The organism is Pontibacter sp. FD36 (genome assembly GCF_015686655.1).
Classification (GTDB): domain Bacteria; phylum Bacteroidota; class Bacteroidia; order Cytophagales; family Hymenobacteraceae; genus Pontibacter.
In genome coordinates this window covers 57,672-288,357 of record NZ_JADPMP010000007.1, presented here as the reverse complement: position 1 = coordinate 288,357, position 230,686 = coordinate 57,672, and the positions used below count along the sequence as shown (strand labels likewise).

195 protein-coding genes, 1 tRNA gene and 1 pseudogene (2 of these 197 only partly in view) are annotated in these 230,686 nt (G+C 51.1%); 127 read left to right on the top strand and 70 right to left on the bottom strand.

Annotation, left to right across the window (positions count from 1 at the left end; translation table 11 throughout):
* Window positions 1-506: the 3' portion of an orotate phosphoribosyltransferase gene (gene pyrE / locus I0P70_RS11890; RefSeq protein WP_196118028.1), read on the top strand. Its footprint begins 133 nt before the window's first position; only the last 506 of its 639 coding nucleotides appear in the window; the start codon falls outside the window, past its left edge; it ends in the stop codon at window positions 504-506.
* Between the two features lie 16 nt (window positions 507-522).
* Entirely contained in the window at window positions 523-1,020 is a 498-nt protein-coding gene (locus I0P70_RS11885; RefSeq protein WP_196118026.1) for a metallophosphoesterase, read from the top strand.
* Between the two features lie 107 nt (window positions 1,021-1,127).
* On the opposite strand, the gene I0P70_RS11880 is transcribed toward I0P70_RS11885, so the two are convergent.
* On the bottom strand, window positions 1,128-1,310 hold the full coding sequence (locus I0P70_RS11880) for a hypothetical protein (protein ID WP_040574265.1): 183 nt from the start codon (window positions 1,308-1,310) through the stop codon (window positions 1,128-1,130).
* 79 nt (window positions 1,311-1,389) lie between these two features.
* Here I0P70_RS11880 and I0P70_RS11875 point away from each other — a divergent pair, with 79 nt between their 5' ends.
* Together I0P70_RS11875 and I0P70_RS11870 are read left to right on the top strand one after the other, a co-directional pair.
* A complete protein-coding gene (locus I0P70_RS11875) occupies window positions 1,390-2,430 on the top strand; it encodes a low specificity L-threonine aldolase (protein WP_196118023.1) in 1,041 nt (346 codons plus the stop codon).
* A gap of 47 nt (window positions 2,431-2,477) precedes the next feature.
* Window positions 2,478-3,113 (top strand): DNA-3-methyladenine glycosylase, encoded by a 636-nt coding sequence (locus I0P70_RS11870; protein WP_196118021.1) that lies wholly within the window; start codon window positions 2,478-2,480, stop codon window positions 3,111-3,113.
* A 1-nt stretch (window position 3,114) separates the two neighbouring features.
* On the opposite strand, the gene I0P70_RS11865 is transcribed toward I0P70_RS11870, so the two are convergent.
* Complete coding sequence (locus I0P70_RS11865) at window positions 3,115-4,026, bottom strand: DUF58 domain-containing protein (RefSeq protein WP_196118019.1); 912 nt, start codon at window positions 4,024-4,026, stop codon at window positions 3,115-3,117.
* A 12-nt stretch (window positions 4,027-4,038) separates the two neighbouring features.
* On the bottom strand, window positions 4,039-4,449 hold the full coding sequence (locus I0P70_RS11860; RefSeq protein WP_076421954.1) for a septal ring lytic transglycosylase RlpA family protein: 411 nt from the start codon (window positions 4,447-4,449) through the stop codon (window positions 4,039-4,041).
* 148 nt (window positions 4,450-4,597) lie between these two features.
* On the opposite strand from I0P70_RS11860, the gene I0P70_RS11855 reads away from it, so the two are divergent.
* Both I0P70_RS11855 and ychF read left to right on the top strand, forming a co-directional pair.
* Window positions 4,598-4,954, top strand: a complete 357-nt coding sequence (locus tag I0P70_RS11855; protein WP_007657542.1) for a DUF3276 family protein — start codon at window positions 4,598-4,600, stop codon at window positions 4,952-4,954.
* Between the two features lie 132 nt (window positions 4,955-5,086).
* Window positions 5,087-6,184 carry a redox-regulated ATPase YchF gene (ychF, locus tag I0P70_RS11850; protein ID WP_007657540.1) on the top strand — a complete coding sequence of 366 codons (1,098 nt, stop codon included), beginning with the start codon at window positions 5,087-5,089 and terminating at the stop codon, window positions 6,182-6,184.
* Window positions 6,185-6,407: 223 nt separating this feature from the next.
* Here the strand turns inward: ychF and I0P70_RS11845 are convergent, their stop codons facing one another.
* Window positions 6,408-7,730, bottom strand: a complete 1,323-nt coding sequence (locus I0P70_RS11845; RefSeq protein ID WP_196118017.1) for a DUF5103 domain-containing protein — start codon at window positions 7,728-7,730, stop codon at window positions 6,408-6,410.
* 184 nt (window positions 7,731-7,914) lie between these two features.
* On the opposite strand from I0P70_RS11845, the gene I0P70_RS11840 reads away from it, so the two are divergent.
* Window positions 7,915-8,778 (top strand): SDR family oxidoreductase, encoded by an 864-nt coding sequence (locus I0P70_RS11840; protein WP_196118015.1) that lies wholly within the window; start codon window positions 7,915-7,917, stop codon window positions 8,776-8,778.
* Between the two features lie 5 nt (window positions 8,779-8,783).
* On the opposite strand, the gene I0P70_RS11835 is transcribed toward I0P70_RS11840, so the two are convergent.
* Window positions 8,784-10,145 carry a PAS domain-containing sensor histidine kinase gene (locus tag I0P70_RS11835; RefSeq protein ID WP_196118013.1) on the bottom strand — a complete coding sequence of 454 codons (1,362 nt, stop codon included), beginning with the start codon at window positions 10,143-10,145 and terminating at the stop codon, window positions 8,784-8,786.
* Window positions 10,135-11,523, bottom strand: a complete 1,389-nt coding sequence (locus I0P70_RS11830) for a sigma-54 dependent transcriptional regulator (RefSeq protein WP_196118011.1) — start codon at window positions 11,521-11,523, stop codon at window positions 10,135-10,137. Before I0P70_RS11830 ends, I0P70_RS11835 begins: the two co-directional genes overlap by 11 nt.
* 243 nt (window positions 11,524-11,766) lie before the next feature.
* Here I0P70_RS11830 and I0P70_RS11825 point away from each other — a divergent pair, with 243 nt between their 5' ends.
* From I0P70_RS11825 to I0P70_RS11810, 4 genes are all read left to right on the top strand, one after another.
* On the top strand, window positions 11,767-14,190 hold the full coding sequence (locus tag I0P70_RS11825) for an ABC transporter permease (protein WP_196118009.1): 2,424 nt from the start codon (window positions 11,767-11,769) through the stop codon (window positions 14,188-14,190).
* Between the two features lie 141 nt (window positions 14,191-14,331).
* Window positions 14,332-14,403, top strand: a tRNA-Glu gene (locus tag I0P70_RS11820).
* Between the two features lie 617 nt (window positions 14,404-15,020).
* Window positions 15,021-16,673 carry a bifunctional UDP-sugar hydrolase/5'-nucleotidase gene (locus I0P70_RS11815; RefSeq protein ID WP_196118006.1) on the top strand — a complete coding sequence of 551 codons (1,653 nt, stop codon included), beginning with the start codon at window positions 15,021-15,023 and terminating at the stop codon, window positions 16,671-16,673.
* A 161-nt stretch (window positions 16,674-16,834) separates the two neighbouring features.
* Window positions 16,835-17,887 (top strand): c-type cytochrome, encoded by a 1,053-nt coding sequence (locus I0P70_RS11810; RefSeq protein ID WP_196118004.1) that lies wholly within the window; start codon window positions 16,835-16,837, stop codon window positions 17,885-17,887.
* A gap of 136 nt (window positions 17,888-18,023) precedes the next feature.
* Here I0P70_RS11810 and I0P70_RS11805 read toward each other — a convergent pair whose 3' ends face one another.
* The 4 genes from I0P70_RS11805 to I0P70_RS11795 form a co-directional block, all read right to left on the bottom strand.
* Window positions 18,024-19,172 carry a sulfatase-like hydrolase/transferase gene (locus I0P70_RS11805; protein ID WP_255531015.1) on the bottom strand — a complete coding sequence of 383 codons (1,149 nt, stop codon included), beginning with the start codon at window positions 19,170-19,172 and terminating at the stop codon, window positions 18,024-18,026.
* Window positions 19,169-19,735 (bottom strand): sulfatase-like hydrolase/transferase, encoded by a 567-nt coding sequence (locus tag I0P70_RS21480; RefSeq protein WP_255531014.1) that lies wholly within the window; start codon window positions 19,733-19,735, stop codon window positions 19,169-19,171. Before I0P70_RS21480 ends, I0P70_RS11805 begins: the two co-directional genes overlap by 4 nt.
* An 88-nt stretch (window positions 19,736-19,823) precedes the next feature.
* On the bottom strand, window positions 19,824-23,417 hold the full coding sequence (locus I0P70_RS11800) for a M1 family aminopeptidase (protein WP_196118002.1): 3,594 nt from the start codon (window positions 23,415-23,417) through the stop codon (window positions 19,824-19,826).
* Entirely contained in the window at window positions 23,414-24,319 is a 906-nt protein-coding gene (locus I0P70_RS11795; RefSeq protein ID WP_196118098.1) for an ABC transporter ATP-binding protein, read from the bottom strand. The genes I0P70_RS11800 and I0P70_RS11795 overlap by 4 nt, the downstream gene beginning before the upstream one ends.
* A gap of 361 nt (window positions 24,320-24,680) precedes the next feature.
* Between I0P70_RS11795 and I0P70_RS11790 the strand changes: the two genes are divergently transcribed.
* From I0P70_RS11790 to I0P70_RS11760, 7 genes are all read left to right on the top strand, one after another.
* On the top strand, window positions 24,681-25,718 hold the full coding sequence (locus I0P70_RS11790; RefSeq protein ID WP_196118000.1) for a sensor histidine kinase: 1,038 nt from the start codon (window positions 24,681-24,683) through the stop codon (window positions 25,716-25,718).
* The gene (locus I0P70_RS11785; protein ID WP_196117998.1) at window positions 25,687-26,415 is read left to right on the top strand and encodes a LytTR family DNA-binding domain-containing protein; all 729 of its coding nucleotides are present in this window, start codon (window positions 25,687-25,689) and stop codon (window positions 26,413-26,415) included. The genes I0P70_RS11790 and I0P70_RS11785 overlap by 32 nt, the downstream gene beginning before the upstream one ends.
* A 129-nt stretch (window positions 26,416-26,544) precedes the next feature.
* Window positions 26,545-26,964: an Rrf2 family transcriptional regulator gene (locus tag I0P70_RS11780; RefSeq protein ID WP_196117996.1), complete on the top strand. Its 420-nt coding sequence runs from the start codon at window positions 26,545-26,547 to the stop codon at window positions 26,962-26,964.
* 105 nt (window positions 26,965-27,069) lie between these two features.
* Window positions 27,070-27,363 (top strand): DUF2061 domain-containing protein, encoded by a 294-nt coding sequence (locus I0P70_RS11775; protein WP_196117994.1) that lies wholly within the window; start codon window positions 27,070-27,072, stop codon window positions 27,361-27,363.
* A complete protein-coding gene (locus I0P70_RS11770) occupies window positions 27,329-28,051 on the top strand; it encodes a phosphoadenylyl-sulfate reductase (protein ID WP_196117993.1) in 723 nt (240 codons plus the stop codon). The genes I0P70_RS11775 and I0P70_RS11770 overlap by 35 nt, the downstream gene beginning before the upstream one ends.
* Window position 28,052: 1 nt before the next feature.
* A complete protein-coding gene (gene cysD, locus I0P70_RS11765; RefSeq protein ID WP_196117991.1) occupies window positions 28,053-28,958 on the top strand; it encodes a sulfate adenylyltransferase subunit CysD in 906 nt (301 codons plus the stop codon).
* A 3-nt stretch (window positions 28,959-28,961) separates the two neighbouring features.
* Entirely contained in the window at window positions 28,962-30,209 is a 1,248-nt protein-coding gene (locus I0P70_RS11760; protein WP_196117989.1) for a sulfate adenylyltransferase subunit 1, read from the top strand.
* A 189-nt stretch (window positions 30,210-30,398) separates the two neighbouring features.
* On the opposite strand, the gene I0P70_RS21600 is transcribed toward I0P70_RS11760, so the two are convergent.
* A complete protein-coding gene (locus I0P70_RS21600) occupies window positions 30,399-32,378 on the bottom strand; it encodes a prephenate dehydrogenase (protein ID WP_196117987.1) in 1,980 nt (659 codons plus the stop codon).
* On the bottom strand, window positions 32,375-33,550 hold the full coding sequence (locus tag I0P70_RS11750) for a pyridoxal phosphate-dependent aminotransferase (protein ID WP_196117985.1): 1,176 nt from the start codon (window positions 33,548-33,550) through the stop codon (window positions 32,375-32,377). Before I0P70_RS11750 ends, I0P70_RS21600 begins: the two co-directional genes overlap by 4 nt.
* A 516-nt stretch (window positions 33,551-34,066) precedes the next feature.
* Between I0P70_RS11750 and I0P70_RS11745 the strand changes: the two genes are divergently transcribed.
* The 3 genes from I0P70_RS11745 to I0P70_RS11735 all read left to right on the top strand — a co-directional run bounded on the left by I0P70_RS11745 (window position 34,067) and on the right by I0P70_RS11735 (window position 39,666).
* Window positions 34,067-35,953 (top strand): gamma-glutamyltransferase family protein, encoded by a 1,887-nt coding sequence (locus I0P70_RS11745; protein WP_196117983.1) that lies wholly within the window; start codon window positions 34,067-34,069, stop codon window positions 35,951-35,953.
* Between the two features lie 260 nt (window positions 35,954-36,213).
* Window positions 36,214-37,731: a DUF5723 family protein gene (locus I0P70_RS11740; RefSeq protein WP_196117973.1), complete on the top strand. Its 1,518-nt coding sequence runs from the start codon at window positions 36,214-36,216 to the stop codon at window positions 37,729-37,731.
* Window positions 37,732-38,376: 645 nt separating this feature from the next.
* Window positions 38,377-39,666, top strand: coding sequence for a serine hydrolase (locus tag I0P70_RS11735; RefSeq protein WP_196117971.1), 1,290 nt, complete (start codon window positions 38,377-38,379; stop codon window positions 39,664-39,666).
* Here I0P70_RS11735 and I0P70_RS11730 read toward each other — a convergent pair.
* On the bottom strand, window positions 39,656-40,447 hold the full coding sequence (locus I0P70_RS11730; RefSeq protein ID WP_196117969.1) for an endonuclease/exonuclease/phosphatase family protein: 792 nt from the start codon (window positions 40,445-40,447) through the stop codon (window positions 39,656-39,658). The genes I0P70_RS11735 and I0P70_RS11730 overlap by 11 nt on opposite strands.
* A 241-nt stretch (window positions 40,448-40,688) precedes the next feature.
* Between I0P70_RS11730 and I0P70_RS11725 the strand changes: the two genes are divergently transcribed.
* From I0P70_RS11725 to I0P70_RS11715, 3 genes are read left to right on the top strand one after another with little or no spacing between them, the layout of a single operon-like run.
* Window positions 40,689-41,339: an SIMPL domain-containing protein gene (locus I0P70_RS11725; protein WP_196117967.1), complete on the top strand. Its 651-nt coding sequence runs from the start codon at window positions 40,689-40,691 to the stop codon at window positions 41,337-41,339.
* 26 nt (window positions 41,340-41,365) lie between these two features.
* A complete protein-coding gene (locus I0P70_RS11720) occupies window positions 41,366-41,869 on the top strand; it encodes a hypothetical protein (protein ID WP_196117965.1) in 504 nt (167 codons plus the stop codon).
* Complete coding sequence (locus tag I0P70_RS11715) at window positions 41,866-43,689, top strand: M64 family metallopeptidase (protein WP_196117963.1); 1,824 nt, start codon at window positions 41,866-41,868, stop codon at window positions 43,687-43,689. The genes I0P70_RS11720 and I0P70_RS11715 overlap by 4 nt, the downstream gene beginning before the upstream one ends.
* Before the next feature lie 69 nt (window positions 43,690-43,758).
* Here I0P70_RS11715 and I0P70_RS11710 read toward each other — a convergent pair whose 3' ends face one another.
* The 5 genes from I0P70_RS11710 to I0P70_RS11690 form a co-directional block, all read right to left on the bottom strand.
* Window positions 43,759-45,282 carry a calcineurin-like phosphoesterase family protein gene (locus I0P70_RS11710; protein ID WP_196117961.1) on the bottom strand — a complete coding sequence of 508 codons (1,524 nt, stop codon included), beginning with the start codon at window positions 45,280-45,282 and terminating at the stop codon, window positions 43,759-43,761.
* A gap of 77 nt (window positions 45,283-45,359) precedes the next feature.
* On the bottom strand, window positions 45,360-46,802 hold the full coding sequence (locus I0P70_RS11705) for a SusD/RagB family nutrient-binding outer membrane lipoprotein (RefSeq protein WP_196117959.1): 1,443 nt from the start codon (window positions 46,800-46,802) through the stop codon (window positions 45,360-45,362).
* Between the two features lie 33 nt (window positions 46,803-46,835).
* Window positions 46,836-50,003, bottom strand: coding sequence for a SusC/RagA family TonB-linked outer membrane protein (locus I0P70_RS11700; protein WP_230392142.1), 3,168 nt, complete (start codon window positions 50,001-50,003; stop codon window positions 46,836-46,838).
* A gap of 338 nt (window positions 50,004-50,341) precedes the next feature.
* A complete protein-coding gene (locus I0P70_RS11695) occupies window positions 50,342-51,010 on the bottom strand; it encodes an NAD(P)H-binding protein (RefSeq protein ID WP_196117956.1) in 669 nt (222 codons plus the stop codon).
* Between the two features lie 41 nt (window positions 51,011-51,051).
* The gene (locus tag I0P70_RS11690) at window positions 51,052-51,891 is read right to left on the bottom strand and encodes an SDR family NAD(P)-dependent oxidoreductase (protein ID WP_196117954.1); all 840 of its coding nucleotides are present in this window, start codon (window positions 51,889-51,891) and stop codon (window positions 51,052-51,054) included.
* 133 nt (window positions 51,892-52,024) lie between these two features.
* On the opposite strand from I0P70_RS11690, the gene I0P70_RS11685 reads away from it, so the two are divergent.
* Window positions 52,025-52,828, top strand: a complete 804-nt coding sequence (locus tag I0P70_RS11685; protein ID WP_196117945.1) for a hypothetical protein — start codon at window positions 52,025-52,027, stop codon at window positions 52,826-52,828.
* A gap of 83 nt (window positions 52,829-52,911) precedes the next feature.
* Here the strand turns inward: I0P70_RS11685 and I0P70_RS11680 are convergent, their stop codons facing one another.
* The 3 genes from I0P70_RS11680 to I0P70_RS11670 form a co-directional block, all read right to left on the bottom strand.
* Complete coding sequence (locus I0P70_RS11680) at window positions 52,912-53,556, bottom strand: transposase (RefSeq protein ID WP_196117943.1); 645 nt, start codon at window positions 53,554-53,556, stop codon at window positions 52,912-52,914.
* Window positions 53,557-53,666: 110 nt separating this feature from the next.
* Entirely contained in the window at window positions 53,667-54,182 is a 516-nt protein-coding gene (locus I0P70_RS11675) for a RidA family protein (RefSeq protein ID WP_196117940.1), read from the bottom strand.
* A gap of 116 nt (window positions 54,183-54,298) precedes the next feature.
* Entirely contained in the window at window positions 54,299-54,496 is a 198-nt protein-coding gene (locus I0P70_RS11670; protein ID WP_196117938.1) for a hypothetical protein, read from the bottom strand.
* A gap of 181 nt (window positions 54,497-54,677) precedes the next feature.
* On the opposite strand from I0P70_RS11670, the gene I0P70_RS11665 reads away from it, so the two are divergent.
* Window positions 54,678-54,983, top strand: coding sequence for a hypothetical protein (locus tag I0P70_RS11665; RefSeq protein ID WP_196117936.1), 306 nt, complete (start codon window positions 54,678-54,680; stop codon window positions 54,981-54,983).
* A gap of 41 nt (window positions 54,984-55,024) precedes the next feature.
* A complete protein-coding gene (locus I0P70_RS11660; RefSeq protein ID WP_196117934.1) occupies window positions 55,025-55,885 on the top strand; it encodes an agmatine deiminase family protein in 861 nt (286 codons plus the stop codon).
* A gap of 56 nt (window positions 55,886-55,941) precedes the next feature.
* Here I0P70_RS11660 and I0P70_RS11655 read toward each other — a convergent pair whose 3' ends face one another.
* From I0P70_RS11655 to I0P70_RS11630, 6 genes and pseudogenes are all read right to left on the bottom strand, one after another.
* Window positions 55,942-56,604, bottom strand: coding sequence for a hypothetical protein (locus I0P70_RS11655; RefSeq protein WP_196117925.1), 663 nt, complete (start codon window positions 56,602-56,604; stop codon window positions 55,942-55,944).
* Between the two features lie 41 nt (window positions 56,605-56,645).
* Window positions 56,646-59,612 (bottom strand): type I restriction endonuclease subunit R, encoded by a 2,967-nt coding sequence (locus I0P70_RS11650; RefSeq protein ID WP_196117922.1) that lies wholly within the window; start codon window positions 59,610-59,612, stop codon window positions 56,646-56,648.
* Between the two features lie 10 nt (window positions 59,613-59,622).
* On the bottom strand, window positions 59,623-60,780 hold the full coding sequence (locus I0P70_RS11645; RefSeq protein ID WP_196117920.1) for a restriction endonuclease subunit S: 1,158 nt from the start codon (window positions 60,778-60,780) through the stop codon (window positions 59,623-59,625).
* A gap of 3 nt (window positions 60,781-60,783) precedes the next feature.
* Window positions 60,784-62,250 (bottom strand): class I SAM-dependent DNA methyltransferase, encoded by a 1,467-nt coding sequence (locus tag I0P70_RS11640; RefSeq protein ID WP_196117918.1) that lies wholly within the window; start codon window positions 62,248-62,250, stop codon window positions 60,784-60,786.
* A complete protein-coding gene (locus tag I0P70_RS11635; RefSeq protein ID WP_196117917.1) occupies window positions 62,247-62,894 on the bottom strand; it encodes a hypothetical protein in 648 nt (215 codons plus the stop codon). Before I0P70_RS11635 ends, I0P70_RS11640 begins: the two co-directional genes overlap by 4 nt.
* Window positions 62,887-64,300: pseudogene (locus I0P70_RS11630) on the bottom strand (N-6 DNA methylase). Before I0P70_RS11630 ends, I0P70_RS11635 begins: the two are co-directional and overlap by 8 nt.
* Window positions 64,301-65,129: 829 nt before the next feature.
* Here I0P70_RS11630 and I0P70_RS21350 point away from each other — a divergent pair.
* From I0P70_RS21350 to I0P70_RS11605, 5 genes are all read left to right on the top strand, one after another.
* A complete protein-coding gene (locus I0P70_RS21350) occupies window positions 65,130-67,919 on the top strand; it encodes an McrB family protein (RefSeq protein WP_230392141.1) in 2,790 nt (929 codons plus the stop codon).
* A gap of 4 nt (window positions 67,920-67,923) precedes the next feature.
* Complete coding sequence (locus tag I0P70_RS11620) at window positions 67,924-69,210, top strand: McrC family protein (RefSeq protein WP_196117915.1); 1,287 nt, start codon at window positions 67,924-67,926, stop codon at window positions 69,208-69,210.
* A 45-nt stretch (window positions 69,211-69,255) separates the two neighbouring features.
* Window positions 69,256-69,912, top strand: coding sequence for a hypothetical protein (locus I0P70_RS11615; protein WP_196117913.1), 657 nt, complete (start codon window positions 69,256-69,258; stop codon window positions 69,910-69,912).
* A gap of 265 nt (window positions 69,913-70,177) precedes the next feature.
* Window positions 70,178-70,888, top strand: coding sequence for a guanitoxin biosynthesis heme-dependent pre-guanitoxin N-hydroxylase GntA (gene gntA / locus I0P70_RS11610; protein ID WP_196117911.1), 711 nt, complete (start codon window positions 70,178-70,180; stop codon window positions 70,886-70,888).
* A 28-nt stretch (window positions 70,889-70,916) separates the two neighbouring features.
* A complete protein-coding gene (locus I0P70_RS11605) occupies window positions 70,917-71,507 on the top strand; it encodes a DUF1989 domain-containing protein (protein ID WP_196117909.1) in 591 nt (196 codons plus the stop codon).
* Between the two features lie 101 nt (window positions 71,508-71,608).
* On the opposite strand, the gene I0P70_RS11600 is transcribed toward I0P70_RS11605, so the two are convergent.
* The 3 genes from I0P70_RS11600 to I0P70_RS11590 all read right to left on the bottom strand — a co-directional run bounded on the left by I0P70_RS11600 (window position 71,609) and on the right by I0P70_RS11590 (window position 76,665).
* On the bottom strand, window positions 71,609-72,508 hold the full coding sequence (locus I0P70_RS11600; protein ID WP_196117907.1) for a neutral zinc metallopeptidase: 900 nt from the start codon (window positions 72,506-72,508) through the stop codon (window positions 71,609-71,611).
* Window positions 72,509-72,704: 196 nt separating this feature from the next.
* Window positions 72,705-75,260: a family 20 glycosylhydrolase gene (locus tag I0P70_RS11595; protein ID WP_196117905.1), complete on the bottom strand. Its 2,556-nt coding sequence runs from the start codon at window positions 75,258-75,260 to the stop codon at window positions 72,705-72,707.
* A gap of 433 nt (window positions 75,261-75,693) precedes the next feature.
* The gene (locus I0P70_RS11590) at window positions 75,694-76,665 is read right to left on the bottom strand and encodes an aldo/keto reductase (protein WP_196117903.1); all 972 of its coding nucleotides are present in this window, start codon (window positions 76,663-76,665) and stop codon (window positions 75,694-75,696) included.
* Between the two features lie 143 nt (window positions 76,666-76,808).
* Between I0P70_RS11590 and I0P70_RS11585 the strand changes: the two genes are divergently transcribed.
* Window positions 76,809-77,963, top strand: coding sequence for a serine hydrolase (locus tag I0P70_RS11585; protein WP_230392140.1), 1,155 nt, complete (start codon window positions 76,809-76,811; stop codon window positions 77,961-77,963).
* Between the two features lie 18 nt (window positions 77,964-77,981).
* On the opposite strand, the gene I0P70_RS11580 is transcribed toward I0P70_RS11585, so the two are convergent.
* Entirely contained in the window at window positions 77,982-80,534 is a 2,553-nt protein-coding gene (locus I0P70_RS11580; RefSeq protein WP_196117901.1) for a PAS domain-containing sensor histidine kinase, read from the bottom strand.
* A gap of 440 nt (window positions 80,535-80,974) precedes the next feature.
* On the opposite strand from I0P70_RS11580, the gene I0P70_RS11575 reads away from it, so the two are divergent.
* The 3 genes from I0P70_RS11575 (at window position 80,975) to I0P70_RS11565 (ending at window position 84,819) form a co-directional block, all read left to right on the top strand.
* Window positions 80,975-82,369: an MATE family efflux transporter gene (locus tag I0P70_RS11575; protein WP_196117899.1), complete on the top strand. Its 1,395-nt coding sequence runs from the start codon at window positions 80,975-80,977 to the stop codon at window positions 82,367-82,369.
* Window positions 82,370-82,515: 146 nt separating this feature from the next.
* The gene (locus tag I0P70_RS11570; protein ID WP_196117897.1) at window positions 82,516-84,186 is read left to right on the top strand and encodes a mechanosensitive ion channel family protein; all 1,671 of its coding nucleotides are present in this window, start codon (window positions 82,516-82,518) and stop codon (window positions 84,184-84,186) included.
* A 183-nt stretch (window positions 84,187-84,369) separates the two neighbouring features.
* On the top strand, window positions 84,370-84,819 hold the full coding sequence (locus tag I0P70_RS11565) for a hypothetical protein (protein WP_196117895.1): 450 nt from the start codon (window positions 84,370-84,372) through the stop codon (window positions 84,817-84,819).
* Between the two features lie 49 nt (window positions 84,820-84,868).
* Here the strand turns inward: I0P70_RS11565 and I0P70_RS11560 are convergent, their stop codons facing one another.
* Window positions 84,869-85,555: a hypothetical protein gene (locus I0P70_RS11560; protein WP_196117894.1), complete on the bottom strand. Its 687-nt coding sequence runs from the start codon at window positions 85,553-85,555 to the stop codon at window positions 84,869-84,871.
* A gap of 186 nt (window positions 85,556-85,741) precedes the next feature.
* The gene (gene arsB, locus I0P70_RS11555) at window positions 85,742-86,785 is read right to left on the bottom strand and encodes an ACR3 family arsenite efflux transporter (RefSeq protein WP_196117892.1); all 1,044 of its coding nucleotides are present in this window, start codon (window positions 86,783-86,785) and stop codon (window positions 85,742-85,744) included.
* A gap of 294 nt (window positions 86,786-87,079) precedes the next feature.
* On the opposite strand from arsB, the gene I0P70_RS11550 reads away from it, so the two are divergent.
* Window positions 87,080-87,343 (top strand): hypothetical protein, encoded by a 264-nt coding sequence (locus tag I0P70_RS11550; protein ID WP_196117890.1) that lies wholly within the window; start codon window positions 87,080-87,082, stop codon window positions 87,341-87,343.
* Window positions 87,344-87,345: 2 nt separating this feature from the next.
* On the opposite strand, the gene I0P70_RS11545 is transcribed toward I0P70_RS11550, so the two are convergent.
* Both I0P70_RS11545 and I0P70_RS11540 read right to left on the bottom strand, forming a co-directional pair.
* Entirely contained in the window at window positions 87,346-88,038 is a 693-nt protein-coding gene (locus I0P70_RS11545; RefSeq protein WP_196117888.1) for a hypothetical protein, read from the bottom strand.
* A gap of 108 nt (window positions 88,039-88,146) precedes the next feature.
* On the bottom strand, window positions 88,147-89,169 hold the full coding sequence (locus I0P70_RS11540) for a zinc-binding dehydrogenase (RefSeq protein WP_196117886.1): 1,023 nt from the start codon (window positions 89,167-89,169) through the stop codon (window positions 88,147-88,149).
* Window positions 89,170-89,247: 78 nt separating this feature from the next.
* On the opposite strand from I0P70_RS11540, the gene I0P70_RS11535 reads away from it, so the two are divergent.
* From I0P70_RS11535 to I0P70_RS11490, 10 genes are all read left to right on the top strand, one after another.
* Window positions 89,248-89,841 carry an ExbD/TolR family protein gene (locus tag I0P70_RS11535; RefSeq protein ID WP_370583205.1) on the top strand — a complete coding sequence of 198 codons (594 nt, stop codon included), beginning with the start codon at window positions 89,248-89,250 and terminating at the stop codon, window positions 89,839-89,841.
* Window positions 89,842-89,956: 115 nt separating this feature from the next.
* Window positions 89,957-90,529 (top strand): RNA polymerase sigma factor, encoded by a 573-nt coding sequence (locus I0P70_RS11530; RefSeq protein WP_196117884.1) that lies wholly within the window; start codon window positions 89,957-89,959, stop codon window positions 90,527-90,529.
* Entirely contained in the window at window positions 90,516-91,253 is a 738-nt protein-coding gene (locus I0P70_RS11525) for a carboxypeptidase-like regulatory domain-containing protein (protein ID WP_196117882.1), read from the top strand. The genes I0P70_RS11530 and I0P70_RS11525 overlap by 14 nt, the downstream gene beginning before the upstream one ends.
* A gap of 235 nt (window positions 91,254-91,488) precedes the next feature.
* Window positions 91,489-93,051: a GAF domain-containing protein gene (locus I0P70_RS11520; RefSeq protein ID WP_230392139.1), complete on the top strand. Its 1,563-nt coding sequence runs from the start codon at window positions 91,489-91,491 to the stop codon at window positions 93,049-93,051.
* A 34-nt stretch (window positions 93,052-93,085) separates the two neighbouring features.
* Window positions 93,086-97,201 (top strand): chemotaxis protein CheB, encoded by a 4,116-nt coding sequence (locus I0P70_RS11515; RefSeq protein WP_196117870.1) that lies wholly within the window; start codon window positions 93,086-93,088, stop codon window positions 97,199-97,201.
* A 46-nt stretch (window positions 97,202-97,247) separates the two neighbouring features.
* Entirely contained in the window at window positions 97,248-97,532 is a 285-nt protein-coding gene (locus I0P70_RS11510) for an antibiotic biosynthesis monooxygenase (RefSeq protein WP_230392138.1), read from the top strand.
* Between the two features lie 46 nt (window positions 97,533-97,578).
* Entirely contained in the window at window positions 97,579-98,082 is a 504-nt protein-coding gene (locus tag I0P70_RS11505; protein WP_196117866.1) for an ankyrin repeat domain-containing protein, read from the top strand.
* Between the two features lie 35 nt (window positions 98,083-98,117).
* Entirely contained in the window at window positions 98,118-100,661 is a 2,544-nt protein-coding gene (gene hrpB / locus I0P70_RS11500) for an ATP-dependent helicase HrpB (RefSeq protein ID WP_196117864.1), read from the top strand.
* A 199-nt stretch (window positions 100,662-100,860) separates the two neighbouring features.
* A complete protein-coding gene (locus I0P70_RS11495; protein WP_196117862.1) occupies window positions 100,861-101,085 on the top strand; it encodes a hypothetical protein in 225 nt (74 codons plus the stop codon).
* 416 nt (window positions 101,086-101,501) lie between these two features.
* Complete coding sequence (locus I0P70_RS11490) at window positions 101,502-102,290, top strand: PPC domain-containing protein (RefSeq protein WP_196117860.1); 789 nt, start codon at window positions 101,502-101,504, stop codon at window positions 102,288-102,290.
* A gap of 213 nt (window positions 102,291-102,503) precedes the next feature.
* On the opposite strand, the gene I0P70_RS11485 is transcribed toward I0P70_RS11490, so the two are convergent.
* The 3 genes from I0P70_RS11485 to I0P70_RS11475 form a co-directional block, all read right to left on the bottom strand.
* Window positions 102,504-103,904, bottom strand: a complete 1,401-nt coding sequence (locus I0P70_RS11485) for a pitrilysin family protein (RefSeq protein ID WP_196117858.1) — start codon at window positions 103,902-103,904, stop codon at window positions 102,504-102,506.
* Window positions 103,905-103,909: 5 nt separating this feature from the next.
* Window positions 103,910-105,361 carry a pitrilysin family protein gene (locus I0P70_RS11480; protein ID WP_196117856.1) on the bottom strand — a complete coding sequence of 484 codons (1,452 nt, stop codon included), beginning with the start codon at window positions 105,359-105,361 and terminating at the stop codon, window positions 103,910-103,912.
* Window positions 105,362-105,548: 187 nt separating this feature from the next.
* Window positions 105,549-106,121: a fasciclin domain-containing protein gene (locus I0P70_RS11475; protein WP_196117854.1), complete on the bottom strand. Its 573-nt coding sequence runs from the start codon at window positions 106,119-106,121 to the stop codon at window positions 105,549-105,551.
* A 102-nt stretch (window positions 106,122-106,223) separates the two neighbouring features.
* On the opposite strand from I0P70_RS11475, the gene I0P70_RS11470 reads away from it, so the two are divergent.
* Window positions 106,224-107,837: a class I SAM-dependent methyltransferase gene (locus I0P70_RS11470; RefSeq protein WP_196117852.1), complete on the top strand. Its 1,614-nt coding sequence runs from the start codon at window positions 106,224-106,226 to the stop codon at window positions 107,835-107,837.
* 10 nt (window positions 107,838-107,847) lie between these two features.
* Entirely contained in the window at window positions 107,848-108,315 is a 468-nt protein-coding gene (locus I0P70_RS11465) for a GNAT family N-acetyltransferase (RefSeq protein ID WP_196117850.1), read from the top strand.
* On the opposite strand, the gene I0P70_RS11460 is transcribed toward I0P70_RS11465, so the two are convergent.
* Entirely contained in the window at window positions 108,290-108,853 is a 564-nt protein-coding gene (locus I0P70_RS11460; RefSeq protein WP_196117848.1) for a YceI family protein, read from the bottom strand. The genes I0P70_RS11465 and I0P70_RS11460 overlap by 26 nt on opposite strands.
* A gap of 446 nt (window positions 108,854-109,299) precedes the next feature.
* On the opposite strand from I0P70_RS11460, the gene I0P70_RS11455 reads away from it, so the two are divergent.
* A complete protein-coding gene (locus I0P70_RS11455; protein ID WP_196118090.1) occupies window positions 109,300-111,231 on the top strand; it encodes a M13 family metallopeptidase in 1,932 nt (643 codons plus the stop codon).
* A 17-nt stretch (window positions 111,232-111,248) separates the two neighbouring features.
* Here the strand turns inward: I0P70_RS11455 and I0P70_RS11450 are convergent, their stop codons facing one another.
* The gene (locus I0P70_RS11450; RefSeq protein WP_196118110.1) at window positions 111,249-111,431 is read right to left on the bottom strand and encodes a hypothetical protein; all 183 of its coding nucleotides are present in this window, start codon (window positions 111,429-111,431) and stop codon (window positions 111,249-111,251) included.
* A 50-nt stretch (window positions 111,432-111,481) separates the two neighbouring features.
* Here I0P70_RS11450 and I0P70_RS11445 point away from each other — a divergent pair, with 50 nt between their 5' ends.
* Together I0P70_RS11445 and I0P70_RS11440 are read left to right on the top strand one after the other, a co-directional pair.
* Window positions 111,482-111,955: a (2Fe-2S)-binding protein gene (locus I0P70_RS11445; protein ID WP_196117846.1), complete on the top strand. Its 474-nt coding sequence runs from the start codon at window positions 111,482-111,484 to the stop codon at window positions 111,953-111,955.
* A gap of 8 nt (window positions 111,956-111,963) precedes the next feature.
* Window positions 111,964-114,198: a molybdopterin cofactor-binding domain-containing protein gene (locus tag I0P70_RS11440; protein ID WP_196117844.1), complete on the top strand. Its 2,235-nt coding sequence runs from the start codon at window positions 111,964-111,966 to the stop codon at window positions 114,196-114,198.
* A gap of 17 nt (window positions 114,199-114,215) precedes the next feature.
* Here I0P70_RS11440 and I0P70_RS11435 read toward each other — a convergent pair whose 3' ends face one another.
* On the bottom strand, window positions 114,216-115,739 hold the full coding sequence (locus I0P70_RS11435; RefSeq protein WP_196117842.1) for a malate:quinone oxidoreductase: 1,524 nt from the start codon (window positions 115,737-115,739) through the stop codon (window positions 114,216-114,218).
* A gap of 285 nt (window positions 115,740-116,024) precedes the next feature.
* On the opposite strand from I0P70_RS11435, the gene I0P70_RS11430 reads away from it, so the two are divergent.
* Entirely contained in the window at window positions 116,025-117,053 is a 1,029-nt protein-coding gene (locus tag I0P70_RS11430) for a hypothetical protein (protein WP_196117840.1), read from the top strand.
* Here I0P70_RS11430 and I0P70_RS11425 read toward each other — a convergent pair.
* Both I0P70_RS11425 and I0P70_RS11420 read right to left on the bottom strand, forming a co-directional pair.
* Window positions 117,050-118,582: an ATP-binding protein gene (locus tag I0P70_RS11425; RefSeq protein WP_196117838.1), complete on the bottom strand. Its 1,533-nt coding sequence runs from the start codon at window positions 118,580-118,582 to the stop codon at window positions 117,050-117,052. The genes I0P70_RS11430 and I0P70_RS11425 overlap by 4 nt on opposite strands.
* 14 nt (window positions 118,583-118,596) lie before the next feature.
* Window positions 118,597-119,751 carry an acyl-CoA dehydrogenase family protein gene (locus tag I0P70_RS11420; RefSeq protein WP_230392137.1) on the bottom strand — a complete coding sequence of 385 codons (1,155 nt, stop codon included), beginning with the start codon at window positions 119,749-119,751 and terminating at the stop codon, window positions 118,597-118,599.
* A gap of 410 nt (window positions 119,752-120,161) precedes the next feature.
* Here I0P70_RS11420 and I0P70_RS11415 point away from each other — a divergent pair, with 410 nt between their 5' ends.
* The 4 genes from I0P70_RS11415 (at window position 120,162) to I0P70_RS11400 (ending at window position 126,134) form a co-directional block, all read left to right on the top strand.
* Window positions 120,162-122,669: a penicillin-binding protein 1A gene (locus tag I0P70_RS11415; protein WP_196117834.1), complete on the top strand. Its 2,508-nt coding sequence runs from the start codon at window positions 120,162-120,164 to the stop codon at window positions 122,667-122,669.
* Between the two features lie 168 nt (window positions 122,670-122,837).
* A complete protein-coding gene (locus tag I0P70_RS11410; protein ID WP_196117823.1) occupies window positions 122,838-123,512 on the top strand; it encodes a response regulator transcription factor in 675 nt (224 codons plus the stop codon).
* Window positions 123,512-124,786, top strand: a complete 1,275-nt coding sequence (locus I0P70_RS11405) for a HAMP domain-containing sensor histidine kinase (protein ID WP_196117821.1) — start codon at window positions 123,512-123,514, stop codon at window positions 124,784-124,786. The genes I0P70_RS11410 and I0P70_RS11405 overlap by 1 nt, the downstream gene beginning before the upstream one ends.
* 76 nt (window positions 124,787-124,862) lie before the next feature.
* Entirely contained in the window at window positions 124,863-126,134 is a 1,272-nt protein-coding gene (locus I0P70_RS11400) for an SdiA-regulated domain-containing protein (RefSeq protein WP_230392136.1), read from the top strand.
* Window positions 126,135-126,191: 57 nt separating this feature from the next.
* Here the strand turns inward: I0P70_RS11400 and I0P70_RS11395 are convergent, their stop codons facing one another.
* The 3 genes from I0P70_RS11395 to I0P70_RS11385 form a co-directional block, all read right to left on the bottom strand.
* Window positions 126,192-127,013 (bottom strand): phosphatase PAP2 family protein, encoded by an 822-nt coding sequence (locus I0P70_RS11395; protein WP_196117819.1) that lies wholly within the window; start codon window positions 127,011-127,013, stop codon window positions 126,192-126,194.
* Between the two features lie 116 nt (window positions 127,014-127,129).
* A complete protein-coding gene (locus I0P70_RS11390) occupies window positions 127,130-127,987 on the bottom strand; it encodes an aminotransferase class IV (RefSeq protein WP_196117817.1) in 858 nt (285 codons plus the stop codon).
* Complete coding sequence (locus tag I0P70_RS11385) at window positions 127,971-129,107, bottom strand: P1 family peptidase (protein WP_196117815.1); 1,137 nt, start codon at window positions 129,105-129,107, stop codon at window positions 127,971-127,973. The genes I0P70_RS11390 and I0P70_RS11385 overlap by 17 nt, the downstream gene beginning before the upstream one ends.
* Window positions 129,108-129,266: 159 nt before the next feature.
* Between I0P70_RS11385 and I0P70_RS11380 the strand changes: the two genes are divergently transcribed.
* Together I0P70_RS11380 and I0P70_RS11375 are read left to right on the top strand one after the other, a co-directional pair.
* Window positions 129,267-130,034: a S1/P1 nuclease gene (locus tag I0P70_RS11380; protein WP_196117813.1), complete on the top strand. Its 768-nt coding sequence runs from the start codon at window positions 129,267-129,269 to the stop codon at window positions 130,032-130,034.
* A 224-nt stretch (window positions 130,035-130,258) separates the two neighbouring features.
* The gene (locus I0P70_RS11375) at window positions 130,259-130,450 is read left to right on the top strand and encodes a cold-shock protein (RefSeq protein WP_007659836.1); all 192 of its coding nucleotides are present in this window, start codon (window positions 130,259-130,261) and stop codon (window positions 130,448-130,450) included.
* Between the two features lie 80 nt (window positions 130,451-130,530).
* On the opposite strand, the gene I0P70_RS11370 is transcribed toward I0P70_RS11375, so the two are convergent.
* Window positions 130,531-131,415 (bottom strand): AraC family transcriptional regulator, encoded by an 885-nt coding sequence (locus tag I0P70_RS11370; RefSeq protein WP_196117811.1) that lies wholly within the window; start codon window positions 131,413-131,415, stop codon window positions 130,531-130,533.
* Window positions 131,416-131,535: 120 nt separating this feature from the next.
* On the opposite strand from I0P70_RS11370, the gene I0P70_RS11365 reads away from it, so the two are divergent.
* The 5 genes from I0P70_RS11365 (at window position 131,536) to I0P70_RS11345 (ending at window position 137,895) form a co-directional block, all read left to right on the top strand.
* Window positions 131,536-132,456, top strand: coding sequence for a dihydrodipicolinate synthase family protein (locus I0P70_RS11365; RefSeq protein WP_196117809.1), 921 nt, complete (start codon window positions 131,536-131,538; stop codon window positions 132,454-132,456).
* Window positions 132,446-133,900, top strand: a complete 1,455-nt coding sequence (locus I0P70_RS11360) for an aldehyde dehydrogenase (NADP(+)) (RefSeq protein ID WP_196117807.1) — start codon at window positions 132,446-132,448, stop codon at window positions 133,898-133,900. Before I0P70_RS11365 ends, I0P70_RS11360 begins: the two co-directional genes overlap by 11 nt.
* A 3-nt stretch (window positions 133,901-133,903) precedes the next feature.
* Complete coding sequence (locus tag I0P70_RS11355) at window positions 133,904-134,905, top strand: 4-hydroxyproline epimerase (RefSeq protein WP_196117805.1); 1,002 nt, start codon at window positions 133,904-133,906, stop codon at window positions 134,903-134,905.
* 1 nt (window position 134,906) lies between these two features.
* Entirely contained in the window at window positions 134,907-136,172 is a 1,266-nt protein-coding gene (locus tag I0P70_RS11350; protein WP_196117803.1) for an FAD-binding oxidoreductase, read from the top strand.
* A gap of 100 nt (window positions 136,173-136,272) precedes the next feature.
* A complete protein-coding gene (locus I0P70_RS11345) occupies window positions 136,273-137,895 on the top strand; it encodes a M1 family metallopeptidase (RefSeq protein ID WP_196118086.1) in 1,623 nt (540 codons plus the stop codon).
* 238 nt (window positions 137,896-138,133) lie between these two features.
* On the opposite strand, the gene I0P70_RS11340 is transcribed toward I0P70_RS11345, so the two are convergent.
* Window positions 138,134-139,258, bottom strand: coding sequence for a hypothetical protein (locus I0P70_RS11340; protein ID WP_196117801.1), 1,125 nt, complete (start codon window positions 139,256-139,258; stop codon window positions 138,134-138,136).
* Window positions 139,259-139,476: 218 nt separating this feature from the next.
* Between I0P70_RS11340 and I0P70_RS11335 the strand changes: the two genes are divergently transcribed.
* The 3 genes from I0P70_RS11335 to I0P70_RS11325 all read left to right on the top strand — a co-directional run bounded on the left by I0P70_RS11335 (window position 139,477) and on the right by I0P70_RS11325 (window position 141,835).
* Complete coding sequence (locus tag I0P70_RS11335) at window positions 139,477-139,971, top strand: DUF2911 domain-containing protein (RefSeq protein ID WP_230392135.1); 495 nt, start codon at window positions 139,477-139,479, stop codon at window positions 139,969-139,971.
* A gap of 70 nt (window positions 139,972-140,041) precedes the next feature.
* Complete coding sequence (locus I0P70_RS11330) at window positions 140,042-140,896, top strand: membrane or secreted protein (RefSeq protein ID WP_196117798.1); 855 nt, start codon at window positions 140,042-140,044, stop codon at window positions 140,894-140,896.
* Window positions 140,897-140,974: 78 nt separating this feature from the next.
* The gene (locus tag I0P70_RS11325) at window positions 140,975-141,835 is read left to right on the top strand and encodes a restriction endonuclease (protein ID WP_196117796.1); all 861 of its coding nucleotides are present in this window, start codon (window positions 140,975-140,977) and stop codon (window positions 141,833-141,835) included.
* Window positions 141,836-141,900: 65 nt separating this feature from the next.
* Here the strand turns inward: I0P70_RS11325 and ppsA are convergent, their stop codons facing one another.
* A complete protein-coding gene (gene ppsA, locus I0P70_RS11320; protein WP_196117794.1) occupies window positions 141,901-144,303 on the bottom strand; it encodes a phosphoenolpyruvate synthase in 2,403 nt (800 codons plus the stop codon).
* Window positions 144,304-144,616: 313 nt separating this feature from the next.
* Here ppsA and I0P70_RS11315 point away from each other — a divergent pair, with 313 nt between their 5' ends.
* The 18 genes from I0P70_RS11315 (at window position 144,617) to I0P70_RS11230 (ending at window position 164,618) form a co-directional block, all read left to right on the top strand.
* The gene (locus tag I0P70_RS11315) at window positions 144,617-145,054 is read left to right on the top strand and encodes a CBS domain-containing protein (protein ID WP_196117792.1); all 438 of its coding nucleotides are present in this window, start codon (window positions 144,617-144,619) and stop codon (window positions 145,052-145,054) included.
* Window positions 145,055-145,085: 31 nt separating this feature from the next.
* Window positions 145,086-145,520: an NADH-quinone oxidoreductase subunit A gene (locus tag I0P70_RS11310; RefSeq protein WP_196117790.1), complete on the top strand. Its 435-nt coding sequence runs from the start codon at window positions 145,086-145,088 to the stop codon at window positions 145,518-145,520.
* Between the two features lie 98 nt (window positions 145,521-145,618).
* Window positions 145,619-146,257, top strand: a complete 639-nt coding sequence (locus tag I0P70_RS11305) for an NADH-quinone oxidoreductase subunit B (RefSeq protein ID WP_196117788.1) — start codon at window positions 145,619-145,621, stop codon at window positions 146,255-146,257.
* A 20-nt stretch (window positions 146,258-146,277) separates the two neighbouring features.
* Complete coding sequence (gene nuoC / locus I0P70_RS11300; RefSeq protein ID WP_196117786.1) at window positions 146,278-148,026, top strand: NADH-quinone oxidoreductase subunit C/D; 1,749 nt, start codon at window positions 146,278-146,280, stop codon at window positions 148,024-148,026.
* 17 nt (window positions 148,027-148,043) lie between these two features.
* Window positions 148,044-148,508, top strand: coding sequence for an NADH-quinone oxidoreductase subunit NuoE (nuoE, locus tag I0P70_RS11295; protein WP_196117784.1), 465 nt, complete (start codon window positions 148,044-148,046; stop codon window positions 148,506-148,508).
* 19 nt (window positions 148,509-148,527) lie between these two features.
* Complete coding sequence (gene nuoF / locus I0P70_RS11290) at window positions 148,528-149,829, top strand: NADH-quinone oxidoreductase subunit NuoF (protein WP_196117781.1); 1,302 nt, start codon at window positions 148,528-148,530, stop codon at window positions 149,827-149,829.
* Window positions 149,811-152,546 (top strand): NADH-quinone oxidoreductase subunit NuoG, encoded by a 2,736-nt coding sequence (gene nuoG / locus I0P70_RS11285; RefSeq protein ID WP_196117779.1) that lies wholly within the window; start codon window positions 149,811-149,813, stop codon window positions 152,544-152,546. Before nuoF ends, nuoG begins: the two co-directional genes overlap by 19 nt.
* Complete coding sequence (gene nuoH, locus I0P70_RS11280) at window positions 152,516-153,556, top strand: NADH-quinone oxidoreductase subunit NuoH (RefSeq protein ID WP_370583200.1); 1,041 nt, start codon at window positions 152,516-152,518, stop codon at window positions 153,554-153,556. The genes nuoG and nuoH overlap by 31 nt, the downstream gene beginning before the upstream one ends.
* Before the next feature lie 150 nt (window positions 153,557-153,706).
* A complete protein-coding gene (gene nuoI, locus I0P70_RS11275; protein WP_196117777.1) occupies window positions 153,707-154,222 on the top strand; it encodes an NADH-quinone oxidoreductase subunit NuoI in 516 nt (171 codons plus the stop codon).
* 3 nt (window positions 154,223-154,225) lie between these two features.
* A complete protein-coding gene (gene nuoJ / locus I0P70_RS11270; protein WP_196117775.1) occupies window positions 154,226-154,786 on the top strand; it encodes an NADH-quinone oxidoreductase subunit J in 561 nt (186 codons plus the stop codon).
* The gene (nuoK, locus tag I0P70_RS11265; protein ID WP_196117773.1) at window positions 154,783-155,091 is read left to right on the top strand and encodes an NADH-quinone oxidoreductase subunit NuoK; all 309 of its coding nucleotides are present in this window, start codon (window positions 154,783-154,785) and stop codon (window positions 155,089-155,091) included. The genes nuoJ and nuoK overlap by 4 nt, the downstream gene beginning before the upstream one ends.
* Before the next feature lie 4 nt (window positions 155,092-155,095).
* Window positions 155,096-156,982, top strand: a complete 1,887-nt coding sequence (gene nuoL / locus I0P70_RS11260; RefSeq protein ID WP_196117771.1) for an NADH-quinone oxidoreductase subunit L — start codon at window positions 155,096-155,098, stop codon at window positions 156,980-156,982.
* Window positions 156,979-158,586, top strand: a complete 1,608-nt coding sequence (nuoM, locus tag I0P70_RS11255) for an NADH-quinone oxidoreductase subunit M (RefSeq protein ID WP_230392134.1) — start codon at window positions 156,979-156,981, stop codon at window positions 158,584-158,586. The genes nuoL and nuoM overlap by 4 nt, the downstream gene beginning before the upstream one ends.
* A gap of 6 nt (window positions 158,587-158,592) precedes the next feature.
* Entirely contained in the window at window positions 158,593-160,047 is a 1,455-nt protein-coding gene (locus I0P70_RS11250) for an NADH-quinone oxidoreductase subunit N (protein ID WP_196117769.1), read from the top strand.
* 559 nt (window positions 160,048-160,606) lie between these two features.
* The gene (locus I0P70_RS11245; RefSeq protein WP_196117767.1) at window positions 160,607-161,557 is read left to right on the top strand and encodes a GNAT family N-acetyltransferase; all 951 of its coding nucleotides are present in this window, start codon (window positions 160,607-160,609) and stop codon (window positions 161,555-161,557) included.
* Window positions 161,558-161,600: 43 nt separating this feature from the next.
* A complete protein-coding gene (locus tag I0P70_RS11240; protein WP_230392133.1) occupies window positions 161,601-162,743 on the top strand; it encodes an alpha/beta hydrolase-fold protein in 1,143 nt (380 codons plus the stop codon).
* A gap of 279 nt (window positions 162,744-163,022) precedes the next feature.
* Window positions 163,023-163,943, top strand: a complete 921-nt coding sequence (locus I0P70_RS11235; protein WP_076422043.1) for a lytic transglycosylase domain-containing protein — start codon at window positions 163,023-163,025, stop codon at window positions 163,941-163,943.
* Window positions 163,944-164,099: 156 nt separating this feature from the next.
* A complete protein-coding gene (locus tag I0P70_RS11230) occupies window positions 164,100-164,618 on the top strand; it encodes a GreA/GreB family elongation factor (RefSeq protein WP_196117765.1) in 519 nt (172 codons plus the stop codon).
* 94 nt (window positions 164,619-164,712) lie between these two features.
* Here I0P70_RS11230 and I0P70_RS11225 read toward each other — a convergent pair whose 3' ends face one another.
* The 4 genes from I0P70_RS11225 to I0P70_RS11210 all read right to left on the bottom strand — a co-directional run bounded on the left by I0P70_RS11225 (window position 164,713) and on the right by I0P70_RS11210 (window position 172,332).
* Window positions 164,713-166,482 (bottom strand): efflux RND transporter periplasmic adaptor subunit, encoded by a 1,770-nt coding sequence (locus I0P70_RS11225; protein WP_196117763.1) that lies wholly within the window; start codon window positions 166,480-166,482, stop codon window positions 164,713-164,715.
* Between the two features lie 74 nt (window positions 166,483-166,556).
* The gene (locus I0P70_RS11220; RefSeq protein ID WP_196117761.1) at window positions 166,557-167,999 is read right to left on the bottom strand and encodes a TolC family protein; all 1,443 of its coding nucleotides are present in this window, start codon (window positions 167,997-167,999) and stop codon (window positions 166,557-166,559) included.
* The gene (locus tag I0P70_RS11215; protein ID WP_196117759.1) at window positions 167,996-171,757 is read right to left on the bottom strand and encodes an efflux RND transporter permease subunit; all 3,762 of its coding nucleotides are present in this window, start codon (window positions 171,755-171,757) and stop codon (window positions 167,996-167,998) included. The genes I0P70_RS11220 and I0P70_RS11215 overlap by 4 nt, the downstream gene beginning before the upstream one ends.
* Before the next feature lie 101 nt (window positions 171,758-171,858).
* Entirely contained in the window at window positions 171,859-172,332 is a 474-nt protein-coding gene (locus tag I0P70_RS11210) for a hypothetical protein (protein ID WP_230392132.1), read from the bottom strand.
* 173 nt (window positions 172,333-172,505) lie between these two features.
* Between I0P70_RS11210 and I0P70_RS11205 the strand changes: the two genes are divergently transcribed.
* The 3 genes from I0P70_RS11205 to I0P70_RS11195 all read left to right on the top strand — a co-directional run bounded on the left by I0P70_RS11205 (window position 172,506) and on the right by I0P70_RS11195 (window position 175,380).
* Complete coding sequence (locus I0P70_RS11205) at window positions 172,506-172,964, top strand: DUF2892 domain-containing protein (protein WP_196117755.1); 459 nt, start codon at window positions 172,506-172,508, stop codon at window positions 172,962-172,964.
* 79 nt (window positions 172,965-173,043) lie between these two features.
* Window positions 173,044-174,126, top strand: coding sequence for a COX15/CtaA family protein (locus I0P70_RS11200; RefSeq protein ID WP_230392131.1), 1,083 nt, complete (start codon window positions 173,044-173,046; stop codon window positions 174,124-174,126).
* A 3-nt stretch (window positions 174,127-174,129) separates the two neighbouring features.
* Window positions 174,130-175,380 (top strand): GAF domain-containing sensor histidine kinase, encoded by a 1,251-nt coding sequence (locus I0P70_RS11195; protein ID WP_196117753.1) that lies wholly within the window; start codon window positions 174,130-174,132, stop codon window positions 175,378-175,380.
* 11 nt (window positions 175,381-175,391) lie between these two features.
* On the opposite strand, the gene I0P70_RS11190 is transcribed toward I0P70_RS11195, so the two are convergent.
* Both I0P70_RS11190 and I0P70_RS11185 read right to left on the bottom strand, forming a co-directional pair.
* The gene (locus tag I0P70_RS11190; protein WP_196117752.1) at window positions 175,392-176,381 is read right to left on the bottom strand and encodes a type IX secretion system membrane protein PorP/SprF; all 990 of its coding nucleotides are present in this window, start codon (window positions 176,379-176,381) and stop codon (window positions 175,392-175,394) included.
* A 6-nt stretch (window positions 176,382-176,387) separates the two neighbouring features.
* Window positions 176,388-180,398: an Ig-like domain-containing protein gene (locus I0P70_RS11185; RefSeq protein ID WP_196117750.1), complete on the bottom strand. Its 4,011-nt coding sequence runs from the start codon at window positions 180,396-180,398 to the stop codon at window positions 176,388-176,390.
* 241 nt (window positions 180,399-180,639) lie between these two features.
* Here I0P70_RS11185 and I0P70_RS11180 point away from each other — a divergent pair, with 241 nt between their 5' ends.
* Entirely contained in the window at window positions 180,640-181,518 is an 879-nt protein-coding gene (locus tag I0P70_RS11180; protein ID WP_196117748.1) for a patatin-like phospholipase family protein, read from the top strand.
* Between the two features lie 81 nt (window positions 181,519-181,599).
* Here I0P70_RS11180 and I0P70_RS11175 read toward each other — a convergent pair whose 3' ends face one another.
* Together I0P70_RS11175 and I0P70_RS11170 are read right to left on the bottom strand one after the other, a co-directional pair.
* On the bottom strand, window positions 181,600-182,109 hold the full coding sequence (locus tag I0P70_RS11175) for a DUF2243 domain-containing protein (RefSeq protein WP_196117746.1): 510 nt from the start codon (window positions 182,107-182,109) through the stop codon (window positions 181,600-181,602).
* A 6-nt stretch (window positions 182,110-182,115) separates the two neighbouring features.
* On the bottom strand, window positions 182,116-182,325 hold the full coding sequence (locus I0P70_RS11170) for a hypothetical protein (protein ID WP_196117744.1): 210 nt from the start codon (window positions 182,323-182,325) through the stop codon (window positions 182,116-182,118).
* Window positions 182,326-182,573: 248 nt separating this feature from the next.
* On the opposite strand from I0P70_RS11170, the gene I0P70_RS11165 reads away from it, so the two are divergent.
* From I0P70_RS11165 to I0P70_RS11060, 22 genes are all read left to right on the top strand, one after another.
* A complete protein-coding gene (locus I0P70_RS11165) occupies window positions 182,574-183,416 on the top strand; it encodes a universal stress protein (protein ID WP_196117742.1) in 843 nt (280 codons plus the stop codon).
* A gap of 64 nt (window positions 183,417-183,480) precedes the next feature.
* Window positions 183,481-184,890: a porin gene (locus tag I0P70_RS11160; protein ID WP_196117740.1), complete on the top strand. Its 1,410-nt coding sequence runs from the start codon at window positions 183,481-183,483 to the stop codon at window positions 184,888-184,890.
* Between the two features lie 153 nt (window positions 184,891-185,043).
* Complete coding sequence (locus I0P70_RS11155) at window positions 185,044-186,381, top strand: rhodanese-like domain-containing protein (protein WP_196117738.1); 1,338 nt, start codon at window positions 185,044-185,046, stop codon at window positions 186,379-186,381.
* Window positions 186,382-186,499: 118 nt separating this feature from the next.
* On the top strand, window positions 186,500-187,147 hold the full coding sequence (locus I0P70_RS11150; RefSeq protein WP_196117736.1) for a Crp/Fnr family transcriptional regulator: 648 nt from the start codon (window positions 186,500-186,502) through the stop codon (window positions 187,145-187,147).
* A gap of 467 nt (window positions 187,148-187,614) precedes the next feature.
* Window positions 187,615-188,478, top strand: coding sequence for a sulfite exporter TauE/SafE family protein (locus I0P70_RS11145; RefSeq protein ID WP_196117734.1), 864 nt, complete (start codon window positions 187,615-187,617; stop codon window positions 188,476-188,478).
* A gap of 122 nt (window positions 188,479-188,600) precedes the next feature.
* Complete coding sequence (locus I0P70_RS11140) at window positions 188,601-190,013, top strand: rhodanese-like domain-containing protein (RefSeq protein ID WP_196117732.1); 1,413 nt, start codon at window positions 188,601-188,603, stop codon at window positions 190,011-190,013.
* Window positions 190,014-190,173: 160 nt separating this feature from the next.
* A complete protein-coding gene (locus I0P70_RS11135) occupies window positions 190,174-190,503 on the top strand; it encodes a rhodanese-like domain-containing protein (RefSeq protein WP_196117730.1) in 330 nt (109 codons plus the stop codon).
* A 92-nt stretch (window positions 190,504-190,595) separates the two neighbouring features.
* Window positions 190,596-191,153 (top strand): YeeE/YedE family protein, encoded by a 558-nt coding sequence (locus tag I0P70_RS11130; RefSeq protein ID WP_196117728.1) that lies wholly within the window; start codon window positions 190,596-190,598, stop codon window positions 191,151-191,153.
* A gap of 105 nt (window positions 191,154-191,258) precedes the next feature.
* The gene (locus tag I0P70_RS11125) at window positions 191,259-191,672 is read left to right on the top strand and encodes a DUF6691 family protein (protein ID WP_196117726.1); all 414 of its coding nucleotides are present in this window, start codon (window positions 191,259-191,261) and stop codon (window positions 191,670-191,672) included.
* An 89-nt stretch (window positions 191,673-191,761) separates the two neighbouring features.
* The gene (locus tag I0P70_RS11120; protein WP_196117724.1) at window positions 191,762-193,024 is read left to right on the top strand and encodes an MFS transporter; all 1,263 of its coding nucleotides are present in this window, start codon (window positions 191,762-191,764) and stop codon (window positions 193,022-193,024) included.
* A gap of 55 nt (window positions 193,025-193,079) precedes the next feature.
* The gene (locus I0P70_RS11115; RefSeq protein WP_196117722.1) at window positions 193,080-193,442 is read left to right on the top strand and encodes a hypothetical protein; all 363 of its coding nucleotides are present in this window, start codon (window positions 193,080-193,082) and stop codon (window positions 193,440-193,442) included.
* Window positions 193,443-193,606: 164 nt separating this feature from the next.
* The gene (locus tag I0P70_RS11110) at window positions 193,607-194,485 is read left to right on the top strand and encodes a DoxX family membrane protein (RefSeq protein ID WP_230392130.1); all 879 of its coding nucleotides are present in this window, start codon (window positions 193,607-193,609) and stop codon (window positions 194,483-194,485) included.
* Window positions 194,486-194,574: 89 nt separating this feature from the next.
* On the top strand, window positions 194,575-195,207 hold the full coding sequence (locus I0P70_RS11105; protein ID WP_196117718.1) for a TlpA disulfide reductase family protein: 633 nt from the start codon (window positions 194,575-194,577) through the stop codon (window positions 195,205-195,207).
* A 110-nt stretch (window positions 195,208-195,317) separates the two neighbouring features.
* Entirely contained in the window at window positions 195,318-196,259 is a 942-nt protein-coding gene (locus tag I0P70_RS11100) for a sterol desaturase family protein (protein WP_230392129.1), read from the top strand.
* 178 nt (window positions 196,260-196,437) lie between these two features.
* Window positions 196,438-197,166, top strand: a complete 729-nt coding sequence (locus I0P70_RS11095; protein ID WP_196117716.1) for a VIT1/CCC1 transporter family protein — start codon at window positions 196,438-196,440, stop codon at window positions 197,164-197,166.
* 140 nt (window positions 197,167-197,306) lie between these two features.
* Window positions 197,307-197,690, top strand: a complete 384-nt coding sequence (locus I0P70_RS11090) for a hypothetical protein (RefSeq protein WP_196117714.1) — start codon at window positions 197,307-197,309, stop codon at window positions 197,688-197,690.
* A 268-nt stretch (window positions 197,691-197,958) separates the two neighbouring features.
* Window positions 197,959-198,168 carry a twin-arginine translocase TatA/TatE family subunit gene (locus I0P70_RS11085; RefSeq protein WP_196117712.1) on the top strand — a complete coding sequence of 70 codons (210 nt, stop codon included), beginning with the start codon at window positions 197,959-197,961 and terminating at the stop codon, window positions 198,166-198,168.
* Between the two features lie 31 nt (window positions 198,169-198,199).
* Window positions 198,200-198,859: a DedA family protein gene (locus I0P70_RS11080; RefSeq protein WP_196117710.1), complete on the top strand. Its 660-nt coding sequence runs from the start codon at window positions 198,200-198,202 to the stop codon at window positions 198,857-198,859.
* A 29-nt stretch (window positions 198,860-198,888) separates the two neighbouring features.
* On the top strand, window positions 198,889-200,313 hold the full coding sequence (locus tag I0P70_RS11075) for a dicarboxylate/amino acid:cation symporter (RefSeq protein ID WP_196117708.1): 1,425 nt from the start codon (window positions 198,889-198,891) through the stop codon (window positions 200,311-200,313).
* A 54-nt stretch (window positions 200,314-200,367) separates the two neighbouring features.
* A complete protein-coding gene (locus tag I0P70_RS11070) occupies window positions 200,368-201,504 on the top strand; it encodes a hypothetical protein (protein WP_196117706.1) in 1,137 nt (378 codons plus the stop codon).
* 32 nt (window positions 201,505-201,536) lie between these two features.
* The gene (locus I0P70_RS11065; RefSeq protein WP_196117704.1) at window positions 201,537-202,004 is read left to right on the top strand and encodes a small multi-drug export protein; all 468 of its coding nucleotides are present in this window, start codon (window positions 201,537-201,539) and stop codon (window positions 202,002-202,004) included.
* Window positions 202,005-202,063: 59 nt separating this feature from the next.
* Window positions 202,064-203,023 (top strand): calcium/sodium antiporter, encoded by a 960-nt coding sequence (locus tag I0P70_RS11060; RefSeq protein WP_196117702.1) that lies wholly within the window; start codon window positions 202,064-202,066, stop codon window positions 203,021-203,023.
* An 81-nt stretch (window positions 203,024-203,104) separates the two neighbouring features.
* On the opposite strand, the gene I0P70_RS11055 is transcribed toward I0P70_RS11060, so the two are convergent.
* From I0P70_RS11055 to I0P70_RS11040, 4 genes are all read right to left on the bottom strand, one after another.
* Entirely contained in the window at window positions 203,105-203,929 is an 825-nt protein-coding gene (locus I0P70_RS11055; RefSeq protein ID WP_196117700.1) for a hypothetical protein, read from the bottom strand.
* 193 nt (window positions 203,930-204,122) lie between these two features.
* Window positions 204,123-204,311, bottom strand: coding sequence for a hypothetical protein (locus tag I0P70_RS11050; protein WP_196117698.1), 189 nt, complete (start codon window positions 204,309-204,311; stop codon window positions 204,123-204,125).
* Between the two features lie 14 nt (window positions 204,312-204,325).
* Window positions 204,326-204,661, bottom strand: coding sequence for a PAS domain S-box protein (locus I0P70_RS11045; protein ID WP_196117696.1), 336 nt, complete (start codon window positions 204,659-204,661; stop codon window positions 204,326-204,328).
* Between the two features lie 173 nt (window positions 204,662-204,834).
* Complete coding sequence (locus I0P70_RS11040) at window positions 204,835-205,659, bottom strand: hypothetical protein (RefSeq protein WP_196117695.1); 825 nt, start codon at window positions 205,657-205,659, stop codon at window positions 204,835-204,837.
* 103 nt (window positions 205,660-205,762) lie between these two features.
* Here I0P70_RS11040 and I0P70_RS11035 point away from each other — a divergent pair, with 103 nt between their 5' ends.
* Both I0P70_RS11035 and I0P70_RS11030 read left to right on the top strand, forming a co-directional pair.
* Window positions 205,763-209,230 carry a class I SAM-dependent DNA methyltransferase gene (locus I0P70_RS11035; RefSeq protein WP_196117693.1) on the top strand — a complete coding sequence of 1,156 codons (3,468 nt, stop codon included), beginning with the start codon at window positions 205,763-205,765 and terminating at the stop codon, window positions 209,228-209,230.
* Window positions 209,231-209,416: 186 nt separating this feature from the next.
* Complete coding sequence (locus tag I0P70_RS11030) at window positions 209,417-209,815, top strand: hypothetical protein (protein WP_196117691.1); 399 nt, start codon at window positions 209,417-209,419, stop codon at window positions 209,813-209,815.
* A gap of 85 nt (window positions 209,816-209,900) precedes the next feature.
* Here I0P70_RS11030 and I0P70_RS11025 read toward each other — a convergent pair whose 3' ends face one another.
* A complete protein-coding gene (locus I0P70_RS11025) occupies window positions 209,901-210,167 on the bottom strand; it encodes a hypothetical protein (protein ID WP_196117689.1) in 267 nt (88 codons plus the stop codon).
* A 251-nt stretch (window positions 210,168-210,418) separates the two neighbouring features.
* Here I0P70_RS11025 and I0P70_RS11020 point away from each other — a divergent pair, with 251 nt between their 5' ends.
* On the top strand, window positions 210,419-210,988 hold the full coding sequence (locus I0P70_RS11020) for a hypothetical protein (RefSeq protein WP_196117687.1): 570 nt from the start codon (window positions 210,419-210,421) through the stop codon (window positions 210,986-210,988).
* Between the two features lie 121 nt (window positions 210,989-211,109).
* Here I0P70_RS11020 and I0P70_RS11015 read toward each other — a convergent pair whose 3' ends face one another.
* Window positions 211,110-211,604 carry a hypothetical protein gene (locus I0P70_RS11015; RefSeq protein ID WP_196117685.1) on the bottom strand — a complete coding sequence of 165 codons (495 nt, stop codon included), beginning with the start codon at window positions 211,602-211,604 and terminating at the stop codon, window positions 211,110-211,112.
* Between the two features lie 125 nt (window positions 211,605-211,729).
* Window positions 211,730-212,104, bottom strand: a complete 375-nt coding sequence (locus I0P70_RS11010; RefSeq protein WP_196117683.1) for a hypothetical protein — start codon at window positions 212,102-212,104, stop codon at window positions 211,730-211,732.
* Window positions 212,105-212,293: 189 nt separating this feature from the next.
* On the opposite strand from I0P70_RS11010, the gene I0P70_RS11005 reads away from it, so the two are divergent.
* The 4 genes from I0P70_RS11005 (at window position 212,294) to I0P70_RS10990 (ending at window position 215,183) form a co-directional block, all read left to right on the top strand.
* Window positions 212,294-212,710, top strand: a complete 417-nt coding sequence (locus tag I0P70_RS11005; RefSeq protein WP_196117681.1) for a hypothetical protein — start codon at window positions 212,294-212,296, stop codon at window positions 212,708-212,710.
* A 137-nt stretch (window positions 212,711-212,847) separates the two neighbouring features.
* Complete coding sequence (locus I0P70_RS11000; protein WP_196117680.1) at window positions 212,848-213,048, top strand: hypothetical protein; 201 nt, start codon at window positions 212,848-212,850, stop codon at window positions 213,046-213,048.
* A gap of 5 nt (window positions 213,049-213,053) precedes the next feature.
* The gene (locus I0P70_RS10995) at window positions 213,054-213,776 is read left to right on the top strand and encodes a PRC-barrel domain-containing protein (RefSeq protein ID WP_196117678.1); all 723 of its coding nucleotides are present in this window, start codon (window positions 213,054-213,056) and stop codon (window positions 213,774-213,776) included.
* 147 nt (window positions 213,777-213,923) lie between these two features.
* Window positions 213,924-215,183 (top strand): PQQ-dependent sugar dehydrogenase, encoded by a 1,260-nt coding sequence (locus tag I0P70_RS10990; protein ID WP_196117676.1) that lies wholly within the window; start codon window positions 213,924-213,926, stop codon window positions 215,181-215,183.
* A 75-nt stretch (window positions 215,184-215,258) separates the two neighbouring features.
* On the opposite strand, the gene I0P70_RS10985 is transcribed toward I0P70_RS10990, so the two are convergent.
* Entirely contained in the window at window positions 215,259-215,891 is a 633-nt protein-coding gene (locus I0P70_RS10985; protein WP_196117674.1) for a DUF2911 domain-containing protein, read from the bottom strand.
* A gap of 167 nt (window positions 215,892-216,058) precedes the next feature.
* Between I0P70_RS10985 and I0P70_RS10980 the strand changes: the two genes are divergently transcribed.
* From I0P70_RS10980 to I0P70_RS10960, 5 genes are all read left to right on the top strand, one after another.
* Complete coding sequence (locus I0P70_RS10980) at window positions 216,059-216,361, top strand: hypothetical protein (protein WP_040574659.1); 303 nt, start codon at window positions 216,059-216,061, stop codon at window positions 216,359-216,361.
* A gap of 36 nt (window positions 216,362-216,397) precedes the next feature.
* Complete coding sequence (locus tag I0P70_RS10975; RefSeq protein WP_230392128.1) at window positions 216,398-216,856, top strand: hypothetical protein; 459 nt, start codon at window positions 216,398-216,400, stop codon at window positions 216,854-216,856.
* Window positions 216,857-216,913: 57 nt separating this feature from the next.
* A complete protein-coding gene (locus I0P70_RS10970) occupies window positions 216,914-217,936 on the top strand; it encodes a potassium channel family protein (protein ID WP_196117672.1) in 1,023 nt (340 codons plus the stop codon).
* 80 nt (window positions 217,937-218,016) lie between these two features.
* Entirely contained in the window at window positions 218,017-218,349 is a 333-nt protein-coding gene (locus I0P70_RS10965) for a helix-turn-helix transcriptional regulator (protein ID WP_196117670.1), read from the top strand.
* Between the two features lie 52 nt (window positions 218,350-218,401).
* Window positions 218,402-219,247, top strand: coding sequence for an arsenite methyltransferase (locus I0P70_RS10960; protein ID WP_196117668.1), 846 nt, complete (start codon window positions 218,402-218,404; stop codon window positions 219,245-219,247).
* Between the two features lie 84 nt (window positions 219,248-219,331).
* Here the strand turns inward: I0P70_RS10960 and I0P70_RS10955 are convergent, their stop codons facing one another.
* Both I0P70_RS10955 and I0P70_RS10950 read right to left on the bottom strand, forming a co-directional pair.
* Entirely contained in the window at window positions 219,332-219,934 is a 603-nt protein-coding gene (locus tag I0P70_RS10955; protein ID WP_196117666.1) for a hypothetical protein, read from the bottom strand.
* Window positions 219,935-219,945: 11 nt separating this feature from the next.
* A complete protein-coding gene (locus I0P70_RS10950) occupies window positions 219,946-220,665 on the bottom strand; it encodes a hypothetical protein (protein ID WP_196117664.1) in 720 nt (239 codons plus the stop codon).
* A 282-nt stretch (window positions 220,666-220,947) separates the two neighbouring features.
* On the opposite strand from I0P70_RS10950, the gene I0P70_RS10945 reads away from it, so the two are divergent.
* The 3 genes from I0P70_RS10945 to I0P70_RS10935 all read left to right on the top strand — a co-directional run bounded on the left by I0P70_RS10945 (window position 220,948) and on the right by I0P70_RS10935 (window position 223,667).
* Window positions 220,948-222,465: a hypothetical protein gene (locus tag I0P70_RS10945; protein ID WP_196117662.1), complete on the top strand. Its 1,518-nt coding sequence runs from the start codon at window positions 220,948-220,950 to the stop codon at window positions 222,463-222,465.
* Window positions 222,466-222,546: 81 nt separating this feature from the next.
* The gene (locus I0P70_RS10940) at window positions 222,547-223,044 is read left to right on the top strand and encodes a VOC family protein (protein WP_196117660.1); all 498 of its coding nucleotides are present in this window, start codon (window positions 222,547-222,549) and stop codon (window positions 223,042-223,044) included.
* Between the two features lie 62 nt (window positions 223,045-223,106).
* On the top strand, window positions 223,107-223,667 hold the full coding sequence (locus I0P70_RS10935) for an NADPH-dependent FMN reductase (RefSeq protein WP_196117658.1): 561 nt from the start codon (window positions 223,107-223,109) through the stop codon (window positions 223,665-223,667).
* A 65-nt stretch (window positions 223,668-223,732) separates the two neighbouring features.
* Here the strand turns inward: I0P70_RS10935 and I0P70_RS10930 are convergent, their stop codons facing one another.
* Window positions 223,733-224,221 (bottom strand): thioesterase family protein, encoded by a 489-nt coding sequence (locus I0P70_RS10930; RefSeq protein WP_230392127.1) that lies wholly within the window; start codon window positions 224,219-224,221, stop codon window positions 223,733-223,735.
* Window positions 224,222-224,359: 138 nt separating this feature from the next.
* Between I0P70_RS10930 and I0P70_RS10925 the strand changes: the two genes are divergently transcribed.
* Window positions 224,360-228,826 (top strand): IPT/TIG domain-containing protein, encoded by a 4,467-nt coding sequence (locus I0P70_RS10925; RefSeq protein WP_196117656.1) that lies wholly within the window; start codon window positions 224,360-224,362, stop codon window positions 228,824-228,826.
* Window positions 228,827-228,874: 48 nt separating this feature from the next.
* Here the strand turns inward: I0P70_RS10925 and I0P70_RS10920 are convergent, their stop codons facing one another.
* Complete coding sequence (locus I0P70_RS10920) at window positions 228,875-229,069, bottom strand: hypothetical protein (RefSeq protein WP_196117654.1); 195 nt, start codon at window positions 229,067-229,069, stop codon at window positions 228,875-228,877.
* A 128-nt stretch (window positions 229,070-229,197) separates the two neighbouring features.
* A protein-coding gene (locus I0P70_RS10915) for a glycoside hydrolase family 97 protein (RefSeq protein ID WP_196117652.1) crosses the window boundary here: on the bottom strand, window positions 229,198-230,686 show its 3' portion. It continues 680 nt past the right edge of the window; only the last 1,489 of its 2,169 coding nucleotides appear in the window; its start codon lies beyond the right edge, outside the window — the gene reads right to left on this strand; the stop codon is at window positions 229,198-229,200.

Below are 230,686 nucleotides of genomic sequence, written 5' to 3'. Positions count from 1 at the left end.
CCTTATCCTTTCCGCACATCCGAAGCTACATCAAGCAGCAATTAGCCGAAATGATCAAACAGAACTTTCCGGATGCTGAAGCCATCGCAGGAGTTGCCACGGCAGGTATAGCCCAGGGAGCACTGGTCGCCGATCTACTGGAAATGCCTTTCTTGTACGTGCGCCCGCAGCCAAAGAGTCACGGTATGGCCAACCAGATAGAAGGGAAACTGATCTCCGGCCAGAAAGTGGTCATGGTGGAAGACCTGATATCGACAGGTGGCAGCTCACTGAAGGCAGCAGAAGCAGTGCGATCGGCAGGCGGCAATGTAGTAGGTATGGCAGCGATCTTCACCTATGGGTTTGCTTTGGCTGAAGACAACTTCAGGGAAGCAGGTATACCGTTGCACTGTCTCAGCGATTACCAGGCGCTGACCGAAGCCGCCATGCAGAACGGTTACATCCCGGAGTCAGCCATGCCTACACTGGCTGAGTGGCGTCAATCCCCTGAAACCTGGAAGGTATAAGCACACAAGGTATAGCATGAAAATAGGCCTCCTCTCTGACACACACGACTATATGGATGATCAGATCCTGCGGCACCTCGCCGATCGGGACGAGATCTGGCATGCCGGTGACTTTGGCACTGCCATGGTAGCGGAGCGTCTCAGCGAGGTGGCCCCCCTTCGGGGCGTGTATGGCAATATTGACGGACAGGACATCCGCTCACTTTACCCAAAGGTACTACGGTTCAATGCCAATGGACTGGATGTGCTGATGACGCACATTGGGGGTTATCCGGGAAAATATCATCCGGATATAAGGCAGGAAATCAAGGCGAACCCTCCGGGCCTCTACATCACCGGACACTCGCACATACTCAAGATCATGACCGACAAAAGTCTGAACAACCTGCTGCACATCAATCCGGGTGCAGCTGGCAGGCACGGATTTCATAAGGTGCGTACGATGGTGCGCTTTGCCATCGACAATGGGCAGGTGCGCGATCTGCAGGTGATCGAGCTTGGCAAGAGGGCATAAAAAAAGCGTGCCTGCTGGTGCAAGCACACTTTGAAGTCTTTCGAAAACCCGCCAACCGAAGCTTTCACAGCGTTGGCAGGCAGATGGTTTTACTTTGCCGTAAAAGACTACTCAGCAGAAGCTTCTTCTTCCTTCTTGTTCTTAGGCGCTTCACCGAACTGAGCACGCAGCTCGTCCATGTCCACGTTCTTAATAACTGGCGTCAAAAGCAATTGCTTAATTCTGGCAACCTTGTTGTTTGCTCTTGCCTTATTCTTACGGTCTTTTCTTTTAAGTCTAGTAACTCCCATCGTTGCAAAATTTAAATTTGAAGGGCAAAAGTAAGTTATTATTTTTACAAAGTAAAGTATTTCTAGCATCAAATTCGATATGAATATAACAGATCTCCGCTCCGACACCGTCACAAAGCCCACTCCTGCCATGCTGCAAGCCATGTTTGCTGCCCAGGTAGGCGACGACGTGTACGAAGAAGACCCAACCATAAATACCCTCGAACGGAAAGCTGCAGCGCTTTTTGGAATGGAAGCAGGCCTTTTCTGCCCCTCTGGCACCATGACCAACCAGATTGCCATCAAGGCCCATACCGAGCCGATGACGGAAGTGATCTGTGATATTACGGCGCACATTTACCAGTATGAAGGTGGCGGCATTATGTTTAACTCCGGTGCCTCAGTGGCACTCGTGCATGGCGAACGCGGCAAAATGACTCCGGAGCAGGTAGAGGCCCATATCCGTCCGGACAACATCCACTACCCTCCTACCCGCCTGGTGGCCCTGGAGAACACCTGCAACAAAGGAGGTGGTTCCTATTATACCTTACCTGAGATAGCGGCTATCTCTGGGGTATGCAAGCGCCATGGCATCGCCTTGCACCTGGATGGTGCCCGTGTGTTCAACGCCCTGGTCGCGTCTGGTGAAAACCCTCAGGAATACGGTACTTACTTCGACAGTATTTCAATCTGCCTCTCAAAAGGACTAGGTGCGCCGGTAGGTTCTCTCCTGCTGGGTACGAAAGAGTTCATCAAAAAATCACGCCGCATCCGCAAAGTGCTTGGTGGCGGTATCCGACAGGGCGGTTATCTGGCAGCAGCCGGCATCTATGCGCTGGACCAACATGTGGAGCGACTAGCTGAAGATCATCAGAAGGCGAAGCAGCTAGAGGCAGTTTTAAACGAAGCGGATTACGTGGAGTATGTGCTTCCCGTGCAAACTAACATTGTCATCTTCAAGCTTAACGATAGGTATAAGGATGTAGATTTTGTTGCCGCACTGGCAGAGCAGCAAATACATACCAGCAGTTTTGGTCCGCAGATGATCCGTTTTGTGACGCATTTGGATGTGAGCGAAGAAATGCTGCAGCATGTGCTGCAGGTGCTACACAGTCTCAACAAAAAGCAGGTGACGGTTTAGTCCGTCACCTGTTATACCATTTTCTAACTTATTACATCTCTGCAGCCATGGCCTCAGAAAACACGCACCACTACCTTGCTCCTGATGCACTGTCGGTACTTAGGCAAGATCCGGTCATGGCTCAGATCGTGGAGCAGGGCCGGTCAATTGAATCATCCAGATCAGAGGATATATACTTCAGGTTGCTCAGCGCTATAGTATCGCAGCAGCTCAGCACAAAAGCAGCCGCTACCATTTTTGGGCGCTTCAAAGAACTTTTCCCTGACAACTACCCGCACCCTCACCTGGTGCTCGAAACGCCGGATGAAACCCTCCGGGGAGCCGGTCTTTCCTTTCAAAAAATTGGCTATGTGCGCAATGTGGCGGCTTTTGCGCAAGGTGGAAACTTAGAGCATACGCTTATAGATGCCATGGAGGACGAAGCCCTTATACAGCACCTGACCCAAATAAAAGGTATAGGCCGCTGGACGGTAGAGATGCTGCTGATGTTTGCACTGGAAAGACCGGACGTGATGCCTGTAGATGACTTGGGTATACAGAATGCTATGAAACGGCACTATGGGTTGGAGGAATCTGGGAAACTACAGAAAGCTCGCATGTTAGAGATTGCTGAGAACTGGAGGCCTTACCGATCGGTAGCTTGTAAATACTTGTGGCAGTCGCTGGACAACGCACCAGGTTAACTTACCGCACCTTCGCCCGCTTTATCAGGTAGCTGTAGAGCACTTTGTCAAACGGTTCACTGATATCAACTGGCACAAAGTCAATCTTATACTGCCCGCACTTGAGCTCGAGCTCGCGTTTATAATTATTAACGGCCTGCTGGTAATGGGCTTTCACCTGGGAGGGTTGTAATTTCAGTTCCTGCCCTGTCTCCACATCCACAAACACATAGGGTCGCTCAGCAAAGTCAAACTCTTCTTCGGTACGGCGGTCCATCACATGAAAGATCAACACCTCGTGCTTCTGGTGCTTCAGGTGTTGCAGGGCGGCAAAAACGGCATCGCTGTTTTCGTGTTGCCCAAGCATGTCGCTAAAGATAACCACGAGCGAACGTTTCGGGATCTGCTGGGCGATCTGATGGATGACAGAAGCTACATCCGTCTGAGCGCGGAATGGTGCTTCTTCCAGCTGCTTTTGCAGGAGCAGTAACAAGGTATGCAAGTGAGAGGCTGTGGAGCGAACAGGCGTTTGCTGACGGATAGTGTCGGCAAAAGTCACCAAACCTACGGCATCACGCTGCTTGCGAAGCAAGGTGGCAAGGGCAGCGGCACACAGTACACTGAAGGTGAGTTTACCATGACTTTCTACCGGATAGTACATAGAGGGCGAAACATCCAACAGAATATGGCAGCGCAAATTCGTTTCTTCCTCGAAACGCTTTACAAATAGTTTATCGGTGCGGGCAAAAACTTTCCAGTCGATGTGGCGGGTACTTTCGCCGCTGTTGTAAAGCCGGTGTTCTGAAAACTCTACCGAAAAGCCATGATAAGGCGACTGATGCAGCCCCGTAATAAAGCCCTCTACCAGCTGCTTGGCCAGAAATTCCAAGTTCTCAAATTTCTGAATATCGGCTAGGGTGAGCGGCTTTTTCATACAGGTATAGGCTTATTTCTTTCCGGTCGGCTTTATCTCAGAAACGACGGTTGTCATTTCGGGTTGTCCATCGTCGGGAACTTCGTGCAATTGTACTGAGGCGATCCCCTCCCGGATCAACTCAATCTGCTGAGCGGCCGCCTTGGACAGGTCGATGATGCGATGTCGGCTGTGTGCCATGCGGTCGTTGATGCGCACGATCACCGATTTGCCGTTGCGCACATTGGTTACCTGCACATAGGTGTTGAATGGCAAAGTGGCGTGAGCGGCCGTGAGCTGTGTTTTGTCATAGCGCTCTCCGTTGGCGGTTCGGTGTCCGTGCATGCGGTCGGCGTAGTATGAAGCCTTGCCGTCAGCTGAATAAAGGGCCGTGCCAGAATTGAAAGAAAAGAGAAATACTAGTATAAGTGAAAGCAAATTCATACTATACTATATTTGGTCCGGTGACAAATATAGAATTAAATCTCTGCAGCGCTGCAAAATGGCTAAATTTTAAATTCAAAAATTTTTATATATCAGAACAATATGTTAGCTTTAGGTTCAGAAAGTTGAATTTAACGTCTATAACACGGTGGAAGAGAACAACGACAAAGCAGAAATTTATTCCCAAAGAGTAAGAGCAGGGAAGAGAACGTATTTCTTTGATGTGAAATCAACTCGCTCAAACGACTTCTATGTGACCATCACAGAGAGCAAGCGCAAGTTTAAGGATGACGAGTTCTCGTACGAGAAGCACAAGATCTTCCTTTATAAAGAAGACTTCGTGAAGTTCATGGAAGCCTTACAGGGCACAATCGATCACGTTAAATCCGAACTTTTGACTGAAGAGGCCCTCGCCGCCCTCGAAAGACCAGCCGAAACCGAGGCAACTCCGGTACCGGTGGCCAATGCCGAGGTGTCTTTTGATGAAGAACTGAAGTGGGAATAGACTCCCCGTTTTTAGTTTAGCGACCGAGAGCCCGTGTTTCCAGCACGGGCTTTTTTTATACCCCCAGCCCCTGCCCTAAACTGACTGAAATTTCGTATCTTTGCGCCCTGATATAAAACAAGATAAAGATAAATGGGACTAAGATGCGGAATCGTGGGACTGCCAAACGTGGGCAAGTCCACTTTGTTCAACGCTATTTCGAATGCTAAGGCAGAATCTGCCAATTACCCTTTCTGTACCATCGAACCGAACGTGGGCGTGATAACTGTGCCTGACGAGCGCCTCCAAATACTGGAAGAACTGGTTACGCCGCAGCGTGTATTGCCTACCGTGATCGAATTTGTGGACATTGCCGGCCTGGTGAAAGGTGCCAGCAAAGGCGAAGGTCTGGGTAACAAGTTTCTGGCCAACATCCGTGAGGTAGATGCCATCATCCATGTGGTGCGTTGCTTCGAAGATCCGAACATCGTACACGTAGCTGGCAAAGTAGATCCTATTTCTGATAAAGAGATCATTGACACGGAGCTGCAGCTGAAAGACCTGGAGTCTATCGAGAAAATGATGATCAAGGTACAGCGTTCTGCCAAGGCGGGTGATGCAAAAGCCAAAAAAGAACTGGCTTCGCTCGAGAAGTACAAGAATCATTTAGAGCAGGGCCTGAACGCCCGTAGCCTCGACGCTACCGAAGACGACAAAGAAACGATCAGCGAACTGAACCTGCTGACAGACAAGCCTGTGATTTACGCTGCCAACGTGGACGAAAATTCCATGAACGACGGCAATGAATACTCGAAGGCCCTGGAAGAGCACGTGAAAAACGAAAACGCGCAGGTTGTTCTCATATCCGCCTCCATCGAAGCGCAAATCGCAGAACTGACTGATCCGGAGGAAAAAGAAATGTTCCTGGCTGAGTATGGTTTAAAGGAGTCTGGCCTGAACAAGCTGATCCGGGCTTCTTACGAGTTGCTCAACCTGATCACTTACTTCACTGCTGGTGTGAAAGAGGTACGTGCCTGGACAATCGAGAAAGGCTGGAAAGCTCCTCAGGCTGCAGGTGTTATACACTCTGACTTCGAGAAAGGCTTCATTCGTGCGGAGGTGATCAAACTGAAGGACTACCAGGAGTACAAGACTGAAGCCAAGATCAAAGAAGCCGGTAAAATGGCTGTGGAAGGTAAAGACTATGTGGTGCAGGACGGTGATATCATGCACTTCCGTTTCAATGTGTAAACTACACAGTTTCAAATAATAAAAAAGGCGGGTTTTCTCCCGCCTTTTTTTGTAAACAATGGACTTTACTGCTAAACTCTAAGCTGATAATCACTGATGTTGGTAATAGGGAAGACAGGTTTATAGCAAATAAATCAGATCCTACCAGTCTATTATCATACTCAAAAATAAAACGACTACCCATCTTGCGAAATACCCATAACTAGGTATTTATGCAGTCCTATTACCTGTTATTGAACAAAATCTCCTCATACCCGATCAGCAGATCGGCGCGGGAACCTGGCGGGCGATAATAGATCAGGATGTCATAAGTATTTCCTGTGGCAAAGTGGCTTCCCTCAAAGTAGCTGGCATCCGCTGCCTGTCCATTGGCGCGCTTTAATGCATAGTAGTAGTTATAATAACCCTGCTTCAGCAATAGCCTCCCTTTGTAAGCCTGCTGTTCCTGGTCATAGCGCATTCGGCTTTCATCATTTAACAGCCAGTCAGTCAAGCCTCCCTGTATGTATACTTCGCCTTGCTCCTCCCCTGTCTTCAGTTCAAAATCCACCCAGGTATAGTCAGCATTCACGATCGAGTTACCATACTCCCTGTTCCCAAACAACATTTTACCGTCAGCGTCGGGGTCCTGGCTATAAGCTGTACCAGCCCGGCTGCGTTCAGGTTGCAGCAATATATGCACAGGCGAAGCTTCCAGGTTGATCTGCTCTATACCTAAGCCTTTAAATCGGATACTGCGGGAGTCAAAGGAACGAAATTCGCTCAAACCCAGGAAGTGATCTTTGGCCTCGAAAAACACATACTCCAGTCGCCGCTGATCATCGCGTACAAAAGCCGGCCTTGGGTATACCTTGGCATTATCCCAGCGGTGATTCTGACGCATGACAGCTTTTACCTCCTGCGCCGGATTCACCAAGGCGTAGTCTTTATAAAACACGTTGAACTCTACGGGCTGGCGGGCTGCTCTGCCCTCCGGCCCGGTTGGCATGCCGAGTTTGGCTGTTACGGCTACCAGGTTCTGGTATACCAGTATACGTCTGGTCAGCAGCAGATTGCCTCCCTCCTCACTTACCTGCAGCACATAATTTCCACTCAGTTTCACGCGCGGCACCCGAAAGCGGTAATGAACATAGGGCACGCGGGTGTTGATGGAGTTCTGTACATCTGTAATGAAGAACTCGTTGAAGTCGTTGAGGTACTGCGCGTCATTCAGTCCGGAAGGGGTCCAATCGGCGTTGCAGTGCACCAACTTGGCCACAAGACGCTGCGGACCGGCATTGAGACGATCGAACTCAAGCAGAATGGGCTGTTCCTGGCCTATGGAAATAACGGCAGGCTCCAATACTGCTTCCGGGCCGCCAGTACCGCGGTAACACTGCACAGAGCGTATACTGTTATCGTACACATAGTCTTCATAGCGTACAGACTGCTGTGCCGTACTACCCGAAGTGGCATATCCCTGCTGCTCAAGCGGAACACAGGCTGCCAGGCCCAGACAAATAGAAGCTACCGCAAAGGCGTTGCTAAACTTATTCCAGAACATCATATAATTCTATCAGCTACTGGTGGGCTTACAAAAAACACAGCCCACGCAATTATATCCGAAGATAGGAATTTTTGAACAAAGCTGAAGTAACTGCGTAGTGGAGCATTGTATTTTTCCTTTAATACACTGCGTATCAATCGTTTATCACGTATAGGAATTAACGCGAAACAAACAGCCCTTCACTATGAAAAAAGTTCTACTGGCCGGCGCTACCGGGCACCTGGGGAGGCATATTTTCCGGGAGCTAAAGCAGCATGGATTTGAAGTGCGTGTATTGGCGCGCAATCTGAAAAAGGCACAGTCCCTTTTCCCGGATCCGGAAGAGCTCGTACTTGCCGACGCTACAAAGCCTTTTTCGGTGGAAGGCTGCTGTACAGGAGTCGATGTGGTGATCTCAGCTCTAGGCAAAAATCTAAGCCTCCGTCACCAGGGCGGCGGTTCGTTTCACGATATCAATTATAAGGCAAACCTTAATTTATTAAATGAAGCGGAGCAGGCTGGTGTTCGGCAGTTTATTTACGTGTCGGCATTCGGGGCAGGACGTTATCCGCAGCTGGCATATTTTAAGGCACATGCCTATTTCGAGAAAGCTTTACGACACAGTTCACTCAATTACACCATTCTAAAACCGGTTGCCTTGTTTTCAGTATTTGAAGAAATGGCAGCCATGGCCAGAAAAGGGCACATTGGGCAGCTTGGGCAGGGAGACAAACTCACGAACCCTATTTATGATGGTGATGTGGCCCGTATCGCGATCGACTGCATCGGAAAGTCTAGTCAATCCCTGGAGCTTGGCGGACCTACCACCTATACCCGGCAGGAACTCGCTCAGCTTGTATGTGAAGCAGCAGGTTACAACGGACGTGTAGCCGAAATTCCCTTCGATTATGTGGATACGCTTCTGCCTTTTGTGCGGCTGCTCAGCCGTAGCCTCTACGACAAACTGGCTTTTATGACGGCTGTGAGCAAAGTAGATTGCGTCGCCCCTGTAGTTGGGCAATGTACGCTGGAGGCCTATTTTGAACTGGAACCACAACTAAGCTCCTGAGCCGATCAAAACCTCAGTATGAAAGTAGTTCCTCTATCTAACTCCGACTGCACAGAAATAGAGCCTTTATGAAGACGCATGATCTGACGGGACAGGCTGAGCCCTATACCTGATCCGCTCTTCTTTGTAGTGAAGAAAGGAATGAAAATCTTGGTCGTAGCCTCTGCCGTCATACCCTGTCCGTTATCCTCCACCTCCAGGCACACGCGGCTTCGCTCATCCAGGTAGGCACGTACAGTTATCAGCTTGTGGGCTCTTTCCTGAACTGCTTCCATCGCATTTTTAACCAGGTTGATGATTACCTGCTCCACCATACCTCTGTCGGCCGAGAGCAACAGACTGCTGCCTGACCGCAACTCAATCTTAAAGTCAATGTCCTGCTGTATCAGCTGCTCACGCAACAAAGTCTTTATTTCTGAGAGCAGCTCCCCCACATCGATCAATGTCAGTTCCGGAACAGTAATGCGGGTCAGGTTGCGGAAGTCATTCACAAAGTGAATCAGGCCGTCGCTTCGGCGGCTGATCGTGTGCAGACACTGGCGTATATCCAGCAGTTCGTCCCGCAGCACTGTGATCTCTTCAGCATTTGTATCATCAACATAGCCACTTATCTCCTCACCGGCACTAGCTGAGAGTGAGGCAATCGGCGTCACAGAGTTCATAATTTCATGCGTCAACACCTTGATTAGGTTCTGCCATGCCTCCATCTCCTTGTCCTCCAGTTCGCGCTGTATGTTCTGCACGGATGCCAGCTTGACCTTATCACCCAGCATCACCAATTCGATCACCTGCACTGACAGGTTTATAACCGAGCCCCCCTGTCGCAGCGGGACTACGGCCTTCTCGCCATGGTCCAGTCCAGAAAGACGAACGGCTAAGTCAGGGTATAAATCAGCCAGTTCCTGTATCTGATGTAGTGCACCGACCTGCAGCAGCTTGCGGGCAGCGTGGTTTAGCAGCAGGATGCTGCCATCGTTTTTATAGGTGATGATGCCTGTACCAACGTGCTGCACAATAGCTTCAAAATAATGCAGGTGAGCCTCTTTTTCAGCCCGCACGGCCCTGAATTTTTTCATCACTTCATTCAGACCCGCTGCCAGTTCCCGGTGCAGTCTGCCACCTGTCGATACAGGTATAAGCTCTGTAAAATCGTCGTGCCGGATGGAGTTCAGGAAGCTCAGGAACTGCCGGTTTGTACGCTCATGAAAACGCACCAGCAGGAATACCTGTAGCAGCAGGAAGAGCACAAGACCGATGAATGTGCCCCGGTAGGCAGGTTCCAGCCCTACCTTTGCCAGCGCAAAAACAGTAAGTGCCAGCATGATGAGCCGCAGCACCAACTGTAGCCGGTAATTGTTAAAGCGCATATTTCTCTAGTCTTCGGTACAAGGCACCGCGGGACAGGCCCAGTTCTTTAGCCGCTTTTGACACATTGCCCTCATGTAGCTGCATGGCCCGCTGCACCGCCTGTCGCTCCAGGTCCTCCAGATTTTGGGAATTAGGCACTGCTGCCGGGGCGTTTGCAGACAAGGTTGGTTCTTCCGATATAAAGAAGAAATCATCCGGTTGCAGCTCCCGGTTATCGCTCATGATCGAGGCACGCTCCAGCACATGCTGCAGCTCCCGCACATTGCCTGGCCAGGTATAGCGACGCAGCTTAGCAAGCGCGGCGTCAGAGAGTCGCTTGAGTGGCTGCTTATACTTGGTGGCATACGTTTGCAGGTAATGATCCGCAAATAAGGGAATGTCCTCCAGGCGCTCACGAAGTGGCGGCAGGTTCAGCTCCACCGTGTTGATGCGGTAGAGCAGGTCTTGCCTGAATTCGTGCCGCTGCACCATTTCTTTCAAGGGCATATTGGTTGCGCAGATCAGGCGCACATCAATGGGAATGGGTTTGTTTGTGCCTACCCGGATAATCTCTCTTCGCTGCAGTACCGTCAGCAGCTTGCTTTGCAGTGCCGGCGACAGATTCCCGATCTCATCCAGAAAAAGCGTCCCTCCGTTTGCAGCTTCAAAGCGCCCCACCCGGTCCTCTTTCGCATCCGTAAAGGCGCCTTTCTTATGCCCGAAGAGCTCACTCTCAAACAGGGTTTCTGTGATGGCCCCCATGTCTACCGTCACAAACACCTTATCTGCCCTGGAGGAACGTTGGTGGATGGTGCGGGCAATGACTTCTTTTCCGGTGCCATTCTCGCCGAGCAGCAGAATGTCCGCATCGGTACGGGCAACTTTGTCGATGATGGAGAACAGACTGCGCATGGCCTGGCTCTCACCTGTGATGACCGGCTGCTGGTTCTGTAACTCGGCGGTGAGGGTGCGGTTTACCTGCCGGAGCTGATTTACCTCTTTGTAGGAGTGGCGCAGTTTGGAGGCGGCAGTCAGGGTGGCCAGCAGCTTCTCGTTCTGCCAGGGCTTCAGTACAAAATCAGTTGCTCCCTCTTTGAGAGCCCGCACGGCCATCTCCACATCCCCGAAGGCAGTGATCATGACAACCACGGCCGAGGGGTCATATTTCAGAATTTCTTTTAGCCAGAAAAAACCCTCCTGCCCGCTCGTGATATCCTGGCTGAAGTTCATGTCCAGGAGAATAATATCGAACTCTTCATTGGAAACCAGGAAGGGAATCTTCTTTGGATTCTTTTCCATTACTACTTCTTTGGCATATTTGCGCAGCAGCATTTTGGCCGAAAACAACACATCTTCGTTGTCGTCGATCACCAGTATTCTTCCCAGGTTTTGTTCCATGACAGGTATAGGTTTTAGAAAAAGAGGATAGAAAATTATGCCAGTCGGTTTTAATGCTTAATTTAAGATAAATTTAGGAAAAATATAGCTTATACCTGTCCAGCCACGGACAATAAGTGTCCACAACTGGTCAGTTGAACAGTACGCCTATACCTGATAAAGGCGGCAAAGCCCTTTTTGCAGGACTGGCACAACAATGGATTTAACGAGGCTAACAGTTCCACTCCTAAAACTGTACACGACATGTTAAAGCTCTATTTTCTAACGGCCTTCCGATCACTGCTGCGCAGTAGAGGCTATAGCCTGCTCAATGTACTGGGGCTGGGCCTGGGCATTACCTGCAGCATCCTGCTCTTTCTGGTCATTCAGTATGAACTCAGCTACGATGCCTTCCATAGCAAAGGTGATCGTATTTACCGGCTGAATATTGATGCGCATTATGCCGATGGCGTTTTTCAAACTACATCCATTCACTTTCCGGCTACCAATGCATTGCGCAACAATAATCCGGGCTTTGAAAACATAACCCAGATATATTCAGAAGCAGATGGCCAGATTACAATACCGGGCAATGGAAACTCGGTGCCCCGCCACTTCCGGAACCCAGGACAGCTAGCCTTTGTGGAACCGGAATTTTTTGAGATTTTCAGTTTTAGCACAGGTGGGCAGGACCTTCGTCCCTACATGCGCGAACCCAACAACGTGGTGCTCACAAACAGCATGGCAGAGTTATTCTTCCCGGAAGATGACGAGGTGATTGGCAAGGTGATCAGCTACAACAACAAACTAACGCTAAAGGTAGCAGCCGTTATACCTGACTTTCCGGTCACGACCGATTTTCCGTTCGCGATGCTTGTCTCCTATCCTACCCTGCACAGCTTTATAAATTTTGATCTAAGCTCCTGGCATACACTCCTGAGTAACCACACAGCTTTTGCTCTACTGCCTGAGAAGGCAGCTGTGGAAGCAACAGAAAAACAGGCAAACGATATCATACAAAGTCTTATACCTGACAAGCGAACAGCTAGAGAACTGATCAACCTTCAGCCGCTCCAGGATATTCATTTCAATCCGGCTTACGGCAACTACTCTCAACGCACCATATCCAAAGAAGTGATCTGGTCGATGGCCCTGATCGGCTTGCTCCTCCTCGTGACTGCCTGCATCAATTTTGTAAACCTGGCGACGGCACTGGCTGTGCGCAGGGCGAAAGAGATCGGTATACGTAAGGTTATGGGCAGCAACCAACTGCAACTTATGCTGCAGTTCCTGGGTGAAACACTGCTGATCACACTGGCTGCCACACTCGTGTCTATAATACTAGTAGAACTGGCTTTACCATACCTGAACCAGCTGCTGGGCTTGAAAATAGCTTTCAGTTTTATTCAAAACCCGCAACTGTTACTCTTTGTGACGCTGCAGGTGCTGCTGGTCTCACTCTTCGCTGGTCTATACCCTGCTTTTCTGTTAGCGCGCTTCCAGCCGATCGCCGCGCTGCGCAGCCGCATGTCGGTACAGGAGGTTGGGGGACTCTCGCTGCGACGTAGCCTGGTGGTACTACAGTTCACCATTTGCCAGGTTCTCATCATTTGTACACTTGTTGTCAATGAGCAGATGCAATACCTGCGCAATAAGGATTTGGGCTTCGATAAAGATGCTGTTGTTACGGTACCCTTGCCTCGCGAAAACAGCGAAAAAATAGAAGCGCTTCGCGATGAGATCTTGAAAAACCCAGCACTTAATGGACTTACTTTCGGCTCTGCGCCCCCTTCTTCTGAAATTACACGCTTAAGTGCGTTTCGCTTTGGCAACCCAGAAAATATCATACCTTTCCAGGCACACATGAAGTCCGCAGATGAGCATTACCTGGAGCTGTTTGACATTAAGCTCATCACGGGTCGCATGTTCAGAGCTGACGGCTTTGAAAAAGACTCTGTCATGCAAGTGCTCATCAACGAGACGATGCGCCGAAAACTGGACATACAGCAGCCCGAGGAGGCAATTGGCAAGAGTATATACCTGAATGGAGGCAGACAGAAGGCAACTATTGTAGGTGTAGTGGAAGACTTTCACCAAAATTCACTCCGTTTCCCGATCGACCCGGTCATCTTTTATTCCAGTGGAGGTGATAACTTCTTTATGATGGCGAAAATAGACATGCGACAGGCAGAGGATGCTCTGGCCCATCTTGAACAGGTATGGCAGAAGGCCTATCCGGAAGCGGTATTTCATTACGAATTTATAGATGATACGCTTGATCGCTTCTACAGAGATGAGTCACGGCAGAGCACCCTTTTCAAGATTTTCTCTTTCATTGCCATATTCATAGGCTGCCTGGGCTTATATGGGCTGATTGCCTTTATGGCCACCCAGCGTACCAAAGAGATCGGTATACGCAAAGTTATGGGGGCCTCAGTGTTCCAGATCACAGTGCTCTTCTCCAGGGAATTTGTTAAACTGGTGCTGATCGCCTTTGTGCTGGCAGCCCCTATCGCCTGGTACCTGATGAGTGAGTGGTTGCAGGACTTTACCTACCGTATCAGCATCGGGTATATACCTTTCCTGATGGCAGGGGCCGCCACTCTTATCATTGCACTGATCACCATGAGCACGCAGGCAGTACGGGCAGCTATAGCCAATCCGGTTCTTTCTTTAAAAGCAGAGTGATACTGTGCAGGATGAAGCAAAAAATTTCTCTCTAAAAGTGAGGCAATTACGCTGTATGCGCTGTTTTTTTATCAAAAAGAAGGCCGGAGACTTTGCAAAATAAAAGCTACCCGCTATATTTGCATCACAATACGACAGAATGGTCCGTTCGTCTAGGGGTTAGGACTCCAGATTTTCATTCTGGCAACAGGGGTTCGATTCCCCTACGGACTACAAAACCCGCTTCAGGTAAAACTGGAGCGGGTTTTTTGTTATTCCCCACTAAACAAAGGTTTAGTAAAAAAACCTTATTCTGTTTAGAAAGCCCCTCAAATAACTGCTTAAAGATATTTTATATTACGCCGACACTTTTACCTTATTGGTGTGCTTATGAGTATCCGAACACTCTTATTTGCCCTGCGTTAATGAACTAACAATCTTTAATAACCAGCATCAAAACCTTAAAGCTATGAGTTACCACTTGAGTAAGAAAATGAACGGGTCTTTCGAAGATGCCACCTGGTGTAATGTTGCCTTGCAGTAGGCTGCAGAAACATGAAAAAGGCGAAGTGGAAGTAGTATCAATAAGCTCTAGCCGTGACTTAACTGTAAACTACTAGAATGAAGGCTGTGCTGAAAAGTACGGCCTTTTTTATTTACCTATCTGCCTGTTATTCAAAATACAAATGACTTATGTAACCAATGTCACTGAACTATGGCAAGCAGTACCTCATCTTTGTGTTGATCAAATAATAAAGTAAGACTATGAAAGACTTCTGGAACGACCGCTACAGCTAAAAACAAATGGTATATGGCGCAATACCTTGTTATCCAACCTTAACAACACAAAAATGATTAACCTATTTAAAAAGACATTACTTCCTGCCCTACCCTTTATTGGCTTAGCTGCATTAAGCTCATGCCAAACATCAGAGCAGGGAGAAACAATAGCCAACAAAGACGGCATCGAAACCATCACCATCTTGCAGACGGCCGACATCCACGGACAGTTAATGCCTCACCAGGAAATGTTCGTGGAGAACGGAGAATTTGTATTTAAAGAACGTGGCGGTGTGGCCAACATTCAGACGCTCTTCAAGCAGGTAAAGGCAGAAAATCCTGAAGGCACTGTGATTGTAGACGGTGGTGACCTGATACAGGGAAGCGCTGTAGCCGCCATGTCGGAAGGAGATGCCATTGCCCCGGTCATCAAAGCGATGGACTACGATTTCCTGATTCCCGGCAACTGGGAGGTGATCTTTGGTAGCCAGAAAATGCGCAGTATACTGGAGTCGTATGGCAAGCCAGTGGTATGTGCCAATATCTATGACGAAGCCAGCTCTGAGCTGCTTTACCCACCTTATATCATCAAGGAAATAAAAGGCGTTAAGCTGGGCTTCATCTCTTATAACGATCCGGAAGTGCCGGTACGCCAAAATCCGGTGTTCAGCAAAGGGCTTATTTTCAAAGGGCTAGATGATAACCTCCAGCCACTCATCAAAGAACTGAAAGAAGAAAAAGGGGTGGACATCCTGTTCCTTGTAATGCACCTGGGTATCTCCAAGCAAATCTACCTGGCAGATCAGCCTGAGATTGAAGGCGTGGACTTTGTATTGGGAAATGATACGCACGAAAGAATCAGAAAACCGCTCAAGCGCAAGTACGCACAGGTGGTAGAGCCGGGAGGCTTCGGTTCTTTTGTCGGTCGTCTGGACCTGGATATAAAAGATGGAAAAATAGTGGACCAGCGCTACGAGCTGATGGATGTAGACCCTGAGAAATATCCTGCTGACCCAGCAGTGCAGAAAATTGTGGATGAGCAGATGGCACCTTATAAAGCACAAATGGACCGTGTGCTGGGCTATACCACAGAACCACTCTACCGCTACCTGGTAGTGGAGAATGCACTGGATAATATGATCACCGACGCAGTTCGCTGGAAGACAGGTGCTGACATTGCCATCTCAAATGGCTTCCGTTTTGGAACCCCGATCGTGCCGGATGCTTCGGGTAAAGCACCCATTACATACAGCGACATTTGGAACATGCTGCCTGTGAACGAGAATGTAAAAACAGGAAAAGCTACTGGCCAGCAGATTAAAAACTGGATGGAACAGGAACTGCACAATGTGTTCGCAGAAAAGCCTCTGGAGCGCTTTGGCGGCTGGGTAATCCGTTTCTCAGGTATGGAACTGACCTTCAAAGCAAATGCTCCTAAAGGCGAGCGTGTGCAATCTATCACGGTTGGCGGGAAGCCGCTCGACCTGAAGAAGGAATACACCATGGCTGCCTGCCGCAGAACAGGTGAGCCAGACCATGTGCTGTGCCGTATGCCAAATGCCAAAGACCCTAAAGTACTGGACTATACGGTACATGACGTAATGGAAGAATACCTGAAGAAAAATGGCACTGTTTCTCCTCAGATCGATGGAAGAGCCAAAGTACTGGACCTGGAGTCACCGGTGCTTTCGCAGCTGCCAAACATTGATTACGTTTTCAGATAAGAGCACAGTTTAGTGCATCCGAAAGAGCAGGGAGTTTATACTTCCTGCTCTTTTATTTTTAAGGAAAAACCATTAAAAATTACTGCCTCTGTGACATTTATCACAGTCTATGACATGGTTATACAATAGCTTGTACTGATATTCAACTTATGTAGTTCATCATGAAAAAAGATCAGGAGCAAGACTTTGGAAGCCTGTTGGTAAGGTTTACCAGTTTGATAGGTTTAAGCACCATCGCCACAATATTGCTGGTATTTATAGTAGTGGCCTTACGTTTTACTGCGGTACATACTTTACTACCGGATCTGACCCAGGTTTTCTCAGATAGCACTGCGGACGCACCTGTTTTACCTGTAGCTGAGGAACAGATGTGGAAGGCCCCTGATCTGGCAACACTGCCTGCAACTCCAGAGGGAGAACTGATCAGATACGGCCATGAATTAGTGAAAAACACCGCTCAATACCTTGGCCCGGAAGGAAGTGTTCTACATATATCCAATGGAATGAATTGCCAGAACTGCCACCTGGATGCAGGCACCAAACCGTATGGCAATAACTACGCTTTAGTAGCCTCTACCTATCCGAAGGTTCGGGCGCGGTCAGGTGTGGAAGAAGATGTGACAAAGCGTGTAGCCGATTGCTTTGAACGCAGTTTGAATGGAACCGCACCTGATAAAGACTCTAAAGAAATGAAAGCAATGGTTGCTTACATCCAATGGGTTGGAAAAGATGTTAAGAAAGGAGAAAGTATAAAAGGCTCCGGCTTGATGGATATAGAGATGCTGGACCGCGCGGCCAGTCCGGAATTAGGGAAAGCAATGTACATACAGAAATGTCAGGTATGCCACGGAGAGGAAGGAGAAGGAATGAAACCTGAAGGAAATACCGTATACGTTTACCCTCCGCTATGGGGACAAAACAGCTACAACGACGGAGCGGGCTTATACCGTATTTCAAATTTTGCCAAGTATGTAAAAGCTAATATGCCTTTGGGAGCAACCTATGACAAACCTCAACTAACCGATGAAGAAGCATGGGATGTAGCCGCTTATGTTAACTCGCTCCCAAGACCAAAGAAAGACATCAGCAAAGACTGGCCTGATATTTCGAAGAAGCCGTATGACCACCCATTCGGACCCTTTTCTGATGGGTTTTCAGAAGAACAGCATAAATACGGCCCGTTTCAGCCCATTATTGCATCACAAGTAAAGTAAAGCAGGGCATAAAGCTGCAGATTTAGACAGCAGCAAAAAGCTTAGCCGCACCAGGCAGATATCAAGAATAAGTACAATTATCAGGTTTGCTAGCGGCAAACCTGATACCTTCATTAATATTCAGTTTCATACGCGTTTAATCGACCAGGTCTGCCGGAGAATCCTCTTTGGATGATGCATTATTCTCTTTCGGTTTTTCTTGCAGCCGATGCTTTGGATCGAAACGGTAAAACTCTTCATATCCTAATTTTTGTACAGCAGGCTCACCATTGGATTGGATATAGCCGACTGAGCACGCGTATGCTTCCCAGTTCGCTTTCAGTTCTTTGAACTTTTCTGGAAACTGCCCGGCCAGGTTATTCTCTTCCTTGATGTCTTCTCTCAGGTTGTACAAATGCCATTCGTCGCCTTTGCCGTAGGGTGGCGGCATAAAGATGAGCTTCCAATCACCTTTCAGCACGGCTTTGCATTCTGCTATTTCGAAACACAACACGTCAAACTTATTTCTAACAGGCTGTTTCGTTTCTTCCTGCAGGTAAGGCTTCAGCGAGGTGCCATAAAGTGGCTTCAGATCCTTATCAGTGCGCGGGAAAGGAACATTAGCATAGTCTAAAATAGTAGGCAGAATGTCAGTAACATGCAACATTTGATCTGTAACCACGCCGCGTTTGTGCATTCGTTTTCCGGAAACAATAAGAGGCGTCTGTGTGCCGCCCTCGTAGGTGGTTAACTTGAAGTAGGACAAAGGGGTGTTAGCTACTTCCGCCCATGCCCCGCCAATGGAGATAAAGGAATTTATTTTCCCAAAATTCTCCAGACGATTATCATACTCCTGCTCAATCAGCTCTTCGGTGTTGGGCGCATAAAAATGGGGCTCTTTGGGATTAGCGCCATTGTCGGAAAGCAAGAAAATGATGGTGTCGTCGTATTTGTTTATCTCTTTCAGACGATCAAACAAATGCCCCAGGTTCCAGTCCAGGTTTTCTAGCATGGCAGCATAGACTTCCATTTTCCGTGCCTCTTCCCTGCGTTCTTCACCGGTAAGTTCATCCCAACTTTTAAAAAGGCCACTGCCTTCGTTCTGGCTTAGCTCATCAGGTACCAACCCCAGTTCCTTCATCCGCTGCAGACGCTGATCCCGGATGGCATCATACCCGTCATCGTAGGTACCTTTGTATTTATCCAACCATTTATCGGGTACCTGTAGCGGGTCGTGAGGAGCAGTAAAGGCCAGGTAAGCGAAGAACGGACTGTCGTCCTGCTGCTCCGATAGATACTGCATCATCTTATCCGTGTAGTAGTCCGAGGAGTAAAAAAATCTTCAGGTAGATTTTCGACTATTTTACCGTTCTCTGTGTACTTGGTGTGCGGCTGCTCGTAGGCGCTCAGGGCTCGCTGGTCGTAAAAGTGGCTGACACCACCTCCCAGAAAAGAAAACGTACGCTCAAAGCCACGGGCATGCGGCCGCCAGGCTTCCTGTTCACCTAAGTGCCACTTGCCTACCATATAGGTATGGTAGCCAGCTCCCTTCAATATTTCCGGCAGAGTTAGTACATCACCATTTAGGTAACCTTCATAGCCTGGCTGCATGTATTGGTTGGTGGCATGCGCGGTCGGCATGTTCCCCAGTCCGGCATCATGGTTATCGCAGCCCGACAGCAGCATAGCCCGCGTGGGTGCGCAGAGGGCTGAGGTGTGAAAATGCCGGAAGCAGACCCCATTATCCGCCAACTGTTGCATGTAGGGTGTCTTGATCTCACCGCCAAAAGGCTGACAATCGGAATAGCCCATGTCATCCACTACAATAAGCAGGAAATTAGGTTGCCGCTGATACGAGTTCGCTTCCATTTTCTATAACCTTTTCTAAATTACTACCCAGCTTTAAGCAGCTTATAAATACGTTACATCTGATAGTACGGCTGTCAATTTACCATGCTCAATGGGCGCTCTTTTCGAACTGCACCTCTACCATATTGTCCTTTAACTCCCAGTCAATAAGCAGGTTGTCAGGATCTATGCCAGCACGGGCAGGTTTACGTTGTACCATCACCGTAATCGTCTGCTTATCTGAATTAATAAGATGCTTCTTCTGGTAAAGCACTTCGCCTTGACTCTGATTTGCTTTGGCAGGAGCAAATACGACAACTTCTACCCAGTCATTCAGCGGCACCTTAGTCTCTACTCCTATACTGTCAACCATAAACTTCCGAGCCTGAATTTCAAGCATCACCTGCCAGTTGTTTAGTTTGATCTGCTTCGCCAATACTTGCTTCGTCCCCAATTCCCAGAATGTATTCTTTTCGAATAGATCTTGTAGCAGATACTGAAGCGAGTCAGGGGTGACAGACTTTAACTCCCGATATAGATCAAGAGAAGTCGGCTGCGGTGATTTTCCTGATCTGTTTTTATCGATGAGGCGCTGGAGTGCGCTATTCATTTTTTCCTTGCCGATGTACTGGCTCAGTGCATAAAGCGCGAAGGGGCCTTTACGGTAGTTTTGGTACCAGTCATTGGCTTGAAGCAGCGGTACAGCAGCACGTGTACGCGGGTTTTTATACTCCTCCCGCAAGAAGCTCTGGAGACGTTGAAGCTGTTCAGGTCCATATTTATCTTCCAGCATACCCATGGCAGAATACCAGGCGAGACTTTCTGAAAGCAGCCCTGCCCCCTCTACATGGGCCGGGTCTAACTGGTTGCCCCACCACTGGTGCGCCACTTCGTGTGCCACTACTGCCGTCACCAGATCAAAGCCCCGCGGGTCATCCTTTGGATTCAGGAGAAAGAACCCCTCCCCGGCTGTGATATTGATGGGGGCGGCGTGGTTTCCGAAACTGTATCCGGAATACGTGACGAATCGAATCTGCCGGTGTGGGTAGGGATCAAACTGTTGGGTGTAATAATCCAGCGATGCCTGTATACTCCGCACCATGCGTTCCAGATTCCCGGTTTGGCCCGGGTCATAGTAAATTTGTATGGCTACATCACGCCACTTCCCCTCATGCACCGCATAGTTGGCCGAAAAGAAATTATATTCATTTCGAATGGGAGCATCCGTAACATAGTGAAAGTATCGGCGGCTGCCAGTGATCCAGCTACGGCGCAACGCTCCCGGCGCCACCACGGTCTGATCACCAGCTGTTCCTACCACCGCTTCAAATGAGATACGCTCGCTAAAGGGTGAGTCTTTGTGCGCGGCCTCATCATAGAGAGAAGGAGTAGCGGGCCGAGGAGAAAGGCCATACTTGTTTCTGGATCCAACATCATCCAGCTCACGATAATCCTGATACCCAATAGCTGGCATCCATTCATAATTCCGGAAGTTGCTGCTGTTGGCCATCACAGAAGCATCTGCTCCGCTGTTTGAAAAGCCACGAGCTTTAGCATTGACCTCAAAACTGAGTTGGAGTGAGTCACCGGGCTGAAGTAATTCTGAAAGCACATAAATCTGGTGACCTAGCTCATTGTCAGCAAGTACCTGTTTAGCTGGCCGGTCAAAGGCAATCTTGCTTGTTCGGACTCCGGCAGCAGTGGACAGATGGATAGAGTCGATGGCTACTGTACTATAATTCACTAATTGATAAATGCCGCGTATTTCTGCCTCCCGCTGCTCCGGATAAATCTCAACGTGTAGGTTAGTTCTTGTTAACCGGGGTTGTGGCCGGTCGTTGTATTGTCGGTAGCGCTTTTCATATTCAGCCCGCTGCTCCATTGCTTCAGATGTGGACAAATAGTCATTCAGCACATTGGTATTGTAAAAAATGAAACTACCTAGTAGCAGAATGCTCCCAACTGAAGTGGCAGCAACCAACACAGTGGAACGAGTGAAGCGGTTCTTGGCCAGATGGATTCGTGAAATCAGACTCCCCTCCCGACCCCGTACCCAGAGCAGTCTCGCTACCACTGCCAGTAGCAGTGCCCATGCAAGCCAGTATAATTTGAACCACAGCCAGGGTGCGAGGGAAGCGCCGAAACCAACCATATCTGTATAGGACCAACCTGGACTGGCTCCAAAAATGAGGAGCTTGTGCTCAACGCCCAGGTTTGTTGCGAAAATGCTGCCCCCGAAGATCAGGAGCGCTACCAAATGCCCCACGAATTTATGATTGACCAGCACATGAACGAAGAGGGCAAGCATCGCAAAAAGGAGGCAATCCACCAACTGTAGCCCAAATAGAACTTGCAGGTATAATCCGATCTCAATTGTAACAGCACCCATCACTGTCTGTGCCACCATGCCAGTCAGCATCAGGAATACCAGCCATAACACCAGTCCGAGACTAAGCGCCAGGAATCTGCTCAGGAAAAGAACCCATTCCGGCACCGGTGCCGCGTTCGCAATCTCGCTCAGGCCGCTTTCCCTTTCCCGCCATACCAGTTCGCCGGCATAGTAAATAATAAGCAGGGCGATGATGATCCAGAAGAAATCCAGACTCGCTACGGGTTCTATGAGCGTATCCAGTACAAAGTCTGTTCTGGGCAGCAATGGCACCCCTTTAGCTTTAAGGTTTCCAGGCAGGGCAAATCCCATCAGGATGGCCAGTACTGCCAGAAGAGGGAGCCCTGTTATACCTTTGGCCAACTGCAAAAAGGATTTCATGGAGATGAGTCGCAACTGACGCAGTTGTGTGGAAAAACCAAACGCTCCCCTTACTTGCGGAAGGGATTCTGATGTTCTCCATTTCAGCCACTCCAGGGCAGCTTGCTGAGGCTTTTGCTGTTTTCTATCTCCTGAGATAGGATATGTGAATTGAAAACGAAAATAGGTGAAAGTCAACATGACCAGCGCGATCCCCAGCCATATAAGGCGGTTCAGAAGCAGTGAGCCTTCCAGCACAAGCAGACGGATATTTTTTTCCAGTGGACTCCACTCATTCGACAGCTGGCTCATGATCGGGGTGAAACTGATGGGGTCAATTAAATTCCCCCATTCGCCCTCGTCTTGCAAAACCTGACCCAAAATGAACGCAGCCACGAAAAGGAGCGCCCCACCCAGGTAGCTCACCATAGCCTGCCGTGTAAGGGCAGCCAGCGAGAACTGGATGGCCGTTACAATAAAAGTGTTAGGTAATATGATATAGATAAAGGTCGTCAGGTAGGCTGCCGGTCGGAACGGACCCAGCACTTCTGCCTCTACGCCAGAAAAGTACAGGGCGAAAAGAGTACCCAGCAGTATGGAGAGAAGGACTATGCCATTGAGTAAGAAAGCGGCAAGGAATCGTCCTCCCAGATATTCGGCCTTGCTGGCCGGTGCCGTGTAGGTAAGAGAGTACATACGCGTATGCACATCCCGGGCCGCCGCGTCGCCCGCTACAGATGCACCTACCAACAACCACAATTGGAAACATAAAACAGCCACAGCCGCTATAACAATGGGCGCATTGAGTAAGAAATAACCATCCCGTGCATCATGGAGGTAATTGCCTATGAACCATAAGAACGCGAGCCCCGCTACCACCATAAAGTAAAGCCAGGTAGCGGCATTGCGTAACTGGTAGGCGAACTCCAGGTGAAATATCTTCCGGAATTTCATATGCTTACCTCCTCTACTTGCTGATTGCTCGTGTGAAATCCGGCCATGGTGCTGAAATAAACATCTTCCAGATCCGGCACTATCAGTTCAAAGCCATTGCCCGGACTTTCATCGCTGTATAGGTGGACCAGTTTGCGCCCGCTGAGAAGCTTTACAGAAATGATTTTACAGTCCTGCTCCAAGATCGATAATTCGCTTTTACTGATCAGCTTGCGCCAGATCCTGCCTTCCAGTGCGGCAACAGCCTGCTGTGGCGCCGCTTCCAGTAGTATGTGCCCTTTGTTGATGATGGCCATGTGCGTGCACAGCTCCGACACGTCTTCCACGATGTGGGTGGACAGGATGACCACACTATTTTCACCCAACTCACTCAACAGGTTAAGAAAACGTACCCGTTCAGCCGGGTCCAGACCAGCTGTGGGCTCATCCACGATGAGTAACTTCGGATTGCCCAGCAAGGCTACTGCCACACCAAAGCGTTGCCGCATCCCCCCAGAATAGCCACCTAGTTTCTGCCGACGCATGTCCCAAAGGTTCGTCTGCCGGAGTAAACGCTCCACCACTTCTTTGCGGGATGTGCGGTTCGTGATGCCTTTCAGAACTGCAAAATAATCCAGCAGGTCCTCTGCACTCGACTTCGGATAGATACCGAACTCCTGCGGCAGGTAACCGAGCGTCTGACGCACCTCCTCCTTCTGGCGCAGCACATCTAGTTCACCCAGGGTGATGGTGCCTTCGTCAGGTTCCTGCAGTGTGGCCAGTATACGCATCAGCGTAGATTTTCCCGCACCGTTTGGACCAAGCAAGCCGTACATTCCCGAAGGAATGTTCAGGTTAATATTGTTCAATGCCTGGACGCCATTGGCGTATGTTTTAGAGACATTTCGGATGGACAGGCTGATTTGATTTCCCATAGTTATGTTCATTAATATGAATCTTGTTGCTGATGAAAATAAGAGCGTTAAATAGCATGCTACCCCATACTTTCACGCTTTCATTATTAACAGGAAAGAAGCGAAAAGACAGAGAAGCCTATACCCGCAAGAGGACAGAATGAGATCTATCCCGCTCATTTTCAGAATAAAGGAAATAGTGTAGCCCTGAAAAGCAAAAAGCAATATGCTGATGCTGCTAATGGATCGACCAAAGACTGCTTTGCTTCCGCCAAAGTACTTGCAGCCTCAACTCTCCATTTCGTAGATCGAGACAAGGCAACGGTCGAATGGGTGATAAGGAAATGGCAGGAAAAAATATCTTTGTTTTATGAATAGAATTAAAAAGGTATTCACGCTGATCCACATAGTTCTCTGGATCCTGTTTAGCCTGCTGGTAGCCTTGCAACTGAGCCAGGATGATATCCACTGGCTTACCTTGACCGTGGGCTTCATCCTGACATGTTTGTATGTTTTCTACAGTCATTTCTTTCTCCTCACCCGCTATTTAGGTAAAAGAAAAAGGAAGGCTTATTTCTTCCGGCTGGCCGGAATTATGCTAACCGGCCCTTTACCTTTTTTAATGTTGCATCCTAAAACGTTGGATGCCTGGCCGGTTTTCTTTCAGTTATATGCTATGACACTGGTCTCCATTGTACCCATCTTTACCTTCCTCAGTTGGTTGGCCAGGGTCACAGAAAATTTGGTGCTTAATACGATCAGGAAAGAACAGTTGGAGAAACAGGCCGTAGAGGCAGAGTTGTACTATCTGAAGTCACAGATCAATCCGCACTTTCTGTTTAATACGCTCAATAACATTCATACGCTGGTATATAAACAGGCTCCGGCAGCACCGGAAGCAGTGATGCGCCTGTCTTCACTCATGCGCTACATGATCTATGAATCCAATGCCCCGACAGTGCCGCTTTCAAGGGAAATGAGCTACCTACAGGATTATGTGAGTCTGCAGCAGCTCCGGTATAAAAAGAGCCCGGTTGTGGACCTGCAGATAGAAGGAGATACCGATTCGTGTCACATTGCCCCGCTGCTGTTCATTCACCTCATGGAAAACGCCTACAAACACAGCCCGGCCCGACTGGAACCAGGTGATATAAAAGTGCGGGTGGAGATAAAAGAAAATACCCTTACCTTCCATATTCAGAACCCCAAAGGAAGGCACGAGGGAAATAAGCTGGAAGAACCGGGAGGCATCGGACTACCAAATGTTCGGAAAAGACTGTCTTTGTTGTATCCGGACCAACACCATCTGGAGATCAACAGCACGGGCGAAAAGTTTACAGTTACTTTGAAAATTCACAATCTAGATTCACAGGTTCATGAAAGAGAAGCTCACCTGCTATATAATTGATGACGAGCACCTGGCCCAGGAAATACTGGAAGAGTATATAACGAAAGTCCCTTTCCTGGAGCTGAAAGGCACCTTCATGAGTCCCTTGGAAGCAGCCGCTCAGATAGATGAAGATAAGCCCGACCTGCTGTTCCTGGACATCAACATGCCTGACCTGGATGGACTCAGTTTCATACCTATGCTGAACCCAAAACCCATGATCATCCTGACCACTGCCTATGATCAGTATGCTCTGAAAGCTTTTGAACTGGAAGTGAAGGATTACCTGGTCAAACCGTTTTCGTTTGAGCGATTCTACAAAGGGGTATTTCGCTTGTATCAGGAACAGGGTAACCGGCAGGTGCCGGATAAAAAGGAAATTACAGCTGAGCCGAAACATGAGCAGGAGTACATTTTCCTGAAAGTCGGGCATCGTATTCAGAAAATTGCAACCCGCGACATTCTATTCATAGAGGGTATGAAAGACTATCTGCGGATACACACAGCCAAAGAAAAGATCATGACCCTGCTGAGTTTTGCCAGAATGGAAGAACTGCTGCCAGATCAGGACTTTGCCCGTGTACACCGTTCTTATATGGTTGCCATCGATAAGATCGTCCACATCGAAAAGAACCGGATCAGCATCGCAGATCAGATCATCCCGATAAGTGAAACCTATAGCGACAGCTTTTACAAAAAGTTGAAAGGATTGACCTAGGCTGGCATGTATCATTAGCACTAACTACAATCTTTTGTTCGCAGAATAGTTTTACATCGGACTGCTTCTTAATTTTGTGATAACACAGCCTGCTCTAAAGAGCCGGCCCTGCTGATACCGATCTCTTTTATGTTATCCAAAAAGACCAAGTATGCTTTCCATGCCCTCACCTACCTGGCCGAAAACCAGGACAAGGGTGCTGTGCTGATCCAGGAAATTGCATCCAGTAAGAACATCTCGCACAAGTTTCTCGAGAACATCCTGCTTGAGCTGAAAAAAGCAGGTATACTGGGCAGCAAAAAGGGCAAAGGCGGAGGCTATTACCTCATCAAGAAACCGGAAGAGATCACACTGGCCAAAATCATTCGCCTGCTCAATGGTCCCATCGCCTGGCTCCCTTGCGTGAGCCTCAACTATTACGAGAAATGCTCCGACTGCCCAGATGAAGCGACTTGCAACATGCACATCATTATGTGCCAGGTAAGAGATCAGACCCTGGCCGTAGTAGAAAATAAGACCCTCTCCGACCTGATTACCTCAAACAACTGAATAGCAGTCTCTTAAATATTAAACATAGCTGATTTAAGTTTTTTTTAACTTATTACCCTACTAAGTTTGTAGGTTTTGTGTAGTTTTGGCGCTCAATGCAGCGCTATGCTACTAGACCGATATCTTCAGAAAGCTTTTAGTAAAAAGCAGCGTCCGCAGAAAAAGGACAGCAAATTCAAAAGTGTTGCCAAGGCCATTTCATGGCGTGTCTTGGGCACTTTTGATACCATTGTTATTTCTTACTTGATCACGGGTGAGCTTAAAATGGCTTTCTCAATCGGCTCGATTGAGGTCTTTAGTAAGATCCTGCTCTACTATGTCCACGAACGTATTTGGGAACGATTCACAGTAAAAAAAGAGGCTCATGAACTTGAAAAATCAAATACCGTCGCTGCTTAAGGAACTGGCAGACCTGTCCCTTTCCGAAACACTGGCCTGGGTAGCCAACCGATTTCCCGGCAAAGTTGCTTTTTCGACAGCACTGGGTCAGGAGGATCAGGTCATCACGCACGCCATCTTCTCCGATCAGCTTCCGATCAGAATCTTCTCGCTTGACACAGGCCGCCTGTTTCAGGAAACCTATACCTTATGGGCAGACACCGAATACAAGTATAAACGCAAAATAGAACCCTTTTTTCCGCAAGCTTCCGATGTGGAGTCGCTGGTCGCTAAACAAGGTATAAATGGATTTTACGACTCAGTTGATAACCGCAAAGCCTGCTGCCAGGTCCGTAAGGTACTGCCGCTGACAAGAGCATTGCAGGGCGTGGAGGTTTGGGTAACCGGACTGCGCTCCGGCCAGAGTGCCAACCGCAGCAGCTTCAGTTTACTGGAATGGGATGAGGCGTTTCAGGTCATCAAATTCAACCCGATCATCAACTGGTCTTATGACGAGATGATCGCATACCTGCAGGATAACGCGGTACCCTATAATAAGCTTCATGACCAGGGCTATGTCAGCATAGGCTGCGCTCCCTGCACCCGGGCCATACTGCCCGGGGAAGAACCACGTGCCGGCAGGTGGTGGTGGGAACAGACCCAGAAGGAATGCGGTCTGCATGCAAATTATTCAATTAAACAAAACTAATATGGCTACTCACAACGCTGTATTCCCCAGAGAACTGGAAGACGAGGCGATCTATATCATCAGAGAGGTCGCCGCACAGTTTGAAAAACCTGTACTCCTGTTCTCCGGCGGAAAAGACTCGATCACACTGGTAAGACTTGCCTATAAAGCATTCTATCCAGGCAAAATACCCTTCCCCCTACTGCACGTCGACACGGGGCACAACTTTGAAGAAACCATCCAATTCCGGGACGAGCTGGTGGAAGAACTTGGTCTCGAGCTGATCGTGCGCTACGTGCAGGACAGTATAGACCAGCAGAAGGTGGTGGAAGAAACAGGTAAATACGCCAGCCGCAACGTGCTGCAAACGGTCACATTGCTGGACGCCATCGAGGAGTTTGGCTTTGACGCCTGCATCGGAGGTGCCCGTCGCGACGAAGAGAAAGCCCGTGCCAAGGAGCGTATCTTCTCGGTCAGAAACGACTTCGGCGAATGGGACGCTAAAAAGCAGCGCCCGGAGCTGTTCGATATGCTCAACGGCAAAATCAACCTGGGTGAGAATGTGCGCGTTTTCCCGATCAGCAACTGGACAGAGCTGGATGTTTGGAACTACATCAGAGAAGAGCAGCTGGCTATACCTTCCATTTACTACTCCCACGAGCGCGAAACCTTTGAGCGTGACGGACAGATCCTTCCCTACTCCCCTTTCATGAACATGTCGGAAGATGAGTCGGTAAGCACCCGCATGGTCCGCTTCAGAACGGTGGGCGATATGACCTGTACTGCTGCTGTAGAGTCAACGGCAGTAGCGATCGATGACATTATTGCAGAAATACTGAGCGCCACAGTATCAGAAAGAGGTGCCCGCATAGACGACAAGCGCTCCGAGGCGGCGATGGAAAAAAGAAAGCAATCAGGATATTTTTAAGGTATGGACGTTCTAAAAATTGCAACCGCCGGAAGTGTGGACGATGGAAAAAGCACCCTGATCGGGCGACTCCTGTTCGAGACCAATTCAATCACCACCGATAAGCTGGAGGCCATCATGGCGAGCAGCAAAAAGAAAGGCCTCGACTATGTGGATCTGTCGCTGCTGACAGACGGCCTGATAGCAGAACGTGAGCAGGGTATCACAATTGACGTGGCGCACATTTACTTCTCTACGCCTACCCGTAAGTTTATCATAGCCGACACACCGGGCCACTTTGAGTATACCCGCAACATGGTGACAGGTGCTTCCAACGCCAATGTCTCCATGATTTTGGTGGATGCCCGCAACGGTGTAGTGGAACAGACCTTCCGCCACTTTTACATCTCCTGCCTGCTGCGCATTCCAAACGTAGTGGTTTGCGTGAACAAGATGGACCTGGTAGATTATGACCAGACAAAGTTTGAGGAAATAAAGTCAGCTTTCATGGCTTTTGCTGAAAAGGTACGCTTTCCGGAACAGGAGATCAGCTTTATACCTGTGTCCTCGCTCTACGGCGAAAACCTCGTGCATCAGTCAGCGCACATGCCCTGGTACGAGGGGGTATCACTACTTAGTTTACTGGAGGCTATACCTTTGGAACAGCACCTGTCAGAGGAAGTAAGCCGTTTTCCAGTGCAGTATGTGGTAAGGCCCAAGTCAGAAGAGTTTCATGACTACAGAGCCTACGCTGGCAAGGTAGCCAGTGGCCTGCTGCGCAAAGGCGAACGGGTGGTCGTACTGCCAAGCGGACAGGAAACTACCATTGCCAAAATCGAGAAGTTTGGACGTGAGATAGAGGCGGCGCAGGCCAAAGAATCGATCAGCTTACTGCTGCAGGATGACGTGGACATCAGCCGGGGCGATATGATCGTGCCGATCAGCCAGTTGCCACAGCAAAGCAGGCAGCTCGCGGCCACCATCTGCTGGATGGACAAAAAACCTTTGCGTGTGGGCGGCTCATACCTGCTACAACACGGCGTGAATACGTCCAGAGCCAAAGTCAGCGCACTCTCCAACCTGATAGATGTGGTGACACTGGGTGCTGATAGCGCTGTAAGTGAGCTGAAGCTAAACGAGATTGCCGATGTGCAGCTGAAAACAGCAAAAGAAGTCTTTTACGACTCTTTCACTGAAAACAGAGCCAATGGTGCTTTTATCCTCATCGACGAGCAGACAAATTCGACTGTCGGCGTTGGCCTGATTAAGTAGTATTTTAATTAAATGTAAGAAGTGATTGAGGCGACCTGAAATCACTTCTTACATTTAAATAGCTACATAAGATTTGCTCTACATTCCTTTATCGCAGAGTTACACCAAAGCTAATAGCGAGGATAAGGGCACTATTTACCAGGATCCTTACAGGGTGACAAAAGAGCAAGCATACAGCAGTCCTGTGTCTTAATGCGCATTCATGATGGCGCTCTGGTGATTGATGGACTCCTGGTGTACGGCTTTGAGATACTTCTGGATAAAGTCCCGGCTCAGGCCCAACTTCTCTCCCCGCTCAAATGATCTCTCCAACACGTCGTTCCAGCGGGAAGCCTGCAGAATGGTCAGCTTGTTTTCCTTTTTGTACCGGCCGATATTCTCCACCACCTGCATTCGTTGTGACAGCAGGGAGAACAACTCACTGTCGAACTGGTCTACCTGACTGCGCAGCTCCTGCAAGGTGTCATCTACCCCTACTTTACCGCCATAGCCGTTCCGCAGCACCAGCCCATCGATGATCTCCGCCAGCCGCTCCGGCGTCACTTGCTGTTTGGCGTCGCTCCAGGCTTTGTCCGGGTCAATGTGGCTTTCGAGCATCAGACCGGTATAGTTCAGGTCCATCGCCTGCTGCGAGATTTCTGCCAGTAACTCCCGGTTGCCGCAGATATGGCTCGGATCACAGATCAAAGGCAGGTCAGGCATTCTTCTCTTCAACTCGATGGGCAATTGCCACTGCGGTGCATTACGAAACTTTGTTTCGCCATACTTAGCAAAGCCTCGATGAATGGCTCCCAGCTTGGTAATGCCTGCCCCGCTCAAACGTTCCAGCGCCCCGATCCACAGCTCCAGGTCAGCATTGATTGGGTTTTTGACCAAAACCGGCACATCTATACCTTGCAGGGCATCCGCTATTTCCTGCACTGAGAAAGGGTTAACCGTCGTACGTGCCCCAATCCAGAGAATGTCCACGCCATACTTCAGCGCTTCCTCCACATGCTGTTTATTGGCCACCTCCACGGCTATTTTCATACCTGTCGCCTCCTTCGCTTTTCGCAGCCACTCCAACCCGATCGTGCCGATGCCTTCAAAGTTATTGGGTCGTGTGCGTGGTTTCCAGATGCCGGCTCGCAGTACATCCACTTTGCCAGTAGCGGCTAGCTGTCGACAGGTCTCCATCACCTGCTCTTCTGTTTCGGCGCTGCAGGGACCGCTGATCACCAGGGGCCGTTGCAGATCTGGCAACCAGGCACTGATCGGGGCAATCTCGAGTTTGTCTTTTCCGGTGAGTGGCGGAGCAAAGGGTTTCTGCCGGTTCTTAAGTTCTATGCCATCCAGTATGCGGCTGATCTGGTTGGCATTGGAGATCATGTCGTAGGTTTCGGTGCTCAGTCCTTCGTCGATCGTTTCTTTGAAGAGCAGCAGCTGATCGATGTAAGCATCCAGTGCCGCCGATACATGACCTGCGTTCTGGCTGAAGATGGGCGCCCACATATCTGGAGAGCTTTTGGCCAGTCGCACGGTAGAGGCGAAACCACTGCCGGCCATATTAAAAATGCTCTTCTCGTCTTTCTCGATCTTGAGCACCGTCAGGCCAAGGGCAAAAGAGGTGATGTGGGACAAGTGCGACACAAAGGCGATGTGGCGGTCGTGTTCACGGGCCTCCATGTGTACCGTTTCCATTTTCAGGGTGCCAAACAATTCCTCCACTTTCCGAACAGCCGCTATACCGGAGGCCTCTGCGTTGCAGATAATATTCACTTTGTGGTCGAAGAGCTTGTGGTGCGCCGCTCCCGGTCCGGTATTTTCGGTGCCGGCAATCGGGTGGCAGGCGACAAACTGCTCTCTGCGCGGATGGTTCGCAACGGCCTGGCAGATCTGCTCTTTTGTTGACCCTACATCCAGCACAACAGCTCCGTCTTTTATCTGGTCTAAAAGCGTAAGCACAATGCCCGGGGAGACATCCACCGGCGTAGCCACAATGATCAGATCACAGCTACTGGCCAGATCTGCCAGACTGCCCTCTTCTTGTATGATACCTGCACCTTTTGCGATCCGGAGGTGCTCCGGGTTGTTGTCTGCGCCGATTATTTTAATGGCAAAACCACGTTGCCGGAGGTCCATGGCCATGGAGCCTCCAATCAGTCCGATACCTACTACGCCTACGATCATGTTGTTTTGAATTTAGTATTTTTAAATGCTTTGATTCTTTCAAGTGCTGTTTGCAGCTGCCCGATGTCAGCGCAAAGCGACACACGGATGTAGCGCTGCCCGTTCGATCCGAAAATGAAACCGGGCGTGATAAAGACCCCTGCTTCGTAGAGGAGCTGATCCACCAGCTGCTCCACTTTCACTTTTTCCGGTGCACGTCCCCACACAAAGAGACCTGCCTGCTCAGTGCTATACCTGCATTCCAGCGTGTCCAAAATTTGCCAGACCAACTTCCGTCGCTTTGCATAATGCGCATTCAACTCATCATACCAAGCCTGGGGTTGTTTTAAAGCCTCAATGGCGGCCTGCTGTATACCCAGGAACATACCTGAATCGACATTGCTTTTTGCGATCAGCACATTCGAGATATGCTGGGGATGACCAACCAGCACACCCACCCGCCAGCCGGCCATGTTATGCGATTTGCTCAGCGAGTTCAGCTCCAGTACATGCGCAGAGATACCCTTAATTGATAAAATACTTTCAGGCTTATCGTTGAGGATAAAGCTGTAAGGGTTGTCGTGGCAGAGCAGGATGTCGTGGCGTTCCGCAAAGTCCATAAGTTGAGCCAGCGCTGCTTTGCTCGCCTTCGCTCCGGTAGGCATGTGCGGATAGTTCACCCACAAAAGCTTTACCTTACTGAGATCCTGTTGTTGCAATTCCTCCAGGTCTGGCAGCCAACCCGTCTCTTCCCGCAGGTCATAGTGCCGCACCACCCCACCAGCCACTTTGGTCGCAGCGGCATAAGCTGGATAACCCGGATTGGGCACCAACACTTCATCCCCGGCGTTCAGATAAGCATTGGAAATGTAGGTGATGCCTTCTTTTGAACCTATGAGCGGCAACACCTCTGTTTCGGGGTCCAGCGTAACCGCATAATAAGAGGCATACCAGTCATTGAAGGCTTGCCGGAGTGCCGGTATCCCTTTATAACCCTGGTAGCCATGTGCTTTGTCGTCTCTGGCGGCAGCGCAAAGTGCCTCCACCGCCTGCCGGGGCGGAGCCATGTCCGGACTCCCTATACCCAGGTTGATAATGTTTTTGCCGGCTGCATTGAGCTGTGCGACCTCCCGCAACTTTTGCGAGAAGTAGTACTCCTGCACATCGCCGTATCTGTCTGCTATGTTCACCATCTGCTTTTTTTAGGTGCTTATCAATTGCTTTAAATAAAAAAAGAGTCCGCCGGATGGGGACTCTTTGTAAGTGCAAAACAACAGCTTGCTTTTTACCATAGATATCCCGCCTTCTTCCTGAGATAGAAGTAGTAATAGTAAAAAGTAAAATAGCTGTTCAGGTATATGGTCATGTTAATACACAAAAAAAGCCTCCGATCGGGAGGCCTCTGATTTATAGCTGTTTATCAACCTATAGCATCGCCACCCTTATTTACATAAAGTAAAATAGTAATAGCTATAATAGACGATATGATTTTGCGCTGTGTTCATTTCTGCTGGCTAATATCTGATATATTCCTTACAATCAAAAAATTATGGGTGATTTTTTTCAAGGGGATGGCTCATTGCTGTAGTAGTTGCAGGCGAATGTCAGATAAAAGCAGGTTGACTGATTTCGACCGATAAGCGTACTAATTCCATCTCAGTTGTGCAACACTCTGTTTTTAGTTAAATTGATACCCTAAACCTTAAAAAATGAAACGATTCATATCTCTTTGCCTGCTCGCCTTGCCCCTCTTCCCGGCAGTGGCGCAGCAGACCCAGAAGCCGGTGCTGCACGGAAAGAACTGGATGGCCATTACCGGCAAACCACTTGCGGCCACTGCCGGCGCCATGACCTTCCAGAAGGGCGGCAATGCCGTAGATGCGGCCTGCACCATGCTGGCAGCCACCTGCACCATGTGGGACGTGTTGAGCTGGGGCGGCGAAACGCAGGCCCTCATCTACAATCCCAAAACCAAAAAAGTGATTGCTATTAACGCCTTAGGGGTTGCGCCGACCGGCGCGACTCCCAAGTACTTCAAGGACAAAGGCTATAACTTCCCACCAGAAAACGGTCCGCTGGCAGCTACCACACCCGGGACAGCGGGCGGACTGATGCACATGCTGGCGAACTACGGCACGCTGAGTCTGGAAGAAGTATTGGCCCCTGCCATGGAAATGGCAGCTGGCTACCCGATCGAGGCGCAGACAGCCAACAGCATGGAGAAGAACAAAGAACTGATCAAGCAATGGCCTTACAGCAAAAAGGTATTCCTGACGCATCTGGGTGAGGAACGCGAAGCACCGAATGCTGGTGAGATCTTCGTGCAAAAGGACCTGTTGCAAACACTGACCAAACTGGTGGAAGCTGAGCGAGCAGCTTTGAAGCAAGGCAAAAGCCGAAAGGAGGCCATCATGGCAGCTTACGACCGCTTCTACAAAGGAGATATTGCCGAAGAGTTTGTGCGCGGTTCCAAAGAACAGGGCGGCCTGATCACCATGCAGGACTTGGCGAAATGGAAGCCGATCGAAGAAGAGCCCATAATGGTGAACTACAAAGGCGTGGAGGTATACAAACTGCAGCAGTGGACGCAGGGACCAACCATGCTGCAGGCGCTTAACATCCTCGAAAACTTCGACCTGAAAGACATGGGTTATAACAGTACCCGCTACATCCATACCTTGTACCAGGCCATGAACCTGTCTTTCGCTGACCGCGACTTCTACTACGGCGACCCTTACTTCAAGCCGGAAGAACCGATGAAGGGTCTGCTCAGTAAGGAATACGCGAAGCAGCGAGCCAGTTTGATCCAGTACAACAAGAACGACGCGAATATCGGCCCGGGCGACCCTTACCCATTTGAAGGCCGCAAGAACCCTTACCTGAAAATGCTGAAGAAAAGGGGCTACGAGCCTGACACAGTGCGTCGTAACTTTGCCCCTACCCATGACCAGCGTAGCGGTTCTTCTATGGAGGATGCCGAATACCAGGACAGACTGTGGCGCGGTACCACTACCATCGAAGCAGCTGACAAAGAAGGCTGGGTGGTGTCGATCACCCCGAGTGGGGGCTGGCTACCGGCTGTTATTGCAGGCAACACCGGCATCGGTATGAGCCAGCGCATGCAGAGCTTTGTGCTCGATGCAGAGCTCAATCCTTTCAACGTAGTGGAGCCGGGCAAGCGTCCGAGGGTGACCCTCACCCCTTCCATGGCGCTAAAGGACGGCAAGCCATACCTGTCCTTTGCCGTACAGGGAGGCGACACGCAGGACCAGAACCTGCTACAGTTTTTCCTGAACGTGGTCGAGTTCGGCATGAACGTACAGCAGGCAGCTGAGGCGGCCAACTTCAATACCAACCAGCTCTGGCTTTCGCTTGGCGGTACCAAGATCGATGACCGCAAGCCAAAGCCCGGCCACATCTTGCTGAACGAAAGCACGCCGGAGGCAGTCCGCAACGAACTAAAGAAGATGGGCTATACCCTGAGCTTTGGCGACCGCACGAGTGGGCCGATCAACGCCGTCTTCTTCGACTGGAAGCACGGCAGCTTCTGGGGAGGCTCCAGCAACCACGGCGAAGACTACGGCATTGCCTGGTAAAGTATAGCTGCCGCACCATCAACGACAAAGCCCCTTCCAATCGAAGGGGCTTTTTTTTTCACTAAATACCCACATGTAGGTATTGGCGCAACCAATCCATAACACTACCTTTGCCGCCTCTAAATGCAAAATATTGTTTTTTTGATGATTTTCTGTGCAGCCTGACACTGCCTTTATTGAATGCCATACCTACGCACGCCTTTCCAGGCTATGATCTACAACTTTCCCTTATTCTATTTACTCACTCTTATTCACTTTGCATGAATCGAAAAGTTTACGCATTAAAAATGGGGCTATGCCTTGGCCTGCTGGCATCGCCTTTTTTATCACAATCAGCACAGGCACAACAATTAGGTATAGCCAACAGCAACTATGCAGGCACCAACAGCCTCTATACCAACCCATCAGCCATAGCTGATTCACGCCACAAATTCTTTCTGAGCCTGTTCTCGGCAGAGTTTGGCGCTACCAACAACTACCTGCGCTACGATGCACCGATGTCGCTGTTCAAGCTGGCACGAACGGGTGAGGAGTTCAAGAGCGAGTACATTCAGGAGAACCTCAATGGCAAGCAGAAGCTCGTGATGGCCGGTGCAGACTTCCGAGGTCCTGCCTTGATGGTACAGTTGAGCCCCCTACACAGCATCGCCGTAACAACCCGTGTACGTGCCGCAGCGCAGGCCAACAACTTGTCAGAGGAAGTAGCACGTTTGTATAAAGTAGCAGACGGCGAAGACGACAGCTACCTGTACAAGCGCTATACTGGCAACAACATGAACCTCAATGTGAATGCCTTTTCAGAATTTGGCCTCAGTTATGCACGCGTCGTGCTGGACCAGGGACCGCACTTTGTGAAAGCAGGTATAACAGTAAAGCGCTTGAATGGTGGCTCCTCTGCCTACCTGAACCTGGAAGACACTGATCTGCAGGCTGAGGAGAGAACAAATGAAGTTACTGGTGATGCCGACTACGTGGTGAATTTGGACAAAGTGCATGCCCGCTATGGCTATGCCGCTATGCCGGACTTTGACGCAGCCGAAAGCGGCGACCTGCTGGGCTTGTTATTCGGCAGCAAAAGTGCCGGCAATGGCTGGGGTGCTGACCTGGGCTTTACCTACGAGTACCGCACCAAAAACCCTGATTACCAGATTACCCGCAACGGGCAGGTGCTGACCGACGTGGAGCAGAACAAATACAAGTACCGCGTGGCGGTGTCCCTGATGGATGTCGGTAGCATCAATTACAACAACCCGAACCTGGTATGGGCCTATGACGTGAAGCGCACAAATAAAGAAGTCAATCTGACTGAGTTCGGCGATGCAGAGACAACGGAGGAAATGCTGGACTACCTGAACGAGCAACTGGGCGTGAGCGAAAACGAAAAGACAACTTCTTTCCGTGCAGCCCTCCCTACTGCCCTGCACATCAACGTGGACTATCGCCTGACACGCAACCTGTACGCGAATGCTACCCTGATCCAGGGCGTGCGCGGCAAGAATGCGATCGGAATGCGCCAGAACTCGTTGTTTGCCATTACGCCACGTGCGGAGTTCAGAAAGTTTGAAGTGGCTATGCCGGTTGCCCTGCAAAACAATTACTCAGTGCTGACTGTGGGCGCGATGGTGCGTTTCATGAATTTCTACATCGGTTCCGACAACATTGGTGGTGCCTTTAACCTGGGCAAGCCCTATGGCGCCAATGCCTATGTAGGTGTGTCGCTGCTGCCACTCCTGAATCGTAACCCGAAAGAGAAGAAGGTGAGCACCCCGGCACAGTAGACTGCTCAATTCATTTTATTATTGCCTTTTCAAAGCCCCGTAACCATAACAGGTACGGGGCTTTTACTTTTCACCCAACCGTTACATCCAAACTGACAAAATTGCGAACAGTAAATCCTGTTAAAAATTGATTGCCTTTCCTGTCAGGCTTTATTTATAAAATCCAATCAATTCGTTTAATTTTCTATATATAGCCAAAATTATACTTTTCTTCATAACATAAGATACTCATAATCAACAACTACCCTTTTCACCCAATTCGATAAAATAGAAAAGCACCTCCCACCAGTTAAAAGACCTCTTAAAAATTGGCAATTATTCATTAGAAATAATCATAATTTTTAAGAGTAATATCAGCAGAACCTCTAGAATTAATACACTTTTATGATTCCAAAAAGGCCCAAATAATAAAAATAGTGCAAATACGATTTTAAATTTATTTTGTTTCAGAAGCCCGCACAAATTATATTAGCATCAGAATCAGGCTCCAGGCGGATCAGATTTGAACGTCCTTTATACCTACACTATGAAAAAACGGCCAGGGTATAAGCTATACCTGTAGTCGCCGCCTTTTTACGATTTTTAGTACCTATTACCTTTTACAGTATGTACAGAAGGCTGACTGTCGCACTGCTTCTGTGTAGCATGTTTGCTTGCCAGGGCGAGTTCAGAAAACCAGAGCAATCTCAAATCCAGCAACTGGAGGCGGGTCTGTTTCCTTCCCTTTCACTCCCCAAAAACACTGCCGCACAGGGAATCTCCAGCGGGTCTACCACAGGTGGCGTGGTTCCCTTTTTAACTCCCAACACACCCTCAACTACTAGAGGCAATTACGCAGATGCTGTGGAACAGCAGAGCATTTTCTACAATGTAGTGGCAGCGGATGGAAGCGTGGTGCAGCAGGAAGCGCTACCTGGCTCTCCTTTCATTGATTTCGACGAGACGCTTCATGCGATCATGCAGCGCTATGACGTACCGGGAATTTCTGTCTCGATCACCCGAAACGGGGAGCCGGTGTTTGTCCGGAGTTATGGCTACGCAGACAAGGAAAATGAAGAACTCGTGAGCGACCAGAGCCTTTTCCGGATTGCAAGTTTATCTAAACCCATTACCAGCGCCGGCATTCTCAAACTGATACAGGATGGCAAGCTGACGTTGGCAGACAAGGTATTTGGTCCGGAAGGCATATTGGCTGACGAGTTTCCGGCACCTGCGGCCGACCCGAATATCGGTCTGATCACTGTCTACCACCTGCTCACGCATACTGCTGGCTGGACCAACAGCGCCGGCGACCCCATGCTGGTTGAGTATGCCGCCACGGCCCGAGAGATCATAACCGAGCAGCTGCTGCATCGGGCGCTGGATCACCATCCCGGCCTGACTAACGCTTACTCCAACCTAGGCTATAGCATCCTGGGCAGGGTGATCGAAAAAGTGACAGGCAAGACCTACCAGGAATACATACAGGAAGATATTCTGCAGCCGGCAAAGGTTGTCGGGATGCGCATTGCAGGTGATACGGAAGCGGAAAAAGCCCCTAAGGAAGTAAAATACTACCAGCGGGAACACAGTCCCTACGCTTACAACATGACCCGCATGGACTCCCATGGCGGCTGGCTCTCAAGCACAGGCGACCTGATGCGCTTCATGGCTTTGATCGACCGTAACCCGGCTATACCTGATCTGATCAGTAGCAACCTGCTGCAGAGTACTTATTTTGGCGGCGATACCTGGACCCATTACGGCTCCCTGCCCGGCACTACGGCCGTACTCTCCAGGGTCAACGACGAGTACAGCTTTGTGGTGCTGGCCAACACCCGCTATAACCGTTCACCTAACCAGATCGCAGACGAGGTAACCGACGCGCTAAAGCTGAAGATCCTGTCCATGGAAAGCTGGCCAAACGGAACAGAGCAGCTGGCCTCTAACGAGTAAGGGTTCCAGGGGCAGATGCGAGGCCCAGCACCGCGACAACCGGCCGGTGATCGGAGGCGTAGCGCTCAGGCACCACCCGATGCGCTAGCACCTTAAAGTTGGCTGAGCGCGTGAAGGCGATGTAATCGATGATGCGGTCGGGCTTGTCCTGCGGGAAAGTGGCTTCGCACGCCACCAGGCAGGTACGTTGAAACGTCTCGTCCAGCGCAGCGATGGCGGGACTGTCCGGGTAGTCGTTAAGGTCACCGGCCAGGATAAAAGGCAGTTTGTCAGATGCGGCCACGGCATTGATGGTCTGTACCTGCTGCTGGCGGTTGGCACTGCTTTGTATGTCGAGGTGCGTGCTCCCGAAGCGGATGCGCTGCCCGCCCGGCAATTGCACCGTGGCGACTGCCAGCACACGGCCCTCGGCTTTTGGGCTATCCTCTTTAGGCAACTCCACCTTCCGGGTATCCGACAGTGGGTAGCGTGACAGGATCGCAACGCCATACTCCCCTCCCCCAAAATCAATCGCTCTCGCAAAATAGAAATGCATCCCGAGCATCGCTGCCAGTGCTTCCGCCTGGTGCACGTTTCCAGATCGCGGAATGTACACGTCCACTTCCTGCAGAGCCACCAGGTCCGGCTCTTCGTTCCGGATCACCCCGGCAATTGCCTCTAGATCGATCACGCCTTTTCTAGCGGGCGGATTTGCATGGTGGATGTTGTAGCTCATGACACGCAGCTGCGACACTGCCTTTTCCCCTTGTCCGTTCCCCATCCCCTGCTGTGTTTTTGACATACAGGCTGTCAGCAGCACCAAGCAGAGCAGGAAGGGCAAAATTGAATTAAAAAAGTCCATAGGTTCGGGTATAGCAGTGTAAATATAGTCATCTACCGGAGCTCCAGACTAGCATTCACCCACTCTTTTGAGGTATAGCCTTCCCCAGTATGTAACTTTACAGTATATAAGGTTGAATTTTTCAAATTATTCAATTTAATCTATATATTGGAGAATAATTCACCTCATACATACCTGTGCTATGAAACGCAAACTACAGATCACGGGGCGCGGAAAACTTTCCGTTACGCCTGATATCATGATCCTATCCTTCAGTGCTGTGGCACAGGAGTGGGAATACGATAAAACAGTAGATGCCCTAAACACCAAAGTAGAGGAACTGCGCAGCATCATTGAAGCACAGGGTATAAACCGCAGCAGTCTCAAGACCAAGGACTTCGGGATCCGCAAAGAAGCCCAGTGGAACCGCAAGACCGAGAAGTCTGATTTTATTGGCTACAGCGCCACCCACCGTCTGGAACTGGAGCTGCCACTTGACAAGGCACTCATCAACAAACTGCTCAGCCAGATAGCCAAAAAGCTGGACAGCCTGGACTTCAGCATCTCCTTTGGAGTGAAAGATGCCAGCGGGCACCAGCAGCAATTGATCCTGCAGGCCATCGCCAAAGCCAAAGAGAATGCCGCCCTCATCGCCGAGGCCACCGAAGTGGAGTTGCGCGAGATCCTCGACATTGACTACTCCTACCGCGAACTCACCATTCGCTCGCAGCAGCACGACTACCCGATGTATGACAGCCAGGTGCTGATGGAGGCCTCCGCCCCTGCCCCCGACTTCGAGCCCGACGATATCGATGTGGCTGAAACGGTGACGATCACCTGGCGGATTGGCTAAGTTACCATGCATGAATCAGAAATACGATGCGCCTATACCTGTATACCCCCATGCTGTTCATGGCTTTAGCAGCCTGCCAGACAAGCCACACTTCCAGCACGGCAGCTAGTACAGCAGAGGCCGGTGGACAAGCTATGACAAGCCACGCTTCCCAAATCATCTTCCTGGACCTAGAGCTGCGCCGGGACAGCCTGACGAAGGAGAGCATGGTGAAACTGCTGAACAAAACGGTGACAGATGGCCGGATGAAAAACCTCGCACACCAGGGTCATGAAAACGGTTCCGGTGACCTGCAATGTTCCCTGCTAAGCTCAGCCGGGCAGGTACTCTACAGCACCGCTATACCTGATCCGCTGGCCAACACCCTCGAATATGCCGCTGAATCAGGCGAGCTCCAGAAGAAAACCTTTCAACTGCAGCAGACTACTTTCACCCTCAGGGCCCCCTATTACCCAGGCACAGAAATTCTGCTCATCGAACAGCTACAGGAAGACAAACAACTTAAAGAAATCGCAAGACTTACGCTATGAAAAGGCTATTGACCACGGTATGGCTGGTGCTTTGCAGTGTACTGCTTGCCCAGGCACAGAAATTTGAAGTCGATACGATCCTTTACCACGGACCATCGGACAAGTATATCAACTTTGTGTTTCTCGCAGACGGCTACCAGGCAAACGAACTCGGCAAGTACATAGAGGACGTGAAGGGCACCGTGGATGGTATCTTTGCCAAACCGCCTTTCAGGGAGAACAAAGTTTTCTTCAACGTTTTCGCCATCAAAGTACCTTCAAAACAAAGTGGTGCCAGTCACCCGGGCACTGCCAATGATGAGAGTAACCAATCAGCTATTCCAATCGTCAAAGTAGACAATTACTTCGGCTCCACTTTTGACTACGGTGGCATACACCGACTGCTCGTGCCGACCAATCACATGGCCATCTCGTCTGTACTCGCTAGCAATTTCCCGGAGTACGATCAGGTGTTTGTGCTTGTCAACAGTCCCTACTACGGCGGATCGGGCGGTGCTTATGCCACCAGTTCTACCAATGTTCATTCCAAAGAGATCGCCATTCACGAGATTGGCCATTCCTTTGCCAACCTCGCAGATGAATACTGGGCCGGCCCGCAGTACGCCCGCGAGCGTCCGAACATGACGCAGGTCTCCTCTCCTGAAACCGTGAAGTGGAAGCAGTGGCTGAACAACACGGGTGTGGGCATTTACCCCTATGAAGAGTCTCCTACCTGGCACCGGCCGCACCAGCGCTGCAGCATGCGTTACCTTTCCACGGCAAGTGAAGTCATTCACTTCTGCATGGTCTGCAACGATACGATCACGAAACGAATCGCCAGCCTGATGAACCAGGTGACCATACCGGACAAACCGGGCAAGATCAGCGGCCCGACCCATGTATGTGCCCAGCAGGATGCCGTAACCTACAGCATCAGTCCGGTGAGCGGCGCGGGTGCCTATACCTGGACCGTGCCCGAAGGCTATGAGATCATACAAGGGCAAGGCACCATCACGATCAACGTGCGCATCGGCCCGAGGAACGGACAGATTGGGGTAGCAGCGCAAAACTTCAACGGGCAATCCGCAAGCACATACCTGGACATAAAGGTGCAAGCCATGCCGGAGGTGAAGGCCGGTCAGAATGAAAACGCCTGCCTGAAGCAGGGACTTATAGAGTTAAGTGGCTTTAGCCCGGCGGGGGGCGTCTGGTCGGGTATTGGAATAAAGCCGAATGGCATTTTTGATCCCGCTTTGGCAGGCCTCGGCACACATCAGCTGACCTATACCTATTCCGAAAACGGTTGTAGTGTCAGCGCCACCAAATCGATCACCGTCTGGGAGTTCACAACTGTCAGCCTGGCTGACTTCCAGCAGGTATGCTCCTCCACCACCAACTTCCCGCTGACAGGCGGATCTCCGGCGGGCGGAACCTATGGCGGAAACCATGTGCAGAACGGCGTGTTCAATGCAGCGGAGGCCGGACCGGGTACACACCGCATCACCTATACCTATGCAAACGTCTGCTCCATCACGGTCGAGAAAGAAATCACGGTGAGCGTGTGCACCAATACAAACGAGGCTGAAGTGGCAACAGGTATACAACTGTTCCCCAACCCCGCCAGCACCATCGTCCAGCTCGAGGCACAGCTAACCGGCACCTCCGAGGCTAGCCTGCAGGTGTATGACCCGACCGGCAAATTGATCATCAGCCAGCAGGTGCATAGCCTGTCAGGTATACTGAAAGAAAAACTCGACCTGAGTAAGCAGCCCAAAGGCATTTACCTGCTCAGGTTGATCACGGAGAAAGGCCATGTAGAACGGAAGCTTTTGTTGCAGTAGACATATAGCTTGGCAATAGCATGCAAACAGGCTATACCTACTGATGCTATACCTGAAAACAAGCTATACCTAACGAACAGCGCTTTCCAGTTTGTTAATCTTAAGTTCTTCGCGGTAGACATTCCCGAAGCGGTCCGTTGCCTGCACAGCAAAAGTGGAAGCTCCACCAGACGGCTTCGCAAAGAACATATGATCCGTTAGCAAAGGCTCCACCCACTTATGCTTAGCAGGTTTGGCTGCTCCCTCGTGCAGCTCTATTGAGAGTGGATCTAGGCTGGTTTCGCGAGCCATCTCGCCCATACGCTTGCCATCCTCCAGCCACTCCACTTTCCAGTTCGGGTCCCAGTTCCAGATGTTCACGGCCACATGCTCCGGCTTCGCAGCTACAGCGCCCACCGGGTATATTCGTAACTGTTGCTCTTTCGGCAGACCCGTCGATTTGTAATACCACTGCACGTCACTGCCCTTTACTTCATACACACCATAGCCGCTCGGCGTGCCGTCGTAGCAGATCGGGCCGGTCCACCAGGCGCCACATACCGTGCCGTGCACATGCTCGATGATATTGTCGCTTTCAAATACTTTCTCATTAAAGTGGGTATGGCCCGACATGATGTGCGCCTTGTAGGGTTGCAGCAAGCGGTAGAGCTCCTTGCGGTTTGACACTACCCCACCAATCGATGGCTCTTTCTCCTTATTGCGCTCATGCTGTCGGGTATAAGCCGGTATATGCAGACTCACGACCACGGTAGAACCGGGCTTTACGGTAGCCAGATCCTGCTCCAGCCAGGCCAGTTGTCGCTCAGTCAGGTAGCCAATGTACTTCTTGGCAGTGCCGATAAAGAACACATCGTCGAGCACAACGTAATGCACCTCCCCCCTATTGAAAGAGTAATAAGTCGGGCCAAACAACTCTTTGAATTTCTCGGCGGAACCCTCGTCGGTACGGGCCTCCAGGTTCATATCGTGGTTGCCAATCACCTGGAAAAAAGGAATACCAGCAATGGCCAGCGCCTCCTGGTAATCATCAAAAAGCTCGAACTTGTCCCATACCAGGTCGCCGCAGCCAATGCCGTGGAAGAGCGTGCCCTGTGCATAGCTGCCCACCAATGTCTTCAGATCGGGTGCCGACTCACGCTTGAGTTGCTCGGCGTCTTGTTTGGAGATGATCTGCGGGTCGGCCCACACCACAAAGTTGTGTTGGGTATCGTCCTGCGCCAGGCGCTTTAGCTCAAAGTCCGCCTTAAAACGGCCACGCTGCGGCACGATCCTTTTATAAAAGCGGGTAATGCTTTTTTCATTTTCGAATTCGTAGCCACGCGGGATGGACAGGTATACAAAGTCAGCGGTAGCATTGCTGAGCAGTTCGTAGCGGCCCGACGAGTCGGTGGTCACCACGTTGATGCCATCGGTCACGGCTACGCCCGCTATACCTTTGCCATTCGCGGACACCTTGCCGCTCAGGTTAACGGTGCTCAGGTCTTTGCCGCGAACAGGTATAGCTGGTTTAGCTTGCAGGATATTTGGTGCCAGTGTTAGGCCTATACCTGTCAGACCAAGTGATTTTAGGAAGGTTCTTCTTTTCTGAGACATAAGATATGTTTTGATGTGCATGAAAAGGAGCCAGCACCAGTGCAGCGCCGACTCCCGTTTTCATAGCTGGTTGTTGCTTATTTTTCCCACCAAACTTTGGTGTTGATGTCGTCGCCGCCCATTGACTCAACTGCCTTGCGGTAGTTTTCGAGGTTGTTGGTTTGCAGGGTAGTCGGATAGCGGAAACGCACCGGCACAATCTGGTTATTGAGCATGTCGCTTCCTTTTGGCAGTTCCGGCAAACCGGCACGGCGGTACTCAAACCACTGCTGGTTGTCGTTGAAGAACAGGGCATAGTATTTCTGCAGCATGATGCGCTCCAGCGTGCCATCGTAAGCGGCGGCCTCGTTTTCAAAATAGTTGGCTGGCACCGTAGCGCCCCATTGCGTGATGGCAGCTTTCACCCCGTTCTCGTAGTGCGTCTTCGCATCGCCACCCGTTATGCCGCGCTGGGTCAGTTCGGCTTTGATGAACTCCACCTCTGCATAGGTCATGATCAGGGTCTTCATTGGGGCGGTAGCCAGGGCTATATTCAGGTTAGAAGGCTGGTAATCGAACTGGGAGTCGCTGCCGCCGTAGCCGCTCGGTATACCTTTGTAACCGATGGTGGTGCTGCCGTCCTTGGAGCGGGCCTGTGTGGCAAACTTCGGCAGACGCGGATCATTGAAAGCGACCAGGTTGTCGATGAAGAATTTCGACGCAGCCCGGAAAGTCGTAAAGTCAATGGCACGTCCCCAGGGCGACAGGTTAGGCGTCACGCCTGTGATGTTCAGAATGGCAGCTTCCTCGTTGCGGGTAAACACCGGGTATTTAGCCGGATCATTCAGCATCTCGGTCATCTTGGCAAAGGAGTTCATCTCTCCCCGCTTCGACACGCGCAACAACAGGCGCAGTCGCAGCGAGTTGGTAAAGCGTCGCCAGTTTGCGATGTTATTGTTGTAGAGCAGATCCGCACCGTATATCATCGGTCTGCCGGTGTCATACAGGTTGTTCGCCTTCTCCAGGTCGGCCAGGATTTTAGTGTATACCTCCTGCTGCGTGTTGAACTTCGGATAGAAGATGCCTTCGTCGCCTCGGGCGGCTTCTTCCATCGGTACGTCGCCAAAGCTGTCGGTCAGGAGCGAGTATACCCAGGCATTCAGCGTCAGGGCCACGGCCTGGTAGTTCGGTTCGTTTGCCGTCTCCGCCGCCAGCTGCATCTCCTTCAGGTTGGTGATCCAGCGGTAATAGGTGTTCCAGGTGCTGTTGCCCGAACTCTCCGTCAGGTTGTAGCGGTGAATGCCACCAGAGGCGCTCGGAAAAGGCAGCGACACCTGCATCAGATCGAATGAAAAGCCATTGCTGCGCGAAGCATTGAAACTGGCCATTTCGTACACGATCGGGTTGAGCAAAGTGCCCGGGTTGATCCGCTCGATGCGGTTTGGGTCGATGTTGAGTTCTTCAAACTCGTCGGTGCAGGATACGCTGACACAGCTCAGGGCCAGGGCAATTACTAAAAACTTTTTCTTTATGGTTGTCATCTTGTTAAGCTCTTCAAAATTGGTGGGGAAAGACTATAGCTTCAGGGTCAGGTTCATGCCGTAGGTGCGTGGGGTTGGCAACTGGCCCATTTCCACGCCCGGCAGGATGGTTGATCCGTTCAGAGCGGCTGTTTCCGGATCGAAAATCGGGAACTTGGTGATCATGGTCAGGTCACGACCGTAGAGCGCTATGCTGGCACCCTGCAGCACTTTGGTGCGGGCCGTCAGGGCTTTTGGCAGGCTATACTCCAGGCGCAATTCGCGCAATTTCAGGTATGAGGCATCAAACGAATTAGACTCCACGTTGGCACGGCGGTAGTAGTCGCCGTAGTAGTCCGGCAAACTTGCCTTGGTGGTGTTCGGTGAGAAAGTACCGTCTCCATTGTCTACCACGCCCTCCCCGATAATAAAGCCATCTTCGCGACCTTTGAGTGTATGCTTCAGCTTGCCTTGTTCGCTCATTTTGTGGTGTGTCTGGGAGTAGATGATACCACCATACTGACCGTCCAGCAATACATTCAACCGGAAGTTCTTATAGCTCACTTCGTTCATGAAGCCACCTCGCCAGTCGGCGTAGGCATTGCCGATGTACTGGATCTCAGATGGTCGTGCCGGCAGACCGTTGCTGTTGTAAATGATCTGTCCGTCCGGGGCACGCATGAAGCCGAAGCCGTAGATGTCACCTGTCGTGCCGCCTACTTTGGCGATGATGGAAGCGTTACCTCCTACTCCGATCACCTGCTGGTCTGTCAGGCCTTCGGCCAGTTCAATCACCTTGTTGCGGTTTCGGGCCCAGGTGATGGTGCTCTTCCACTTCAGATCACCCATGTCAATCGGGCGCAGGTTCAGGGCTAGTTCAATCCCTTCGTTGCGCACCACTCCCCCGTTCAGTACGGCGCGGCTATAGCCGGTGGTAGGGTCCAGCGGCACTTCCAGAATCTGGTTGCGGGTCAGATTGCGATACACGGCCACATCCATGCCGACACGTCCACCGAAGAGCATGTACTCCAAACCGGCTTCGTAGCTGGTCGTGATCTCCGGCTTGAAGTGATCGTTGTGCAGTATGGTGGGCACCGTGGCAGAGCCCGGGAACTCACTGCGGCCATAATACTTCTGGGTCTGGTAAGGATCCGTGTCGTTGCCCACCTGCGCTACGGATAGTCGCAACTTGGCGTAAGATACCTGGCGTGGCAACGTGAGCAGGTCACTCAAGATAAAGCTGGAACTCACCGATGGGTAGAAGAAAGAGTTGTTCTGCGTAGGCAGTGTGCTCGACCAATCGTTGCGGCCGGTCAGGTCCAGAAATATCTTGTCCTCGAAAGAAAGGGAAGTGAAGGCATACACGCTGTTCACGTGTTTGTTGCTGCTCACCGTGTTCATCATTGGGTTGCTCACGCCATTGGTCAGCTTGTACACGCCCGGAATGTTGAGCTGGTCCACGTAGCCTTCTACCCGCTTATACTTGCGGGCCATGAGGTTACCGCCAACCGAAGCACGCAGGTCAATGCGGTCCGACAGCTTATCGCGGAATGTAAAGAGACCGTCGGTGTTCACTTCGTAGTTAAAGATGTTTTGCTCTTTGTAATAGCCCCGCTGGAAGTTTTGCGTGCTGTAAGGACGGCGCTGCTGGCGGTCCTCGTTGCGCATTTCCACGCCAGAGCGTAGCATCAGTTCAAACTTAGGCGAGATCTCGTAAGTAGCGGCGATATTACCCACAGTACCGTAGCTGCGCTGTGCGTTGGTCATCTCATAGGCAATCAGGTAAGGGTTGTCAATGAACGAGCTGAAAGGGTGTACCTGGTCGATCTGCTCCTGCCCTTTTTTCCAGATCGGCGCATACCAGTCCAGGTCCACGTTCGGGTTCTGAAAGATCATGAAATAAGCGATAGACTGGTTATTATAGCCGGTGGCGGGGAGGTTGTCGCTCTGCTTGTTCGTGAAGTTGACCTTGGAGCTCAGCTTCAGACGGTCGGCCAGCTGGTAGTTCAGGCTAAGGGCAGCCGTAATGCGCTCAAAGCCGGTGTTCGGCATAATCCACTCGTTTTTGGAGTGCGTGATAGAAGCTCTTGCCCCACCCTTGTCGTTGCCGCCTTCCAGCGCCACGCTATTGGTGATAGTAGAGCCCGTGCGCCAAAAACCTTTGATGTTATCTTTGTAAGGACGCCACAATTGACGCTCTGCTGACTGCCCTTCCAGGGTCGGGTCATACTGGTAGTAAGACTGCCCGTCGAATCGGGGACCGAAGGCGCTGCTGGTACCACCCGTGTTGGCGCCGTCTTCGGAGGCACCATAGGAGTAGTACAAATCACCCTCTTTGTTGAAGGCACGGCCTGTTCCCTGACCGTACTCGTACTGGTAATCCGGCCAGCGCAGGACATCGTTAAAACTCAGGTTGGTGTTCACCGTCAGGCCCAAACCTTTCTTATTGCGTGCACCCGACTTGGTGGTAATGATCAAAGCGCCACTGGCCGCACGGCTTCCATAAAGGGCAGCGGCAGCAGGGCCTTTCAGCACGGTGATGTTTTCAATATCATCTGGATTGATGTCGGAGATACCGTTGCCAAAGTCGATCGGCACGTCGTTGCCGGAACCAGCACCGTAGGCATTGCCCACGCCCGAACTGGTCATGCCGCTATTCATGGGCACCCCGTCCAGCACGATCAGCGCATTATTCTTGTTTGGGTCCATGGAGTTGTCACCGCGCAAGGATATGCGCACTGAGTTCACAGGGCCAGAGCCCGGCGAGGTCAGGTTAAGACCGGCCACCTTGCCGGAGAGTGCACTCGCAAAGTTATTGGAGCGGGCGTTCATGAGCTCCTCACCTTCCACTTTCGACACCGCATAGCCCAGGGCTTTCTGATCACGGGCTATACCTAAGGCGGTTACTACGACCTCACTCAACTGGTTCTGGTTGGGCTGCAGCTGGATGTTGATGAACTCCTGGTTACCGATTAATCTTTCTTGTGGCAAATAACCGATAAAAGACACCACGAGTACATCCGCTTCGTTGCGGACAGCCAGTTTGTAATTGCCGTTGCCGTCGGTGATGGTGCCGTTTGTCGTGCCCTTCACGGCCACGCTGGCTCCGGGCAGGCCTGTGCCCTGTTCATCCGTTACCTTGCCCTGTACCGACAAGGACTGTGCTACAGCCAGCTGACAGCAAAGCAGCAAAAGCAGCAAAGCGGGCAGGTGCCGTTTCAAAAGTGTAGAAGTTTTTAATAGCATAGCGATAGTGTTTGTTTAACTACCGCAAAGCTATTTTGAGCAGGTTACCCCAATATTAAGGAAAGGCTATATAAAGGTTAAGGAATCAGGAGAGGTTCGTGAAAAGCTTGACCTTTTGATAATGTTTTAACGTGAATGAACCCGCGTTATCATCCCGACATGCTGGAGAGATCTGGAGTATGTGAGGGTAGATACCCGACTCCAGATTTCTCCATGCTGTCGAAATGACACATTAGTTACGCGTGGTTGGTATGAGGCCTGAGGCCCTACCATAGTAGACACGAGCGTGGACGCCCGCCCCATAATAAAAACAACTAGCGACTCAGGTGCTCCCGCTCGGCCAGCTTAAACACCTCTCCTAAGGTATAGGTATGCACGCCGGGCTGTGCGGCTATACCTGCGTTGACCATGGCTTGCGCTACTACCTTGTCTTCGTAGGGTTTGTACTTGCCGGCTATACCTAGTTTGTCGAGGAAGTGCATTACTTTGTAGCCTATCTCTTCGCCGGTGCGGCTCTCCTGGCGGTCTCCGTGCAGCAGACCGGGCTGGATGATGTTTATGCTTTTGAAGTCGAGCTTTTTCACGGCTTCCTCCAGGGCTCCTTTCATGCGGGAGTAGAAGATCAAGGAACCCGGATCGGCACCGGAGGAAGAAACCAGCACATAGGCGGGCACTCCGTTCTGAGCAGCGGCTTCGGCAAATTTGTACTGGTAGTGGTAATCCACTTTGTACTGCTCGTTCTGTCCGCCTGCCTGCTTGAGCGTGGTGCCCAGCGTCGAGAAAAAGACATCCCCCTTCACCAGGTGCTGCCAGTCTTCGGGCTTGTCAAAATCGATCAGGTGTTCCTGCAGTTTGGTGTTGGCTATACCTAAGGAGCGGCGACCGAACACGATCACATTGTTGAATCGCTCATCTGACAATAGCTGCTGTACCAGTTGTTTTCCCACCAGGCCGGTGGCGCCTATTACGAGTGCTGTTTTCATATCTTGATTCGTTTTTCTGTTCAACTTAAATGCTATACCTGCTATACCTGTTCGGGCTTATTAGCGCCGGTCAGTTGCTCCGATACCTCCCACAGTTTGCTGGCTATACCTGCGGCTACCTGCGGATTCTTACGACCGGGTCGGCGTTTGTAATAGTACTGCCCATCCTGCCAGTCCTTGCCCGGCGTCGTGCTGATGAGCCAGATCAGGGTATCGGCTCCCTGTTCGGGAGTGATCATAAAAAAGCGTTTGACAGTAGACTCATACAGCCACTTGACCGTGCTCCCTCCTTCCCGTGCAAAACCAGTTTCCACTACACCCGGGTGAAAAGAAGCGGCCCACACGCCTTTGAAACGTCTGCTGATCTCGGCAGCATGCAGTATGTTCATCAGCTTGGCTGCGCCGTAGGCCCGGAAGCTTTTGTAGTTCTTTTGGCTTTCGAGGTCATCGAAGTTGATACGGCCCATCAGATTGGCCGCACTGGAGGTATTGATCACGATCGCCTTCGAGGCTTCCAGCTGCTCCTGCAGCAGGTGCGTCAGCAGGAAGCCGGACAGGTGATTTACCTGCAGCGTCATTTCGTGGCCATCTGCGGTCATACGTCTGTCGGCTATGATCCCACCCACGTTGTTGACCAGCACATCGATGCGGGGATACTGCTCCAGCAGCTTTTGCGCAAACGCACGCACTTCTGCAAAGCGGGTAAAGTCCACCAGGTAATAGTCGCACCCGATCTCTTCTGCCAGTCTTTTGGTTTCGTCGGAGCGCCCTGTGATCACCACCTGCGCTCCCCTTTGGCGCAGGATCCGGGCGGCAGCCGCGCCAATGCCGGAGCTTCCGCCTGTGATGATGATGGTTTTGCCGTTGAGGTCTTTTGTCATAGTTTCGTTTTGCAATATACCTATCCAGGTATAGAAATAGCTATCAGCTAAGCATAACGAAAAAAGAGGCTTTTTGGCTGAAAGAGGGCTTCATGCGTAGAGAGAGAAAAAGAATAAAAAGGCATTTCACCCCATGAAAAACGTCAAGACACTTGCCATCCTGAACACCGTGTTTTTTCTGCTGCACCTGGTGCCCTCGCAACTCACGCAGTTGGAGCTTTTCAATAGCCAGACCATTGGCGAGGTGTCGGCGAAATATCCGGCGCTTTTTACTCCGGCGGGAATCACCTTCTCGATCTGGGGCGTCATCTACCTGGCCCTCTCCGCCTTTTGCATTTACCACATCGTCAAAGCTTTTAAAGAACCTGCCCTGCACGAAGCCAATGTAGACCTGAAGCGACTCGGCTTCCTGTTCATGCTAAACAACCTGGCCACAGGCGCCTGGACCATCGCCTGGGTAAGTGAGCAGCTGGTGCTTTCAGTCGTGCTGATCCTGATCCAGCTGGTCACGCTGCTGGCCATTCACATACGACTGGGCATCTTTGACACGAGCCGCTCGGCTGCATCCCGCTGGTTTACGCAGGTACCGCTGAGCCTTTACTTTGGCTGGATCATCATCGCGACGGTCGCCAACATCAGCTCTGCTTTGGTGGGTTTAGGATGGGATGGTTTTGGAGTGAGCGAAGGAATTTGGGCGATGATCATGATCGTAGCAGCGACCCTGATCGTCGTGTTTGTGGTCTTCAGCCGAACCAATCCCTTTGTGGGCCTGGTCGGTATATGGGCGCTCTACGGCATCATCCTCAAGCACCGCGAGCTGAATGCAGCGGAGAGCCCGCAGATCATCACAACCGCCTGGATCAGCCTGGCAGTAGTGGCCCTGGTGGTTGTGCTCGTGTTTTTCAGGTATGGGAAAGCGGTGCGGGAGCAGGTATAGCGAAGCGCTACCGTTGAGCGATTAGCCGGTCACAATGCGTGCGGACAGGTCGCGACCTGTCCCTACAAGGTTGATGGGTTAGGTTACTGGTAAAATACATCGTTGTCCCAGAGGGCGGGATTGTTGTGAATGTATTGTTCAATCTGCCGATAAGCCTTTTCGTGCCGGATAATGTGATCATGAAAAGAACGCTGCCAGGCAAAGTCCTGAAGACCAGCCAGCCGTATCATTTTGGATGTCGTCGTCTTGTAAGCACCCATCAATTCCGATATTGATTTTACCCTCGTAGGGACAGGTCGCGACCTGTCCGAATCGTTCCCAGACCTGTCCAGATCGTGCATGGATAATCGTTCTTGTGCAGATTGGTTCGTGGTATATGAGTCGCCGGGGAAATGTGCGGAAGGAATTGTGGAATGTGGGGACAGGTTCGCGGTATGTGCGGACAGGTCGCGACCTGTCCCTACGAACGCCTGTTCTATTTCGATAATGGCATGCACATGATTCGGCATTACCACGAAGGCATGTACAAAGGTATACGGATACTGTTCCGACAGCCAATGCCATTGTTTTTCAGCAATACGGCCACATGCATTCAGTTGCATTTCCCCATCCATAACAACCCCAAAAACACAGGCCTGCTCATGCACACAGGAAGTAACAAAATACAGCCCTTCTTTGCTGTAATTATACCCCATCATCCTGTTCCGTTTCCGATCCGGTAAAGCCATAAAACAGGTATACGGTCATTCCCACTCGTAGGGACAGGTCGCGACCTGTCCGCACGCAACGTGATCGGTAACTGTGATTTACAAGTTATACGCGGACATGATACGGGCAGCTAATCTTCTACTTCCACGATCATTTCTACTTCTACTGCCATATTAAACGGAAGCGCATTGGTACCTACCGCAGTCCGCGCATGTTTGCCCATGTCTCCAAAAACTGCGATCATCACATCGGAATATCCATTGATCACTTTCGGTTGGTCATAAAAGGTCGCAGCCGAATTCACATACCCGTTCACTTTCACAATGCGCTTTACCCGCTTCAAGTCACCCAGTTCTCTTTTCAGTACCGCCAGTTGCAGCAGGGCAACCAACCTTGCCGCTTCATAGCCCTGCTCCACGGTCAGGTCCTGGCCCAGCTTGCCCTTGATGTACTCCCCCTTGCTGTTCCGCGGACCTTTGCCCGACAGGTAAATCAGATTTCCAACTTTTACAGCGTCTACAAAACTGCCTCCGGCGGGCGGCACTTGCGGCAGTTGGATATTCAGTTGCGCTAGCTTCTCTTCGGGTGACTGCGCAAAAGCCACAAACGAGGTAAAGCACATCAGCATCAGCAATAGTGTTTTCATACCTGTAGGATAAGTTATCATCTCAGAATCAATATTGGATCATCAGCATTGTTACCTCCAGTTTGTCTTTTCGACAAAAGGAGAAATCTGAATATGTTATGTAATCACTTGAAGGATTACGAATTATAGGCATCGTACACATTCCAGGCCCACAGAATGAAAGGGATGATGATCGTCCACCAGAAAAAGAAAGTCAGAATCCCGCCTAAGATCCAGATAAATATTCCCTTCAGAATATGGCCTTTAATGAGCTGGCCTAAGCCCGGAATGAAGAAAGAAATCAAGGCTGGGAAGCTGTGTGTTTGCTTGCGCATATCGTGTGTTTTAAGGTTCTAAAATGGGCATGTGGTTCATATGCATACCCTGCTCCTACAGGTTTAATACTTTCCGGTAAAAGGATCCGTCACAGCAGGATTTATACAGAAATTTCTATATATTGAACAAGTTATGCTTTGGTAAGCATGAATGTACATAAACCCTCCTTAAGAACAAAAAATGGCACAAGTATCTATAAAAGACTTCGACTGGAACCGCGACTATTACGCCTATGTGTGCATTGGTGGCTACGAGTGCTATTCCGGACGTTTTCGCGCCTGGAAACTCTACAGTCTGACCAGTGATGCCGTGAAAACGCTTAGCCAGCGGCAAGAAGAAGTACATGCGCTTTTCGAAACGCAGGAAGAGCTGGAAGCTTATATTAAAGCCTTACACGAAGCCCCAACAGAAAGCGTCGAAGAAATAAAGCTGAACAAGATCGGCAAGGAAGGCGGCGATCAACTGATCATCAGCTCGATTTTGTAAATCCCCCACCCTGTCATTTCGACGAAAGGAGAAATCTGAACATGATCACCGACCGCGATACCAATTTCGTTTACTTCAGCAGCCTGATTAAAGAACGACCAGCGCTGCAAAGCTTTTGGCTATACCTTGGGAAGGCACTCAAAAAAGCAGGTATACCGTATGGCTTTATCGAGAACACGAATGACATCTGGTGCCGCGATTATATGCCCGTGCAGATTGCACCCAAGGCTTTTGTGCAGTTCACCTTCTACCCTTCCTCGTGCGATAACGTGAAGCACCGCCATACGATTACCAACACATCACTGGTACGTTTAAGTTCGTCCCTGTCAGGCACCACAACGCAACATCCGCTGCTAATGGACGGCGGCAATGTAGTGCGGGCTGCTAATGCCGTGGTGATGACGGAGCATATATTTAAGGAAAACAAAACGCTAGCAAAAGAAGAGGTACTTAGTCAGTTAAAACAAGCGCTGCAGGTTAAACAGCTATACATTATCCCCTCCCAGCCTCACGACTTCACAGGCCACGCCGACGGTATGGTGCGCTTCGTTGACGAGCATACCTTGCTCGTCGCGGACTATAGCCAGGAGCTAGACTACTGGAAAACCAGGTATAGAAATGCCCTGCAAAAGACTAACCTCCGACTGATAGACTTCCCTGCTGTAAACTCGGAGAGGAAGAACAAAGGCGGTGACTATACCGCTCACGGCTGCTACATCAATTTCGCCTGGATCGGCGATGTCATTCTGTTTCCGCAGTTTGACTTGCCCGAGGATAAAGAGGCATTGAAAGAGGTGAAGCGAATCTTTAAAGATTGTCAGGTTATACCTGTGGATTGTGCAGATTTAGCGGAGGAAAGTGGGGTGTTGAATTGTGCGACGTGGAATGTGCGGATTAAGTAAATTTAACAAGAGATAACTTTCATTCTAAAATTACATCTACTCTAAACAGTATAAACTTAAAAAATTGATTCCTTTATAATTAAGCCCTCTTTTATATGGATGTACCACATGAAGTCTAATTGATATTTACCATCTGGTGCTAACTTCCCATTCAGTAACACTCTATTACCTCGTGAAGCAACATAATCGGAGGAATTCTTTAGAATTTCTAATCTTCCTTTTGAAGTCTTAAAAATGTTGGTGACAGATTTAGACCAATTCGGGGAATTGTCATCAGATGTTATGGTTTCTAAAGCAGAATTGATTGTTAATTGGTCTTGTGAGACAAAATATCTAGTCTGGAGAAAATCGATGACTTTTGCTGCCGTATTAAGATGACCATTATATTTAGATTCATTTACTAAAAAAGCATATTCTGAATTACCATCCGTTTTTAAGGCTAGTACATTTTCATCAAAGAAACCATGCCGAAACAGATAACTTTCGTCCTTCCTATCAATAAGCAGAGTATCGTGACCTAGGTACTCCCACTTAGCTTTCTCAACCCGACCATTTTGAGAAATAAGCAGTTCATTATTGCTACGGAATATGTAAACATGCTTCGTATCATTATTATCATCAACAACAACCCAATGCTGGTTGGTGAGCAGCGTCAGGTTATCCAATTGTTGAGAATAACGCTGGATCTTAGGGATCAAATCTGAGATAAAAGTCTTCATAAGATAATAAGCAGGCGAGAATTTATTGATTTAAATAACTCCTAATAATACTCCTTAATATAAGCATACCCACGCTCAAACAACTGCTGATCTTTGTGCAGCTTATACTTGAGCAACGTCTTCCGCAATGACTGCTGCACCTGCCGCTCACCTGATGCCGTAGTCTGCCAGCCCGGGAAGCGGACTACTTTTACAATCTGATCGATGTCGTTTACCAAGCGCTCTACCACGGCAGGAGTCTGGTCTGTCTTCAGCTCCAGGAACAGTTCTGTGAGGGCAGCTGTGGCTGACTTTTGCACCGTTACAGATTCTACCTCTTTTTCTGCCTGCACAGTTTCTTGCGCCAGCTTACAAAGCTCTTTGATAAAGTCAATACTGGAGATAAGGCCGCGTTCGGCTTTGTTGCGCAAGTCTTCCAGGCGGTCGCTTAGTTTTTTAAAGTTGGGGTTGCCGCCATGCTTATTAAAACGCCTGATCAGCTCTTTCTCCAGTTGCTTCACCTTCTTGGAGTTCGGGTTATGGAAGAGGTCATCGATCACCTCTGCATCCAGGATAAACTCCTCTAGGTCATCTATACCTCCAACATGGATGTTCTCGTGAATCAGCTTCGTGGTCTGGGCACCGAGCCTGAACCAGAGTAGCTTGCCAATGTTGTCTCCGGCTGGTTTTACCGACTCGTATACCTGCGACACCCACTTGTAATCCTGCTGGTATGGGTTGAGCACATCATCTGGAGAAAGGGATTCCCAAATCTTAGTCAGGTATTTGTAGTCTACCGCAAAGGCATCTTTCTTCTCGTCTCCTTTAATGGCATCTTGTGCTGCTTCCAAACCTTCGAAGCCGTCCAGCGAACGGTCTACGCCTTCAAAATGGCGTAGGCAGTCGGCCATGGCTTTTGGTAGCTCGTCGCGCAGCACCTGCAGGTTGGTTACTACTTTCTTCACGCTCTCTTCGTCGAACTGCAGGGCTTCGGCGGCATCGTCGAAAATGCCGAAATAGTCTACTATGCGGCCAAAGGTCTTGTTGGGGTATAGGCGGTTGGTGCGGCAGATGGCCTGCAGCAAGGTATGGTCCTTGAGCGACTTGTCCAGGTACATGGTTTGCAGGATGGGCGCATCAAAACCAGTGAGCAGTTTGGCGGTTACGATGATGAACTTGAGCGCAGAATTTGCGTCGTTGAATTCGTCTACTATCTTCTCCTGCTGCGATTTGTCTATGGCCCACTTCTGCTTGAAGTCAAAGTCGTCGTTGGCGCTGGTGGAGATAACCACTTTGCTGGCTTCCGTGACAAAATGCTTATCAAGCTCCTCTTTGTACTGCACGCAGGCGTAACGGTCTGGGGCTACAATCATGGCTTTGAAACCGTGCGGCAGCACCTTCTCTTTGTAGTGCTTTACAATGTCTTCCACAATAGTCTGCACCCGCTCTGGCGACTTCAGGAAGGCAGACATCTTTGCGGCTTTCTTGCTCAGTGCATCGGCTTCTTCATCACTCAGGGCGGCCTCGTCTTTCAGGTCTTTGAAGAGCTTGTCTATTGTTTCCTTGTCGACGTGCACATCTACCAGGCGCGGCTCGAAGTGTAGTGGCAGTGTGGCTTTGTCGCGTATGGAGTCCTGAAAGGTATAGCGCGACATGTAGCCTTTGTCGTCTTCCTCCGAACCAAAGGCCCAGAACGTATTTTTGTCGGCTTTGTTAACGGGCGTACCTGTGAGGCCAAACAGGAAAGCATTGGGCAGGGCGGCACGCATCTGGCGGGCCAGGTCGCCTTCCTGGGTGCGGTGCGCCTCGTCTACCAGTACAATGATGTTGTCGCGGGTGTTCATGTTCGGCCTGGCATCGCGGAACTTATGAATCATGGAGATGATGATTTTGCGGGTGTCTTTCGCCAGCAAATCATGCAGCTCGCTGATGTTCTCGGTGGTCTGCACGTTGGCCACATCGGCAGCATTGAACGTGCCAGAGATTTGTGTGTCGAGGTCGGTGCGGTCTACTAATATGATCACCGTTGGGCTTTTCAGCTCGGGCATACGGCGTAGCTTCTGGGCGGCAAACAACATCAGCAGCGATTTACCCGAACCTTGGAAATGCCAGATAAGGCCTTTCTTCAGGCGGCCTTCCTTTACCCGCTCTACTATCTTGTTGGCACCCTCGTATTGCTGATAGCGGCAGATCACCTTTATGCGGCGTTTCTTCTTATCGGTGGAGTAGAGTGCGAAGTTCTGCAGAATGTCGAGCAGGCGCTTGGGGTGCAGTAGGTCGGTCAGTTCTTTGCCTACTTTGCTCAGCCCCATTTTTTTAACCAGTTCGTCCTCGTCTGCCTCCAGACGCCAAGGCGACCAGAACTCCAGCGGACAGCGCACAGAGCCATAGTACAAGTCTTTGCCTTCGGTAGCAAAGGACAGGATGTTGGGCACGAAAAGCTGCGGCACCGCATTCTCGTAGATGTTGTGAATCTCGTGGGCCCCATCGAGCCAGGAGATAGCCGGACGGATAGGTGTTTTGGCCTCTCCCACTACCACAGGTATACCGTTGATAAGCAGCACAATGTCTGGTATCTTGGTTTCGTGGTGGTGAATGCGGTATTGGTTGGTGATGACAAAGCTGTTGCTTTGCGGGTTGTCAAAGTCTATAAGACGAACGGGTACATGGCGATTGTTCTCGCCAAAGGGCATGGTCTTTTCGCCTGTGAGCCACTTGGTAAACTCTTCGTTGGCCTTTACCAGCCCTACCTGATTAACAGCGAGCAGAATAGTTCTTAGCTTGTAAATCACCTCATCGGCACGCTCGGGTCTTTGGGCAATCTCGGGATTTATGCGAATAAGCGCCTCACGTAGTTCGCTCTCCACCAGCACCTCGTTTACCCCACGCGCTATGGCTGAAGCAGGTATGTAAACCCACTGAAAACCATAAGGTACCTGCTCATCCGCCCAGTTGCGGTGGTTCAAGTTTATACCACTAAGTTGTTGAACAATGTAATGCTCAACGCTATTCAGTTCGTTAAAGCTCATAAGCTTCGGGTTAGAAGATTTTGTTGATTAGACTTTTTTGTAAATCCTTGGAAGTATAGTGGTTTGACTTTACCACTTCTAGAATACCTAACACCCGATTTAGCTTATTTACAAAATCAACTTGAATTTCGAGTGGCGGCAGATTAATCGGATATGGATTAATGTGAATGTTATTAATCTGAGGGATTTGAGCCACGTCAGCTATTTTGTATAACTTTTTAAAATATAGAAAATAGTATAAGAATTCATTATTTAGCTGACTCACGTCTTTAACCGATAACGCCATTGTGTTTGTATCAACATGACAGTCGTTTACAACAATTCTAACTTTATTGGTCATAATTGCCTCGCCCCTTTTAGGAAAGATTACACTACCTTTGGGAATTAATTTGTTCGGAATCGCTGTCACCCATTCTTTAGCATAGTTTTGAAATTTGATTGTTTCATTCAAATCTTTAACCTTAAGAAAAGGTACCCCCTCGCTCTCTTCTATATTATTAAACATAGATGGGCTATCTCCACTACGTATTTGCACTAAATCTCCCAAGACTTTAAGCGGAAACTCAGAGGCTTGTTCAAAGAAATCAGTAAGAGTCCTCTCATACAATGTTAATATATTATTATGCATTTTTATCTGATTTTCTAACATTTCATCCCCAGCCCAAAGCAGTTCAGCTATTTGCTCTTGCTGGTCTTTAGGCGGAATAAGAAACTCCTGCTTTTTCAAGTCACCCCAGTTGATAGTTGGAGACAACGAACCTACCGATATATCCACAGCAAGGTGCATAAAAGTATCGGAGTGTAGAAAGAATGGGAAGAGACTCGAGCTTATCACATCGGGGTTGGCCCTTAGTACAAGGGAGTGTGCGGAACAGAAACCATCAAATTCAACGATGGCAGCTTTACGCTGGTAGGCGCGTCTTCTGCCGAAGATTATATCACCCGGATAGCACCTCAGCTTGGTACCGTTTACATCTTCACGTTTGCCATAGCGCTTGATATGGATAGACTCTGAATCAATATGCTCTAGGCCTACATAAATCTCTAAGTCGGTTGTAGTCGGCTCAACTCGCTCGCTTATGTTCTTAGCAATTTGGTCGAATCTATACTTCTTCCAGGTCGATTTATCTATGTCTTTTAATTGCAGTTTCTCAACTATACTTTCCATACCTTACTTTGCTTCTAAAACAGAGAATAAATCTTCCATACTTTGTTTCAGCTTTTCGGAAGCTGTTTTCCAATCTTCTACAACCTCATCCAACGCTTTCACCTCTGTGCTTCTTTCTACATTGCTCAGGTATAGCGAAACGTTCAGGCTGGCTTCTTTCTGAAGTATTTCCTCTACATCCACTACTTTGCTAAAGCCCTCTACATCTTCGTAGGCTTTGTAGGTATAGAGTATCTTCTGGATGTGCTGCTCTTCCAGGAAAGCAATGTTCTTATCCTGCCTTACCTCCTTCACTGCATTAATGAACAACACCTTGCCTTTCTGCTCTTCTGCTTTGTTGTTCTTCGTCACCAGCAGGCAGGCCTCCATTGGAGAATTGTAGAACAGGTTCGGCCCAAGGCCAATCACACACTCCACTACATCACTTTCAATCATAGCTCGGCGCATGGCAGCTTCGGAGTCGCGGAAAAGTATACCGTGCGGCCAAAGCGAAATGGAGCGGCCATTCTGCAAGTCCAGGCTCTTCTGGATGTGCTGCTGAAAGGCATAGTCGGCACAACCCTGCGGCGGTGTACCCCAGATGTTGCGGCCATATGGGTCGCTCTCAAAGGCTTTGCGGTCCCAGGCTTTAATGGAGTAGGGCGGGTTGGCCAGAATCACGTTGAACTTCTTCAGCTCATCATTTTCCAGCAGGCTTGGCTCGCTAAGCGTATCGCCACGCACAATCTGGAACTCCTCAATGCCGTGCATAAACATGTTCATGCGGGCAATGGCCGACGTGATCAGGTTAATCTCCTGCCCATACAGTTTCAGTGAGCGGTATTCCTGTCCGTTGGCTTTCAGTTGCAACGCACAATTCAGCAGCAAACCACCCGAGCCGCAGGTGGGGTCGTACACGCTCTCGCCTGGCTGCGGGTCCATCATCAGCGTCATTAGGCGCACTACGGTGCGGTTGGTATAAAACTCCGCTGCCGTGTGGCCGCTATCGTCGGCAAACTGCTTGATCAGGTATTCGTAGCCGTTGCCCAGCTGGTCGTCGGGCACGTTCTGCATATTCAGCTTCTGCTGCGAGTAATGCTCTATCAAGTTGGTCAGCGTCTCGTCGCTCAGGCGGTCTTTATTCGTCCAGCTGGCATCGCCAAATATCCCGAACAAGGTTTCCGGGTTCGCCTTCTCAATGGCACGCATGGCTTCTTGCAGCGCCATACCTACATTCACCGTTACTTCCCGCACATCGTTCCAGTGCGTTCCCTTTGGTATCTGGAAACGGTGGTTCTCTTCAAAAGCGGCAAACTCCAAATCGCCGTCACTCTCTTCCAGCGCCAGTGCATACTCCTCGTCGTACACATCCGAAATGCGCTTAAAGAAAAGCAGCGGGAAAATGTACTGCTTGTAATCGCCAGCGTCTATATGTCCTCTCAGGTATGTGGCGGCTCCCCAAAGGTATTTTTCTAATTGTTGTTGTGTCATTGTAATAAGCTCCGGGTGTCTTGCATTAATTTCTCGAACTCTTCATCGTGAATCTTTAAATGTTCACGCTTATCATTACCGTACATATTCAAATGCACACCACTTGTAAGTACATAAAGTTTTAGTGTATCAAAAGGAGTACAAAACACCTTGTGACTTTCTAAAGCATCTCCATTAATATTCTTGCCGCTTAGAATAATAATTTGATAGACGAGATTATCTGAAAAGGTAACTTGATGCTTTTCTCCTCCACTTTTGTAAGAGGCTTTTTTGCCTCTAATCTGTTGAATAAGTTCGTTTTTATCCTTTAGGTAAGGCTGAAGTTCTCTCTGCCAGCCTAAGTCCATTTTCAGATCAAAGTAGTGAGTTACTACACCTGATTTATTCATAATGAACAAATCCGGTTGTATAGCTTTTTTCCGGCTCTGTTCATTTACCCTGAATGAGATGGGCTTATCTACAAAGTACTTTAAAGATTGATCGTTAAGATTCTTGGCTAAGAACAGCGCAAATAAGTCTTCAGCTTTACCTGATATTGAGTGGCTTTTCCCACGCTTAATCTGACTTTGAAAATCTCCGTATGCCAGTGCTCTCGCATCAACATAGACTTCAGCTATTCTATTGATGAAATCGGTGTTATTCATAGATACCAAATGTCTTAAGTTTGTTTTTAAACTTCTCTTCTGCCGCAAGGCATTCTCGCCAAGCCTCTTTCAAATCAGTAAGTGCTTCTTCTACTGTAGGCAGGTTATTCTCAACCATCTTCTCGATGTAAAGCGGAATGTTCAAGTTATAGCCGTTCTCGGCAATTTCTTCCAGTGTGACCACCTTCGCATGGTTCTGCACATCTTTAAAGTCGCTGTACCACGCAAAGATCTGGTTCACATGCGCTGGCTCTAGGTAATTCTGCGCACGGCCTACACGCATTTGCTCCGAGGCATCAATAAACAGCACCTGCTTTTGCTTGCCCTCTTCCTTCTGGCTTCTGAAAACCATGATACAGGCAGCCAGCCCAGTGCCGTAGAAGATGTTTGGTGCAAGGCCAATCACCGCTTCCAGCAGGTCCATTTCCAATAATGCTTGACGTATCTTGCCTTCCGCCCCTTTGCAAGGCACCATGCGGCAGCACCACCGCCATACGGCCCGTGTTAGGCTTCATGGATTTGATCATGTGCTGTACCCAGGCCATGTCACCGTTGCCTTCCGGCGGCACGCCTGCTATGTTGCGGCCAAACGGGTCATTCACCCAGTTGTCAGCGCCCCACTCTTTCAATGAGAAAGGAGGGTTGGCTATCACACAGTCAAAATTCTTCAAGTGGTCACCTTCAAAAAAGGCGGGATTGCGTAAGGTGTCTCCCCTTGAGATCTGGAAATCTTCGATGCCATGCAGGAACATGTTCATGCGGGCAATCGAAGAAGACGTTAGGTTCTTTTCCTGTCCGAACAGCTTTAGTGTTCTGTAGTCTTCTCCATTGTCCTTCAGGTGGTTGATAGACTCCAACAACATACCACCGGTACCGCAAGCCGGATCGTAAATGCTCTCCCCTTCGTGCGCGTCGATGATCAGCCCCATCAGGTGCACCACCGAGCGCGGGGTATAGAATTCCCCTGCTTTCTTATTGGTCAAGTCCGCAAAGTGCTTGATCAAGTATTCGTAGGCCTGCCCCAGCATATCTGGGTCTACGTTGGAGTTGGCCAGGTTATACTGCGAAAAATGCTCCACTAAGTTAATCAGTAGGTGATCCGAGAGCATGTTCTTGTTGCTACACTGCGCATCACCAAAGATCCCGTACAAGAACTCCTGGTTCGCCTGCTCTATACCACGAAAAGCTTTCTCTAGGGCAAGCCCCACGTTTACCGTCGTCTCCCGCACATCCAGCCAGTGGCAGCCTTGCGGTATCTCAAAGCGGTGAAACTCCGGCAAAGAAGCATACTCTTCATCGCCCTCTGACTCAGCCAATGCCAGTTGGTACTCCTCGTCATACACATCGGAGATTCGCTTAAAGAACAACATCGGGAAGATGTAAGCCTTAAAGTCAGAAGCTCCCACTGGTCCTTTCAGTATCCAGGCAGCTTTAGCCAGGTACTGCTCCAGCTGGGATAAGGTAATTTTATCTTTGGGAATTTGTAAATCTAACTGCACTGTATTCCGCTTTAAAATTTATGAAAATCAAGTATTGAAATAATAAATCTTACAAGATATAACAAGATAGTTAAATTTCTATACTTGGAGCAAGTTTAAACTTTAAAGAAGGAAAGATATTAAGTCTATGTAATTGACAGGCAATGGCTGACGAAAATTCAGGTTAATAAATTCAATCCATACATTAATAATGTACTGATCAAAGAGGATAATAAGATAAAATAATGCTGATGCAACTTTTACGATCTAAAGAAACATATAACATATAGAATATTAAATAAAATTCTTATTCTTGTGCAATCGCTAACAGCTCGCTCAGTTCAGGTGCTAGTCAATAGTTTACCAATGCATGAAATACAGTTAAGCACTACCAATGCTACCGGCAACATTGCTGTGAACAGCCAAGGCCTTTGCCTCCGCTAATTATGATGACGATGCTTTCGGTATAGCTGAAGCATTTTCAGTTGCGCTGCTACGCAAGGCAAGCTTTTTAAACTGACTTGGAAGAGCACTAGCAATTATAGGTGTGATAATAGGTGGTTATGTTGTCCTCTATATAACCAGCATGTGCTGTCACAACTGCGGTCACATCAGCACTAAACGTTGGAGGCTTGTTTGAGGTAGGCTATGTATTATTTGCTATTTATCAGTGGCTTTTCAAGCCGAGGTATTCGCAAAAATTATATCTTAAACTCGAATACATAAATTTTGAATCTTTTCTACTAAGCTAACTAATATGAAAAACACTGAAGCTCTTGCTAAGATAAGGGAGGGTATACAAAAGTTTGTTGATGAAAACGAATGGGAGTTTAAAATATATCCTACAGGGGATGTTAAAAACTGTTATTTGTTTGTGAGGGCAGATGATGTCACATCTAATAAGAATGTACAGCAGTCACAACAACTCATAAACGGGGGAGGCAATATTCCATCAGATGGCTCTGATCAACTCAATAACATTGAAGAAAGAATTGAATTAGCTACCACAAGGCTAGCAAGTTATGCTCAAGAGTGCGGTCTTTCAGTTAGAGAAGAAGTAACGAAACCTCATAATACATACGACCCTATTAAAGAACTTATAGAAAAATACAAACAGTTTCTTAAAGAGAATAAGTTACAGGACGAGAGGTATAAATGGGAATTATTAAAAAAGTATGGGGGGAGGCCTAACTTAGACTCACCTAATTTTTATGATGAAATCAAAGGAATTGATTACTCAAACTTAATATATCCTGTCGGACTAGGAGTGGTACACCATCTGGCTAAAGATCGTCCTGAGCAGTATCGTAATTGTTTCAAAACTCTGTTTGATGAGAGCATTCCTCTAACTGATCGCCTAAAAAGTTTTAATACTGAAACGCTGAAACTTTATAGAGAGTTAGAAACCGATCCTAAGCGAATGCATCACCACGATGAAAGAACAATGGCTACTATGTTATCTTTCCATCAACCCGAAAAGTATGCTTTTTACAAAGATTCCTTCTATCAAAAGTATTGTAGGCTATTAGGTATAAAAGCGTCAAAGCCTTTGGAGAAATACCCTCACTATTTGGAACTTGTCGATGATTTCATATTAAATTACATAGAGCCTGATACTGAGCTACTAAATTTGGTAAATGATTTACTATCAGAAGATGTCTTTGAAGATAAAAATCATAAGGTTCTTGCCCAGGATATTCTTTATAGAATGCTGGATAAGGGATTAGATGAGATTGAAATTGGCAGTACATCTGTTTACAAAATCTCGATGGGATGGTTTGATGATCAGGAGATAAGGCAATGCATAGATCAAAGGAAAATCATAGTTCATCGTGATACTGAAGCTATTGGAAGAAGCAGTGAAACACAAGGGAATGTCTTTTCAAACAAAATCAAAATTGGCGACTACTTTTATTTAACATCTGGAAATCGAGGTGTAGGTGTCAATCTCCTAGCTAGATTTACAAGTGAGGCACTTCCAGCAAAATTTAACGATTATGGGGATGAGGGTTGGCTTGAACGTTCTTTCGAAATAATTTCCTATCCTAAAAATCAATCTAGATATACAGGAAAGCAAAAATGGTGGACTCCTAACAGCAGAACAACGTGCGTCACTATTGATAAAGCCGAACTTGAAGAAGCAAATAAACTACTTTTCGAGCCCTACTTTATGGTGAAATTAATTGCTGATACAAGTGAAAATATGGTATTAAGCAATCCTGAACCAAACACTATTAAGCAAGAAAATAATCTTTTTATGGCAGCAGCTCCATTGAATCAGATTCTATACGGACCTCCCGGTACTGGTAAAACATACAACACCATCAATAAGGCTCTTGAAATTCTCGGAGAAACTACAGAAGGTATGGGCAGGTCATTGCTGAAGAAGCTATTTGAGAAAAAATCAGATGAGGGTCAAATCATGTTCACTACCTTTCATCAGAGCATGAGTTATGAAGATTTCATTGAAGGTATAAAACCACAGGAAGCCTTTGACAAGGAAGGGAACACTATAATTACCTATAAGATTGAGCCTGGTATCTTCAAGAAGATCTGTGATAAAGCTACCACAAAGCAAGGCTCAGACAACTTTGATGAAGTATACGAACAATTTGCAGAGGATATTCAAGCGGAGGACTCCCTACTACTGCGCACTCCCCGACATAATAAGCCTTTCAAGGTAACTGTAAATTCAAATAAGAACTTTGTAGCCAGACCGGAGACAGATACAGCAACCCCAATGGTCATTACAAAGGAAATGATTCGCGACTATCTCTTCTATGGGAAGATACGGGATTGGAAACCATATACGGTTAGCATAAGCGAACATCTGAAATCAAAGTATAAATTATCCATCCAGACAGAAGCTGCACAAAGGAAAGATTACGTCCTCATCATCGACGAAATTAACCGTGGCAACGTCTCGCAGATATTTGGTGAGCTTATCACCTTGATTGAAGAGGACAAACGTCTGGGTGGTAAAGAGCAACTGAAAGTCACCCTCCCCTACAGCAAAGAAAAATTCGGCGTACCTGCCAACCTCTACATCATCGGCACCATGAACACCGCTGACCGTAGCGTAGAAGCGCTCGACACCGCCCTACGCCGCCGCTTCAGCTTCGTGGAAATGCCGCCAAAGTATGATCTCGATGGGCTTCAGAAGGAAGTGGAAGGCCATAAACTTGCCGACATCTTAAAGAAAATCAATCGCCGCATAGAGAAACTGTTGGGCAAGGACAACCTAATCGGTCACAGCTATTTCCTTTGTGTTGAGAACAAAGAAGATCTGCGCGCCGCTTTCCAAAACAAAATTATTCCATTGCTGCAGGAATATTTCTATGGTGACTATGGCAAGATTGGTCTTGTGCTAGGCGAGGGCTTCTTCCAGGGTATAGATGATGAAGAAGGTGACATTTTTGCCTCATTTGATAAATACGATTCCGCTGGGTTGGCCGAGAAAGCAGTATACCATCTGGCCGAATTGATCGGCTCAAAACGGTTGACAGACAACGAGTTTAAAGTTGCACTAGATATGTTAATGAAATAGAGCCATGCTTGAACAGGACAATCCTATCAGAGTATTTGAGCATGGCTGCCTATTTGTACATAAGGGGGAAAGGCAGACACGCCTCACCGACACGCAACTGCAGGCGCTGCAGACTCTTCACGGTGAAGCAGGTCTCCCCTATTATACCCTGATTCATAAAGGGGTAAAGTTCACTGAATATGTGGGTGTGTTACAGGTTGGCAACCTGACAATCGAAGTACTGCCTAAGGCTGACAAAAACGACGATAAAGACCGGTGGCAACAAATGCTCATTGGCATGCTACAGGCTGTTGGCCTATTTGAAATACAGGCACCTAGCACAAGCCAACTTAGTCTGAAGTCTAACTCTATTCTGGACTTATACTTCGCCCTATTTTTGCAGGAAGTTGAATACCTGCTGCATCGTGGTTTGGTGAAGAAGTACCGCAAAGTAGACAGTAACACGACTGCTCTGAAAGGGAGCATACAGTTTGCGCAGCATATCCAAAAAAATCTGGTGCACCAGGAGCGTTTCTTTGTGCGACATACAACCTATGATGCACAGCACCAGATGCATCAAATCCTTTACAAAACTCTTTTATTGCTGAAGCGGATTAATACCAATACCGCACTGCATAGCAAGATCGGTTCAATGTTGCTCAACTTCCCTGAACAACCGGATCTGAAGGTCACAGAAGCGACCTTTGAGAAAATAGTGCTGAATCGAAAAACTGAAAGCTATGGTAAAGCGATCGAAATAGCACGGCTGCTTTTGCTGAACTATCACCCTGACCTGAGCAAAGGAAAAAATCACGTTCTAGCGCTCATGTTTGATATGAACATGCTTTGGGAGCGTTTTGTGTACATCAGTTTACGCAAAGGTCTAAGAAGAGAAAATGCTGACATCAGCATTCAGGATCAGGTACACAAATTCTTTTGGAAACCAGAAAACGGAAACCGCAGCAAGATCAAACCCGACATTGTCATTAACAAGGATAGAGCCGATTGTGTTGTGCTGGATACCAAATGGAAAAATCTGAATGGCTATAACCCATCTCCCGACGACCTGCGGCAACTCTATGTGTACCACCAGTATTACCATGCTAAAAAAGTAGCGCTGATTTATCCTGCTTCCAGTCAATTTTCAAAAAGTGGAAAATACCTTTGCACCAATACTGGGAAGGAAACCGAAATGGAGTGCAGCGTGATTACACTGACCGTGAAGAACAGTATCGATACCTGGCAAAAGTCGATCTATAATGAAATCTTGGATTGGATGGGTTTAGTCGAATCAAGCCCGGACATTATTTAAATTATACCTACCTTTTATGGTATAGCAATTCTCAATACCTGCTCCATGATCCAACCCATCCGCCGCGCCAGCATCTTTCGCTCCTCACCTTTTGCCGACAACCTGATCGCCTCTTATCAGCGCTGCTATGCCGCTATGTTTGATGCGACTATACCGGAAGAAGCGAAGGTGCTCCGCCAGTACTATGATCACCGGGAAGCTTTGCAGCCGGATGACGCGCCCATTGTGTCGGATCTGGTGATGGCCTACGAAGCTGCTGAACGGCCGGACTACGTGACACAATTGCCGCTGCGGCTGCAACATTTCTTCAACTCACTCGGTGTGGCGCAGCTATACCTGATGGACTTCCTGCGCTCGGATCTGAATGAATTTCCCTTCGAAAATTTCAGGAAAAAGAACCTGTTCAGGCGAATGGTTGGCAGGCACAGCGAAGACTACAATTTCCTGCTCGACACAAGTGATCTGCCCCGGCTGCTGCCCCTCTTCTTCCATGCGAGGAAGTGGGATGTACCCGTTATTTTTCTGGTCGCTGCCGATGGAGAGATTCCTATCGCTTTAAATTTATGCGACGACGGAAACCTGCATGTCAGCTGCCCGGACAGGTATAGCCAACAGGTGCAGGAAGCTGCCCTGGCCGCTGGCTTTGAGACAGGCGACTTTACGATCTGCAGCAGGTATAGCGTTTGTTATCTGAAGCACTAAACCCACCCCCTCCCCCAAATTTAAGCCTCCAAAATAGCACCCTTTTAAGCCCATCGGAGTATAAACACCTATCGTACCTGTCGGGATGATGCCAATGCAGCTTACGCTCAGAATGGAGGCTGCGGGTGCTCATACGGGCTGGAAACGGCTTTATTACCTTATAATCAGGCTTTTCCCAAACCTCCAGCCGCTATAGCTGTTTGGATTAGAGGCTTATACTCCTGCAAATGGAGTTGTCTCTTTTTATCACTTTTATTTGATACACATGCTTACCAAAACATATTATACACCAGAAGACCTGGAAACCACCGATAGCGCACCACTCCAAGACATATACAGTAGCATTTCTGATAAAGTAGGCGAAACGGAATACCCTTGCGTAGGTGCCAAGGCCGCCCTGAACTCAAAACAGCTCCGCATTGGGGTGTATGACCGGATGGCCACAGACGAAACCACCAGGCAGTTAGGCCATGACCTGAAACAGTACATAGCCGAGACCCTGGCAACCGAAAGCGAGTACATGACCATGGTCGCCTTTTTCAGGGAAGAGGAACCTGCTGACGAGCTTGCATTTGAAAATAACCTATGGGCACAGCTGCAGCGCCTGCACGACAGCGACGACAGTCCCGCTCCCTGGGACCCTGAGGTGAGCAGCAACCCAACGGATACGAATTTCAGCTTCAGCTACAATGGCACCGCTTTTTTTGTGGTGGGCCTGCACCCCAACGCCAGCCGCAAAGCCAGGGCACTGGGCTACACTGCCCTGGCTTTTAACCTGCACCGGCAGTTTGAGCAGCTACGTGACAAAGGCGTGTATGAAAACATGAAAAAGGTGATCCGCGACCGGGATGCTGCCTACGACGGAAGTATCAACCCGATGCTGAATGACTTTGGCGAAGGACTGGAAGCACCGCAGTACAGTGGCCGCCAGGTGGATGATAGCTGGAAGTGCCCTTTCCTGGCGGGTAAATTATAAGGACGTGACCTAACAAAAGACGAACAACATGATAGAAACGATTGCCAAACAAACTGGCGCTGCCTTTAAACTAAACAAAGGAGACAAACTGAAAGTGATCGACCCGCAGGGGGAGCAGGTGAGCGACATGGTGCTCTTCAACGCTGAGGACAAGCGCGAGAAACTGTCATCGGGGAAAACACTGGACTTTGAGGAAACCATTCTGATCACAAAGGGGCACCACCTGTGGAGTAACCGAAGTCGGAAAATGATGGAAATACTCGAAGACACGAACGGCCGCAATGATTTTCTGCTGGCCCCTTGCAGCCCTGAAACGTTTCAGATCATGTACCAGAACCCGGAGTACCACCCCAGCTGTTTCGAGAACCTCTACACCAACCTGGCTCAGTTTGGGCTGGAGCCCGATGATGTGCCAACGGCCTTTAACATATTTATGAATGTGCAGTTTGCAGCAGACGGTAAGTTGACAGTCGCCCCTCCTACGAGCAAGGCGGGTGATTATGTGTTGCTGGAAGCCAAAATGGATTTGATCGTCGGCCTGACCGCCTGTTCCGCTGAGCAGTCCAATAACTACAGTTTCAAACCCATCCAGTACGAGATCATCAAGGCGCAAAACTAGTGCGTCAGAACAGGTAGATCACCTGCTTAAACGATCAACAGAAAAGCCTCTCCATTCCCGGAGAGGCTTTTCTGTTTTGCCACTGTATTCTAAATGTCCTGCTACAACTCTGCCGCGTTGAAGGTATCGCCTTGTCGCACATCCCCTGTCTCGAAGCCTTTCCTGAACCAGCGGACTCTTTGAGCGGAAGTGCCGTGCGTGAAGGAGTCGGGTACCACCCGGCCGGTGGCCTGCTTCTGAAGGCGGTCATCGCCAATGGCGCTGGCTGCGTTCAGGGCTTCTTCTAGGTCGCCGGGCTCCAGAAAGCCTGTGGAGCGTTGGGTATGATGTGCCCATACCCCGGCATAGAAATCAGCCTGCAGCTCTACCCGGACCATGAGTTGGTTAAATTCGGTCTGAGAAAGTTGACCCCGCATGGCGTTCACTTTGTCCATCACGCCCGTGAGTTTCTGAACATGGTGCCCTACTTCATGGCCCACTACATAGGCCTGTGCAAAGTCACCGCCAGCACCCAATTTCCGCTCCATTTCACTGAAAAAACTTAAATCGATGTACAGTTTTTCATCACCGGGGCAGTAAAACGGCCCTGAAGCAGAGGAAGCTGTACCGCAAGCTGAGTTTACCTGCCCCGAAAACAGCACCAGCGTAGGCTCTCTATACCCTTGCACAATGTTGTTCCAGACATCTTCGGTATCTGCCAACACAACTTTTGTTTGTTCGGCCAGCTCCTGCTCTTCCGGGCCTGGCTGGTAGTCGCTTGTCTGGGCGTACTGCGGCTCACCCCCCACAAACTGCTGCAGGAGCGTGAGCGGGTTTGTGCCTGTCAGAAAAAGGATCAGTGCTACGACTGCTACAATCACCAGCCCCGCTTTCGAAAACAGGAGCCTGAACAAAGGGATCAGCAGCATCGGACTGATGCCCCGGCCACCCCCAAAGCCACCTCCTGACTGACCTCTACGGTCTTCTACATTGGTGCTTTTTCTTCTGCCTTGCCATTTCATAGTATCTGTTTTTCATAAAGTGAATAATTCCAGGTGAAGCACATTTTCAGCCTTTACAATGAAAATGTATACCTATATGAAAGCAGTTAAACGGAGGGCAGCTGCTCTTGGATGTACGCCCACAAAAAAAGGTCTGCCAGGTATACCTGACAGACCTTTTAAGCGATCTTCTCTATTAGCAAAAAAGGCTATACAATCAGCTCACCTTGTTCACCACCGTCACTACGCGGCCAGATCTTCCAGCTGGTGAAAACACTTTGAGTTTGATCTCCCCTTTTTCGCTGATCGGGCCGTTGTATACCGGACTCTTTTCGCTTGGCTCCGAGCCGTCGGTGGTATAGCGGATGGTGAAGCCAGGCAGCTGCACATTGGCCAGTACTTTCCCGTTTTCGACCACTGCTCCGGCCGTAGGTATACGGTACTGGAAGCCGCCGGCATAGTGGCTCAAACGCGGAAGCTCCCGCTTGCCCAGCACATTCACAAAAGCTGACCATGCCTGGTTGTAGGCTGCTTCGGCTTTGGCAGCATCCGGCTCGGTGGCCCAGGTGGGATCAGGTGCCCAGGCTCTCTCGGCCAGGCCTAGCAGTTTTGGCAGCAGCATGTACTCCAGTCGTTCCGGGGTTTTGATCATCTCCGACCAAAGCGGCGCCTGCAGCCCCACAATATTCGACCGGCCAATGGCAGTCAGTCGTTCTTTTCCTTTGAAGACTACCGCAGGGTTGATCGGATCGTTATTGGTGTCCACCTTCTGGTTCTTCATGTAGTCAAAGGGGATGAAGTAGAATGGCTTGTCCAGATCGAGGTAGCCGGCCCAGTACAAGCCGGGCTCTTCGTAGGCTTTCTGGTAAGTCAGGTCCAGGTATAGGTTAGAGGCATTGGTGAGCACGACTTTATAACCGGCATTCGCCATGCGGTAGGCCAGATCCTCAGCGCCCCACAGGTTGTTCCAGACATCCACATGAAAGTTCTTACGCTTGAAATCCTGGTTGGGCACATACACGTTCTTTCCGTTCTGCAGCACCCTTGTCAAACCGATTTCTTCCCAACCCGACAGGTATAGCTTACGGGCATTCAGCATGCCGTTTACTTTGCCGAAGTAGTAGTCCCACAGATCATATTTGCCTTTCACATCCGGATTGGCCGCCATGAAAGCCTTTACGGCAGGAGACTTTTCCCATACGCCATTGGGCACTTCGTCGCCACCCATGTGAATGGTCTGGATTGGGGCGCCGGCTTCCTGGTACATGGCCAGGATCTCGTCCACCACTTTTTCGAGGAAGGTATAGGTAGAAGGCAGCGCCACATTGATCACGTTATCGTTCCAGTTCTGCACCGAGCGGTACACCGACTGGTCTTCCAGGTCGCGGAGCAGGTAGCGTTTCGCTTCCTCGGGTTTGCCCTCCTGCATCAGGCGGGCATAGCGGGCGTCCATCGATTTAATCGCGGCCCGGGCATGCCCCGGTGTTTCTATTTCAGGAATCACCTTGATGTGGCGGGCAGTGGCATACTTCAGAATCTGGATAAAGTCGGCTTTGGTATAGTGCCCGCTGCCGCTTGTTTTATTTGCATCCGGACCGGAGCCCAGCGATGGCTGCAGATGATTCTTTTCGTCCAGGGTATGTCCGCGTCTGCCGCCCACTTCGGTCAGTTCCGGCAAACCGGGAATTTCCAGGCGCCAGCCTTCGTCATCATTCAAGTGAAAGTGCAGCACATTCAGCTTGTAGAGCGCCATCAGGTCGAGCACCTTCAGCACCTGTTCCTTCGACTGAAAGTTGCGGGACACATCCATCATAAAGGCCCGGTGCCCGAATCGCGGTGCATCCGACACACGCACACCAGGCAATGAAACAGCATTCTGGTTTTTAGTCAGTGCCGCCGCCGGTATCAGCGTCTTCAGTGATTGAATTCCGTAGAAAGCACCAGCCGGTGTGGTCGCGGAGATCACCACTTCCTGCGGACTCACCCGCAGTTCGTAGGCTTCCGGTCCCAGCCCTTTCTTCTGCTGCAGCCGGACCGCCTTGCCCGTACCCAGCATGCTGATCACCGGCTTCTTGCCGAAAACAGTCCCGAAGTGGTCTGCCAGCAAGTCAGCCTCCTGCAAGAAAGCAGCATCTGTTACGATAGGCACTGTAGTGGTCATGATAAAAGGCTGGCCGGTTTCGTGGTAGACAGCCGGTGTCGGAAATACCTTGGTCAGCTTTTCTTCCGGGATGTCGCTAATCACCTTGTTCTGTGCATAGACGTCTTTCACCTGCAGCCAGTTTACCCAAGGCTGGTCGGGCTTTTTGGCGCTGATCGGTGCCGTGGCATAGCCCTTCGACTTGTCATGATCCCAAACCAGGTAAAAGCCATGCGGAGTCCTGGAGTCGTTCACGACTTGTCCACCCGAAACCAATTCGATGTGCTGCGAAGCCCCCGGCGCCAGCTCTTTAAAAGCGGCCGTCGGTACCAGGTAACGCAGGTCGCCATTCACATGCTCTACCTTGACAGGAGCATTTTCTTCCTTGGGTTTGAGGGCAGGAAAAGAATGGAAATACAGGGTCCAGCCGTTTGCAGGCAAAGGGGCATTTCCGGTATTGGTGAGGGTGAGGACGGCCAGCGTCTGTGGCTTGTCCTGGTACTTTCCGTCTGTTACTTCATAGCTTAGCTGAAGCTTCTTCGGGTCAAATTGGCTCTTGACTTCCTGCGCAAATGAAGTCACATACAAAAGGGCAAAGAAGGCGCATATAACTGCTGCCAGGTACTTTTTCATATTCACTAAAAAATCAGGCGTGTCGATCTAAGCTGAAATATAGTACAAAATGTGTAGAACTTCAGCCTTTGGCAGGGGCAAGAGGGTAAGATTAATGTGAAGACACTGATTTTACCCTCTTGCCTATCTATGCAGTCGGGCTTCTTTAATACAGTGTGATTTTCTTCTACACTTTTTGTCATTCTGTAAGGATCCTGGTAGAGGATAGCATAGGCTTATCGCCCCTCTAACCAAGCTTCTTAACAGAATGACAATAATTTTCTAGTCTTTATTCTTTGAATTTAACCCCGCTAACTTGATGAAAAGACTGTTCTATACCTTCTGTCTTGTCACACTTAAGGATCTTGGTCGCAAGTGGCATAGGCTTATCACCCCTCTAACCAAGATCCTTACAGGATGACAAAAAACACAAGTAAAATTTGTCCTTCTACCCCTACTGCGACCACTCCGTAGGTTTCCGGTCCCAGCGGTGTGATTGGAGCTGCTCCAGCAAATTGTCCGGCAAGCCTTTGCCGTCGCTGGCCTGCAGGTTGGCTTGCACGTGGTGGGCTTTGCGCATACCAGGTATGGTGGTGCTCACGTCCGGGTTGCTCAGGATAAAGCGCAGCGCCATCTCCGCCATCGTCATACCGGCAGGTATAAGCGGCTTCAGTCGGTCGGCATGGTCCACACTGGCTTTCAGATTTTCGGGCACAAAGTAGCTGCTTCGCCAGTCGTCTGCGGGGAAAGTGGTCTCTGTTGTGAAAGTGCCGGTGAGGGTACCTTCGTCGAAGGGTACGCGTGCGATAGTGGCGATATCTAGTTCGCGGCAAAGCGGGAAGAGTTCGTCTTCGGGCGCTTGGTCAAAAATGTTGTAGATGACCTGCACGCTGCTGATGTGGCCGGTGCGCAGGGTCTGGAGCACATTGTCCGGCTCCCAGCGGTTTACACTCACACCCATGTGCTGAATTTTGCCGTCTGCCTTCAGCTTCTCCACCGCACGCTGCCATTCTTCCTGCTCTGCCCAGCTGTCTTCCCAGACATGAAACTGCTGCAGGTCGATCGTCTCCACCCCCAGGTTCTGAAGGCTTTTTTCGGTATAGGAAATGATGTGGTCGGCAGGGAAACAGTCTTCCAGTTTATAGGATGCTTTCGACGGCCACTTCATGTTCTTAGGCGGAATCTTGGTCGCCACATACAGCCGCTTATCGGAATTACGTTTGAGCAGACGACCCAGTATCTGTTCGCTTTTGCCTTTGCCGTAGCCCCAGGCTGTATCAAAAAAGTTGCAGCCGCCCTCCACGGCCAGGTCCAGCGAGCGGTCTGACTGCTGGTCATCCGAACCGGTCCAGCCGGCCATACCCCACATGCCGTATCCTATTTCACTCACTTGCCAGCCTGTGCGGCCAAATCTTCTGTACTCCATACCTTGCTATTTCTAAGTTCTCAATTCTGCCTTCATACTGCTGTAAATATACAAGAGTTGTCACCCTTTCTTCCTGATTCTATGAGACAAATACTATATTCCGGGATAGATGCTTATCTTAGACTTCTTAAAAGCCACACACCATGAAGACAATGCTGAAAAACCTTTGGAAGAAAGCCTCGCTCACAACCCTAGCTGTTGTTGCCTTCACCCTGTCCGGCCAGGCACAGGATGGAAAAACCGAATCGGACATACAGGCTATCATGCAGCAGCATGACATGGTAGGGTTGTCGGTTGCCGTCGTAAAAAAGGGGGAAATCATCTACACCAAATCCTTTGGCCTGAAGGATGTTGAAAGCCAGACACCACTCACCAACAATGACATTTTCAGGATCGCTTCCATCTCCAAGTCCTTTACCGTCACGGCCCTGATGCAATTGGTAGAAGCGGGAAAGCTCTCGCTGGATGATGATGTGAGTAAGCTGGTCGGTTTTAAAGTGCGAAATCCGAAGTACCCGGACAAGGTCATTACGCTGCGGATGATGCTGTCGCATACCTCCAGCATCAACGATAGCGAGGGTTACTTTACCCTTGACACCATCGACCCTGCCAAAAATCCGAACTGGGCTGCCTGCTACAACGACTATGAACCTGGCACAAGCTATGAGTACTGCAACCTGGGTTTCAACATGGCTGGCACCATACTGGAAAAACTGTCCGGCGAGCGATTTGACCAGTACGTGAAGCGGCACATTCTGAACCCACTTGGGCTGTACGGCGGCTACCAGGTAGACTCCCTGGACGCCAGCCGCTTTGTGACGCTTTATGAATACAAGTCTGATTCCAACAGCTTTTCGCCGTCTCCGTCGGCCTATGCCCCACGTCGGGAGGAAATAAACAAATACAGAATGGGCTATACCACCCCCATCTTTTCACCCACCGGTGGCATGAAAATGTCGGCTCCCGACCTGGCCAGGTATATGACCATGCATATGAACCAAGGCAGTTACAAGGGTACCCGGATCATCTCTAAGAAGAGTGCCAGACAAATGCAGGCGAAGATTGCCGACAACGGCTACGGACTGGCGCTGAAAACAGAAAGCAAGCTGATACCCGGCCAGGCCATGGTGGGGCACACCGGCAATGCCTACGGACTCTACAGCGCCATGTTCTTTCAGCCAAAAGAGCAGTTTGGCTTTGTGGTGATCACCAACGGAACCAGCGCCCCTGAAGTGAATGAGTATAACCTGGCGCTTGCTGAAGTACTCAATAGCCTGTACAATAATTTCATTAAGTAATGGGCTTTTAAAGCAGCCTTATGAAAGCAGTGCTTCAGCCGGAATGATGAACCGGAAAGTAGTGCCCACCTGCACCTGGCTTTCCACAGTTACCTTCCAGCCCATAGCCTCCGTATGCGCTTTGAGCAGGAACAAACCAACTCCGCGACCCTTGATATTCTTGTGGAATCGTTCATAAAGCTTAAACACTTTGTCAGCTGCTTTGCGGGTGTCAAAGCCCTGGCCGTTATCAGCAAATGTAAGCTCCAGCTCGCCGGTTGGGGTTTTCTCAGCTGACAGCGTGATTTGTAAGTTCCGGTCCAATGAGCGGAACTTGATGGCATTGGAAAGCAATCCGTAGTATATGCTGAACAAATAAGTCCTGACTGCACGCACCTTGATAGCCGGGTCCACCTCCAGCACGACTTCAGCGCCGATCTGCTGCAGCATTTCTTCAAATTTTTCCCGTACCTGCTCAAACAGCCAGACCAGGCTGATCTGCTCCAGCTCCAGTACATCGTCCCGCTCCCTTACCGAAAGCACGGTATTGACATCACGCAGCACCGTGTCGATCTGTTCTATGCTGGTTTGCAGGTACGCCCTGATCGCAGCATAATTGCCAGAAGATGTATCAGTTGCATGAAGCAAGTGCACCAGCCCGAGCGCATTTGCCACCGGTGCCCTCAGATTGTGAGATACGATGTAAGTAAACTCCTGCAGGTCCTTGTTCTGCTGGTAAAGGTGCTGTGAAAGTTGCAGCAGGTTCGCCTCCGCTTCTTTTTGTAGTGTGATATCCCGCTGCACAGCGATAAACCGCGTGACGTTACCGGCATCATCCAGGATTGGAGTGATATCCATCGAAACCCAGAACCTGTCTCCCGACTTCCGGTAGTTGATGAGTCTGGCGCTGAAGTGTGACGCTTCCTGCAGTCCCTTCCTGATCTGCTGCACGGCATCCGGATCGGTGTCGGGACCTTGCATTATCTCTCCCGGCTTCTTATCCTGCATTTCATCCAGGGTATAGCCTGTGATGCGGGTAAAGCCTTCATTCACCCACTCAGTCCGTCCGGTGGCGTCTGTGATCACGACCCCGTTGTCTGTCTGGCTGGCTACCAGCGACAGCTTTTCTACTTCCTTTAAGGCCAGTACTTTATCAGTAACGTCAGAGAAGTAAATGGCCAGGCCTTCGTCTGAAGGGAATGCCTTTACCTCCAACCACTTACCCGGTCGCTCAGAGTAAGCCTCAAAATGCACACTCTCACCGGTTTCCATGGCATGGCGGTACTGCCTGTAAAAGTGTCCTTCGGTGTCAAACTCAGAATGCTCATGTAGTTTTGTTCCCACTATTTCCTGCTCTGTAGCACCTACAATCCGCTCAAACTCGCTGTTCACAGACGTAAAGTGCCACTCCTTGTCCAGGGTGAAAAAGGCATCCGTGATGCTTTCGAAAATAGTATTCAGTTTTTTGGCTTGCCGCTCGATGGTTTCAAAAGAGCGGACAATCGGGGTGATGTCTTTAGCGATAGTCTGGGCTCCGATCACCCGGTCACCTGCCGGCACTGGAAACTTTACCGTATCCAGGACCATGGTCTGCGCTCCCTTTGGTTTAAGCTCCAGGTCGTAGCGCAGGGTGCTGCCCAGCAGTGCCTCCTGCAGCGACCGCGCATTAACCGCAGCCATGTCTGGCGGAAGCAACTCCGTGAGTGATCTTCCGACCACCGAGTCTGCCACTGTGCCAAATGTCTCACGGAAGGCCTGGTTCACCTCTGTCACCACACCGAGCCTGTTCTCAAACAGCACGATGTCCGGATTATTTTCAAACAGGGCTTTGTAACGCTGCTCACTTTCCTCCAGTCGCAGTCTGCCGTGTTTACGCTCGGTGATATCGCGGGAGCTGACCACAAAGCTACCCATGGCACTATTGCCGACCTGGTTGCTGACGATGGCCTCTACCCAGCGCCAGTTCCCTGTAGCGTCACGTACCCGGAAGTCCTGCATCCGCAGCAACTCGAGCTTAGCCGCCAGCTTCCAGGATCTTCGTACAGCAGGCAGATCATCGGGGTGAATGTAGCCACAGGAATTGCCGCACAGGAGGTCCCCCACTTCGTAGCCCAGTATGCGTTTGAATGCATTATTGGCAAACAGGAAATTTCCATCCTCATCGAGGAGAGCCAGCATGTCAGAACCATGTTCTATGAGCGTTCTGTAGAAGGTTTCCTTCTCCTCCACTTTCCGGCGAAGATTGTACTCCACTGAGATATCGGTGGCAGTGCAGTAAATGAGACCATCCTCCTCAGAAAGCGTAGCTGTCCAGAGCAGAGGAACATCGTGGCCATCCTGATGCAGGTAGCGGTTTTCAAAATGGAGAATGTTGAAATTGAGTTTGAGCTGCCTGGATGCCTGAACGGTGACTTCCTGATCCTCGGGGTGTACAAAGGAGGTAAAAGACTTTCCCTCTATCTCATGCTGATCGTAGCCCAGAATTCGTTTGCAGGCTTCACTTACTTTGATAAAAACACCACTTGAATCAATGACGCAAAGTAGATCATGCGAGTACCTGACAAGTTTTTCATTAAAATCGGCTTCGTTCATAACATTCTATAGATAAAGCAACAGCTAGCAGCTGCCAGTGGGAAGTAAACAATAACATGAAGCCTTATCTTTCTAAAATTCAGCCATATGCAATTGCACCAATTTTTATTGGATTAAAGTTAAAACAATATATATAAATACAACTAATTTAGCAACTTAGCCGGGTGGATTAGTTCGGTTTCACGCCCTTAATTGCACTAAATTTCCCATAAAAAGAACTTGTATTCATTATTGGCAACATGCTTCCCAAAGCTCAGCAGACTTGTGACTTTGGCTTGTCTTATGCTGCGCTGCCTTTCCCATCAGCAGCACAGCATTAAACTCGTTGAAGTACATAAGCAGACTGAAAGCAAAAGCGGGTAGAAAAATGAGGTAGGGCTAAACTTGCATGGTACCTTCCTACGTAACTTGCGGAGCGTCCCATACCTGCTCCTACCTCCATGCAAAACACCAAAGACTTTTTGCGACTTGTCTGGTCTGCCATAAAAGGCACGGAGCATGACTATACCACACTGGGTATCCGGACGAGTATCGTGCTGCTGGCCGTTCCCATGATCCTGGAAATGGTGATGGAGTCGCTTTTCGCGGTGGTCGACATCTTCTTTGTGGGCAGACTGGGATCCAAAGCTCTGGCTACGGTAGGGCTAAGCGAAACGGTGCTGATGATCATCTACTCGATTGGTATGGGCGTGAGCATTGCTGCCACAGCTATGGTCTCGCGTCGCATCGGTGAGAAGAACTACCAGGAGGCCGCCAACGTAACCTTTCAGCTGCTCGTGACAGGCACGGTGCTGGCGCTGGCCATGGGATTTTTGGCCACCTGGTATGCCGCCGAACTGCTGGCCCTGCTGGGTGCCGAGGCTGACGTCATCGAGTACGGCCTGCGCTATGCCCAGATCGTTTTTGCCGGTAACCTGGCTATCATCCTGCTTTTTCTGATCAATGGTGTCTTTCGGGGGGCCGGTTTGCCACACCTGGCTATGCGCTCCCTCTGGATCGCGAACGGCATTAACATCGTGCTGGACCCGCTCCTGATCTTCGGTATCGGCAACTTTGAGGGCTGGGGGCTGGAAGGGGCTGCCTGGGCTACGACCATAGGCCGTAGTGTGGGGGTGGTCTACCAGTTCTACCACCTGCTCAATGGGCGGCACCTGCTCAGGCTCGGTCGCCGGAACCTGGTCATCAGCCTGGCCATGATCTGGCGCATCCTCAAAGTGTCCTCGGGCGGTATGGGCCAGTACCTGATCGACTCCGCCAGCTGGATCTTCCTGACCCGCATCATAGCTGAGTTCGGGAGCAATACCCTGGCCGGCTATACCGTTGCCTTCCGCATTATTATGTTTGCACTGCTGCCTGCCTGGGGCCTGTCCTCTGCGGCTGCCACCCTGGTCGGCCAGAACCTTGGGGCCAAGAAAGCTATGCGGGCTGAGCTGTCTGTCTGGCTCACGGCCCGGTATAATGTCATTTTCATGGCAGCTGTCACTGTATTCTTTCTGCTCTTCGGGGAGTCCATCGCGGGCATCTTTGCGCATGACGAAGAGGTGGTTAGTGTGGCCTCAGAAGCACTCCGCATCATCACGCTAGGCTATGTCTTTTTTGGCTTGGGTATGGTGATGGTACAGGCCTTCAACGGTGCCGGCGATACCCGCACCCCCTCCATCATCAACGTGGTGGTGCTCTGGCTGCTGGAGATTCCGCTCGCCTACCTCCTGGCCATCACCCTGGGATTTGGTGCAACCGGCGTTTTCTTCGCCATTGCTTTTTGCCATTCATTCCATGCCCTGGTGAGCTGGTGGCTCTTCCGCCGCGGCACCTGGAAGAAAGTACAGGTATAGCGCATCCCTGGCACCATCAAGCCAGACACAAATTGCACTTCATACAACTCCTGAAAAGCTTAGCCGTTATTGCAGGAAGTAACAGAAGTTAGTCACAAAGACGTGTCCCATGAGACTACCTTCAGGAGCCACATACGTTAACAACCATGTTTTCTGCAATTTACAGTTACGCGCTATCTCACCTTCTCTTGCGGCACCCTTTCGCGCTATGGCTTGTCCTGAGCCTGACACTTGCCATACCTGCCACCTCGCATGCACAGGAAACTGCACAAGATACGGTGGAGGCGGTAGTACCTGAGTGGCCGGAAGATTCGCTGGGAAGGCGCACGCCGCGGGGTACTGTAGTGGGTTTTATCCGGGCGGTGGCAGATGAGGACTACACCAAAGCTGCCCTATACCTGAACCTCAACACACCGGAAGGCACGATCAAGGATGGCGCTGCTACAGCACAGGCCCTGCAACGCCTGCTGGACCAGCGCAGTAAGACCCTTCCCCGCTCCTGGATCAGCGACACACCCGAAGGCGATCTGGAAGACAACCTGCCACCCGACAAGGAAAGAGTCGGCACTGCCGAGGTAGCTAATGAAACCTTCGACCTGCTCCTCGAAAAAACACAGGGACCGGCTGGAGGTCCCATCTGGCTGGTCGCCTCCGAGACCATCAGCAAAGTACCCCTGCAGATCGAAGCGCCAAAAACTGCTGTTGTGGAAAGTGTGTTGCCCGAATACCTCACTGAAACCAGATGGGGCGGGGTACCTGCCGGGCACTGGCTGGCCATGCTCCTGATTGCGGTCATAGCCTACCTAATTGCCTGGGGGATTACGGCCTCGCTCACTTTTGTCATCAACTATGTCTGGCGCAAAACGAAGGATGAGCCCACCTACGGTTTCATCCGGGCTTTCTCTTTACCGGTCAGGCTATACCTGGCTGCCCTGATCCTGGTGGTGTTGAGCCAGCGGCTGGGTATTTCGTTTGTGGTGCGGCAGCGCTTCAGTGAGTTTACCATCATCGTGGGGCTGGTGGCTGTGATCCTGCTGCTCTGGCGACTGGTCGACGCGATCACCAATTTCAGCCAACGGCGGCTTGTGCAGAAGAACAACATGTCCGGGATTTCGATCGTGCTGTTCTTGCGCCGCGGTGCCAAGATCGCGCTGCTGGTATTCGGCATTATCTTCATCCTCGACACGCTGGGATTTGACGTGACCACTGGTCTGGCAGCACTCGGTATAGGTGGTATCGCCCTGGCATTGGGTGCTCAGAAAACGGTAGAGAACTTTGTCGGGAGCGTGACCCTGATCGCTGACCAGCCCATCCGTGTAGGCGACTTCTGCAAAGTAGGTGACACGACAGGCACCGTAGAGCAGATCGGCATGCGCTCTACCCGCCTGCGCACGACGGAACGCACCGTCGTGACTATTCCGAACGGAGACTTTTCTTCCCAGAAGATTGAGAACTTCGCCCACCGCGACCGCTTCCTCTTTGCCCCGGTGCTGCGCCTGCGTTACGACACCACGCCGGCCCAGATACAGGCCGTGTTACGAGCCCTCCGGGAAACACTCACGGCCCATCCCAAAATAGACAAGGCCAGCGCCCGCGTCCGTCTCACCGAGATCACCTCAGATGCACTCAAGGTCGAGGTCTTCTCCTACGTCCTGACCAGCGATTTTAATGAGCAACTCGAGATCAAGGAAGGCTTGCTTCTGAGTATGATGGATGCCGTGAATACCAAAGGCAAAGGCTTCGCTCTGCCTGTGCAGCAACTGCTGGTAAGCCAGGATGGTACAGGTATGGGGGATGCGAAGGAGAAGCCATTATAACACTGCAAGCGGGACAAATAAAACAGATAAACCAGATTTAGCTGTGAGCTCTGGCATTAATTCCAAATATTGCACTAACTTACCTTATAGCAAATATTGCATCCTCTTGCCATGCAGCATATACTTAGTAATCAATAGGAACCACAGGCTCCTGAACGCGTAGCATAACTAACAGCTCTGCCTATGATCAACAGTTTACAAACAGAGAAATTACACCAGGACGAGTCCCTAAGCATTGAGGTCGATCGCAAGCTGAACCTCCTCTTCACCCGCTGGCTACGGCATCCCTCCAGCGAAGAGTTCAGGCGCTCGCTTACACTGGCTTCTGACTATATCTGTAATCTGGAGTGCCGCTACTGGCTCAGTGATGCGCGAAAGCTTTATTACATGGAGCTCGCAGACCAGAACTGGCTGGTGAGCACCATGATTCCAAAAATAAATCCCTACGTCGCCCGCTTTGCCCGCGTCATGACAGAAGAGGGCTTGTCGATGCTGGACATGCAACGCATCAAGGACAAGATCGAAGATGAGCAAAAGATAGTAGAAGCCAATACCCGGGTGGAGATGTTTCTGGATGCAGAAAGCGCAACAGAATGGCTGCTCCAGCATCACGACTCCAATAGCCGGGTTTAAGCCTCGGGCAGGCAATCTACCGCTCCCTTTTCAAACAGCGCTTGTGTGCCTATTCCGCTGCAGTCTGATACGGGAAGGCTTCCAGCTCTTTTGCAATAGAGGTGAGTGCTGCCATGCCCATACGCTCTGATTCAGACTCCAGCAGGTCCAGGTGCATCCAGGTAAACTTTTTAGTTGATTTCCAGAGATTGCGGATGGGCTGCTCCTCGTTTGGCACTATGCTCTCACCTGAGGCAATCACTTCTCCATGCTCCTTCAGATAATAACGCACGATCAGATTAGTCGGACGAGGTGTGATCACTTCCTGTGCGCTGGTCATGTGCATGAACAGCAAAAACACCGTACTGCCCTTGTTCTCGTACAGGAACTGGCCAGGTAGCTGTTGCAGCTCCACCACCAGCTGACGATCTCCAAGGACATGCTGTAGGTTAAGCTTCTGGGCTGCCTGGTGCATACCCCTTTGTACATGAACCGCTGTGCTGCCTGGGTCCAGCTCGCAGGATATAGTGGAGTTCCAGCCCCAGTAGACTATGGCAGGTATAAACGAATTCTCCAGTTTTAAATAATTGCTTTTCTGGGCAGCGGGAGGAGCCTGCACGATCAGCCAGTCGCTCTGCTGTACTTGCTCCGGGCGCTCGGTCTTTGGCTTTTGTTCTACAAACTGGGCATATTTGCTTGTGCTGACACAGCTCGTCAAAGATAGCCCGGCAAGAAGCAGGGTGTAAAGTTGTTTCATAAATAGTGCTTGAGTGAAGGTGCTAATATATAGCATCTAACACAACTTATTGCACGCTGAATGGAAGATTTCCAATACAATTTTTTTGGGGATTCGCACTTTCAATTCTGCCTGTGAACCAAACCTTCTAGCACCCCTCCCCACAAAGCTTCTCAATCGGTGCACGAAACCACGTATACAGGACTGCTAGTACTTGTTCTTATTCGCAAAAGCTACCAGCGAGAGCATCACCGGCACCTCTACCAGCACCCCTACCACGCACACAAGCGCCGCTGGACTATCCAGACCGAAGAGGGCGATGGCTACCGCTACGGCTAATTCAAAAAAATTGCTGGCTCCGATCATAGCAGCTGGTGCACACACGGCATGGACCAGCTTTAATTTGCGACCGCTGTACCAGGTCAGGAAAAACACGAAATAGGTCTGCAGGATCAGCGGGATGGCGATGAAAACAATGATGAGCGGATTATTAAGAAGGTTGACTCCCTGAAAAGCAAAAAGCAGGATCAGCGTGAGCAACAGCGCGAGCACGCTCATGGGCTTAAGGCGGGGCAGAAATTCCCGTGTAAACCAGGCCTCCCCTTTCGATTTGATCAGGGTGCGGCTCGTCAGAAAACCTGCGACCAGCGGCACTACTACGTAAATGATGATACTCAGAAACAGTGTGTCGTAAGGCACAGTTACGTTGGTGATGCCCAGCAGCAGCCCCACGATCGGCACAAAAGCTACCAGGATGATCAGGTCGTTGACCGATACCTGCATCAGGGTATAGTTCGGGTCGCCATCGCTCAGGTAGGACCACACAAACACCATAGCCGTACAGGGCGCAGCACCCAGAATAATGGCCCCGGCAATGTACTCCCCGGCCAACTCAGGCGTAATGAAGGCGGAATAAAGATTGGAAAAGAATAGCCAGGCGAAGAAGGCCATGGTAAAAGGTTTGATCAGCCAATTCATGACTACAGTGAGCACAATGCCTGTTGGTTTGCGCCCGATGCGCTTGAGGCTCGTAAAATCGATCTGCAGCATCATCGGGTAGATCATCAGCCAGATCAGGATGGCAATCGGAATGTTCACCTGGTATACCTCCATGCGACTGAGCACCTCCATCTGGTCACCGGCCAGGTAGCCGATCAGCGTCCCTCCTACGATACAGAGTATCACCCAGATGGTAAGGTATTTCTCAAAAAAGGCAATCTGCTTTTTGGGTTGTTTTGTTGCTTGCGCCATGGTACAGCCGATTTAGTATCTGTTATTCACATCGCAATATTACGATAAATTCATTTAGAACCAAAACCAGAATAGCTTGTAGTTGCCTTCACCAAAAGCGGTATGCGTATGGCATCTATCGATGATTCTTTATGGAAGTTCAAGATCATATAGCTGGAGGCTTTAATTTCTTGAAGGAATCGCCTTAATTAAAGAAATCAAATTTTCGGATATAGTGCATTCATAATCATCTGGCTGCGCTATCCAGCTTTTGATTACTTCTAATTTCAACTTTTAGCCAAAGTTTCGATTACCATGATCATCAGTACTATCCTTACGCTGGTTGGCCTCTTGGGCACACTGGCCATAGTAGCCTATTTGCGCCAGGTAGAAGACGCCATAGAAGAATTGCAGGGACAACTCGAGGAGCCTGTCTGCCCTGTTTGTCATATCCCGCACTCACCGAAGCGAGCGGAACAATTGCATACAGGCAGACTGAGCCAGCTCAGCAGCTATTACAAGCGCAGAAAGGTCGCAGCCCGCAAACTGTACAGATCACGTAGCAGCATAGAGCGATAGGCTTATCCGAGCAGTACTTTGGAGGTGTGTTTGATATTGCGCCAGAACAAGTGGCTGAAAATGGCCTGGAAAAGAGGTGTGGGAACATGCTCTTCATCGAGCTGCAATGTCGCCAGCAGTCGCATGACTTCCTGCAGTTTCTTCAGCTGCCCTGGCTCGTTCATGTGATTGAGCTCCTCTTTGCCAAAAAGGAAAGCGTTGTCCAGCCGGTCGTCGGTGCGCTCGATGTAGTCCATTACCTCGTATACCCTAGCTGAAAGCTCCGGCAGGATGGTATCGGCGGCTACGCGGTCAAATTTCCAGAGATCCGGCACGATGGGCGCACCCAATTGCTGGCTGCGTCTGATGTCTGACAGGCGCTTATACAGCAGAAGCGCCAGTACAATGTTACTGCCACTTTCAGAGGTATGGCTTAGTTCGTTCAAAAGGTGAATCGCCTGCTGCACGGTACCAAAGACATGCTCCACTACCTGCTGTTCCGGCTCCTGCCACTTGCTCATGTGCACCAGGTCATCCGTTACGTAAAAATAAGCAGGGTTCTGAAACACGGCCTCCTCTACGGCATGCACCATGGCCTCCAGGCTGGAAGCAGACTGCAGTAAATGGTTGAAGCAAATAAAATAGGCGATTTGATGCGCGGTCATGGGCACCTGCTGAAAGCGAAGTGTCATTTTGATGGCTTCAGGGATATTCATACAGGAGGCCCTTTGATGGTTAAAGATTCACTCTTTCTGACAGGTATGCTTCAAAGGTAACACATTAATTTCCAGTCACCCAATACCCAAAAGTGGGTATTTTCACCCTCACACCGCCACGACTACTTTGCCTACTGACCTGCCCTGCTGAAACAGCCGGATGGCCTCGTGCATTTCGTCGAAGGCATACACATGACCCACGTGCTGGGGCGCAAGCTGGAGTTGCTGCAGCCCCTGCAGTAATTCATGCATCATATCCGTCTGCTCGTACAGGTAGATCAGGTTAAAACCCATGAGGGATTTGTTTTCGGTTGGCAGCTTGAGGGGATCTATTTTCGGACGGCGCAGGTACTTCCAGATCAGGCGCGGATAGTTCGGTTTGCTGCCATGGCTGCTGAACGAGGCATTGCCATACACCACCATGCGTCCCATCGGTGCCAGCGCCTTCCAGCCTAACTCCAATATGCGTCCGCCGATGCATTCCATTATCAGTTGCAGGGGGCGACCATCGAGACTGTGCATCAGCTTGTCATAGAAATCCCTGTCCCGCAGGATCACATCCCCGTAGTGCTCGTGCTTGCGCAAAAACTCCACTTTGCCTGGCTGCCCCACCGTACCAATGGTATAGGCACCTATTTTCTGACAGATGCGGTTAGCCAGTATACCTACCCCGCCCGCTGCACTGTGAATCAGCACATTCATACCTGGCTTCAGGTTGCCAAGTTCGGTAAGGGCATAATAGGCCGTAAGTCCCTGTACCAGAAAACCGGCTCCCTCCTCAAAGCTCCAGCTATCGGGCAATGGCAGCACATAGCGGTGGTGGCTGTTGATGTGCGAGACGTAGCCTCCAAACCTGGTCACTCCCATCACCCGGTCCCCGATCTGCCAGTCGCCCGCCTCCTCGCCCACAGCTACAATTTCGCCCGCAAACTCCAGCCCAGGTATAAACGAACCGCTGGGGGTGGCACTGTAAAGGCCCTGCATGGCAAAGACATCGGCAAAGTTGAGTCCAATGGCACGCACCTGCACGCATACCTCATCGTGGGCAGGTGATTCAAGCGACTCATGGCGTAGCTCGAGGTTGCGGATGGAGCCAGCCCGCGACATGCGGTATACCTGTCGATCGATCATAGCGCTGATTTATGTTTACCACTGCTTACGACAGAAGGCAACTGCTGTGAATTTTTTTGTGAAATAAATTGAGTCTCCGTGTGGAATCCAGGGCCTCGGTTCATCTACTATACAAATGCGGCAGAAGGCCTGCCCGCATCCACAACCACAAACGGAAAGGACAAGATCATGGCACAGGTACAGGAAAAACAAAACCCGGCAAAAGGCAACAGAAAACGTGCACGCAACAATGGCTTTCACCTGGATATGACCCCCATGGTGGACCTGGCCTTTCTGCTGCTGACATTCTTTATGCTCACGACCACATTTGCCAGGCTCCAGACCATGGAGATCAACATGCCTGTCACAACTGGCCCTAACACACCTATACCTGGCAAAAACGCACTGAACATTGTGCTCGATGAAGCAGACAAGGTATACTACTTCTTTGGCTTCCCTGGTGATGAGCCAGAGGTAAAGCAGACAGACTTTTCAGCTACCGGAATCCGGCAGGTGCTGCTGGCCGAGCAGGTAAAAAGTAACCCCAACATGGTGGTGCTGGTGAAAGCAACGGAAAGCTCCCGCTTTAAAAATATGGTGGATGTGCTGGACGAGCTCAAAATAACCGACACCCGCAAATATGCCTTGGTGGAGTTACAGGAAGAAGACAAGGCCTTATTGGCCTCCCGATAAGCAAAATCCCTGCTGCTCTATGGGGCAGCAGGGATTTTATAAATTCATTTCAATAGAAGCATGGTACATTCAACTATATTTATTTTATTGAATATACTTTAACACAGCATCGCTTATGTTTTTAAAGTTCTTCTCAAAATCGCGTTCCACTGATGACCTGGAGCTGGTGCGGCAGTATCGCCGTTCCGGTGACCTGGACGTGATCGGGAAACTTTTTGAGCGGCACACCGAGATGGTATACCTGATCTGCCTGCGTTACCTGGAGGATGAAGAAGAAAGTAAAGACGCCACGATGCAGGTGTTCGAGCAACTAATTGTGGCACTGAAACGGCATGAGGTAAGTAACTTCAAATCGTGGCTGCACTCGCTCACCAAAAACCACTGCCTGCAACTGCTGCGAACAGGCCGACTGAAAGATAAAGTAAGCCAGGCCCTGCCACGCGAGCACCACACCCTGCCACAGGACGAAGCCACACAAGCAGAACTGGACTGGCAGGCGCTCGAACACGGGCTGGTACACCTGCCTGCTGAGCAGCGCACCTGCATCGAGTTGTTTTACCTGCAACAGAAGAGCTATCGCGAGATAGAGGAAATCACGGGCTGTGACCTCAAGCAGGTAAAAAGTTACATACAGAACGGCCGCCGTAACCTTAGAATTTACATTGAGAAAAACCATGCGCAACGATAAAATACAGATAAGCGAATGGGGACTGGAGGAACACCCCTCCACTGAGCTGCTGCGGCAATACGAGGAAGGCACGCTGCCGCCGGCTACCAACTATGAACTGGAGAAGCACCTGCTCGATTGTGAGATGTGCGAAGACATACTGACAGGCATGTCGCTTTCAGACCGGGACCGTACCCGACAGTCCCGCTACCGCATTTGGCAGCGGGTCCGCACCCGCTTGCGACGCAAGCACCGCCCGCGTGCCCTGCACGGCCTCGCGGACTGGCGTGTGGCCCTGGGCCTGCTGATGATGTTCTGTTCACTTGGCCTTATTCTATTCTACCATTACACCCGCACAGCCGCTCAGGAAAAAGCAGCCATGCAGGCAGCCGAAATCCTGCCGCCTAGTCCGGAGGAACTGCTGGCCCGCACAATAGACGCTGCGCTTGTCCTGGACATTCCGGCACCTCCTGCCAACAGCCACCTGGAGAACAGCAGAGCGCAGGCGGAGTACAGTCTCCAAGGGCGGGTACTGGATACAGGAGGCCAAGGTATAAGGCAGGCAACCGTGCAGGTACAGGGCAGCCCCTGGCAGACCAGCAGCGACGAACAAGGGTTTTTCAGGCTTACGCTGGATGCCGGCAGCTATACCTTGCTCGTGAGTAGTGCAGGCTATGCTACCCAGACCTTCAGCGTCAAAAGCCCGGACAAAGCAGTGCGCCTGCTTCTGGAAAAGAAAAAATAGCTTTTATGGCCGCACCAGTATTTATACTGAAACGTTTAGGATGATTTCCGAGCACCGATTCTCATCAAAACAATCTGAAAGGTCACCTGTTGCACACCAATAAAGTATTTTATTTCATGCTTTTAGGGTAAAAACACTTAAATTACAGCCTGATATACTTTGCCAAAAACATACAGCTCACCTTTTTTTATTGTACTGTATCCCTTTTTTACCCCTGGCAGAGTCCTCGCATACTATGGAAAATAAAGCACCTGTGCTGCAACCCGGCAGTGAAAAAAATTATGATTCTGAATTCTGCGGCAGCATTCCGCTTCACCAGATCAACCTGATACAACCGCACGGCCTGCTGCTTGTTCTGGACAAGACCCTCCGGATCAGGCAAGTAAGCGAAAACTGCACAGAACTGCTTGGAATTGCACCCGATGCGATCCTTGAAAAGCCGCTGGCAGACTTTGTACAAGAAAAAGAGCTCGAAGACCTGCAACTGAAACTGACACGTGAGCAGGCCTCTCAACATGAGCAGGTCGACATCCCTTCGTCTCTCACTTTCAATACAGCAGGGCAAAGCAAAGTTTTCACCGTCACTGCCCATCCGGAAGCAGAACAGATCCTGCTGGAGATGGAGCCGGCGCAAAGTGAAGAAGACAAATCTTTTCTGGCCTTTTTCCAGCAGATCAAATACATCACATCGCGTATCAAGCAGGCTGATACGACCGAGGCGATCGCGCAGGCGGTGGCAGACGAGTTCAAGCACTTTACGGGCTTTGACCGGGTACTGGTCTACCGCTTCGACCACATGTGGAATGGCACCGTGATCGGGCAGGCCAAAACAGAAGACATGAGTGATTTGCTGGGGCTCCGGTTTCCGGCTTCCGATGTGCCCAAGCAGGCACGCGACCTCTACTTCCGCAACCCCTACCGGCTTATACCTGCACGCGCCTATACACCTGTTCGCCTCCACCCTATCCTTAACCCTATTACCAGGCGCTTTACGGATCTGACCAGCTGCAACCTGCGCAGTGTGGCGGGCGTGCACCTGGAGTATATGGGCAATATGGGCATTTCGGCCTCCATGTCAGTACCACTTATTATGGAGGGCAAACTGTGGGGCCTGATCTCCTGCCATCACAAAACCCCGAAATACCCAAGCTACCAGGAGCGCACGGCCATGGAGCTATTGTCGACTATAGCGGCAGTACGCCTGGGTGCCTATGAGAAAGAGCAGCGCGCGTCCGTACAGTCACACATGCGCGGACAGTATGCCGGTATGCTGGAGCAGCTCTTTAAGAGTGACTTTTTTACAGATGCCCTGCTACAGGGCCAGCCAAACCTGCTGGAGCTGTTGTCACTGGATGGCGCAGCTATACTGTATGAAGGCAATGTACACACCATGGGGCAAACCCCACCTGTGCAGAAAATAAAAGAGCTGGCCTCCTGGTTGCGACGCAACAGCTCCGATAAAACATACGTAACCAATTCGCTCCCCCAGGTCTATCCCAATAGCAAAGATTATAAGGACACGGCAAGCGGATTGCTGGCTTTGGCCATTAATCCGGACCAGGGCGAGTATATTCTCTGCTTTCGGGGAGAGGTGCTGCAAACTGTCAACTGGAGCGGTAATCCTGATCAGGCTATCCGGATGGAACCGGACGGCAAAAGCTACCATCCCCGTAACTCGTTTGCGCTTTACCAGCAGACGGTGCAGCTCACCTCCCTCCCCTGGCAACAGGAAGAACTGGAGGCTGCAGAGGCGCTGCGTAGTGCTGTACTTAGCAAGATCATCCGAGAGAAGTACTAAGAGAATCTATTACCATTATTTCGGCTAAGACAGCATGTTGCAGCAAGCAAACAATAAGCAGGAGCAGAAAATAAGCCCAAAGCCTGCCGATCATTACCTGGTAGGAATCGGTGCATCAGCGGGAGGACTTGAGGCTATTCACAAGGTCTTTGACCATTTCCCTGGCAATTCCAGCTTCTCATTCGTCATCATACAGCACCTGTCGCCAGACCATAAAAGTCTGATGGCGGAGCTGCTGTCCAAGCATACCAGCATGCAGGTGCAGGAAGCGGAAGATCATGCGTTTACACGCCCGAACTGCGTTTACGTACTGCCCAGTGGCAAGCAGCTGAGTCTGCAGAACGGACGCCTGCGCCTGACTGAAAAGCCCCGCAACCGGGAGCCCAACTTTGCCGTGGATGCATTTTTTGAATCACTAGCCATCGACCGGGGGCCGTACGCGATTGGCGTTGTGCTGTCCGGTACCGGTACTGACGGCAGCAAGGGAGTTCGGGCTATCAAGCAGGCCGGCGGTCTGGTGGTGGTGCAGGATCCCGAGAGCGCCAAGTTCGATGGCATGCCCCGCAGCGCCATCGACACAGGAAGCGTGGACTTCGTATTGCCACCCGATCAGATTCCGCACGAGATCATGGAATACACCCGCCGCACCCCCTTGGTCCGGAACATTATCCAGAGCGGAAAGCAGCAGGATGATCCGGGCAGAGAGGAAGAAATACTCAACGAAATACTGGACCTAGTATGCACCCATACGCAGGTCAACTTCAGCCACTATAAGAAACCCACGCTAAACCGGCGCATTCAAAAGCGGATACAGACCCTGAAGCTTAAAACACTGCAGGAGTACCTCAATTACCTGCACGCCAACCCGGCCGAGATCAAAGTCCTTTGCCAGGATTTTTTCATCAATGTCACCAGCTTTTTCCGCGATCCGGATGCCTTTCAGCTCCTGGAGGAAAAGGTGATCCCGAAGATACTGGCGTCGAAGGAGGAAGGCGAACTCACCAAAGTATGGATTGCGGCCTGCAGCACAGGCGAAGAGGCCTATTCGCTGGCCATCCTCTTTCACGAGGCCTTTCACAAACTGGGTCGCCAACCCGATGTAAAGCTTTTTGCCACCGACATAGACCAGCAGGCCCTGCAGAAAGCGTCCAAAGGCACTTACCCTGCCAGTGTCATCCAGAAACACGTATCCGAAGAGCGCCTGCAGCGTTTCTTTCAGCTGAAGGGCAATAAATACACTGTAAGTGATGAGATCCGCAAGATGGTGATCTTTGCGCAGCACGATCTGCAGAAGGACCCTCCCTTCAGTAAGATCGATCTGATCACCTGCCGCAACATGCTCATCTACCTCAACCCCAGCCTGCAGCATAAAGTGCTTTCCCTGTTTCCATACGCCCTCAACATGGGCGGCTACCTGCTATTGGGTCCGAGCGAGCACATCGGAGACATGCAGGAGTACTTTGAGGAAGAAGACCGCAAATGGAAAATTTTCCGAAAAGTAAAAGACCGCAGCAGCCTGCAGCGCAGCTACGGCGTCACCGAATACCATACTTCCAGCATGCAGCAAAGCCAGGCCAGCCAGTTTAAGACGACACAGCTTAACCGCTATAATGAGGCATTTATGGATGCCCTGGCAGAAGACTTTAAAGTTACCGCCCTTTATGTTGACGCGAACTACCAGCTGCTGCACGGCATTGGTGACATCAACCGCTTTCTCAAGTTTCCGGATAAGCGCCTGCACTTCAACCTGATCAAGATGGTGCCGGAAGAGCTGGCAGTTGTGCTCAGCGTCAGCATACGCAAAGCGATCAAGACTAAAAAGAGTGTGGTAGGCCGGCAGGTGGCTGTGAAGTTCGGCAAGAAAGAGCGCCTGATCCATACTTCCGTGCGCCCCGTGACGCTCGAGAAAGGCCAGCCGCCACTCATACTCGTACTGTTGCAGGAAATGGGCGAAGTAAGTCCGCAACCTAAGTTAACGGATTCTCCGCATATATCGGACGCAGACTACTACCAGCAACTCACCACCCTGGAAACGGAACTGCGCGAAACCCGCGAAAGCTTGCAGATGACCGTGCAGGATCTGAGTACCACCAATGAGGAGCTGCAGTCGAGCAACGAGGAGCTGATGTCGAGCAATGAGGAGCTGCAGAGCTCCAACGAGGAAATGCAGTCACTCAACGAAGAGTTGCACACCGTCAATTCAGAACATCAGCTGAAGATTAAAGAGCTGCAGGAACTGAATGAGGACCTGGACAATTATTTCCGAAGCTCCAATGTGGGGCAGATCTTCGTGGACCATAACCTGGAAATCCGCAAGTATACCCCATCGGTGGAGCAGATCGTCAACATCATCGGGGGCGACATTGGAAGGCCGGTTTATCACCTGTCACACAACCTGAAGTATGCCCGACTCTTCGACGATATCCGGGATGTGAACAATACCTCACGGGAGATTGAACAGGAAGTGGAGACGGAGAATGGCCGTTATTTCCTGATGCGAATACTCCCCTACCTGAAGCGTGATGGGAACAAAGACGGCGTTGTGGTCAGCTTTGTGGATGTGACTACCCTCAAGACCCTGAGCAGTGTGGTGCAGGGGGTGCTCGACAGCTCGATCAACAGCATCATGGCCATGGAGACCATCCGCGACAACAAGAACCAGATCACAGACTTCACCTGGACCCTGCTCAACAAAAAAGCAGAAGAAATGCTGGGCGAATCGAGCGCAGACCTGCTGCACACAAGTGTGACAGCCACCATATCCGGCCTGCGCGATACCGGCCTGTTCAGAAAACTCTGCCATGTGGTGGAAACGGCCAAGCCGCTGCACATAGAGCAGCTGCTGAGCCTGAACGAGCAAAAAGCCTGGTTCGAGATAGCCGCCGTGAAAATGGGGAATGGCATTGCACTGACTATGGCTGATATCACAGACAAAAAGAACAGTGAAGAGCAGACGCTGGCAGCATACGAAGAGCTTAAAAGAGCAGAAGAAAACCTGACAGTGCTCAACAACAAACTCGAGCGCCTGGTAGAGGAACGCACCCATGAGCTGGCCAACAGCGAAGAGCGCTTCCGCCTGGTATCCATGGCCACCAACGACGTGGTATGGGACTGGAACCTGGCCTCTAACGAGATCTGGTGGAGTGACGGTTTGTATAAAATGCTGGGCTTCGACGAACAGGAAATGTCTGACGGCATGGAAGGCTGGTTCTCTAAACTACATCCTGACGACCGTCTGGAAGTGGAGCGCAGTGTCAACGATGCCATCAACAATGGCAAGAGACAGTGGAACGCGGAGTACCGTATCCAGCACAAGGAAGGAAATTATACCTACGTTTCGAACAGGGCCTACATCCTGTACAACGAGTACAACATGCCTTACCGGATGATCGGCTCATTCATTGACCTTTCGGACCTGAAACAGGCACAGGAGAAGTTGCAGCACACCAACGACCACCTGATGCGTGTGATCGACGATCTGGACACCTTTGTGTACACGGCCTCCCATGACCTGAAGTCACCGATTGCGAATATAGAGGGCTTAATGCTCGTACTGGAAGAGCAGATAAAGGAAGCGGAGCCACTCCCCGGCGAGCCCACAGACCCTCTGTTTGCCATGATCAAAGACTCCATCAGGCGCTTCAAAAATGTAATCCGCGACCTGACAGATATTGCCAAAGTGCAGCGGGATGTGGACGGTGAGTCAGAAGCCCTGGAGATTGAAACCGTGTATAATACCATTTTTGACGGACTAAGGGAAGAGGCAGAGCGAAAGCAGGCTATCATTGAAACTGACTTCTCTGAGGCACCCGATATCAGTTTCTCCAAAAAGAACTTGCACAGCATCCTGTACAACCTACTGAGCAACGCACTCAAGTATAGCTCTCCTGAGCGCAGGCCGCATGTCAGGATCAAAAGCAGCCGCAAAGGCAAAAAGCTTGTGCTGAGCATCGAGGACAACGGACTTGGTATCAGCAAGGACAGCCAGAGCAAAATGTTTACGCTCTTCAAGCGATTCCACTCCCACGTAGACGGCACTGGCATGGGCCTTTACATTGTAAAGCGGATCATGGATAATTTTGGCGGACAGGTGCAGGTGAAAAGTGAAACAGACAAAGGGACAACGTTCACACTGACATTTCCGCAGTAACAGAAGAATACGCCCTAAAAATTAAAAACAGATTATGTATATAGCCATGAGCCAGTTTGAGGTCGCCAACGATATGGCAGCCGATGTGAAGGAAGCATTCGTGAACCGACCGCACATGGTGGATCACGAGAAGGGTTTTCTGGGCATGAAGGTATTTACACCACAGGAGAACGAAAATGAGTTCTGGGTGATGACCACCTGGACCGACGAGATCAGCTACAAGGAATGGTACAAAGAGCACATGAAGGAGTCGCACCAGGGTATACCGAAGGGATTGAAGCTGGTACCGGGTAGCCTGAAAGTGCGTTTTTTTGACCTGGTGAGTGACTAAAAAAAATTTTTATCGTAGGTAAGGCCAGAACCAAACCCTTATACCTATGACCTTCCACTCTACAAGACCTGTTGATGTGCTGTTTGATGCTGCACGCCGCGGTGACCTCACCCTCCTGAAACAACTCATTGATGAAGGTGTTGATGTGAACGAACCGGGCCCTCGCGGCTTCACACCGCTGATCATAGCCACTTATAACAACCAACCGGAAGCGGCCCGCATGCTGCTGGAAGCGGGAGCAGATGTAAACGCCCAGGACCAGGCTGGAAATACCGCCCTGATGGGGCAGTGCTTCAATGGCTACGAAGGTATAGCTGAGCTGCTGCTGGAGTATGGCGCCGACCTTGATGTGCAGAACGGCAGCGGCGGCACTGCCCTGATGTTTGCCACCATGTACGGCCGCAACAACATGGTCAAGTTCATGCTTGATCAGGGTGCGAACCGCGAACTTCGTGATGCACGTGGTCTGACAGCACAACAAATGGCCGCACAGGTGGGCAATGAAGAAGCCCTCAAGCTATTCGAAACCTCCACAGAAAGCACCACCTGATTATTTCTGGCTTATTTTTCTGAAATTGCGGCGACATGTCGTACGCCCTTTCCATACCTGAATTGCCGGAGCTGCCTGTAAAGGAAGCGCTCCCCAGCCTGCTGCAGGCGCTCTCTCAAACTAACCGAGCTGTATTGGAAGCTCCCCCGGGAGCAGGTAAAACGACCCTGGTGCCGCTTGCCTTACTGCAGGCTGACTGGCTACAGGGTGGCAAAATACTGGTGCTGGAACCAAGGCGCCTGGCTACCCGTGCGGCGGCGCAACGCATGGCCGACCTGATGCAGGAGCCGCTGGGCCAGACGGTAGGTTATTGGGTGCGCATGGAGCATGTTGTGTCAGCACGCACGCGTGTAGAAGTAGTGACTGAAGGCATCCTGACGCGCATGCTGCAGGAAGATCCCGCCCTGGAAGGTGTAGCCGCTATCCTGTTTGATGAATTTCATGAACGCAGCCTGCAGGCCGACCTGGGTCTGGCCCTGGCGCTGGATGCTCAGGCAGTCCTTCGACCCGATCTGCGCATCGTGATCATGAGCGCCACCCTCGATGCGACAGGTATAGGCAAATGGCTGCAGGCGCCGGTTATTCGGAGTGATGGTCGCCTCTACCCTGTCGAAACGCACTACCTCACACCTGCTGAAGTGGCCGCTGCCGGCACCCGTCCCGCGGAGCGTTTGCAACAGCTGGTTCCCAGGGCGATCATGAAAGCATTGCGGGAAGAGCCTTCCGGCGATATCCTGGTGTTCCTGCCAGGTATGGGCGAAATGCGTCGGGTGGCCGAGCAGCTCGAAAACAGATTACCAGCAGATACAGAGCTGCACCTTTTGCACGGCGACCTGGCGCTAAGCCGGCAGATGGCAGCCATCCAGCCCTCCCCTTCCGGCAATCGAAAAATAGTACTCGCTACCAGCATTGCCGAAACCAGTTTGACCATCGAGGGTGTGAAGATCGTGGTGGACGGCGGATATGCCCGTGTGCCCCGTTTTATGCCCCGAACCGGCCTGACCACGCTGGTTACCACGCCGGTATCAAAAGCAGCTGCTGACCAGCGCCGCGGCCGTGCCGGACGATTGGGACCGGGTGTCTGCTACCGGCTCTGGTCTACGGCCGATCAGCTGCAACTGCCCGAACGTCAGGATCCGGAAATATGCGAAGCTGACCTGGCGGGTCTGGCGCTGGAACTTGCCCTGTGGGGTATAAAGGATGCCGCTGCGCTGCAGTGGCTGGACGCGCCGCCCGCTGCAGCCCTGTCCTTGGCACGTGACTTACTCCTGCGCCTGGAAGCACTCGATGCAGCAGGCCATGCCACAACACATGGCAAGGCCATTGCTTCCATGGGTCTGACACCCCGTCTGGGACACCTGGTGATCAGGGGACATGAAATGGGTCTGACCGAAACGGCCTGCACCCTGGCTGCCTTGCTCGCGGAGCGGGACATCATCCGGTCACAACATCCCCAAAGCACGCCCCAGCCTGATCTGCCCTTGCGGCTCGAACTATTAACCGGCAAGCGCCCGCCTATACCTGGCTACCAGCGTGATGAAAATGCCATCCGGCGCGTGCAGGAACAGGCTCAGCATTTGAGACAGCGGCTCCGTGCTTCCAAAGGAATGATCGAAGCCCACGCCGCAGGCATACTCACAGCACTGGCCTATCCAGACCGGCTGGCACAACGTGAAAGCACTGGCAAGGTACGGCTCATCACAGGCCAGCGCGCTTCGCTTCCCACTGAGTTATTTTCCGAAGCAGATTACTATGGCATCGCCCACCTCGATGCCGGACAGCATCCGCGCATCCTGTTGGCAGCACCGCTCAGCAAAGAAGAATTGCTTCAGCATTTTGAAACGCAGCTCATGCAAACCGAAGAAGTGCGCTGGGACAATGCGGCTAACCGTGTAGTAGCACGACGGATTGTAAAGCTCGGCGCTTTGGTGCTGGAAGAAAAACAACTCACGCAACCTGACCCGGAGCAGATTGCCCAGGCACTGCTACAGGCACTGCAGGATAAAGGCGTAGCACGGCTGCCCTGGTCGGAGGAAGCGCTTCGCACCCGCCAGCGCATCACTTTTCTGCAGCAGCTGGCACCTGACAAATGGCCTGATGTATCAGACACCGCCCTGGAAGCGACGATGGAAGATTGGCTGCTACCGCACCTGGCCGGCTTGCGCAGCATGGAGCAGGTCAACCGGCTGGACTTTAATGGAATCCTGTTAGCTATGCTTAGCTGGGAGCAGCAGCAGGAACTTGATCAACTGGCCCCTACACACCTACTGGTACCCAGCGGTTCCCGCATAGCACTTGACTACACTAATCCCACTACTCCAGTACTGGCTGTCCGTCTGCAGGAGGTATTTGGCCTGCTCGACACTCCACGTATTGCCGCTGGCAAGGTCCCGCTGCTCATGCACTTGCTCTCTCCGGCCTCAAGACCGGTGCAGGTAACCCGGGACCTGCGCAGTTTCTGGAACGCAGGCTACTTTGAGGTGCGAAAAGACCTCCGTGGACGCTATCCCAAGCACCATTGGCCTGAGGATCCATTGACGGCTATACCTACCCGAAGTATCAAGCGGAGAGGTAGTTGAGCAGCGCAAAATAGCAGTCTGAATACAGTCCGAACATACACCAGCATGTTTAAAATATAACATTATCAAGAATATAAAAATTAAAACAAACTGATTCACAACCTTTTAGAACACAGACAACGTACAAATTTATGAAAATCAATTCTGCCTTACTTGAAAGCAGATATTGTATCATAATCAGAATTAAAAAAATAAGACCATGAAAAAGATATTATATGCAGGTTTCGGTTTAATGTTTGGTATGATGGGCTTAGTGGCCTGTGATAACAGTGGAACCGGGGCTACAGAAAGTGATGGTACTGTTGTACACAAAGATTCTGTCGCTACCGAATATGAAGTAACTGAAACTGTAGTTGAACGCGATACCACAACTAATACCAGAACGGTGGACGTAGACCGTGAGAATAATCCGGATAACAGATAAAAAATAAATTATTTTTTGGTTAGACGTAACCCGGCTACAATTGACGCCGTATAAAAGAACGGCTAAAAGTTGAAAAGTTAATTGTTACAGACTAATCTTTTCAAATAGAGAACAGCACCTTTACGAAGGTGCTGTTCTTTTTTTTGCCCATTCTGATTAGTATTCCCCTTTATCCTGCCGATTAAGCGCTTCCTAATTATCTAAATGACAAATCAGTGTGCCCTGCTTAGCACAATCTACAATCATTTACTCTTCCATTGAACTTAAAATACCCAACTTTGGGTACTGACACAGGTACTTTACAGTGCTATATTTGCATTTTCTTATACATCATCAATCATCACTTTTATTTCAAATAACACTTTGGGGTGTTTCCTGCCTTTGCCAAACCAATAACCTCTACACACCTTATACCCATGAAGAAACATGTACAATTGCTGCTGCTATTACTGATCGGCTTTGGCCTGAATAGTTGCGAACTAATTAATGACGCCTTTGAAGAAGCACTTAATTTTGAAGGCATTTTTGAATCACCTGACGGCATGGTGATTGAAGCGATCGGTGATAATGCCTACATCCTGAAAGTTGGCAAAACAACACAACTTGGTAAAACGACTTTACGGGTTGGCAATCCTTTTATGGTCGGTGTAAAGTACCGGAAGTCCAGCGAAGACTGGAGTGCTATCACGTATACCAGCCAAGGCGAGGCAGAAGAGCATGGTTTTAGCTATGACGGCAACAGCATTTATGTTTACCATGGCCCATTGGCACTTAGAAACTGGGCCAGAACCAATACCAGGCCATCCACAGGAGGTAGCACCCCAAGTACAGGCACACCGAGTACGGGTACACCGACAGGCGGCAATATCACCTTGCTAGATGTTAAAAATATTGAAGGTGCCCTTAACAGCACAAAAACTTATAAGATCACTGTGCCTTCTGGCACCAAAAAGCTGGAAGTAGTACTAAGTGGACTTGAAACTGGAGGCCGCCCTTTGTCGGACTTATTTGTACGCCGCGGACAGGCCCCTGTTATCAACCGCTCTAATGGCTACAGCTGGACAGCAGACTGTGCCAGTGTAAACCCGAATTATGACGATGAAGTATGTATTTTTAATAATCCTTCATCCGGAGAATGGTACCTCACCGTGTATGGTTACCATGCTTATTGGGGGGCTAACCTGAAAGCAGTTATTACTAAATAAAAAATATTTTTAAATACTCTGTAACCTCCCTGCAACTGCTGCCGTATAAAAGAATGGCTAAAAGTTGAAAAGTTAATTGTTACAGACTAATCTTTTCAATAGAGAACAGACTCCTGGTAAAGGGGTCTGTTCTTGTTTTATACCTACCTCAAGAAATAAAAAGGGAGCCCTGACTGTTCAGGGCTCCCTTTTTCAGTTATAGGCACAAGCTGCCTAAAGCGGGTTCTTCTTCAGCTCCGCCTGGAATTTCTTCAGCTGCGGATCAATTGCTTTCTTATCGCCGACTACCACTAGGGTCATGTTTTTAGGCCGCATGTACTTTTGAGTGGTTTGCTGTACCTGCTGTGGGGTAATGGCATGGATATTCTGTACCTGATTCTCCAGGAAAGAATCCGGCAGATCGTGGAGTTTCAGGAAATTAAGCTGCGACACGATACCCCATGGAGATGAATTGCGCAGCACAAACAAACCGGCTTCATAGTTTTTGATGCCCTCCAACTCTTCCGGCGCAGGCGCCTCTGTAGCGAGTCGGTTGATTTCGTATAGAATTTCACGCAGTGAATTGCCTGTGTGCTCCGTGGTTACATCCGCCACCTGGGCCCAGTCTCCTACCCGGTAGCGGGCAGACAGTGAGCTGGAGGGTGAGTAGGTATAGCCTTTGTCTTCGCGGATGTTTCGGGTAATACGCGAGCCAAACGAGCCACCTAACAGCGAATTGGTAACACGCAAGGCCATGTAATCAGGGTGCGAAGGATCCACAACCGGCAAGCCAAATACAATGGTGGACTGTGGGGCCCCCGGTCTGTCTATGACGATCATGTCGCTCTTCGTAACTGGCTTGGCAACCGTGATCTGTGGTGCAGCTCCTTTTCGCCAATCGCTCAGCTGATTGGTAACAGCCTCTTTCATGGCCCCCTGGTCAAACTTGCCGGCTACGTATACGGTAGTGCGGTCGGCACCAAACTGCTGCTCGTAAAACTGCTGTACCTGCTCTCTCGTGAAGCCATCAATCATTTCATCCGTCGGGAAATCACGTCCATAAGGATGGTTCGGGTAAAGCGCCCCTCTGAATTTGGATTGGGCAGTGGCACCTGGCTGCTGACGCAACAGGTTATTCTGGCGCTTGAAGTCATTTTTTATACGGGCCATTTCAGCTTCCGGGAATGCCGGATTCTTGAGCAGGTCAGCCATGATATCGACTAGTTGCGGGCCAAATTCTGACAGAGCAGAACCGGAAATCCAGGTTTCATTCGGCCCAACGCTTACGTATACTGAGCCGCCCAAGCGGGCTACTTCTTCAGCCAGCTGCCGTGCGTTTCGTGTCGCGGTGCCTTCCTGCATCAGATTTCCCACGATGTCGGCCAAGCCGTTCTGCTTCTCCGTTTCATGCACGTTCCCGACCTGGACCACCATGCTCACGACTACCTTTGGCACGTCGCCGTAAGGGACCATCACGGCAGACAGCCCGTTATCCAGTTCAAATTCCTGTTTGGCGGGCAGTTTAAAATCACGCGGCTGGCCCCCTTCCGGCGGCGTTTGTTTCTGGGCCATGGCCATACCTGCCGACAGGGACAGGATGGCGCTCAGTGTTATGGTGAATATCTTTCTATACATGGCGCTTAGCTTTTTGCAAGTGGGTTAACAACTAAAACAGTACGATTGGTTGGCCGCAGGTACTCCTCTATCGTTTTGCGAAGGAGCTCAGGTGTCACCTTTCTGAACTCAGATTCCAGGCGGTTGATGCGGGACGGGTCATCGTCGAACAGGGCGAAAGTGGCTAGCAGGTCTGCTTTTCCAAAACCGGAGGAAGCACTTACCTGATCATAGAGGGAGGAACGCATTTTCACGATCGCCAGGTCAATCAGCTCCTGGTCTATACCTTCCTGCTGCAACTTCTGTATCTCTGCATCGACGACTTTCACGATTTCGTCAGCATTTACGTTCTGGTCATGGATTAGGCTGCCCATCCAGAGCATCGGACCATTGTAGTTGAACATGTTGCCCAGGAAAGCGTTGATGCCGCCATCCACAGAGCTGGCATAGCCCCGCTCCTGCACCAGTGCCTGGTACAGGCGGCTGTCATTGCCCTGCAGCAGGATCTGGTCGAGCAGGCCCATCGCATAATACTCAGGGGAGTTGCGCTCAGGCATGTGGTAGGCGAAGGCCAAAGCCGGACGGTTAGCCAGCTTGTCGTCTTTGGTGAAGCGCTGCTCTTTTTCCTGGCGCGGCTCACTCAGGTCAGGCAGCGAAGGAACATCCCCGGAAGGTATACCGGCGAAGTACTGCTGTATCCAACGCTTGGCTTCGCTTGTTTCGAAGTCGCCTACAACAACCAGTACCGCATTATTTGGCGAGTAATAGGTATCAAAAAAAGATTGCACGTCCTCCAGACTGGCAGCGTCCAGATCTTCGAGATCGCCGTAGAAGTTGTGTGCATTGTACCAGTTCTTGTTGGCATACTGCGGCATATCGAGCCACGGAAAACCGCCATAGGGCTGGTTCAACACGTTCACCTTCACTTCGTTCTTCACCACACCCTGCTGGTTGGTCAGGTTTTCCTGGGTGATGTTGAGCCCTTTCATACGGTCAGCTTCCGCCCAAAGCATGGTTTCCAACTTATGGGCTGGCACGATCTCAAAATAGTTGGTGAAGTCAAAACGGGTAGAGCCGTTCAGGATGCCGCCGTTTTTCTGCACCAGCTGAATAAACTCCATCTTGCCCAGGTTCTCGGAGCCCTGGAACATCATGTGCTCGAACAGGTGGGCAAAACCTGTGCGGTCCTTAGGCTCAATCCGGAAACCAATATTATAGTAGACCGCAATAGTGGCTAGCGGTGCCGTCTTGTCCTGTGACAGCACCACCTTCAGGCCATTGTCCAGGGTATAGTAGTCAACCGGAATCTGGTAGGCTGAAGCTGGAGAGGTATTCTCCGTGGCTGTATTGACGTTCTCAGCTGTGGTCGTGGCTGCTTCGGGGGTTTGGGTGGTTGTCCGCTGACCGCAGGCACTCAGACTGAGTACCAGTGCCAGAGCACCCCATTTAACATAGTTTTGCAAAGGTGTGTGGTTCATAATGCACTGCTTTTAAGGTTGAAGATATGTTAATCCTTAATCCAGAACTTATTACGAAAACAAACTAAAATATATGCTAAAAAATATGTTAAATTTTAAAATACAGGTTTATCTATATAAAAAAAGGCCTGAATACCTATGTAAGGTACTCAGGCCTGCTAACCAGTAAGTTAAGGCTAGGGGCTCTTTACTGCGGCAACAATACCTGGTCTATTACGTGAATAATGCCGTTGGATGTAGGTATAGAGGCTAGTATCTTCACACCGTTTACGGTAGGCTGATCACCTTCCAGGCCAAGGTTTACACGACCTCCGTTCACCTGACCCAGGCTCATATCGTTGTCAAAACGCTCAGCAGGGATCACGCCTACGTATACATGGTATTGCAGAATGTTGCGCAGGTCCTTGCGGCTCTCTGGTTTCATAAGACCGTCTACTGTACCAGCAGGTAGTTTATCGAAAGCAGCGTTAGTCGGGGCAAACACAGTGAAAGGACCGGCATTGGTCAGGGCATCCACGAGCCCGGCGGCTTTTACGGCAGCTACCAGAGTGGTGTGGTCTTTTGATCCGGCCGCTACCTGCACTACGTTCTGCTGCGACTGGTCATCGGCTACGGCGGACTGGCCAGCCCCATGATCCATAGCTGCATGATCTGTATTAGTTTCAGTGGCCGCCACCGCCGTGTCTTGCTCGTTGGCAGAGTTGCAAGAGGTCACCAGACCAAAAGCAATTGCTATCAAGGTTACATGTAAACTTTTCATTTTATTTGAGTGGTTTAGTTTGATGGTGTAATATTCCGTAAATTTCTATCCTTGAAGGATGACTGCGATTAGTTAAAAAGATGATATTCGTTACTATTTGATATGAGAAGTAAAAGCGAACTTCGGGAAACCATCTTCCGTCACCTGGATGGTATTGTAACAGCCCCTACGGCTTTCAGCCTCCACAAACACGGTGTGTTAGATTATCTGCTACAAGAGCAGGAAGCAACTCTGGAAGAGCTGGTGACTAAGTTTAAAGCGAACAACGGCTACCTGAATGTGGCGCTGCGCGTGCTCTGCTCACAGGGCTGGCTGTCACAGGACCTCGACAATGCAGCCGACCGGATCTCTTACCGTGTGACCGAAAGAGGCCGAATGGCTTTCCCATTGGTACACCTGTATAAGGATGTGGTGGAGTTGATGCAGCTCTCTGGCCAGTATCACGCCCGCAAGTTTGAGAAAGAGCCTTACCAATTCTGGGCAAAAGTAGCAGACAGGTATAAGGCGGGCTACGGACTGACAGAACCTGCCAACGAAGAAGAGCGAAGTGTGCAGGTGCAGGTACTGAAGCACATTGAAGGTCTGTTGATGGGGCCTACCATTGTGTTATTGGGTATGAATGGAATGTTTCACAAGTACTTCATGGAAAGCCGCTTCAGCCCGGAGGAATTTCATGAAAATCATGAAGACTTCCGCAAAATACTGGACCTGTTCGCTCACCTGGGCTGGTTCCACAAAGTGCGTGATCAGTACGAATACACTGAAGAGGGCGTGTTTTTTGCCAAACGGGGCAGCGCGTATGGTGTGACTGTATCGTACATTCCTACCTTCCGCCACCTCGACGACCTGATCTTCGGCAACCCGAATGTGCTCTGGGACAAGCCTGAAGGCTCACCTGAACTGCATGTGGACCGCGAAATGAATGTATGGGGCAGCGGCGGTGCGCATGCTACCTACTTCAACGTGATCGACGAAATCATCATCGAGCTTTTCAACCGGCCTATCCATGAGCAGCCAAAAGGTATACTGGACATGGGATGCGGCAACGGCGCCTTTTTGCAGCACATGTTTGATGTGATCGAGCGGCAGACCGAACGCGGTAAAGTACTGGACCAGCACCCGCTCTTCCTGGTGGGGGCTGACTATAACCAGGCTGCCCTCAAAGTAACCCGGGCTAACCTGATCAAGGCGGATATCTGGGCTAAAGTGATCTGGGGTGACATCGGTCGCCCGGACCTGCTGGCAGATGACCTGCGCGAGAACTACAACATTGACCTGCGCGAGCTCCTCAACGTGCGCACCTTCCTGGACCATAACAGGATCTGGGAGCGTCCGGCGCAACGCGATCCGAACCGCCTGAGTCAGTCTACTGGAGCCTTTGCTTTCAGAGGCAAGCGGATCAGCAACAATGAGGTGGAGGACAACCTGCTGGAGCACCTCAAAAAGTGGACGCCTTATGTGGATAAGTTCGGCCTATTGACCATGGAACTGCATACCATCCCTCCTGCTCTGGCAGCTGCCAACCTGGGCAAAACGGCCGCAACTGCCTATGACGCAACCCATGGATTCTCAGATCAATATATCGTAGAGGTGGAAGTATTTCATAAAGTGGCAGGAGAAGCTGGTTTGCATCCCGACAAAGGTGCTTTCCGTCGCTTCCCGGACTCTGACCTGGCTACGATCAGCATCAATTTGCTTAAGGGTAAAACTCAGTGAAGCTATACCTATGCTGACTATCCGCAAAGCAGAACTCGGTGATCTCAAGGCAGTGAAAGCCATCGACCAGTTGTTGTTCGGCGCTGACAGTTATCCGCTTTTTGTGCTGCGTCAGTTCTATGATATCACGGGGGAATACCTGCTGGTAGCTGAAACCGGAGGAGAAGTGGTAGGCTACATGCTGGCACATCTTGACAGAGAAAACAGGAAAGGCTGGCTGCTCTCTCTCGGCGTACTTCCTGCGCACCGGGGCAAGCGTATTGGTGAGAAGCTGATGGCGGCTACTATGGCCTCGATGGAAAAACAGGGCGCTTTCATCCTATACCTGACAGTACACCCTGACAATGCAGCTGGCATCAGCATCTATACCCGGCTTGGCTTTGCCGAGGAGCAGGAAGAGGCAGACTATTACCTGGACAACAGTCCGCGACTCTTGATGAGCAGGCGAATTTCTACTCAACCGGATAAAGCATATTAAAATTTACCTGCAGGTTATCCTTCACCTTCATCATTAATATGGAGGGTCGTTTAATCCTGAACTCTTCCAAGCTGATCTCAAATCCACCGGTCACAAGCAGCCGTTGCTGCTGCCTTTGCTGTTGTGCCACGAACTGAATCTCCCGGGTTACACCATGAAAAGTAAGCTCCCCTGTTACGGTCAGGTTGCCGTTGTGCTCACTGATGTTTGAACTGACGAAGGAAACTGTTGGGTATTTGTCTGCTTCAGTAACTTCCAGCATATCGCGGTCCCGGGCACGGTTGCCGCTATCAAAAGAGCGCACTGGCACCGATACTTCAACCTGCTGAATGCCTTTGCCATCAACCATTAACAATTGGCTGTTGACCTGTGCACTTTCCCCGTTCACCGTATGCAAAGTATGCTTTAAGGTGTAGGTAATCCTGCTTTCCGGAAAAGCAGAGTGTGATTTTTGCTTTAAGGCTTCAGACACAGGCTGGAAAGCCATTATGAGTATAGCAAGGCCAAATAACAGAGTCTGAAAGGCAGTTCGCTTCATACCTTTAGTATACTATCAGGCCCCGACCAAAGTTGATCGAGCACTTCAAAGACATGCTACCATGCAAAGCATTTTAAAGGTGCAATGGCCGGCCAGCAAACTATAAACAGTATTTCTATGTTATGGTAACTGAATCGCCCAAAGGGTAGTAAGCTCACAGCGGCAAGAAAAAATAAACAGCATTATTTCGCTAATTAGCCTTATTTTAGGGCATTCAAACGAGGCCTGTCCAAAGGGCATCTGTTTGAGCATTTTAAAACAATCAATCTAACATGAAAAACACAAAAGACACTGCTAATCTGTCACAGACTGTGAAAGAGTCGTCTGTTTGGAAAAACCGCCTGAGACTGTTGCTTTTCGGAGCAGCAACTTTCTGCGCAGTAGAGGTTTCCGCACAGAATGGTGGTAAACCTGCCAGCCAGGCCAAGTTCATCGACAAGTCGAACATGGACACGAAAGTGAAGCCAGGTGACGACTTCTATACCTATGCCAATGGCGTATGGCTGCGTAACAACCCGGTTCCGGCCAAGGAAACCCGCTGGGGAAGCTTTAACCAGCTCCGCGACTTCAACATTATTGCCGTTCGCACGATTCTGAACGAATCTGCTGCCAAAACCAATGCCCCTGCTGGTTCAGTAGAGAAGCGTGTGGGTGACTTCTATGCCGCCGCCATGGACAGCGCTGCCATCGACAAGTTGGGCTATACCCCGATCAAAGCAGACCTGGACCGCATCAAAGGTTTGCAGGACATCAACGCTGTATTGAACGAAGTAGCCTACCTGCGTAGCACAGGTGCCGCAGCTCCAATGTTTGGCTTCTACGTGGGCCAGGACCGCAAGAACGTAGAGGTAATGATTCCACAATTGAGCCAGGGTGGTACGACCCTGCCTGACCGCGATTACTACCTGAAGAATGATGCCCGCAGCACCCGTATTCAGGATGCCTACAAAACTTACATCACAAAACTCTTCACGCTGACCGGCACAGACCAGGCGACTGCACAGAAAAATGCTGAGACCATCTTCAACATCGAGAAGAAAATGGCTGAGGCGCAGATGGCCCGTGTAGAGATGCGCGACCCGCACAAGACTTATAACAAATTTGCAGTAGCCGACTTCAGCAAGACCACGCCAAACATGGACTGGAAGCAGCTGATGACGAAGCTGAAAGTGACGGGTGAAGATACGATCCTGGTGAACAATCCGAAGTTCTTCACAGAGCTGAACACCATGCTCACGTCTACTCCGGTGGCTGACTGGCAGACTTACCTGCAGTTCAACGTATTGAAGTCTGCTGCGCCATACCTGAGCTCTGAATTTGTAGATGCCAACTTTGCATTCACCCAGACATTGTCTGGCCAAAAGGTACAGACGCCACGCTGGCAGCGCATGTCACAACTAACAGATGGCACTATAGGTGAGCTACTTGGACAGCTGTACGTACAGAAACACTTTAAGCCGGAAGCAAAGGCTCGTATGGACGAAATGATCGCTAACCTGATCAAAGCCTACGAGATCCGCATCAAAGGTCTGGACTGGATGTCACCTGAGACAAAGGAGAAAGCCCTTGCTAAACTCTATACCTTTCGTCCGAAAGTAGGCTATCCTGAGAAGTGGAAAACGTACGAAGGCCTGGAAGTGAACCGCAATACCTTCTTCCAGAACGTGCGTAACGCCGGTCAGTGGGGTTACAATGACATGATCAGCCAGTTGGGCAAGCCAGTAGACAGAACCAAGTGGGGTATGACGCCTCCGACTGTAAACGCTTACTACAGCCCGGTGATGAACGAGATCGTGTTCCCGGCAGGTATCCTGCAGTTCCCGTTCTTCGATCCAAACGCGGATGATGCGGTGAACTACGGTGGTATCGGTGCTGTGATCGGTCACGAGATCTCTCACGGTTTCGATGACTCCGGTAGCCAGTACGACAAAGACGGTAACCTGCGAAACTGGTGGACGGACACTGACCGTGCCCGTTTCCAGGAGAAAGCTGACCAGTTGGTGAAGCAGTTCAACGACTATACCGTACAGGACACGATACATGTGAATGGCAAGCTAACCCTTGGTGAGAACATTGGTGACCTGGGTGGACTGAGCGCTGCTTACGAAGCCTTTAAGATGACCAAGCAGGGTAAGTCGAACAAGAAGATCGATGGCTTTACGCCAGATCAGCGCTTCTTCCTCTCATGGGCACAGGTATGGAGAACCAACATCCTTCCTGAAACAGAAGCACAGCTTATCCTGACAGACACGCACTCACCGGGCAAATACCGTACTATCGGTGCCCCAGTGAACATGGATGCCTGGTACAAGGCCTTCAATGTGAAGCCAGGTGATAAGCTATACATTGCGCCAGAGAACAGAATCAGAATCTGGTAATCAGCGCTAAGCTTATTTTACAAAGCCCTCCCGACAATACTGTCGGGAGGGCTTTGCTGTTTTAGTAGTTTATAACTGAATCGCCTACCTATACCTATACCTATACCTATACCTATACCTATACCTATACCTATACCTATACCTATACCATCTGAGGCGGACAGAGCTGGTAACCAAAGTGATACCCGAGCGTAACCCAAAAGGATAAGCTTATAGTAAGCAGCAAGCTTCCAACCGCAAGTACACCGCCATGTCGCAGCAATTCAGATTGAACATTAATGGTCGTCAGGTTTCTGTCACGGCTGACAAGGACACCCCTCTCCTGTATATCCTTCGGGATGACCTGCAACTTAACGGACCTAAATACGGCTGCGGCATTGCCCAATGCGGCTCCTGTATGGTACTCGTAAACGGGGAGGCACGAACTTCCTGCGTAATGCCTGTATCTGCTGTCGGTAACGCGAAGATCACAACACTCGAAGGTATAGGCACTGCCGAAAAACCCCATCCACTGCAGTTGGCTTTTCAGGAAGAGCAGGCTGCCCAGTGTGGCTACTGCCTGAACGGTATGGTGGTCACCGCCAAAGCCCTGCTCGACCAGCAGACATCGCCAGGGCCGGATGATATAAAAGAAGGCATGAATAGGGTGCTTTGCCGCTGTGGCACCCACTCCCGCATACTGAAGGCAGTGCAACGCGCAGCCGGAACCAGCAACAAAGGATAAGCCTCCCCATGAAAGACTCCTACCAACTTCCCCCTGTCAACCGACGCTCCTTCCTGAAACAGTCCGGTCAGCTGCTGATCGGGTTCAGCCTTTTCCCGATGGTCATGTGCAGCCCCGACAACAAGGATGGCGACCAGACCAAAGTTGAGGAACAGCCTGGCCGGGCAGGTGCGGACGACATTGACTCCTGGATCAGGCTGCGGGAAGACGGCACCGTGACCGTCATCACCGGCAAGCAGGAGCTTGGGCAAGGTATACGCACCGCCCTGATGCAAATGGCAGCAGAAGAGCTGGATGTGCGCATGGATCGGGTGAGCATCATCACAGCGGATACCAGGCAGACGCCCGACGAACGCTACACAGCGGGCAGTCGCTCGATTGAAAGCAGTGGCCGGGCCATCAGACAGGCAGCAGCAGAAGCCCGTATGCGCCTGCTACAATTAGCGGAAGAAAAGCTGGGTGTGGCAGCAGATCAATTGGTAGTAAGGGATGGAGTAGTACAGGCAAAAGGCAACAGCCAGCAAAGCATCAGCTACTGGGAACTGCTCAGCGGCAAAAAGATCAGCGACAAGATCAGTGGCAATGCCCCCCTAAAAAACCCGGCCGATTATCAACTGGTCGGTCAGCCTGTACCCCGGCAGGAAATCATTCAAATGGCCACCGGCGGGGAAGTGTTTGTACACGATATGCGCTTACCGGGGATGGTGCACGCCCGCGTTCTTCGCCAGCCTGGCTATGGCGCTACCCTGCAGGCTATACCTGAACAACGGGTCTCAAAAATGCCGGGCGTGCTGAGAGTGGTGCGGAATGGCAGTTTTGCTGCCGTCATTGCCACAAAAGAGTACCAGGCAATACAGGCTTTGGAGGCATTGAAGGCAGAGGCCACGTGGGAGTCTGGACCTGCATTGCCTCCACAGGAAGAGCTGTTCCAGGCCATGCAAAAGGTACGCGAAGGGCAGGCCGTGGAAGAAAGTGACAGTATACAAGACACCCTCCAAACAGCCGCCCTCCTACACGAAGCCACCTATACCCGACCCTATCACATGCATGCCTCTATGGGTCCTTCCTGCGCGCTAGCCTTGTGGGAAGAAAACCGACTCACTATCTGGACGCACAGCCAGGGCGTGTATCCGCTCCGAAACTCCATCGCAGACATGCTGCAGCTCGACAAAGAGCAGATAGACGTGATCGGAGTACCCGGCGCAGGGTGCTATGGCCATAACGGCGCTGACGACGTGGCAGCCGATGCCGCCTTGCTGGCTCGCAGTCTGTCCGGCCACCCGGTAAGGGTACAGTGGATGCGCGAGGATGAGCACAGTTGGGAGCCTTATGGTTCTGCCATGGTCCTGCAGCTACAGGCCGGCCTGGACAAGCATGGGAAAATCGTCGGTTGGGATACCCAGATCTGGTCAGACTCCCACAGCACCCGCCCGGGCGGTGAAGCCGGCCACCTTCTGGCAGCCCAATACCTGGAAGATCCTTTTGAGAAGCCTAGCGGAGGCTACTCAGGCGGCAACCACCGCAATGCGAACCCGCTGTATGATTTACCGGATGTGCGGATTGTATCCCACCCTTTTACTGGTCCGCTCCGGACCTCAGCACTTCGTGCATTGGGTGCCTACGCCAACATATTTGCGCTGGAGTCATTCATGGACGAAATGGCTGTGCTGGCCAAGCAGGACCCGCTCACATTTAGGCTGAAGCACCTCCGTGACGAACGTGGACAAGCGGTACTCGAAGCTGCTGCAAAAGGAATTGGCTGGGATAAGCGCTCTAAAGCCGACCTTGGATTAGGTATAGCCTTTGCGCAGTACAAGAACGAGGCGGCCTACTTTGCAGTAGCCGCAGAAGTAGCCTATGACAGGAAGGCACAGGAACTGCAGCTGATCCGACTGGTAGGTGCTATTGATGCCGGGCAGACCATCAACCCCGACGGACTTAAAAACCAGACAGAGGGCGGCATGATACAATCTGCCAGTTGGACACTGCTGGAGCAGGTCACCTACGACAACAGCCGCGTTACAAGCCGTAACTGGGACACCTACCCCATTCTGCGATTCAGGCAAGTGCCAGAAGTGGAAGTGTTGGTGCTGGACCGGCCAGAGCTTCCTCCGCTAGGGGCCGGAGAAGCAGCACAGGGACCGACCGCTGCTGCCATCGCCAACGCCATCTACCGCGCGACAGGCAAACGCATGCGCGACCTGCCCATCACCCCGGATAAGATCCTAAACAATAAGTCATAACGATATCTGACTTCTACCTATACTTCGTTTCTAACCGTATTCTGCAGACCTAGCACCTCACTAGTCCAACTGCGTACTTTACGCAGCAGTTCAGCATCCTTGGCCAAGGACTCGCCATAAGAGGGAATCATCTCTTTCAACTTTTTCTGCCATGCTTCGCTCTGCATTTTCTCCGGAAAGCAGCGGTCGAGCAGGCTGATCATAATGGAAACAGCCGTAGAGGCACCCGGAGAGGCCCCCAACAGGGCTGCCAGCGAACCATCCGCACCAGCGACTATTTCGGTTCCAAACTCCAGCACACCGCCCCCTTTCGGTCCTTTCTTGATGACCTGTACCCGCTGTCCGGCTACTTCCAGTTTCCAGTCTTCACCGCGGGCCTCGGGGTAATACTGTCGCAAGGCTTCTACCCGCTCGTCAGGTGACTGCCGCACCTGGTTGATCAGGTACTGCGTCAGCGGCATGTTCTTCACGCCTGCTGACAGCATCGGGTGCAGGTTGTTTACTTTGAGTGAGAGTGGCAGATCAAAGAAAGAACCATTCTTCAGGAACTTGGTCGTGAAGCCGGCATAAGGGCCGAAAAGCAGTTCCCGCTTACCATTGATAAAGCGGGTATCGAGGTGGGGAACCGACATAGGCGGGGAGCCGACAGAAGCCTTTCCGTATACCTTGGCTTGGTGCTGCTCGACCACGTCCGGATTGGTGCACTTGAGCCACTGGCCACTCACCGGAAAACCGCCAAAACCCTTGCCCTCTGGTATACCTGACTTAAGCAGCAGTGGCAGGGCTCCACCACCAGCCCCGATAAAGACAAAGTTTGCTCTTACCTTATGATTCACCCGTGTCTCACGGTGCCTCACACGCACGCTCCAGCGGTTGTCTGGCCGTTGCTTCAGCCTGCGCACGTCATAGCCAAAGTGTAGTTGCACACCTTCCATTTTGCTCAATTGCTCAAACATGCAACGGGTAAGCGCGCCGAAATTAACGTCAGTGCCCAGATCCATACGCGTAGCCGCTACTTTCTCCAGCAGGTCACGTCCCTCCATTACCAGCGGAATCCAGGACTTCAGCTGTTCGCAGTCCTCACTATACTCCATCCCCTCAAACAGATGGCATTTGGTAAGGGCAGCATGGCGCTTTTTAAGGAACTCTACATTGGCATCGCCCCACACAAAGCTCATGTGGGGAATACTCCGGATAAAGTTTTCGGGGATCTTTATGTGGTCTTCCTGGATCAGGTATGCCCAGAACTGCCGTGATATTTCAAAGGACTCGGCGATGCTGACGGCTTTGGAAGTATCGATTGTACCATCCGCTTTTTCAGGGGTATAATTCAGTTCACAGAAGGCGGCATGGCCGGTACCGGCATTGTTCCAGGCGTCCGAGCTTTCTGCGGCAGCTTCATCCAGCCTTTCGAGCACCGTGATCCGCAGATCAGGCTGCAGCTCTTTTAGCATCATACCCAGCGTGGCGCTCATAATCCCCGCTCCTATCAGTACTACATCCGCCTCCGAAACATCAGGCAGTCCTTGTCCAGTTTTCATAAAAATTCAAGCTTGTTGTTCAGTAGCTATACTACGTAGTTACCCGTTTTTGGTATGCTATCCGAAAATCATTCTAATTTTTTCAAGTTCCGGACTATTGGCCAAAGTAGAATTCCAGCGGGTGAACGGCAAGAATCTGAGGGTGAATGGGTGGTGCTTCTTTCTTTGGGAGAGCAGTTTACAATATTTTATAAGCACCTTGAACTCAAATACTTATATTGCGGTTGGTAAATCATCTCACACAACCAATACGCTACCAAAACCTACTGACAGCACAGCTGTCTTATGAAACAAATGTTAAATATGAGTATCTCCTTTTTGAATTTCCCAATACCTCAGTATGCTGGTTCCAAATCACTCTATCCAACTGCTGACCAGCAGCAAGCCGATATTCTCTCTGTACGCTTTTGTCCGAAGTTCAAACTGCTGTGCTGCAAATGGGAACGTATCACGACCTCAGCTGAACTAAGGCAATCTGTTCGCCTGTTAGCCCGTGCAGTTGCCATCCTGAAGGCAGAACTTATATTAGTCGAGATACCGGTGCAATACCACGTGTCTAACGAAGACCGGCAGTGGGCTCAAAAGTTCATGACCGATGCGCTACAGTATACCTCAATCAGGCAGGTAGCCCGTTTAGTGCCGACACAGGAGCAAAATAATCTGGTGCGCGAAGCGATACTGAAACTGGGAAAAATGCCCTATGAAGCCAGGATGTTTGAAGACCGGGAAGAGGCATTGCGCTGGTTGATGGGCGATGACTACCAGGCAGTTTCGGGTGAAGACTTCATCCGGATTCCACTTCACTTCAATTTGAAAATGATACGCTCGGGACTGAAGGCCAGAGGCCAGGCCACTGTAGCCGTTGCTCCTGCTCAGAGCGGTAATCCGACCAGCGTGCCCGAGCCGCTTCCGGATTTGATCAGCATTGAAACAGACTTTGTATCGATCATGCTGGACAAGGCGAAAAGCATCATGAACATCCGCTGGAAAAAAGCGCCGCAGAGCAGACAGTACCGGTATGGCATGCTCAAGGCAGCCCGCGCCTTGATGGAGCACCGCTTAGAGCGACTGCTGCTCAATAACCAGCGGCTGGGGGTGCTCACCCTCGAAGATCAGGGCTGGCTGATTTCAACAGCACAGCAAATGCTCCCTAAACTAAACCTGCGAAAACTGGCGGTGATAACCTCTGCAGATGCCCTGCAGCAAATGAGCAGCGAAAATATAGGCAAGAAGCTAAAGCAGGCTGCCCTAAATCATCAGGCTCACTACTTCCTGGCGGAGGAGGATGCCCTGGAATGGCTGAGGGTGGACTAAGGGCGCTTGATTTGCACAGGCAATGAAACTGTAAAAGTGGTGCCCTCCCCTTCCTTACTTGTTACAGTTACCGTGCCGCCGCTGTTGCTTACAATACGCTTCACTATGTAGAGGCCTATGCCACTACCCTGCACGTGCATATGCATCCGTTTGAATAACTGGAAAACTCTGTCCTGTCTGCCAGCAGGAATGCCCAGGCCATTGTCCTGCACGCTCAGCATAAAGCGGTCCTGCTCTATTGCAGTCCGGACCTTAATGTGAAGTTGACGTTGCGGAGCGTAGTACTTGATTGCATTGCTCATCAGGTTGAGCAGTATGCTTTTAAAGTTTTTTCGGGAAAATAAAATATGCGGAGCCTGCTGGATGTCTACTTCAATCACGGCACCGGTTTTGTCTATTTCGGGCTGTAGCAGCTGCTGTACATCGGCTACCATGTCTGCTACCCTAAGCTCGCTCGCCTCCTGTCCAAAACTGCGCTGAATGCGGGCTACTTCTGTCAGGTCCTCGATTGTGGCCTTGAAGCGCTCTACCGAGCGCCGGATGTGTTCCAATTCGGGCACCTCTCCCAGTTGCTGACTAAGGCTTTCCTCCAAAAGGTTAACCAGGCCTTCTATGTTGAGGATAGGTGATTTGAGATCATGCGAGGCTGTGTATACAAAGGTGTCCAGGTCTTCGTTCACTACCCGGAGTTCTTCGTTGAGCTTCTGCAGTTCATCCACATGCGCCAAGGTGCGTTGCCGGGCCTGTGTGGCCTCTGTCACATCATTAACGATCACGATCTTGTAAGGAGAGGAACTTTCGGCATCAATATCACCAATCGATATCTCCAAGAACTTGTGGGTATCACCTTTTACCAGCTCAAAAATGCGCTTCTGCTTGCTATGGTAACCGTCGGAAATAAAATCCTGCAGAGCGGTCCGTTCATTTATAGGAAAATGGTCGGCAAAGGCAATGCCTAGTATTTCCCGGTCGGTGCGGCCCAGCAGGCGCACAATGTAATTATTCACGTTGAGCACCGTGCCATCCTTTGCCAGTAGCGCTGCTCCGATCGGTGCCTCATCCAATACACGGGCCATGTAGTTGACCCGGACTTTCTCCATGTAGTTAGGCGTAAAGGCCGTAATGGAAGAGCTGGCGGATCGAATGCGCACATAACTGCGACGCTGTTCGGTACGTTGCACAGCATCCTCCACGATCGGAACTAAGCCGGTACCGAGTTCATTTGTAACGGCTTGTATGGTCGGACCCACAAAGGGCGCAAACTGCAGAGCATTCTTTACTTTCTGGTGGTTTGCTTTATCATTGATCAACAGGATAGAAATGGCCTTGTCCCTGGAGTATGACTCCTGTGCGATACGGACCGGGTTCAGGACCTGCTCACCTACCAGCAGCGTGTCACAGGACGCCAGGCTGGCACTGTCTCGCAGTATATCTTCTTCCCCGACTGCCTGCAAAGTGATTTCCTCCAGCTCTTCCTGAAAGAGGTGCAGGGTATCTTCGTGCAGTCCTATGTAATAGACACATTTCATCTTGGTCGCCAGGTTTAGCTATCCAGAATAGGTTGATCGAGCAGCGCCCTTCCGAGCCAGGTATAAAGCAGGTCGGTGGTCGGTGCCATTACGTGGGCGGCACGGGCATCGCGCAGCAGCACATCGAGGCGGGAGTTATCGCGGTAGGCAATGCCACCGGCCAGTGTCATGGCTTCGTTCACCACATCTACGGCACAGTGTGCTACCTCTGCTTTGGCTGATAATATAGGCAGTACAGCCGCAGGGTCACCCTGGTCGGCCAGTTCGGTGGCATGATAGATCAGGCGGCGGGTGCGTTCGATCTTGGCCCACAGCATACCCACACGGTGTTGCAGCAGGGCCAGCTGTGACAGGGACATGCCACTGTGGCGATGCGTCCGGTCCATCAGGTGCTGACGCACATTGTCAAAGGCTGCCTGTGCTATACCCAGGTAAGTGCCCGACATGGCTGTCAGGAAAAATGGAGCCACCACCTGAAACACGTACCAGAGCTGATCACCCCGCTCCCCAAGCAGGTTTTGTACCGGTACACGCACATCATTCAGCGTAAGGCTGCGGGAAGAATTGCCACGCATGCCCAGACCTTTCCATTCAGCGCCCCACTCCAGGCCACTTCGATCCTTTTCAACCACCACGCAGGAAAACTCATGTAAGGTGGCATCAGGTTCTATACCCATTGTAGACACCACATAGGAGTCCGCTTTGCCTCCGTTTGTCACGAAGGTTTTGCTGCCGCGGATCAGGTACTCTTCATCAGCTTGTAGCAGGAGCAGCGTCTGCGGGAAATAAAAGTGAGACCCAGTGCCGGGCTCACTCAAGGCCAGTGTGGTCAGGTGCTCGCCGGCAGCGATCGGCTGCAAAAACTCTTTCCGCTGTTGGTTAGTTGCCTTTGCCGCAATCACCGCCGTCCCAACGCAGTGCATCCCATAGCAAAGCGCCGTAGAGGCAGACACAGTACCAATGGATTCGCAGGCACGTGCCAGTGCGTAGAGCCCCTGCCCCATACCGCCTTCTTCGCGGGGCACAACCAATCCGGCCAGACCATTGCGCTGCAGGGCCCTGATGCTTTCTTCGGGCCACTGTGCCTCCTGGTCTACACGGGGAGCCTCATCTTGAATGACGGTTTGTGTCGTCTGGTTTACCAGCTGCAGGATCTGATCTAAGTTCATGTGATAGGGCATTGGGTGAACGGCTGTAGGTATAAATTGCTTCTATTGCATAAAGCCGCTTGTACAAAACTACCTATAATATCAGGCTATAACTAATTTACACATCCAGGTGTTTGCTGCCTCAGATAAAAAAATGACGGGCAGAATCGTGCTTCCGAAATCACATACTGCCTTTTACAGGTACAGGTTTAAGGATATATGGTACTGAACACAGGAGTCGTTGCACGTTAGGGACAAATTGAATAAAATGCAGGTTAATTGCGTTGTCAGCCGTGGCCCAGTAACAAATTCAGGTGTCCTGAAAGTGTTTTTACCCGTAAGGCCTCTGATAAAACCAGGAGAGGTATGGCGTGGTTATTGCCTGCTTCCTGGCGGCAACTGCCACAACAGTTGCGCAAAACTTACCTTATATGAAGCGTTTGCTCGTAAAGCTAATAAAATTAATTACATACGGCATTTTAGTGCCCGTGCTCACATTTCTGGGCACGCAATTCCGACTGTTCTTCCAAAGTCAGAAGCCAAAGTTAACAGCTGCTTACTGGCAGCAGAAATGGCAGGCGATACGTCAGTTTAACCCTTTGAAGCCCCGCCTGTCAGAGCTGCGTTCTATTTTGCGCTTTGCCCTGAAAGGAGCGCTCTTTCTGCTGCTTGCATTTACCATCTTTTACCTGGCGGTATTTACAGGTATAGTAGGTGGTGCCGTTCCTTCACGCGCCCAGTTGAAGGCAATTCAGAACAACACCGCCTCCGAGGTATACTCAGCTGACAGGGTGTTGCTCGGGCGCTACTACATCCAGGACCGAACCAACATCCGCTACGACGATATTGCACCTGTAGCCATCAATGCCCTGATAGCGACAGAGGACGTGCGCTTTTATGAGCACGGTGGCGTGGATACCCGAAGCCTGGCGCGTGTATTTGTGAAAACGCTGATGATGGGCCAGGAAAGCTCTGGTGGAGGTAGTACCCTTAGCCAGCAACTGGCCAAGAACCTCTTTCCGCGCAAGGGTTACCGCCTCTGGGATATGCCGGTCAACAAGATGCGCGAGATCATCATTGCCCGCAAGCTGGAGAGCATATACTCGAAGCAGGAACTGCTCGAGCTTTACCTGAATACCGTGCCGATGGGCGGCAATCTCTACGGCATTGAGCGGGCTTCCCGCCGGTTCTTCAACACAACTGCCGACTCACTCAGGACCGAGCAGGCAGCCGTGCTCATTGGTATGCTAAAAGCCACGACCAGCTACAACCCGCGTCTGTACCCGGAGCGCTCACTGAAGCGCCGGAATGTGGTACTTAACCAAATGGCCCGGTATGACTACCTTACGCCCCAGCAGGCTGACTCGCTGAAACAACTGCCACTCAAACTGAACTACCGCTATGTCACGCACAACGACGGCATGGCCCCTTACTTCCGAGAACAGTTGCGACAGGAGCTCGTGCAATGGGCCGCTGCTCAGCGCAAGCAGAACGGACAACCCTACAACCTGTATACAGACGGGCTGAAAATCTACACCACGATCGACTCCCGTATGCAGCGGCATGCCGAACAGGCTGTGCGCAAGAAAATGGCACAACTGCAGCAGCAATTTGATGCACATTGGAAAGGCCGTACCCCCTGGGGTTCGGATGCCTCGGTGATGCAGCTGGCCATGCAGCGCTCTGATCGCTATAAGAAACTAAAGGCAAACGGAGCCTCCGATGAAGAAGTGCTGGAGAACTTCCGGCAGCCGGTAAACATGCCGGTCTTCAGCTGGAAAGGCAACAGCAACAAGTCCATGACCCCGATGGACTCCCTCGCTTACTACCAGCGCTTTCTGAACACAGGACTGCTGTCGATGGAGCCCGCTACCGGCTATGTGCGTGCCTGGGTGGGCGGCATCAACCACCACGCTTTTAAATATGACCATGTGCGCTCCCGTCGCCAGGTTGGCTCCACTTTCAAGCCATTTGTGTATGCAGCCGCACTCGAGAAAGGCATAGATCCCTGCAATTATTTCCCGAATGAACTGACGACTTACCCCGAATATGATGACTGGTCGCCACGAAACTCCAACGGGCAGTACGGTGGCGAGTATACCATGCGGGGTGCACTGGCACAGTCCGTGAACACCATCTCTGCGCATCTGATCCTGGAGACGGGCGTTGACCGTACCGTTGCATTGGCCAAGCGCATGGGTATAAAGCAGGACCTGCCACGGGTGCCTTCCCTGGCACTGGGCACGGCGGACCTTTCGTTGTTGGAAATGGTGAGCGCTTACTCTGCTTTTGCGAACGGCGGGTATAAGACAGCCCCTGTTTATATAGAGCGCATTGAAGACCCGCAGGGCCGCGTGATCCACCAGCATCGCAGCGGGAGCGGAACCCAGCGGGTGCTGTCGCGTGACAATGCGGCCATCATGCTGCACCTGCTGCAGGGTGTGGTGGAAGAGGGCAGCGCCGCCCGCCTGCGTACTGAGTATGGCCTGCGCATGGATATTGCCGGTAAAACCGGTACCTCACAGGAGCACGCGGATGGCTGGTTTATTGGCATTACTCCAGAGCTGGTAACCGGTGTATGGGTTGGGGCAGAAAGTCCGAAGGTCAGGTTCAGAACGATCAGCGAAGGCCAGGGATCACGCACGGCCATGCCGGTGTGGGGCGAGTACATGCGACGGGTAGCCCAGGACAAAGAGTTCGCCAGTCTGCGCACAGGTCGTTTTGCACCCCTGCCCTCCCACCTGCAGGGTATGCTCAGCTGCTCGTCTTACCGCGACGCTCCACCTGAACCAGAGAATATATTTGACCGGATAGCTGACCGGGTTGTAAAAACCTACGAAGACTGGAAAAACCAGGCGAAGAGCAATCGCGAACGAAAAAGAGAAGAAAGAAAGCGAAAGCAGGAAGAGAAAAAAGAAAAGCGCATCCGCTGGTTTTAAGTCAGGTATAGCACTATGACCCGAGCTGTATTTTGTATCGTTTCATTATACCTTAAGCCAACAGTATTTGGATAATGTCCTCTTAGCCTGATCAAATACAGATTGTCTACAGATTCATTTCATATACTTCGGTTTCTTTCCGTATACTTCGGGAAATAAGACGATTGGATGAAACTGCTGATAATTGAAGACGAGCAAGCCCTGAATGCTTCCATGGTGTCCTACCTGCAGCAGGGCGGCTATACCTGCGACGCTGCACTCAACTACCGCGACGGTGCCCGCATGCTGGCAGATCAGCACTATACCTGTGTGCTGGTTGACCTGACCCTGCCGGGTGGTAATGGGCTTGACCTGGTGAGGCTGCTCAAGAAAAACAGTCCCGACACGGGCATCATCATCATATCGGCAAAGAATGCGCTCGACGATAAAATCACAGGGCTTGAGCTCGGGGCAGACGACTACCTCACCAAACCTTTCCATCTGTCAGAACTCAACGCCAGGCTGCGCTCCGTGATCAGACGCCGGAATTTCAACGGGCAGAAAGTGATCCAGATCGGGAGTCTGGAGGTACACCCGGATTCGGCTGAAGCACTGGTGCAGGGACGCAAGCTCACCCTGACCAAGAAAGAGTATGACCTGCTGCTTTACTTTGTCACAAACAAAAACAGGGTGCTCACCAAAGACTCCATCGCCGAGCACCTGTGGGGCGACCACATCGAAACGCTCGACTCGCTTGACTTTGTGTACACGCACATCAAAAATCTGCGACGCAAGCTGGTGGAGGCAGGTGGTGAGGACCCCATCACAACCGTGTATGGCATGGGCTATAAATTCAGCTTCTGATGCGTATTCTCACCAAGACGAGTCTCTACTACCTCCTGGTTTCGGTCATCGTGTTCCTGCTGGGGGGCACTAGCTTTTACAAGATCCTGCAGACAGAGATTTACGACGAAGTGGATGATCAGCTCTTTACAGACAAAGAGAACATCATCGAGTACATCAGGCGGCACAACGAACTGCCCAGCGTGACCTCAGGTATATCAGAGGCCATCATTGTCAGGGAAACCAGTGCAAACGCCGGAGCCCTCGAAGCGCTGTCGGATACGCTAATCTTCAGCACTTACGATGAAGAATATGTGCCCTTCCGCAAACTCACATTCACGACTTACCAAGACGGCAAACCCTTTGAGTACACCATCCTCAAGTCGCTGATGGACTTCGAGGACCTGTTTGAGAGCACTATGCTGGCAATGGCCTGGATATTTGTGCTGTTGCTCGTCGGGCTAGCCGGGGTGAACTACTTCATTAACAAATACAACTGGCGCAACTTCTATGACACACTGGAGCGAGCCAAGCGCTACAGCCTGACACAGCGAAAACCGCTTGTACTGAAGCCATCCAACACCCAGGAGTTTCAGGAGCTGAATGAAGTGCTACAGGCCATGACCGGAAAGATCCACAATGACTACCTCAACCTGAAAGAGTTCACTGAAAACGCCTCCCATGAAATACAGACGCCCCTGGCGATTGTGAGCAACAAACTGGAGCTTTTCATGCAGTCCGATAACCTGACCATGCAGCAGGCAGCCATGCTGGACGAGATGCACGCCTCTATCAACCGCCTGTCACGGCTCAACCGTTCGCTTATTCTGCTGACCCGCATCGAGAACAGGGAGTTTTCAGAAAACGAAGTCATCCCTTTGCATGAGTTGCTGCAAGAACAACTCGATCAGTTGCAGGAAATGATGCAGATGCACGACATCCAGGTTGAGATCGAAGCAATGCAACCTGTTTTTGTGGAGATGAACACTGGCCTTTGCGAGATACTGATATCCAACCTGCTGCTCAATGCCATCCGGCATAACAGTACGGGCGGCATCATCCGGATCAATCTGCAGGCAGACGAACTTTGTATCAAAAACTCAGGCGAAGCCCTACAGGAGGAGCCGGTGAGCTTGTTTGAGCGCTTCAGAAGCGGCGGTAAGTTTTCCGGATCATTGGGTATTGGACTGGCACTTGTCAGCAAGATCAGCGAACTCTATCAATTACAACCTTCCTATACTTATGAAGAGGGCCTGCACGTGCTCCGGTTAAATTTTCAGAAAAAAATCGCCTGATATCCCCATTCTTCAGAATTGCTTCAAATTCCCGCAGTATACTCTAACAGATACAGGAAGAATTAAGAACCAAATTATGAAACATATACATTTATGGGCGATGGCGCTCATAACAGGCTCCACCTTGAGCAGCTGCGACCAGACCTGGTCTGACCGAAACGTACCGGAGGCCGTTAAGGTCAAATTTGTAGAAAGCTACCCTACTATCAAACGAGTGGACTGGGACAGAGTGGATAGTCTGTACGAGGCTGAATTCAAGATCAGCGGCCGGGAGCGGAAGGCACTATTTGGGGAAGACGGCACTTTGCTCAGTTACACCGAAGAGATTGAAGAACAATACCTCCCGAAAAGAATAGCAGCCCAGTTGCAACAGGAGTTTAAGAGCTATAAAATAGACGAGGTACACCGGGTGCAGGAAGGCAGTCTGACAAGCTTTGTGATCGAACTGGAAAAAGGAACCCGGGACATCTGGCTACGCTTCAATGAAAAGGGTGAACTGCTGGATAGGTCTACTAATGCCGCTACTCCGATCAGGAAGCAATCGGCATCACTCCTACCTTCAAGCAGCAGCGGAACGACGACCGAAGACCTTGGAGCACCGGAGCTGCGCTGGGATTTACCGCCGGTGCTGCGCGAAGTGTCTGGCATCGGCATGCTCCATGATGGTAGTATGGCCTGTGTGCAGGATGAAGTAGGGACAATCTTTATTTATAACCTGGAGCAGAAAGCGATCAGTCAGGAGATTCCATTTGCTGGCCCTGGCGACTATGAAGGTATAGCAGTGGCCGGTGAGAACGCCTATATCGTGCGGAGTGACGGCACCCTATTTGAAGTGGTCGGGTTCAGAAACACTAAGCCGACCGTGCAGGTATACGAAGCCTCCTTTCCGGCTACTATCAACATCGAAGGGCTCGCCTATGACCAGGAGCACAACCAGCTGCTGCTGGCTCCCAAGGGTTATGATCCGAAGCTGAAAGCGCAGAAAGGTATCTATGCCTTTTCACTGGACTCTAAGAAATTCCTGCCTGAACCTGTCACCAGCATTTCCCTGGATCAGGTGCAGACACCTAAAAAAGGCAAAAAACAGAAATCAGGCTATGATGTGTTGCAACCCTCCTCACTGGAGCTGCACCCGACAAGCGGCGAATTTTACATGCTGGATGCCGTGAACGACAGGCTGTATGTGCTTAACAGAGAAGGTCAGATCTCCAAAACAGTTGACCTGGATAAAAAGATGCTCCGACAGGCAGAGGGCCTGACCTTTGGTCAGGACGGCGCGCTGTACATAGCCAGCGAAGGCAGTAAAAAAGGGAAAGGGGTGATCCACAGGTATAACAACAGTCTTTAATTTCCCTAAATGTGAAAGCCTGGTGCTCCTGCTCCAGGCTTTTGCTTTTGTTCAGAATCAGGGAATCCGGTAAATCAGTGCAATGCCGGTTGCTCCGCCGCTGTGAAACGGCATGATGCCCAGCTGCTGATTTTTTTTGTGGTGGCTCTGGGCAATTTTCCGCTGAATATAAGGGTATACCATATACACCACTTCCGCAGACAATATACCTATACCTGCTCCCACCAGCACGTCCGAGAGCCAGTGTTTGTCATTAAGAATGCGTAGCGCTCCTGTGGCGGTAGCGAAGGAATAGCCGGCTACGCTGTACCACACACTTCGGCTGCCGTACTCTTTATGGAAAAAAGTGGCGTAGGCAAAAGCCCTGCTGGTATGGGCAGAGGGAAAAGCATCGTCAGAAGAATTGTCAGGGCGATCGATAGCTGTCAAGGTTTTCAGGTTGTTGGTCAGGGTGCGGTTGAGCAGGTGTGTCATTCCCAGCAAAATAGCCTGTTCTGTAAAATGGTGCTCTCCCCGCACACCGGCAAGGTTGAGCCCAACAGCCATGGCGACCGGAACATGATAGGTGTAATTGTCGATTTGGGTACTAAAATCCTGGTAATTGCTGCGCACAACCCTGCGCAAACCATGGCTGCCTTCAAACAGGCCTTCGTCGTCCATGTGGGTGATTCCCAGCGTGATCAGCAAAGTGGGAACGGCCATTTTTCTGGCCAGCACGCTTAGTTTACTTCTTTCTGTTACCTGAGCTGTTTCTGTTGTATCGGCGAGCTCGCTGACTACAGCAGTGTCTGGAATGTGAAGGTATAAATCTGCTGGCTGATTTGCCCATGCCGGGAGTACAAGCCAGTGCAGCAGTAAGCAGTAAATATATCTCTTCATAGCACAACCCTTTTTGTTACTATGTACGAGCTGATTTTGAAGAAATTCTGTATTTATAAAAAAACCGCTTCCTGTTTGCCAGAAAACGGTTTTAAAAATGGCGTAATAACAGTTACCTAGCCTTTTGCAGCTGCCACCTGTCCTTCCTCCAGGCTAATCAAATCCTGTAACAGCTGCATACTGAATTCTCCCGGTTTGCCTGACCCGATCATGACGTCATCAATCCGTACAATGGGCAGGATACGCTTTGTGGTGCTCGTCAGGAAAGCTTCCCTGGCCTGCAGCACTTCCTCTAAGCGGATGTCACGTACTTCGGTCTTATACCTACGTCCGGCCAATGAAAGCACATTTTTGCGGGTGATTCCTTTTAAGATGTTGCTGGCAGGTGTTACGACGGTGCCATCATGTGTGACGATGAAGAAGTTGCAGCGCGGGAACTCCGACACAATTCCGTTTTTAGCATACAGCACCTCTTCTGCCCCACTGGCCTTCTGCTCGTGTAGCAGGCGTATGCCCATGGAGTAATTGATTGTTTTCACCTCCGGCACCTCGCGCACATAGTCATGCGTCATGATCGGTATACCTTTCGCCACTTTATCGGCCGATGGCAGTGTGAGCGGAAGCTGCGTGATAAGCAAGTTCGGATTCATTGGTGTAAAGCCATCCTCGGAGTAGCCGCCGGTCAGAATCATTTTCATACCTGCCAGTGGCAGCTTGTTCAGCTCTGTCAGCTTGGCAATCACCTCTTTCATCTCTTCCCGGGAAAGTGGCACGGCCAGGTGCATCAGTTCCGCTGACTGGTAAAATCGATCCAGGTAATCTTCGAGAAACAGCGGGTAGCCCTGCTGCACTTTCACAAAGTCGAACACCCCATAGCCGCGCTGCACGGAGAGGTCACTGATGTGTAGCGTAGCCTCGCTGAGCGGCACGATCTGGCCCAGGTTATAGGCGAAAAGCTTATCGTTTGATGGCATTGTGTTTCTTGAGTATTTTAATGACTGGTTGGATAGGAAGTGCTTCAGTAGTATTACCCTGGCGACCTTTCATGGTTTCTGCTTTGAAAAGGGAGTTGATAATCGCCTCTTCGGTCGCCTCGATAGTAGCCATGAACAGCGGGGACATTTCATCATTACGGAGCAGCGTAAAGGTCTGTGTTTTTTCATCTGACTGGTAAGGTATACGCAAACCTTCATTAGTGGAGAACGCGATCACATAATCACCGCTGCCATTGGAGGCAATACCCCCTGTTTTAGCAAGACCCATCATGGCCCGCTTTGCGATGCGCTCTAGGTTACGGGCATCCACGGGCGCATCGGTTGCCACCACGATCATGCAGGAGCCGTCAGCGCTTTCCAGCACCTGCTTGCTGAACGAAAACCTGCCCAGCTCCTCTCCCACAGGCGCTCCATTGATCTGCAGCACACCGCCAAAATTACTCTGCACCAACACTCCCACGGTATAGCCGCCCAGACTGGCAGGCAGTTTGCGCGACGCAGTGCCAATGCCGCCTTTATACCCAAAGCAAACTGTGCCTGTTCCCGCCCCTACATTGCCTTCGGCCACAGGGCCATCTGCGGCTTGCTTAATCGCCTGCAGCACATGTTCCTCTTGCACATGGCGTCCGCGAATGTCATTCAGGTAACCGTCGTTTGTTTCGCCAACCAGCGCATTCACAGACTGCACGGTTTCGTTTCCGGGCAGTTGCAAGGTATAGCCCACCACCGCGTTCATGGCTGTGCCAACTCCCAGGGTATTGGTCAGGATGATCGGCGACTCCAGGTTGCCGAGTTCCTGTACCTGCGTAGTGCCGGCCAGTTTGCCAAAGCCATTGCCTACGTATACTGCTGCCGGCACTTTATTCTGAAAAAGATTGCCGCCATGCGGTACAATAGCCGTTACACCGGTGCGGATCTGCTCGCCCTGGACCAGGGTGGTGTGCCCTACCCGTAGACCAGCCACATCCGTAATGGCGTTGTGCGTACCGGTTTGGAGCACCCCGATCCGAATGCCCAGGTCACGGGCACGCTTGCGATCCTGTGCGCCTACGTTAAGTATCACTGCCATCATGAGTAAGCCTGTAAAGAGTATTTTCATACCGGTGGGTCCGTGTAAAATAGTGAGCTGTAACAGCAGCCGCATGCCACTGAACTTTAATGCCTGAAAAGCCATTCTTTAAAAGAAATAGGCTTTGATCTACACAATTACGCAAAAAAGCCGTTGTTTTGCAGCATTAAAAATCCAATAATTTTATCGATGAAAAAAATAGTTTGTATTCTGCTATTTATCCCCCTCTTTGTGTCGCAGGCTATGGCCTGGGGGCAGAACGGACACCGTGCCGTGGGTCTGATAGCAGAGCAGCACCTGAGCAAAAAAGCGAAGAAGAAGATTACCAAAGTTCTGGCCGATAACTCACTGGCGGAAGTGTCGGTGTGGATGGACGATATTAAGTCTGACGCAGCTTACAACCATACCCACGATTGGCACTGGGTAACCGTACCGGGTGGCATGAAGTACGAGCAGACCGAGAAGAACCCGAATGGTGACATCATCATGAAGATCGAGGAGCTGGTAACCGTGCTGAAAGCCGGAAACCTGACAGCGCAGCAGGAAGAGGAGTACCTCAAGTACCTGGTGCACCTGGTAGGTGACCTGCACCAGCCACTACATGTGGGTAAAGAGGGCGACTCGGGCGGCAACGCAGTAAAACTGCAGTGGTTCGGCCAGCCATCTAACCTGCACCGTGTATGGGACAGCGACATGATCGACGGCAAAAACCTGAGCTTTACCGAGCTGGCTCGTTTTGTAGGTTCACCATCTAAAGATCAGGTGAAAGCCTGGCAGTCAACTGGCATACGCGACTGGGCTTATGAATCTGTTCAGCTCAGAGAGCAGGTATACAACATACCGGAAGATGGCCGCCTCGGTTATCGCTACAGCTACGATAACTTCAGCACATTAGAGCAGCGCATTCTGCAGGCGGGTGTTCGTCTGGCAGGTTTGCTCAACCAGATCTACGGCTAAGCAACAGATAGCTTATACCTGACGAAATGCGGCAGCCCTACTGGCTGCCGCATTTTTTTATGTCTGCTTCGGAAAGACTAAGTTTGAAGAAAGCACGTTTGAAAAAAATAATAGGCCTTGGGACTACAGAGAGGCATAATTTTAAAATTTTTGCAAAAAGTTGTAACCTAGTATGAACGATTTACCGTTCTGCAGTGTCTAACATGTATTAACAACAAAACATCATGAGTAACGGAAAAGTAAAATTCTTTAATGAAACCAAAGGTTTCGGTTTTATCAAAGACAGTGAAACAAACGAAGAGTACTTCGTACACGTAACAGGTTTGATCGACGAGATCAGAGAAAACGACGAAGTAACATTCGAAGTAAAAGAAGGTAAAAAAGGACTAAACGCGGTAAATGTGAAACTGGCTTAGTCTGGTTATATATAAAGCGTAAAACAAACAAAGGGCTCCGCAGCATGCGGGGCCCTTTGTTTGTTTAGTACAGTTCGCTTTTAATCGTGTTTCAATTTTTCCCGACCTGACTGACGGTATACCTTAGGCGAGCAGCCCATCACGTTCTTGAATACCCGGTTGAAGTGCGAGAGATTGGAGAAGCCCGCGCCAAAAGCCACACTCGCTATAGTAGCGTCTTCTTTCAGAAGCATCTGACAGGCATTCCCGATCCTGATCTCGTTCAGGAAAGCTGTGAAAGTTTTGCGGGTTCTCTCTTTGAAAAACCGGCAGAAGGCCTCCCGACTCAGATTGGCTACGGCAGCTGCTTCTTCCAACGCTATCGCCCGGTGGCTTTGCTCCATCAGAAAATGCAGCACCTGGTCCATGCGTCTCCCCTCCCGCTCCGAGAGGTCCTGCACCCGGTCATCCAGGTTAAGCCGCTCCAGCCGGGCATCCTGCAGGAGCACCCGCAGCAAAGCTAAACCTGCCATCATCTTGTCAAGACCCGATTTCTCTTTCAGCACTTCTACCTGCCGCCTGAATGTCGGCTCGCTTATACCCTGCACCAAGTAGCAGCCTTTCAATTTGTCGAGAAAGATTCTGACTTCCTGCAGCTCCTCTGCCTCCCAGAAAGCCCGTCCCAAAGCCTCGGTGTCGAAGAACACGATCAGGTCGTGGCATTCCAGCTTACTGTCTGCTTCGTAGTATATCTTGTCGCTTCGGAAAACATGGGGCACATCGCGACCCAGCAGAAAGATATCGCCCGGCTTAAAGCGGCCCAGATAATCGCCCACGATGAGTTTTCCCTCCCCTTTCAGGATGCAGCTCAGCTGGATTTCGGGATGCTGGTGCAGTTTGTCATAGAAGTAAGGCTGCCTGTCTTCCTGAAAACGCACAAACTCTTTGCTTGACTTTGGAATCTTAAATGGGATCACCTTCTTCATAATACCATATTAATCAATTCAGTGAATATTCACTAGTATTTCATCAATATAGTACCAGTATTTACTAATCCTGTGGAAGATAAAGGGCTTTGGTTGAGCTACTTTTGATAAAAAAAGCTTATGAACTGGAATGGCGTATACCCGGCCCTCACCACCAAGTTTTATGCGGACGGGGCAATTGACTTTGATACATTTCTGCACAACGTGGATGCACAGTTGGAGGCAGGTGTAGACGGTATCATCCTGGGTGGCACGCTGGGTGAGGCGAGCGTGCTCACTATACCTGAAAAACAGGAACTAACCGCATGCACCATTGCGCATGTGGCTGGTAACGTGCCGGTCATCCTCAATATAGCAGAAGGCGCTACAAAAGAAGCCATACAACGGGCTCGCGAAGCAGAGGAAATCGGTGCCAAAGGCCTGATGCTGCTCCCACCCATGCGCTATGCTGCCGATGCCCGGGAAGTCGTAACCTACTTCAGGGCCGTGGCCGACAGCACTTCGCTCCCAATTATGATCTACAACAACCCAACTGACTACAAGACGCTGGTCACGTTAGAGATGTTTGACGAACTGCTGCAGCATGAAAACATACAGGCGGTGAAAGAATCGACCCGCGACATCTCTAACGTCACCCGCATGACTAGCCGCTACGGCGACCGGATCAAAATCCTCTGCGGCGTGGATACGCTCGCTTTGGAGAGTCTGCTGATGGGCGCCCACGGCTGGGTGGCCGGTTTGGTCTGTGCCTTCCCAAGGGAGACGGTAGCCATCTACCGACTGGTGCAGGCTGGACGAATACAGGAGGCCCGCGACATCTACCGCTGGTTTCTGCCACTGCTGGAGCTGGACATTCATCCGAAACTGGTACAGTATATCAAACTAGCCGAGCAGCAGGTTGGCCTGGGTACCGAGCACGTCCGTGCGCCGCGACTCACGCTGATCGGCGAAGAGCGACAGCGCGTATCGGCTATCATTGAGGAAGGTATACGCACCCGTCCGACATTGCCTAACCTTAAAGAGATCAACCATGTCCTTTGATGCTATTTTCACGAAAGCCGACATGGCTTTCGGCAGGTTTAAAAAGCTGCCTGCCGCCGCAAAAGCAGAGCTGCTGCGCACCATTGCCGAAGAAATCGAACAACTAGGTGATGAGCTGCTGGAGACGGCGCACCAGGAATCAAACCTGCCGCTGGCAAGGCTAACCGGAGAACGTGGCCGCACAGTAGGCCAGCTGCGGCTATTCGCCTCACTGCTAGAAGAAGGCTCCTGGCTGGAAGCCACCATCGACACGGCTATACCTGACCGCATGCCTTTACCTCGTCCGGACCTGCGGCGCATGCTTATTCCGCTGGGGCCGGTGGTAGTGTTCGGGGCGAGCAATTTTCCGCTGGCTTTCTCCACGGCTGGCGGCGACACAGCCTCTGCCCTCGCAGCCGGTTGTCCGGTCATTTATAAAGAGCATCCCGCGCATCCTAAAACATCGCAACTGGTATATGGCGCTATTCAAAAAGCCTTGCAGCGTTGTGAACTGCCTGAAGGTATCTTCCAGCATGTGAGTGGCGGAACAGATGTGGGGCAGCAGTTGGTACAGCACCCGCAGGCGAAGGCCGTTGCTTTCACGGGCTCTTTTAAAGGAGGCAAAGCCATCTTTGACCTGGCCTGTCAGCGTGAGGTACCTATACCTGTTTTTGCCGAAATGGGTAGCGTGAACCCGATCTTCGTGCTTCCGGAAAAAGCCGCTGGAAATGGTGAGCAGCTGGCAGCACAGGCAGCGCAGTCTGTACTGCTCGGCGTGGGGCAGTTCTGCACCTGTCCGGGTCTTATCTTCTACCCTGCTTCGGAAACAACCCATACCTTCCTGGAGACCTTCGCAGAAAAACTGCGGGACGCTCCGGCCGAAAAAATGCTACACGAGACCATCTGCAGCAATTACTACCAGCACCTAAAGGGCCTGCACACGCACGAAGGCGTAGAGATGATCCTAGCACCTGCCGAAGACCTACAAACAGGCGGTGCTGCCCTGGCCAAAACAACGGCACAGCAGTGGCTGCAGAACCCCTCTCTGCAGGAAGAGATCTTTGGTCCGTATGCCATGGTGGTAACCTACCAGGATGAAAAAGAACTGATGCAGGTGGCCGGCAAATTACAAGGGCAGCTCACGTGCACGCTCTGGGGAACAGAAGAGGAACTGACGAAAGCGGAAAACCTAGTAGATACATTGCGTGAGAAATGCGGCCGTCTGCTTTTCGCAGGTGTTCCGACCGGTGTGGAAGTTTCGCATGCCATGACGCACGGCGGACCTTTTCCGGCTACAACAGACAGCCGCTCCACCTCCGTTGGCACATACGCTATCAAGCGTTTCGCACGACCGGTTACCTTTCAATCGGCACCGCAAGAACTGCTCCCGGAAGAGCTGAAGGATGAAAATCCGTACAAGCTATGGCGCACAGTGAACGGGCAGCTCACACAGGACAGCATTTAGGTCATGGCACGTAAAACCTTCTTTTGCATCGACGCTCATACCTGCGGTAATCCGGTTCGGCTGGTGGCAGGCGGTGGTCCCATCCTGCAGGGCAGCAATATGAGTGAAAAGCGCCAGCACTTTCTGCGTGACTACGATTGGATCCGCAAGGGGCTGATGTTCGAGCCCCGCGGCCACGACATGATGTCGGGGAGCATCCTCTACCCTCCGCACGACCCAGAAAATGACATTGGGGTGCTTTACATTGAAACCAGCGGCTGTTTGCCCATGTGCGGACACGGCACCATCGGCACCGTCACCATCGCCCTGGAAGAAGGTCTGATTACACCCAAAACACTCGGACAACTGCGGCTAGAAACACCTGCCGGACTGGTAAAAGTCAGCTATACCCAAGAAGGTAGTAAAGTAAAAACCGTGAAGCTAACCAATGTGGCTTCATACCTGGAAGCGGAGAATCTGACGATAGAATGTCCGGAGCTGGGCGAGCTCACCCTGGACGTGGCCTATGGAGGCAATTTCTACGGCATCATCGATCCGCAGGAAAACTTCGAAGGTATACAGCACTATACAGCCGACAAACTCATCTCCTGGAGCAGAGAAATACGCAGGCGCATGAACGAGCGCTATACCTTTGTGCACCCTGAAAACGACACCATCCGCGGCCTATCCCACATCCTTTGGGCAGGCATCCCACTTGCTGCCACTTCCACGGCCCGCAATGCGGTGTTCTACGGTGACAAGGCCATTGACCGATCGCCTTGCGGTACGGGTACCTCGGCCCGCATGGCCCAGTGGTACGCAAAAGGCTTACTGAAGCCAGGCCAGGAGTTCATCCATGAAAGTTACATCGGCTCCATCTTTAAAGGCACCATAGAGGGGGAAACGACCGTAGCCGGCAAGCCGGCCATTCTACCAGGTATAGAGGGCTGGGCCATGGTCACCGGCCTGAACACGATCTTCCTGGATGACGACGATCCTTATGTACACGGTTTTCAGGTAATCTGATATGAGCAAAGTAGTCATCGTTGGCGGCGGCATCATCGGAATGTTCACCGCTTGGTATCTGACCGAAGAGGGTTTCAGTGTCATTATTATAGACAAAGGAGACCTGCGCGACAACTGCAGCATCGGCAATGCCGGAATGCTGGTGCCGAGTCACATTATTCCGCTGGCCTCACCGGGCATCATCAGCAAAGGGCTTCGTTGGATGCTTTCCTCTACCAGCCCCTTTTACATACACCCGCGCCTGGACCGCAGGCTGCTGCAATGGTGCATGCACTTTTACAGAGCCGCTACGCCGCAGCATGTAGCCAACAGCATCCCCTACCTCAAAAACCTGAGTCTGCTGAGTAAACAGCTATACCTGGAGTTTGCCGCGGCACATCCGGAGATCGAACTGAAACAGGATGGCCTGCTGATGCTTTATAAAACTGCGGAAGGTGCGCATGAAGAAAAGGAGTTTGCCTTAATGGCCCGTCAGCATGGTCTGGAGGCAGAGATCCTGTCGCCGCAGGAAGTGCAGGGGCTGGAGCCAAACCTGGAACTGGATGTGCTGGGAGGTGTGCATTTCCCAGGCGATGCCCACCTCAATCCTGCAGCGCTCTCTGCTTGTTTGCACCGACTCCTCCTCGACAAAGGGGTATCCATGGTGTCTCACCTGGAGGTGCTCGATTTCGCCACTGCCGGAAGGAGCGTCACAGCAGTGGTGACAGACAAAGGAGATGTTGCTACAGATCACCTCATCGTGTGCGCCGGTTCCTGGTCGGGTGAAGTGGCCCGCAAACTCCAACTCAACCTGCCGATGCTGGGTGGCAAAGGGTATAGCTTTGTAGTAGATAACAATCCAGCCATTCTGCGGCCAACCATCCTGACCGAAGAGCGTGTCGCAGTAACGCCTTACGGAGATAAAATACGGTTCGGCGGCACGATGGAAATCACACCCGCCAACAGGCACATCAACATGAAACGGGTGCAGGGAATCCATGCTTCCATAGCACGTTACTATACCAATTTCAAATGCCCACTGCCCAAGAAAGAGGACATTTGGAGCGGACTTCGCCCCTGTTCGCCAGATGGTTTGCCTTACATTGGCTATACCCAGCGCTGGAATAATGTGCTCTTTGGCACCGGCCATAGTATGATGGGCGTCAGTCTGGCGCCGGCAACTGGCAAGGTACTGGCTGAGCAGTTGATGCACCGGAAGGAGAGCGTGCTGAGCGATGCATTTTCACCGGATCGTTATCACCAGGCCAGTTACCAGCTGTTGAAATAGTGCCCAGAATTGCAAAAATTAGCTATCTTTAATGATCAGTTAAAAAGTGAACACTATGAAAAGACTCACCCTGCCCCTTAAAGTCACGCTTCCGGCTGCGATGGCTCTGCTGACACTGGGTATAGAACCAGCACAGGCACAGACCCAGCAGACGCCTACCTTCACCCGGCAAGATACGCTGCGCGGCACCATCACACCCGAGCGTGCCTGGTGGGACCTTACCCACTACCACCTCGACATCAGCGTGAATCCGGCTGACAGCAGCATCCACGGTAAAAACACCATCCGCTACAAAGTGCTGGAGCCTTACCAGATCATGCAGATCGATTTGCAGCCACCGATGCGTATGGAAAAGGTACTGCAAAATGGGCAGCAGCTAAATGTACGGCAGGAGGGAAATGCGTACTTTGTACAGCTGGTGGAGGCGCAGCAAGAAGGAGCACAGCAAGAGGTAGAGGTTTACTATGGCGGCAAGCCGCAGGTGAGCAAAAACCCGCCTTGGAGCGGTGGCATCACCTGGAAACGCGATGAGCGGGGCAATCCCTTTGTGGCGAGCTCCAACCAGGGCGCTGGGGCCAGTCTGTGGTGGCCTTGTAAAGACCACATGTACGACGAGCCGGACAGTATGCTGATGAGTGTGACAGTTCCCAAAAACCTGACGGATGTCTCAAACGGGCGCTTGCGTGGCGTGGATGAAAATCCGGATGGCACCCGCACTTTTCATTGGGCGGTGACCAACCCGATCAACAACTACGGCGTGAACATCAATATAGGCGACTATGTGCATTTCGGGGAGAAGTACCAAGGCGAAAAAGGCGTGCTGGACTGCGACTACTGGGTGCTGCGGGACAACCTGGAGAAGGCCAAAGTGCAGTTTAAGGATGTGCGCCGCACGCTGGACGCTTTTGAGCACTGGTTCGGCCCCTACCCTTTTTATGAAGACAGTTATAAGCTCGTTGAGGCACCCTACCTGGGTATGGAGCACCAGAGTTCTGTTACCTACGGCAATGGCTATGCGAATGGCTACCGCGGTCGCGACCTCAGCGGCTCAGGCTGGGGATTGAAGTTCGACTACATTATCATCCATGAAACAGGCCACGAGTGGTTTGCCAACAACATCACTTACAAAGATGTGGCAGACATGTGGATACACGAGAGCTTCACGACTTATTCTGAACCGCTGTTCGTGGAGTACCATTATGGCAAGCAGGCCGGCAGCGAATACGTGATCGGTATTCGCCAGAACATCCGCAATGACCGTCCGATCATTGGCCATTACAACGTGAACAAGAGCGGCTCCGGCGACATGTACCCGAAAGGGGCCAACATGCTGCATACCTTGCGCCAGGTAGTGAACGACGACGAGAAATGGCGCGGCATCCTGCGCGGTCTTAACAAGGATTTCTACCACCAGACCGTAACAACGGAGCAGATTGAGAACTACATGAGCAAACACGCAGGACGTGACTTGAGCCGCTTCTTCGACCAGTACCTGCGCGACACCCGCATACCTACCCTAGAGTATAGACTGGAAAAGAAAAAGCTAACTTACCGCTGGGCCAATGCAGTCGAAGGTTTCGACATGCCGGTAAAAGTATACCTGAACGGAGAGGAAACCTGGCTAGAGCCAACCACAGACTGGAAAGAAATCAAGAAAGTAAAAGCTGGCACCAAACTGACCATCGACCCGAACTTCTATGTGCAGGAAGGGAAGGAAGTTTGAGAGTTTGAGAGTTGAGGAGTTTGGGAATTGCGAAGTTTAAGAAGATTGTCAAATTTTAAAAGAGAAGGCCTGCCAGAAAATTCTGGCAGGCCTTCTCTTTTAGGACAGTAATTTCTACTTAACGGCTATAGCTACATCTTTTGCTTTCACTTAGATGGCGCAAAATCTACAAAATATAAATTTTTGTTAAATTCGGTCCCCTACTAATCCTCACTCCTTAACTTTCAAACTCCTAAACTCATTTCACTCCCATTGCTTTAAGCTCCTGCTCCAGGCGTTGGTTCCAGCGTTCCTGTGCTGCTGTGTCGAGGCCGTGGCGGGTTTCAGAGTCGTACTGATCCTGCAGTTGGTTCATCTCGCGGTAGGACTCTATGAAGAGGTACTGGATGTTGCTGTTGTAGTCGGCCAGAGACAAGTCCTCTGGTTTTATTTTCTGTTTAAAGCGTTCAGATACCAGTTTCACAATATCAAAATGCCTTTGCTCGTGGTTTAGACCGTACGGGTTTCGGGCGTTATCCTTTACCCAGGACGAGCTCTTCAGCACGTATACCTTCATGTTAAGGTTGAGATGGATGATGCCGTCTTTTACTTCAGTCTCACCTTCATAGGCAAAGCTCGGAAACACAGTAGCAGCATAACGGCTGGTGCGGTTCACATCCGCTTTAAAGTCATTCCAGTTCAGCGGTCTGCTTGGGTTATAAAACACCGTGTCCTGATCAGCAGGAGCGGTGTAGTCTGTAAATGTCACTTTTATACCTTTGGCAAGTTTCGGGTTGGTGTTTGCCTCCCGGTCCATCCAGGTGTTCAGATAACGCAAAGCCTCCTTAATAGACTGCCGCAGCGCAGGTTCCGTTACTTCGTTTCGGCCCACTGGGCGCTCGTAGCGTCCACCGCCTTTGTACTGCAGCAGTTGGACCGACTCCCCGTCCCGCTCCATTTCGAAGGCCATGACCACAGATATGGTACCGGCCACCCGACCAGCGGACGATTGCGCTTCTTTCACCTGCATTTCTTTCAGACGGATCACGACGGGTCGCAGCGATTTATTGGCGGGTATACCTTTGTTGATGAACTCACGCAAAGCGATGTAGCCCCCACCCTGCAGATCGACAGGTTGTACCTTGCCCGCACCGGTCAGTGGTAGCAGGTAGGCAACGGCTTTTTTGTCGGTGCGCTCATCGATCAGATTAGCGATGTAAAACTCACGTGGTGTAAAAGGCAGCTTCTCGGTGCGCAGCACGATTGGCTCTGTATTGACAGCCGCAGGTGACGCAGCTATACTTGCCCCACCCAGGTAAAAACAGGCGAGCAGCAAGCAGGCCGCTAAGAAAACGCTGCCCCTGGTGTTAAGAAAGTATTTCATGAATCGTTAGTACTAATTTTGTTAAGGTATAGCTAAAACAGCAGCCTACCCTGCTTTCGTTCAGTAGGCACCATGCTGCTTATCATAATATTTCAACCACAGGCATTAAACCATTTTTTTGCAATGCAGTCTATATTTTTAACTATCTTAGCCAAGCATTTAAGTATCATAATTTCGTTTCAGTATCTATGAAGATTAGCTTCCATTTTGTAAAACACATGCTGGTTTGGGTCCTTTTGTTAGGCCCAATGCTGGTAATGGCGCAAAACGGCAACAGAAATAACCGGCCTAGTCCGCCTGCGACAGCTTCCGGTAAAATAGGCGACGCCCTGGTTACCATCGATTACAGCAGCCCTGCTGTGAAGAACCGCAAGGTATGGGGTGAACTGGTACCTTACGGCAAGGTATGGCGTGCCGGTGCCAACGAGGCTACTACCATCGAATTCAGCAGGGATGTACTGGTGGAGGGACGTCACCTGGCAAAGGGCAAATACAGCCTCTATACCATACCTGGCGAAAACCAGTGGACCGTGATCTTCAACAAAGCCACAGGCCAGTGGGGTACGGAGTACGATGAAAGGCAGGATGCGCTGCGGGTGAATGTGAAGCCACGCAACACCATGGCCATGCACGAGCGCCTCTCCTACCATGTTGTCCGCAACGGCATTCTGATGCGTTGGGAGAAGCTGGAACTGCCAGTTAAGATAAAGTAACTAAAATAGAAAAGCCGCCTATACCTTGTATATGCGGCTTTTTTTATGTCAAACACATACCGATACGACCATGATAAAACTACTGAAAAACACAGCAGCTGCCGGAATGGCTTTCCTGTTCCTGTTCGGCTGCGCCGGCACTTCCACGACTACGCCATCTGATCAGTCAGCCACCGCTACTGCTGCATCCAGTTCAACCGCGAACGCCACGGCTAGTGCAGGTGGAACAACGCAAACCACTAGTGCTTCTCAGAATGATGCGCAGCAAGCCACACAATTGGAGGGCGCCTGGCGAACAACCGACGGACAGGGCAATGAGGTGGTGATGCTTGTGCAGGATGGCTTCTTTACCATCGCGCGGTTTAACCAGCAAAACAAGCAGTTTTTGGGCACGACCGGCGGCACTTATACTGTTTCGAACGGAAAGTTTAGCATCCAACAAGAATTTAATACCCTCGACTCCACCCAGGTAGGCACCACAGCTTCAGCTGACTACAAACTCGAGAACGACCAGTGGACGATGAGCAAAGATGGGTTAACCGACACATGGAACCGAATAAATGAAAGCAATAGTAATTCTCCTCTGGCAGGCACCTGGCGCATTACTGGACGGGAAAGGGATGGAGAAATGCAGACCATGCGCCCAGGGCCGCGCAAAACGCTTAAAGTACTCTCCGGCACCCGCTTCCAGTGGATCGCCTTCAACTCCGAAACAGGCCAGTTCTCCGGTACAGGTGGCGGCACATACACTGCCGAAAATGGGAAGTATACCGAAAACATTGAGTTCTTTTCACGCGACAGCAGCCGGGTGGGCATGTCACTCTCCTTTAACTTTGAGGTGAAAGACGGTAACTGGCACCACTCCGGCCAAAGCAGTACCGGTAACCCTATCAACGAGATCTGGTCCCGCATCTCCAAAGATTAATCCAGTCAGGTATGGCAGGTATGTATTGTATATCTGCCATGCTTTCCTGAACTTGACTGCCAGATATCTAAGCATACTATGGAAGATACCCTGGAGCAACTGGTCGTGACAAAAGCGTCAGGCGAAAAAGTACTTTTCTCGGTCGGCAAACTCCGGCACTCGCTTCGCAAATCCGGTGCCGACGAGCGTCAGGCAGATGAAGTTCTTCGCCAGTTGGCCCCAGAACTTACCTCCGGTATTTCGACCCGTAAGATCTACCGCAAAGCCTTCGGGATCCTCAGGCGTCTTTCCAACACCGCCGCCGCCCGCTACAGCTTGAAGCAGGGGATCATGCAATTGGGGCCTTCCGGCTTTCCTTTCGAGAAGTTCGTAGCGGAGATACTGCGGGCACAGGGCTATACCACCGAGATCGGGGTATTTGTAGACGGCCACTGCGTGCGTCACGAAATAGATGTGATCGCGTTAAAGGACGGAAAACGAGCCATGATCGAGTGCAAGTACCACAACATGCACCGCAACAAATCGGACGTGAAGGTTCCGATGTATATCCAGTCCCGCTTCAAGGACGTGGAGAAGATATGGCCATCGGAACATGAGTACGAGATCCGCTTTCATGAGGTATGGGTGATGACGAACACCCGTTTCACAGAAGACGCCATCCGCTTCGCCAGCTGCATGCAAATGCGCCTGATTGGTTGGGACTATCCTGCCAAAGGCAGCCTGAAAGATTTGGTGGATTCATTTCATCTCTACCCCCTCACCTGCCTCACTACCCTTACCAATTCTGAAAAGCAGCGCCTGCTCGACCAGAAGATCGTGCTCTGCAGTGAGCTGCTGCACGAGGAAGAACTGCTGCAAAGTATAGGCCTGCGAGATGACCGAGCCAAACGTGTGCTCAAGGAAGTAGAGAATCTCTGCAACGGCTTGTATAGAAAGTAAAACCTGGCACTTAGCAGCACTTTATCAGTAGTGTCCACAGGTATAGCACGACAAAGATTAAGCTTCTAACGCTTCTGCTTCTCTGCCTCCAGCATATTTTCCAGTCCCTTGAAAAATGCGTCCGGGTTAAAGGAAATGCTGTCGATGCCGTGCTCTACTAAAAAGGCCGCAAATTTGGGATAATCACTGGGAGCCTGTCCGCACAGTCCGACTTTGGTTCCCGTCTTTTTAGCTTTCTGCAGCGTCATCACAATAAGCTGCTGCACTGCCTTGTCAAACGGTGAGAAAATATCGTTGAGAAGCCCGGAATCGCGGTCGGCACCGAGTGTCAGTTGCGTCAGGTCGTTGGAGCCGATAGAAAAGCCGTCGAAATGTTCGGCAAATTCCTCAGCCAGCAAGGCGTTGCTCGGTATCTCAACCATCACGTATACCTCCAGTTCGTTTTCTCCTCGTTTCAGACCATTGTCAGCCAACAAGTCGATCACTTTCTTTCCCTCTTCCACGGTGCGGCAAAAAGGGATCATCAGTTTTACATTGGTCAGCCCCATCTCTTCACGCACCTTTTTCATGGCGCGGCATTCCAGTTCGAATCCTTCCTGGTATAACTTATGATAATAGCGGGATGCTCCCCGCAGCCCAATCATCGGGTTGGCTTCGTCGGGCTCAAACTGCCGTCCACCAATCAGGTTGGCATACTCATTAGACTTGAAATCGCTCATGCGCACGATCACATCCTTTGGGTAGAATGCCGCCGCGATAATGCCGGTGGCTTCTGCCAGCTTGTCCACAAAATAGTCTGCTTTGTTTGGGTAGTGGTGCGTGAGTTGCTCTATTTTCTCACGAGCTTCTTCGCTCTCCACTTTATCAAAATGCTTCAGCGCCATTGGGTGGATCTGGATAGAATTATTGATAATGAACTCCATGCGCATCAGTCCGACCCCATCGTTTGGCAGGAATGAGTACTTAAATGCCTGCTCCGGATCACCGAGTATAAGCATAGCCTTGGTCTCGGGCTTGCCGAGTTTGCTCATGTCCGTCTTCTTCTCGTCCCAGTCCAGTTTGCCTTCATATACATAGCCTGTCTCTCCTCCTGCTGTCGATACCGTTACCTCCTGCCCATCCCGTACTGTTTTGGTAGCATCATCAGTGCCAAGCACAGCAACAGCACCTACCTCCCGCGCTACGATGGCAGCATGGCTGGTTCGGCCTCCTTGTTCGGTGATAATGGCACTCGCTTTTTTCAGGATAGGATCCCAGTCCGGGTCTGTTTTTCTGGTGACGAGCACTTCACCTTCCTGCAATTTGTCACTCTCAGCAGGTGTATGCAGCACACGGGCTGTACCGGACACAATGCGGTTGCTCAGGCCTATACCCGAGCAGAGCACCTTGCCCTCCTCCTTTAAGGTATACTCCGTGAAAAAGGCTTCATCCTTGTGCTGACTCTGCACTGTTTCAGGTCTGGCCTGTACAATGTAAAGCTCCCCGTTCAGACCATCTTTAGCCCACTCAATGTCCATGGGCTGACCATAATGTTCCTCAATGCGCTTGCCCCATTTCGCCAGCTGCACCACCTCTTCGTCTTTCAGCACAAACTGCTCCTGACGCTCAACTGGCGTATCCTGGTTCACGATGGCATCTGTTGGACTCAGCAATTCATTATCAGATTTTTCGGCATATACCATGGTTTTGGCTTTGCTGCCCAGTTTGCGCGAAATGATCGGTTGTTTTGCTTTGTCGATTGTCGGCTTAAAGACCACAAACTCATCGGTGTTCACAGCACCCTGTACTACGTTCTCCCCCAGCCCCCAGGAACCGGAAATGACCACGGCATTTTCAAACCCGGTATCCGGATCGAGCGTGAACATAACGCCGGAGCAGGCTTTGTCGGAACGCACCATGGTCTGAATACCCACCGACAACGCCACCTGCATATGCTCAAAATCATTGTCAATCCTGTATTTAATGGCTCGATCAGTGAACAGGGAAGCGTAGCTGTGGTGGCATGCTTTGAAAAGGTTCTGGAGTCCGCTCACATTGAGGTAGGTTTCTAGTTGACCGGCAAAACTGGCGGTAGGCAGGTCTTCGGCGGTAGCGCTGCTGCGCACGGCCAACGAGATATCCTCTCCGTATTCTGACTTCAGGTAGGTATAGCCTTCTTCGATCGCTTCCCGAATGTCCTCCGGAAATTGAGCGTTTAAAATAAGCTCCCGCGCCTGTTTCCCGATGTCAGATAGATTGTGAAAATCATTCCTGTCCAGTTTCGCCAGTATATCGGTCAGTCGCTGCTTCAGTTCATTCTGCTCCAGAAAATGCCAATAAGCCGCTGAGGTAGTCGCATAGCCATCGGGCACCCGTATACCTTCCGGATTGAGTTGGTTATACATTTCACCGAGTGAGGCGTTTTTGCCACCCACACTGCTCAGGTCTTTGTAGCTAATGTCTTTGAAGTGCTTGATAAATGGTTCCATGGCTCGCTGATTTGGGAATAGATTTGATGGCAAAAGGCGGTAATGCCACGATATCCATTAGTGATAACGGAAGGCTAACTAGTTGGTTTTGACCTATATACAAACCAATCTATCCTAAGTACCAGAGATGACCATGTGTTGGGTAAGCCGCTTTAAGTCATAACATTAGTTCAAGGAAAACCCTACTAGCAACAAAAAAAGATATATTTATAATATTTTTAAGTAATTTTTAAATAATTCATTGCCTTAATTCTAAACCACTCGTATAACATCCTAACATTCAAGCATATATTACAATAATACAGGAGGTTTTATGGGAACAGTCAGACATATTCTCCAAAAAAAAGGCAACAAAGTGATTTCTGTTGCCCCTACCAGCACCGTCTACAGTGCCCTTGAAACCATGGTGGAGCAAAACGTGGGTGCACTGATCGTAATGGACAATGGTAAGTTTGCCGGTATGTTTACTGAGCGCGACTATGCCCGAAAAGTCATCCTCAAAGGAAAAGCCTCCCGCGATACGCTTGTGCAGGAAATTATGAGCGAGCATCCCGTCACCGTTACCCCCGACACTACCCTGGAGCAGTGCATGGTACTCATGACCCAGAAATACATCCGTCACCTGCCCGTGTTTGAAAATCAGGAATTGGTCGGATTGGTGTCGATCGGTGACATTGTAAAATGTATGATGGATGAACAAAAGTGCATTATCGAGGACCTCGAACACTATATAACCGGGCACCACGAGTAGGTAGCCCGGATATCATTTATTAGGAGAAACCATGCAGGAAACAGCCGAAACAACCACATTACTGTGGCCACTGGTGGTCTATGGTGCCATCGTGCTAAGTCTGGTATTGCTGATACTGGGCTTGTCGTATGTGCTCGGGCAGCGCGGACATGGTCGTGCTGTTGGTGAGCCCTATGAAGGCGGCATCGTCAGTGCCGGAGGTGCCCGCATCCGATTCTCCTCTCAGTTTTACATGGTGGCCATGATGTTCGTGATTTTCGATGTGGAAACCATCTTTATTTTTTCTTGGGCCATTGCTTTCCCTGAGCTGGGCTGGTATGGCTATTTCGGTGTGCTCGTCTTTATTGGGATGCTGGTAGTGGTACTGGTATACGAGTGGCGAAACGGCGCCCTGGACTTTGGTCCGGATGGCAAGAAGATACTGGCAGCCTATAAGCGTATGCTACGGGAGCCGAGTTTGAATTGATAGAGTAATCTTGCCGGAAGCTTTGTATGTGGTACCTATACCTAAATAGATACTTTTCCTTAAGATTTTGACCAATGCTGTAACTAACACCTTACAATATGAAATGGTGGCTAAGCAAACCGGATGAACCTGCCAATGCTGTGACAGGCACAAGCTCCTACGAAGAGACCGTTCAGCAGAGCATCATGCTCACCACACTGCAGGACCTGATTGCCTGGGGCCGCAAGAACTCGATGTGGCCTTTCCACTTCGGGTTGAGTTGCTGCTTTGTGGAGATGGCCACCAGCATGACGCCTAAATACGATGTGGCACGCTTCGGCGCTGAAGTAATTCGGGGTACACCTCGAGAAGCCGACGTGATGATCATCGCAGGCACCGTCTTCATCAAAATGGCCCCCATCATCAAGCGACTGCACGAGCAGATGATGGAACCGAAATGGGTCATCTCCATGGGCTCCTGTGCCAACTCCGGCGGCATGTACGATATCTACAGCGTGGTGCAGGGCGTTGACAAATTCCTGCCAGTAGATGTATACGTTCCCGGCTGCCCTCCCCGACCAGACGCCTTTATGGAAGGCCTGATGCTTTTGGCAGAACGGGTAGGTCAGGAACGCCGGCCACTCAGCTGGACCATTGGCGAACAAGGCGTGATCCGGCCGGAGAAAATAGAGGTGAAAGAAAGGAAAAAAGAACGCTGGAGCCAGATGAACGAATTTAGGTCGCCGGATGAAATATAACCTCTAAACAGCCTCCTCCCATGAACAACAACAGCGGCATACTGGAGCAACTCAAGTCGCGGTACGGCGAAGATACGTTCAAGACGCAGACCACCAAGGATGAAATCCTCACCCTCTGGCTTCCTGTGGACCACGTGCCGGAAGTGCTCAAATTCCTGAAGCACGACCTGCCACAGCCCTTCCCCCTCCTCTTCGACCTGACGGCGATTGACGAACGCACCCGCAAACCTGAGAACGGCCATATACCCTACAGCTTTACGCTCATCTACCACCTCTTTTCCTTTGAGCGAAACACCTTTATCAGATTAAAAGCGGGCCTCCGGGAAGACTTTCCGAAAGCACCCAGCATCAGCGGACTCTGGCAAAACGCCAATTGGTACGAGCGCGAGGTATACGACATGTTCGGCATCCGCTTCGAAGGGCACCCGCACCTCTCCCGCATCCTGATGCCGCGCACCTGGGTCGGACACCCGCTCCGCAAAGAGCATCCGGCCCGCGCTACCGAGATGGGTCCTTTCCAGCTGTATGACGACAAGATAGACCTCGAGCAATCAGCCCTTCAGTTCAAGCCCGAAGAATGGGGATTGCAGCGACAGAGCGACGACAGCGACTTCATGTTCCTCAACATCGGTCCGCAACACCCCGGTACCCATGGTGTGCTGCGCATCATTTTGCAGCTCGACGGCGAAGACATAGTAGACGCTATACCTGACATCGGCTTCCATCACCGGGGGGCTGAGAAAATGGGTGAGCGCCAGTCATGGCACACCTACATCCCCTATACCGACCGGGTCGATTACCTCGGTGGCGTGATGAACAACCTCGCCTATTTGCAGGCCGTGGAGCAGCTGGCAGGTATAGAAGTACCGGAACGGGTAAAGTATATCCGGGTAATGCTGTGCGAACTCTTCCGCATTGCCAGTCACCTCGTTTGGTACGGTACCTTCGCACAGGACGTGGGGCAGCTCTCGCCCGTGTTCTACATGTTCACCGACCGTGAAAAGATATTCGACATCATCGAAGGCATTTGTGGCGGTCGCATGCACCCGAACTGGTTCCGCATCGGCGGGGTGGCGCAGGATCTGCCCAAAGGCTGGGAACAGCTGGTGCAGCGCTTCCTTGATTACTTCCCAAAGCGCATCAAGGAATATGACAACATGGTCATGAAGAACAGCCTCTTCAAAGCCCGTACGGTAGGTATAGGCATCTTCACCAAAGAAGAAGCGATAGAATGGGGTGTTACCGGACCAAACCTGCGTGCCTGCGGTTTTGAGTGGGATTTCCGCAAAATGCGCCCTTACTCGGGCTACGAGCTGTTCGACTTCGAAGTACCCACTGCCAGCAACGGCGACTGTTACGACAGAGCTGTGGTGCGGGTAGCCGAAATGCGTCAGAGTCTGCGCATCATCGAACAGTGCGTGAAGAACATGCCGGCCGGACCTTACAAGTCTGACCACGCCATAACAACGCCCCCTATCAAGCAAAACACCATGCACGATATCGAGACGCTGATTACCCACTTTTTAGGCGTCACCTGGGGACCGGTGATACCGCCGGGTGAAGCGATGAGTTGCATAGAAGCGACCAAGGGAGCCAACGGCTACTATTTGACCAGTGACGGGAATACTTCCCCTTACCGGGTTCGAATCCGCACTCCCTCGTTCCCGCACATGCAAATGCTCCCCTACATTACCCGCGGCTATACTGTAGCGGATTTGCTCTCGATACTCGGGGCGATGGATTATGTACTAGCGGATATTGATAGGTAATTAAAAAATTCAACCACATGCTCACCACCGAAGAAAAACACAAGATCGACCATGAAATCAGCTTGGTGCCTTCGCCGAAGAATGCGTGTATCGAAGCGCTGAAAATCGTGCAGCAAAGCCATGGCTGGGTGTCGGACGAGAGCCTGCAGGATGTGGCGGATTACGTGGGGATGTCGCCGGCGGAGCTCGATAGTGTGGCCACTTTCTACAACCTGATCTTCCGCAGACCGGTGGGGCGGCATGTGATTCTGGTGTGTGACAGCATCAGTTGCTGGGTAATGGGCTATGAAAGTATACGTGACCAACTCTACCAAAAACTCAACATCAAATACGGCCAGACCACAGAAGATGGCCGCTTTACCTTGCTCCCTAACTGCTGCCTCGGCACCTGTGACCGGGCACCTGCCCTTATGATTGACAACGATTTGTACCGTGACCTGACGGTGGAACAACTGGACGAGATTCTGGAAAAGTATACCTAAAACCCAAGCGGGCATACCTATGGAGAAGCCCCTGACCCAACACATTGTCCCCGGACGCGCACCGCTCTCGCTCAAAGAGTACGAAAAAGTGGGCGGCTACCAGTCTGTGCGCAAAATTCTCAAAGAGATGTCACCTGCCGACGTGCAGACGCTGGTCAAAGACTCCGACCTGCGGGGTCGCGGCGGTGCGGGCTTTAACACTGGCCTGAAATGGAGTTTCGTGCCGATGGGACCCGAAGCCGCCAAACCCAAATACCTCGTGGCCAACGCCGACGAGATGGAGCCCGGCACATTCAAAGACCGCGTGCTCCTGGAGGGAAATCCGCATCAACTGATTGAAGGAATGATTGTGGCGGCCTACGCCATCGACGCCAGCATTTCCTACATTTTCATGCGCTGGGCTTATAAAGTAGCGGCACGGGAAATCATCAAAGCCCTCGACGAAGCCTATGAAGCGGGTTATCTGGGGGAAAATATTCTTGGCTCGGGATTCAACCTTGACATGCACCTGCATACCGGCGTGGGCCGGTATATGTGCGGCGAAGAAACGGCTTTGCTCAATGCTCTCGAAGGCAAGCGGGCGAACCCACGAGCTAAGCCGCCATTCCCGCAGGTGAGTGGTCTGTTTGGTAAACCAACCATTGTGAACAACGTGGAAACGCTTTGTTGTCTGCCGCACATCATCAATAACGGTGCGGAGTGGTTCAAGGGCCTAAGCAAAACCGGAGACGCCGGCACCAAGCTCTATGGCATCAGCGGTCGCGTGAAAACGCCTGGATGTTGGGAGTTGCCGATGGGTACCACCATCCGCGAACTTATTGAAGAACACGGCGGAGGCATGCAGGACGGTTACCTGTTCAAAGGGCTTCTGCCGGGCGGCGCTTCCACGGATTTTCTGGTGGAAGAGCACCTCGATCTGCCCATGGATTATACCGCCATCCAGGCAGCCGGCAGCCGCATGGGTACGGGCACGATGATCATCCTTGACGACCAGACCTGCCCGGTGGGATTCGTGCACAACCTGCAACACTTCTTTGCGCAGGAGTCCTGCGGTTTCTGTACGCCTTGCCGCGAAGGCCTGCCTTGGGTAGAAAAGATTCTATTAGCGATAGACAGAGGTGAAGGTAAGCCTGAACATCTCCTCACACTCGACTTTCATACCAAATACCTCGGTCCCGGCAACACATTCTGTGCCCTCGCACCCGGCGCCATGGAACCTCTGCAGAGCGCCCTGAAATATTTCAGGGAGGATTTTGAACGGCACATTCACGAACACCACTGTCCCTGGAGCAAAGCGAAAGTATGGCAACCATCTATATAGACGACAAACCCTACGAAGTACCCACCGGCAAAAACTTGCTGGAAGCTGTCCTCACCCTCGGCAAGGACCTTCCCTATTTCTGCTGGCATCCGGCCATGGGCTCCATCGGCGCTTGTCGCCAGTGCGCTGTAAAAGTATACAAGGATGAAAACGACACCAAGGGCAAGCTTTTTATGTCCTGCATGGAACAGGTGCGCGACGGTATGCGGATTTCTATTGCCGACATGGAAGCCAAGGAATTCCGGGCGCATGTGATTGGCTGGCTGATGACCAACCATCCGCATGACTGCGCCGTGTGCGACGAGGGCGGCTCCTGTCACCTGCAGGATATGACCGTGATGACAGGTCACAATTACCGGGCTTATCGTTTCGACAAGCGCACCTACATCAACCAATACCTCGGCCCTTTCATCAACCACGAAATGAACCGCTGCATACAGTGCTACCGCTGTGTGCGCTACTATAAAGACTATGCCGGCGGCAAGGACCTCGACGTGTTTGCGGCCCACAATCACCTCTACTTTGGTCGCCACGAAGATGGCGTACTGGAGAGCGAGTTCAGTGGCAACTTGGTGGAAGTCTGTCCGACCGGGGTGTTTACCGACAAAACCCTGAAGCAACACTATACCCGCAAATGGGACCTCACCATGGCCCCTTCGGTGTGCCACCACTGCAGCCTTGGTTGCAACATTTCGGCAGGTGAGCGTTACGGCACTTTGCGCAACATCACGAACCGGTATAACGGTGAAGTGAACGGCTACTTCCTCTGCGACCGCGGCCGATTCGGCTACGAGCATGTGAACCATGTGGGGCGTATACGCAAGCCGCTAGTGCGGGCGCAACTACCGGAAGCCACAGATAAACTGACCGCTCTGCAGGCAGCCGCAGCGGCTTTCCGAACTGGTAGTGTGATAGGTATAGGCTCTCCCCGTGCATCGCTGGAATCGAACTTCATGCTGAAAACGCTGGTCGGTGATGATAACTTCCACCATGGCGTTTCCGACACAGACCACGATTTGGTTGGTTTAGCGCTAAAGATCCTGAAAGAAGGCGCTGCCCCTACCCCTTCCATGCGGGAAGTGGAGCAAGCCGACGCCGTGTTTATCCTGGGCGAAGACCTGATCAACACCGCTCCGATGCTGGCGCTGGCTGTGCGGCAGTCGGTACGCAAGCAACCTGCGCTTGAGCACATCTCTAAAGCCAATATTCCGGTATGGCAAGATGCCGCCGTGCGTGAGTTGATGCAGAACGAGATGGGACCGCTATTCATCGCCACTATCCAGGACACCAAACTCGACGAAATCGCTACCCATACCTATAACGACTCACCAGACGCCATCGCACGACTGGGTTTTGCAGTGGCAAACTTTATTCATGCTGATTTCCCGGAAGTGCAAGGGCTAAACGAAGACGAGCTGCAACTGGCCCGTCAGATTGCCGATACCTTGCTAGCTGCCAAAAAACCGCTCGTTATTTCAGGCACGCATTGCGGCAGCGAGCGGGTGCTGATGGCCACAGCCAACATTGCCAATGCGCTGGTGGCAAAAGAAAAAGAAGCCGGTATTGTACTCACTTTGCCAGAGTGCAACAGCATGGGTCTCGCAAAGCTCGGCGGACACAGACTGGAGTCAGCTTTCGAAGCGATTCTGAACGGCTATGCTGATACGGTGATCATCCTGGAAAATGACTTGTACCGAAGAGCCAATGCAGGTATAGTGACTAATTTCCTAAAGACCGCCAAGAACGTGATCGTGATCGACCACCTGCACAACGCCACTACCGAAGAAGCGGACGTTTTACTCGCAGCAGGCACCTTTGCCGAAGCGGATGGTACGCTCGTCAATAACGAAGGACGGGCGCAGCGCTTCTTTCAGGTATATCCGACTTCCGAAGACCTGCAGGAAAGCTGGCGCTGGCTGGGTGAACTGGGCACTTTACTGGCCCACGACCGCATCAGTCATTGGCACGGCTTCGACGACATCTTACAAGCGATGGTGAAAGAACAGCCTGAGCTCAAAGGTATAGAAGCTGTGGCGCCGGGCACTGACTTCCGGATTGCCGGTCAGAAAATACCACGGGCACCGCACCGCTTCAGTGGCCGCACCGCCATGCAGGCCGATATCAACGTGAGCGAACCGAAGCCACCGGTAGATCCCGACGCTCCACTCTCCTATACCATGGAGGGCTACCGCGGACAGCCACCCTCGTCCATCATTCCGTTCTTCTGGGCACCGGGCTGGAACTCGGCGCAGGCCACCAACAAGTACCAGCAGGAAGTGGGCGGTCATCTGAAAGGCGGCGACCCGGGACTGAGACTCATCAAACCAGACACATCCAAAACGGAGCCTTATACCCAAACGGTGCCGCAGAAATTCCAACCACTGGAAGGCCACTTATACATGCTGCCGCTCCACCACATATTCGGTTCAGAAGAGCTCAGCATGCACTCCCCACCTATTGTGGAGCGGGCGCCGGAGCCTTATGTTTTGCTCAACGAAGAAGACGCCATTCAGATGAAACTGCAGGTGGGCGAGAATCTGAGCTTTACCATCGAAGGACAAGTCTACCAAGTGCCTGTGAAAATTAGTCCGCACCTACGAAGCGGCACGGCGGGCCTACCGGCCGGACTGCCAGGTATACCTTATGCTGAATTGCCTGCGTGGGCCATACTTAACCGAGAACTCAAATGGAAACAGCAACCCCAAACTACTTACTAATCATCGGCGGCGTATTGTTCGTCATGCTCAACGTGGCGGCGCTGCTTATCTGGGTAGAGCGACGCGGTCTGGCTTTGTTGCAGGACCGCTATGGCCCGAACCGTGCCGGCCCTTTCGGCTTGCTGATTGTGGCGGCCGACTCTATCAAGCTGTTCTTCAAACAGGACTGGATTCCGCCTTTCGCCGACAAGCCTGTGTTCATTCTGGCCCCGGCCATTGTGGTGGTCACGGTACTGATGTCCTTTGTGGTCATTCCCTTTGCGCCGGGCATTGTGGTGGCAGACCTGAACATCGGTTTGCTGTTCTTTCTGGCGATGTCGTCGATGGGCGCTTACAGTATCATCTTGGGTGGCTGGGCCTCCAACAACAAGTACAGTTTGCTGGGTGCCATGCGCGGTGCGGCACAGATGATTTCCTACGAAGTGTTCATGGGCCTTTCACTGATGGGCGTCGTGCTAATGGCCGGCTCCTTCAACCTAAGCACCATTGTGGAAGCGCAGCGGGGCTTGTGGTTCGTGGTGCCGCAGATCATTGGCTTCGTCATTTTCTTCATTGCGGGTATAGCCGAAACGCACCGCCTCCCCTTCGATGTGCCGGAAGCGGAAAGTGAACTCGTAGCCGGTTTCCACTCCGAGTATTCCGGCATGAAGTTCGGCATGTTCTTCATCGGCGAATACATGGGTATTACGCTGATCTCCTGCATGATGGTGGTCCTGTTCTTCGGTGGCTGGCTTGGTCCTGACTTCCTGCCACCTATCGTGTGGTTCATCCTAAAGACAGCTTTCTTCTTAGGTATATTTATTCTGTTACGCGCCTCCATGCCAAGACCAAGATACGATCAATTGATGGAGTATGGCTGGAAGTATTTGCTGCCGCTGACCTTGCTGAATCTGGTAGTGACAGCTGGGGTGTTGCTGTGGCTCAATGATGGGTTTGAGGGAGTTAAGGAGTTTGGAAGACTGGATATTAGAAAACAAAACATCCCCCTCGCTCGCGTCCCGCGAGTGTGAGTTATCCAGTGGCGTCTCGCCACTTGTAACTGTGGACACGAAAATGCGGCCAGAGTCCGCCATATAGCTCACACTCGCAAGAGATGAGCGAGAGATTTAAGTCCCCAAGGGGACAGCCAGAATAGAAAAAAATAAACGAAAGGAGCACTTATGTTTAGTTTATTGCGCAGTATGTGGCTCACGTTTCTGCATGCGTTTCACAAGCGGGAAACCATCCAGTATCCGGAGCAAAAGGCCATCCTCCCGACACGTTGGCGCGGCCGCATTGTGCTGTCACGTGACCCGGACGGGGGCGAACGCTGCGTGGCCTGCAACCTCTGCGCCGCTGCCTGCCCCGTGGACTGTATCGCGCTGCAAGCCACCGAAGACGAGACAGGCCGTCGCTATCCCGAGTTCTTCCGCATTAACTTTTCGCGTTGCATTTTCTGCGGTTTCTGCGAAGACGCCTGCCCTACTTACGCCATCCAGCTTATACCTGATTTCGAAATGGGCGAGTACAATCGCCAGAACCTCGTGTATGAGAAAAAGGACCTGCTTATCAACGGGCAGGGCAAATACCATGGCTATAACTACTACAAGGTAGCGGGCCTGGCCATCGGCGGAAAAGGCAAGGGCGAAGCCGAGAATGAAGCGCCTCCTGTAGACATCAAAAGCTTAATCCCTTAGCCTATGGAAACCGCATTTTATCTTGCCGCTACTGTCGCTGTGCTGGCCACCATCATGGTCATCACCCGCTACAACATGATTCATGCCCTGCTCTACCTTGTGGTGTCGTTTCTGGCCGTCGCGGTGGTGTTCCTCACCATGGGAGCGCCCTTTATGGCGGCCCTAGAAGTCATCGTGTACGCCGGGGCCATTGTGGTGCTCATCATCTTCGTGATCATGATGTTGAGCCTCACCCGCGAAGATGTGGAACAGGAAAAAGCCTGGCTCCAGCCCAAGCTCTGGATGGGCCCTGCTCTGCTCTCCTTTGTGCTGCTGGCAGAATTGGTATACCTGTTGGTAGTTGCTGAAATGCCAGCCGCGCCTGCCACTGCCGGTAGCTATGTCGACGCCAAAGCTGTCGGGCTTGCTTTGTATGGCCCTTATGTGCTGGGTGTGCAGCTGTCCGGTATTCTGCTGATGGCTGGCATCGTTGGGGCCTACCACTTGGGCCGCCAGAAGAAGAAAGTCATCCACCGCTTCCTGCAGGAAAAAGAACCGCAAAAAGAAAGGAGCGCTGTTATATGACCGCTATACCGATGGAAACCGGTTTGATGCTGGCGGGCGTGCTGTTCATGCTCGGGCTGATCAGTGTGATGATTCGCCGCAACATCATTTTCATGCTCATCTCGGTGGAGATCATGCTCAATGCCGCCGGGCTGGCCTTTATTGTAGCGGGGAGCCACTGGGCACAGCCCGACGGACAGATCATGTTCATTTTCATCCTCACGATGGCCGCCGCCGAAGTGTCGGTAGGTCTGGCGCTGATACTGCAAATTTATCACCAGCTGAAGACGCTCAACAGCGACGCGGCTAACTTTATGAAAGGATAACGCTATGAGAGAACTACTCTGGTTAATCCCCGCCCTGCCCTTTGCCGGCGCCCTCTTGCTGGTGCTGTTCGGCAATCGCATTTCGCGTGCGCTGGTCTCGGCCATCGGGGTTGGGAGTGTCGGGCTGTCGGCCGCCGTCACGCTGGTGCTGGGCTTCGAATACCTCACGGCACGTCCGGCTTTCATCCGGCAGGAAGTTTGGCAGTGGTTTGATGTGGCTGGCTTTAGTCCCTCCATCGCTTTCCACCTTGACGCGCTTTCGATGGTCTTTATCTTCGTCATCACCTTCGTCGGATTTCTGATTCACATCTACTCCACCGAGTACATGGCCGAAGACAAGGACTATTCCCGCTTCTTTGCCTGCATGAACCTCTTCGTGGGCTCCATGCTCATGCTCGTGATGGCTGATAATCTGCTCCTGCTATACCTGGGCTGGGAAGGTGTGGGTCTTTGCTCCTACCTGCTTATCGGCTTCTGGTACAAGGAGCCTGCCAACGGCTATGCCGCCCGAAAAGCCTTCATCATCACCCGCGTCGGCGACACGGCCATGGCCATCGGTTTATTCATGCTCTTTCAGCATTTTGGCACACTGCACATCCAAAGCATTTCCACGGAAGCGGCTCAGGTATGGAGCGTGGGCAACGAGACTGCCATGATCATTGCGCTGCTTTTGTTGGGCGGTGCGGTCGGTAAATCAGGTCAGTTGCCGTTGCAAACATGGTTACCCGATGCGATGGCGGGTCCGACGCCCGTGAGTGCGCTCATACACGCGGCTACCATGGTGACGGCCGGTGTATACCTGGTGGCCCGCATGCATGTGATCTTCCAGCTGTCGCCGGTAGCCATGATGGCCGTAGCCGTGATTGGCGCTGTGACCTTGCTCATCGCAGGGTTTGCGGCACTCACGCAGTATGACATCAAGCGGGTGCTCGCCTACTCTACCATCAGTCAGGTGGGTTATATGTTTCTGGCCCTGGGCGTGGGGGCCTGGTCAGCGGGTGTGTTCCACTTCATGATTCACGGCTTTTTCAAGGCACTGCTGTTCCTTTGTGCGGGAGCTATTATTCTGGCGCTGCACCACGAACAGGACATGCGGAAAATGGGTGGCCTGAGCAAGAAATTGCCCGTCGTGTTTTATACCTTCCTGATTGGCGCTGCCTCGCTGGCGGCCTTCCCGCTGGTGTCGGCGGGCTTCTACAGCAAGGATCAGATTCTATGGCTGCAACTGGCCGGTGAGAACGGCAACATCTGGCTATACCTAGCCGGTTTGCTGGGTGCTTTCATCACCTCCATCTATACCTTCCGGATGGTGTTCCTCACCTTCTTTGGCGAAGAGCGAACGCATGTCGGGCATAAACCAACCATGGCCATCACGGTGCCGCTGATTATACTGGCTGTGCTGTCTTTTGCAGGCGGCTTCATCGAGCTCCCGCACAACTTCGGTCATGTGGTGCTCTTCTCCGACTTCCTCGCTCCTATCCTGCCGGCAGTAAACGTGGTGCCGGATTTCACCCAGTTTGAATGGATGTTGCAATTGCTGGCAGCAGTAATTTCGTTGGGGGGTATTTTCATCGCTTACCTCTTCTATTACAAAAAGCCGGAGCTGATTGAGAACATACATCGCTCTGAAACGGCTATGGCGATACACCGCTTCTGGCATTCGGGCTGGGGCTTCGACAAACTGTACGACGCTCTCTTTGTGCGGCCTTATGTATACCTGTCGAAGATCAATAAGAGTGACTTCATCGATGCCATCTATACCTTTATTGCCAATGCCACACAAGGGCTGCATCAGCTCTTTGCACAAACGCAAACCGGCGTGATGCGCAACTATGTAATGGGCGTGGTTGTCGGCGCAATTATGATTCTAACCATAAGTCTACTGCTATGATATTGGTCTGGCTGATTGTGATACTGATGGTCGGCGGCATGCTGGCCTGGATCTCCGGGAAAATAAACCGTACACTGCCCCGATGGGTGGCGCTGGCATCTGTGGGAGCTGTTTTTGGCATAACGCTATACCTGTGGCTAACCAATCCTATACCTGTGCTGGGTTCGGCTTGGTTGATACAATTCGCACAACCATGGATTCCGCAGTGGGGCATCAGCTTCAGTCTGGCATTGGATGGGTTGAGTCTGCTGATGCTGCTGCTCACCTTTTTTATTGGTTTGCTTGCCGTGCTTATTTCGTGGCGCGAGATTCAGACTAAAGTAGCTTTCTTCCATTTCAACCTGCTGTGGGTGCTGGCAGGTATAACAGGCGTTTTCCTCACTATGGACCTCTTCCTGTTCTACTTTTTCTGGGAAGTCATGCTCATTCCGATGTACTTCCTAATCGGCATCTGGGGACATGAAAACCGTCGCTACGCCGCCTACAAATTCTTCATCTTCACACAGGCATCGGGCTTACTTATGCTGCTGGCCATACTCGGACTTTATTTCATCCACGGCAGCCAAACCGGCCTCTATACCTTCAGCTATTTTGAACTGCTCAACACAACGCTGGCACCTGAAGCGGCACGCCTGCTGATGTTTGGTTTCCTGGCTGCATTCCTGGTCAAGCTACCAGTCGTACCCTTCCACTCCTGGCTCCCCGACGCGCACTCCGAAGCGCCGACGGCGGGTAGTGTAATTCTGGCGGGCCTGCTACTCAAAACCGGGGCTTACGGCTTGCTGCGCTTCGTGCTGCCGCTCTTCCCGACGGCCACCGTGGAGTTTGCGCCTTGGGCCATGCTGCTCGGTGTTATTGGTATCATTTACGGAGCGATTCTGGCCTTCTCCCAAACCGATCTCAAGCGGTTGGTGGCCTATACCAGTGTGAGCCACATGGGCTTTGTGATTCTGGGCGTGTTTGCCTTCAACGAGTGGGCGCTGCAAGGCGTGGTCATGCAGATGATCACGCATGGCCTGAGCACTGGTGCGCTCTTCATCATCGCCGGCTTCCTGTATGAACGCCTCCATACCCGCGACATCCGGCAGATGGGTGGCTTCTGGTCCACGGCTCCCAAAATGGGGGTGATTGGGCTCATCTTCGTCATGGCTTCCCTCGGCCTTCCCGGACTCGGTAACTTCATCGCCGAATTCCTCACTTTGGTCGGCTCCTGGCAGGCCAACAACTGGCTGACGGTTTTCGCCACCATTGGCCTGGTAATGGCCACGATTTACTCGCTGCGCATCATGCAGAAGATCTTCTTCCAAGAGTATAAACTCGAGCAACCGCTCCCCGACATGAATGCCCGCGAAATGCTCATCGCTATACCTATGGTGGCCATGATTCTCTGGTTGGGCCTCTACCCTCAGCCAGTGCTCGATACCGCCCGCCCCAGCATTCAGGAGCAACTGCAGGCGTATACCAAATCTGTTGTAGAACAGGAGCCCATTGCACGCGTGGATGACAATGAAACGGTGACTATACCTGAAAAGGCAACTATGCTGGAAAAGTCTAAAAAAGCGAAGCCATCTTCAGATCTCCAGATTCCCAAATCTTCAAATTGATACGCCATGACACTGACAGATTTCCAACACCTCATGCCCCTGCTCATCCTCACCGTTGCGGTGCTGGTGGCCATGCTGGTGATTGCCGTGGGCCGCAATCATAAGATCATGTATGTGATTACGGCAGTCTCTTTTCTGGCTGCTTTTGCCTCGCTCTTTGAGCTGCGGGATGGAGGGCGCTATACCATCGAGCCGCTGCTGGTAGTAGATGGTTTCGGCGTGTTTTACATTGGCATGATCCTGCTCACGGCGCTGCTCATCAGCATGCTCTCCTATGCCTATTTTGAGCAACGGGAGGAGCGCAAGGAAGAGTATTACATCCTGCTTCTGCTGGCGACCATAGGGGCCTGTGTGCTAGTCATCAGTAAGCATTTTGCTTCGCTTTTCCTGGGCTTGGAAATCCTGAGTGTGTCGCTTTATGCTTTGATAGCCTACCTGCGCAAACGGGAGCGGTCTGACGAAGCGGGTATAAAATATTTGATTCTGGCGGCCTTCTCTTCAGCTTTCCTGCTCTTCGGGATGGCACTGGTTTACGCCAGTACGGGCACCATGGAGTTTGCAGGTATAGCGGCTGCCATTACCAATTTCACAGAACTGCCGCTGCTGCTCCTGACCGGCTTCGGGATGATGATTGTCGGCATTGGCTTTAAGCTGAGCGTCGTCCCTTTCCACATGTGGGCACCGGATGTGTATGAAGGCGCTCCGGCCCCGGTAACAGCTTTTATCGCCACGGTTTCCAAAGGGGGTGTACTGGGCGTACTGATCCGTTTCTTTATGGAAGTAGACGGTTTCCGTTACCCGACCCTTGTGCTGATTTTAACCATTGTGGCCATTGCCTCTATGCTGGCAGGCAACCTGCTAGCCCTGCTACAGCGCAATGTTAAGCGGATTCTCGCCTATTCCTCTATCGCGCACCTCGGCTATCTGCTGGTGGCATTTTTGGCAGGCAATCAAATGGGCGTGGAAGCGGTGACGTTTTACCTCGTGGCCTACTTTATCACGACTGTCGGAGCCTTCGGTGTCGTGGCCATGCTATCGGATAAAGAGCGTGACGCGGAGCAGCTCGAGGATTACCGTGCGCTGCTTTGGCGGAGACCATGGACTGCTGCGGTTTTCACTGCTATGCTGCTCTCGCTGGCAGGTATACCACTCACGGCAGGCTTTGTCGGCAAGTTCTATATTCTGGCTGCGGGGGTAAATACACAGTTGTGGCTGCTCGTGGTCATGCTGGCGCTTAACAGTGTGGTGGGTTTGTTCTACTACATTCGCATTGTGGCCGTCATGTTCCAGCAACCGGAGGCAGAGGCGGAGGCAGATCCACGTGGCAAGCTGCGCCCTTCTATCTATGTGGCCAGTGTGGGTACACTTACCTTATTGGCTTTACTGCTGGTGTACATTGGCGTATATCCATCAGGACTACTGCAGGTAATTCAGGGATTAATTGCAACAGCAGCTCCATAACCAACAATGTGTTGTTCATTAGAAGCCCTTCTCACAGAAGGGCTTTTTTGGTTTAAATACACCTTTGCACTGTAAAATCAGGTTAAGCTTAGTATCCAATAATGCATCCCGACTTCAGTAAAGCCCTTACCTGACTCTAATCAATAGCAGGAACCTGACACAAATAAACCCTTTATTTCACACTAAAAATAATCAAAATAAATATTTACTTATTCCCAAAATATATCGTATTTAAAAAGTGCCTACACGCCTGTTTGCTTTTATATAAAGACACGAATCATGGCTAAGGCTGTACTATTTGTGCCGCAGTTCTTTTCGTTTATTGATCTATCCGGTCAGGGGAATTTATATGCTCCGCATCCGGGAGAATAGCGCCTCAGGCTGCAATGCACTTGCTGGCGATATACTCAGTCAGGCTGTAGGCGGTTTGATTGGAAATTTAATTTATGGCCCCTGCAATTCATCTACAGAAGACTTGTTCGGACTAAGTCAGTATGTGTACCATTTGCCACCTCATATGCATAACTGATAAGCGATAAAAGGCAGCTAAAATGATGATATGATTGCCAGGAAAAAAGCAAAATTCCGGATAGTGCCTTATAGGCCGGAACATGAACAGGCGCTATTGGAAATTGAGCGCATGTCGCCGCAGGGCTTTATGGTCAAGCTGGAAGTCATGCGCGATCATTTTTTGTCCCGGGCAGAGCTGTTCGAGGACTATGCTGCTTTTGTCGCACTTGGGCCGGTAGAGAAGGTACTGGCAGGCGGCATAGGCGCACAGACACCCATGTGCATCAACGGAAAGCTGCAACAGACTGGCTTCGGTTTCGATGTGCTGGTTGATCCCTCTGCCCGTAACATGGGCATTGGGCGGGACCTGGCTACCTGCGTGCGAAAACGATACTTCGACCCGAAAGGATTGAAACGCCAGTTCACCACCCTGCGGGCCGGCAACCTGACCATGCTGCACCTGCTTTCCAAATCTTATCGCAACACTTTCCTGTACGAGTTTCTATACCTGACTTTCCCGACTGCCCGTACCTTGCGGGTCGAGAATGCCGCTATCGGTGAGACCTTATTTAATACATCCCTTTTCACTGAAGACAACAAGCTGAGTGACTACTACGAAGTAAACGAAAGCGGTATGGGTTTGTGGCACACGCATAAATTGTATCAACTCAAAGTAAAGTCAGTGAACCCGGTTTTGAGCGGAGGGCTCTGGCTCGGGAACCGTTTTATCCGAACAAATAAATATGTGCCGCTGGTGGGATCTCTGTTGAAAACGACTACCATTTACAATCTTACCCAGGACAACATACATACTTTGCCTGAGGTGTCGCTTGAATTGTACCAGCGGGGCATCAACTACATGCAGATTTGTTGTCAGCCCAATGACGCTGTATACCATGCCCTGCAAAAAAGCGCCCTCAATGCCTTTAGTCACTATGTAGTGAGTAGCATGGAGCTGAAGGCAGACGAGTCGCTTACGCTTGACGTCCGCTGCCTGTGACATTTCCTGTATCTTTGTCGGCAGATCACATGTTGCAAGCCCTATGAAAACCCTTCTGTCGTCTTTGCTATTACTGCTTAGCTTTTACCACACTGCCATAGGGCAGCAACAACCGGACAGTATCCGCATTACTTTCCAGGTGTACGCTCCTACCCTATCAGATTCGCAGCAGGTATACCTGAGTGGCAGCACACCTGAACTCGGAAACTGGCAGCCCAACCGCATCACCATGCAGCGTACCGGGGCTCAGGTATGGGAAAAGACGGTATACCTGAAAGAGCAGTCAGTGCAATACAAATTCACCCTTGGCTCCTGGAGCACCGAGGCTACCGATGAAAAAGGGAATCCGCTGCCGAATTTCAGTCTGGAACTAAAAGGTGACACCACCGTGCAGCATCAACTTAGCCATTGGTTGGAGAGAGCCAGCAAGCCAATTTCAGGTGGCATCACCGGCACGGTAGCGTATCACCGCAACTTAACAGCAGACAGCCTGCTGCCCCGCGACCTGATTGTGTGGTTACCGCCGGGCTACGAAGAAAGTAACAAACGCTATCCAGTCCTTTACATGCACGATGGGCAAAACGTATTCGATCCGGCTACAAGCTCCTTCGGTGTGGACTGGCGCATAGACGAAACGGCAGACAGCCTGATCCGCAACCGGCAAATGGAGCCTGTCATCATGGTGGGTATTTACAACACATCCGAGCGCATGGAAGAGTATGTGCCGGGGCTGAAAGGCAGCGCCTACATGGATTTTGTAGTGAACAGGTTGAAGCCTCTTGTTGATCAGACCTACCGCACCAAAACGTGCGCCAAACATACTCTGACAGGCGGTTCTTCAGCTGGAGGTATAATGGCGTTTATGCTGGCCTGGGAATATCCGCAGGTGTTCAGCAAGGCCATCTGCATGTCCCCCGCTTTTAAGATCATGCACATCGACTACGTAAAAGAAGTGCAAGCCTATAAGGGCAAGAAGAAAAAGCTGAAACTCTATATTGACAATGGTGGGATCGACCTGGAAGCCCGTCTGCAGCCAGGTATAGACGAAATGTTAGCAGCCTTGCAGGTGCAAGGCTACCGGGAAGGCAAAGACTATATCTGGGTTCTGGACAAGAAGGCACAGCATAACGAAGCGGCCTGGGCCAAACGCATGCCGGCAGCCCTGACCTTTTTATTGGGAAAGTAAGCTAATGACAAAGCTGATACTGTAGACAGCTAAATATTGTAAAACCTATATATTATATATTCTAAAATCAGGTCTATCTGAAAGCAGTTCTTTTGCCCACATTGTCTCTCAACTGGCTTTAAAGGGAGATTTATCACCTAATAAATCAGATAATATACCTCTTCCAATCTCAAAAATCGCAGGTCTTGTCTGGCATCCTGTTGCATTTTTCCTTACCTTGAAACACAATTCATCTTCAGATTTCAGGTTATAAATACAGGTACAAGAAAGGAGCACGCTATGGGACAGCAATTTTTAAAGTATGGTTGGATTTTGGTAGCACCGCTACTGATTTTACAGTTAAGCGGTGAGAACAGCCTCAAACTGAGCGCTACACCAAACGAGCGCAATGACAGAGCCTTTGAGGCAAACAGACAAATTTTCACTTCACCTGCCCTGCCTGACGCGATCACGTTTGCAGGTGAGCCCGTGCCGCTGCACCTGCCGGATGTAGCGGAGCGTCTCGACCGCGAACTGCTGGCTAACACCTACCTGCACACCAGCACGCTGCTGGCCCTGAAACGTATGCAGCGCTACCTTCCGGAGATCCGCCAGATCCTGAAGGAGAATGATATGCACGAAGACTTCATTTACCTGGCCCTTGCCGAGAGTCTTTTCGGACAAGTGACCTCCCATGCCGGTGCTTCTGGTTTCTGGCAGCTCATGCCAGACACGGCTCGCGGCTATGGCATGGTCGTGAATGGGGAGGTGGACGAGCGCTTCCATGTGCAGAAATCGACTGTGGCGGCCTGTCGCTACCTCAAGACTGCCAAGAACAAGTTTGGCACCTGGACCGATGCCGCCGCCTCCTACAACCGTGGTATGGCTGGTCTGGACAAAGCCATGAAGCACCAGAAGGTGAACTCATTCTATGATCTCTATTTGAACGACGAGACCTCCCGCTACATCTTTCGAATCCTGGCCCTGAAAGAGATTCTGGGCAATCCGCAGAAGTATGGATTTGACGTTCCGGAAACACATGGCTACAATCCACTGCCTGCCAAAGCCGTGACCGTGGAGAACACCATACCTGATCTGATCGACTTTGCGCACGAACAGGGTACGAATTACAAGACACTACGCCTCTACAACCCTTGGATCAGAGGTTATAAACTAACCGTGCCAGCTGGCAAAGAGTATGTGCTGCAAATGCCGATGTAATGTCAACGGACTATAGAATTTTTGAAAAAGACAGATACTTCTACACCCATCACTAGTCAGAAAAGATTTAGTATGGTATAGCACCAGCTCTTATAGCTAATTGACCAGCAAGGGAGTGTCGGAAACATCCGGCACTCCCTTGCTGTATAAAGGGGCATGAGTAGAGCATTTGTAAAAGAAGACGACGCAGGCGAAGCACCCATCATTCCACCACGGGCGGCCCTGCCTGCAGGCGTGCCCAATTATGTTCGTCCGCAGGGACTGGAGAAACTAAGAACTGAACTGGAAGAGCTGGAATCGGATCGCACTATCGTAGAAGCCAACCGCGAAAACGATGCGGACCGCACCCGTCAACTCACTATCCTCAACGGCAAACTCAGCGCCCTGAACGGACGAATTGCCAGTGCCAGAGTCATTGACCCGCTGGAGCAAATCCCGGACGAAGTGCGCTTTGGAGCCACTGTCAAGCTACGCACCCTTAGTGGTGGCAAACCTGGCACCATCCGGCAATTTACCATCGTGGGTGTAGACGAAGCGGATGTCACGCAAGGGCTAATAGGATTTGTAGCTCCTATTGCGCAAGCGGTAACGGGTGCCAAAGTCGGTCAGAAGCTGCAACTGAAATTGGGGCGTGTGGAAGAGGAAGTTGAAGTGGTGGAGATTAAGTATAGTTGATTTACACAAGGTCAAATGTCATTTCGAGCAAAGCAAGAAAGCTGAAGATATAATGTCCCCAGCTTTCTCGTTTTGCTAAAAATGATAATAGATATTAATGCTGATGCCCCTGTGGCGCTGTCTTAGTTTGGTCTGTAGTAGTCGCTCCACTTTGCCCTCGCCTATACGTTTCTTCCGTTTCTCCGCAGGCCAGCATCGCTTCCCCGAAATATGGGTTACGGATATCCTTGATCTCACTCAGCCAGAAAGCACCCTGGTCACCCAAAGCCATTGGGCAGGATTGGATATAAGCTACCTCGTGCTGTATACCAAATACCTTCACTGCTTCAATCACATGTTCAGAGAGCGGTGAAAAGGCAGCACGCTGTTTTTCCAGATCACGGCTTTTCTGAATTGCCTCTGCATTTGACTTCAATGTTGGCAGCAACGCCATCCACTGATCGTGCATTTTGCCATCGAGCTCACCCATATTCACCTGCCCCAACGTCACGACAAAGGTGCCTGCCGCCTGACGCGCTGCGGGCACGTCGGATGCTACCAGGGCATTTTTCAGGGTATAGTATTGGTCAATGAGCTGGGTGAGCTGTTGCTGGAAAGCTTCCGGTGCCTTAGGCCCGCCTGCTGGTGGTGGCGACATCATGCTGTAGTTACCACGTAATTGCGCCGCGCCATCGACGGCAAACACACCATTGGTTACCACTTCCTCACCTGGCTGCAAACCGGATTCTACTACATAGCGGTCACCCATGCGTGGCCCCAGTGTCACCTCGCGCATCTCAAAAGCCGGCATCTCCTGCCCCGGTACTTTCACGTACACAACAGAGCGTTTACCGGTCCACAACACCGCACTGCTTGGTACCGACAGCGACTGTTCTTTGGCACCTGTAGATGTCTTGATGCGGGCATCCGCGAACATGCCCGGCTTCAGTTGGTTGCCGGGGTTTTGCACCTCGGCACGCACTTCAATCGCACGGGTTGTGGCATCCAGTACAGGGGTGATAAAGCCTACCTTGGCCGTAAATTCTTTGCCAGGTATACCTGGTACCGTGAAGGTGATGTTACCACCCTGCTTGATCCAGGACAGGTCAGCTTCGTAGGCATCCAGCACCACCCACACCGAGGACAGGTTCGCTACCTCAAAAAGTGCAGAACCTGTTGTCACGTAGTCGCCGGCACTCACTAAACGCTCCGTTACTACGCCGGCCGCATCAGAATAAATATCGAAATTGGTAATGATGTCCGATGCATTTTCAATTCGCTTGATCTGTGCATCAGTCAACTTCCAGAGCTTGAGTTTGGACCGGGCGGCTTCGTATAGTTCCGGCATCAAATCCTTAGCGCGGGCAGCTTCCTGTAGTTCGCGTTGGGCGGTGATCAACTCCGGTGAATAGAGCGAAGCCAGCCGCTCCCCACGGCGTACTTCCTGCCCCGTAAAGTTCACATAGAGTCGCTCAATACGTCCCGGAAACTTTGCAGTGATCGAAGAGACTTGCTGCTCGTTTAGGGCCACCCTGCCTGAAAGCACGAGTTCGTTCTCCGGATCAACCATTTCCAGCCTGGTTGTTTGGATGTTAGAAAGGGCGATCGCTTCAGGCGTCATTTCCAGCACATAGCGGCTTGTCTTACCGCCTCCGCCACCGTTGCTCACCGGAATCAAATCCATGCCACAAAGCGGACATTTTCCCGGTCCGTCCTGCCTGATCTGTGGGTGCATAGAGCAGGTATACTCGGTGGCACCAGCCACCTCTCCGGCGTGTTCGTGTGCCTGTTCTGAACCCCGGCCGCCAAAGAGCAACCAGCCCAGCAGCAGTCCGCCCAAGGCCACAAGTAGGTAGGTTACGATTCTTTTATTTCTTGATGTCATGTTTCTTTATGCTAATGACTGATGATTTTTTCTTGTGCACGATTTTCATTTCCCCGATACTATTGAGAGTAACCCTAATTATCCCCCTGCATCATGCGGTTGATGGCTGACACGGCGATATTCTGATCCGTTATGGCCTGCAGTTGCTGTTGCCGGTAGCTGAGCAGACTCTGCCGCTGGCGGATGATGTCTTCTATACCTGTGCCCGTCACGGAGTAGTTTGTGGTGAGCAGCCGGATGGTCTGTTCAGTAAGCGTTACCTGATCTTTGAGCAGGTTGATCCGGCTGACTGAACTCTGATACTGGTATAGCAGATTCTCCAGTTCCGTGAACAGTTCACGCTCCGTTGCCTCCTTCTGGTACACAGCCGCCTGTTGGGAGAACTCTGCTTCCTTTTGGGCTGCATTGTATTTTTTACGGTAGATCGGCAGCGTCAGGGTCACCATCGGCATCACCATGTTCTCGCCGCCCATATTCATTTGGGTCATATCATCCATGCGCGGTTTGAAGATCATGTAGTTTAGTCCCACCCCAATCATTGGTCGGCCCATCAGTTGCGCCATCCGCAGCTGTGACTCCCGGGCCTTCTCGTCCCACTCGTACATTTTGAGCATCGGGTGGTTGCTGCGAATCGAGTCTTCGATCAGCGACAAGGTAGCCGGCAATGCTGCAGGCAGAAGTGTGTCAGCAGAGATGACCGTCATACTTGGACGGCGGCGCAACAACTGGTTAAAAGCTACCTGCAGTGGTCTGCGTGCCTCGTGGTGAATCAGGACCTGGTTTTCCAGTTCTTTCACCTGCAACCGGATCAGCATGACATCGACCATAGAAGAGCCGCCAGAGCTACCCATACTGGACATACTACTGCTACCAGCCGCCATGTTGCTCCCACTTGCCGAGCCGGCAGCTGCGCCGCTGGAGCCCCCCATACCTGCCATACCGGAGCCACCACTCCCCGCAGCACCAGAAGAGCCAGTCGAACCGCCCGTCGTACCTCGGGCTGGCGTGGCGGCACCAGAAGAACCACCTGCCGGGGCTGATTTATACTTGGCCAGTGCCAGTCTTTCCAGCGTCTTCATAATCTCCAGCTCCTTCTCCATCAGGATCGATTCCTGATCATTCAGGTATAGCTGGTACCAGATAGTGCGCACCTCGTGGTACAGGTTGATCTTCGCTTCGATGAAGGAGGCGAATTTCATCTGGGCCATGTAATTAGCCTCGTCGCGGGCCGCCTTTTGGGAACCGAACCAGGGGAACATCTGCATCACCGAGATATCACCTACCTGATTGCCCATGAAGCGCTCCATCGGTCGCAGAAAAAAGTTAAAGGAAGCCTCCGGGTCTGGCAGTGCACCCACTTGCGGGGCACGCTGCAGCGCCGCCTGATACTCGGCGTATCGTGCTTTCAGCGTGGGGCTGTTTTCGCCTGCCTCTACCAGATATTCTTCCAGCGTTTGCGCCTGTACCAAGGGCATTACCCCCAGCAACAGCACTATAATTGCTAGTATCTTTTTCATACGGTTTCTTTTTTGATTTTGAGTTCTTCGCGCCAGCTGTACAGCACCGGCACGATCAGCAGGGTGATCAGGGCCACGAACATACCCCCGAATGAAGGGATTGCCATTGGGATCATGATATCGGAGCCGCGGCCGGAAGACGTAAGCACCGGCAAAAGCGCCAGCAAAGTGGTGGCGGTGGTCATCAGACAAGGTCGCACGCGGCGTATACCTGCCTCCATCACCGCTTCGCGTACTTCGGCTCTGGTTTGCGGCATGTTGCGCTCGAAGCTCTGCTTCAGGTAGGTGCCCATTACCACACCATCATCCGTCGCGATGCCAAACAGGGCGATAAAACCAACCCACACGGCCACACTCAGGTTAAAGGTGCGCATCTGGAACAACTCCCGAATGTTGGTATCGCCAAAAGAGAAGTTCATGAACCAGCCCTGGCTATAAAGCCACAGCATCATAAAGCCGCCAGCAAAAGCCATTGCAATCGAAGTGAAAATGAACAGCGACGTACTCACCGACCTGAACTGGAAATACAGGATCAGGAAGATGATCAGTAAGCTGAGTGGCACGATAAACGATAACCTTTCTTCGGCTCGTATCTGGTTTTCGTAGTTACCCGAAAACTTGTAGCTCACACCCGCCGGCACCACCAGTTCACCACTAGCAATTTTCTCCTGCAGGTAGCGCTGCGCATCTTCTACCACCGTTACTTCAGCAAAACCTTCCCGCTTGTCGAGTAGCACATAGCCTGTCAGGAAGGAGTCTTCGCCGCGGATCATCATCGGCCCGGGACGGAACTCGACGTTGGCAATCGCGGTCAACGGAATCTGAGCCCCATTGGTAGTCGAGATCATGATGCGGCTGACTGACTCCGGATCGTTTCGGTATTCGCGGGCATAGCGTGCCCGGATGGAGTAACGCTCGCGGCCTTCCACGGTCGTGGTCAAAGCCATGCCGCCCATCGCCACTTCAATGTACTCCTGCACGTCTGCCACATTCAAACCGTAGCGGCCCATGGCGCGGCGGTCCAGATCGATCTCCATATAGGGCTTACCCAGTGAGCGGTCTGCATACACGGCTTCCGGTTTCACAGATGGCACCTCTTTCAGGAGCCGCTCCATTTGCATGCTGAAGTCCTCGATGGTCTGCAGGTCAGGTCCGTATACCTTCACTCCCATCGGGGCGCGCATACCTGTCTGCAGCATTACCAGTCGCGTTTCGATCGGTTGCAGCTTAGGGGCCGAAGTCACGCCCGGCAGTTCGGCCACCTCCACAATCTCATTCCAGATATCATCTGGCGTGCGGATGTGGTCGCGCCACTGGCGGAAGTACTCGCCGCGCTTGTCTTCCACCAGATTGCCTTTCTCGTCACGTACAAAGTTGCCGTCATCATCTACTTTAAAGCGGATTTTATACCCGTTTTCATCTGTGATGTATTCTGATTTGTATTGGATCACATTCTCGTACATCGACATGGGAGCAGGATCCAGCGCCGTTTCGGCACGGCCGGCTTTACCCACGACCATCTCCACTTCAGGTATAGCCGTGATGAGCATGTCGAGTTGCTGCACATAGCGCTTGTTCGCCTCCACACCCGTATGCGGCATGGATGTCGGCATCAGCAGGAAAGCGCCTTCGTCCAGGGATGGCATGAACTCCTTGCCCATGCCCGGGAAGGTATGCACCAGTCCGCTCCAGGGAGCAGATGTGCGAACGTTCACCCCCACTTTATCGAAGCCCGTCGCCACCCAGCCAAACACGCCGTTAAAACCGATCCAGATGTTAAGCCCCAGCAGCATAATGAAAGCTGGGATCAGCAGGAAGGTACCTTTATTCGCCAGACACCAGCCCAGCACACGCGGGTATACCCTGATGAAGAACGAAAAGAGCCCCAGCACCAGGCCGATGATCAGCAGTATAAAAATGAAGTTCACAAAATAACTCACCGATACCCCTAGCGGCACCCACTCCGTAGCCAGCAGCCACGAAACGGCCAGTACCGCTATACCTACCATGATCAGTGTATGGTGACGCCCGAAGCGCTCCGGCTGGTAGTAATTGAGCAGGTTGTTGGCTGCGATCAATATTAATGTGATACCTGCCAGCGGCACAATAAACAAAGCTACTATACCCAAGCCTACCAATATCCAGTTCAGGATCTTACTCCAGGCCACGTTGCGCGACTTCAACCCGAAAATAGTATGCGCAAAAGCGGGCATGATCAGGATCGTAAAGATGAGCGACGCCACCAGCGCAAAGGTCTTGGTATAGGCCAGCGGACCGAACAGCTTGCCCTCCGCCGCCTCCAGCGTAAACACCGGCAGAAATGAAATAATGGTCGTGGAAACAGCCGTCAGAATCGCAGTGGCCACCTCCGTGGTGGCATTGTATACCGTCTTCACCAGTGACTGCCCCGGCGGTGCCTCCTCCATGTGCCGCAGGATGTTCTCGTTCAGAATGATCCCCAAGTCGACCATAGTACCGATGGCAATGGCTATACCTGAAAGTGCCACAATGTTAGCGTCCACCCCGAAGTACTTCATCAGGATGAAAGTCATCAGCACGGCCAGCGGCAAGAGCGCTGAGATCAGCAGCGAGGCCCGCAGGTTGTAGACCATCACGATGATCACAATGATAGTGATCAGGATCTGCAGAATGATGGCTGTATTTAGCGTTCCGAGCGTTTCGTTGATCAACTGCGTGCGATCATAGAAAGGCACCACCGTCACTTTGGAAGTGCGTCCGTCGGCCAGTTTTTTGGAGGGTAGACCGGCTGCGATATCGTCCAGCTTGGCCTTCACATTGTTGATCACCGCCAGCGGATTGTCACCATACCTTGCAATGACCACACCGCCCACAGCCTCAGCGCCACTCTTGTCGAGCACGCCCAGCATAGAGCGGTCAGCCGGACCAATATTCACCCGCCCGATGTCCCGGATGCGGATCGGCACATTGTTGGCCACCCGCACGGTCGCCTCTTCAATGTCGCTGATTTCCTTCACATAGCCCAGTCCGCGTACCAGGTACTCCACTTGGTTGATCTCCACGGTGCTGGCGCCCACTTCCTGGTTACTGGCTTTCAGGGCATTCATCACCTCCATCATGGAGACGTTGTTCGCCTTCATAGCTACCGGGTCGAGGTCTACCTGGTACTCTTTGATATAGCCGCCCACAGAGGCCACTTCAGCTACGCCCTGTGCTCCGGCCAGCGCATACTTCACGTAGAAATCCTGGATACTGCGCAGTTCGTGCAGGTCCCAGCCCCCGGCCGGGTTACCCTCTTCATCGCGGCCTTCCAGGGTGTACCAGTATACCTGCCCGAGTGCCGTGGCGTCAGGGCCGAGCTTCGGAGTCGTCTCGGCTGGCAGCAGGTCGGCGGGAAGGGAATTTAGTTTTTCGAGTATGCGGGAGCGGCTCCAGTAGTACTCCACGTCATCTTCAAAAATGACATAGATGCTCGAGAAACCAAACATGGACGTGGAACGAATAGTCTTCACACCGGGCATACCCAGCAGGGAAGTCGTGAGCGGATACGTGATCTGATCCTCAACGTCCTGCGGAGAGCGGCCCATCCATTCGGTGAAGATGATCTGCTGGTTTTCGCCAATATCAGGTATGGCGTCTACCGGAACCGGGTCACGGGGAAGGAAGTTTACGTTCCAGTTGAACGGCGCCACCATGATGCCCCAGGCCACGATAAGGAGCAGCAGCAGGGTGGTCACCAGCTTCTGTTCCAGAAAGAATTTAATAATGCTGTTTAACATGCTTTGTTCGATTGAATGCAAAAAGGAATGGCGCTTTCCGGGTAGGAAAAGCCAATAGCTATACCTGACCTTAGCGGCCGGGCATCATCGAAAAAGCAGGTTTAAATCAGGAAGGACTGCACAAACACAGGGATGTCCTGCGCGAGCAAAGGCGGGGAATAATCCGGCACATGGGTATAGGCCGGTTCGTAAATTTCAAAAAGAGCAGACCATGCGGCTGTGAAAGCAGCGATGAAGGTCATGTCCGGAACGGATAGCTTGAAAGTCGGACTAAGCGCCTGCTCGTCCTCTACCTCGAGCACAATCGTCTGGTCCTGGCAGCAGTCATCGTCCATGGCTGGCTTGTGGCAATCCGGCAGACTTTCACGCTGTTTCTCCATTTCGCAGGCGGCGCTGTGCGAGAAGAAAGCTGTTGCCATGACCTCACCTGCGCACAAATGCTGCGTGATCGTCATCCCCACAGAGGAGAAAACAACCAGCAGGGCCAGTGTCAGGGTCAGTATGGTGCGAATCAGCTTCAAATTCAGGTACGCTCGTTCAAACGAAGATACAGTTTCTTTTGCAAAGGTAGGCATCAAACGTAAGATGAACTTACAGATTTCGTAGTAAATCTTACAAAAAACGATAGAAAGCCGAAGATTTATGCCAAAAGGCATCTTCCTGCAGACATGATTCAGTTCTGGCACAACTAAATATTCATACAACCGCGTATAGCATTATAGTAAGATACACAAACAGGAAGAAGATAATGAATAATACAGAACAGGAAGAACAGGGGCGTGTGCGGGAAAGCTCTTTTGATGAAACCAACGAACGGGTGGATCATCACATACGTCAAAGTATAGCTCGCTACAAAGGCCGCAGTCACGAGGAGATCTCAGAGCGCATCCGCGAACTCGACCAGGAATGGAGCATCGAACGTACTTTGGAGGTCAACGCTTCCACGCTGGCGCTGTCCGGCACACTGCTGGGAGCTTTTGTAAACAAGCGCTGGTTCATCCTGCCGGGTATTGTCACCACTTTCCTGCTGCAGCATGGTATACAGGGCTGGTGCCCTCCCCTGCCCATCATGCGTGCGCTGGGTATCCGCAGCCGGCGGGAGATTGACGAAGAGCGCTATGCCCTGAAAGCTCTTCGGGGTGATTTCGACGACATCTCTCCTAAAAGTTCGCCCGCAAAAATATTAGATACTGTGCGAGGCATCTGAGTGGGTATTTTTTATTAAAAAGTGATATTTATCATCTTCTGACAGGTCAAAAACATGGATATTTGTTCTTTTCCATGTTATGCATCAAAAACCTGCTTCTATACCTGTTGTTCTCTGGCTTATCAGCGGCATTGTGCTCGTATTGGCCATGGTGGTCATCGGTGGCATCACCCGCCTCACTGGCTCCGGCCTTTCCATTACCGAGTGGAACCTGATCTCAGGCACGCTGCCTCCGCTCTCTGAAAGCGAGTGGCTCCTTATGTTTGAGAAGTATAAGCAGTTTCCGGAGTACCAGAAACTGAACTTCGGCATGACACTCTCGGGCTTCAAGCAGATCTTCATGTGGGAATACCTGCATCGCCTGCTGGGCCGCATCATCGGAATCGTTTTCATTGTACCTTTCCTGTATTTCCTGTACCGCAAAATGCTGGCACCCTGGTTGGTGAAGCGCCTTGTTTTCATCCTGCTGCTCGGTATGGCCCAGGGCGTGATGGGTTGGGTGATGGTGATGAGCGGCCTGAGTGAAATGCCGCACGTGAGCCATTACCGACTGGCCGCGCACCTGACACTTGCTCTGCTGCTGATCGGTGTCATTCTCTGGACCATTGCTGACCTGGTGGCACCTGTGAGGCAGAAGTCCCCTGCCCTAAGAGCCTACAGCTCCCTCTCCTGGTTATTGGTGTTCGCTATACTGATCCAGATTGTGCTCGGGGCCTTTGTGGCAGGACTAAAGTCGGGCTTTTCTTACAACACCTGGCCACTCATGCAGGGGGAGTTCTTTCCTGGCTTCCTGAGTGGCTTATCGATCGTGCAATACTTTGATAATGGCGTAGCAGTGCAGTTCATGCATCGTTGGTTCGCATTTGTTGTACTGATCTTTGTAGTGCTGTTTTATAGCTACTTAAGCAAGCAGGACTTGCCGGGCACCACGAGGACAGCGGTGAGGTTTCTGCTACTTGTCACGATACTGCAGGTTGGCCTGGGCATAGCGACCCTGGTACTGGTGGTTCCCATCAGTCTGGGTGTGCTGCACCAGGTCGTAGCAGCGATTCTATTTATGGCGGCGCTGTTTGTGGCACATCAGTTGCAGCACAAAGCAGAAGCGATTATGCCGGAAAGAAGAAAAATGGCAGAACCAGCTGGCGTACTGCGTAAATACTAAGAGATGGACAACCTTCAAATACTTGAGCCTATGCCGGATCAGGAAACTGTACAGCACGAGGAGTTTCAACGTCTTATTGATCTCTCAGAACTCGACCTTGACTATGGCGATCTAAGCGATAGCTTCAAGGAATTGGTGCGGCTGGCCGCGCATGTGGCCGGCACGGAGATATCGCTTGTCAATCTGCTTGACGCCTACACCCAGTGGACGGTGGCAGGGTATGGTTTCCCGACTGGCAATATACCCCGAAAAGATTCTGTCTGCCAGTATGCCATCACACAACCCGATCCTTTAGAGGTCAAAGACCTGATGCAGGATGAGCGGTTCATGAATCTGCGGAGTCTTAAAAGTAATCCTGACCTCAAGTACTATTTCGGATTGCCTCTCCGGACGAAGCGGGGTTACAACATCGGCACACTCTGCGTACTGGACCGGAATATAAAGGAGCTCTCTCTTGAGAAAATAGAACTGCTAAAGATCATTGCAGGCGAGATCGTGCACCGCCTGGTCGTGCACCAGGTTATACATTCGATGCACCAGAAACTGGAAGAAGCCGGACAGCTGAACCGCAGGGTGGCGCACGACATCAGAGGGCCTGTGGGCGGTATCGTGGGACTGGCAGACCTTATCCTGAAAAAGGGAGAAAAAAACAAGCTGCCGGAAGTTCTGACTTTCATGAACCTGATCTACAAGAGCGGCCAGTCCATTCTTAAGTTGTCTGACGAGATCCTGACAGCGAACGAGGAGGCCCCTGCACATGAGACTTCCGATCTGGGTGAAAATGAGCTGAACCTGAACACCCTGCGCGAACGTCTGCTGGAACTCTATCAGCCACAGGCTACTGATAAAGGAATCACTTTTGATGTGGAGATCGATGCGATGCAGGCAGACAGACCTTTCCCGAAGAAAAGGCTGATGCAGATCACCGGGAATCTGATCTCGAATGCATTCAAGTTTACACCACCGTTGGGAAGCGTGACGGTGCAGCTAAGGCTGGAAGAGCTCGAAAACAAATCCCTGCTTCATATCCGGGTAAGTGACACAGGTATAGGCCTTACGGAAGAACAGGTAAGTGGTGTGATGCAGGGCAAATCCTCCTCCACGACCGGCACCAAAGGGGAGCAGGGTTATGGATTGGGATTGCAACTGGTGAAGCACCTGCTCGATGGCCTGCATGGAAGCATGACAGTGATTTCCTCACCCGGGGAAGGCACTGCCTTCGACATTAAAATTCCGATTCCCCGGCCACAGTAGGCAATCGGGCATTACCAGAAAGTAGGCCCGCTCTGCTGATTTGGATTCGCCTGACGGAAAGTATAGGCCAGGCCGATCTCGTTAGTGGAACGGCTGATCGAGCGTGCTTCCTGTACCGGGCTTTCGTAGGCGTAGGTGATGCGGAACTGGCGGTAGTGCAGACCTGCCCCCACATGGAATGCCTGGTCGTTGCGGTAGCCCGCTCCTGCCCATAGCATATCGTTATACACTGCTTTCACCTGTCCTTCGACTGTGCCTTTTAGCTGTTCATCATACTGGTACAGGCCATTCACAATCAGCCCGAAACGATCTGACATGGCGGTGCGAAATCCGGCCTGCGCAATATGCTTGCGGGTATAGACATCCTTCATAAAATTGTCGCTACTTTTCATAAAATGGCCCCTGGTAATATCCTGCATCCCGTAACCAAGGTAATAGTTTGCGGATGCCAGCGCAAAACCCAGGTTCAGGTCAAATTTACTCATGCTGTTCTGGTCGCCCAGTACGTGTTGGTAGCGCGGGTCGCCTGTGTTGTCCACCACCAGGCTGTTGCCGTCGAGCCGGAAATTATTGAAGGTGAGCGATGTGCCAAAGCGCAGACTAAGTGATTGTGAAAGCCGCACCCCGGTGCCATAGTTAAGGCCGAGCTGCGTCTCTCTTGTCGGGCCGAAGCGCTCCTGCAGTGCGATGAGGCCAAAGGCATGGCGGGCACCCATGTAATTGCTGCGCGAGTCGCGGTACTGATAGTGACGGGTACGATCCGTGGTTTTGTTCATATCCGCCATGTCCAGCTCACCTGAAAAGAATAGCGTCTTGGGGGCATCCTCAAATCCTGTCCACTGGTTGCGGTAATAGGTGCGAAGCATGGAGCCTTCACTACCTGTCAGTGCAGGGTTGTAGAAGTGCTGGTAAGCTGAAAAATTGCTGATGTACTTCCGGTTCTGCGCCTGCAGACCTGTGATGGTGAGTAATAATATAGCTGTTACGAATAATCTGTTCATGAAAACTTACTTAAGTACTGTTAATACACCCTTCTGCACCAGGTTGATATCCTTCACCTCGATGATATAGAAATAAGAACCCTCTTTCACCTGTCCGTCCTGACTACGACCGTCCCAGCCCTGCTCCGGGTTGGTGGTGTGGAACAGTCTCCTGCCTGCCCGGTCAAATACTTGTATGCTGATCTCATCGTAGAATTTGAGTTCCGGAACGGTCCAGGTATCGTTGATGCCGTCGTTGTCCGGCGAGAAAGCGTTCACCAGTTTGATCGGATTGGCTGGCTGGTATACCTCCTTGTTTAGGGTGAAAGTTTGTTCAAAGCTGTTTCGGTAAGGATCAGTAGTGCGCACCCGAATATTGAAGTTGCGAATGCCCGACAGCCCCTCGTTAGACTTCAGGTATAGCTGATCATCTCTCAGCTCAAAGTAGCCGTTGTGGCTGTCTCCTTCTCCGCTCACCAAGGCATAGGTATGCGTATCATCGTCGGGGTCGGTGGTGCTGAAAGTCAGCAGCACATCTTCCGGCTTAGCATTAGGCTGAAAGGAGTTGTGGCTGAGAGCGATGGCAGTTGGCGGTTGGTTTGGCTCCACCGTGACTGTGATACTGGCCTTGCGGTTGTCCTGATTGGTAGTGTTCGGCTTGAGCACCAGTTCCCCGCTTAAGGTATAGGAGCCGGCTTCCATTCCATTGTAATTGCCGGGCTGCCACTCCACTTCCAGAGCTTCTTCTTCGCCATTGGTATAGCGCACCTGTACCTGCTCAGGCAGTTGCAGGTCCTCAAATGCAGTTCGGAACGGGACGGAGATCGCTTCCAGACTACTCACCATCACAATATTCTTCGTCATTTTCACTACCTCAGCCACGGCGTTCGCACCTCTGTTACCGGCGGCATCCACCTGGTAAAAAATAAGTGTGAGCGTACCATCGTGCAGACCACTCAGATCCAGGTTTTGTACATCGAAGGCGGTTGCCGTCGTACTGGCGGTGCCTGTCACATCCGTGCCGCCCTTGTCGCTGCTGATGGTATAGAAGTATGTGGCCCCCTGCTCTGCTCCTCTTACACTGAAAGAAATATTCTGCTGGTTGTTATGCTCCACCTTGTCTGTAGAGAAAGCCACAGCATAGCCAGCCGGTGGCGTACTGTCATACTGTATACCCAGGGTATTGGAAGCAGTGTTTGGATTACCCGCCGCATCCTGCGCCATGCCCGCCGTTACACGCACCGTTACCTGGCCATCGGCTGCTGGTTTGATCACGGCGCTGTACGTCTGATCGCCTGTTTTGCTGAACTCACTGGCTGTGCCATTCGCCACTGTGATGTCGCCTACCGCAAAGCCTTCTACCACTTCACTGAAGCGGAAGTTGACAGTGAAAGGCTCGTTGGTGAGTTCGGAGGCATCTGTACTAAGGGCTACAGTTGGTGGTGTGGCATCGTACTGGCGTTTAAGAACGTTTGATGCCGTATTGCCATTGCCGGCTTGGTCTTCCACCTTGTCAGCGGCAAGTTGCAAACTTGTTTCCCCGTCTTTATCGGGTGTCAGCTGCACGGTGTAGGTCGTGTTATCCTGTTTCTGCAAACTGCTCAGTTTGCCGTTCGTTACGCTGAAGGAGTTTAAGGCAAGTCCCGTAACAGGCTCATTGAAAGTGATTGTAACAGGTATAGCCGCATTGCTGAGGTTGCCTGCTGTGGTGGACAATGTTACTGTTGGCGGCGCCACGTCATAGAGCCGCTTCAGTTCGGCAGAAGCTTCGTTGCCGTTGCCGGCTTCGTCAGTCACTTTGTTGGCTGCCAGGCTAACCACGACTTCCCCGTCAGCTGCAGGGCTGATCGTCGCGGTATAAACCGTGGCGCTCTCGGATTTCAGGTTGCCCGCCGAGCCGTTCTGCACACTGATGTCAGCCGCCACAAAGCCTGTTACCGCTTCGTCAAATATAAACCTAACAGTGAAAGGAGCCTTCACAATTTGTGGGGCATCTGCGCTCAGCGTGACTTTCGGCCGCTTCAGGTCATAGGCGATCTCCAGCTTATTAGAAGCCGTGTTGCCATTACCAGCCAGGTCAGTTGCTTTGTTGGCCGCCAAACTAAGAGCTGTCGTACCCTGGCCATTGGCGGGTGGCGTAATAGTAGCAGTATACGTGGATTTATTTACTTCTTTCAGATCACTCACAGTTCCACCTGTGACGGTGATATCGCCGGCAGCCAGTCCGTATACCTCCTCCGTAAACTTAAGCTGTACCTGAAAAGCCTCCCGCACGGGAGCTTTGGCTTCCGTACTGATCACAATATCCGGCCGGGTCAGGTCGATGGTCACCGTAAAGGTATTGCTCACCTTGCTCACATTGCCCGCAATATCAGTGGCGATGGCTGTGAAGCGATATACGCCGGCTGGCAGTGTGGTCCCCTCGTAGTTGAAGGACCAATCGCCGGCTTCATTTGCTTTCACTTTGCCCAATTCACCCCGCTCTACTTCACGCACAGTTACCTCCACGCCGCTCTGCGCCTTACCTGACAGACGAATGGTGTTGTCGGAGGTCACCCGGTCATTACTAACCGGACCGCGGTCTTCTGTGACTGCTGTAAAAGTAGGTGGTGTCGGAGGTTCTGTAATGATGGTCCAGGTATGGGTTGCCGGTGTGGCGTCTTTCCGGCCGGCTGCATCTACGGCCCGCACCGACAAGGTATAGCGCCCGTCGGCCAGATTGTTTAAGGTATAGGGATTGCTCACAGCTTCATAGTCGCCGCCGTTCAGACTCACCTCGAAGAACACCGGGCTCTTGTTGCTGGCAAACTCAAAAGAGGCAGACCTGCTGTTCGATATCTCGTTTGGCTTTTTGGTGATGGAGGTCTCAGGGTTATTGGAAGCCGTACTGGCCGGTTTCATGAGCGGATTCAAAACTTTGAACCATTGATTCGCCATTTTCTGAAAACCCGTTGTATGGGGGTGCACCAGATCGTGCATGTCGCCCTGGGCTTCCGTCCACCAGTATGCATACTTTAGCCCGGCTTCCCGCTCCATGTCCACAACAATCACACGGTCGCTGCGTGTGCGGATGCGGTTCTCAGCCATTGTTTTCAGGCGTTGGTTGAATCGGCTTGTCAGCTCGGAGGTGCCGGGCGAGTTGGCATCTTCAATACGATTGATGATCAGGGCCAGCACAACCGTAACTTCCTTACCTGCCCGTGCCTCATAGGCATCTACTTCATCCAGTATGGATGCCATTTCCCCGATGGTTCGGTCATCATCAGAAAGGCCGTAAAAGCCACCGTTGGTGCCCAGGTGCAGCAGGATTACGTCGGGGTTATACTTGTCCAGGTAGGTGCCTGTTCCGCGCGACACCTGCTCTCCCATCTGGTTGCGGTAGCTGCTTGTACGCAGCAGGTCCAGGATGTCGTTTGTGCGGGCAGCGGAGAAACCTGCATTTTGGTCATTGGCTAAAAACTCGCTGCCGGAGCGCTCACTCCCCACATAGGTAAAGCGGGCGTTTATGCCCATCAGCAGATCATATAATTGCTTGCGGTACGATATGCGCTGCGAATCAGGTCGTTCGTCACTTGACACGGTGCCGTGTGTATTGGAGTCGCCGAGCGGCATGATGTTGAAATTCTTGGTTTGCGCATGCGTGGTGGCGCTGACCGGACTACTCCAGGGAGAATCACCTGAACTGGTCACAGCCTTTACGCGGTAGTAATAGGTTTCGCCGTAGCCCAGACCCGTGTCGCGGTAGGTATAGATGTTTTTTCCGTTTGTAACAGGCACCGTGGCATGCTCCTGAAATCCAGCTCCTGCAAACAGCGACCGCTCCACCACGTAGCTGCTTGCACCCGTCACGGCATTCCACTGAACGGTGATGGCGCCAACAAGGGAGGGCTGTGCTTTGACAGCAGCAGGGGCTGTGGCAAAAAATACGTTTGGAGCAGCTATACTTTTGGATCCTGTAAGTGCCGCTGCTATAAGAAGTACTGTAAAAAGTATAAGTCTGGCCTGTTCTCTATAACTGAACGAGTAGATTTTATCCATAGAAATTAAAAGAAACGTAATTGAGCACCTTGCAGAGCCGATGTTATGCAAGTTCAGAGAGCTAAACGAAAAACTTTTTGACAGGTTGAGTAATTGGACCAGAATATATAGTGATACTCGTTGCCAGGAGGGTCAGTTGTCAGTTATTTCTTGTGTAGAGCAACTCTCAAAGGGACCATTTTTGGACCAAAGAGGAGTCAGAAAAGAGCACTTCGGGCAAAAAACATTATCTTGGCCCAACATGGAACAGAAGAAGGTACACCTGGTGCTCGGGAGCGGCGGCGCCCGCGGACTTGCCCATATTGGCGTTATAGAAGTGCTTGAAGAAGAGGGCTTTGAAATTGTCAGCGTAGTGGGTTGTTCAATGGGAGCTGTGGTAGGCGGCTTATATGCGGCCGGGTTCAACAAGGCCTACAGGGACTGGGTACTTACCCTGACCAGAAGCATGGTCTTTCAATTGCTCGACTTCACCTTTACCCGCCAGGGATTCATCAAGGGCGAAAAGGTGTTTAACCTGCTGCGGGAAGTGACCGGTCCGCAGGAGATTGAAAAACTGAAAGTACCCTTTACAGCGGTGGCCACCGACATGCTCCAAAACGAAGAGGTACACTATACTTCCGGTGACCTCTACAAAGGCTTGCGGGCCTCCATTGCAATACCCGGTGTTTTTACGCCCGTGCTCGAAAACGGGCAGTTTCTGGTGGACGGCGGCGTACTCAATCCGCTCCCACTCAACCTGGTGCAGAAAAACACCGATGAAATAGTGCTGGCGGTTAACCTGAATGGCCCGCCACTCGAAGAAAAACCAATGCAAAAAGTGAATGAAAGCCCCGAAGCGGTATCAGCCCTCTGGAAATGGCTGCACCGGACAGGCCAGGACACGGAGAGCACGTCCGGTGAAGCTTCGCCACTTTCAGATTACTCTCTCAGAGAGCTTTTACTGCTGACCTACCACATGACACAGGACCGGCTGACCAGGTTAATGCTGCAGGCCTACCCGCCGGATGTACTGGTAGAAATACCAGCGAACTCCTGCTCGATATTTGAGTTTTACAAAGCCAAAAGCCAGATCGAACTGGGACGTGAAACCTGCCGGAAGGCTTTGCTGCAGCTTAGCTAAGACACTTGCACAGTTTACCAAAGCTCATACAGGGCCAGCGGCTCATTCCATACCTGAAAAGTTTGCATTCAATAGCTTACGCTAGGAGCTTACCTGCACCTCTCGCCTGCCCTGCTGTATAAGCATCCAACCGGCAATCAGTATGACCACAGAAATTCCCAGAAAACCGAAGTTCCAGGCTGACTGATTCGTACTGATCTCACGCACGTTGTGCAGCACCAGGATGTGGTGGTCGATGATGCCCTCCACGATATTGAAAATGCCAAAACCAAGCAACAGACTGCCTCCAAAAATCCGGTTGGAAAGTACTGATTTGCGTTCGTATACCACCCGCCAAAGCAAGTAAATGCCCAGCGCCGTCGTGAGCCAGGTAAAGGCATGGAATATCCCGTCCCAGAACATGTTGGTCTCTTTATTCAGCAGCGTGTCAGGAGGTAATTTAGCCGAGATCATCTGATGCCACTGCAGGATCTGGTGCAGGACGATACCGTCCACAAAGCCGCCCATCCCAATACCGATCAGGGTAGCTGCTGCGATCAACGGACCAGTACGAACAGGTTGCACTTCTTCGATGGGTATTTGTCTTTTCATAGCTTGTTATTTGAGTTTGTTCAGCCGATACACCGCTGCTCCGATGAACAGAAAAGGCAGCAGCATGTAAAAGAAAAGTTTCAGAAAGCTTTCATCGAAGATAGCCGCCTGCAGAGGCTGGTTGCAGGTGGTGCAGGCAAGGGCTGTTGCGCTACTCAGCAGTATAAACAGAAATAATAAGGTCAGGCGAGCGAGTAAGCCAGGGATCTTCATCATGCACTATACCTGTTAAAATCAAATCAATTTCTGCATGCATATACCTGCCTTATTACACTTTAGTTGCTTTACAAAGCCTTTTCCCTTTCTCTTATTGTCCAGTCATGCAGCATTATCTCAAAAATCCGGGCTTATGTAACCATAGTCACTGAACGTCGCCTTTCTGCTGAAGATCTTTGTACTGTCAATTGACACAAAATCATACAAGCTATCATAAAGCGACACAAACGATAAGCAAGCAACAGACAATGGAAAAGACACTCAACATCATGGTGCCCGTAGACTTCACACCGGTATCATTCAAGGCCCTGCAGTTTTTGAACCTCCTGCTGGAGAAAACTCCTCTCAACCTCCACCTGGTACATGTGATTCAGGTGAATGCTGCCGAGTGGGCCGGCACCACGGACTCCTCTGAAAGTATCGACAGAGAAAAGATGTATGCCCAGGAACAAAAGGCGAAGCAGCAGTTTGACGAGCTCAGGAAGCAGGCTGATATGGACTTCACCAGCGCAGTGATATATGGCGGCCTGACTACCAGCCTGACCAGGTATGCCGAGCAGCAGCAGATTGACCTGATCATCATGGGCACCGAGGGGGCTGATGGCTGGTTCGAGCGCCTCTCCGGTTCAGAAGCGCAGCACGTGGTGCGCCATACGCATATACCTGTCATCACGATCCAGAAGGATGCCACTATCACACCGATTCAAAACATCCTGTGGGTAGCAGATTTCTCGGCCGAGAAACAGCCTGAGCAGTCTGTCAACACCATCAAGACATTGCAGCAGCTGTTTGGTGCCCAGTTGCACCTCCTGCAGATCATTGACAAGGGGGATGCACCGAAGCTGGACTCGATCAAAGCCAGCATGCAGCGCTTTGCGGAGGAACTGGGACTGCAGAACTACGAACTGCACTTTAAGAGTGACGATAAAGTGCCGGCAGGCGTGCGCAATTTCAACCAGGAGTCAGAGATGGACCTGGTGCTGATCGGCACACATGGCCGCAAGGGTTTCAGCCACATTTTCTACGGCAGCATCGCCGAGACGCTTGTGAACCACTGCATCCGGCCGCTCCTTACCTATCACCTCAACTAAAATAGTTTCACTTACCTAAACCGGGAGAGTTATACCTCTCCCGGGACCATACGATTATCACATTATGCAAATAAAACTTGCGCTTGCAACCGCTTTGTTAAGCGCTTTGTGGTGGAATAGCGCTACCGCTCAGGAACATCATGCCGCTGAACAAAAGCATGGCTCTGGACTGGAAGCAGACACTGTGCAGATAAAGAGTGTAAAAGAGTTGTTCACTAAAGGAGAAGTAGAGGGACACGTGCGCAACTACTTTATGGCCACGTTCAACCACGGCTCCCTCTCCGACAATTACGCCAATGCCATCGGAGCAGAGATCGGGTACAAAACCGCCTCTTTGCATGGCTTCCGCTTCGGCTTTGCCGGATTATTTACTTATAACCTGTTCTCCTCCAATATTTGGGAAAGGGACTTCATCTCTGAAAAACACCCGAAATTAGAGCTGGAGCTTTTCGATATAGAAGATCCCCACAACAAAGCGGATCTGGACCGTCTGGACGAGCTATACCTGGAGTATAACTCCGCAAAGCTTCGGGCGAAGGTGGGTCGCTTCAGCTTTGCTTCCCCCCTGATGAACCCACAGGACACACGCATGAAGCCCTATTCATTTCAGGGTATAAAAGTGCAGCTGCCGCTTCAGGGAAAAGGACTTTTCACTTTGGCCTGGTTTGATCATTTCTCTCCCCGAAGTACTGTGGAGTGGTTTAAGGCAGGCGAAACAATCGGAATATTCTCACCCGGAGTAGATGAATTTGGCAACCCATCTGCCTGCACACACCACACGCATACCAAAGGTGTGGTTGTGACTGGTTTGCAGCTAAATCCCAGTAAGCAACTCCAGGCCGAAGCATGGAACTACTGGATTGAAAATGTATCCAACAACAGTTATGGCAGAGCGATAGTAGAAGTAGCGCCACAGGTAAAGGCAGGTATAGAGGGACTCTACCAGTTCCAGATCGGTGACGGCGGCAACCCTGAAAGCACGCAGGTATACTTCCCGGACCAGAAGCAATGGCTGGCTGGTGGTATACTGGCCTACGAACCAGAGGATCTGCATCTGTCGCTCAACTACCTGCACATTGACGGGGACGGTCGCTTCCTGTTTCCAAGGGAATGGGGCCGAGAGCAGTTTTTTGCGACTATTTCAAGAGGACGATTGGAGGGTGTTGGCAAATCAGATTTGTTCGTGGCCAAGGCCCGCAAAAAATGGTCAGGAAACTTTACGTCAGAGTTAGCATTGGCCAAGTCGTGGCTCCCGGCACCGAATGATTACAGGTATAATAAATATGGCGCGATGTCCTATTGGGGCTGGGTCGCTGACCTGAACTACCGTCCATCGAAGCCTGTACTGGATGGGCTCAGTTTCCGCTTACTTTACATTGGCAGGACCTCTCCGGACATGGACATTCCGCTAAAGGATATGTACTACAACACCAATTTTCACAACATCAATTTTGTAACGCAGATCACTTTCTAAGTATAACTAACTCAAAAAAACAACAATCTACCCGAGATTAACGCTATGTGACTTACATCACTGTACGGGGCCAACGTATACCTTAATTTTGTATCAGCAATTAGAAATCCATTACTGGTTTCTGAAAACATAAAATATAAAAACCCAAAACCCATGAAAATAGAACAGTTCGAAGACAAAGGCTTAGCACATTACGCTTATGCCATACTGAGTGAAAAAACTGCTGAAATCGTGTTGGTAGACCCGGCTCGCAATCCGCAGCCCTATTACGATTACGCAGAGAAAAACAAGGCGAAAATCGTGGGCGTGATCGAAACACACCCGCATGCTGACTTTGTGAGCTCGCATCTGGAAATACACGAGAAAACAGGTGCGACTATCTATGCCCACAGCATGGTGGGTGCAGACTACCCCCACAAAACTTTCGACGAAGGCGATGTGCTTGAGATTGGTGACGTGAGGTTGAAATCTATCCATACCCCTGGCCACTCACCTGATGGCATCAGCATTGTGCTGGAGCACGAAGGCAAGGACAAGGCAGTGTTCACAGGAGATACGCTGTTCATTGGTGACGTAGGCCGCCCAGACCTGCGCGAGAGTGCTGGTAACATCACGGCCAAGCGTGAAGAGCTGGCCCGCCAGATGTATCACAGTACACGTGAGAAGCTGATGAAGCTGGACGACGATGTGCTGGTATACCCTGCGCACGGAGCCGGAACACTTTGCGGTAAAGGCCTGAGCGAAGCCAACAGCAGCACCATTGGTGCAGAGAAAATGAGCAATTACGCCCTGCAGGAAATGAGCGAAGACCAGTTTGTGAAAGTGCTTACCGAAGACCAGCCATTTATACCTAAATATTTCGGCTACGATGTGGGACTGAACAAACAAGGTGCTCCAGCTTATAAGCCAAGCCTGAACAAGGTGAAGAAACTGGAGAAAAACTTCAAGCCTGGAAAAGGTACTGTGATTGTAGACGGCCGCAGCGAGAAGGTTTTCAAAAAAGGTCACCTCGAAGGGGCGATCAATATCCAGAACGGCGGTAAGTTTGAAACCTGGCTGGGCAGTATTGTTGGTCCGGACGAGCGTTACTACCTGATCGCTGAAACAGAAGAAGAGTTAAACGACCTGATCCAAAAGGCCTCTAAGATCGGATACGAATTGCTGATCGAAGGAGCGTTTGTGCAGACCGAGGCTGCCGAGGAGAAATCACCTGTGATTGACGTGGCCGAGTTCAAGGAAAATCAGGATCAGTATACGATCGTGGACATCCGCAACGCATCGGAAGTGAAAGGTGGCAAGTTCTTCGACAAAGCCATCAACATACCCCTTCCAGAGCTGCGCGAGCGTGCAGAGGAGATACCGTCTGACAAGCCAATAGTCGTACACTGTGCAGGTGGTTACCGCTCTGCGGCAGGCAGCAGTATTGTGGAGGCAGCGCTGCCTGACACCAAAGTACTTGACCTGAGCGAAGCCGTAAACGACTTCAAATAAGCGTCTTGTAAATTAATAATTACCAGTGCAGGCACATGTAGTGCTTGCACTGGTTTTTTGCTTTATACTTGCTATACCTTAAAATCTATTCAATCCTTTACGATACGTATACTAAACTATGGAAATACCGCAGAAAGAAGACATCATCAAGCAATTCCCGCAGTTTGAACAGTCGCTACTCGATGACATACTTGCACACAGCGCCATCCGCGAAGTGGAGGAAGGAGAAGAGGTGATGCGCACCGGCCAGTACATCCGCTCTACGGTTTTGCTTTTGAGTGGATTGCTCAAGGTATACCGCGAAGACGATGAAGGCAATGAGTTCCTGATGTACTACCTCGAGCCTGGCAGCGCCTGCGCGATGTCCATGATGTGCACCGCGCGTGACGAGCAGAGCCAGATCATGGCCAAAGCTGTAACAGAAGCAGAAGTCATTCTGATTCCCTCACACCTCTCCGAGCAGTGGCTCGCCAAGTATAAGAGCTGGCACAACTTTGTGATCGCCTCTTACCGCCAACGTTTCGAGGAACTGCTGCAAACACTCGACAGCATTGCCTTCAAAGGCCTAGATGAACGCCTCCTGTTCTACCTCAAGCGCCACGTAAAAGTAAGCGGCAAAGAGATCCGCCTCTCCCACCAGCAGATCGCCCTCGAGCTCAACAGTTCCCGCGAAGTAATCTCCCGCCTCCTCAAAAAACTGGAGCAAACCGGTGCTATTACGCTGCATCGAAATTACATTGAAGTGCATGACCTGGAGGTAGTTTAGTCTGTAGGGACAGGTCGCGACCTGTCCGTGCGAAAAGCTGGTCTATGCGACGGGAAGGTATAAGTTCTGAATCACTTAAAAGATATAATTCTTGCATGTGATTGTCTGCGCAGAAATAACCTACTCTACCACTTCTTAATAGAAAGACCATAACAATCAGTTTCTTTTGTCATCCTGAAAGAATCTTGGTAGCATTTAGTTTAAGCTTAACCTCCCGGGGGTAAGGGCACTCTATTTCAATCTAGTTTCTTTACAGAATGACACTGTTGTTTTAACTCGTTTTCAAGGATGAAACAGCCTTACCCGCAGAAGGGAGTTCGGTGCACGATTCGGATAGGTCGCGACCTGTCCCTACGAACATAAACTCTAAAACTTTAAAACTTCCTTCCCTCTGTGATACTAGTCACTGAAGTCAGTTTATAACCTCCCTACCTTTGTACCAGGTTACAAAACAAAAGACATAATCAATGGAAATACTAGGTTATATAGCGGCCCTTCTGATTGGGCTTTCTCTTGGACTAATTGGGGGCGGAGGCTCTATTCTGACGGTGCCGGTACTGGTATACCTGATCGGCCTGAGTCCCGTTATCTCAACTGCCTACTCCCTTTTTATTGTGGGGCTTACCAGCCTGGTGGGTTCTTACAAATTCTACAAAAACGGGCTTGTCAGCATGAAGACAGCCGTGGTGTTTGGTATACCTTCTATTGTAGCCGTATACCTGACGCGCCGCTACCTGGTGCCGGCCATACCTGAGGAGATCTTTTCGGTTGGCGATTTCATGGTCACTAAGGGTATCATGCTCATGCTACTGTTTGCCGGGCTTATGGTGTTTGCCTCCATCAGCATGATCAGGAAGAAGAAAGCACCTGCCACAGCACCCACTGATCCTGTAGATACAGTAGACGAGAACATCGACACGGAAATTGATGTGGAAGGAAATGGCACAGCGCATCCAAAGCCAAAATTCAACTATGGTGGCATTCTGGCCGAAGGTCTGGTAGTAGGTACGCTCACCGGATTGGTAGGTGCTGGCGGTGGATTTTTGATCATCCCTGCGCTGGTACTCTTTAGTAAACTCAACATGAAGATGGCCGTGGGTACCTCCCTTCTGATCATCGCGGCCAAGTCGCTTTTCGGATTCATTGGCGATATTTTCAACTACGAGATCGACTGGATGTTCCTGGGTATTTTCTCAGCTATTTCGATTGTTGGCATCTTCGTAGGCACTTTTCTTTCGGCTAAGATCCACGCCGACAAACTTAAAACCGCTTTTGGTTGGTTCGTCCTGGTGATGGGGGTGTATATCATCGGAAAAGAGCTTTTCTTCTAAAAAAATCACTTGCGTGACCAATGTCACTGTGTCACGCTGATTATATTCAGATATTTGTATGGTCATCGGATAAGCAGGTGACCTTTCAACCTGAAAAATACAGCATTCAAAATTCAATACCCATGAAAGTAGAACAGATATATACCGGATGTTTGGCACAGGGTGCTTACTACATCGAGAGCAATGGCGAAGTAGCTATTGTAGACCCACTGCGCGAGATCAAGCCATACCTGGAGAAAGCTGAAAAGGCCAACGCAAAGATTAAATATGTACTGGAGACGCACTTCCACGCCGACTTCGTTTCGGGTCACGTGGACCTGGCAAAAGCCAGTGGTGCCCAGATCGTTTTTGGCCCTAATGCGCAACCTACTTTTGAAGCGCATATTGCCACTGACGGTGAGGAACTGAAACTGGGCAATGTGATCATCAAGGTGCTGCACACACCGGGTCACACCATGGAGTCGACGACTTACCTGCTGCTCGACGAGAACGGTAAGGAAACAGCGATATTTTCTGGTGACACACTGTTCATCGGTGACGTAGGGCGTCCTGATTTGGCCGTGAAATCTGATCTGACGGAAGAGCAACTGGCCGCACACCTGTTCGACTCGCTGCGCAACAAGATCATGACTTTGCCGGATGACGTGGTGGTATACCCTGCGCACGGTGCTGGTTCTGCCTGTGGCAAAAACATGAGCAAGGAAACAACTGACCTGCTGGGTAACCAGAAGAAGTCAAACTATGCCTTGCGTGCCGACATGACGAAAGAAGAGTTTGTGAAAGAAGTAACAGACGGTTTGCTGCCTCCTCCGGGCTACTTCCCGATGAACGTGAAGATGAACAAGGAAGGCTATGCCAACATCGAGGACGTGCTGACGCAAGGCCAGCAGGCACTGTCGCCGGAGGCTTTTGAGGCTGCTGTGAACGAAACGGGTGCGCTGGTACTTGACACACGCAAGCCGGAAACTTTTGCAGCTGGTTTTATCCCGAACTCGATCAATATCGGCATCGACGGCAGCTTTGCCCCTTGGGTAGGCGCCCTGATTCCGGATGTACAACAGCCCATCCTGTTCGTCGCTGATGAAGGCCGTGAAGAAGAAGTAGTGACCCGACTGGCCCGTGTAGGCTACGACAATACGCTGGGATATCTGCAAGGCGGCTTCGAAACCTGGGCAGCAGCTGGCAAAGAAGTGGACACGATCAAGTCTATCTCTGCAGCTGAGTTTGCCGCGGACTACGCCCAAAACAACAGCATCAAAGTAGTAGACGTGCGCAAGCCGGGCGAGTACCAGGCCGAGCACGTAGAAACAGCCCAGCATGCGCCACTGGACTACCTAAACGACCACTTGGCTGAGTTGCCGAAAAACGAGGACATGTACATACATTGCGCCGGTGGCTACCGCTCAATGATTGCAGCTTCTATCCTGAAGGCAAGAGGCTTCGACAATGTGGTGAACGTTGAAGGTGGATTTAAGGCCATTGCTGAGACAGCTATACCTAGAACGGCATACGTTTGCCCTTCTACACTGAAGTAATTTTGGTTTAGTTTAGTTTGATCGGGGCCAGTCACAAGCTGGCCCTGATTATTTTAAGGCCCTTCCATGCTGCGTGACCAAAGTCACTGAACCTGTTTTATGATACCTGTACCTTTGTATAGTAAATTGAAATAAGACAAACATTAAACGCATAAAAGCCATGTTCAATATCTTTAAATCCGCCCCCAAGAACTACGAAAACCTGGACGGAAAATCATTCAAAACAAAATTCCAGAGCGCTGCCAAAGCTGAGTTGCTGGATGTACGAACCGCTGGTGAATTTGCCTCTGGTACGATCAAAGGCGCGAAGAATTTGGACGTAACCACAGGTCAGTTCCAGAATGCACTGGGCTCACTGGACAAAGACAAAGAGTACTTCGTATTCTGCCGCAGCGGCAACCGCAGCGGATCTGCCTGCGATCTGATGAGCGCACAGGGCTTCAAGTGCTATAACCTCGCAGGAGGCATCGGTGCCTGGCCAAACAACTAATAAAAATCTAAAAGCAGCTATGGAAGGGGCACGCGACCTCGCTCCTTCCCTGCTTTCTCTCTAAATCACCAATTACTAAATAGATTAAAAATATGTTAGAGTTTATAAGCCAACCATGGCCATGGTATACCTCGGGTATCGTGATCGCTTTTGTCATGGTGCTGCTGTTGTTTTTCGGCAAGTCGTTTGGTTTCTCGGCTAACCTGCGCACCATCTGCTCGGCATGCGGCGCCGGCAAATCGGTTAAGTTTTTTGATTTCGACTGGCGCTCTCAGTCCTGGAACCTGCTGTTCCTGGTAGGTGCCATCATAGGCGGTTTTATCTCGGCGGAGTTCCTCTCCTCGGGCGAGCCGGTGCAGATCTCCCAGGCCACCATCCAGGACCTGCAGCAATTGGGTATCTCTGCCCCTGACGGTATGCAGCCCACGGAAATCTTTAGCCTAAGCGCTGCCTTCACCCTCAAGGGATTTCTGATCCTGCTGCTAGGCGGATTTGCAATCGGATTCGGTGCCCGCTACGCCGGAGGCTGTACTTCTGGTCACGCCATCAGTGGAATCTCCAACCTGCAGCTGCCGTCGCTTATCGCCGTGATCGGCTTCTTCATCGGCGGACTGATCACCACCTATGTGCTGCTACCCTTAATCTTTTAATGAATAGTGAGTAATGAATAATGATTAATAAGTATCCAGCATTATTCATTACTTGTCCATTTTCATCAATTATTCATTAATCATTCGTCATTAATCATTAGAAAAGTGAAAAGTATAAAGTTTATAATAGCCGGCATTTTGTTCGGCATCGTGATGAGTAAGTCGGAGGCGATTTCGTGGTATCGTATTCAGGAGATGTTCCGCTTCCAGGACTTTCACATGTATGGCATCATCGGTACGGCTGTCGTGCTGGGCACTATTGCCACGCTGGTGATCAAGAAGTTCAATCTGCGCGACTTCCAGGGCAACCCGATCGTATTTACACCGAAGGAAATGTCTGTTCCGCGCTACATCATCGGCGGTACCATCTTCGGTTTGGGTTGGGCGCTGACTGGGGCTTGTCCGGGTCCGATGTTCGTCAACGTGGGCTTTAGCTACTGGGCGATCTTTATCGCCATCGGCGGTGCTCTGGCAGGTACGTATCTGTACGGTGCCATCAAAGACAAATTGCCACATTAAGAAGAAATTGGGCTAATAGTTGAAAATGCGTTGTAAGCTTTCTACCTGAGGCAGAGGCTTTCACGCATGTTTAGAAAAATATACTGACCATGTCGACTACAGATACAAAACTTGGATTGAGAGAAAACGCCACGCAGTTCTGGCTGCTGGTGCTGATCAACGGTTTTGTGGGTGCCATGGTTGGACTGGAGCGCTCTGTTATACCTGAGTTTGCCGAAACGGTTTTCGGTATCAGCGGACACACGGCGCTTCTGTCGTTTATCGTGGCCTTCGGTCTGGCTAAGTCTATTGCCAACATGATGATGGGCAGGCTCACATTGCGTTTCACCCGAAAGCAACTGCTGCTAATTGGCTGGCTCTTTGCCTTGCCTGTGCCCTGGCTCCTGCTCTATGCGGATAACTGGTGGTGGGTGGTCTTTGCTAACTTACTGCTTGGTATCAACCAAGGCCTAGCCTGGTCGGCTACCGTGGTCATGAAGATTGACCTCGTGGGTGAGAAAAACCGCGGACTGGCCATGGGCATCAACGAGTTTGCCGGTTACCTGGCTGTCGGTCTGGTGGCGTTTTTGGCCGGCTATATCGCCTCCTCAACAGGGGAAGTCACTTACGCTTTTATACCAGGTATCGCTTTTTCGATTATTGGTTTGCTCCTGACCTGGTTCCTGGTGCGCGATACACATGCACACGTTAAAACGGAGACGGCACAGACCAGCATACCGCTACTTCGCAACGTTTGGAAAGACACGACCTGGCGCCATGCCAACCTGGGTTCTGTCACGCTGAGCGGCTTTGTCAATAACATGAACGACGGTATTCTGTGGGGCTTGCTGCCGGTGCTGCTCATGAGCAAAGGCTATACCTTACAGCAAGTGGGTCTGTTGGCAGGTATATATCCGGCTGTGTGGGGTATCGGGCAGTTGGTGACGGGCAAATTGGGTGATGTACTTTGCAAGAAACAGTTGTTGGGCATTGGCATGATGCTACAGGGCGTGGCCATCGGCATGTTATTCTTCAGCCAGGCCTACGCAATTGTCATCGCAGCTTTGGTACTGTTGGGAGTTGGTACGGCACTGGTATATCCTAACTTCCTGTCAGTCGTGGCCGAAAATACGCACCCCGAGCAGCGTCCGCAGAGCCTGGGCATCTTCCGTTTTTGGCGTGACTTTGGCTATGTGGCCGGAGCCGTAGCGGCGGGTGTTTTCAGTGACCTCTTTGGCGTGGAATTTGTACTATTGGGCACGGCCATCCTGACCGTTGGGGCAGGTATACTTTCCGAGATACGGATGTGCTGCACCAAAAAGCTCTTGTGGCACAGCTCCGAGTGCGGGACCAGCTTGGTGGCCAAAGCTTAAATTTGTAAATTTACGTGAGTACCGGCCAGTTATACCTGCTGGCAAAACACGAACTATGAACAACTATCTGCTACTTCTTTTAAGCACTATGCTTTTCCTTTTTACGCTGGCCCAGCCAAATAAGCCTGCGAACGGAATGGCCTGTGCCCTTAAAAGCGAACTGAAAGCAGCGGATAGTCATAAAAAACTCAAGCGCCCCTGTGCGAAGAAATGCCTGAAGCACCAGACACATTCAGAGCAAAAGAACGCAGCCAATGTCACGATCGACTGTGGCCAGCAGCTCTTCGCTGTGGTGCATGACACACAGTCAGATTTATTTTCTACTTCCTCAGTCAGGCAGCAGTTTAGACTCCTCTCCCCTCCTAAACTTCTGGCCCCTAGTCTGGGGGCTGATCCAGACCCACCGCGATTTTCTTAACATATCGAATGCTTTGTGATGATACAGTCAACCAGATACCAGGTATGCACCTGTGCTATACCTGCCGGGCTGTGTCTTATTCGACAAGTCAAGGCGATAGGCATTCCCTATTCTGCTGCGACGATTATTTTAAGAAAATTAACGCTATTATGGAAAATACACCTTTGCAAAAAATATCATTCCTGGTGCTCCGCATCATGGGTAGCCTGATCTTTATCCTGGCTGGTTTCAATCACATTCTTCAAACTGCCGGTGCAGCCGCCCGACTTGAAAAGGCACCTTTTGCCAGTTTGGCTACCTGGATAGCACCCGCCGAAACCCTGATTATTTTGTCGGGTGTGGGTTTGCTTATCGGAGGCTCTATGCTGTTGGCGGGTTTTAAAACCAGACTGGCGGCCGCTTTACTGCTGGCCATCCTGATTCCGATCACGCTTACCGTGCAGGTGGGTGCCGAAGGTTCCGGACCATTGTTCAAGAACATTGCCCTGATCGGGATGCTCCTGTTTTTCATTGTGAATGGTGCCGTCCACTATGGGCTAGACCAGACATTTTTTCAAAACAATCAGATGAAATCAATTCAAAAGAATAAAATAAACAGTAATTATGTTGCCATGCTGGCATTGGGTATGCTGGTGTTCCTCGGCTCATGTGCTACCGGCACGACAACTGCCCAAAGTACTACAGCCTCCGCAGCAGCAGAGACTAACGGCAAAAAATACGCAGTGCTGATCAGTCAGCCTAACCACCTGAAAGCTGCTGTAAATACAGCTGAAACCATCACACAGGATAGCCGCTACCAGCGGGAAAGTTTTGTAGTGATGGCCTGTGGTAAGTCTGTGGAGGCATTTGTGAAAGGCAGTAACCTGGCCGGTGAATTTGAAAAAGGCAAAGCGGCTGGCATCACTTACCGCGTCTGCGGGATGTCTCTTAAGCAGTTCAACATCGACGCGGGTTCACTGGTAGACGGTATGGAAGTGATTCCGAACGGCCTGACCTATATGTTCGACCTGCAGGAACAAGGCTATACCACTGTAGAGTTATAAGCTTAGAACAAGAAAGTGTAGATTTATATGCGACTCAGTAAAATTGATCTGATTCGCACAAACTGACTTCTATTAAAAAAAACAATATCATGGATAAGAATAAATTTTCAATCAAGAATATACCTGGCTGGGCGATCACACTCGGCATTTTCGGCATCCTGTACCTGACAGGTCTGCATACCGAAGCTATCGGCCAGGTGCAGCGCATCCTGTTGGCAACAGGTATAAAAAATGCGGATGTGCCGGCCATAGATGAGGTTGTGAAAACCCCAACCGAAACTACAGTTGATGCATCTGCAGGGGCACCCATGGCAGGTGCCGGCTTCAAGATGGTAGGCCTTGATGGTAAAACCGTAGCATTCGAAAGTCTGAAGGGCAAGGTCATCTTCCTGAACATCTGGGCAACCTGGTGTCCGCCTTGTATTGCCGAGATGCCAAACATCCACAGTTTGTATAAGAAAATGGACCCGAATAAAGTCGCTTTTGTGATGCTGTCGGTAGATGAAGGGGGCATGGACAAGGTGAAAAAATTTATCGACAAGAAGGGCTATACCTTCCCAGTATACATGCCAGCCAGCCAGTTTCCGCAGGAGTTTTACAGCACCGCTATACCTACCACGTTCATCATCTCACCGGAAGGTAAGATCGTAGCCAAGCAGGAAGGTATGGCCGAATATGACACCAAAGAAGTGCGCGAGTTTCTACAGGGGCTCTCGAAATAAATACACTGAAAATAGCCGGTTCCAAACATATAGTCGGCTATTTTTTTATACTTACAAGATCAAATCCCCGGGAACAAATTTCCTGGACAATTCATTGCAAGTAAAGCTGCATGGAAAAATACTGGAACATCTTCACAAGCTCTTTTTCAGACTACGGCAATTACCTGTGGCGTGAAATGCTGTACCCAAGCTGGGGCAACTATTTCTACTGGCTGGTGGGCTTGTCGCTGTTTTTCTGGCTGCTTGAAGTCGTGCTGCCTTGGCGCAAGGGACAACCGGTAATCCGGCAGGATTTCTGGCTCGACGGCTTCTACATGTTCTTCAACTTTTTCCTGTTCTCGCTGATTGGTTTCAATGCCATTTCGAATATCGGTGTAGAGGCTTTCAATGATTTCCTGGGCTTGTTCGGCATTCAGAACCTGGTGTCTTTTGAGATACAGTCCTGGCCGGTATGGGCGCAACTGCTCACACTTTTTGTACTGCGCGATTTCATTCAGTGGAACGTGCACCGTCTCCTCCACCGCTCCGACTTTCTGTGGCGTTTCCACAAGGTACACCACTCGGTGCAGCAAATGGGCTTTGCGGCGCACCTGCGTTTCCATTGGGGCGAAACCGTGGTTTACCGCACCCTGGAGTACATTCCACTGGCTATGATCGGCTTCGGTATTCAGGATTTTTTCCTGGTGCATATTTTCGCCACGGCCATCGGTCACTTCAACCACTCCAACCTGCACCTTCCACTGGGTCCGCTGCGTTACCTGTTCAACAACCCCCAAATGCACATCTGGCACCACGCCAAGCACATGCCACACCGCTACGGCGCTAACTACGGCATCAGCCTGAGCCTGTGGGATTACCTGTTCGGCACGGCTTACATGCCGGAAGACGGGCGTGATATTGAGCTCGGTTTTGAGGAGGTTGAGCATTACCCGAAGTCCTTTATAGAGCAACAGGTATATCCTTTCAAAGAGCGGGTAGTTACACCCGTGGAAGCAGTATCACAGACAGAGTCTAAACTTATACCTGCTGAAGAAGCAGTTTCGCAGGATTGAGGTATAAAGTATCACTTCAGTTTGAGCGAAACGCTTGCTGGTGGTTAATCTTTGGGCCCATTTATAACTGGCCTCATATGGCACGAATGATTCGCACAGGAGGCGACTTATCCAAACGAGCGCTGTAATATTCCAGTTTATTGTTAACTTTCTAATCCTCAAACTCCAACACTCCCCTATGTTGCACCACGAAATTCAGGCGGAAGACAAAATTCTATTCTTCAAAAAAGAATATATCTCAGAGTTTGTGTACGGGGGTATAGACGGGGCCATTACCACCTTTGCCGTGGTGGCAGGAGCTGAAGGTGCTAACTTGGGTATAGCGGTTGTAATCATCCTCGGGCTGGCCAACCTGATTGCGGACGGTTTCTCCATGTCAGTCGGCAACTTCTTTTCCACCAAGGCAGCCCGCGACAATTTTGACCGTCACAAAGCCCGCGAGTATTGGGAAGTTGATAACCTGGGCGATATAGAAAAACAAGAAGTCCGGGAAATTTACGAAGCCAAGGGCTTTAAGGGCGAGCTGCTGAACCAGGTAGTCGAGGTCATTACTTCTGACAAAGATGTGTGGGTGGACACCATGATGAAAGAAGAACTGGAGATGACCCAGGACGACAAAACCCCTATTAAAACGGCTTCAGTTACCTTTATCAGCTTCATTGTGGTGGGCTCCATTCCCCTACTGGCCTACATCATTGCTGGACTCGATTCAGGTATAGCAGGAGCCGAACTTTTCCTTTACTCCAGCATCCTGACGGGTATCGCCATGACGATCGTAGGTGCTCTTAAAAGCATTGTAACCGAGCGGAACATCATGGCAGGTATAGCCGAAACACTGCTGCTTGGCGGTTTGGCTGCTATGCTGGCTTATTTTGTAGGCGATGTGCTGCAAAGTGTCTTTATGTAAAATCCGGGCCTGTGGCAAAATCTCTGCCCGTCGGTTTTTGGGCTGATTCTTTGTAAAAACGGGTGAACGATAAAAGGCTGTAAATTAAAATTTCAGCTTCGCTAGTTGCCTCACAAATAGTAGTATATTTGCGGTTGCTTATGGCCCTGGTTCAGCTTAAATACCGCTTCCTGAGACATTTAATGGTGTCGCTTGCTCTGCTCTGGGCCGTTCTGCTCCATGGCACTGCATGCTATGCCTATGGCGATCCGGTAACTCAGTCTAACCCTGCCAGCACCGCCCAGGGCGAATCCCTAAGCAGTGAACTCAACAGCCCTGGTCTGCAGCAGGGTGTGCTATACCTGGCCGAGGAAGGAACAGCCTCCACCCTGACGATCAGTTTACAGCCCGCAGCCACGGCTTCCAAAGCATCTGGTATCTGGTTTGCAGGTCAAAAGGCAATTCCGCCCTACGCTGCGCGGGCGCCCGGCGACAACTTCTTTTGCCAATTTTTCTACACTTCCAGTCAGCCCCAGGCTCCCTAGGCTGCTACCCCATTCCCATTCTTTTTGAGTGAGCCAGCTTCGAAACAGCTCGCATACCTGGCCCAAGCGGCTGCCGGTATAGCCCCTGCTGTCCCTCAGCCTTACTTACATCTTACAACAACCTATAATCCAGCTGCTCGCTTAGGCTACGCAGCTTTTGGTGCCCTTTACACGCTGTAAAGCGGCTGATGCTTTCTGTCGCTGTCTTAATAGCCGTCAGGGAGCGATTGATCCTATTATCATCAAACAAAATTTTTATACCTCACAAATGAACAGCATCGCAATTTTTGCCTTCATAGGAAGCCTGGGAGGCGCTGAAGTGACCATCATTATATTCGCCATTCTACTCCTGTTTGGCGCCAAACGCATACCTGAACTGGCACGCGGACTCGGCCGTGGCATCCGGGAGTTTAAAGACGCGACAAACGAGATCAAGAGCGAGATCGACAAGTCTGTAAGCGACAAGGACCAAAAGTAATAGCAGTCCGGCACGCATAGCTCCTTTTCGGATGGATATCATGTATTACGTGGCAGATTTTATTCTGCACATTGACCAGCACCTGGTGCAGTTGGTGCAGGAGTACCAGCAGTGGATCTACCTGATCCTGTTTCTCATTGTGTTTTGCGAAACAGGCTTGGTGGTTACCCCTTTCTTACCGGGAGATTCACTGCTGTTTGCGCTTGGCGCATTGGCTGCCATACCCGCTTCAGGCCTTAACCTGTTGCTGTTGATGGGGCTGCTGATCGTGGCGGCCATACTGGGTGACTCTTTCAATTATTTTGCAGGAAGCAAGATCGGAAGTCGCATCTACCTGCGCGACTTCTGGTTTATGCGCCGGTCTCACCTGGACCAGACACAGCGGTTCTTCGAAAAGTACGGCGGACGCACTATCATTTATGCGCGCTTTGTGCCCATCGTTCGCACATTCGCTCCGTTTGTGGCAGGCATCGCCAACATGCATTACAGGCGCTTCTTTAGCTTCAATGTGGTTGGGGCCATCGTATGGGTGGTATTTTTTATGATAGCAGGCTACCTGTTTGGTAATCTGCCGGCCGTCAAGCGGCATTTTTCGCTGCTTATTCTGGCCATCATCGTGCTATCCATGGCTCCTCCCCTCGTTGCCGCCCTCAAAAACCGGCTCATGAAAAGTAGTACCCCGCAGATTTGAATCAATTAAGCTTTAGACCAATTAAATTTATGAACAAGGCCTATTTGCCCCTGGCTACGCTACTGTGCATCACCATAGCCGCCATCCTCACTTTGCTGCAGCAGTATGAAGTTATCGCACTGCCTGCCGAAGCCCTCACGGCCATCCGCTGGACCGGCACGGCTGTGCTGCTGCTCTACGGTTTGCAAAAGCGTAACCTTACTACCTGGATCCTGATCAGCATGGTGGTCGGCGCCCAGATCGGCTATGATTTTCCGCAGGTAGCCCAGCACCTGAACGTGCTGAGCAAGGTGTTCCTGAAACTCATCAAGACGATCATCGCGCCACTGATCTTCGCCACATTGGTGGTAGGTATAGCCGGCCACGCCAACCTGAAGCAGATCGGTAGTATGGGTTGGAAAGCGATCCTGTACTTTGAAATCGTGACCACGCTGGCCTTGTTCATCGGCCTGGCTGCCATCAACATCAGCAAAGCCGGCGAAGGCATCAACATGGCAGGTATAGCCGAGACGGAAGAGATTCAGGCCCCTGCCAAACAGACCTGGTCCGATATCATCCTGCATGTGTTCCCGGAGAACATTGCCAAGTCAGTTGCTGAGGGGCAGGTGCTGCAGATCGTGGTGTTCAGTGTGATCTTTGCCATTGGTCTGGCCATGGTATCGGAGCACAAGCGCAAGCCTATGCTTGACTTTTGCGAGAGCCTCTCTGAAACGATGTTCAAGTTCACCAACATCATCATGTACTTCGCCCCAATTGGGGTGGGTGCTGCGATTGCCTATACGGTGGGACACATGGGCTTCGGCATTCTGGTGAACCTGTTCCAGTTATTGGCGACGCTGTATGTGGCGCTGCTGGCCTTTGTGCTGTTGGTGCTCCTGCCAGTTGCCCTCATTGCCCGCATCCCGATCGTGCGTTTCCTGAAAGCCATCTCGGGGCCGGTGTCTATTGCCTTTGCCACCACCAGTTCGGAAGCGGCTTTGCCAAGGGCCATGGAAGAGATGGAGAAGCTGGGTGTGCCGCGGCGCATTGTGGCTTTCGTGATGCCGACCGGCTACAGTTTTAACCTCGATGGCACCACGCTATACCTGGCTCTAGCTGCTGTGTTTGTGGCGCAGGCAGCTGGTATAGACCTGACCTGGGAACAGCAGTTGCTGATGGTATTCACGCTGATGCTCACCAGCAAGGGCGTGGCCGGCGTGCCCCGTGCCTCACTTGTAATCCTGCTCGGGACGGTCGCTTCCTTCAACCTGCCGGTATGGCCCCTGTTTGCCATCCTGGGTATAGACGAACTCATGGACATGGCCCGCACTTCCATTAACGTGACCGGTAACTGCCTGGCTACCGCCGTAGTTGCCCGCTGGGAAGGTGAGTTCGACTTGCAGCCGGAAGTAGGTCTGGTGGAAACGAGCAATCCGGAGCTTTTGGAAAGAAAGCAGGAAGAAGTACCTGCATAGCGTCTTCATTCAGAAAAGTCACATCCTTATTTTTTAAAATTCACAGTTCTTTAGATGACAAAGACGCAAAAAAAGAGGCCGCACCTGGCCCCTGTTCAGCCTTATAAATTCAGGAAGCGCTACAATCAGTTTGACATCATCTTCCAGAAAGAGAAGAAGTTCCTCTACTTTATCGCCTTCTCGCTTGTGATGGCAGGCATGGTATATCCTTACCCACACATTGCCATGTGGATAGGCTTTGCCTTCGCCGGTTACTCTGCCATCGCCAACGACAGCATACAGACCATCGGTACGTTTATCGTATCCAACGAAGACAAAAAGTGGTACTGGCAGTGGCTGTTCATGGGCCTTATCTTCCTGGGCACGGTGACTTACAGCTGGTATGCTTTTGACGGTGACGTGACCTACCAGCGCCTGACTACACCGGGACTCGAAAAGGCTCCCGAAAGCTTCGTATACCTGCAGTTGGCCTCTCCTATCGTGCTGCTGCTCCTGACCAGGTTCCGAATCCCGGTATCGACTACTTTCATGCTGCTCAGCGTGTTCACCGCCACGAGTGCCACAGTGCTTGGCATGATCAACAAAAGTCTGGCGGGCTACGTGCTGGCCTTTATTTCGGCCCTGGTTATTTACCTTTTGCTTTCGAAAGTGATCAAGCGCTTTATCAAAGGTGAAGCGCACGTGCTCTGGACGGTGGCACAATGGCTGATCAGCGGCTTTTTGTGGTATATTTGGCTCGTGCAGGACCTGGCCAACATTGCCGTATACCTGCCGCGTCAGCTGGGTGGCCTGGAATTCCTGGCTTTCTCTGGCTTTATCTTTCTGGGGCTTGGTTTCCTTTTTTACATGAAGGGGGATAAAATCCAGCACATCATCAACGAAAAATCAGAAGTGCGTGATGTGCGGAGTGCCACGATCATTGACCTGGTGTACGCCTTGATTCTCTACTATTTCAAGGAACTGAACAACATGCCGATGAGTACCACCTGGGTATTTGTGGGCTTGCTGGCAGGTCGTGAACTGGGTATGCGCATCCGGGCACAGGACTCCAGGGCGGCAATCGGTAAAACGTTCAAACTGATCGGTAAGGATGTATTGTCCGTTACTATCGGGTTGATTATCTCCGTGATTCTGGCAGTGGCCATCAATCCGGTGATGCAGCAGGAACTCCTGGATTTTTTCTTTAAATAAGCCGCTGCTCATTTATTAATAGTGAATCACTTATGCTTGAAATACTTATTTATACCTTCCTGCTTAGCATCTCCCCTTTTGGGGAGGCGCGGGCCGGTATACCTTATGCGGTACTCAACGACATGCCTCTACTCTGGGCTTTTGTAGTCGGTCTGGTCGCCAATCTGCTTATTTTCCCCATACTTGCCTGGCTCATCGAGACCTTTAGCCGGAAGCTCTGGCCAAACAGGACTTATAAAAAAGGAGTCATCAAGCTGGGCAGAAGAGCCAAAAAGGGCGTTGGTGCTGACATACAAAAGTACGGTTTCTGGGGACTGATGGTTTTTGTGATGATCCCATTGCCTGGCACAGGCGCCTACATGGGCACACTGGCAGCTTACTTTCTGAAGATCGAGCGCAACAAAGCGCTGTTGTCTGTGAGTATCGGGGTGTTCATTTCCTGCCTAATCATGGCTGCCGGGTCCTACCTGGGTAGTATGGGACTGAAGTCTTTTCCATAAATTGCTTTACCTTCGTATCCTTAAACCATCACACAAAAGGCAAGAACTTTTAAAATCAAATGCTGAACATAATTCTTTTACTGGCAGGCTTTGTCGCCCTGATCTTTGGAGCCGACAAGCTGGTAGACGCCGCTTCCAGTCTGGCAAAAAAACTGGGTATACCTAACATTGTGATCGGCCTTACCATTGTGGCCTTCGGTACATCAGCACCGGAACTGGTCGTGAACGTCTTTGCGTCCATCAACAACAACACCGAAATGGTGCTCGGCAACGTGCTGGGAAGTAACATTTTCAACGTGCTGGCTATCCTGGGCATTTCCTCGGTCATTTACCCGCTGACGGTAAAGCGCAACACTACCTGGCTCGAAATACCACTGAGCCTGCTGGCTGCGGTCGCGGTTCTTTTTGTCGCCAACGACGTGTTCCTCGATAGTGCCGAGGCCAACCTGATCTCCCGGTCCGACGGACTCCTGCTGTTACTCTTTTTCTGTATTTTCCTGGTCTACAATCTGATGATCGCAAAAGGCGGCAATGAGGACGATGAGGAAAGTGAAACGAAGGACTATACCTATCTGAAAGCGATCTTCTTTATTGCACTCGGATTGGGTGGCCTGATACTGGGCGGCAGACTGATCGTGACCAGTGCAGTAGGTATAGCACAGGCCTTCGGTCTGTCAGAGCGCATCATCGGCCTCACGATAGTGTCGGTGGGCACCTCCCTGCCAGAGCTGGCCACCTCGGTGGTAGCGGTTCGCAAGAAGAATGTGGACATCGCCATCGGCAACGTGGTGGGCTCCAACATCTTTAACATTTTCCTGATCCTGGGTGTGTCCACGGTGGTTACACCATTGCAGGTGAGTGCCGCTTCCTTCACCGACATTATCTTCAACATCGGTGCCGGACTGCTGCTGTTCATCTTCATCTTCACAGGCCGTGGCCGTCAACTCGCCCGCTGGGAAGGTATTATTTTCCTGCTGCTATACCTGGCTTACCTGGGCTTACTGGTTAGCCAGGAGTAAGGTATAGCCTGATTTGTAAAAAGAAAAGGCCCTCTTCCGATTATGGAGGAGGGCCTTTTGCATACCTGCAATTAAGTGGGTTTATTTCACCAGGTAATCATACGTGATTCGTTCTACATCTCCTGATTTGTAGGTTCTGGTGGAAGCCGTAGGATAGCCGTCCTGGTTATAGGTATAGGTGCTTGTAAAGCTGTTGTCCACGGCACCTGAATAAAATGTTATAATCTCATAAGCGGTGACGTTATGCTCTGTGATCAGGCTTTCGATGGAGATCTCCGAGCTGATGGAATTCATGGAAACATGATCCGGGTAGACAGGCGTTGGTCTGTTTCGGTCGTCAGTTGTTATGCTGGCTTCCTGGTATACCTGGCCTGAAGCTGAAGTACGTCGCAGGCTCACCTGGTTGGCTTTTCCGTAAGAAAGGGTCAGGATTTCCTGCAAATTCTCTTCCAGCACCTCTCCAGCATAGATTTTCTGCTCTGTCAGTCTGCCAAGCGTATTAAATTTGTTAAGGTGCACGATAGGAGTTTCACCTTCAACAAGCACCCGCACCATGGACGGGAGGTTGCTGCTGCCTTCATAAGACAACCGCACGTCTCTGCCTGTCTGATCTCGTACCAGTGTCAGTCTGCCTCTATCGTCGTGTTCCATAATAGAACCAAGATTGGTCGCCTCAGCCCCTTTTTTAGAAAGGGCGTCGATTCTGCTCAGCTTGTTATCCTTGTCATAGATATAGTCCCAGTTAATGGTCTTTGTGGTACCATCGGCCAGACTTATATCCGAAGTCTTTTTGTAGAGCAGGTATTTTTTTATTGGCTCAGGCTCCGGGCGTGGGCTGTCTTTTTCGGAGCAGGACACCAACAAAAACAACACAGCTAGGGTGTAGAGCAGTTTTGTTGTTTTCATGGGATTAAAATTTTGGATTGAATAAAAAACATATCCTGGCAAACATAACAAATTATACTTTTAGTTCTAGTTATCTGTAAATCACAATCCCCTCATGCTCAACCCAATTAGCGTCTAATTGTGCCTGCCAGGCTGTTTGTGACTCACCCGAATCAGCTCCCGGTGAGTTTCTGCTTTTATCTGGCAGTCAGAATCATGTGAGCGGTATTTGATGGCATTGCTGATTAGGTTGTATAAAATGCTTCGGAAATTCTTTCGCGAAAAACGAATGGACTTCACCATAAATGAAATTGTCGAGGTCGCGGTTGGTCGCATCCAGCTCGTCGTGCTTTTTGCGCAGCGCCTCTTCTGACTGCCGCCGGTCGCTGAGGTCGCGGGTCACTTTGGTCAGGCCAATTAATTCGTCGTTGTCGTTGTAGATGGGCGTGAGCGTGAGGTTGGCCAGAAGTGTGTGCCGTCCTTTTTTCGTCGCCAGCCCTTACCCACATAGTACTCCTGCTGCTTGGCCGCCTCCAGCTCACGTTCAGGGGCACCATTGCGCTGGTCTTCTTCCGTGAACAACATCCCGTAATACTTCCCGACAACCTCATCCTCTTTGTAGCCCTTCAGTCGCTCAGCGCCCTCGTTCCAGGTCTCGACCACCCAGTTCACGTCCATGGCAAAAATAGCGTACTCTTTTACCTGGGCGATAAAATTGGAGGCGATACGCTCTTTAAAGAAGGTTGATTTCATGCAAAAATTTGGGTAAAGCCCGCAGGCTATACCCCCTAACGAGGAACAGGTCGGTAAGTTGGAAAGACATTCGTAGGCTCTTGTAAAACAAATAAGTGTAGTGCAGCGTCGATTATATAAACAAAAGCCCTCTTCCGGTTATGGAAGAGGGCTTAAGCTATACCTGTAAAGGATTATTTGACGCTGTAGGTATAGGTGATATTTTCAATAGAGCCTTCATGAAACACTTTTATGCAGCTTGTTGGATAACCGCCGTCATTGTATGTATACTCTGACTGGTAACTTACACCTGCTTTATTATTTACACTAGCATCATTAATATTAGTATGGATTAATTCATTACTCAAAATATTATTTTTGGTAATTAAACTTTCGGACATCAGTTCAGCAGCAAAAAATCCTGCAGAAATTTGATGCGCCAGAACAGGCAACTCTCTTTTTTTACTGTCGGTAATCAAAGTATAATTTCTCGTAGCTCCTGTAACTGTGTTAACGGTAACTTTAATTTGATTCTCATTTACATAAGTAATCAATCTCCTGCTCCCACTATTTTCCTCAGTTATTTCTCCAGAATAAGCCTTTATTTCAATCAGACGTCCCTCATTATCATAATAATGCATAAAGATTACAGGCTTCGAGTCCTTATAAGCCTTTGTAAGTTTTATTAATCGGTCTTTGTCGTCATAGAAATGTACAACCTCATTACCACTTAAAGTATTTATTCTCTCTACTCTTCCTTTGTTATCATAAGTTAGTGTAGTAAAACTAGTTTTAATCTCACCTTTCCAATCAGTAACTCCACTAATGTTCACAAGTTGGTCATTGTCATTGTAGGTATAGGTAAGATCGATTGATCCCTTTAAGTCATGAGAAACAATTTCTGAATATTTCCGCTGCAATAGGTACGTCTTCTCAGGCTCTGGGTCTTTGTCGTTGAACGAACAGCCTGTGCCTATAAACAGAATGGCTATTAGTATACCAAGTAAACTTGCTTTCATAAAAGAATTGAATGAATGTTTGATGTAGATGTTCAAACAAATATAGCTAAATATTTATATATTGCTTCTGTAAATACTGCTATACCTGCATACACACGATACAATGCCCCACAACCCTACCCCTGCCATAACAGACTTCATCACCCGCTGGAAAGCCTCCGGCGCTTCGGAACGTGCTAACTATCAGTTGTTTCTGACCGAACTTTGCGAACTGCTGGGGGTGGAGAAGCCGCGTCCTGCTTCGGATAAGGTACACGAAGCGACCTATACCTTTGAGCGGCCTGTGGTGTTTGACGATGGGGAGGGCAAGACGAGCACCAACTTCATCGACCTCTACAAAAAGGACTGCTTTGTGCTGGAGGCCAAGCAGGGCTCCGACAAGGCAGGTATAACAGAGGTCGAACAACTGGGCGGCGAGCGCATCAAAACCAAAACGGGCACCGCGACCCGCGACACCCGTACCTGGGAACGCGAAATGAAAAAGGCCAAGGAACAGGCCCTGCGCTATGCCCGCTCCCTGCCCACCACCGAGGGCTGGCCGCCTTTTCTGGCCGTGGTGGACGTGGGGTATTGCATTGATTTATATGCCGATTTTGCGCGACAGGGCAAGACCTATGTGCCTTTCCCCGACCCGCTCAACTATAGAATCATCCTCGACGAACTGCACCGCACCGAGGTGCGCCAGCGCCTGCGCCTGCTCTTTACCGAGCCGCTGGAATTGGACCCAAGCCGTCGTGCAGCCCGTGTTACGCGGGAGCTGGCCGAGCGACTGGCCAGGCTGGCGGCTTCGCTTGAACTGGCCGGCCATACGCCGGAGCAAGTGGCGGGATTTCTGATGCGCTGCCTCTTTACCATGTTCGCCGAAGACGTGCAGTTGCTGCCCGACAACTCCTTTACCAAATTGCTGCAGGACTACCGCCACAACATCCAGCATTTTCCGGATGCGCTGCGGGCGCTGTGGCAGAGTATGGACAAAGGCGGTTTCGACCCGGCCCTGCGCACCTCTATACCGCAGTTTAACGGCTACCTCTTCAAAAACCCGGAGGCGCTGCCTGTTACCGAAGCGCAACTCGACCTGCTGATCCTGGCTGCCGAAGCGGACTGGTCAGAGGTGGAGCCTGCCATTTTCGGTACTTTGCTGGAGCGTGCCTTGCAGCCTCGCGAGCGCCACAAGCTGGGTGCCCACTATACGCCCCGCGCCTACGTGGAGCGCCTGGTGATGCCGACCGTGATCGAGCCGCTGCGCGAAGAGTGGGAAGCAGCCCGCACGGCTTCGGCCATACTTGAGGACAGCGGCGACGAGGCGGGAGCTCGAAAAGAGATTGAGAACTTCCACCGCCGCCTGTGCTCTGTGCGCGTGCTCGACCCTGCCTGCGGAAGCGGCAATTTCTTGTACGTGACGCTGGAGCACCTCAAGCGACTGGAGGGCGAGGTAAAAGAGCACCTCGACCACTTCCCTGGGCAGCAAACCCTCGACATGACGGGTGCCTATACCGTGACGCCCGCGCAGTTACTCGGTCTGGAGGTGAACCCACGTGCGGCGGCCATCGCCGATGTGGTGCTCTGGATTGGCTATTTACAATGGCACTTCAGGGCGCACGGTTCGGCCACCCGCCTCAGCAACCCGATTTTGCGCGAGTACGGCAACATCAAACAGCAGGACGCGGTACTCAGCTACAGCGACCGCCAGCCGCGCCTCGACGCCAACGGACAGCCCGTTACCCGCTGGGACGGCCACAGCACCAAAACCCACCCGGTTACCGGACAGGAAGTGCCCGACGAAACCGCCCGCACCATCGTCTATGATTACCTCGACCCCAAACCCGCTTCCTGGCCCGAAGCAGATTTTATAGTGGGCAACCCGCCGTTTGTAGGGAATAAAAGAATGCGCGATGCTTTGGGTGATGGGTATACCGAAGCATTGCGAAAAGCTTACAAAGGTGCTGTACCTGATAGTGCAGATTTTGTGATGTACTGGTGGTATAAAGCGGCCGAAATTTTAGCAGATGAAAGAACTGAACGATTCGGCTTTATCACGACTAACAGTATAACGCAGTCTTTCAATCGCCGTGTGTTGCAGGCCTTTATGGAAGCCAAAGAACCAATTTCTATAACCTATGCTATACCTGACCATCCGTGGGTAGATAGTGGAGATGGCGCAGCAGTACGGATTGCAATGACTGTTGCTGAAAAAGGTGTACAAGTAGGTAGAATTAACCTTGTAATTGAGGAAAGAGAATCAGCAGAGTTAGGCAGAGAAGTAGTCCTTAGCGAGAAACTTAATACTATACATTCTGATTTAAAGGTTGGCTTCAATGTATCAGAAGTGAAAGCTTTGAAGGCTAATCAAAATATGAGCTCCAGAGGTGTTATACCTCATGGCGCAGGTTTTATTATAACTTCTGATAGAGCTAAGCAACTTGGCTTAGGTAACATTATTGGAATTGAGAAGCACATCCGTAATTACTGGAACGGTAGAGACTTTACCTCTACCCCAAGAGATGTAAAGGTTATTGATTTACTGGGTCTAAGTATAGAGGAAGTGCGCAGTTCCTACCCTGATTTATATCAGCACATTCTTCTTAATGTAAAGCCACATCGAGACGAAAATAAACGAGCCTCTATCAAAGATAAGTGGTGGATTTTTGCAGAGCCTCGGAAAACTATTAGGAAGGCTCTACATGGTTTGAACCGCTATGTAGGAACAGCATATGTTGCTAAACATAGAGTTTTCCAGTTCTTAGACTCAGATATACTCCCCGATGATGGAATTGTAGCTATAGCTTTAGAAGATAACTATTACATTGGTGTTTTATCAAGTAAATTTCATATCAAATGGGCTTTAACTGTTGGTAGCACATTGGAAGACAGACCAAGGTATAATAATTCTGTTTGCTTCGACACTTTCCCCTTCCCTACCCCAACCGAAAACCAAAAAACTCAAATCCGAGGTATAGCCGAGGCCTTGGACGCGCACCGCAAGCAGCGGCAGGCGCAGCACCCTACGCTCACCATCACCGATATGTATAACGTGCTGGAGAAACTGCGGTCGGGCGAGGGGCTTTCGGCCAAAGAGCAGAAAACCCATGAGCAGGGGCTGGTGAGTATCTTGCTGCAGCTGCACACCGAACTCGATGCCGCCGTAGCCGACGCCTACGGTTGGCCCGCCAATCTGCCCGAAGAGGAAATACTCGAACGTCTGGTGGCCCTCAATAAGGAACGTGCGGCCGAAGAGGCACGCGGTCTGGTGCGCTGGCTTCGCCCAGAGTACCAGAATCCGCAGGGAGCCCAGCAAACCGACATCGGCCTGACCACCAAAACCAAAGCCGCCAAAGCCACTGCCAAAGAGGTGCTGGCCTGGCCGAAAACGCTGGCCGAGCAGGCGCAGGCCGTGCAACGTGCCCTGCAACTGCACGAGCGCCCCGCCACTGCCGAGGACCTGGTGCGCCAGTTCAAGCCCGTCGCCAAGCCCCAGCAAGAGGTTCGCACCCAGCAAATCGACAGTCTGCTGCAGACGCTTCATGGCCTGGGCCTGCTGCGCAAAACTGAGCAGGAGCAGTATGTGAAGTAATTAAGAATTAGGAATTAGGAATAGTGAGGTGTTCGTCTTTTACTAACTCCAATTTGTCATTTCGACGAAAGGAGAAATCTAAAATATTGGTTACGCTATCCCAGATTTCTCACTAGCGTTCGAAATGACAGTAAGTAGCATGAAAGTTAATTTCAATTGCTATACCTTAAATTTGAATCACTACCGATGCAAACTAAACTGATGATGGTTTTGAGTGCTGCCGTGCTGGCTGCCCTGGGTATAGCCTTCACGTTTTTACCCGAAGAGCTAGCCCTCTACCTGGACTCAGAGCCGAATCCGTTGGAGGTGGTGTTGCTGCAGCTGCTGGGTGCCCTATACCTGGGTTTTGCCATGCTCAACTGGATGGCCAAAGGCAGTCGGATCGGGGGCATCTACAACCGCCCTATCTGCGTAGCCAACTTCGCCCACTTCTTCATAGGAGCCATGGCCATGCTCAAGTTCCTTTTCCGTTATCCGGAGCAACCGTTCGCAGAATGGGTACTGTGCGCCGTGTATGCCGGTTTGGCCGCCTGGTTCGGCCTCACGCTTTTCCGGCATCCGCTGCCGGCGCAACAAGCCGGATAAAACCTTTGCCCCCGAAGGCGTCCGTCTCTCGGTGGGGACTTATAACGCAGCAGCCCTTTTATAAAACAGCTGCTACGAAGCACTGCTATTTGGAGAGTTCTTCGATGATCCGGCGCTTCACGCCACGCTCTATCTCGCGCTCTACGTTCAGCGTATCCATCGCCCCGATCTTGCTGGAGAGCGAGTCGATGCCGGTATAGCGATCCAGCTCTTTGTTGGCAGTATGGTGCAAGGAGTCCAGCACCATGTTCGCACCGGATTCGGCCACACGGTAAAGTGTGTCTTCCAGGTCGTTTTCAAAAGAGCAGGCCGTAAAGCTTAAAGCCATGGCGACGTATAGTAATTTCTTCATGATAATCAGGTGAATTTCAGTCTAAGTTACAGCTTAAACAGGCACTTACCATACCATCCGTACATCGAATCCCCCTTGCAAACTCTCAATTGACACATACGACTGTAGCAGCAAGCTATACAGCGGATATAACTGGTCAGACGTACAGCAGTTGTTAGGGCGTAGTGACTATGTCTGAATGTAGCGACTTTTACATACCTTGCATCCCTAATTCGCTTCAAATGAACACTCCCAAATTAAGGTCTCGCCGCATGCGGACCATTGCGCTGCTGACAGGTATAGCCCTGTGCGCAGGAATAAGTTCCTGTGACAAGGAGCCAGAGTTCAACCTGCCGCCTGTCACGCAAAACGGCAGCAATACATTAGGTTTCAAGGCCAACGGCAAGGTATGGGTCAACTACGGCCAGATCTGCAACTTCTTCGACTGTGTCGACAACTTTGTGGAAGGCCGGCTGCACAAAAACACCGACGGCACCTATACGCTGATTGTGCGTGCCGAGTACAATTACAAATTCAAAGACGAGAAAAAATACATCTCGCAGAGCTTCTCCTTTGGCGCCTACGATGTGAACGGCCCCGGCATCTATACCCTCACGCCGGAGCACGAGGACATGGCGGCCATGGAGGTCGACATGAACCAAAATGACTTTTACCACCTCGTAAATGACGCAAGCCTTACCCTGCACCTCACCCGCCTCGACACGGTCAGCCACATCGTATCCGGCCAGTTCGAAGGAAAACTAAACCACTATACCGACGCTTCCAAAATCATGCACATTACCGACGGCCGCTTCGACACGAAGCTGACCTATAGCTGGTAAACATCCGTTTAGATAGGCCATATAAAACAACAAAGGGCCAGTCGGCTGAGGCATAACCGATTTACGGTTTATACCTTCACCAACTGGCCCTCCTGTTTGCGGCCTGCTTGCTGCTTCAGGTTTATACCTGCACAGCCTGCATCTTCGCCATATTTTGCTGGATGATGTTGCTCCACTTCTCAGCCAGCTGCAGCTCTCCGCTCAGCATCATGCTACCCTCACGGTTATAGAACGGCAGGTATAGCTCCGGCGCTTTAGGTCCGTGCAGGGCTACACGCAGCACGATCATGTCGATGATGCGGTTTCCGTTCACATCGCGGTGCATGTTGTCAATGGAGGTTCTGCGCACCGTGCCCAGGTCAATGATGATCTCCTGCAGGTCTGCTTCATCGTTGTGCCAGTAAAAGATCTGGCCTTGTGTTTCGTCCAGTCCGATGCCGTAGCGCTCGTTCCAGAAATCATGCTGCCCGATGTTGAGCCCCTGTGCGGAGGCAGCTTCCAAAAAAGCTTTCTTTGCTTTGTTGGCCTCCCCTTTTTGTTTGCGTTGAATGAAAAAGATAGGCACCAGAAATACTGCTGTTGCCAAAATACCTAATACGATTGCTTCTAAATCCATTTTATTTAATCCATTAAAATCTGATAATACATAAGGCAGGTATAGCCCTTGGATGCATACCGGTGCCTATACCTGTTTCCGAAAGGAGGGTGTGCCAGGACACCCTTACCAAAAAGGAAAGGGATTTACCAGAAATAATGGAATGGAAAGATGATGTCGCTGACGGCAAGGCCAGGACTGATATGCCTGATCCGCTGCAGGTAGTGTGCGATCAGCAGTTGCAGCCTGAACTCCTGTAGCCTAGCGGCAAGCGCCGGCGAACTATACGAGGCCTGTTTAGAGGATTGCGTAGGCCTGAACTGCCAGGTGCCGGCATGATCCTCGGCCTGTAAAACCGCTATGGACGGGGCTTGTAACCTGTCAAACTCCCTCAGCTCACCCTGCGTAGCCACCTGCTGCGTAGCTGCAGCCTGCAACTCCACAGCCGCCCCGTGTTGCAGACTGAAGAATGCAAACAGGAATGTGAACGAGAGCAATATGTTTTTGACGGCGTAATGCACGATGCAATTTACGTTTAAATTCAACACATAAGTATACTGTCCCCAAATAATTTGCAGTGCCGGTCCCCGCCTGCAAAGTCTATTCAGCAAAAATCACCCTATAGCCATACCTCCCGCCACGCCCCATGCAACATACGACCCGCCACAACCGATATCAACTTAGAGCTGTAGCCTTACACCATTAAAGCTATGAGAAGACCATACAAACATTACCGGAACAGTTTGGGACAGCGCTACTGTACCCTGCGCTACCTGGCCGACCGCAAGATGCTCCACATCATCTGGAAAGGAACTGCGACGGAAGAGAGCATTGAGGAAGTGGAAAAAGGCATTCTGAAAATGATCCGGCAATTTCCCTGTCGTTCGATCCTGAACGATGTGCAGGACTTTTTTCAGGCACCCGCCGCATACCTGGCCTACCTGAGTTGGAGCGAGTGGGACATGAAAGTGAAAGAAACCTCGGAGGTACGCTGCATTGCCAATGTACTGCCCGTTGATGCCCCGGTACCACAGCAGGAGAGGCAGCGTACCGACTCGCTGGAGATCAAATATTTCGTACATCTCATGGACGCCATGGAGTGGCTCAATCAAAAGAAACTGACCTGATCGCCCCCTCTCCCAACTACCATTTCATCCTTTCAACAATCATCTCTGTAACACCGTATTAAGCACAGCACCTCCCGTCGCTTTGGTGGTTGGCCCAGGTGACCGAGCTAAAACTATGAAAAAATAAAAAAAGCAACATGGCTGAAATACGAATTGAAAAAAAGAAAAAACCTGTGTGGCCCTGGATCCTGCTGGTCGTGATCCTGCTCCTGCTGGGATGGGCCATTTATGAACTGGTTCTCAAAGACGGACAAACGCAGGCATTGGCCGCTGTCTTCCCACTGGCGCACATACCAGCACCTGACTTGATTCCTGATATCCAAAAGAACTTAATCTGACCGAAATGAATGACAATGATTTAAGAAATGAAAGACTGGTACCTTTGGGCGAGCTCAAGGATTACCAGGTAGCCAAAGACAATACCGACGTCAGGGGCTGGCGCGTAGTGGGTGCCGACGGCGAAAAAATAGGCGATGTAAAAGACCTGATCGTGGACATGCAGGCCATGAAAGTGCGCTACCTCTCCGTGCTGGGCGAGCACCGCTTTTTCGACCACGACCGCGACACTTTTCTGCTGGTGCCCATCGGCGCAGCCGCGCTCGACCGTAAGGGCAAGAACATCTTTCTCTCTTCTGTAGACTCCGGCAGCATCAGCCGCTATCCGGTATACCCGGGCGGGCCGATCTCGACTGACTATGAGTATGCTGTGCGGGATAACTTCCGGCGGGCCCACCGCGATACTATAGACGAGCGCTCGGACTACAAAGCTGAGTTTGACGAGGCCGTTCATGAACAGCCATCCGGCACGCGTCGCATCAGTGATGACTTCTACAACGACGAGTCATTCAGCGAAGACCGCTTTTACGCATCCAACGTTTCGACCCAGGATCTGAACCGCAGGGATACACCTGCTACAGAATACACGGATACCACTAACCGGGAGCCGCGCATCAAGCCCGTCGAAGAATCCATCAACACCATCGAACGCCTGGAGGAGTTGCGCGAAAGGGGCTCCATTACCGAAGAGGAGATCATTCTGCTCAAGAAAAGAGCCCTGGACTCCTAAACCACGAAGCTATGTAACTGCTATACCTGCAAGGCCGCCTTATAACAGAGTGCGGCCTTGTTGTTAAGAGGCGAAGCGAACCTATTCAAAACAATCCAGTACTAGAATGATTATACTGTTAATACCGACCACATAATAGATAACACTATGAAACTATCCAGACTCCTCGTTCTTTCTGCGCTAGGTATGGCGACCATGGGCGCATCCTGCAGCGATGACACGACCACCCAACAGAACAACGACCAGCAAGAGCCTGTTGCCACCCAGGAAGAGTGTCAGCCGATTGATATGGGCACGCCAAACTCCCCTGAGCAGAAACCTACTTTCGAGGGGCAGACCCGCGCCTGTGAAATTAAATCTGAAACTCAGTTTGATGTGCAGGTGCTCACCAAAAACCTTCAAAAGCCATGGGCTGTGGAACCACTTCCGGATGGGAATCTGCTCGTTACAGAGAAGCCCGGCAACATGCGCATTGTATCGGCAACCGGACAGATTGGAAACCCGATAGCGGGTGTGCCCAAAGTAGATGCCCGCGGACAGGGCGGTTTGCTGGATGTAGCCCTCAGCCCTGACTTCGGCTCGGATCGCATGATCTACTGGAGCTTTTCAGAACCTCGTAAAGGGGGCAATGCCACCAGTGTTGCCAGGGGCAGACTAAACGATGACCGCAGTCGCCTCGAAAACGTGGAGGTGATCTTCCAGGCCCAGCCAACTTTTGACGGCACTATGCACTATGGTTCCCGCCTGGCTTTCGGCCCGGACGGCATGCTGTACATTACCCTGGGTGAGCGATCCGATAAGCAGATCCGTCCGCAGGCGCAGCAGATGAACAGCCACATGGGCAAGATCATCCGCATTGCCCCTGATGGCAAGGTGCCTAGCGACAACCCTTTTGTAAACCAGAACAACACACTGCCCGAGATCTGGACGGCCGGCCACCGCAACGTGCAGGCAGCGGCATTTAACGAGCAGGGCCAGTACTGGATCGTGGACATGGGTCCGCAAGGTGGCGATGAACTGAACCTGATCGAGAAAGGCAAAAACTATGGCTGGCCGGTGGTGACGTTTGGAGAGGAATACTCTGGTGCGCCTATCCCGAACGCCGTCACGACCAAGGAAGGTTACGTGGACCCGGTCTACTACTGGGATCCGGTGATTGCGCCTTCGGGAGCGCAGTTCTATACTGGCAGTGCGTTTCCGGAGTGGAAGGGCAACCTGTTTGTTGGGGGGCTTCGTTCACAGGTGCTGGTACGCCTGCGCATCGAGAACAACCGCGTAACCGGCGAGGAGCATCTGCTCGGCGACCGGAGTCAGCGTATACGCGACGTGCGCCAGGGACCGGACGGTGCGCTATACCTGGTTACCGACCAGGAGAACGGTGAGCTGTGGAAGATCACACCAAGGTAAGTCACAACAGAACATACAACAAAAAAGGACAGGTTTAGGCCTGTCCTTTTTTGTTGCTGCCTAGTAGGTATAGCCCTACTGCTGGGTAACCGGCAGCGACACTTTCAGCATGTCCCAGGTGATCTGGATCGTACCGTTTCCACCATTTCCGGAAACGATTTCGTAGCGAAGTCTCTCCTGTTTGACAGGCGCAATTTCGGGCTGCACGGTGAAACGCAGCACATCTTCTGACTCGGCATAGTCATCAGCCAGGTGCTGGTCCCAGTTTTTGTTGATGATGATGGTCCACTCCTGCTCACCAGGTATGGTAAACAAGGCATACTTACCGGCCGGCAGTGGCTTCCCTCCTATGGTGATATCCTTGTCCGTCATCAGGCTGGTAGCCGTATGTGCTCCCGTTACCCAAACCTGGTTATAAGCTACCAGTCCTCCCCAGATCTGGCGCCCGCGCACGGCCGGGGAATGGTATGCTATGGTCAGGTGGGCATCGCCGATCATGCCGTGGGCCTCGGCTTTCAGGCTTCCTTTTAAGGTGTCCGGCTCTGCCTGCGCCCCGATGGTGGTGGATCCTTCGCTGGCCTGCATGTTATGGCCGGCGTGGCTTTCCTGTGTCGTGGTGGTTTCCTGGTTTTGCTCAGGTTGGTTACAATAGGTCAGTGACGTGGCCAGTAGCACGCCAAGGGCAAGATGGGTATAGCGTTTTGTCATAGTGGTAGATGTATCGTTTATAGAAATTACGATTTTGGTTCGCTGAAGCTACAAATTAAATCTCAATAAGACGCCAGATGCCAGTTTCTGAACGAAAAGACAGCTCAAAGAGTATAAGAAAACGCAGCAAAAGGCAGCATTCATTTACGCTAATTTTAAAAGACACCATGAACGATAACAGCTACGATACCCTGTCCCAGGCACTGAACGGACTTAAGCAGCGAGGCTATACCGAAGACTTTAATTTAAAAGAAAACTGCATCGTCTGTACCACCAAACCGATGGAGCTGAAACCCGAGGAGTTTGAAGTAGACGAGGTGCACCGCTTCGAGGGCATGAGCAATCCGGATGACAACTCCGTGGTGTACGCCATCTCTTCCTCACGCGGTGTAAAAGGCGTGCTGGTAGACGCTTACGGTGCTTATGCAGAAGCAATTACGCCCGAAATGGCACAGAAGCTAAGAGCTTAGACAGACAAAAAAACCAACCTAAACCATCCATCCGAGATGAAAACGATGAAGTACGCAACCTTTCTCCTGCTGGCGATCCTGCTGATTGGCACAGGAAGTTGCCAGCAATCAGACAGTGTGCAGGAAATGCTGCGCGATGAAGATGATCGACACAAGGTATACGACGCCATACTGGAAGATGAGCAGATGCGCGCTGAAATGATGGCCTACATGCGGGACCGGAACATGGGAGCCGGTATGATGCGGGGTGACATGATGCAGGGCGGCATGATCGGTGACACCAGCGGTATGGTTTCGCTGCACCGCCAGCAAATGCAGCAGCACATGAAACAGATGATGACCCTGTGCGACGCTGACACGGCGGCCTGCAACGAAATGAGCCGCCTGTTGCTGCAGCACCCGGGTATGATGAGTAGCATGATGCAGCGTATGCAAAGACAGGGACTGGTTGACTCCAGCCACGTAAACCGGATGCGCCAGCGTATGAACCGCTAATGATAGCCTTCCACCAAGGCAGCTTCCATTCATGTGTATTTCAATTCCCATCATCCCATGCAGCTACTCTACGCGATAGCAGGTATAACCCTCATCTTATTTGTGTTAAGTGACCTGATTACAACCACCCTCTCATTTCAGGGTGGCGGTCGCATGACAAATTTCCTGTCAGAAAAAACATGGCGCCTGTGCCTGAAAATGGCAGGCAATGACGGCAAAAAGAAAATGTTGGAGCGGGTCGGCCAGATGCTGTTGGTCCTTATCATCCTGACCTGGGTGGCAGGCATGTGGCTCGGTTCATTTCTGCTACTCCTCTCCGATCCGGGCTCTGTGTTGGATAGCAATACGGAAGAAATCACCACTGCCTGGGAGAAGCTCTATTTTGCCGGCTATACCTTGTCCACGATGGGCAACGGCGACTACAAACCCGGTAGCTACGTGTGGGATATCGTTGCTAACCTGCTTGCCTTTAGTGGTCTAGCCTTTATCACCATCTCCATCACCTACATCATGCCTGTGCTTTCGGCCGTTATACTGCAAGTGAAGCTCAGTGTGTTTCTGAGCAGCCTTGGCAACTCGCCGCAACAGATGCTGCTGAACTGCTGGAACGGCAAAAACTTTGACCGGCTGCTGCAGCACGATGCCGACCTGGCCGACATGATCATCCAGCACAGCCAAAACCACAAGGCGTACCCCATCATTCACTACTTCCACAGCATCGAGCAACGGCAGGCAGTTATCCTTAACCTCAGCATTTTCGACGAGACGATTAACTTTCTGAAATATGGCGTACAGGAAGAAGCAAGGCCGTCGGATGCAGACCTGCTCACGGTCAGGGGCGCACAGGACTTTTACTTACAGGTGCTCAACCGACACCACAAAAACGAAGAACAGAAACCCTACACATTCCCGGTTATGAACTGGGATGCCTTGATCGAAGCGGGCATCCCCTTGCGGATGGATCGCTTAAGGGAATTTCAATCTCCAGAAATTTTCAAGGAGCGCCGCGAAACACTCACTTATCTTCTCTACCAGGATGGCTGGAGCTGGAAAGACATTTATCGGCCTGACCCGGTTTAGACTCCATTCCATAAAAAAAACTGACATATTATTTTGAAGTCATTTCAATTCATCGTATTTTTACGATCATAAATTAAACTATGGGACTTTCGAAGACAGAGCAATTTACAGAAGAGGAAATCCTGATCGCCCGTTTTGCCAAAGCACTGGGTCATCCGGCCCGCATTGCTATTTTGCGTGTGCTGCTGGAGCGTAAGGCTTGTATCTGCGGTGATATTGTAGACGAGTTGCCGCTGTCCCAGTCCACGGTTTCGCAGCATTTGAAAGAGCTGAAAGAGGCCGGCCTGATACAAGGGGATATTGACGGCAAAAAAGTGTGCTACTGCATCAATGAGCATGTATGGAAGCAAGCCCAGGATACCTTAGGCGTGTTTTTCCAAAGCTACACGGCTTGTGGCAGCAGTTGCTGTTAAAAAAATTTGTTTTAATTGATCGTAATTTACCGATAAACTTAAATTGAGAACTATGAACAAGGCAGAAGAACTCAAAAAAATAGTGCGCGACAAATACAGCGAGATCGCGTTGCAAAGCAAAGAGCAGAACGAAGCCTCGTGCTGCGGGGCTACCGGTTGCGGTACCGTGGACTATGCTATTTTTGCAGATAACTATACCGAACTGGAAGGTTACAACCCGGATGCAGACCTGGGGCTTGGCTGCGGCGTACCGACCGAGTTTGCCCAGATCAGCAAGGGCCAGACAGTAGTTGACCTCGGCTCTGGTGCCGGCAACGACTGCTTTGTTGCCCGTGCGTTGGTAGGCGAAGGCGGCAAGGTGATCGGCGTGGACATGACAGAGGCCATGATCGCCAAGGCACGCGAAAATGCTGACAAACTCGGCTTCAACAACGTGGAGTTCAGACAAGGTGAAATAGAGGCGCTTCCAATCGCGGCCAACCGTGCCGATGTGGTGATCAGCAACTGCGTGCTCAACCTGGTACCGGACAAGCGACAGGCATTTGCCGAGACTTTCCGTGTGCTAAAGCCGGGTGGTCACTTCAGTATTTCGGATGTGGTATTGGTAGGCGATTTGCCGGAAGGCATTGTTCAGGCCAGCGAGATGTACGCCGGCTGCGTGTCAGGTGCGATCCAGAAGGAGGAGTACCTGCAGATCATCCGTGAAGTCGGTTTTGAGAACATCACAGTGCAGAAAGAGAAAGCGATCCATGTGCCGGACGAGATCCTGCAGGATTACCTGGATGCCGCAGGTATACAGGCATTCAGAGAGAGCAACACCGGCATCTACAGCATTACGGTATACGGAAGCAAGCCAACAGAGAACCTGGCCTGCGCACCGGGCAGCGGCTGCTGCTAAGTATTTGTAGAAACACAAAACAGATCGGGTGTGGTCAGTTATCAGCTCTGACCACACCCGATCTGTCTTTTATGCGGGCAGCGCTTACGGCATCACAGGCATACTGGTCAGTATCAAAATGAGCAGCCCGAGCTGTATACCTGCGCCGATTCCTACACCGGCCAAAGCCTTTCCTCTCTTCTTGCGGGCTGCCTGCTCCTTATACCCTCTCAGGTAATCCTGTTCCTCCAGCAAGCTGATATCAGACACGCGCTCCGGCTTCACTTTAGGGGCAGTAGCGCCAATAGCTATACTGCCCGCCAGTCCAATCGGAAACATGACCATCGAACTGGCCGCTGAACCCCACATGGCGCCATTGCCTTTGTAGTACTGCTTCGCATCCGCTTTGCCCAGTTCAAAGAGCTGCTCAGGTGTCATTCCCTGTACCATGCTTGACAGACTATCAGCTAAGTGCTGTTCAAAAACCTCTTTCGTTCCGTTCTCAAACTTCACCATAAACACCTCTGTCTTCGACAAGCGCCAGATCATACCCTCCAATGAATCAGGATGCTGGTAAAGCACATCGTGCAGCGTGATCTCCTGTACCCGGGCAGGTATTTCCTCACCCGATACTTTCACGATAATATCCTGTGCCAGCAGCACTTGCTGTATACCCAGCAACAGGATCAAAAGTAGAACATTTTTCATGGCTGTGCAGCTTAGTATTTGCGTGAGTTGAAACCGAAGAGCAGACTGAATCGTGCGCCGTCCTTAGAAGGTGCCACCGCAAAGTTGACCGGGAAGTTTACTCCCTGGCTTTGGAAATTGGTACCGACCGCCAGCACAATGCCCGCACCGCCAAGCGACACATTCGGACCCAGGCCAAACTCCAATCCCTTCGCCCCTCTTATACCTACCAGCGCACTCAGACTCGGCAGGAACTTGCCCTGCTCCAGGCCACCTATCAAAGGCACGAACTCAAACAAACCCGAAGTACCGTTTTCCAGCGTAAATACCCGCGTCTCAAACTGCCAGCCAAACTGCGTCATGAAGGCATTGACGTTGGTGTCGTAGTCGTTACTGATGTGGTCGATGTACTTTTGGCTGAGGACAGTAAAACCCAGGCGCGGTCCACCCAGCTTCAGGTTTTCCTGCGGATAACCGGTGCGTTGGGCGTAAACGGGTTGCTGCACAGTTGGACGCATCTCGTTCATGGTCACCTTTGTCCCGTTTTCATACTTGATCATAAATACATCCGCTTTGGCTATCGAGATAATGGGGCCTTCCAGGTTATCGAAGCGCTTGTATTTAACAGCCTCCAGGTCGATCTCAAGCACCTTTACCTCCAGCTCGTCGCCGTTGCGCTTGATGAGAATGTCCTGCGCCTGACCGGTAAAATAAAGAAGGCAGGCAATGATTGTGAACAGTAGATTTTTCATGGTCGATGTGTGTTATATTGGTTATTTCTTTTGCTTTTGATAGATCAAACCTACAACACTATCACAGGTATAGAAAGCCAGCAAATCCATTTTACAGACTTTTAAATTTTAATTTAACCAAGCGTATATTACTAACTTACAAATACTTATATTCACATCGTAAGACTTTTAAAATTTAGATTTAAGCGAATTTCATCCATCAAAATTCATCCAAAAGTTAATTTAGCCACTAGAGACCATACCTCCATGTCGTACAAAAACAACCGCTATACCTAAAGCAAGATGGACGATCTCAAAATAACGTTGGAAACACTGGGGGAAGAAGACCGTCGGGAGTTAGGCATTTTCATTCAGCGACAGAAAAAGAAGAAGAGCCGCAAAGACCTGGCACTCTATAAATTATTGCTTCAGGAAAAGCAGTACACACCAGAGCAACTGATCACCCGGCTTTACCCCGAAGATCCGAATCCGGTAGCCTACTATGCGCTCCGCAAAAGGCTCACCCGCCACCTCACTGACTTTATCATGCTCAAGCGGATGGAAGAGGACAGCACGGCGGCTTCCACGATCATGGGCTTGCTCTCCCTGGCCCGCTACCTGTTCGATGCGCGTGTGGAGCGGTTGGCCTGGCACTACCTGCTCAAAGCTGAGAAAATGGCCACTGCCAACGAACAGTACGACCTGCTTAACACGATCTATAACCTACAGATCGAGAAAGCAGACAGTGAGTTTGCTGAAGACCTGGAACAGATCATAGTCAGGCGCAATCAGAACAAACTGGCAGCCGATGAAGTGGAGAGAGCCAACATCGCCAGCAGTATTATCAATCAGCGATTGCAGGCTGTCCGCAGGCAGGGCCGTGACCTGCACTTCGACCGGATCATACAGGAAGTGCTTGCCAGTTATAACCTGACCGAGGCTGTGAGCAAGCGTCCGCTATTACTTTATAAGCTGATGTCCATCGCCCGAAGTGCCGTGCTGGCCCGGAAGGATTTCCTCACGTTTGAGCCTTACATCATCAGCCAGTACCAGGAGACAGAACAGAAATACGGATTCATCAAAGCGCACCAGTACTACAAGCTTAGCCTGCTCTACATGATTGCGCACGTGCTATACCGGAACAAGAAATTTGTGGAGTCGATCCACTACCTGGCTCTCCTGCACAACAGCATGAGCGGGGACGGCAAGAACCATTATGCCACCTTTTACCCGCGCTATATTTTTTTGATGGTAGCCAATCTGGTCTTTCTGCGGAACAACGAAGAGGCCATCGGGCTGATGGAGAAACTGCTCTACAAAAGCAAGGTACACCTGAGCCAGCGTGACCAGTTGACTGCCTTGTTGGGGTTAAGCTTCAACTACTTTGCGCAGGGAGCTTTTGGCAAAGCCAACCGCGTGCTGCTGGGCATCAAGCGCTCGGACAAATGGCTGGAGCAGACCATGGGACGCGAATGGGTGTTGAAGAAGAAAATGGGAGAACTGATTTTACAGTACGAACTGGGTAACGAAGACCTCGTGCTCAACAAGATCCGGTCATTTGAGCGTACCTTCAAAGACCTACTACAGCAGTCGGCATACTACAATGTGAAGCAATACCTGCAACTGATCAAGCACATGGTAGACCAACCGGAACTTGTTGCCAGCGAAGCCTTTTTTCAGCAGGTAGAACAGAGCCTCGAGTTTGAGTCCTTTGAGAACACTGACATACAGGCCATGAGCTTTTACGCCTGGCTCAAAGCAAAAATGCTACGCCGCCCTTATTACGATGTGCTGCTGGAACTGGCGCAGAGTGGTTTGTAAGCTAAGCGTTCAGGGTTTGATCAACACAAAAAATTGTATTGCGCGTATGGGCTAGTATTTAAGACTAAAAGGCAGAAGACCATGGCATCAGACAAGTATACCGTACCCGCGCAGACTCGCATCGGGCATGTGCACCTCAAGGTGGCAGACCTCGATCGGGCCCTGGCTTTTTACCGCGACCTGCTGGGCTTTGAGCTGATGATGATGTACGGACCGGATGCGGCTTTTATTTCGGCGGGTGGTTACCACCATCACATTGGCCTGAACACCTGGTACAGCAAAGGCGGCACTCCACCCCCGGCTCGCAGCACCGGCCTTTTCCATACTGCCATCCTCTACCCTACTCGCAAAGACCTGGCTGCCATTCTAAAGCGAATCCGGGATGCCGGCTACCGCCTCGACGGTGCCTCGGACCACGGCGTTTCGGAAGCGCTATACCTGTCAGACCCCGATGGCAATGGCGTAGAGTTGTATTGGGACCGACCTCAGGAAAACTGGCCCCTCGATGAAGAGGGATCCATCACCATGTATACCCAACCCCTCGACCTGCAGGACCTGCTCAGTGAGCTGGAAAAATGATAACTCTCCTGACAAAACGATAACAACTCGAATACAAACCGCAACCTATAACCATAGTACCCATGCCCCACATCGCTATTATTTCTTCGAGCGTACGCACCGGCCGCAAAAGTCACCGCGTTGTGCTATACCTGAAAAAGTATCTGGAAGAACACCAGCTCGCCACTACTGAGATCATAGACCTGAAAGCCTATGACTTTCCGGTATTTCACGAACGCTACCGCCGACAGGAAGAGCCCACAATCGGCATGCAGGAATTCAGGGAAAAGATTTTGGGTGCGGATGGCATCATCATCGTAACGCCCGAGTATAATGGCGGCTATCCGGCCAGTCTCAAAAATGTGGTGGATTTGCTTTATGATGAATGGCACCGGAAGCCGGTGGCCATCTCAACGGTGTCCGGCGGTGCTTTTGGTGGTACGCAGGTGATTACCTCGCTGCAGTTTTCGCTTTGGAAAATGCGTGCCTGGACCGTACCCGCTATGTTCCCGGTACCCAAGGTGCAGGACAATTATGATGAAGAAGGCAATGCCCATGACAAAGAAGCCACTGACAAACGTGCAGACCACTTTTTGCAGGAACTACTCTGGTGTATAGAGGCGAAAGGTAAAATGGAGCAGTAAGCTATTCAGTCCTGGCGATCAGTCTACACTTGAGCCATCTATAGATGTCAGGTAGGTGTGTAGCCTTATCCATCTAACTCAACATAGTCGGCACTGCGCGGCAGCTCCATGAAATGCTGTGCCAGCTCTTCCGGCAACACAGTTAGCTTGCGCTTCAATACATCCATCCAGGCGCCTTCCACTTTGATCACCGCCGCTTTTACGCCATCCTCTTTGTACAGTTCGTGGCGCAGTGCCCAGCGTGCCCCGTCTTTGCGGCTGGCTGTCAGTTCTGTCTTGATGGTAACCTCCTCATTTATGCCCACTTCCCGCAGGTACGTGGTTTCTTCCCTGAACAAGATCGGTCCGATGTGCAGGCGCTGAAAAGTTTTCAGATCCATTCCCAATTCTTCCAGGGCTTCGATACGGGCCTGCGCCGCAAAATCAGCATAGGCAGAGTGGCGCATGTGCATGTTCGCATCCAGGTGCGACCACATTACTTTGTTGGTATAGGTATGGGACATGTTTGTTTCGTTTAAAATCGGATCGGAGTGATAACGATGGTTTAGTTGCAAAGTTAAGGTATGCAGGTATAACACAGGTAGCTTTTTAAAATTTACCCTGGTAAATAAGCCAATATAAAGCTATGTTTATATTCTAATTGCTAGACTCACAGACTTATACCCCAATTTAAAAATTGTTATCGAGCGCCTATGAGAACAACTTTACTATTGTTAGTCATTTTACTTGCCGCCACTACCTATTCCCGAGCCCAGATTGCCAACTTTGATCTTTATCAAAAAGTAGGGGTAACTGTAGGCCTGGAGGAGGACATTGCAGTAGACTCCGAGGGAAACATTTACTTACCTCATCAAAAGTTGCAAAAGTTTACACCTAAAGGCAAGGTTATTCATAAGGATCCCTTATGCGAGATAGATTTTAGGGGCTATAATGGCTATAAAATTACTTTTGATACAAAAGACAATCTATATGCACTCAGCTATTCCGTCTCAAAACTTTCTAAATATAACAAAGAAGGGAAGCTGCTTTTTGAGATCGGAACAAGGGGGAGCGGTCCGGGGCAGTTCAACTATCCGAATGCTATTAAAGTAAATTCAAAGGAAGAAATTTTTGTAGCGGATAGCGGAAATGGACGAATTCAAAAGTTTGACAAGGAGGGGAATTTCCTGCAGGAAATAACGCTTGTCACCGGCAGCATTAGCCTGGATGCACACGACAATTTATTCGCGCTTGACGTTCCAAATAAAAGAATCATCAAGTACTCTCCCCAGGGTGAGCAGTTACTTGTATTTGGTAACAGCGAGGATGCCGGTACCAGGCTGAATGGTCCGGTTCAGCTTGACGTAGACAAGAAAACCGGGCAAGTGTATGTATTTGACAATCGAATAAATGGTTATGCTTACAAAGGATTCATTGTATTTGACGCGAACGGAATCTATGAAAGTAAATCTATTCTGGATTCAGGACCTGGACGCTTAATAGGATCGAGTCATTTGATAGCCATTAATCAAGAAGGTAATATCCTTATAGTTGATCAAAGTCATCAAATCGGCAACAGTCAAATTTTTCTTTATGACAAAAAAGGGCAATACCTTGATGCTTGGGGGAGAAAATGGTCACCAAAGGAGATTACACTGGATGAAGATGGCAATATTTACATTCTGAACTCTTCCGGTAAGATAACTAAATTCGATCATGAGGGTGACGTTGTCATGGAATTTGGATACACAGGGTCGGGTATGAGCATCTTAGCTCCCAGTGCCATATCCGTTGACATTTTTGGAAATATCTATGTCCTCAATAGTTCTAAAAACTCTTACTCTGGCAATGCCATCTTCAAGTTTAATAGCAAAGGACAATTTCAGCAGCGCTTCACTGATTTTGGTGATGCAAATTCGGATAACTATTTTACTGACCTTGCGCATGACGCTGCAGGTAATATGTATGTTACAGACTATTACGGCGGGGTAGTCCGCAAAATAAGCTCCCAGGGAAATTTCATCACAAAAATTGGCAGTTGGGGTCCAAATCCAGGACAACTTTGGGTACCCCAGGCTGTCGCTGTCGACCTGCTTGGAATTATTCATGTACTCGATTACAAGGGAACACGCATTCAGCAATTTGATGCCAACGGTAAATTCATCCGTGAGTTTGGTAAGTACAGTTCCAGCTATATATCATGGGATGTGGACAGTGATCTTGCACTGGATGGCAAAGGTAACATCTACGTAGCCTCGAACATTGCAGGGCTTTTTCAAATTTTTAATGCTAAAGGGGAGCTTCTGCATGAGGAGAAAAGAAGTTTGGATTATGTTTCGGCTAACAGAAGTGGTTCCCGGCTGATTTTGGGAGGTCGTTATGCCAACACTTTTTCTATTTATCAATCTTCTACTTACCAGGAACCTCAAAGCATTATTAGAGGATTTGTGTATCATGACACAAACAGTAATTGTACCCTGGATACGTCTGATCAGACGCTTGCTGGTATTGTGGTGCAGGCCATGCCAGGCCCGGTTTATGCGGTAACGCGTGCGGATGGCAGCTACCAACTTAAAGTTGATCCGGGCAATTACTCACTTCAGACGATCCTGCCAGATCAGATTGGCAGAAAAATAAGCGCTACCTGTCCGCAGCCTGGTGAACTTAAGAATGTAGCTATCACCAGAGCAGGCGAAATCATCGATGCCATCAACTTCGGAAACCGCGCTGTCCTCTCCCCTTACCTTTCGGTGAGCGTCTCCTCCACCCGCCGTCGCCGCTGCTTTGAGAGCACCACCACCGTGCGCTACTTAAACTCCGGCTTCTCCACCGCCGCAGACGCCAAAGTATACCTGCAGTTGCCCAAAGAGGTCGGGTTGCTCTCAGCCGACAAGCCCCACACCCTGCTACCGGACGGCACCTACGAGTTCTCCGTGGGTGACCTGGCGGCGGGCCAGTCGGGCACCATCACCGTCGCGGACATCGTCACCTGCGGCGACGAGTCGGTGCGGGGCCTGACCGTGTGCACCCGCGCCTGGATCACGCCCTCCAACAACACGCCCGCCGAGCCCACCCCGACCCTCGCCATCACCGGCCGCTGCAGCGCCGAGACGGGCATGATCCGCTTCGTGGTGCGCAACACCGGTACGGCCGACATGGCCGACCCGGGGCTCTTCCGCAAGTACGCAGATGGGCAGCTGGCCTCCGTGGAGCAGTTCCGCCTGGCCGCCGGCGACAGCCTGGTGCTGTGGGTGCCCGCCATGGGCTACACCTGGCGCCTGGAGGCCGAGCAGCCATCCGGCAACGGTGACAACACCTCGGTGAGCGTCACCGTGGAGGGCTGTTCTGGCGGAGAAGTTAGCTCTGTCAGCCGCGGGCAGGTGAACCTGCTGCCCGCAGACGACGAGGAGGCCGAGCAGTCCGCCGAGTGCATGCCCATCACCGACTCCTACGACCCCAACGACAAGCTGGTCACGCCGGTAGGGCGCACGGAAGAATTCTACACCCCGACCAATACCGCGCTCACCTACAAGATCCGCTTCCAGAACACGGGCACTGACGTGGCCTACCGCGTGGTCGTGGTCGACACCCTCTCCGAGCACCTGGACCTCTCCACCCTGCAGCTGGGGGCCACCTCCCACCCGGCCCGGGTGGAGGTAAGCGGCAAGGGGCGAGCAGTGCTCACCTGGACCTTCGACAACATCCTGCTGCCCGACTCCACGGCAGACGAGCCCGGCAGCCACGGCTACGTCCTCTTCAGCATCAAACCAAAGGCGGACTTGCCGGAGAAGACGCTGGTGGAGAACCTGGCTGACATCTTCTTCGACTTCAACTCCCCCATCCGAACGAACGTGACCCAGAACCGCATCTACGACATGCCGCCGGTGATCAGCGAGTCGGTGCGGGTGAGGCTGGAGGACGTGCTGGCCACGCCGGGCATTGCTTCCTTTGAGCCGGAGGCCGGAAAGCTCGGCTCGGAGGTTACCATCACCGGCCAGCGCTTTGCAGCTAAATCTGGCGACAACAAGGTATACCTGAACGGCAGGGCCGCCACCGTGGTCAGCGCCACAGCCACCGAGCTGAAAGTGCTCGTGCCGACAGGCGCCACCACGGGTGCCCTGAAAGTCATCACCCCAGACGGAGGCGTGACCTCCACAACTAAGTTCCAGGTCTACCAGCCGCCGGTGCTCGCCTCCTTCAGCCCAGTTGAGGGCATGGTGGGCCAGACGGTGACCCTCTCAGGCGAGCACCTGCAATTGGAATTGATCGAATCCATCACGCTGGGCGAGCTGCGCTGCGAGATCATCGAGCAAGCAGGCAACGCGGTAACGGTGCGGGTGCCTGAGAATGCCGCAACGGGTAGCTTTGCGATCAGCACCAAGGGCGGCGAGGCGGTGAGTAGCTCAGCCTACACCGTGTGGTACGCGCCGGTGATCACGGCCCTGAGCAAAGAGACCGACATCGTGGGGGCGAGCCTGGCAATCACGGGCGTTAACTTCGCCGCGGACAAAACCAGGAACATCGTAAGATTTGGGCAGGCACAGGCCCAGGTGCTGGAGGCCAGCCCGCGGCAGCTGACGGTGCGCGTGCCCGAGCAGGCCGCCTCCGGCTTCATCACCCTGGAAACGCCTGGCGGGAAGGCCACGGCAGGCACCGCCTTCGAGGTGATACCGGGACCTAGGTTCACGGCCATGCAGCCGGCCTCGGGCGCGGTGGGCACGGTGGTGGAGATCACCGGCGCGCACTTCGGCGTCATGGGCCAGCAGGACAAGATCACCTTCAACGGACGGGAGGCGCTGGTGCTGGAGGCCTTAGGCGACAGCTACAGGGTAAGGGTGCCGCGCGGGGCCACCACCGGTAGGGTGCAGATAACCGGCTACGGCGGACAGGCCCACAGCAGCGCGGATTTCGTGGTGGAAGAATTGCCTGCAGCTGAAGCGATCCAGGTATACCCCAACCCGAACTCGGGCCAGTTCACCGTGAGCCTCCGCCACGCCGACTTTGACGTGCAGCTGATGGAGGTATACGATGCCGTTGGCAAGCGCCTGCACCAGACCCGCATCACCGGACCGAGGCCCGAAGCGGTGGAGATCAGCCTGCCCACTGCCAAAGCCGGGCTCTACTTCCTGCAAATACAGACGGAACGCGGTTTAGTCACCAAGAAACTGACGGTACTGTAATAACCTTCTTCAATTAAGATCATTACAGCACTGTCAGCTTGTTTAAAATTAAGCGGCTTCGCGTTGTTCGTCTTCTAAAGATTTGATAGCGTCGTAAAGTGCAGGGCTGTTATCGCGCAGCTTTTCTATGGAGTCGGCCAGATTATAAAACTTTTCGGGCTCGACTTCGGAGCTGTTTGCGAAGGCTTTTAAAAGCGTATGAAGGATTTGGGTATAATTTTCTTCAAATTCGTCTGGGTTCATAAGTAAAAAGGCTAAAAGTTTACATATCAATAAGATACAAACTATACCTTAAAATAATTCGATTATAGCCAAAAAAAGCGCCGTACATTCCTGCACGGCGCTTTTTTTATAGTATCAGCTGAAGGAGCTTACAGTTTTTTCAAACCCTTCTGCTCCTGCTTGCTTCCCTCCTTCACGCTCACAGCCACACCACCGCCAGAGGCCAGATGCTGCTTCAGCACGCTCTTCGAGTTCACGAGCACTTTGCGGATTTCGTACTTCTGTGGATTCTTATTCCAGCTGGCATCCTTCGCATCTGCATAAATAGTCGCGATGTAGTTTTTGCCTTTTGGCAGGTAGTCGAAACGGATGTTGGCAGTACGGGTGTTTTCGTCGGTTATACCCCCGATGTACCACTCGTTCTTACCTTTCGCTTTACGGGCAATCGTCACATAGTCACCCGGCTCGGCTTCCAGCACCCAGGTATCGTCCCAATCTAAGGCTACGTCTTTGATGAACTGAAACGCATCCGGGAAGCGGGTATAATTGTCCGGAATGTCAGCGGCCATTTGCAGCGGGCTGTACATGGTCACGTAGTAAGCCAGTTGCTTCACTAAGGTAGTGTTCACACGCTGCTCACCGCCGTGGTAGTACGACAGGTCCGTCTGGAAAATGCCAGGTGTATAGTCCATCGGGCCACCCATCAGGCGGGTAAACGGCAGAATAGTCGCGTGGTCTGGGGCCAGACCGCCCATTGCCTCAAACTCAGTACCACGGGCAGATTCCTGCGCCAGCCAGTTCGGGAAGGTACGGTGCAAACCAGTTGGGCGAACCGCCTCGTGACTGTTGATCATGATCTTATACTTTGCCGCTGTATTGGCCACGTAGTTGTAGTGGTTCACCATCCACTGTCCATCATGGTGCTCACCGCGTGGGATGATCTTACCTACATAGCCTGTCTTCACAGAATTATAGCCATGGTCCTGCATGAACTGGAAGGCCTCATGCAGACGACGCTCGTAGTTGGTGGCAGCTCCTGAAGTTTCGTGATGCATCATCACACGCACACCTTTCGACTCCGCGTATTTCTGAACTTCCTTCACATCAAAATCAGGATAGGCCGTCACGAAATCAAATACTTCCTCTTTCCAGTTACCGAACCAATCTTCCCAGCCTATGTTCCAACCTTCGATCAGTACCGCATCGAAACCGTGCTCAGCAGCAAAGTCAATGTGCTTTTTGGCATTCTCAGTGGTCGCACCGTGGCGGCCACTTGGAGTTAATTTGGTATAGTCGTCAGTTAACTTCACATTGGTTTCTTTGCCATAAGCCCAGGTGCTCTTACCCGCCACAAAGTACTCCCACCAGATACCGATGTACTTCACTGGCTTGATCCAGGACACGTCTTCATAAGCAGTCGGTTCGTTCAGGTTCAGGATCAATTTGGAGGCTAGAATGTCCGTGGCTCTATCACTTACGACAATGGTTCTCCAAGGCGTTTGCGCATCGGTTTGCAGATAGCCTTTGTTACCTACCGCGTCCGGTGTCAGGTGCGTGCTGAACTTAAAAGTCTTCGGGTCCACGTTCAGATTCATAGCCGGGTAGTTGAGCAAAGCTGCTTCGTGTATGTTGATGTAG

What these genes read in the sequence shown, in the direction of transcription:
- I0P70_RS11885 (WP_196118026.1), top strand. Translation starts at nt 523, where the DNA reads ATGAAAATAGGCCTCCTCTCTGACACACACGACTATATGGATGATCAG.
- I0P70_RS11880 (WP_040574265.1), bottom strand. Translation starts at nt 1,310, where the DNA reads ATGGGAGTTACTAGACTTAAAAGAAAAGACCGTAAGAATAAGGCAAGA.
- I0P70_RS11875 (WP_196118023.1), top strand. Translation starts at nt 1,390, where the DNA reads ATGAATATAACAGATCTCCGCTCCGACACCGTCACAAAGCCCACTCCT.
- I0P70_RS11870 (WP_196118021.1), top strand. Translation starts at nt 2,478, where the DNA reads ATGGCCTCAGAAAACACGCACCACTACCTTGCTCCTGATGCACTGTCG.
- I0P70_RS11865 (WP_196118019.1), bottom strand. Translation starts at nt 4,026, where the DNA reads ATGAAAAAGCCGCTCACCCTAGCCGATATTCAGAAATTTGAGAACTTG.
- I0P70_RS11860 (WP_076421954.1), bottom strand. Translation starts at nt 4,449, where the DNA reads ATGAATTTGCTTTCACTTATACTAGTATTTCTCTTTTCTTTCAATTCT.
- ychF (WP_007657540.1), top strand. Translation starts at nt 5,087, where the DNA reads ATGGGACTAAGATGCGGAATCGTGGGACTGCCAAACGTGGGCAAGTCC.
- I0P70_RS11845 (WP_196118017.1), bottom strand. Translation starts at nt 7,730, where the DNA reads ATGATGTTCTGGAATAAGTTTAGCAACGCCTTTGCGGTAGCTTCTATT.
- I0P70_RS11840 (WP_196118015.1), top strand. Translation starts at nt 7,915, where the DNA reads ATGAAAAAAGTTCTACTGGCCGGCGCTACCGGGCACCTGGGGAGGCAT.
- I0P70_RS11835 (WP_196118013.1), bottom strand. Translation starts at nt 10,145, where the DNA reads ATGCGCTTTAACAATTACCGGCTACAGTTGGTGCTGCGGCTCATCATG.
- I0P70_RS11830 (WP_196118011.1), bottom strand. Translation starts at nt 11,523, where the DNA reads ATGGAACAAAACCTGGGAAGAATACTGGTGATCGACGACAACGAAGAT.
- I0P70_RS11825 (WP_196118009.1), top strand. Translation starts at nt 11,767, where the DNA reads ATGTTAAAGCTCTATTTTCTAACGGCCTTCCGATCACTGCTGCGCAGT.
- I0P70_RS11815 (WP_196118006.1), top strand. Translation starts at nt 15,021, where the DNA reads ATGATTAACCTATTTAAAAAGACATTACTTCCTGCCCTACCCTTTATT.
- I0P70_RS11810 (WP_196118004.1), top strand. Translation starts at nt 16,835, where the DNA reads ATGAAAAAAGATCAGGAGCAAGACTTTGGAAGCCTGTTGGTAAGGTTT.
- I0P70_RS11805 (WP_255531015.1), bottom strand. Translation starts at nt 19,172, where the DNA reads ATGATGCAGTATCTATCGGAGCAGCAGGACGACAGTCCGTTCTTCGCT.
- I0P70_RS21480 (WP_255531014.1), bottom strand. Translation starts at nt 19,735, where the DNA reads ATGGAAGCGAACTCGTATCAGCGGCAACCTAATTTCCTGCTTATTGTA.
- I0P70_RS11800 (WP_196118002.1), bottom strand. Translation starts at nt 23,417, where the DNA reads ATGAAATTCCGGAAGATATTTCACCTGGAGTTCGCCTACCAGTTACGC.
- I0P70_RS11790 (WP_196118000.1), top strand. Translation starts at nt 24,681, where the DNA reads ATGAATAGAATTAAAAAGGTATTCACGCTGATCCACATAGTTCTCTGG.
- I0P70_RS11785 (WP_196117998.1), top strand. Translation starts at nt 25,687, where the DNA reads ATGAAAGAGAAGCTCACCTGCTATATAATTGATGACGAGCACCTGGCC.
- I0P70_RS11780 (WP_196117996.1), top strand. Translation starts at nt 26,545, where the DNA reads ATGTTATCCAAAAAGACCAAGTATGCTTTCCATGCCCTCACCTACCTG.
- I0P70_RS11775 (WP_196117994.1), top strand. Translation starts at nt 27,070, where the DNA reads ATGCTACTAGACCGATATCTTCAGAAAGCTTTTAGTAAAAAGCAGCGT.
- I0P70_RS11770 (WP_196117993.1), top strand. Translation starts at nt 27,329, where the DNA reads ATGAACTTGAAAAATCAAATACCGTCGCTGCTTAAGGAACTGGCAGAC.
- cysD (WP_196117991.1), top strand. Translation starts at nt 28,053, where the DNA reads ATGGCTACTCACAACGCTGTATTCCCCAGAGAACTGGAAGACGAGGCG.
- I0P70_RS11760 (WP_196117989.1), top strand. Translation starts at nt 28,962, where the DNA reads ATGGACGTTCTAAAAATTGCAACCGCCGGAAGTGTGGACGATGGAAAA.
- I0P70_RS21600 (WP_196117987.1), bottom strand. Translation starts at nt 32,378, where the DNA reads ATGATCGTAGGCGTAGTAGGTATCGGACTGATTGGAGGCTCCATGGCC.
- I0P70_RS11750 (WP_196117985.1), bottom strand. Translation starts at nt 33,550, where the DNA reads ATGGTGAACATAGCAGACAGATACGGCGATGTGCAGGAGTACTACTTC.
- I0P70_RS11745 (WP_196117983.1), top strand. Translation starts at nt 34,067, where the DNA reads ATGAAACGATTCATATCTCTTTGCCTGCTCGCCTTGCCCCTCTTCCCG.
- I0P70_RS11740 (WP_196117973.1), top strand. Translation starts at nt 36,214, where the DNA reads ATGAATCGAAAAGTTTACGCATTAAAAATGGGGCTATGCCTTGGCCTG.
- I0P70_RS11735 (WP_196117971.1), top strand. Translation starts at nt 38,377, where the DNA reads ATGTTTGCTTGCCAGGGCGAGTTCAGAAAACCAGAGCAATCTCAAATC.
- I0P70_RS11730 (WP_196117969.1), bottom strand. Translation starts at nt 40,447, where the DNA reads ATGTCAAAAACACAGCAGGGGATGGGGAACGGACAAGGGGAAAAGGCA.
- I0P70_RS11725 (WP_196117967.1), top strand. Translation starts at nt 40,689, where the DNA reads ATGAAACGCAAACTACAGATCACGGGGCGCGGAAAACTTTCCGTTACG.
- I0P70_RS11720 (WP_196117965.1), top strand. Translation starts at nt 41,366, where the DNA reads ATGCGCCTATACCTGTATACCCCCATGCTGTTCATGGCTTTAGCAGCC.
- I0P70_RS11715 (WP_196117963.1), top strand. Translation starts at nt 41,866, where the DNA reads ATGAAAAGGCTATTGACCACGGTATGGCTGGTGCTTTGCAGTGTACTG.
- I0P70_RS11710 (WP_196117961.1), bottom strand. Translation starts at nt 45,282, where the DNA reads ATGTCTCAGAAAAGAAGAACCTTCCTAAAATCACTTGGTCTGACAGGT.
- I0P70_RS11705 (WP_196117959.1), bottom strand. Translation starts at nt 46,802, where the DNA reads ATGACAACCATAAAGAAAAAGTTTTTAGTAATTGCCCTGGCCCTGAGC.
- I0P70_RS11695 (WP_196117956.1), bottom strand. Translation starts at nt 51,010, where the DNA reads ATGAAAACAGCACTCGTAATAGGCGCCACCGGCCTGGTGGGAAAACAA.
- I0P70_RS11690 (WP_196117954.1), bottom strand. Translation starts at nt 51,891, where the DNA reads ATGACAAAAGACCTCAACGGCAAAACCATCATCATCACAGGCGGAAGC.
- I0P70_RS11685 (WP_196117945.1), top strand. Translation starts at nt 52,025, where the DNA reads ATGAAAAACGTCAAGACACTTGCCATCCTGAACACCGTGTTTTTTCTG.
- I0P70_RS11680 (WP_196117943.1), bottom strand. Translation starts at nt 53,556, where the DNA reads ATGGCTTTACCGGATCGGAAACGGAACAGGATGATGGGGTATAATTAC.
- I0P70_RS11675 (WP_196117940.1), bottom strand. Translation starts at nt 54,182, where the DNA reads ATGAAAACACTATTGCTGATGCTGATGTGCTTTACCTCGTTTGTGGCT.
- I0P70_RS11670 (WP_196117938.1), bottom strand. Translation starts at nt 54,496, where the DNA reads ATGCGCAAGCAAACACACAGCTTCCCAGCCTTGATTTCTTTCTTCATT.
- I0P70_RS11665 (WP_196117936.1), top strand. Translation starts at nt 54,678, where the DNA reads ATGGCACAAGTATCTATAAAAGACTTCGACTGGAACCGCGACTATTAC.
- I0P70_RS11660 (WP_196117934.1), top strand. Translation starts at nt 55,025, where the DNA reads ATGATCACCGACCGCGATACCAATTTCGTTTACTTCAGCAGCCTGATT.
- I0P70_RS11655 (WP_196117925.1), bottom strand. Translation starts at nt 56,604, where the DNA reads ATGAAGACTTTTATCTCAGATTTGATCCCTAAGATCCAGCGTTATTCT.
- I0P70_RS11650 (WP_196117922.1), bottom strand. Translation starts at nt 59,612, where the DNA reads ATGAGCTTTAACGAACTGAATAGCGTTGAGCATTACATTGTTCAACAA.
- I0P70_RS11645 (WP_196117920.1), bottom strand. Translation starts at nt 60,780, where the DNA reads ATGGAAAGTATAGTTGAGAAACTGCAATTAAAAGACATAGATAAATCG.
- I0P70_RS11640 (WP_196117918.1), bottom strand. Translation starts at nt 62,250, where the DNA reads ATGACACAACAACAATTAGAAAAATACCTTTGGGGAGCCGCCACATAC.
- I0P70_RS11635 (WP_196117917.1), bottom strand. Translation starts at nt 62,894, where the DNA reads ATGAATAACACCGATTTCATCAATAGAATAGCTGAAGTCTATGTTGAT.
- I0P70_RS21350 (WP_230392141.1), top strand. Translation starts at nt 65,130, where the DNA reads ATGAAAAACACTGAAGCTCTTGCTAAGATAAGGGAGGGTATACAAAAG.
- I0P70_RS11620 (WP_196117915.1), top strand. Translation starts at nt 67,924, where the DNA reads ATGCTTGAACAGGACAATCCTATCAGAGTATTTGAGCATGGCTGCCTA.
- I0P70_RS11615 (WP_196117913.1), top strand. Translation starts at nt 69,256, where the DNA reads ATGATCCAACCCATCCGCCGCGCCAGCATCTTTCGCTCCTCACCTTTT.
- gntA (WP_196117911.1), top strand. Translation starts at nt 70,178, where the DNA reads ATGCTTACCAAAACATATTATACACCAGAAGACCTGGAAACCACCGAT.
- I0P70_RS11605 (WP_196117909.1), top strand. Translation starts at nt 70,917, where the DNA reads ATGATAGAAACGATTGCCAAACAAACTGGCGCTGCCTTTAAACTAAAC.
- I0P70_RS11600 (WP_196117907.1), bottom strand. Translation starts at nt 72,508, where the DNA reads ATGAAATGGCAAGGCAGAAGAAAAAGCACCAATGTAGAAGACCGTAGA.
- I0P70_RS11595 (WP_196117905.1), bottom strand. Translation starts at nt 75,260, where the DNA reads ATGAAAAAGTACCTGGCAGCAGTTATATGCGCCTTCTTTGCCCTTTTG.
- I0P70_RS11590 (WP_196117903.1), bottom strand. Translation starts at nt 76,665, where the DNA reads ATGGAGTACAGAAGATTTGGCCGCACAGGCTGGCAAGTGAGTGAAATA.
- I0P70_RS11585 (WP_230392140.1), top strand. Translation starts at nt 76,809, where the DNA reads ATGAAGACAATGCTGAAAAACCTTTGGAAGAAAGCCTCGCTCACAACC.
- I0P70_RS11580 (WP_196117901.1), bottom strand. Translation starts at nt 80,534, where the DNA reads ATGAACGAAGCCGATTTTAATGAAAAACTTGTCAGGTACTCGCATGAT.
- I0P70_RS11575 (WP_196117899.1), top strand. Translation starts at nt 80,975, where the DNA reads ATGCAAAACACCAAAGACTTTTTGCGACTTGTCTGGTCTGCCATAAAA.
- I0P70_RS11570 (WP_196117897.1), top strand. Translation starts at nt 82,516, where the DNA reads ATGTTTTCTGCAATTTACAGTTACGCGCTATCTCACCTTCTCTTGCGG.
- I0P70_RS11565 (WP_196117895.1), top strand. Translation starts at nt 84,370, where the DNA reads ATGATCAACAGTTTACAAACAGAGAAATTACACCAGGACGAGTCCCTA.
- I0P70_RS11560 (WP_196117894.1), bottom strand. Translation starts at nt 85,555, where the DNA reads ATGAAACAACTTTACACCCTGCTTCTTGCCGGGCTATCTTTGACGAGC.
- arsB (WP_196117892.1), bottom strand. Translation starts at nt 86,785, where the DNA reads ATGGCGCAAGCAACAAAACAACCCAAAAAGCAGATTGCCTTTTTTGAG.
- I0P70_RS11550 (WP_196117890.1), top strand. Translation starts at nt 87,080, where the DNA reads ATGATCATCAGTACTATCCTTACGCTGGTTGGCCTCTTGGGCACACTG.
- I0P70_RS11545 (WP_196117888.1), bottom strand. Translation starts at nt 88,038, where the DNA reads ATGAATATCCCTGAAGCCATCAAAATGACACTTCGCTTTCAGCAGGTG.
- I0P70_RS11540 (WP_196117886.1), bottom strand. Translation starts at nt 89,169, where the DNA reads ATGATCGATCGACAGGTATACCGCATGTCGCGGGCTGGCTCCATCCGC.
- I0P70_RS11530 (WP_196117884.1), top strand. Translation starts at nt 89,957, where the DNA reads ATGTTTTTAAAGTTCTTCTCAAAATCGCGTTCCACTGATGACCTGGAG.
- I0P70_RS11525 (WP_196117882.1), top strand. Translation starts at nt 90,516, where the DNA reads ATGCGCAACGATAAAATACAGATAAGCGAATGGGGACTGGAGGAACAC.
- I0P70_RS11520 (WP_230392139.1), top strand. Translation starts at nt 91,489, where the DNA reads ATGGAAAATAAAGCACCTGTGCTGCAACCCGGCAGTGAAAAAAATTAT.
- I0P70_RS11515 (WP_196117870.1), top strand. Translation starts at nt 93,086, where the DNA reads ATGTTGCAGCAAGCAAACAATAAGCAGGAGCAGAAAATAAGCCCAAAG.
- I0P70_RS11510 (WP_230392138.1), top strand. Translation starts at nt 97,248, where the DNA reads ATGAGCCAGTTTGAGGTCGCCAACGATATGGCAGCCGATGTGAAGGAA.
- I0P70_RS11505 (WP_196117866.1), top strand. Translation starts at nt 97,579, where the DNA reads ATGACCTTCCACTCTACAAGACCTGTTGATGTGCTGTTTGATGCTGCA.
- hrpB (WP_196117864.1), top strand. Translation starts at nt 98,118, where the DNA reads ATGTCGTACGCCCTTTCCATACCTGAATTGCCGGAGCTGCCTGTAAAG.
- I0P70_RS11495 (WP_196117862.1), top strand. Translation starts at nt 100,861, where the DNA reads ATGAAAAAGATATTATATGCAGGTTTCGGTTTAATGTTTGGTATGATG.
- I0P70_RS11490 (WP_196117860.1), top strand. Translation starts at nt 101,502, where the DNA reads ATGAAGAAACATGTACAATTGCTGCTGCTATTACTGATCGGCTTTGGC.
- I0P70_RS11485 (WP_196117858.1), bottom strand. Translation starts at nt 103,904, where the DNA reads ATGTATAGAAAGATATTCACCATAACACTGAGCGCCATCCTGTCCCTG.
- I0P70_RS11480 (WP_196117856.1), bottom strand. Translation starts at nt 105,361, where the DNA reads ATGAACCACACACCTTTGCAAAACTATGTTAAATGGGGTGCTCTGGCA.
- I0P70_RS11475 (WP_196117854.1), bottom strand. Translation starts at nt 106,121, where the DNA reads ATGAAAAGTTTACATGTAACCTTGATAGCAATTGCTTTTGGTCTGGTG.
- I0P70_RS11470 (WP_196117852.1), top strand. Translation starts at nt 106,224, where the DNA reads ATGAGAAGTAAAAGCGAACTTCGGGAAACCATCTTCCGTCACCTGGAT.
- I0P70_RS11465 (WP_196117850.1), top strand. Translation starts at nt 107,848, where the DNA reads ATGCTGACTATCCGCAAAGCAGAACTCGGTGATCTCAAGGCAGTGAAA.
- I0P70_RS11460 (WP_196117848.1), bottom strand. Translation starts at nt 108,853, where the DNA reads ATGAAGCGAACTGCCTTTCAGACTCTGTTATTTGGCCTTGCTATACTC.
- I0P70_RS11455 (WP_196118090.1), top strand. Translation starts at nt 109,300, where the DNA reads ATGGACACGAAAGTGAAGCCAGGTGACGACTTCTATACCTATGCCAAT.
- I0P70_RS11445 (WP_196117846.1), top strand. Translation starts at nt 111,482, where the DNA reads ATGTCGCAGCAATTCAGATTGAACATTAATGGTCGTCAGGTTTCTGTC.
- I0P70_RS11440 (WP_196117844.1), top strand. Translation starts at nt 111,964, where the DNA reads ATGAAAGACTCCTACCAACTTCCCCCTGTCAACCGACGCTCCTTCCTG.
- I0P70_RS11435 (WP_196117842.1), bottom strand. Translation starts at nt 115,739, where the DNA reads ATGAAAACTGGACAAGGACTGCCTGATGTTTCGGAGGCGGATGTAGTA.
- I0P70_RS11430 (WP_196117840.1), top strand. Translation starts at nt 116,025, where the DNA reads ATGAAACAAATGTTAAATATGAGTATCTCCTTTTTGAATTTCCCAATA.
- I0P70_RS11425 (WP_196117838.1), bottom strand. Translation starts at nt 118,582, where the DNA reads ATGAAATGTGTCTATTACATAGGACTGCACGAAGATACCCTGCACCTC.
- I0P70_RS11420 (WP_230392137.1), bottom strand. Translation starts at nt 119,751, where the DNA reads ATGAACTTAGATCAGATCCTGCAGCTGGTAAACCAGACGACACAAACC.
- I0P70_RS11415 (WP_196117834.1), top strand. Translation starts at nt 120,162, where the DNA reads ATGAAGCGTTTGCTCGTAAAGCTAATAAAATTAATTACATACGGCATT.
- I0P70_RS11410 (WP_196117823.1), top strand. Translation starts at nt 122,838, where the DNA reads ATGAAACTGCTGATAATTGAAGACGAGCAAGCCCTGAATGCTTCCATG.
- I0P70_RS11405 (WP_196117821.1), top strand. Translation starts at nt 123,512, where the DNA reads ATGCGTATTCTCACCAAGACGAGTCTCTACTACCTCCTGGTTTCGGTC.
- I0P70_RS11400 (WP_230392136.1), top strand. Translation starts at nt 124,863, where the DNA reads ATGAAACATATACATTTATGGGCGATGGCGCTCATAACAGGCTCCACC.
- I0P70_RS11395 (WP_196117819.1), bottom strand. Translation starts at nt 127,013, where the DNA reads ATGAAGAGATATATTTACTGCTTACTGCTGCACTGGCTTGTACTCCCG.
- I0P70_RS11390 (WP_196117817.1), bottom strand. Translation starts at nt 127,987, where the DNA reads ATGCCATCAAACGATAAGCTTTTCGCCTATAACCTGGGCCAGATCGTG.
- I0P70_RS11385 (WP_196117815.1), bottom strand. Translation starts at nt 129,107, where the DNA reads ATGAAAATACTCTTTACAGGCTTACTCATGATGGCAGTGATACTTAAC.
- I0P70_RS11380 (WP_196117813.1), top strand. Translation starts at nt 129,267, where the DNA reads ATGAAAAAAATAGTTTGTATTCTGCTATTTATCCCCCTCTTTGTGTCG.
- I0P70_RS11375 (WP_007659836.1), top strand. Translation starts at nt 130,259, where the DNA reads ATGAGTAACGGAAAAGTAAAATTCTTTAATGAAACCAAAGGTTTCGGT.
- I0P70_RS11370 (WP_196117811.1), bottom strand. Translation starts at nt 131,415, where the DNA reads ATGAAGAAGGTGATCCCATTTAAGATTCCAAAGTCAAGCAAAGAGTTT.
- I0P70_RS11365 (WP_196117809.1), top strand. Translation starts at nt 131,536, where the DNA reads ATGAACTGGAATGGCGTATACCCGGCCCTCACCACCAAGTTTTATGCG.
- I0P70_RS11360 (WP_196117807.1), top strand. Translation starts at nt 132,446, where the DNA reads ATGTCCTTTGATGCTATTTTCACGAAAGCCGACATGGCTTTCGGCAGG.
- I0P70_RS11355 (WP_196117805.1), top strand. Translation starts at nt 133,904, where the DNA reads ATGGCACGTAAAACCTTCTTTTGCATCGACGCTCATACCTGCGGTAAT.
- I0P70_RS11350 (WP_196117803.1), top strand. Translation starts at nt 134,907, where the DNA reads ATGAGCAAAGTAGTCATCGTTGGCGGCGGCATCATCGGAATGTTCACC.
- I0P70_RS11345 (WP_196118086.1), top strand. Translation starts at nt 136,273, where the DNA reads ATGGCTCTGCTGACACTGGGTATAGAACCAGCACAGGCACAGACCCAG.
- I0P70_RS11340 (WP_196117801.1), bottom strand. Translation starts at nt 139,258, where the DNA reads ATGAAATACTTTCTTAACACCAGGGGCAGCGTTTTCTTAGCGGCCTGC.
- I0P70_RS11335 (WP_230392135.1), top strand. Translation starts at nt 139,477, where the DNA reads ATGCTGGTTTGGGTCCTTTTGTTAGGCCCAATGCTGGTAATGGCGCAA.
- I0P70_RS11330 (WP_196117798.1), top strand. Translation starts at nt 140,042, where the DNA reads ATGATAAAACTACTGAAAAACACAGCAGCTGCCGGAATGGCTTTCCTG.
- I0P70_RS11325 (WP_196117796.1), top strand. Translation starts at nt 140,975, where the DNA reads ATGGAAGATACCCTGGAGCAACTGGTCGTGACAAAAGCGTCAGGCGAA.
- ppsA (WP_196117794.1), bottom strand. Translation starts at nt 144,303, where the DNA reads ATGGAACCATTTATCAAGCACTTCAAAGACATTAGCTACAAAGACCTG.
- I0P70_RS11315 (WP_196117792.1), top strand. Translation starts at nt 144,617, where the DNA reads ATGGGAACAGTCAGACATATTCTCCAAAAAAAAGGCAACAAAGTGATT.
- I0P70_RS11310 (WP_196117790.1), top strand. Translation starts at nt 145,086, where the DNA reads ATGCAGGAAACAGCCGAAACAACCACATTACTGTGGCCACTGGTGGTC.
- I0P70_RS11305 (WP_196117788.1), top strand. Translation starts at nt 145,619, where the DNA reads ATGAAATGGTGGCTAAGCAAACCGGATGAACCTGCCAATGCTGTGACA.
- nuoC (WP_196117786.1), top strand. Translation starts at nt 146,278, where the DNA reads ATGAACAACAACAGCGGCATACTGGAGCAACTCAAGTCGCGGTACGGC.
- nuoE (WP_196117784.1), top strand. Translation starts at nt 148,044, where the DNA reads ATGCTCACCACCGAAGAAAAACACAAGATCGACCATGAAATCAGCTTG.
- nuoF (WP_196117781.1), top strand. Translation starts at nt 148,528, where the DNA reads ATGGAGAAGCCCCTGACCCAACACATTGTCCCCGGACGCGCACCGCTC.
- nuoG (WP_196117779.1), top strand. Translation starts at nt 149,811, where the DNA reads ATGGCAACCATCTATATAGACGACAAACCCTACGAAGTACCCACCGGC.
- nuoH (WP_370583200.1), top strand. Translation starts at nt 152,516, where the DNA reads ATGGAAACAGCAACCCCAAACTACTTACTAATCATCGGCGGCGTATTG.
- nuoI (WP_196117777.1), top strand. Translation starts at nt 153,707, where the DNA reads ATGTTTAGTTTATTGCGCAGTATGTGGCTCACGTTTCTGCATGCGTTT.
- nuoJ (WP_196117775.1), top strand. Translation starts at nt 154,226, where the DNA reads ATGGAAACCGCATTTTATCTTGCCGCTACTGTCGCTGTGCTGGCCACC.
- nuoK (WP_196117773.1), top strand. Translation starts at nt 154,783, where the DNA reads ATGACCGCTATACCGATGGAAACCGGTTTGATGCTGGCGGGCGTGCTG.
- nuoL (WP_196117771.1), top strand. Translation starts at nt 155,096, where the DNA reads ATGAGAGAACTACTCTGGTTAATCCCCGCCCTGCCCTTTGCCGGCGCC.
- nuoM (WP_230392134.1), top strand. Translation starts at nt 156,979, where the DNA reads ATGATATTGGTCTGGCTGATTGTGATACTGATGGTCGGCGGCATGCTG.
- I0P70_RS11250 (WP_196117769.1), top strand. Translation starts at nt 158,593, where the DNA reads ATGACACTGACAGATTTCCAACACCTCATGCCCCTGCTCATCCTCACC.
- I0P70_RS11245 (WP_196117767.1), top strand. Translation starts at nt 160,607, where the DNA reads ATGATTGCCAGGAAAAAAGCAAAATTCCGGATAGTGCCTTATAGGCCG.
- I0P70_RS11240 (WP_230392133.1), top strand. Translation starts at nt 161,601, where the DNA reads ATGAAAACCCTTCTGTCGTCTTTGCTATTACTGCTTAGCTTTTACCAC.
- I0P70_RS11235 (WP_076422043.1), top strand. Translation starts at nt 163,023, where the DNA reads ATGGGACAGCAATTTTTAAAGTATGGTTGGATTTTGGTAGCACCGCTA.
- I0P70_RS11230 (WP_196117765.1), top strand. Translation starts at nt 164,100, where the DNA reads ATGAGTAGAGCATTTGTAAAAGAAGACGACGCAGGCGAAGCACCCATC.
- I0P70_RS11225 (WP_196117763.1), bottom strand. Translation starts at nt 166,482, where the DNA reads ATGACATCAAGAAATAAAAGAATCGTAACCTACCTACTTGTGGCCTTG.
- I0P70_RS11220 (WP_196117761.1), bottom strand. Translation starts at nt 167,999, where the DNA reads ATGAAAAAGATACTAGCAATTATAGTGCTGTTGCTGGGGGTAATGCCC.
- I0P70_RS11215 (WP_196117759.1), bottom strand. Translation starts at nt 171,757, where the DNA reads ATGTTAAACAGCATTATTAAATTCTTTCTGGAACAGAAGCTGGTGACC.
- I0P70_RS11210 (WP_230392132.1), bottom strand. Translation starts at nt 172,332, where the DNA reads ATGCCTACCTTTGCAAAAGAAACTGTATCTTCGTTTGAACGAGCGTAC.
- I0P70_RS11205 (WP_196117755.1), top strand. Translation starts at nt 172,506, where the DNA reads ATGAATAATACAGAACAGGAAGAACAGGGGCGTGTGCGGGAAAGCTCT.
- I0P70_RS11200 (WP_230392131.1), top strand. Translation starts at nt 173,044, where the DNA reads ATGCATCAAAAACCTGCTTCTATACCTGTTGTTCTCTGGCTTATCAGC.
- I0P70_RS11195 (WP_196117753.1), top strand. Translation starts at nt 174,130, where the DNA reads ATGGACAACCTTCAAATACTTGAGCCTATGCCGGATCAGGAAACTGTA.
- I0P70_RS11190 (WP_196117752.1), bottom strand. Translation starts at nt 176,381, where the DNA reads ATGAACAGATTATTCGTAACAGCTATATTATTACTCACCATCACAGGT.
- I0P70_RS11185 (WP_196117750.1), bottom strand. Translation starts at nt 180,398, where the DNA reads ATGGATAAAATCTACTCGTTCAGTTATAGAGAACAGGCCAGACTTATA.
- I0P70_RS11180 (WP_196117748.1), top strand. Translation starts at nt 180,640, where the DNA reads ATGGAACAGAAGAAGGTACACCTGGTGCTCGGGAGCGGCGGCGCCCGC.
- I0P70_RS11175 (WP_196117746.1), bottom strand. Translation starts at nt 182,109, where the DNA reads ATGAAAAGACAAATACCCATCGAAGAAGTGCAACCTGTTCGTACTGGT.
- I0P70_RS11170 (WP_196117744.1), bottom strand. Translation starts at nt 182,325, where the DNA reads ATGATGAAGATCCCTGGCTTACTCGCTCGCCTGACCTTATTATTTCTG.
- I0P70_RS11165 (WP_196117742.1), top strand. Translation starts at nt 182,574, where the DNA reads ATGGAAAAGACACTCAACATCATGGTGCCCGTAGACTTCACACCGGTA.
- I0P70_RS11160 (WP_196117740.1), top strand. Translation starts at nt 183,481, where the DNA reads ATGCAAATAAAACTTGCGCTTGCAACCGCTTTGTTAAGCGCTTTGTGG.
- I0P70_RS11155 (WP_196117738.1), top strand. Translation starts at nt 185,044, where the DNA reads ATGAAAATAGAACAGTTCGAAGACAAAGGCTTAGCACATTACGCTTAT.
- I0P70_RS11150 (WP_196117736.1), top strand. Translation starts at nt 186,500, where the DNA reads ATGGAAATACCGCAGAAAGAAGACATCATCAAGCAATTCCCGCAGTTT.
- I0P70_RS11145 (WP_196117734.1), top strand. Translation starts at nt 187,615, where the DNA reads ATGGAAATACTAGGTTATATAGCGGCCCTTCTGATTGGGCTTTCTCTT.
- I0P70_RS11140 (WP_196117732.1), top strand. Translation starts at nt 188,601, where the DNA reads ATGAAAGTAGAACAGATATATACCGGATGTTTGGCACAGGGTGCTTAC.
- I0P70_RS11135 (WP_196117730.1), top strand. Translation starts at nt 190,174, where the DNA reads ATGTTCAATATCTTTAAATCCGCCCCCAAGAACTACGAAAACCTGGAC.
- I0P70_RS11130 (WP_196117728.1), top strand. Translation starts at nt 190,596, where the DNA reads ATGTTAGAGTTTATAAGCCAACCATGGCCATGGTATACCTCGGGTATC.
- I0P70_RS11120 (WP_196117724.1), top strand. Translation starts at nt 191,762, where the DNA reads ATGTCGACTACAGATACAAAACTTGGATTGAGAGAAAACGCCACGCAG.
- I0P70_RS11115 (WP_196117722.1), top strand. Translation starts at nt 193,080, where the DNA reads ATGAACAACTATCTGCTACTTCTTTTAAGCACTATGCTTTTCCTTTTT.
- I0P70_RS11105 (WP_196117718.1), top strand. Translation starts at nt 194,575, where the DNA reads ATGGATAAGAATAAATTTTCAATCAAGAATATACCTGGCTGGGCGATC.
- I0P70_RS11100 (WP_230392129.1), top strand. Translation starts at nt 195,318, where the DNA reads ATGGAAAAATACTGGAACATCTTCACAAGCTCTTTTTCAGACTACGGC.
- I0P70_RS11095 (WP_196117716.1), top strand. Translation starts at nt 196,438, where the DNA reads ATGTTGCACCACGAAATTCAGGCGGAAGACAAAATTCTATTCTTCAAA.
- I0P70_RS11090 (WP_196117714.1), top strand. Translation starts at nt 197,307, where the DNA reads ATGGCCCTGGTTCAGCTTAAATACCGCTTCCTGAGACATTTAATGGTG.
- I0P70_RS11085 (WP_196117712.1), top strand. Translation starts at nt 197,959, where the DNA reads ATGAACAGCATCGCAATTTTTGCCTTCATAGGAAGCCTGGGAGGCGCT.
- I0P70_RS11080 (WP_196117710.1), top strand. Translation starts at nt 198,200, where the DNA reads ATGGATATCATGTATTACGTGGCAGATTTTATTCTGCACATTGACCAG.
- I0P70_RS11075 (WP_196117708.1), top strand. Translation starts at nt 198,889, where the DNA reads ATGAACAAGGCCTATTTGCCCCTGGCTACGCTACTGTGCATCACCATA.
- I0P70_RS11070 (WP_196117706.1), top strand. Translation starts at nt 200,368, where the DNA reads ATGACAAAGACGCAAAAAAAGAGGCCGCACCTGGCCCCTGTTCAGCCT.
- I0P70_RS11065 (WP_196117704.1), top strand. Translation starts at nt 201,537, where the DNA reads ATGCTTGAAATACTTATTTATACCTTCCTGCTTAGCATCTCCCCTTTT.
- I0P70_RS11060 (WP_196117702.1), top strand. Translation starts at nt 202,064, where the DNA reads ATGCTGAACATAATTCTTTTACTGGCAGGCTTTGTCGCCCTGATCTTT.
- I0P70_RS11055 (WP_196117700.1), bottom strand. Translation starts at nt 203,929, where the DNA reads ATGAAAACAACAAAACTGCTCTACACCCTAGCTGTGTTGTTTTTGTTG.
- I0P70_RS11045 (WP_196117696.1), bottom strand. Translation starts at nt 204,661, where the DNA reads ATGAAATCAACCTTCTTTAAAGAGCGTATCGCCTCCAATTTTATCGCC.
- I0P70_RS11040 (WP_196117695.1), bottom strand. Translation starts at nt 205,659, where the DNA reads ATGAAAGCAAGTTTACTTGGTATACTAATAGCCATTCTGTTTATAGGC.
- I0P70_RS11035 (WP_196117693.1), top strand. Translation starts at nt 205,763, where the DNA reads ATGCCCCACAACCCTACCCCTGCCATAACAGACTTCATCACCCGCTGG.
- I0P70_RS11030 (WP_196117691.1), top strand. Translation starts at nt 209,417, where the DNA reads ATGCAAACTAAACTGATGATGGTTTTGAGTGCTGCCGTGCTGGCTGCC.
- I0P70_RS11025 (WP_196117689.1), bottom strand. Translation starts at nt 210,167, where the DNA reads ATGAAGAAATTACTATACGTCGCCATGGCTTTAAGCTTTACGGCCTGC.
- I0P70_RS11020 (WP_196117687.1), top strand. Translation starts at nt 210,419, where the DNA reads ATGCGGACCATTGCGCTGCTGACAGGTATAGCCCTGTGCGCAGGAATA.
- I0P70_RS11015 (WP_196117685.1), bottom strand. Translation starts at nt 211,604, where the DNA reads ATGGATTTAGAAGCAATCGTATTAGGTATTTTGGCAACAGCAGTATTT.
- I0P70_RS11005 (WP_196117681.1), top strand. Translation starts at nt 212,294, where the DNA reads ATGAGAAGACCATACAAACATTACCGGAACAGTTTGGGACAGCGCTAC.
- I0P70_RS11000 (WP_196117680.1), top strand. Translation starts at nt 212,848, where the DNA reads ATGGCTGAAATACGAATTGAAAAAAAGAAAAAACCTGTGTGGCCCTGG.
- I0P70_RS10995 (WP_196117678.1), top strand. Translation starts at nt 213,054, where the DNA reads ATGAATGACAATGATTTAAGAAATGAAAGACTGGTACCTTTGGGCGAG.
- I0P70_RS10990 (WP_196117676.1), top strand. Translation starts at nt 213,924, where the DNA reads ATGAAACTATCCAGACTCCTCGTTCTTTCTGCGCTAGGTATGGCGACC.
- I0P70_RS10985 (WP_196117674.1), bottom strand. Translation starts at nt 215,891, where the DNA reads ATGACAAAACGCTATACCCATCTTGCCCTTGGCGTGCTACTGGCCACG.
- I0P70_RS10980 (WP_040574659.1), top strand. Translation starts at nt 216,059, where the DNA reads ATGAACGATAACAGCTACGATACCCTGTCCCAGGCACTGAACGGACTT.
- I0P70_RS10975 (WP_230392128.1), top strand. Translation starts at nt 216,398, where the DNA reads ATGAAAACGATGAAGTACGCAACCTTTCTCCTGCTGGCGATCCTGCTG.
- I0P70_RS10970 (WP_196117672.1), top strand. Translation starts at nt 216,914, where the DNA reads ATGCAGCTACTCTACGCGATAGCAGGTATAACCCTCATCTTATTTGTG.
- I0P70_RS10965 (WP_196117670.1), top strand. Translation starts at nt 218,017, where the DNA reads ATGGGACTTTCGAAGACAGAGCAATTTACAGAAGAGGAAATCCTGATC.
- I0P70_RS10960 (WP_196117668.1), top strand. Translation starts at nt 218,402, where the DNA reads ATGAACAAGGCAGAAGAACTCAAAAAAATAGTGCGCGACAAATACAGC.
- I0P70_RS10955 (WP_196117666.1), bottom strand. Translation starts at nt 219,934, where the DNA reads ATGAAAAATGTTCTACTTTTGATCCTGTTGCTGGGTATACAGCAAGTG.
- I0P70_RS10950 (WP_196117664.1), bottom strand. Translation starts at nt 220,665, where the DNA reads ATGAAAAATCTACTGTTCACAATCATTGCCTGCCTTCTTTATTTTACC.
- I0P70_RS10945 (WP_196117662.1), top strand. Translation starts at nt 220,948, where the DNA reads ATGGACGATCTCAAAATAACGTTGGAAACACTGGGGGAAGAAGACCGT.
- I0P70_RS10940 (WP_196117660.1), top strand. Translation starts at nt 222,547, where the DNA reads ATGGCATCAGACAAGTATACCGTACCCGCGCAGACTCGCATCGGGCAT.
- I0P70_RS10935 (WP_196117658.1), top strand. Translation starts at nt 223,107, where the DNA reads ATGCCCCACATCGCTATTATTTCTTCGAGCGTACGCACCGGCCGCAAA.
- I0P70_RS10925 (WP_196117656.1), top strand. Translation starts at nt 224,360, where the DNA reads ATGAGAACAACTTTACTATTGTTAGTCATTTTACTTGCCGCCACTACC.
- I0P70_RS10920 (WP_196117654.1), bottom strand. Translation starts at nt 229,069, where the DNA reads ATGAACCCAGACGAATTTGAAGAAAATTATACCCAAATCCTTCATACG.